This window comes from Uliginosibacterium sp. 31-16 (assembly GCF_030730865.1).
In the GTDB taxonomy this organism is placed as follows: Bacteria; Pseudomonadota; Gammaproteobacteria; order Burkholderiales; family Rhodocyclaceae; genus Uliginosibacterium.
In genome coordinates this window covers 115,344-339,944 of the sequence record NZ_JAVALZ010000002.1, presented here as the reverse complement: position 1 = coordinate 339,944, position 224,601 = coordinate 115,344, and the positions used below count along the sequence as shown (strand labels likewise).

The following is a 224,601-nucleotide window of genomic DNA, read 5'->3' as shown; positions in this document are numbered from 1 at the left end:
GGATCATGGGCACGAATGGCATCAATTACGACCTGGAAACGAAGCACGTGCTGCAGCAGCTCAAGCGCTGGGACAAGAAGTATGGCCTGACGATTGTCGGTGCCGGCATGGACTGGGTGCAGGCCAGCTTCAAGATGAAACCGAGCCCGATGCTGCCGTTTGCCAGAGAAGTCTACAAATTCTGTCCGGACGTGGTGGATCAGGGCACGGATACGGTCGAGAAACTGGCTGAGGAAATGGCACGTGGCAACACTCTGTACCTGTGGTGGGACTGAGCAGATCGAAGCCTGAAGAGCCGCGTGTGGCGGCGTTCTTCAGCACGTCAGGCCTGTCGTCATTATCTGGCGAGGGCCTTGCGGCATGTTGCCTGAAGACGCCCGTCGGACGCGGCTCTCCGGCATGTTGGCCGGGGCGTCCTGGCTAACAGGTATCATCGCCGCGCATGAGCACAGCCCATTCCTCTCCACTTCCGATGCGGGACGGCGTCAGCCCGAGCTGCGTCGTGCTGCCGTCCGGTGACTGGCCGAGCATTGCCGCCTTCCTGTGCGCACGCTTTCCGGCGATTGCGGCGGAGGAATGGGCGGCGCGGATGGCGGCCGGTGATGTGGTTGATGAGTTCGGCCAGACGGTGAGCGCCGCGCGGCCGTTCCAGGCCGGTTTGCGGGTGTTCTACTACCGCGCGCTGGCGGCGGAAACGCCGATTCCATTCGAGGAGCGCGTGCTGTTTCAGGACGAGTTGCTGGTGGTGGCGGACAAGCCGCATTTCCTGCCCGTTACGCCGGGCGGACGCTATCTGCAGGAAACCTTGCTGGTGCGCCTGAAGCGCAAGCTGGGCATCGCCACGCTGAGCCCGATCCACCGCATCGACCGTGAAACCGCTGGGCTGGTGGTTTTCGCCGTGCAGCCCGCCACGCGCGGGCGCTATCACGCGCTGTTCGCCGAGCGGGCGGTGGAGAAATGCTACGAAGCGGTGGCACCGTTCCGCGTCGATCTGGCCCTGCCGTGTACGTATCGCAGCCGGCTGGTGGATGCAGCCAACTTCATGCAGATGCGCACGGAAGCCGGTGAGCCGAACGCCGAAACCCACATCGAACTGCTGGAGCAGGCCGGCGCGCTGGCGCGTTACCGGCTCAGCCCGCTCACCGGGCGGCGCCACCAGCTGCGCATGCACTGCGCCGCACTCGGCATGCCGATCCTGCATGACCGCATCTACCCGGAACTCCTGCCGGAAAACACCGACGATTACGCCCGACCGCTGCAATTGCTGGCGCGCCGCATCGCCTTTCGCGATCCGGTAAGCGGCGTGGAGCGCTGCTTCGAGAGTCAGCGCAGCCTGATGCCTCTGGCCGAGGCCGGCCTGTAAGCCGCACCGGGCGGGCTTCTTCAGGTGGTGTGGTTGCAGAGGCTTTTTCGGCGCGCGCCTTCATGAGACATGTTCGCAGAGGTCCGCTGCATGCGGCTCTTCAGGCTGGGGTTTCAAGCTGATTTGTCAGGCCAGCAGATTTTCGCGAACAGGGTTTGCAAACGTGCGCCACGTGCCGGATTGACGTGTCGGACATGTGCAACGCGTCCTTGCAGATGGGCACGAAAATCCAGATGGGCCTCGCGATTCTGTTCCGTCGGTCCATGCCGGATGCAATTGTTCAGGATGGCTTTGAGGAGATCGAAGTCCTTGCGTGCAACATTGGGTTTCTGGTTGACCAGCACCCCTGTCACCCACTGGGCCTGTGCCTGCGTTGCGATGCGGGTCTTGTGTGGGTGGGGAGTGAAACCTTCTTCCAGCGCGATGCTGGCAGCCATCAACGCAATCCGGCGCGCGTGTGCCGGCGAGTGAGCCGGGCAGGAGAATACGAGATCGTCTACGTAGCGGGTGTAGCGTGCGCCGGCCTCGCGTGCGGCGCCATCCAGACGCAGATCGAGTCGCCAGGCACACAGATTGGCCAGCGCGGCAGAGGTGGGGGCGCCTTGTGGCAGGTGGCGTTGTCGCCACGCTTCCTGACTCGCGCGGGTTGCCCGCTTGGCGACGCAAGAACACAGCGATTCCTGTGGCTGTGCGCGCAAGGCGGCCGGTGCAGTTGCGTGGGTGGTCAGCGCGGTGAGATAGCGGGCGACTTCAAGGGGGTAGCCCAGGCTGCGGAACAGGGCGTGAATGCGGGCTGCGGGGATCGAGGTGAAGAAATCGCGCAGATCCAGCTTCAGGACCAGTGGCGTGCCTGCGTGAATGTGTGCGTTGCTCACGATTGATCGGCCCGGTACGCAGCCATGGGCTGCGGCGTGAACCGGTACCTTGTCGAGCATCCCTCGCAGGATCTTGCGTTGCACGCTGCGCAGAAGCGGCTTGGGGCTTTCGATCAGGCGTTGGCCCCCGCTGGCTTTGGGCTTCCAGTGATAACGGTAATGACGGCGTGGTTCGATCTCTGATTTGCCTCGCCAGGCGCCGATGTCCGCCAGCCAGTCCAGCTCGTCGATGCTCAAGCCCAGCCAGGCTGCCAGATCTCCAGCGGTGTGCAGCACGGGCAGAACGAGCGTCGACAGGGCTGAAGCTGCCGCAGCCATCCGTGGCTGAAAGCTGAAGTAGCGATAGATGCGTGGCTTTTCTCTGCCAGCATGAAACGCGGCAATGAAGCTTGGCTGGGCAAGCAGCCAAGCGACGATGTTTTCAAAGTCATCCGGGCGCAGCGGTAAACCGAAGCGCTCATCGAGTTTGCGGATCAGGCGCGCCAGCCAGGGCCATTTGCGGCCCAATGCAGCAGCGGCATTTTGCTGCAGCGTCGAGAGCCCGCCCGCTTCATCACTCAGCAGCGCACGCGCCAGACCACGTGCGACGTGGCGCATGTGCCGGCTTGGTAAGCGTTCCGGTGAGTCCGAGGCCGACGTGTCCACAGTGGTTGCGGGAGAAAAGAGGGGTGACGTGCTTGCCCAACCTGTCGTGTCTGGCATGAGCTGCCTTGCGCTGCAAGCGCAAAAAGGCTCATGCGAGGAAGTGCCCGAAATGCTGCGCCCCGGGGTAACCCCGGAGGGGCTGATGTGAGCCAGGCAAACATCAGCGCATGCTTGGGCAAGCGCGTCGATGCGGAGCCTACGACGCCGGCATGGATCTGGTCAAGCGGCGTTGTGCCTGCCCGGCGGAGAGTTCAGAGCCGGCGCTGGTGTTTCTGGATGACTTCGAGGAAAGCCATGCCGTAGGCGTCGAGCTTGCGGTCGCCTACGCCGGAGAGTTCGTACATGGCCTCCAGGCTCATCGGGCGTTTGTCGAGCATCTGCTTGAGGGTAGCGTCGCCGAAGATCATGTAGGCGGGCACGTTCTGTTCTTCGGCCAGATCGCGGCGGCACTGGCGCAGCGCGGCCCACAGGGTGCGTGCCTCGTCGCTCTCGAACTCGATCTCGCGGCGCACGCTGGCAGCCGCCTTGGGCGCGGCGGCGCGTACGCGTTTGGCCATGAACGGGGTTTCGCCACGCAGCACCGGGCGGCAGGCATCCAGCAGCATCAGCCCGCCGAATTCGCTGACCCCGAGCAGGCCTTGGGCGACGAACTGGCGCAAGAGCGAATTCCATTGTGCGTCGGGCAGGGCCTTGCCGATGCCAAAGGTGCTGAGCTGGTTGTGTGCGCGCTCCACTACCTTGGGCGTGGCCTTGCCCATGATGATGTCGATGATGTGACCCGCGCCGTAACGCTGACCGCTGCGGTAGATGGTGGATAGCGCCTGCTGGGCGGGCAGGCTGGCATCGAAGGTTTCCGGCGGCGTCAGGCACATGTCGCAGTTGCCGCAAGGGGTGGATTCTTCGCCGAAGTAGCGCAGCAGCACTTCGCGACGGCAGGCGGGAGCTTCGCTGTAGCCGAGCAGTGCATCAAGCTTGCGGCGCTCGACGCGCTTGATTTCGTCGGGCGCCTGCGATTGCTCGATCATCTCGCGCTGCAGCACCATGTCCTGCAGGCCGTAGGCCATCCAGGCATTGGACGGCAGGCCATCGCGGCCGGCGCGGCCGGTTTCCTGATAGTAGGCTTCCAGCGATTTGGGCAGATCGAGGTGAGCGACGAAGCGCACATCCGGCTTGTCGATGCCCATGCCGAAGGCGATGGTGGCAACCATCACGATGCCGTCACCGCGCACGAAGCGGGTCTGGTGATCGGCGCGCACCGCCGCGTCCAGCCCGGCGTGGTAGGGCAGGGCGCTGATGCCTTCGCTGCGCAGCCAGGTGGCGGTTTCCTCAACCTTCTTGCGCGACAGGCAATACACGATGCCGGCGTCGCCGTCGTGATGGGTGCGGATGAATTTCAGCAGCTGCTTGCGCGGGTTGTCCTTCTCGACCACGGTGTAGCGGATGTTCGGCCGGTCGAAGCTGGAGATGAAGACGCGCGCTTCTTCCAGCGCCAGGCGCTCGATGATTTCGGCGCGGGTTGCCGCGTCGGCGGTAGCCGTGAGCGCAATGCGCGGAATCTGTGGGAAGCGTTCGTGCAGCACCGTAAGCTGGCGGTACTCCGGGCGGAAGTCGTGGCCCCATTGCGACACGCAGTGCGCTTCGTCAATCGCGAACAGGGCGATGCGGGCAGATTCGATCAGGGCCTGGCAGCGGCCGTTGAGCAAGCGCTCAGGGGCGACGTAAAGCAGGTCCAGTTCGCCAGCGAGGAGCTGACGCTCGATGGCGCTGGATTCTTCAAAACTCTGCGTGGAATTCAGGAACGCGGCACGCACGCCGAGCTGGCACAGGGCCTGCACCTGATCCTGCATCAACGCGATCAGGGGGGAAACGACGATACCGCAGCCGTTCCGCAATAAGGCCGGAATCTGAAAGCACAGCGATTTGCCGCCGCCGGTGGGCATCAGCACCAGCGCGTCGCCGCCTTGCCAGACGTGGTTGACGATGGCCGCCTGTTCGCCGCGGAAGGCCGGGTAGCCAAAAGTGTGACGCAGGACGTGCAGCGCCGGATCGAGTGCTTCGGGGGAATTCATTGCGGGGCGTATTTTGCCAGAGGAAGCGGGCTGGCTCGGGGGGGAAACAAAGTAAACTCACAAACTGCTGGCTGACATGATCTGCAAAATTTACCAAAATCAAACAAATGCCCTATCGAGGACTCGGAATGGTTTCAAGGCGTGAGGTAGGTGCCGTGCTGGTGCTGGGTCTGCTCGGGCTGGCTTGTCTGCTGCTGGGTACGCGCGTGGCGCGGGCTGACGATGTGATGGTTCGCGCCCGTCCGGCAAGCGGCGTGGAGCGGCGCCTGGAGTTTTCCGATCTGGTGCTGGAAGAGGCGCTGCGCCGTACCGTGAAAAAATACGGGCCGTATCGCATCGAGTGGGTGACCGCCGTTCTGGCGCGGGAACGCATGTTGCTGGAACTGGTCAGTGGCGAGGTGTACAACACCAGCGTGATGGCCAGCCAGCCGAGCTGGGAAGCGCAGCTGCTGCCGATCTGGATTCCGCTCGACATGGGCTTGTCCAACTACCGCATCGCGCTGACTCATCGGGATGCGCAGGAAAAAATTGCTGCGGTACGCACGCTGGACGAATTGAAAGCCCTGCGTGTGGGGCTCGGCGCCGGCTGGTCCTCGCGCCGGGTGATGGATTTCAACCAGTTCAATGTCGTGCTGGGCGAGAGCTTCGAGCCGCTGCTGAAAATGCTGATGGCCGGGCGTATCGACTACTTTCCGCGCGGCATGAATGAAGTCTTCGTCGAGTTTGATGATCGTGCCAGCGCCAATCCGGATCTGGTGATCGAGCGCAGCGTGGTGATCGACTTCCCCCTGCCGGGCTATGTGTTTGTGTCGCCCAAGGCGCCGCGCCTGCACAAGCGCCTGACCGAAGGCATGGAGGCCATGGTGCGCGATGGCTCCCTGCGCAAGATGGTGAGCGAATACCACGCAGAGATGATCAAGCGTGCCAACTTCTGCGAGCGCCAGGTCTTCCGCATCGAGAATCCCTTCCTCTCCGAGAAGACGCCGCTCAAACGCAAGGAGCTGTGGTTCAACCCCTACGATCCGAAAACCGGGATCTGCGCAGTCAAGGTACGCAAGCCCGTCAAAAAATAAGACTGGCTGGAAAGCGGCATCCGGCGGACTTCTACAGGCAGAGAGCCTGCGCCGCCGCACCTGTCCTGCCTGAGCGGCCTGGCGTGCTGCAGATCAAGGCTGCAGGCGGCTCTTCAAAGGCTTATCCGAGAATCTCGGCGAGCGTTGTGCTGAGGATGGCGCATTGCTCGTCCGTGCCGATGGTGATGCGCAGGAACTGGTCGATGCGCGGCAGCTTGAAGTGGCGGACGATGATGCCGCGGGCCCGGAGCGCCTGTGCCAGCTCCAGACCGTCGCGTGCCGGGTGGCGCGCGAAGATGAAGTTGGCCGCCGAGGGCAATACTTCAAAACCGAGCGCCTGCAGGCTGGCCGTGAGTGTGTCGCGGCTGGCGATCACGCGCTGGCGTGTGGCGTCGAACCAGGCTACGTCATCCATCGCAGCGGCGGCGCCGGCAATCGTCATGCGATCCAGCGGATAGGAGTTGAAGCTGTTCTTGACGCGCTCCAGCGCCTCGATCAGCGCCGGATGGCCGATCGCAAAGCCGGCGCGCAGGCCCGCCAGCGAGCGGCTCTTGGACAGCGTCTGGATCACCAGCAGATTCGGGTGGCGCTGCGTCAGCGGCACGGCGGACTCGCCGCCGAAGTCGATATAGGCTTCGTCGATGACGATCACGCAATCCGGCTTGCCGGCTGCCAGGCGTTCGATATCGGCCAGCGGCAGCAGGCGCGAGGTGGGCGCGTTCGGGTTGGCGAGAATGATTGCGCCTGCGTCTTGCGCCAGGTAGTCATCAATACGGATGCCGAACTGCGCATCCAGCGGCACAGTGGCGTAGTCGATTTCGTAGAGCCCGCAATACACCGGATAGAAACTGTAGGTAATGTCGGGGAAGAGCAGGGGCTTGTCGTGCTTGAGCAGGCCGAGGAAAACATGGGCCAGCACTTCATCCGAGCCGTTGCCGACAAAAACCGAGGCGGGCGTGACGCTGAAGAAGCGCGCGACGGCCTGTTTGAACAGGTCCGAATTCGGGTCCGGGTAGAGCCGCAGCGTGTCATTGGTCTCTGCGGCAATCGCGGCCAGCGCTTTGGGCGAAGGTCCGTAGGGGTTCTCGTTGGTGTTGAGCTTGACCAGATTGGCCATCTTGGGCTGCTCGCCCGGCACATAAGGGGTCAGGCGATGAACGAGATCGCTCCAGTAGGCACTCATCGGGAAACTTTCAACAGTGTTTCAGGTAGGGACTGTTACGTGGCATTCGTGGCGCTGCCCATGGTGCAGAGCCGCACCAATGCTATCATAGGCCCTCGCTGACGCGCTCTGGCGCCTAGGCTTACCTTCATCGACATAGGCTTGTGCCATGAGGCAATCCGAAGTTAGCCGCAATACGCTCGAAACGCAGATCACCGTGCGCCTGAATCTGGACGGCTCCGGTGTTTCAAAGCTCGATACGGGCGTGCCCTTTCTGGATCACATGCTGGAGCAGATTGCCCGGCATGGCCTGATTGATCTGGATATCAGTGCCAAGGGTGATCTCCACATCGATGCACACCACACGGTTGAAGATGTCGGCATCACGTTCGGCCAGGCGTTTGCCAAGGCGGTGGGCGACAAAAAGGGCCTGCGCCGCTACGGCCACAGCTACGTGCCGCTGGATGAGGCGTTGTCGCGTGTGGTGATCGACCTTTCGGGTCGCCCGGGGCTGGAGTTCAACGTGGACTTCACGCGTGAGCGCATCGGCGAATTCGATGTGGATCTGACCCGCGAATTCTTCCAAGGCTTCGTCAATCATGCTCTGGCGACCCTGCACATCGACAATCTGCGCGGCATCAATTCGCATCACCAGTGCGAAACCGTATTCAAGGCTTTTGGGCGTGCGCTGCGTGTCGCTGCTGAAGTTGACGAGCGGGCTGCCGGAGCGATGCCGTCGACCAAGGGTTCGCTCTGATCGGGCAGGCAGCGACCGCTGCTTGCGTATCGTTTGTCACGAATCACGTTGATCTACTGAAATGAAAATCGTCGTTGTCGATTACGGCATGGGCAATCTGCGCTCGGTTGCCAAGGCCATCGAGAAAGTTGCATCCGCCAGTGCTTCGGTACTGATCTCCAGTTCTGCGGCAGATATCCAGGCTGCGGATCGTGTGGTGGTGCCGGGTCAGGGCGCCATGCACGACTGCATGCACGAATTCCTCTCGCGCGGCTTGCGCGAAGCGGTTTTCGCAGCAGCCCAGAGCAAGCCCTTTCTCGGGATCTGTGTGGGCATGCAGATGCTCTTCGATCACAGCGAGGAAGGTGATACGCCCGGGCTGGGATTCATTCCCGGGCAGGTCAGGCGCTTTGCGGATGGCATGGCCGGGCAGGATGGCGCGCGCCTGAAAGTGCCACACATGGGCTGGAACGAAGTAAACCCTGTGTTGCCACATCCACTGTGGCAGGGGATCGAACCTGGCGCCCGTTTCTACTTCGTGCACAGTTACTACTGCCAACCGACGGATTCCGCTGCGACGGCGGCAACGACCGATTATGGCCTGCGCTTTACCTCGGCAGTGGCCCAAGCTAATATCTTTGCAGTACAGTTTCACCCGGAAAAGAGCGCTACAGCAGGCTTGCAGCTTCTTTCCAACTTCGTGAGCTGGCAACCCTGAGCTTCATTTCAACGAGTCATTCGGAATTTCCGATCCACTCCGCCCCCAAGACCCTCTAGCACTCATCCATCATGCTGCTAATTCCTGCGATTGATCTCAAAGACGGCCACTGTGTTCGCCTGCGTCAGGGCGAAATGGAAGGCGCCACCGTGTTTTCCGAAGACCCGCGTGCCATGGCCCGGATCTGGCTGGACAAAGGCGCTCGTCGCCTGCATCTGGTTGACCTGAACGGCGCCTTTGCGGGCAAACCGAAGAACGAAGCGGTGATCAAGGCCATCTGCGAGGAAGTCGGTGACGACATTCCTGTTCAACTGGGCGGCGGCATCCGTGATCTGGATACCATCGAGCGCTATCTGGACGATGGCATCAGCTATGTGATCATCGGCACTGCCGCGGTCAAGAATCCGGGTTTCCTGCACGATGCGTGCAGTGCCTTCCCCGGTCACATCATCGTTGGCCTGGATGCCAAGGATGGCAAGGTGGCGGTGGATGGCTGGTCCAAACTGACCGGGCATGATGTGGTCGATCTGGCCAAGAAGTTCGAAGACTACGGAGTTGAATCGGTGATCTACACCGATATCGGCCGTGACGGCATGCTCAGCGGCGTGAACATCGAAGCCACCGTGAGGCTCGCGCAGGCGCTGCGCATTCCGGTGATCGCCAGTGGCGGTATTACCGATCTGAAGGATATCGACGCGCTGTGTGCGGTTGAGTCCGAAGGCATCATGGGCGCCATCACCGGTCGCGCCATCTACGAAGGCACGCTGGATTTCGAGGCCGCTCAGGCCCGTGCTGACGAACTCAACGGCGAGGCCGACTGATCCAATGCTTGCCAAACGCATCATCCCCTGTCTGGACGTTACCGCCGGACGGGTCGTCAAGGGCGTCAATTTTCTGGAGCTGCGTGACGCCGGCGACCCGGTCGAAATTGCCCGTCGCTACGACGAGCAAGGCGCTGACGAACTGACCTTTCTCGACATTACCGCCAGCTCTGATGCGCGCGACATCATGTTGCACATTGTCGAGCAGGTGGCCAATCAGGTCTTCATCCCGCTGACTGTGGGCGGCGGTGTGCGCAGCGTGGCTGACGTGCGCCGTCTGCTCAACGCAGGCGCTGACAAGGTCAGCATGAACAGCGCGGCAGTCTATAACCCGGAACTGGTGGCGGAAGCCTCCGGCAAGGTCGGCAACCAGTGCATCGTGGTGGCCATCGACGCCAAACGGATCGCTCCGGGCAAGTGGGGGGTGTTCACCCACGGCGGACGCAAGCTGACCGAGCTGGATGCGATCGAATGGGCACAACGCGTTGAAAAACTGGGGGCTGGTGAGATTCTGCTGACCAGCATGGATCGCGACGGCACCAAGATCGGCTTCGATCTGGCGCTGGTTCGGGCCGTGTCGGATGCGGTGAATATTCCCGTGATTGCCAGTGGCGGCGTGGGGAATCTGCAGCATCTGGCCGATGGCGTGATCGAGGGACGTGCTGATGCGGTGCTGGCGGCGAGCATTTTTCACTACGGTGAACACACTGTCCGCGAGGCCAAGGAATACATGCGTTCACATGGAGTCGAGGTACGTCTGTGAGTGAAGAGTCGCGCTGGTTGAATGAGGTGGTGTGGGACGAACAGGGTCTCGTGCCGGCGATTGCGCAGGATTTTGAAACTGGCGAAGTGCTGATGTTCGCCTGGATGAATCGTGAGGCGCTGGGGCTGACGGCAGAGAAGGGCGAGGCCGTTTACTGGTCACGTTCCCGTCGCAAGCTCTGGCACAAGGGCGAGGAATCCGGCCACATTCAGAAAGTGCGTGAAATCCGCATGGACTGCGATGGCGACGTGATCCTGCTGAAGATCGAACAGGTAGGGGGTATTGCCTGTCACACCGGGCGGCGCAGCTGCTTCTTCCAGCGTCATCTGGATGGTGGTGGTTGGGAAGAGGCGGATCCTGTGTTGAAAGATCCGGCCGAAATTTACCCCAGGAAATAATCCTGCAAAGGAAGTCTGTAATGATTGATCCCGAAGTGCTGCAACGCCTTTCAGCGACGCTCGAAGCGCGCAAATCCGCGCCGCCCGAGTCATCCTATGTATCCAGCCTGTACGCCAAAGGCACCGACGCGATCTGCAAGAAGGTCGCCGAGGAGGCAGCAGAGACCATCATGGCCGCCAAGGATGGCGACCTGCGCCACATCGTGTATGAGGTGACGGATCTGTGGTTCCACTCGCTGATTCTGCTGAGCCAGTTTGGCCTGTCCGCGGACGATGTACTGGGTGAGATGCGTCGGCGCGAGGGTATCTCGGGTATCGACGAAAAGAATTCCCGCAAATCATGAGCGACTGCATTTTCTGCCGTATCGCCAAGGGTGAGATCCCCTGTGCCAAGGTGTATGAAGACGACGAAATTCTCGCCTTCAAGGATATTCATCCGCAGGCACCGGTGCACTTCCTGATCATTCCGAAGAAGCACATTGCCACGCTGGCGGAGGCGACGCCGGAAGACGCTCCCGTACTCGGGCGCATGCTTGAACTGGCACCGCGGCTTGCCGCGGATCAAGGAGCTGCGGAGGGTTTCCGCAGCATCATCAACACCGGACGGCATGGTGGTCAGGAGGTGTATCATCTGCACCTGCATGTTCTTGGCGGGCAGCCGATGCCGGCCATGCTGAAATACTGAGGAGAGATTCACATGGGTTCGTTTAGCATCTGGCACTGGCTGATTGTTCTGGTAATCGTGATGCTGGTGTTCGGCACCAAGAAACTGCGCAATATCGGTGAAGACTTGGGTAGCGCGGTCAAAGGCTTCAAGCAGGGCATGAAGGATGGCGCGGACGACAAGCCGGCCGAGAAAATTGCGGCGGCTGATACGCTTGACGGTCAGGCTCGCGAAAAGAAGGACTGAACTGCGCAGCGGTTTGGACAGGGGCGCCGAGGTTCGCGCCCCTTTTGTTTTTCTGACAGCTCTCAGGAACGTCGCCGGCTTGCCCGAAGGCTTTCCTGGCCTCCGCCGGAGGACGGTTTGGGCAAACCGGGAGCCTGCTTATCGGGCGGATTAGCATGTTCGACGTTGGTTTTTCTGAACTCATCCTCATCGGCATCGTGGCGCTGGTCATTTTCGGGCCGGAAGATCTGCCGCGCGTGGCACGTATGGCGGGTCATTTGCTGGGCAAATTCCGACGCTATGTGGCCGATGTCAAATCCGATATCAGCCGCGAGATGGAACTGGCTGATGTGAAGCGCCTGCACGACGAGCTGAAGGACGGCGCACGCAGCCTGCAGGACACGCTCAACGAGCAGGCTCGCTCGCTTGAGGCGGATTTCCAGAACTCCATCGGTAATCTTCAGCAGGAGCTGGCATCCACTTTGAGCTTGCCGCCAGAGCCGGTCTCCGAAGCCGTGCCTGAAACTGCACCGACGTTTGAGCCGGCAGAGGAGGTGCATGCTGTGGCGGAAGAAACCCCCGCCCCGCCCGAAGCCGATGAAAATCAGCTCGATCTCTTTGGCGCACCCGCTGTGCCGGCACGGAAGGCTTGATACATATGGACGGGCAGGAATCCTTCATTTCCCATCTGGTCGAGCTGCGTAACCGTCTGGTAAAAGCCTTGCTGGCGGTGCTGATCATCTTTCTGTGTCTGGTGTGGTGGGCCAAGGATCTGTATGCCTTGCTTGCTCATCCGTTGATGCAGGTGCTGCCGCAGGGGGGGCAGATGATCGCTACCGATGTGGTGGGCGTGTTCCTGGTGCCAATGAAAGTGACGGCATGGGTGGCGCTGTTGCTGGCCATGCCTTTTGTCCTGTATCAGGCTTGGGCATTCATCGCGCCCGGTCTGTATGCCCACGAGAAGCGCCTGGCCATTCCTCTGCTGGTGGCCAGTTGTCTGCTGTTCGTGTGTGGCATGGCTTTCGCCTATTTCGTCTTCTTCCCCGGCATGTTCCGGGTGATGGCCAGCTTCACTCCTGAAGGAGTGGCCTGGATGACGGATATCGACAAGTACCTCAGCTTTGTAATGGGGATGTTCCTCGCCTTCGGCCTGACTTTTGAAGTGCCGGTGGCAGTGGTGCTGCTGGTGCTGATGGGCGTGATGTCGGTTGAAAAGCTGGTTGCCATCCGGCGCTATGTGATCGTTGGCGCCTTTGTCGTGGCGGCCGTGGTAACCCCGCCTGATGTGACGTCGCAGCTGGCCTTGGCGATCCCGATGTGTCTGCTCTACGAAGTCGGCATCCTCGTGGCACGCATGCTGGAGCGTAAGCCTGCGGCCTGATTGAAAGTGCAGGGCGGGATGCCCTGTGTGCCGCATGCAGCAAGCTTCTTCGGTAGCTATGCCGGAAGAGGCCCGCGCCTCAAGGATCTGCAGGGCAGGGGCCTGAAGAGCAAGGCCGGGTGCGGCTCTTCGGGTGGGGGCTTATTCGCGTGGGGCCCACTCGGGAGCCCGCAGGCGAAATGCCATCGCGGCGAAGCGCAAGCCTGCCGCCGCCAGAAAGCCGCCGATAGCTGCCAGTTCGTGGCTCAGGCCGATGGCCTGCATGCCGACCACGACGCCCGCGCCAGCCGTGGCGGCGATGGCATACAGCTCGCCGGGCAGAAAAATCAGTGGGATGTCGTTGCACAGGATGTCGCGCAGCACACCGCCGGCAACCCCCGTGATCACGCCCATCAGGCCTGCGACCAGCCAGGGCGTGTCGGCGGCCAGCGCGATCTGGGTGCCGGAAACCGTGAACAGCGCCAGTCCCAGTGCATCGGGGATCAGGAACAGGCGCGCCGGCAGCTTGATGAAACGCAGCAGGAAGAATGCTGCCAGTGCGGCGCCAAAGGCTGCCAGCATGTAGGTCTGGTCGCTGATCCAGAAGACCGGCCGACCGATCAGTACATCGCGCACGGTACCGCCTCCGGCGGCGGTGGCCAATCCGACGGCACAGGCACCGACCACATCCATCCCCTTGCGCCCGGCTTCCAGTACGCCAGTGATGGCATACAGCGCCACGCCCGCGAGCATGATCCAGTAGAGCAGGGCGGCGCTGGTCACCATGTGTTCAGCGCGTCTTGTCGCGCATCAGGCGCTGCTTTTCGCGATCCCAGTCGCGCTGCTTTTCGGTTTCGCGCTTGTCGAACTGTTTCTTGCCTTTGGCCAGACCGATCTCGACCTTGATGCGGCCCTTGGTGTAATGCAGGTCGAGCGGCACCAGTGTGAAGCCTGCGCGCTCGACCTTGCCGATCAGCTTGTCGATTTCGTTGGCGTGCAGCAGCAGCTTGCGGGTGCGCGTGGGATCGGGCTTGATGTGGGTCGAGGCTGTCAGCAAGGGGCTGATGTGCATGCCGATGATGTACAGCTCGCCGCTGCGGATCAGCACGTAGGCTTCCTTGATCTGGGCGCGGCCGGCACGAATGGCCTTGACCTCCCAGCCCTCCAGAACGAAACCGGCCTCGAAACGTTCTTCGATGAAGTAGTCGTGAAAGGCCTTGCGATTGTCGATGATGCTCATATCGGCTGTTGTTGGTGGCCGCTGCCGGGCCGCAATCCGCTAGAATCCGTCATTCTAGCAGTGCCGCGCAGTGCGGCTTCATCTTGCGTATGGCTGAAATCAGGAAGTCCGTGCTCATCGAGCATTCTGCCGCGGAAATGTACGCGCTCGTTGAGCGCGTCGAGGATTACCCGGCATTTTTGCCCTGGTGTGGTGGTGGGGAAGTGCTTGAGCGCACACCGCATTCAATGCTTGCAACCCTGCATGTGAACTATCACGGCATCAAGACGAAGTTTTCGACGGCCAACGTGAATGAACCGGGCCGCCGCATTGCCATGCAACTGCACGACGGCCCGTTCCGCATGCTGGAGGGCGAGTGGCGCTTCACCCCCTTGACCGAACGTGCCTGCAAGGTCGAATTCCAGCTGCACTACGAGTTTTCCAGCCATTTGCTGGAGAAGGTGCTGGGGGCCGTTTTCAATCACATCATCGGCAGTTTTGTCGAAGCTTTCGTGCAGCGCGCCGATCAGATCAACAGGGAGAAACAGCGATGAGCGAGCAAATCAGCGTGGAGGTGTGCTACGCACTGCCCGAACGCCAGGAACTGAGCAAGGTGAAACTGGCGCCCGATGCGTCTGTGCAGCAGGCGCTGGAGGCTTCGGGTCTGCTGGCAAAATTTCCGGAAATCAGTCTGGAGCAGGGCAAGTTCGGCGTGTACGGCAAGCTGGTACGACTCGATACCACGCTGCGAGAGGGCGACCGGGTGGAAATCTATCGCCCCTTGATTGCTGATCCGAAGGAGGTTCGGCGCAAACGTGCCGAAGAGGGCAAAGCCATGAAAAAAGGCGGCGGCGAACTTTGAGCCTCGCCTGCATGAAAAAAGGCCGTTCAGATGAACGGCCTTTTTGATGGGGCTGATGACAGTCTATTTGCAGTCTTTGGCAATCTGACTTCGAACCCGATCGGCTTCACTTTTCAATTGGTTGTCAGAAAGAAAATTGGGTTCACCGTTTGCATCCGGCTTGCTGACGCGTCCGCCGCGTTCCAGCATGGCCAGATTGCTGCGCAAACTGCTGCAATACTGATCCTTCTGGTTCTTGGCGTCTTTTTCCTTCTTGGCCTTGGCATCGGCTTCGGCTTTCTCTGCCTGGCGCTGCTTGAAGTCGCGATCCTGATCTTCCCAGGTCTTGGGGCCGGATGCCTTGGCATCCTTCGGGGCCGAACTGGCCGTACGCGGAGTTTCTTCGTCCAGTGGAACGATGTTGCCGCGGACTGGTTTTGCGTCCGCTGCAGCCGAGGGCTGGTCCGAGAAATGAGTGCGCCCGTTGGCGTCCTTCCAGGTGTAGATCTGTGCTCCGGCTGCCAGTGGCAACAGGCAGGCGACCAAGGTTGTAATTAGTCTGGACGCTGATTTGCAAGCCATGAATGCTCCTTTGTGTTTCCTTGAAGTGCCGGGCGGATTCACGCCGCGCCACTCCGCCTGTATAATGCCGATTTGCCGGTAAGGATTATAGACATGCGTTTGATCCAGAAGGCGCTGACGTTCGATGACGTTCTGCTGGTCCCCGCCCATTCCAACGTCCTCCCGCGTGATGTCAGCCTCGCAACGCGCTTGACGCGCAACATCACCCTGAACCTTCCGCTGGTATCCGCTGCCATGGATACCGTCACCGAATCCCGTCTGGCCATTGCGCTGGCACAGGAAGGTGGCATCGGCATCGTTCACAAGAACCTTACACCCAAGCAGCAGGCGCAGGAAGTGGCCAGGGTCAAACGGTTTGAATCCGGCGTCCTGCGTGACCCGATCACGATTCCGCCGACCCTGACCGTGCGTGAAGTCACTGCGCTGACGCGTCTGCACAAGATTTCCGGTCTGCCGGTGGTCGAGGGCAAGAAGGTTGTCGGTATCGTTACCAACCGCGATCTGCGCTTCGAGACCAATCTCGATCAGCCGGTCTCCGCCATCATGACGCCGCGTGAGCGTTTGATCACCGTGCAGGAAGGCGCCACGCTGGACGAAGCCAAGGCCCTGATGCACAGGAACCGCCTTGAGCGTGTGCTGGTGCTCAAAGCGAACGGTGACCTGTATGGTCTGATCACCGTGAAGGATATCCAGAAAGCTACCGAACACCCGCTGGCAGCCAAGGATGCGCAAGGTCGTTTGCGTGTTGGTGCAGCGGTTGGCGTGGGTGAAGGCACCGAAGAACGTTGCGAACTGCTGGCTGAAGCTGGCGTGGATGTGATCGTAGTGGACACCGCGCACGGTCATTCGCAAGGCGTGCTGAACCGGGTCAATTGGGTCAAGAAGAATTTCCCGCAGGTTGAAGTGATTGGCGGCAACATCGCCACCGCTGCTGCCGCGCTGGCGCTGGTGGATGCCGGTGCTGATGCGGTCAAGGTCGGGATTGGTCCGGGTTCGATCTGCACCACACGTATCGTTGCCGGTGTGGGTGTGCCGCAAATCACGGCCATCGACAATGTGGCCAATGCGCTTGCTGCGCAAGGCATTCCGTTCATCGCGGATGGCGGCATTCGCTATTCGGGCGATATTTCCAAGGCCATCGCGGCCGGTGCCAACTGCGTGATGCTCGGCGGCCTGTTCGCCGGTACCGAAGAAGCGCCGGGTGAAACCGTGCTGTTCCAGGGCCGCAGCTACAAGTCCTACCGTGGCATGGGCTCGCTGGGCGCAATGCAGCAGGGCTCTGCGGATCGTTACTTCCAGGACAACGAAGGCGGCAACGCCGAGAAGCTGGTTCCCGAGGGGATCGAAGGTCGTGTCGCCTACAAGGGGCCGGTCGGTGCGGTGATCCATCAGTTGATGGGGGGGCTGCGTTCGTCCATGGGTTATGTGGGGTGCAGCAGCATCGAGGAGATGCGCGCACGCGCCGAATTCGTGGAAATCACTTCGGCAGGCATCCGTGAATCGCACGTGCATGATGTGCAGATCACCAAAGAAGCTCCCAACTATCACCACGTAGACTGAGTCGTCCGGGCCGCTGCAAGAGCGGCCCGGCCTCACGAATCCCGGAACCACGCTTGATGAACCACCCCGCACCGGTACCCGAGCAGAACTCCAAGGGCCGCAATGCGGGGATCGGTTTCATCATGATCACCGTGCTGATCGACATGATCTCGATCGGTCTGATCATCCCGGTGCTTCCCGCACTTGTCGGCAGTTTCACCAGCAACCCTGCCGAGCAGGCCTGGTGGTATGGAGCGGTAGCGTTTGCCTTCGGTTTTGCCAACTTCATCGGCTCGCCGATCCTAGGCGCCCTGTCCGACCGCTATGGGCGTCGTCCAGTACTGTTGCTGGGCTTCTGTGGTCTGGCGCTGAATTTCTTTGCGACAGCCATGGCGACTTCACTGGCCATGCTCATCGGCGTACGCCTGGTTGGTGGCGCCATGCAGGCCAATGCCGCGGTCGCGAATGCCTATGTAGCAGACATCACTCCGCCCGAGCAGCGTGCGCGGCGCTTCGGCATGCTGGGGGCCATGTTCGGCATGGGCTTCATCCTTGGTCCGGTGATGGGCGGCATCCTCGGGGCCATCAACCTGCACCTGCCGTTTTTTGTGGCAGGCTCCTTGGCAATCATCAACTGGCTGTACGGCTATTTCGTGTTGCCGGAGTCCTTGCCGGTCGAGCGTCGCAAACCCATCCACTGGCGTTCGGCCAATCCGGTTTCATCGTTGCGCAAGCTGAGCCAGCTCAAGGGTGTCGGGCCACTGGTGGCTGTCGTGGCGCTGGCCTCCCTGGCGCAATTCACCCTGCACACCAGCTGGGTGCTGCACAACAGCTTCCGTTTCGGCTGGGGGCCGGGTGAGAACGGCTGGTCGCTGTTTGCGGTTGGCGTCATGTCAGTGCTGGTGCAGGGTTTTCTGCTCAAGCACTTCCTGCGTTGGTTTGGCGCCCGCAAACTCGCCGCCATCGGTCTGGCTTCCGGCGCCGTCGCGTATTTCCTGTGGGGCATGGCGACCGCTGGCTGGATGATGTACGCCGTGATCGCCTGCAATGTGCTGGCCTTTGGCGCCACTGCTGCGGTGCAGAGCCTGATCTCGAATTCTGCCGAAGCCCACAACCAGGGACAGACCATGGGCGCCGTGTCTTCGCTCAACAGCCTGATGGCGGTGCTGGCACCGATACTGAGCGCCCCCTTGCTGGCAACGGTTTCACATTTGCCACCGCAAGATTGGCGCGTCGGTGCCCCCCTGTTTTTCTGTGCGCTGCTGCAAGCTGCGGCTGCGTTTCTTGCCATGCGTTACCTGATGACGCACAAAGCCAGTCTGGCTGTCGCCACTTCGGCAGCCTCCTCCGATTCCGCCACGCCCTGATCCATCATGCACAAGATCCTCATCCTCGATTTCGGTTCCCAGGTCAGCCAGTTGATCGCCCGTCGCGTGCGCGAAGCACACGTCTATTGCGAACTGCATTCCTTTGACGTTTCCATCGACTTCATCCGCGAATTCAACCCGACCGGCATCATCCTTTCAGGCGGGCCGAATTCGGTATACGAGTCTGACTATCAAGCCGACCCGAAGCTCTTCGAGCTGGGCGTGCCGGTACTGGGCATCTGTTACGGCATGCAGTGGATGGCACAGGCGCTGGGTGGCAAGGTTGAGGCCGGCAAGGTGCGCGAATTCGGCTTTGCCGAAATCCAGACGCAGGTCAGCCAGTTCTTTGATGGTCTGGAAGACCGTGTCGGCGATGCCGGTGAGAATTTCCTCGAAGTGTGGATGAGCCATGGCGACAAGGTCACCCAGCTGCCTGCCGGCTTCAAGATCATCGCCAGCAACGAAGCCTGTCCGATTGCCGCCATTGCCGACGAAGCACGCGGTTTCTACGCCGTGCAGTTCCACCCGGAGGTGACGCATACCCTCAAGGGGCGCGACATGCTCAATCGCTTCGTGCTGCAGATCTGCAATGCCGAACCGTCCTGGACCATGCCGAACTACATCGAGCAGGCCGTGGCCAAGATCCGCGAGCAGGTCGGCTCGGATGAAGTGATTCTGGGCCTGTCCGGCGGCGTCGATTCTTCCGTGGCCGCCGCACTGATCCACCGTGCCATTGGCGATCAGCTCACCTGCGTGTTCGTCGATAACGGTCTGCTGCGCCTGAACGAAGGCGAGCAGGTCATGAACATTTTCAACAAGCATCTGGGCGTGAAGGTGATTCACGTGAACGCCACCGAGCAGTTCATGGGTCATCTGGCCGGCGTGACTGATCCCGAGGCCAAGCGCAAGATCATCGGCCGCGAGTTCGTTGAAGTCTTTCAGGCCGAGTCTGCCAAGCTGCCCAGCGCCAAATGGCTGGCCCAGGGCACGATCTACCCGGACGTGATCGAATCCGCGGGTGCCAAGACCAAGAAGGCCCACACCATCAAGAGTCACCACAATGTCGGCGGTCTGCCGGATACCTTGAAGCTGAGCCTCTTGGAGCCGCTGCGCGAGCTGTTCAAGGATGAAGTCCGCGAACTCGGCGTGGCGCTGGGCCTGCCGCACGAGATGGTCTATCGTCACCCCTTCCCGGGTCCGGGCCTCGGCGTGCGCGTGCTCGGCGAAGTGAAGAAAGAATACTGCGATCTGCTGCGTCGCGCGGATGCGATCTTTATCGACGAGCTGCGCGCCTTCGACTGGTACGACAAGACCAGCCAGGCCTTTGCCGTGTTCCTGCCGGTCAAGAGCGTGGGCGTGATGGGTGATGGCCGCACCTACGAATACGTCGTGGCCCTGCGTGCCGTGTGCACCTCCGACTTCATGACTGCCAAGTGGGCCGAACTGCCCTATGAACTGCTGGGCAAGGTCAGCAATCGCATCATCAACGAAGTGCGCGGCATCAACCGGGTCGTGTATGACGTGTCCGGCAAGCCGCCGGCAACCATCGAGTGGGAATAAGAACCGCATGGCCGTTGCGCGTCTGATCGCGAAAGTCCTGCCCGGCGCCTTGCTGGGCTTTGCGCAGCGGCTGCGCTTTCCGCATCTGTTCCTGCTGGTCTTGGGACTGTTTGTTTTTGATCTGTTCCTGCCGGATTTCATTCCTTTTATCGATGAAATCCTGCTGGGATTGTTGACGCTGCTGCTGGCCGCCTGGAAGCAGCGCAAGGAGCCGCGATGAGCGAGCGTGACGAAGCGTTCATGCGCGAAGCCCTGATGCTGGCGCGCGAGGCCGGTACGCTTGATGAAGTGCCGGTCGGCGCGGTGGTTGTGTTCGATGGGCAGATCGTCGGGCGCGGCTTCAATCACCCGATTGGCCGGCACGACCCGACCGCGCATGCCGAGGTGATGGCACTGCGCGATGCGGCGAAGAATCTGGGCAACTATCGTCTGCCCGGCTGTGAGCTGTATGTGACGCTGGAGCCCTGCGCGATGTGCAGCGGCGCTATCTTCCATGCGCGGATTGCGCGCGTCGTGTACGGCGCGAAAGATCCGAAAACCGGCGTCGCCGGCAGCGTCTTCGATCTCTATGCGAACGAACGCCTGAATCACCATGCCGGCATCGAAGGTGGGGTGCTGGCCGATGAGTGCAGCCAGTTGCTGTCCGCCTTTTTCGCTGCCAAGCGTCAGCGCGTGATGACAGCCTGAGGAGTCATGGCGTGGAGATCCGCATCGGTATTGCCTCGCAGAGCATGATCCTTGCAGACGCAAGCGGGACGCCGATTCGCCGCTATGCCATCTCGACAGCCGCTCTGGGGGCGGGGGAACAGGCAGGCAGCTTTCAGACGCCACGCGGGCGGCACATCATTCGGGTAAAAATTGGCGCGGGCCAGCCGTGCGGGGCCGTATTCAAAGCACGCCGCCCGACCGGTGAAATCTGGACGCCGGAATTGCATGAGCAGTTTCCCGGCCGCGACTGGATTCTCAGTCGCATCCTCTGGCTTTCGGGCTGCGAGCTTGGCTGCAACCGCCTCGGCGATGTCGACAGCATGCGCCGCTACATCTACATCCACGGCACGCCAGACAGCGAGCCGATGGGCGTGTCCGCCTCACATGGCTGCATCCGCATGCGCAATCGGGATGTGATCGAGCTGTTCGATCTGGTTGCAGCAGGAACACCCGTGCGCATCGAGGCGTGATGCGGCGCTGAGTCAGCGCGCTGCAGCAATGTCACATTAAAAAGGCCGGAGAGCCGCATGCTGCGGGCTTCTCCGGCCTTTGTGCGTGCCCAGCAAGGCTCTGTGCGGCTTTCCGGCAGGGCCTTGTTGCGAGGCTTACTCCTTGCGGATCTTGGGCAGGATCAGGTTCAGCAGGATGGCGACCACGCCGCACAGACTGACGCCCTGCAGCACGAAACTGCCGAGTTCGATGTTCAAGCTCAGCGTGCTTTGCAGCCATTGTGCGACCGACTGCAGGTTGATATCGACCACGAAACCGCCGATGCCCAGCACCAGTACGGTCGAGACAATCACCAGATTGCGCGGCTGTTCCAGATCGGTACGGTCGCTGACCAGCGTCTTCAGGCCGATGGCGGCGATCGAGCCGAACAGCAGGATCATGATGCCGCCCATCACGGGGGTCGGGATCGATTGCAGCACGGCGTTGAACTTGCCGACGAAAGCCATGGCCACGGCAAAGACGGCCGCCCAGGTCATGATGACCGGATTGAAGTTGCGGGTCAGGGTCAGGGCGCCGGTCACTTCGGCGTAGGTGGTGATCGGGGGGCCGCCGACCATGCCTGCAAAGAGTACGCCGAGGCCGTCGCCGGCCAAGGTGCGGTGCAGACCCGGCTGGGCGGTGTAGTCCTTGCCGGTGAGGCCGCCGACGGCAATCACGTTGCCGACGTGCTCGATGGCCGGGGCAAGTGCGACTGGCAGCATGAACAGGATTGCGGAAATGTTGAACTCTGGGGCCACGAAGTTCGGCATGGCGAACCAGGGCGCAGCAGCGACCTTGCTGAAATCAATGTAACCCAGCACGGCGGCAAGGATATAACCGACGCCCACACCGATCAGGATCGGGATCAGCTTGAGGAAGCGGTGCGCGAAGATCGATACGATCACCGTGGTGGCAAGCGAAACAGAGGCAAGCAGCAGCGAGGGGCCGTAGCCGATGGTGGTGCCGGCCTTGCCCATGGCCATGTTTACGGCCACGCCTGCGAGCGACAGGCCGATCACCATGATGATCGGGCCGATGACCACCGGCGGCATGAATTTGTGCACGATTTCCACGCCATGGCGGGCAATGACCCCGGCGAAGACGAAATACATCACGCTGACACAGGCCAGCGCGCCCATGGTGGCGGGCAGGCCCCAGTGCGAGGTGGCATAGATGATCGGGGCGATGAAGGCGAAACTGGAGCCGAGAAAGATCGGCACCTGACGTTTGGTGACCAGCTGGAACAGCAGGGTGCCGACACCGGCACCGAGCAATGCCATGCTCGGGTTCAACCCGGTGAGCAGCGGCACCAGCACCAGCGCGCCGAAGGCGACGAACAGGATTTGTGCGCCGGAGATGGCCTGGCGCCAGACGGGGCCGGACGAATTGCCGGCCTGGATGGGAACTTCGTGCATGTACATACTCCCCGAGAGCGGCATGATGTGCCGCGATGTTGAACTGAAGACGGTATGATCCTGCCGGGGAAGGTGACGACGCGCTGCCTGGCCGGCAGTCTTCGGACGAACGGCAGTTTATTGGAAAACAAGGGGTCTGAGGACAAAATAATTAGGCTCGAGCGTGAAATGCTTGGCCTTCCGACCCGAGTGTGCGCACCTATAACCTTCGTACTAGCCTACAATTTGTGTAAGAAAAAATATTACATGGGTGGAGACAAGGTTTGATGGCGATTACCGGCGATCAGCGTTTGCTCAAACGCATCAATCGCATGGCGCTGGTCCGGCTGGTTCGCAGCCAGCCCGGACTGTCACGCGCTGAACTTTCAATAGAAACCGGATTGACCAAGTCTACGGTCAGTCTGCTGGTCCAGGAGCTCATCGACGACGGCTGGTTGCGCGAGGACACGGTGCTGGTCACCGGCGCGATCGGGCGACGTCCCACGCCCTTGCGCCTGGATGGGCGGCGCCTGGCGATGATTGGCGCCGAACTCGGTGTGGACCATCTGTGCGTGACCAGCATGAGTCTGGACGGCGAAGTGCTTGAGTGCGTGCGCGCCGGTTTCTCGCGTCAGGCGGCTCCTGAAAAGGTGCTGCAACAACTGGCAGAGTTGATTGTTACGCAAGTGGCCAATCTGACGAGCGCCCGTCGCGAGTTGCTGGGGGTTGGCGTCGGGGTGCCCGGTGCTGTGCTCGAAGCCAGTGGCGTGATGGCTGTGGCGCCGAATCTGGGCTGGCGCAACGTGCCGGTGCGCGAAGCACTGGGCATGGCTCTGGAGGCGCTGGGCGCTCCCGGGATTGCGCTGTTCGTGCAGAACGATGCCGACGTGGCGGCGCTTGGCGAGGTCGAATTTGCCTCTGTCCCGATCGGGGATCCCTTGCTTTATCTGAGCATCGGCGTGGGGGTCGGCTCGGGGGTGGTGGTTGGTGGGCGCTTGCTGCTGGGCGGGCGTGGTTTTGCCGGCGAAGTCGGCCATATCCAGTTGCAGGCGAATGGTCCACGCTGCTCCTGCGGTCGCTCAGGCTGCGCCGAGGCATTCATTGGTCTGCAGGCCATGGCTAATGGTCTGGGCTGCAGTATCGAAGAACTGGAAGCGCGGACACGTGCAGGGGATCCGGCAACCCTGGCTGGGCTGGCAACGGCGGGAGAGCGTCTTGGTGTGCTGTTGCATAACCTGTGGGCGACCCTTGATCCGGCGCTGATCGTGCTGGGCGGGGAAAGCTGTCGTCTGGGCAGCGCGCTCATGGGACCGGCTCGCCAGACCTTTGCGGCGCTGGCGCAGACGGCCAATCTGGACATTCCGCCGATTACCGAATCGCGCTTCGGCGAGCTGGCAATTCCTGCCGGCGGTGCGGCGCTGGTGTTGCACAAGCTCTTGCTGCCGATCTAAGGGCGTGTTCGCAATAGGCGAGGGAATGCCACCACCCCTGGGATCCGCTTCCACAGGGCTTCTTCAGATGGCATGACCGGAGAGGCCGGCCGCGTAAGCCTCTTCGGCATGCCTGCCTTCAGTGCAAGGCGGGGGGCGGCTCTTCAGGAGGGCGGGCGCTGGTGTGGAGCATCGTGACCTCGTGACCGAGCAGGGTCACGTAGCCGGGCTGACGGTCGTCGCCGCTGAAGCTGTATTCAAACGCAAAGCTGCGTTGCAGGCGCATGCGCCCATCCTCCCCGCGCAGCAGGCGCAGGCCGCTCTGTGCCACGGTATCGTCGAGAAATTGCAGGCCTTCGGCGGCACAGGCTTCGCGCGCGGCCGCTACGCCGACTTCACGTGCCTTCAGGCCATCCTGCCAGTACCAGGCCAGAAGGGCCAGCAGGATCAAGGCCAGCAGACTTTCCATCATCCCGTTTCTCCCGTTGTCTGATGTTGAAAGGCACGCACGCCGAGCAATACGCCTGTAATCAGCAGCAGGATGCCTGCAGCCACCGGCAGTGTTGGCAGACTGCCGCGCCACAGGAAGGCGTAGCTCAGTGCAGCAAGGGTTTCAAACACGATCATCTGCCCGACCAGTGCCGTGGGCAGCAGGCGGCTGGCCCGGTTCCACAGCAGGGTGCCCAGCCAGGAGGCGAGCAGACCGATCGCCAGCATCAGCCCGGTGTAGACGAGCGGTCGTGGTCCCAGCGGAAATGCAAAACCTGCCTCGCCGGCAAACCAAAGCCCGGCGCCGGACATGCCGATCAAGGACAGCGGCAGGGTCGTCAGGCCTTGCGCGGTGGCCCAGGTGCTGGATGACAGGCCGGGATGCAGGCGCAGCCAGCGCGCGTTGCGCACCGGATACCAGGTCCAGCAGGCCAGTGCGGCAATCGCCAGAATGGCGCCCAGACCATAGTGTGCCGTGCCGTGCAGCTGAGCGAGCTCATGCTGGTTGACCAGAGCGATACCCAGCACAATGACCGCCAGCGAGGGCAGCAGGTGGCGCCAGGGCAGGGGATTGGCGTGGGTGTTGGAAACAATCGCGATCACCACCGGCAGGGTGCCGATGATCAGTGTGGGCAGGGCACCGCCGGCGAGCTGGATGGCGGCGGCGAGACTCAGGTAATACAGGATGTTGCCGATCAGGGAGAGTTCCAGTGCGGCCAGCCAGTCGCGCCGCTCCAGCAGGGCCAGACGACGGCGGTCGCGCCATGCCAGCGGCAGGCAGATCAGGCCAAAGGCCAGATAACGGCCGAAGGCCAGCATGGCAGGCGGATAGTCGGACAGGATCTGCGGGGCCACGAAGACCAGGCCCCAGACAACGCCGGCGCCCAGTGCACTGAGGACGCCCTGGAGAAGGGTTTGAAAAGGCATGCGGCAGTTTAGCCCGGATCTTTCTCTGGCCGGCCTTTTGCCTGGGGGCGGGTCAAAATTCTGCGCTTTCCCGCGGGGAGCGCGGGGGCGGGAAGCTGCCATGATGCAGGGTGTGGAATAGTTGGCAGCAATACAACGAAGGGGCTGGTCATTCGCTGGAAACGCAGTAGAGTGACGGCCGCATTCCGATTGTCTGGCGGTTGTACACCATGAGCGATTCCATTCCCTGCGGCACCAAACAGATCATTGACGGCGTCGAGCGCGTTTATTACTACGGCTACTGGATCAAGACCTACGAGGCTCCGGCGAGTACGCTGGAAGCCAAGAAGCGGCTGATCGAGGCGCTGACGCGACGCCTGTTCAATCACGTCGAACACGGCATCAACATTCCCGGGCGGCGTCTGGGTGAGGCACGTGCGGCCTACGATGAGGAGCTTGATCCGGAGCTGAAACGGGTCAAGGGCGCGATGCTCGCCGGGGCGCTGTTCAACCGGGCGACGGATATTTTCACCAAGCTGGTCGACCTGCAGGCGCTGGGGGTGGAAATCGCTTCGGACAATGCCCTGATGCGCGAGTGCGGGCGTTGCCTGCAGGAAGCGCTGACTCTGGGCAAGTCGGTCCTGCATCGCAGTGGTGACGAGGGGATTGACGAGCTGTGGGGCGAGCCTTTCAAGGCGTTCTCGATTCCTGTCGAGGCGTTCTACGAAAGCCGTTACAACAAGATTGCCCTGGCCATGCGCGACATCGACACGGTTGCCGATGCATTGGTGCGCACCTTTGAACACCATCCGATGTTTGATCGCGTGGCCGATCTGACCCGCGAATTTGCCCGTACCGCACACATCAAGAGCGAAGTGCTGCGTACCGATGCGGACATTTTCGATGTTTGGGCACGTTTCTCGGTGGCGGGCGAGCGCCTGCGCAACTACGTGCCGAACTTGCCGGAAAACCCCGATGAAGCCCAGATTCGCGAGGCTGAGCACGGGGTCCGCCTGATCCATCAGGCGCGCGGGTTGATTTCCGACGTTACCCGGGCCCGGGTGTCGATGCCCAAGAGCTGCGCCGAATTCGTCGAGCGCTGCGAAATTTTCAGCAAGACTTACGGACGCTGAATCGCCGGCGCTGAAGGCGTGTTCCGCAAAGCCGCCTCTGGCGCCACTCTGCGGGCATGCCTCGTGGAGATCCTTGCCTGACGCGGATCGGCGGCTGGCCTGGCTTGCGAGGCAGCATGCATGCGGGTGACAGGAGGCATGGCCTGCATCATGCCTCCGGCGTGACTGGCGAGGCGTCGCTCGTCTGGGCGCGCTGTTCACCCGGCAGCCTGACCGTGAAAACGGCCCCTCCATCCGGGTGATTGCTGGCCAGGATGCTGCCGCCGTGGTCAAGCATGATGCGCCGGCTGATGGTCAGACCCAGCCCGGTGCCGCCGACCGGCTGGCTCTGCGAGCTTTGCTCGAAGCTGTCGAAGATCCGTTCAAGTTCGGCTTGGGGAATTCCGGGACCTTCGTCACGCAGGGTGAAGCCGACCCAGGACGTGCCGTCGTCGGCCGTTTCGTGCAGGCCGGCAATGTGGATGCACCCCCCGGGCGGGCTGAAGCGGATGGCGTTTGACAGCAGGTTGATGATGACCTGGGTGATGCGTACGCGGTCATAGACGGCGGCAATGCGTGGCAGCTTGTCATTGATCTCGATGCTCAATCTCTTGGCGCTGAGCAGCGAGGAGACTTCGGTCGCTGCGGCCTGCAGGGTGTTCTGCAGGAAGTGGCGAGCCTTGTCGTAGCGCATCTTGTCCGCTTCCATGCGCGACATGTCGAGCAGGTCATTGAGCAGGGTCAGCAGGCGCTTGCCCGAGTTCTGGATGCGCTCGAAATAGCGGGCCAGATCGGCCTCCTGTGGCACCTGGGTCTTCTGCAAGCCCATCTCGGAGAAAGACAGGATGGCGTGCATCGGCGTGCGCAGCTCATGCGACATGTTGGTCAGGAAAATGCTCTTGGCGTGGTTGGCGGTTTCCGCGGCATCCTTGGCTTCGACAAGCGAGCGTTCAATTTCTTTCTGGTAGGCGATGTCCGTGAGAAAGGCGAAAGTGTGCTCGATTTCGCCACGCTCGCCATGGATGACACCATGGCTGACCAGGAAGGGATGTTTCTGGCCGTCATGTACCGGCAGTTCAACTTCGAGTTGGGCGGGCTGTTCCTGGCGGCCCGGCTGTTTCGGAAAAATCTGGCTGGCGAGGGGCTCGCTCCAGATGGTTTCGGGCGTCTGCCCGAGCATGGTGATGCGGCTGATTCCGAGCTGGCGGCACAGGGCCTGATTGACGTCGACAAAGCGACGCTGATGATCGATCAGGGCAAAACCATCGGTGGTGGTGTCGAGCACCGAGCGCTTGAGCTGTTCGGACTGGCGCAGGGCCAAGGCCGCAGCGCGCTGGGCGCTGACATCCTCGATGATGAAGATCACGCCGCGTTCGGGTTCATCCGGCTGCACGGCACGGGCGAAAAGCATCGCCCAGAACAGCGAGCCGTCGCTGCGGCGCAATTCGGCTTCGCCACGATAGGTGCCACCCAGTGAAATGCGGCTCTGGATGGCGCTGCGCACCGTGCTATGGCTGGCGGCTGAGGCATGGATCAGGCTTTCGGGCAGGCCGCTGATGCTGTTCATGCTGTAGCCGAACAGGGCTTCGAATGCCGGATTGACCAGCTGCATGTGGTCGTGCACGCTGAGCACGATGGCCAGCGGATTGGCGTCGAGCATGGTACGGATTTCGGCAGTGCGCTCGGCCACCAGATCCTGCAGGTGGTCGCGATGACGGCGCAGCTCCTGCTGGGCCGCGTGCCGTTCCGTGATGTCGCGCGCCGTAATGCACAGGTATTGACGTTGCTTGTCGGCAATCAGCGAAAGGGTCAGCTCCACCGGCACCAGTGCTCCGCTCTTGCGGCGCAGCACACTTTCCAGATTCAGGCGTTGCTGCGCCTGTAGTTCGGCGTGAAGTTTTTCCCAGCGCAGATCGCCATTACCGATCAGGTCGGCAAAGGCGAGGCCCAGCAACTCGGTGGGAGTGTGCTGGCTCAATTCGGCCAGGCGCCGGTTGGCGTAGCGCACACGACCATTCTGGTCACACCACAGGATCATGTCAGGGGATTCGTCGACTGCAAACTGGGTCAGATGCAGGCGCGATTCGGAATCCTCGACACGATGGATCTGCCGCAACAGCAGGAACAGCATGCTGGTCATTATCAGCAGCACCAGCGTGGCAGATGCGATGCGGACGCGGGTGTCCTGGGAGAATTTTGCGAGGACATGATCGCCGTCGGTGATGATGCGCACGACAATCGGCATGTCCGCGCTGGCCAGCTGGGCAATGAACTGCTTGCCACTTTCGCGGGGTTTGGGCAGGAACGCGGTGTTGCTGGCTTGCAGTCGCGCAAAACCATCCGGGTCGTTGTCCCGGAGGTTGGTGCCCAGCAAGGTGATGTCCAGCGGGTAGTTGAGCAGCAGGATGCCGTCGCTGCGCATCAACTGGATGCGGGTCCCGCGATCCAGATGCAGGGAGTCGTAGAAGTGCAGGAAGTAATCGGGCTCCACACCCGAAAGCATGACACCGCCGAAGCTGTTGTCAGGGGTGTTGATGCGTCGGGTGACCGGAATCAGCCACTTGTAATCCGTGCGGCTGATGATGGGCTCGCCAATGCGCAGGCGGATGTCGTTCCTGTTCTGGTGATAGGAGAAGTAGGTGCGGTCAGAGAGGTTGACCCGTCGGGTCGGATATTCGAGGCCATGTGCCTGCAGGATGCCTTTTGCATCCATGGCGATGATGGCGCGGATCTGTGGGGTCAGCTCGACCTTGCTCTTGAGGCGCTCGTGAGCCCAGTGTTCGTCCATGCGTTCGACACCACCGGCACGGCCAAAATCTTCCACCAGATTCTGCATGGCCTGTTCCACAGAGACCAGCGAACGGGTGGTGTGCTCTTCCAGCGAACGGGCCAGCGAGAGGGATTGGCGCTCTGCTTCCTGCAAGGTGTTGCGATAGTCCTGCAGGCTGAGCCAGGCGGTTGCCAGCAGCACCATGAGCAGCGTGAGGAAATAGAAAAACAGTACACCATGGCGCAGGCGACGCAGGAGCAGAGGTTTGCCGCCGGCTCTGACATGCTGGCCGGACAGATTCTTGATCCACAGCAGATTCATCATCGAATGGCTCAGGGCGCCAGCAGGGGCCGGGCAGTAGCAGGTTCTACGGAATTAAGGTGTTGACGACATCCGGGCGGGATTCGTCATGGTACTTGTGGGCAGAATCTGACAACAGGGGGCTTGGCGCCCCCTGTGCGGGATGATTTACTTTGCGTCAGCCACGCATTTTTTGACAAAACTGTTCTTGGCGGCGCCAGCCAGCTTCTTTTCTGCGGCCTGGGCTTCGCAGGCGCTGCTGGCTTCTGCAGATTTGCCATCGGCTTCACATTTTTTCAGGAAACTGGTCTTGGCCGCGCCGGCCAGTTTTTTCTCGGCAGCCTGGGCATCACAGCCGCTGGCGGCGGATTTGCTGTCGGCTTCGCACTTCTTCAGAAAACTGGTCTTGGCTGCTCCCGCCAGTTTCTTTTCGACGGCCTGTTCGTCGCAGGTGGCGGCGAAGGCTGCATTGGCGACAAACAGGGTGCTGAGGGCAACGATCATGGTCTTGCGCATGGATAACTCCCTTGAGTGCTGGTGCGAGGTTGAAAAGCCCGGACAACGGGCTGGACGGCAAGGTGATTCTAGCCTGTTCGCATGTCGGCTTGTCAGGCTGATTCGTGTTCCAGAGCAAAGCTGGCGCCAGGATCGGTTGCCAGTGTTTCGACCAGCCAGGGCATTGCGCTCTGAAGCGTTTGTGCCAGCGTCCAGGGCGGGTTGATGATGAACATGCCGCTGCCATGCATGCCGATGCCGTCTGGCGAGGGGTTGCGTACCGACAGGGATACGTGAAGCCAGTTGGCAACGCCAAGCGCCTTGAGCTTGTGTGGCAGTTGCTTTGATTCCGGTTTGGCCAGCATTGGATACCAGATCGCATACATGCCGGTAGGGAAGCGCAACAGCGAGTCCTTCAGTACCTGGATCAGCCGGGCGTAATCCTCACGCAGCTCGTAGGAGGGATCGATCAGCGTCAGGGCTCGTCGTGGAGGCGGTGGCAGCAGGGCTTTGAGGTGGGCAAAACCATCGTCGGCATACACCATGGCCTGTTTGCCGTGCTGGCCAAAATAGCTGTCGAGGGTGCGGAAATCGGTGCCATGCAATTCAAACAGGCGTAGTCGGTCCTGCTCGCGCAAAGCCCGTTGCGCCAGCCAGGGGGAGCCGGGATAGGCGCGCAGCGGGCCGTCGCCGTTGAGGGCACGGACCTCGGCGACATAGTCCGCAAAAATGGGGGGCAGATCCTGACGCTCCCACAGGCGACCGATGCCATCGCGGTATTCGCCAAGTTTCTCGGCGTGGATGGAGTCAAGCGCATAGATGCCGGCGCCGGCATGGGTGTCAATGACCCAGAATGCCTTGTCCTTCTGGCCCAGATAGCGCAGAAGCTGGACGAGGATGGCGTGCTTGAGAACGTCGGCATGATTGCCGGCGTGATAGGAGTGACGATAGCTGAGCATGGGGCGGGAGGTCTGCGGAATCCAGCCCGGATTGTAGGTGTTTCGTTGCCTATCGCGCGGAGATTTTGCCGTCTGCCCAGAGTTTGTCGAAGCGCTGACGCTCGCGGATGTAATGATTGCCGCACTCGACGATGATGCTCTGGTCGCTGGCGTTGTCGCATTTCTTCGGCTTCTTGTAGAAGCGTGTCCAGGCCTGATCGATGCGTTCCTGATCCAGGCGGGCAATTTCGGCCGCCTGGTCGCGGCTGGCGATGGCTTCCTGGAGTTTCTGCTCGCGACGCAAACGGTTCTGCTCGATCAGTTGTTTTTCGCGCTCCAGTCGCTCCTGGCGGGCCCATGCCACGGCGGGGTCTTCCTCCTGGGGGTCGGTGAGGGAAGAACTAGGCTGACTGGCCGCGACGCTTTGTGGTACAGGCGCGGTGACGACCGGGTGGGGCGGGAGCAGGCTGTCGGTGGCCATGCGTGCCAGCAACACGAGCAGCGCCCCCGCGGCGATGGCGACGACGATATGCAGGCTGCGAGAGGGGTGAGAAGTTTGATCTGCGTTGGCGTTCATGGAGAGCCCCAGAGGGTCGTATCAGCCGATGCGCAAGTCTAGCGCCCGCAAGAGAAGGGGATTCCGCCACTCGTCTGAACACCTTCACCTGCAGGCCAGGGTGTCGGCGCCAACTGTCTATCATGCGGGCATGAATAACTGGAGTTCGAGGGAGACAGTACATGCCAGCAACCCGTTTGCATCCGGCTGATCCGGGTCCGCTTGCGCCGCTGTGGGGACTGTCCTGGCAAGCTGCTGCCTGGCGGGCCTGTGGCGTATTTCTGCTGGGCTATGTGCTGCCGCGCCTGTATGCAGGGCATGCGGTGGCTGGCGTGCAGTGGCTGGCGACGATTCTGAGTTTCGGTCTGGCTGCACTGGCCGTGTTTCGTTATCAACAGGCGTACGATCCCGCGCAGGCTGGCGATGAAGAGCCGGTGGTGCTGCTCTCCGATGCTGCAGCAAGCCCATCGACGCTGGATGCAGTGGTCAGTGCGGCTGCGCCGCAATCAGCAAGCAAGCCGCGCAAATGGACTGTTGAGTTATTGCACGTGCTGGAGTGGCGGCGCATGGCTGATGTTTGCCTGGCGTTCTACCGGGAGCGTGGGCTGACTGGTGAGCTGGCCGGAGTGGGCGCAGATGGCAGCATGGAGGTGCGCCTCTATCAGGGCGCACGCACGCCGGATGATGAACAGGCGCCTTTTGCGCTGCTGCATTGCAAGGCTCGCGGTGAACAGGAAGTCGGTACTGAAGCAATCGAAGCCTTGCAGCGACGCATGGTGGAGTCGGGCGTGAGTCGCGCGTTCTTCATGGGAGCGTGGAGTTTTGATGAAGCGGCCCAGCGTGCCGCCAAATCAATGCAGATCACCCTGATTGATGACCGCATGTTCCTCTCGATGATCAACCGCCTGCCGCATGACGAAAGCCAGCGCTTGCTCAATCTGGCTGTGGAGGGGGACTACACCACGCCTTCCTGTCCGACCTGTGGCCTCAAGATGATTTCGCGGCAGAACGAGCAGGGGCGCTACTGGGGGTGCCGGGCCTTTCCGCGATGCAAGGCAACATTGGGCATGCAAAGCTGAGACCCGCCTGCAGCCTGCTTCTTCAGTAGGCATGGCCGGAGAGCGGCGTTGCGCCTTGTTCCTGCTGGGGTGTGATTGAAGAGGCCCGCTGCAAGCGGCTCTTCAGTCTGCCCCTATTTCATTCTCCAGTAGCGACTGGCCGGGCCGGATCACTGCACCACTCACTCCACGAGCCGGGGTACAGGGCCGCACCGGGCAGCCCGGCGATCTGCATGGCGAGCAGATTGTGGCAGGCCGTCACGCCGGAACCGCACTGGGCGATCACTTTGCTGGCCGGAGTGTCCTGCAGCACGGCTGCAAATTCGTGGCGCAGGACGTCTGCCGGCTTGAAGCGATTGTCGGCCTGCAGATTGTCGCGGAAGCAGCGATTGCGCGCACCAGGGATATGACCACCCACCGGGTCCATGGTCTCGTTTTCACCGCGGAAACGATCCGGCCCGCGTGCGTCGATGACCTGCCGTGCTTGCGTGTCCAGATTGGCGAGCACCTCGGCTGCGGAGGCGGTCGTGACCAGCGAGGCCTGCAGTTGCAGAGTGCCTGTCGGGCGAGCGCCGGGGGACGCCGCTTCCAGCGAGCCGCCGAGCGCTTGCCAAGCGGGCAGGCCGCCATCCAGCATGGCCACTGCTTCATGCCCCAGCCAGCGCAACATCCACCACAGACGCGCCGCAGTCATTCCGCCTTGTGCGTCATACACCACGACCTGGCTGGTGGCATTTACGCCAAGTTGCGCAAGCCGGGCGGCGAAGTCCGCGCGGTCCGGCAAGGGGTGGCGACCATTCCTGCCGGTTTTGGCTGCGGACAGATCTTCGTCCATGTGCAGGAACAATGCACCGGGAATGTGGCCTGCCGCATAGGCCAGACGGCCGGCGGCCAGATTGCCCAGATCGTGGCGGACGTCAAAGACGATCCAGTCCGGGTTGCCCAGATTTGCCTGCAGGGTTTCGGCGGAAACTAGCGTGGTGAAAGACATTCAGATCCCCATGTAACGACCGGGTTTGTGATTGACGGCGATCACCAGGTTCAACGCGACGGCACCCAGGATCGAGAGGGTGACGTGCCAGGGATCGACGACGAAAAAGGCGGCTAGCACGATGGCGCAGTCTGCGCCCATCTGGAATTTGCCGGCACTGATGCCATAACGTTCCTGCAGGAAGATGGCCAGCACGCCCAGCCCTCCCAGGCTGGCCTTGTGGCGGATCAGGATCAGCAGGCTGATGCCGGCCAGCAGACCGCCCATGATGGCGGCGAAAACCGGATGCAGCAGATCAAGCTGAATCAGCCGGGGCAGGAATTCACTGTAGAGCGAAAGCAGGGCGATGGCGGCAAAGGTCTTGAGTGTGAACAACCAGCCCAGCGAGCGGATCGCAAAGATGTAGAAGGGGAGATTGAGCAGGAAAAAAAGCAGACCAAAGCGCCAGCCCGAGAGGTAATGCAGCAGAAAGGCCAGACCGGCGCTGCCGCCAGTGAGCAAGCCGGCCTGACGGAAAAAGACCACGGCCAGCGCCATGAACAGCGGAGCGACCAGCAGGGCCTGGATGTCTTCGAAAACGGTATGGGCGATCGGCCCGGGAAGGGTGTCGGACATGGAAATGATCTGATTGCAGCAAGCCCGAAGTATCAGCCATTTGTTGCCAGGCGTACAATCCGCGCTCCTCAACCGCAGGCCGGGTGGCAGCATGGAAGACCGCATCAATCATCTGGAAGGCAAGCTGTGTTTTGCCGAAGATTTGCTGGATGAACTCAACCGTACGGTCTATCGCCAGCAAGCCCAGATCGACCAGTTGCAGGCACAGATCCGCTTGCTCTATCAGCAGATGCAGGGCAGCAGTGCAGGGAGCGCCGAGAAGCGTGATTTGCGTGAAGAAATTCCTCCTCACTACTGATTTCTGGAGATCCGGATGCGTAACGTCTGGCTGGTGCTGTGTGCCGTCCTGCTGTCTTCACCCTGCATGGCCTGGAATGGGCGTGGGCATGCCGCCATCGCTGCGCTGGCACAGGCCAATTTGAGCCCGGCGACTCTCGCGCAGGTGGAAGTGCTTCTGCGTGACGATCTGGATCGCTACGAGCAGCCCTCGGGGCGCAAGAGCCTGGCGGCGGTCGCCTCATGGCCTGATGAAATCCGCGACGTAGCCGTCAAGACAGACCCGGCGGCCTACAGGGGCTGGCATGTGCGCAGCAATCAGGTGTGTGGCCAGAAACTCGGGAGCTGCAAGGATGGGGCATGTGTTGACCAGCTGATCATCCGTTATGCGGCTGTTTTGCGTGATCATCAGCAATCGCCGCGGGCGCGGAACGAAGCCCTGAAATGGGTGGTGCATCTGGTGGGCGATCTGCACATGCCCTTGCATTCAGGTATCAACCGCAATGGTGGTAGCGCAAAAGTCGTGCTTGAAGGGTTTGATTTGAAGCCTGACGCCACTTTTCATACCGTGTGGGATGGGCAACTGCTGGACGCCGCACTCAAAGGCTGGAAATCCGGGGCGCGGCTGGAGAGTGTGGAACGCCTGGCCGCAGATGCGCCGACGCAGTGGATGATCGAAGCCCGTGATGTAGCCCTGCATGACAGTTACGAACCTCTGGCAGGATTCGTTTGCAGCGATGTCAGGTTGCCTGAGCCCTTTGTTCTTGATGCGGCCTATCAGCAGCGCAGTGTGCCGGTTGTGCGCCAGCAGGTCGAGCGCGCAGGCCTGCGGCTGGCTCAGTTGCTCAACGAAGCCCTGCAATAGACAGGCCGCGCGCGGGAACCTTGTCAGTTCCCGCCATGCGGATCAGTGATGGGCTGCCGTGGGTGGCAGCAGGGACGGAACGTCACGCGCGTGTTTCTTGGCGTGTTTGGCCTCGCGTTTTTCCTTCAGCGACATGCTCGGCGCTTTCTTCGCTTCCTTATTGCTTTTCTGGGCTTTGCTCATGGAGATCTCCCAAGTAGTGGGTGCCACTCACATTGCGTGTCTGCCATCTGGCAGAAGGGCACCACTGCAGCCAGTATAGACCTCGTTTCTGCCAGAAACGGTGTGCTTCCGGAATCCCGCTGGAAGGTTGAGCGGGGCAGGGCCTCTCTCCCGCTTCTTCTGTCTTCTGAATAACCGTATCAAAGGAGCTGTGCCGCCGGCTCACCTTATCGGCTACGGCTGGAACCTGCCTGCTCTTGCCGGTAGGGACAGAAGCCGGGGCGCGGACCGATTTTCTGCGGATGGTTGCGGCAGGTATCCGGGCGTTGTTCATAGATGGTGCAGCGGCGCGTCCGGGTGTCAAGGAAGCTGCAATCGCCATTGGCGCGACGTGCCAGCGTGAACAGGCCGTGGCGGAAATTGAAGTGCTCGATCACCCCCTGTTTCTGCAGGCCGCGGGCAAGCTGCTTGAGATCGGTTTCCAGATCAAATTCGCTCAGCAGGCCCATGCGCACCAGATCGCGTGCCCGGATCTCCGCCGGCATGGTGCAGCAAACGGCATGGCAGCTGTCACAGAGCCCGTTGCTGTATTTGACCCAGGTGTCGAGATTGTCGGGGTCGGCGCTGTGGATGACGATTTGCTTTTTCATGGGTTCAGATCAGTGACGGACCTTTTACGATGGCCTCGGCCTCATGCGGGGTAAGGCGAACAGATGCGCCACAAATCACGATGACGGTCAGCCATTCCTGCAAGGTCTTCTGTTCAGTTTCGGTCAGCGTCAGGAATATGCAGCCACTCTGCCCGCTGCTTGTGTCCCCGACCATGTTCACCGCCCGGGCGCGACCGCGGACCTTGTCGCCAAAACCGTCGATCAGACGCATCTCGAAATCGAATTCGTCGCCGTTTGCGACCAAACCGGCCGGGATGCTGAATCCGTCAATGGATAAATCGATCACCGGCAGGCGTTGTTCATTGATGCGGACATCGATGCAGGGTTTGCCTTCACGCAGGGCTGCGAAGCGTTGGCGCTGACGGCGCTCGGCATAAGTCTCGGAGTGGGTCATCGAACAGAGGCTTTCTTCAGGCAGTGCCAGTTTGTTTGGTGGTTGAACGGGAGGCTCCGGCGAGCAGGCGACCGATGCGGGCTTCTATGCCGTAGTAAAACAGGGCTCCTGCGCCGATGCTGAGCAGCCAGGCCAGCCCCATTCCCATCAGGTTGAGGGCTGGCGAGTGTGGCGCAAAATGAAACATCAGGGCATTTACCAGCAAGCAGACCGGGAAATGAATCAGGAAAAGCGAGTATGAAATCCGCCCAAGCCATGCCATGAGACGAAAGTCCGGCCATCTGGCATTCAGCTTCTGGTGTCCGCTGACAACCAGCAGCAGGGCCGTACCCAGCGCTATGCCGATACGCAGGCGGAAGTCCAGGAGCAGTGCGATGACGGTCAGGCTCAGGATCAGCAATGACCAGCCTGTTGCGCGCCGGGGCTGACCGACCCATGCTGCGGCGATGCCAAGGGCGTAGGAACCAAAGAAATACAGCCCCCAGTTATCCCAGTTGTCCTGCCGATTGAAATGCAGCAGAGCTGCGGCAGCGAGCACCGTTATCAGAAACGGCGCCATGAACGCCGGATTGGCCCTTTTCCGGGCAAACCACAGGCTGACTATCAGTATGACAAAGAGCTGGAAATCAATGGCGACGTACCAGACTCCGGCGGACAGTGCTTCATGATCCAGCAGGTTCTGCAGCAGCAGGATGTGACTCAGCACTTGCCATGGCGTGGGGGCTGCGGAAATTGACGGATGGTCCATCAACTGGCGTGCAATTGCGGCACTGATAATGCTCAGCAATAGTGCAACAAACAGGGGCAGGGCGAGACGGCAGTAACGGGCCCAGATCTGTCTGATCGGTGCAATGTCTGCCGGAATGCCAGCTGGCGCCAGGCTGCGGGCGGCCAGATAGCCTGCCACCACCAGAAACACCTGCACTGCCATGCGACCGTATTCGTATAGCCAGTCGATGCTGCCTGCCGCCAGTGGATAGGCGATATCGGACATCGGTCCGTAGAACGCAAGGTGATGAAGCACGATCAGCTGAGAAGCAATAGCTTTGAGCGTGTCGACAAATGGCATGCGCCGCGTCGAGGCACTCATGAGGTGGATCCGCCTGGGAAATGCGGCCCCCGAAGGGTCATGAAAAACATTCTGGGTGTTGCAAGCTATTGAATAAATGGATTTTATGGATTTGTCCGACGAGTGTCCAGTGCGGTGATGACCGCAAGGAGCATTGATTTGGCACAATGCCACCGTTCAATGCGCCTCAGTGGGAGTATTTCTTGATCGACAGCAAGCGGCAAACTTCATGGTTACGGCGTTTCGTGCCGGTGCTGGCGCAGCGTTTCTGGCTGAAGTGTCTGGGGACGCCGGCTTTTACGTTTGTATTCTTTCTGGCCTACATCCACCTTCTGAAAAACCCTTATCGGCCGGTTACGGTGATGCCAACCGGCGTGCTGGATGATCTGATCAGTTTTCAGCCCCTGGCATTGCTGCCCTATGTCTCGTTGTGGCTGTATGTTTCGCTGCCTCCCACGTTCATGGTGCGCAGTCGTGAAATCGTCCTGTATGGCATCTGGGCGGCGGTACTGTGCCTGAGCGGGCTAGCCATCTTCTTCTTGTGGCCGACAGCGGTTCCACCCGCCAATATCGACTGGGCGCAGTATCCCGGGGTGGATTTTCTCAAGGGAGTGGATGCTGCCGGGAATGCATGTCCCTCGCTGCATGTCGCCACTGCCGTATTTTCCGGAGTCTGGTTGCATCACATCCTGCGTGCATTTGGTACAGGACGAAGAGGTCTCCTTCTGAACTGGCTGTGGTGTGCCGCGATTGTTTATTCGACCATGGCGACCAAGCAGCACGTCGCCATTGATGTGGTTGCAGGAATTGCTCTGGGAGGTGGCGTGGCCTGGCTGTCCTTGATCCGGCGGGATGGTTTTACGGTGTTGGCCCGCCCCCAGGCCCTGACGACGCAATCCGTCTGAGCAAGGAAGAGCGAAAAATCTGAAAAACCTGTCAACCGGATTCTTTCTGCCTCGTTATTTGCCTCATGGAGGAGGCAACACGCTTGTTGCAGCACTGAAAGGACGATTGAGATGGGACAACAGATTTGTGATCAAACCTACGCCGAGTTTCTGGAGTCGTTGAAGGCTGCAGGGGTGGCGATCACCAATGAATCGCAATTGCGTGAACGTCTGGCTGAAACCTGGCGCTGGCGTTTTGCCTTCATGACGCTGGCTACGAATGGCCGCCCGCTGGGGATCAATTTCCTCAACAAGGACGCCAGTCAGCACATGGACGAAATTCGCGGCGCTTTCGCCCGTTATCAGTTCCCCGATAACTCTGATGCAGTATTTGCCTCCACGCTTGCTGCTGAATGATTCGGCCGGCCTATGGCCGGTTTGTTGAAAAAAGGGCCACACCTTGGGTGCTGGCCCTTTTTTTGTTTGCAGGCTGGCCGTATTTGCTCTGGCTCAGTGCCTAGCGTAGAAATCAGTCAAGCCGGCCAATAAAACTGCGCCGGGATGCTTTGGGTCAACCCGCACATTCTGGGGCCGGCAATCATTGACGAAAATTTTGCAGGTGCCTTTCCGGTGCCTCGCGACTACAGTCTTTTTATTCAGGCATCACAAGGAGCAAGCATGAACCTCTTGAAATGGACAGAAGATCTCGCCGTGGGAAACCCCCTGATCGATGAAGATCACCGCAATCTCTTCAATCTGCTCGAGCGTCTGCATCAGGATATGGGCAGCGGCCAGATCAACCAGGAAACCCAGAGCATTGTCGATGCCCTGCGCGAGTATGCCGAGGCGCATTTCTCGCGCGAAGAGGAGTTCATGCGCAAGATCAGCTATCCGCACTATGTCGTGCACAAGGCTGAGCATGATCGTTTCGTGAGCGAAGTCTGTGCGCTGCAATCACGCATGGCACGTGGTGCTCGTACCGCTCAGCTGGATATTGATCAGTTTCTTGCCAGCTGGCTGCGCGAGCATGTGCTGGTACGCGATATGGCGTTGGCTGCAGCAATTCGTGGCGAAGGCGCTACAGTCGCCGCTGCCTGACACGATTCAGCAGGAGAAAGCCCGCCCGGTCCGGGCGGGTCTTCAAGCGCGCCGCAAGGCGTTTGTCGACGGCAAGATCAGGCTGCTGGGCGGGCGTGAAATTTCCGGGCGCTCCAGACGGCTGCCCGGAGCGGCCGGAGCCGCAGACAGCAGCAAATCCAGCCAGTGCGTGAGGCCCTGCCATTCCTCACGATACGCAGCTACTTTTTCAATCGGGAAGTCGAAGATCGACCATCCCCGCTCCATGCATTTGCTGTAGGCCTGCGCCAGACGGATCGTGCCCAGATGAGGTATGGCCTGCGTTTCGGCCCATTCGTGCAAAGCAGTTCCGTTTCTGGTGCGCCCATCAATCCGCATGCCCATGCAGCCAAGCTGACATTTCCCGGTTGCGATTCTTGGCAGGGTGCGCAGCTCACGCAGGGTTTCCTGAGCCGCTTCCCGATCGAATACACCAGAGGTGACCGGGATCAGGATCGCATCAGCGTACATCGTTACCTTCATCAGGTTGAAACCGTGAAAACCGCCGGGCGTATCCAGCACCACGTGCTTGACGCCTGCCGGAGGGCGGGCGAAATTGTTTTCGTCGATCGACCAGCCGTGAATTTTCGGTAATTGCTGCGTGCGCAGGTTCAGCCACAGCCGTGAGGATTGCTGACGATCCACATCTCCAAGCATGACCTCCTGACCCCGCGATGCGAGATAGGCTGCAACATGGGTAGCCAGCGTTGATTTGCCTGAACCGCCCTTGCGGTTGACGATTGCGATCACGGTCATTGAAGGAAATCCCCGGTCGTGTGCGGATGAGAAGATTATTTCAAACAACCAGCAAAGTGGCGCCGTTTGTCATGAAGTTTCATTGTAGGAGGGGTTTCGTCCCCTGCAAGGGGGCATTTCCTGGAAGAAAAGCCTTGCAGGGCGTGGCTTTGAAAATACTCCACGAAAATCTGAAGGGGCGTCACCCTGCTCGGCGTTGTGATACAGAACGGTCAAAAAATGCTCGTTGCGGAATAACCGCGCCGTGGCGATATAGCACCAAAGTAATAAGAGAATTTGTTGACAGAGATGTCTTCATTGCCTAATTTGACTAAATCCTGCCATTGCCGCGTAAGTTTTTTTCTTACTTTGCGAAAAATCAACAGGCAGGAGGAGGGAGGAGGGCTTCGATCCTTCTCCCACAATAACAGCCAGGAGACACAATAAATGAATCACAAACTGCTCGGCGGCTTGGCCGTCGTGTTGCTGGCGGCCAATGTACAGGCCGCTACAGACTATCCTTCCGGTTACACCAAGTGCGCCCAGGTTGGCAGCGCTTGCAGCATGACCGGTACCCACAAGGTTGCTCTCGGCAAGTCCGGCAGCTTTGTCTATGCCAATCTGACAGGGAACTTCACCTGTCAGCTGTCGCTGTTTCCGGCGAATTCCTTCACGACATCCGCCTGGTGCTCGGTGGGTCCGGTGGTGAGCAGCTCCTCGTCTTCAAGCTCGAGCAGCTCCTCCAGTTCTTCGTCCAGCTCGTCTTCAAGCAGCTCGTCTTCCTCGTCCAGCTCATCTTCGAGCTCCAGCAGTTCGTCGAGCAGCTCTTCTTCAAGCTCCTCTGGCGGCAGCTCTTCTTCATCCAGCTCCTCGTCTTCGGGTAGCGGTATTGATGCCAAGAGCCTGACCGGCGCCAGCACCCCGTTGCAGAACGTGAATGGCAGCTATACCTATGGCGTGCGCAACTATCTGGCGCCTGCACTCATTGACAAGCTGCACAACCCCACCAACTACAAGGCTGCGCCGGCGCTGCCCACCTGGCAGTTCGCCACGGTTGATCCGACCAAGGGTGTGCTTTCTTTCGAGCGTGCGACAGCCCCGCAAGATGGCTGGCATACCTGGTCGCGCAAGGGCAAGGTCATCGTGACTGGCGGTTCTGCCGCAGCCACGAACCGCGTCTACACCGTGTTCAACGGTCAGCAGCTGGTTGCTGCGCTGGCTGAAGCTGGTCTGGAGCCGAAGATCGTGCGCGTCGTGGGGCACATTGACCTGCGCTGGAGCAGCAACAACACGGTCTTCAAGGAATACACCGGTTACCTCGACCAGAAATTCGGTGGTTCGATCATGGTCCCGTCCAACACCACGCTGGTGGGTATCAATGACGCACAAGGTCGTCCGGCCCGTATCACCGGCACTTCGATCCTGATCGGTGGCGAACTGGCCAACGGTGCGGCTGATGCCCAGGCTGGTTACACCGCCTGGGTGAACGCTGGCAAGGATCCCGAGGACTATCCGACCTGGACCCGCAACATCATCATCCGCAATCTGGTGATCGATGCGCCGTGGGACGTGAATCCGGAAGACTCCGCCAATGCCTACGCTGACGGCATGACCCTGTCGCGCGCGCAGAACATCTACATCGACCACGTGTCGATGAGCGATGGTGATACCGGCGACTCTCTGGCCTCCGATACGCGTCACGACGGTCTGCTCGACATCGTGCGTGGTTCCGACTATGCGACGGTGACCAACAGCTATTTCTTCAAGCACCACAAGGTGACCCTGATCGGTAACGGTGACTCGGGTCGTGCCTGGAGCGATGCGGGTCGTCTGCACGTGACCCTGTCGAACAACTTCTATGATCGTCTGGGCTCGCGTCTGCCGCTGAACCGTTTTGGTCAGGTGCACATGTTCAACAACTACATCTACGGCCGCACTGACAGCGCCGTGAGCGATGAGTTGAAATTCGGCAGTGGTGTGGATCCGCGTTATCAGTCCAACATGCTGGTTCAGAACATGTACTTCGAGATCACTGGCTTGGCGACCGACAGCTTCTGCAAGAAGGGTATCGATGGCGGCAATGGTACCAACCCGATCGGTTTCCGCTCCTCTGGTCACCTGATGCTCACCGACAAGGGTGGCAACACCACACCGGTGGCCTGGGATGGTCAGTGTGGCTATGCCGTGCCGACTGGTGCCAATGTGTGGACGCCGCCGTACAGCTACTCGCTGGTGACGGCAGCAGCAGCCAAGAGCAATGTGACGGCCAATGCCGGCGCAGGCAAGCTGAAGTAAGCGCAAGAAAGTCGCCGGGTCGCCCCAAGACTTTCTTGGCCCCCTCGGGGGGCGGCTTGGCCCACAGGACCAAGCCGGGGGCCCACGTGCTCACCGTCGGGCCGGTCTCTCGCAGGCCGGTCCGATGCACAAAAGACAAGGCCCGTCACGCAAGTGGCGGGCCTTGTTGTTTTGGAGTGTAGAGAGCTAGAAGGGAGCGAAGCGCCGCTGACGCTGGCCGTCGATTTCGATCTCTTCCACGAACATGGAAAACGGCCGGACCCACCAGCCCGTGTCGTTGTAGAGCGGGCGATAGATCACCTGCGGTTCCAGCGTTTCGCTGTGGCGCGCCACGCCGATCACCTCGTATTCGCCGCCCTTGTAGTGACGGTATTTGCCCAAAGGCAGGCTGGGAAGTGGCGGCAGATCGGAACTCATGACAGGCGGCTTTCGGTCGGAATGCGAAAGCGCGATTGTAACCGTCAGCGCTGCGCCAGATGTGCGGCGAAGCCTTCCGGATCGCTCAGCCAGCGACCGGTTTCGAGCAACTCGCTGCCTGTCTCTGTTTCCAGAATGAAGCCCGGAAAGCCGCGTCCACCGTGCTTCTCCAGCACGGCCAGGCTGTCAGCGATGTGGGACGCGGTTCTCCGGTCTGTCATGCTGGAGAAGGCCGCCCGAAGCGGCTCTCCAGTATGGGGCTCTTATGCGTAAGCCACTGTGGCGATGGTTTTCGGATATTGCGGCACTTCCAGCTCGGCGACGAAGGCTTCGGCGTAATCCGGGTAATGGATGCTGCTCTGGCCGGCGGCGTTGCTGATCAGCGTGGCGCTGCCCGTGCGGTAATTGCCGAGCTTGTCGCCGGGGCCGATCATCGCTGCCGGGGCGTAAAAGGTCCAGTCGATATCCGTTACGGTGCGCAGGTATTCGTATGCCTCGCGGTGAGCCAGGGCGATGGCTTTGTAGGCTTCCGGAAATTGCGGCACATCCACCAGCTGCACGCCGGGCGCCACTTCCAGACTGCCGGCGCCGCCTACGAGGACGACGCGATTCACGCCTGCGCTGCGGGCGGCGGCGATCAGGGCGCGGGCAACTTGCGTCACCTCGCCCAGGTTTTCCGAGCGCGGGCCAAAGGCGCTGGCGATCACGTCGGCGCCGCGCACGGCTTCGGCCAGCGCAGCCGCATCCGTCAGCTCGACCTGCTGTGCCGTGGCGCCGGCCAGTTCGGCGGGCAGCGGTTTGCTGGAGCGAACCAGTGCCTTGACTTGATGGCCGCGGGCCAGTGCGTTGCGGGCGATATGGGAACCGATGTTGCCGGTGGCTGCGATGAGAGCGATTTTCATGATGCATTCCTTGGGAGAGGTGAAGGTGTGCTCACTTTAATTGCTCGAATCGTGTATAAAAACTGCGCAAAGCGGGTTTGACTGTTGCGTAATTCGATCAAATGAAGGGTTCGAAACGGACCGCCTGACCTCCATGCGGGGGCGAGGCGGCGGATTACGCGCGCCGGCATTGCCAGCCCGGCTCGGCACGGGGCTTGCTGATTTCCCTGTGGAACGCTTCAGCGCCGAGCCACCTGACGGGCGCAAGAGGGCTGGAGAGGCGCTTGCAGCATGCTTCTCCAGCATGCCATGTGCCCGCCCCGCTTCAGGCGGACGTTTCCAGCATGTCTGCCCGGAGAGGCTTGCTGGAGGCGGCTCTTCAGACGCTGGCCTGGCGTGCCAGCCATTCCTCCATGAAGCTTACGAAGCTGCGCACCTTGGCCGAGAGATGTTTGCGGCTCGGGTACACCGCGGAGATCGCCAGCGAACGCGGGCGCCAGCCGGGCAGGATTTCCACCAGCCGCCCTTGCGCCACCAGCGGGCCGAGGATGAAATCCGGCGCATGTGTGATGCCCAGCCCGGCAGCGGCCAGCTCGCCGAGCAGTGTGCCGTTGTTGGCGTGAATGCTGCCGCCGATGCGGATCTGGCGCGAGCCTTCGCTGGCGTGCTCGAAGCTCCACTGATTGCTGCTCGAGGCATAGGCGTAGGTCAAGCAATCGTGACTGGCGAGATCCTCCGGCGTTTGCGGTGCGCCGCGCGCCGCCAGATAGGCCGGGCTGGCGCAGAGCAGGATGCGTGTGCTGCCGATCTGGCGTGCGACCAGATTTTGTGTGCCCAGATTGCCGACGCGAATGGCCAGATCGAGGCCATCTTCGATCAGATCCACCGCCCGGTCCGCCAGCACCACATCGAATTTCATGGCGGGATGCAGGCGCGCGTATTCGCCCAGCGCCGGGGCCAGATGGCTGGCGCCGAAGCTGATTGGCGCGGTCAGGCGCAGGGTGCCGCGCGGACTGGTAGTGTGGGTGCCGACCATTTCCTCGGTTTCTTCAAGGTCGGCCAGCAATTGCAGGCAGCGTTCGTAATAGGCACGACCATTCTCGGTCAGGCTGATGCGTCGGGTGGTGCGGTTGAGGAGCCGCGCGTCGAGCAGGCCTTCCAGTTGCGCGACCTGACGTGATACGGCCGAGGTCGACATGGCCAGGCGCTCCGCAGCGCCAGCAAAGCTCCCCACCTCCACGACTTTGCAGAAAACCTGCATGGCTTCAAAGCGATCCATCGCACATTCCTTTGTCCCTTTTTTTGCAACAAATATTTCTTGAATGTCTAGTTTATCTCTTTTGTCGGGATCTTCAGAATGCATCCATCGCATCTGCGAACAGACTCACCCCACACCCACACAGGAGATTCATCATGAACGAACAAAAACTCGGCGCCCACGGCGCCTTCGTCCTCCGCCTCACCCTCGGCGTCGTCCTGCTGGCACACGCAGCGCTGAAGGTGTTCGTATTTACCGTGCCCGGCACCGTCGGCTTCTTCGCCTCGCTCGGTCTGCCGGCGATTGCCGCCTATCTGACGATTTTCGGCGAACTCTTTGGTGGTCTGGCCCTGCTGGTCGGTTTCCGTACCCGTCTGGTTGCGCTGGCCACCTTGCCGATCCTGCTCGGAGCGACCTGGGCGCACTCCGGCAAGGGCTGGAGCTTCAGCGCCCCTGGCGGTGGCTGGGAGTATCCGCTGTTTCTGGTGCTGGCTGCAGTGGTTGTCGCTTTGCTGGGCGCGGGCAGTTTTTCGTGGGACCAAGCGCGCAGCAAGACGGCCTGAGTGCGTCGTGCCGCGGCTATCCACCCGGCTTGCCGCGGCGCTATAACTAACTGAACCCGGAGATCATCATGAACGCCCGTCTGCCCGTCCTGTTCCTCTCGCATGGCTCGCCCATGCATGCCATCCAGCCCAGTGCTGCGGCAGATGCCTGGGGGCAGGTTGCGGCCGGTCTGCCCCGGCCGCGTGCCGTGCTGATGGTCTCCGCACACTGGGACAGTGGCTTGCCACTGCTCGGCGGCAGCCCCCAGCCTGAAACGATTTACGATTTCGGTGGTTTCCCGGACGAGCTCTACCGCATCCGTTACGCAGCTCCCGGCGCGCCGGATGTTGCGCAGGAGGCCCAGGCCCTGTTGCGCGAAGCGGGGTTTACTGCGGGCATCGACGGTTGTCGCGGGCTGGATCATGGCGCCTGGATTCCGATGCTCAAGATGTATCCGCAGGCCGATGTGCCGGTGCTGCAGCTCTCCGTGCAGCCTGCGCTGGGCGCGACGCATCACCATGCGCTGGGGCAGGCACTGGCAAGCCTGCGCGATAAGGGCGTGCTGATTGTTGGCTCCGGTCACATGACCCATAACCTGCGCGATGCCTTTGCTGGCATGCGTCAGTCTGGCGAATTGCCGGTGGCAAGCTATGCCAGCGAATTCCGCGACTGGATCGACGCACATGTTCGGGATGGCCGGACCGAGGCATTGCTGCAATGGGAAACCCTGGCGCCGCAGGCGCGGCGCGCTCACCCCACACCGGAACACTTCCTGCCGCTGTTTGTGGCGCTGGGGGCGGCCGGGCCGGGATACAAGGTGGCAAGCCTGTGCGCGGGTTACGACTTTGGCGTGCTGGCGATGGATGCCTACCGGTTTGACTGAGGCGTGTGCGTGAAGCCGGGCAGGCCGGGACTTGCATCTGCCACGGCGGGTTGCGATGAAGGCCTGCACGCTCTGGCTCGCTGGCGATGGCGGTCAGGTCTTTCGCTGCGGTAAGCTGGCGGCTCCTGCTTGCTGCTGAATTCCCGTCATGCTCCAGTCCGCCGACCTGACCGTTTCTCCTGCGCAGATGCGCCGTTTCCTGGTGAGCTATCAGGGGCTGGACGGCGATACTTTCGCCGGACCACAAGGCGTGCTTGATTACGTGGCGAGGGTGGGCTGTATCCAGTTCGATCCGCTCAATGTCGTTGGCCACAATCAGGAACTGGTCCTGCAGGCACGTTTGCGTGGTTTCTCACGTGACTGGCTGCGTGATCTGCTCTATACGCAGCGTGCGCTCTTCGACGGCTGGGACAAGAACATGTCCATCCTGCTCACACGTGACTGGCCTTGCTTCGCGCGGCTGCGCACCGCGGCGCGACAGCGGTTTGATCGTCCTGAGCGGCCTGCGGCGGCCATTTTTGAAGATGTACGGCAGGCGCTGCGTGAACGCGGCCCCTTGTGTTCGGCAGATATCGAAGCGGGTGAAGCTGTGACCTGGTCGTGGGCACCGACACGCATGTCGCGTGCTGCGCTGGAGAGCCTGTATTTCTGTGGCGAATTGCTGGTGGCCCGGAAGAAGGGCACGCGCAGGTATTACGATCTGGCCACTCGCCTGCTGCCGGCGACACTGCTGGAAGCGCCCGATCCGCACCCCGCTGAGTCCGCGTACGACGACTGGTATGTGATGCGTCGCATCGGCGCCGTCGGCGCGCTGTGGAATCGCCCCGGTGGCGCCTGGCTGGGAATCGCCGGATTCAATACGGCACGGCGCAAGGCCGCTTTTGCGCGGCTCGAAGCGGCCGGGCAGATCCGCCCCGTCAAGGTGACGGGGCTGGCGCATCCGCTGTATGTACGCAGTGAGGATGTTGCCCTGCTTGATGGCGTGGCCGAAAGAGAGGTGAATGCTGCAGCGATTCTCGCCCCGCTCGACAACCTGCTGTGGGATCGCGATCTCATCGCCAGCCTGTTCAACTTTGAATATCGCTGGGAAGTCTATAAACCGGCGGCCGAACGCACGCATGGCTACTATGTTCTGCCGGTGCTGCTGGGGGACGGCCTGGTGGCACGCTTCGAGCCCGCGCGCTATCGCCCCGGCGAAGTCCTGCATATCGCCAACTGGTGGTGGGAGACAGGCTTTCGTGCTGATGATGTAGCGCAGGCGCAACTTGCGGCAGCCTTCGCCCGCTTCTGCGACTACCTTGGCGCGAGTGCGATCACTGTGGATGCGGCGCTCAGTCGTCGCTGCCATCTGGGCTTTCTGCGCCAGGGGTGAAGCTGTGACGCCGGTGTGCCGGTCATGGAGGCCTGCCGGTGTGACTGAACCCGCCAACATGGGCGGTCCGGTCAGCATGCGATGCCTGTCGGACCATACTTCAGACATTCCGTTTGCTGCCGCAATAAAGCGACATGGACTCTCAAACGCCCCATGTGCCAAAAACCGGGCTCGCCGCTGGAAAACGGGTCCGCTGGCCGCTGTTGATCGAATATATCGGCTCGCTGCTGCTGTTGATCGGCATCGGTATCGTGCTTGTATGGGGCGTGTGGCAGCAGAAGCGCTCCATTCTGGCCCAGAGCCAGCAAGCACAGACAACCCTGGCACGTATCGCCGAAGCCCAGCTGGTGGGGACAACCCGGTCGGCTGATCATGTGCTGATGGAGCTGGCCGAACTGCATGCAGCCGGCCAGCTGGTCGGAAAGGCCCGGGAGGCTGATTTCTGGCAGGAGTTCTGGCGGGAGTTGCCTGAGTCTTCGTTCCAGTTTGCCACCGATGCGCAAGGCCGGATTGTTGCCGCCTCGCGGAGTTATCTGCTTGGAAAGGAGCTCGATACACACCCGCTGTTTAGCGTGCCCCGGGCATTCCAGAACAGTTCGCGTCTGTTCATCTCTTCGCCGGATCAGGTGCTGGACGATGAGCGCGCCATAGTCCTCAGTCGTCCGGTGATCAGTGCGCAGAACGAATTGCGCGGGGTTGTTGCCGTTGTGCTGCCCTGTGCCAATCTTGGACGCGTGCTGGAAAACTTTCGTATCAGTGCCACCCAGACGGCAACCCTGATTGACGAGTCCGGCGCGCTCATCGCCCGCGTGCCGCTGCCGACCAATTATGCCGGGCCCCTGTTCATCAGCTCCAGCGATTCGATGTTCATGCGCCATCAGCGCAGTGGGCAGCAGGTCTCCTTCTCCGAGTTCGTCTCGGAGATCGATGGCCAGGAAAAAATCGGTGCCGGACTGAGCGTCAGCACGCATCCGATCCAGACCAATCAATCCCTGACCGTCGTCGTCTCGGACCTCAAGGAAGTCGTACTGGCCCCCTGGTACCACATGCTGCTGGTGCTCTGGGGCTATCTGGTGATCGCCCTGATCGCCATCTGGTTTGGCGTCGTCAGCTATCAGCGCCGACGCGACAATGAAGGCGCCCGGGCCCTGATCGAAGCCTTGCTGGCCAATCCCAAGCTGATCGTTCTGGGGATTCGCACGGACGGCACGATCAGCTTGTTCAACCCTGCTGCCGTAGCCCTGACCGGTTACGCCGAATCCGAAGCGCTGGGGCGCGACTGGCTTGATCTGTGTGCACTGCCGGAAGACCGGGAGCGTGTGAAGACGTATCTGAAGCAGCTCGGGCCCTCGTCATCCGTACCAAACGAATACGCAAGCAGCATCCGGACTCGCCTGGGCGAAATCCGCGCCATTGCCTGGCGGACCTCGATGATCCGGGATCGCAAGGGTTTGTTGCTCATTGGTCTGGGAACCGACATCACGGAGTTTCGCCTGCAGACGGCCGAGCTGGAAACGCAGGCACAGATCGATGTGCTGACCGGTGTGCCCAACCGCCGCCATTTCCTCACGCTGGCCAACAAGGCCTTGTCGCAGGCGCGCCGGCATGGCCATGCCCTGTCATTGCTGATGCTGGATATCGACCATTTCAAGGCCGTCAACGACAGCTACGGCCACCATGCCGGCGATCTGGTGCTGCAGGGCTTTGCGCGCACCTGCGAGCAGGCCTTGCGCACCGAGGATCTGCTCGGTCGTCTTGGCGGTGAAGAGTTCGGCGTGCTCCTGCCGGAGACTGGCAGTGCCGCTGCGCTCGTTGCGGCAGAGCGGATTCGTCAGGGGTTTGCCGATATCAGCGTGGCCCTGGAGGAGGGCCGTGTGATCCGCTGCACGGTTTCAATCGGGGCCGTCACGCTGGGCGTCAATGAGCCCGACTGCGAAACGCTTCTGCAGCTGGCGGACAAAGCCCTGTATGCAGCGAAACGTGGCGGGCGCAACCGGGTTGTTATGGCCGAACCCGCCGTTTGAAATCCGATGTAATGTCGCTTTCTTCACTGCCAAGCGGAATAGAGACCAGCCCGAAGAGCGGATTGGGTTTTGCGGCACAATACAGCCATGCATATCGCCATCCTGACTTTCGACGGTTTCAATGAGCTCGATTCCCTGATTGCGCTCGGAATCCTGCATCGCATCAAGATCTCTGGCTGGCGAGTGTCGCTGGCCTGCCCGACGCCAACGGTAACGTCCATGAACGGCGTCACTTTACATGCCCAGGCCACGCTGGCCGAAGCCTGTCTGGCGGATGCGGTCATCATCGGCAGCGGCATGCAGACCCGGGACATTGCCAACACGCCGGAATTGATGGCACAGCTTCGGCTGGATCCTGCGCGGCAACTGATTGGCGCGCAATGTTCAGGCACTTTGCTGCTGGCCAGACTCGGTTTGCTCGACTCCGTTCCTGCCTGTACCGATCTGACTACCAAGCCGTGGGTGGAAGAGGCCGGGATCAAGGTTCTGAATCAGGCCTTCTATGCCAACGGCAATCTCGCCACGGCGGGTGGCTGCCTGGCCTCGCAATATCTTGCGGCCTGGATCATTGCGCGCCTGGCAGGAGAGGATGCCGCCCGCAGCGCGCTGCACTACGTTGCTCCGGTTGGAGAAAAGGACGTCTACGTAGAACGCGCGATGCAAAACATCGCGCCGTATTTGCCGTAACCTGCCGTACTCTGCCCGGAGAGGCGCTTGTGGCGGGCTTCTTCGGCAAGTCTGCCCGCAGACGTCCGCTGCATGCGGCTGTGCAGGCAGGTGCCCGGCAGCGCTCAGTTCTTCGGCAGCAGGCCGGCGGCCTGCATCCTGGCTTGCCAGGCCGGGTATTCCACGCTCAGCAGCTTCTCGGCCCACAGGCCGTACCAGGCGTAGCCGGTGCGGCGTTCGTGGTGGATGTCGCTGTACTGTCTGGCCCGTACGCTGTCGCGGTTGGCCAGCACCACGGTGTTGTCATTCAGGTCATAGAAACGGCCCCACATGCGCGGTGCGGCGGGGTCCTGCACCAGGCGGCGGTCGGTGCTGGCGGTGTGGTATTCGTACTTGATCGGCGGATCGATCTTGAAGGTTTCGATCTTCCAGCCGGTAATCGCCGAGCGTTTGAACCAGTCAATCGCCCCTTCGATAGCGGCGATCTGCTCCGGCGTCGGACGCTCGATACCCATCAGGTAGCGGGTCATCTCGACGGATTCCTGCGAGACGATGGAGGCCAGCTCGAAGGAGCGGCCCATCGCAGGTTCCAGCGTATCCGGCTTGTACTGGCCGGCCCAGCCAGCGAGCTTGCCGTTCTGGCGCACCTGCAGTTTCAGCACGCAGGCGTCGCCCTTCTTCAGCGCGTCGGCCGCGGCGGCACGCAGCCAGCCTTCGGTCCAGCCGAAAGGTTCGGTGCCGTCACTGATGCGGCGCAGGGTGCGCAGCACGCCGGAGGTCACTTCATCCGCCATCGTGATGTAAGGGTGGTAGGTTTGCTCGCCGGGCACCGTGTGCGGCCAGCCGCCACACTTGGGGTGCTGCATCTGCAGGGTGTAGTGGATGCCGCGCAGGGCTGCATCACGATAGCGGGTGTCGCCGGTTTGCAGATAAGCGGCGGAGAGGTATTCAACCTGGGAGTAGACGTTGCGGTTGTCAAAGCTGCCGGTGGGGTTGGCTTTCTCAAGGGTGATGGCGGCGATTTCTTCGGCAGTGAGAATGCGGGTCGGATCGCGGTTCTCCACCCAGCCGCCATTATTGCGCTGGTAGAGCAGCACGTTGTTGGCGATTTCAACAATCTGGTCGTCAGCATATTTCGCGTACTTGTCGCCATAGCGGTTGCGCCAGTGCTGGATGCTGTCGGACATGCCCTTCAGCGAAATGGCAGTGTAAGGCCCGGCACTGCGCGCGGGCTGCTGCGGCAGCGCGCTGAAGAGGGAACAGCCGCCGAGAATGGCGACGGCGGCAAGGCTTGCGAGCAGTCGGCTTGATGCGTGCATGGAAGCTCCGGAAACGGGTGGGTGAAAAGCGCAGAAGATTTTACGCTGTGGTTTCAATGGCGGTGGGATAGGTGCGCGCCGCGTCGTTTTTTAGCGACGTGCAGCTTCCAGCAGTTTCGAAGTTTCGTTGCCCTCGGTGCGGCCGTCTGGAAACACCCGCAGATAGTCGAACAGCTCGGACTGGCGCACCTCGACCATCTGGCCCGCCTTTAGCCCCGGGATCTGGCGCGGGTCGCTGCGCAGCATGCCTTTGATCTGCTCGCCTTTCCATTCGGTGATTTCGACCCACATCCATTCTCGCCCGCCGTCGCGGGTGGCGAAGGGCGCCTTGACGTGAATCTGCTCGGCCGGAGCCAGCCCCCTGGCGAACGCTTTCTGCAGGGCCGGCAACTGGGCGCGGGCCCGTTCGCTGGCGGCTTTCAGGGCTGCATCATGCTTTGTGTAGATCACCTCGTCCGGCTGGGCGCCGAAGATGCTGCGCACGAACTGGACCTGACGCGCCGTGTTGTCCGGCCCCGTCTGCAGGCTGAAGTCGAAGGCGGCCAGCGCGTTGTCCGGGTCGCCTTCCTCGGCCGGGGTTTCGAGCAGGCGCAGACGGGCTTCTCCCTTGCCGCCGCTGAGAACGCCGTTGTTCAGGAGCTTGCGCACATTGGTGTGGCGCAGGCCGGCAAGCTTCAGGCTGAGTTCGCCTCTGGCGTCCGGCGGGCCGGATTCCACCAGTTGCTGGGCCAGCGCATTGATGGCGCTGCCCAGCGGGCGATTGAGTGACCACACGCTGTCATTGATCACCAGATCGGGCAGACCGAAGCGGGCCATGCCCAGAGTGATGGCGCGAGTGTGGCCGTCATTGTTGTAGGCATGGATGACGATCTGCTTCGAGACATCCGGCAGCGTGTCCTGCCAGGTTTTCAGACGGGCGTTTTCCCAGGCATCCGGCGTGAAGGCTTCGCGCGTCTCGTCGTCCCAGATGATGGCGTTGTCACGCCGGGCCAGCACGAGTACGAACTCTTCGGCGCGGCGCAAGCCTGCGATGCTCTGGCTGGCCGGATGTGCAAAACCCAGGATCAGGGCTCGTGGCGCTTTCTGCAGGGCTTCGGCTTGCTCGCGGCTGAGTCCGCGTCCGAAGTAATGCAGCATGTCCAGCGAAGGGGGTGCATAGTCGGTGGCGACCTTGCTGCTGTAGTTCAGCGTCAGCAGGGCCTGGCTCTGGGCACTCTTGTCGAGCGTGTCACTCAGCCTGAGACCGAAGCGTTTGTCGGCTGCCAGACTGCGGGCGGCCTTGGCGGGGTCACTCGCCGGGGTCTTGAGGTAGTACAGACCGATGCCGAAACCTACCGCCTTGCGTTGCCAGGCTTGCGCCGGCAGGGGATTGGCGCTGGCGGCCAGTGCACTCAGCGGGGCCTGGGCCAGCAATACGGCAAGCAGCAGTTGGCGGAGAAGGATTTTCATGATGGCGCGATGGAGAGGCGTGAGGACGAACTCTCGCATATTCCGCGACCGGCCGGGCACGTACAATCGCGGCATGTCCGCGCCTGTCATGACTGATTCCGTAACGCTCGCCTATCTGGCGGGTTATCCGCCGCATCTGCTTGAATCGGTGCGCCAGATGATAGCCGCCGGCACGCTGGGCCCAGCCTTGCGCAAGCGCTATCCGCTGGCGCACGCGGTGCGCAACGAGCGTGCCCTGCAGGATTACGTGATGGAGCTGAAAAACCGCTATCTGCGCAGCGCGCCGCCGCTGGCGAAGATCGGTTTCGACAATCACATCCATGTGATCCGCAATGCGCTGGGCACCCACACGACAATTTCGCGCGTGCAGGGCACCAAACTCAAGACCAAGCGCGAGATCCGCATCGCCACGCTGTTTCGCGTGATGCCCGAGGAATTCCTGCGCATGATTGTGGTGCACGAACTGGCCCACATGAAGGAACGGGATCACGACAAGGCCTTCTACCAGCTGTGCTGCCACATGGAGCCGGATTACCACCAGATCGAATTCGATCTGCGTGCCTATCTGTGCTGGCTGGATTCGGGCGGTGCGCCCGTCTGGGAGTAAGCGCACCGCAGCGCCGCATGGGGCGCGGTTCTGCAGGCTGGGTGTCTGGATCGGCCCGCTGGATGCGCTTCTGCGGGGCAAAGAAAAAGAGACGCCGCAGCGTCTCTTTCGGGGTACTCAGCAGCCGCAGCCGCCGGAGCCGTCGCCACCACAGCCGCCGCTGCGCGGCATGTCTGCCTCGCTCAGGGCGTGGATGTGGAAGTCGATCACCACCGGGCCGCTGCGATCCACGTATTCCGGCACAACCTGACTGCCGTAGCGCGTGGCGATCTGGGCCAGCAGGGGCAGCGGATCGTGGTCGTTGATGAAGCGCATGGTTTCGCCGTCTTCCAGCGATTCGATGGCACCGAAGATGGCCGAGTGACGGAAGCGCTTGCTGATGCCGCGGGCGTCAAAGATGTGGGTGTCGAGATGATTCTGGCTGCTGCAGTCCATGGGGGGCTCCTTGTGTGTTGGGGGAAACAGAACCCGGATGCTAGAGGGCCACATCCTTCACGTTCCTTGATCCGGGACAGGTTTTCAGAATCACCCAGGGCATGCCTGAAGACCTGCTTGCAGCGTGGTTTTCCAGCAGGCCTGCCGGAAGAAGCATGCCCTGTGGGCCTCGGCGGGCGAGGGGGCTGCACAGCGCCACCACATGCGGCTTGGCGGCAGGCCTGCGGTCCGGGATGGATTCGCCGGGCAGGGCCCGGATTGCCTGCCCTGTGAATCGGTCGCGGTGCCGAGCCGGGATGAAATTTTCTTCCGGGGCTTGTATTTCGTTAATTGACGATATATGTTTCGCTACAAGACGAAACAAGATTCGCTCCACAACGAAATCATGACCGCACCCGCTACCCCTCCTGTCACTGATCTGGACGAAATCATCAAGGCGCTGGCCAGCCCGGCCCGGCGCGAAATCCTGGCCTGGCTGAAAGATCCGGCGCAGCAGTTTCCGGCCCAGGAGCACTCCTTCGAACTCGGCGTCTGCGCCGGCAAGATCTACGAGAAGGCCGGCCTGTCGCAATCCACCGTCTCGGCGCACCTGGCCAGCCTGCAGCGTGCGGGCCTGGTCAGCACACGCAAGGTCGGTCAGTGGATTTTCTATGCCCGCAACGAAGCGGTGATCGCCGCCTTCCTGCAGCAAATGCAGCACGATTTATAACAAGCCCCGCCCAACCCCTACGGAGAACCCGCCATGACCACTCTTTTTGATCCGATCCAGGTCGGAGACCTGCACTGGCCCAACCGCATCGTGATGGCGCCGCTGACGCGCTGCCGCGCCGATGCCGGCCGCGTGCCCAACGCCCTGATGGCCGAGTACTACGCCCAGCGCGCCAGCGCTGGCCTGATTCTTTCGGAAGCCACCTCGGTCACACCGATGGGTGTCGGCTACCCGGACACGCCCGGGATCTGGTCGGATGAGCAGGTGGAGGGCTGGAAGCTCGTCACCCGTGCCGTGCATGCTGCCGGCGGGCGCATCTTCCTGCAGCTCTGGCACGTCGGGCGCATTTCGGATCCCGAATTCCTGGATGGCGAGTTGCCGGTGGCGCCCAGTGCGATTGCCGCCGAAGGCCACGTCAGCCTGCTGCGTCCGATGCGCGATTACGTCGTGCCGCGCGCGCTGGAAACCGCCGAAATCCCGGTGATCATCGAGGCCTATCGCAAGGGCGCCGAGAACGCCAAACGGGCCGGTTTTGACGGCGTGGAAATCCATGGTGCCAATGGCTATCTGCCGGACCAGTTCCTGCAGGACAGCACCAACCGGCGCACCGACAATTACGGCGGCAGCATCGAGAACCGCGCCCGTTTCCTGCTGGAGGCGACGGACGCCGCCATCAGCGTGTGGGGCGCCGGCCGTGTTGGCGTGCATCTGGCGCCACGCAGCGATTCGCACAGCATGGGCGACAGCAATCCGCAGGCGACCTTCGGCTACGTTGCGCGCGAACTGGGCAAGCGCAAGATTGCCTTCATCTTCGCGCGCGAATCGCAGGATGAGCCGCGCCTCGGCCCGGCCCTCAAGGCCGCATTTGGTGGCGTGTACATCGCCAATCAGGGCCTCAGCATCGAGACTGCCCAGCACCTGCTGGCCAGTGGCGAGGCCGATGCGGTCAGCTTCGGCAAGGACTTCATCGCCACGCCGGATCTGCCGCAGCGCCTGCTGCAGGCCGCACCGCTCAACGCCTGGCGCGCGGAGAGCTTCTACGGTTATGGCCAGCCCGATCCGGTCGTCGGCTATACCGACTACCCGGCCTTGGGCTGATCGCTGCCGGGGCAGGGGACTGCCCGGTTCTGCCGGGATTTCCCCTGCCGCGCGCGTTCGTGGAAAATGGCGCGTCGTACTCTCCCACTCACCCCTTTCAACAGGTTTTACCCATGAAAATTACCCGCAACACGGCCGTCACCATCAGCCTCAAAGTGAGCGATGAAAAAGGTCTGCTGATCGACGAAGGCAAGAAGCCTTTTTCCTACCTGCACGGCGGTTACGACAGCATTTTCCCCAAGCTCGAAGAGGCGCTGGAAGGACAGGAACCCGGCTTTGCAACGAGCCTGGCGCTGAGCGTCGAGGATGCTTTCGGTGCCTACGATGAGGCGCTGGTGCAGACCATGCCGAAGAGCGAATTTCCCGCCGGCGTGAAGGTGGGTGGGCAGATCCAGCGTCTCGATCACGCCGGTGAAGCGCGCTATTTCTTCGTCACTAAGATCAAAGGCCCGGTCGTGATGCTCGACGGCAATCACCCGCTGGCGGGCAAGGCCCTGCGCTGTGCCGTGAAAGTGCTGGACGTGCGCGAGGCCAGCGCCGAGGAAATTGCCCACGAGCATGTGCACGGCGAACACGGGCATCAGCATTGAGATGCCTGAAGAGCCGCGTCTGGCGCGGCTCTTCAGCCGGTCTGCCGGGACAGCTTCGCCCATCCTGCCTCGCCGGCTTGCCTGCCTGAAGATGTCCGCCGGATGCGGTTGTGCAGGCAGGTGGATGTCGGGGGGCAGGGCGGTGGCGTAAAGCAGCGCCTCCCTTTCGCGCAACCGGTGTCGTGCTCATGCCGTCTGCCGTGCGCAAGCGCGTTCGCGGCACATGAGGCTTCATCGCAAGAGGGGTGGGTATACACTATGCGCCTGCCGGATCAACATCCCCAAAGTCGCAGTCTATGAGTGCCCTGGAAAAACTCTTTGCCGATCTGCCACGCATTCCCAGCATGCCGCGGGTGGTGCAGGATCTGATCGCCTCCCTGTGCAAGGAGGATGTCGACATCGGCTCGCTCGTGGCTCAGGTCAAGCTCGATCAGTCGCTCTCCGTGCGCGTGCTGGCCATGGCCAACTCCAGCGCTTTCGGTGCCAGCAAGCGGATCGGTGCGATTGATCAGGCGGTCACCATGATCGGCCTCGTGGCTTTGCGCTCGCTGGTCATCGCCTCCGGCATCTCGCGCGCTTTCGCCAGCGTCGAAGGGCTGGACATGCCGTCCTTCTGGCGCCAGTCGATGATCTGCGCTGGCGTGGCAAGGCAACTGGGCAAACATCAGGGTGTCAACCGGGAATTCGCCTATACCGCTGGGCTCATGGCCCGCCTGGGACAGATCATCATCCATCTGGGCCTGCCGGATGTTGCCGCCCGGCTCGACAGCAGCGCTGCAGCCTGCAGCAAGGCTCTGTTTGAGCAGGAGCGCGCCCTGCTCGGGCTGAATCACTGCGAGGTCGGTGCCGAACTGGCCCGGCGCTGGAATTTCCCCTCCACCATCCAGAATGCCCTGCGCTGGTGTGCCGAGCCTCTGGCGCCCGAAGCAGGGCCGCTGGCCGCCATCGTCAATCTGTCCTGCGTCGTGACCCAGGGGCTGCTGGAGGGGGATGACCCCGAAAAAATCAGCGTCCTGCTGGATCCTGCCGTGCTGGCCCGCTTGTCCTTCAGCCGTGTGGACGCCCAGAAGCGGATCGAAGCCTGTGTTGATCTGCCTGCCTCGGTCGAGCCACTGCTGTAACCTGGTCGCCCTGTCGGCAAGGGGCTTTGTCCGGGAGGTATGAGCTCCGGGCGCGCCGAAGACCGTTTCGCAGCCCTGCGCCGGCGGTGCGCGGATAGTCATGATCCGCGCTGGAAGAAACCCCGGTTCCCTTGAAAACCGGGTGTGCCCGTCCTGAATGTATTACGAAAGTGATAGTTCAGTTTCTTGACAGGGCTTCATTAATTACCTATTTTGACCAAATGTTGCCATATTGCTTGTAGGTTTTTATCCTACGCGTGGCGGCTATGTGCTGCAGAAATAAACGAAAAGAAGGCGAAGCACATGTGCCTATCGCCATCACGATCAGGAGACAAATCCATGAAAAGCAGATTTATCGGCGGGCTGGCCGCCTTGTTGCTGTTTGCCAATGCCCAGGCAGCAACCGACTATCCTTCCGGCTACACGAAGTGCGCCCAGGTCGGCGGTACATGCAGCATGACCGGCACCCACAAAGTGGCGCTGGGCAAAGCCGGCAGCTTTGTTTATGCCAATCTGACCGGTAATTTCACCTGCGCGTTGTCCGCGTTTCCTGCGAACACTTTCACCACTTCCGCCTGGTGTTCCGTGGGGCCGGAAGTGAGCAGTTCCAGCAGTTCGTCGAGCTCTTCATCTTCTTCCAGCTCCAGCAGCAGTTCGTCGTCTTCGTCCAGTTCCAGCAGTTCGTCTTCGTCGAGCAGCTCTTCGTCAAGCTCTTCATCCAGCAGTTCGTCGAGTTCCAGCAGCTCTTCTTCCGGTGGCGACCCCTATGTAACGGGCTGTGGCACTGAAACCAGCAACCTGACGGCATCCAAGGTCTATTACGTCACGCCGACCGGTTCAGCCAGTGGCGCTGGCACCAGCTTTTCGGCGTCAATGAGTCTGACTGCGGCGCTGTCCAAGGTGACAGCCGGCCAGATGATCCTGCTGCAGCCGGGCACCTACACCGTGCCTTATACCGCAGGGGCGAAGAACACCATCACGCTCTCCAAGTCCGGCACGGCCAGCGCGAAGATCTACATGGTGGCGGCCAACTGCGGTCGCGCCGTGATCGACTTCTCTTTCCCGACGGGCGCCTGGGTGCAGGATTCCTATGGTTTCTACCTGACCGGCAGCTACTGGTACTTCAAGGGTATCGCCGTGACGCGGGCGGGTTATCAGGGCACTTACGTCACCGGGGCCTACAACACCTTCGAGAACGTCGCCTTCTACAACAACCGCAACAGCGGTCTCGAAATCAACAAGGGCGGCTCCTACACCAAGGTGATCAACGTCGACGCCTACAACAACTACGATCCGAAGAAAAACGGCAGCATGGCCGACGGCTTCGCCTCCAAGCAGACCCAGGGCGCCGGCAACTTCTTCTACGGCTGCCGAGCCTGGAACAATTCGGATGACGGCTTCGACACCTTCGACAGCCCGCAGGCCGTGACCATCGAGAAGAGCTGGGCCTTCAACAACGGTATCAACCTGTGGAGCGACAGCGCTTTCGCTGGCAACGGCAACGGCTTCAAACTGGGCGGCAACGGTGCGGTGCAACGCAACAAGATCAGCAACTCGGTGGCGTTTGGTCACCCCGGCAAGGGCTTCGACCAGAACAACAACACGGGTGGCGTGACGCTCTACAACAACACCGGCTACAAGAACAAGATCAACTTCAGCTGGGGCGGTACGCTGGCCTCGGGCGAGAAGAACATCCTGCGCAACAATGCCTCCCTGTCCGGCACCAGCGCAGACGTGATCGCCAATGCCACCTCGACCAACAACACCTGGAACAGCATTGCGACGGCCAGTTCGGATTTCGCCAGCCTGGATACCAGCCTGGCGACGGCTGCGCGCAACGCGGATGGCAGCTTGCCGAACAACAGCCTGTTCCGCCTGTCTTCCGGCAGCAAGCTGATCAACAAGGGTGTCAATGTCGGTATCGCCTACAAGGGCACGGCACCGGATCTGGGCGCTTTCGAGCGCGAGTAAGGCTGTTTGCGGGGCGCTCTGCCGCCCCGGTCGCAACACGACGCACGCCGTGACCCGGCGTGCGTTTTTCATTGTGCTTCCCCGCGAGCTGCATCCAGCGGGCCTCTTCCGCCTGCATGCCGTGACAAGGCCGCTGCATGCGGCTTGGCGGGCATGGGGCTGGCATAGTGAATGCCGGCGCGCTCAGATGCGGTGGCCGGGGATGGCACGGAAGCGCTACAATGGCGGACTAATTTGATCCTGCCTGAGACGTCTGCCGTGACCGCAACCATTCTCCAGAAAATTCCCGCCGGCGAGCGCGTCGGCATCGCCTTCTCCGGCGGCCTTGATACCTCCGCTGCAGTGCACTGGATGCGCGGCAAGGGCGCCGTGCCTTGTGCCTACACCGCCAACCTCGGTCAGCCGGATGAATCCGACTACGAAGAAATCCCGCGCAAGGCCAAGGCCTACGGCGCCGAGATCGCCCGCCTGATCGATTGCCGCCCGCAGCTGGTGGCCGAAGGCATTGCGGCCATCCAGGCCGGCGCTTTCCACATCAAGAGCGGCGGCGCGACCTACTTCAACACCACCCCGTTGGGCCGCGCCGTGACCGGCACCGCGCTGGTGGTGGCGATGAAGGAAGACGGCGTCAACATCTGGGGCGACGGCTCGACCTACAAGGGCAACGACATCGAGCGTTTCTACCGCTACGGTCTGCTGGCCAATCCGGCGCTGAAGATCTACAAGCCCTGGCTGGACCAGCAATTCATTGACGAGCTTGGTGGCCGCAAGGAAATGAGCGAGTACCTCATTGCCAACGGCTTCGACTACAAGATGAGCGTGGAGAAGGCCTATTCGACCGACTCCAACATGCTCGGCGCGACCCACGAAGCCAAGGATCTGGAATTCCTGAACGCCGGCATGCAGATCGTCAAGCCGATCATGGGCGTGGCTTTCTGGCGCGATGACGTGGTCGTCAAGTCCGAGACGGTGAGCGTGCGTTTCGAAGAAGGCGTGCCGGTGGCTCTGAACGGCCGCACCTTCGCCAACGCGGTCGAGCTGTTCAACGAAGCCAACATCATCGGTGGTCGTCACGGCCTGGGCATGTGCGACCAGATCGAGAACCGCATCATCGAAGCCAAGAGCCGCGGCATCTACGAAGCCCCGGGCATGGCGCTGCTGCACATCGCTTACGAGCGTCTGGTGACCGGCATCCACAACGAAGACACCATCGAGCAGTACCGCATGAACGGCATGAAGCTCGGCCGTCTGCTGTACCAGGGTCGCTGGTTCGACCCGCAATGCCTGATGCTGCGCGAAACTGCCCAGCGCTGGGTAGCCCGCGCCATCACCGGCGAAGTCACGCTGGAACTGCGTCGCGGCAACGACTACTCGATCATGAATACCGAGAGCCCGAACCTGACCTACGCGCCGGAGCGCCTGTCGATGGAGAAGGTCGAAGACGCCGCCTTCACTCCGGCCGACCGCATCGGCCAGCTGACCATGCGCAATCTGGACATCAGCGATACGCGCCAGAAGCTCGGCATCTACAGCCGTAGCGGTCTGCTCGGTGCGCAATCCGAAGGCAGTATTCCGCTGCTGACCGGCGACGGCAAATAAGCCTGAATCAACGGCTCCCCAAAGCCCGCCCGCCTGCCAGGCGGGCTTTTTCATGGGTGCGAGCCTGGTGTTCTGCGGCACACTACGGCCTAGAATGAAGAGTCGTTCCCGGCAAGGAGGCTCAGGATGGAAGCGCCCGTACACTCAATGAACGCCCTGTTTGCGCAACTCGGGCTGGCTGCGGATGATGCCGCCGTAGCAGCCTTCATCGCCGCGCATGCCCCGCTGGACACGGCCATCCGGCTGCAGGATGCGCCGTTCTGGAGCTCCTCGCAGCGCGCGTTGCTGCAGAATGAACTGTCTGCCGATGCGGACTGGGCCGGTGTCATCGACGCGCTTGATGTTTCCCTGAGACGCGCCTGAGCGCACAGCCCCGCGCAGTTCAGGTCTTTGCTGCGTATTCTGCGGCGGCGGCTTCCATGGCCTCGGCCAGATCGAAATCCAGCGTGGTGAGGCCACCTGCATCGTGGGTGCTGAGTGCTACCTGTACCCGGTTGTAGGTGTTGTGCCATTCAGGGTGATGGTTCAGTGATTCGGCACTGTCGGCCACGCGGGTCATGAACGCGAATGCCGTACGGAAATCCTTGAAACGGAACGTCTTCTGCAGCTTGCCATCCTGCAGTGCCCACGCTGTGGCGATGCGCAGATTCAGCGCTTCCAGCGCGGCGTTTGCAGCGGAATCGTCGAGACGGGCAGGGCGCATGGCGGCCTCCGGAGCGGATGGAGTGAGTTCAGCCTAGCTGACGCGCACACCGGTGTCAGCCTGGAGGTGTGGCGAGAGCGCTGCTCCGACACCCGCTTGCCGCGGGCGTCTTCAGGCATCCTGCCGCAAGAGGGCCGCCAGATGCGGCTCTCCGGCAAGCCGTCGCGCATCACTTCAGCTTCAGCAGATAGACATTGCCATCGCCGCCGCGATTGCTGGTGAATACCACCTGTTTGCCGTCGGGCAGGAAGCGCGGGTGTGGATGCCATTCCTGTTTTGCCCAGGATCCGTCGTGGCGGAACAGCGGGCCGCCCTCCAGCTTGCCCTCGTGCAGCGCATACACGTTGATGAAAGGCGCACGCGGGCTGCCGTCGCCCACAAACAGCGTGCCTTGGGCATTGGCATGGGTGTGCATGTTGCCGGCAGGCGTCACGTATTCCCTGTACGAGCCGTCACGGATGTCGGCCACACCGATGAAGCTGCGTTTGTCTGGCGCCGCGTAGTTTCCGTGGTAGCCCACACGCACGCCATCCGGGAAGAAGTATTCGTGGCCAATGGACAGCTCCGGCGTCTCTTCTTCGCGCAACTTGCGCTTGCCTGTGTCGTCGCGACTGATCAGCCACATGCGCTGCTCCACGCGATTCCAGCGCCCCTCGTGGCAGTAGAGCAGGGGGTAAGGCGTTTGCGGGCCAAGCAGTACATGGCTGATCCATTTCTGCTGCCCGGCCACCATGTGCCAGTCCGTGCCATTGCCATTGCCGGTGAATATCTGGCTGAAGGGCCGTTTCTCGAAGCGCTCGTCCATGTCGGAATAGATCACATCCGTCTTCGTGGTGATCGGAATGTCCTCCACCTGGGACAGCGCCACAACCTTGCCGTCCGGCGAAGCCGTTACGGCTGCCGAGATGATGAAGCCCCTGGGCAGGTCGGTCAGCACGCGTTCAGCCAGGGTAACGAGGCTCAGCGCCTTGATCTGGCTTCCCTCCTTGTAGAACACCTCGCGGGAGCCGGGTGCCACCACCGCGCCAGTGCCGGAAATGCGTCTGGAATCCGTGAGCTGGATGATCGCGTGGCTCGTCAGATCAATGCCGTAGAGATTCCAGCTGCCGTTACGTTTCGAGGTGAAGACCAGCAGATTGTCGGCCGGCGAAAACGCCTCGTTGGTGAAGTAGAGGCCGGCATCGTCGGCAGCATGCGTGGTGAGCTGCAGTACCGAATACGCCGGCTCGTCGGTGACAGTCCTGGCTTCGGCCGGAAAGCGTTCGCCCTTCACGGCCAGTGCCAGCAGAGGAAAGAGCAGCAGGCCAGCGCATGCAAAACGTTTCATGTTCCGTCTCCCCGGATATTTTGGTGTGATCGCCCTGCTGCACGCGGCATCTAACCGGTGTGCGCAATATCGGCTGGAGTCCACTTCAAATGCAGCATCTCCCAGTCTTTCATTTGTCACAAAAGCGTCACTGCAGGTTCAAGTTTGCACCATAGCCTCACGCATTTCACAAAACCAAGAGAAAGAACAGACACGATGAAGCAGCTCACCCTGAGGCCACTGGCCTGGTCGTTGGCTCTGATTGGCACGCTAACCCTGGCTGCTTGCGGAGGCGGCGGAGGAGGCGGTGGTGATAGTGGCAACAGCAATGCGACAACGCCGGTCACCAGCGAACTTGCTGCTCCGACTTTGTCCTTCATCGCGCCGGGCGAGAGCCTGGATCTCGCCAACTACACGCTGGTGGGCAAATACAATCTGCCGGTGGGGTCGGGCAGCAATCTGCTGGCCTCGGAAGTTTCTGCCATCACCTGGAACAAGGATACGGACACCCTGTTCATCGTGGGCGACAACGGTACGTCCGTCACCCAGATTGGCAAGACTGGCGCGCTGATCGACACCATGACGCTGCCGGCAGATGCCACCAAACCCCAAGGTACCTATTACTACGATACGGAAGGCATTGCCTATCTTGGCGGCGGGCAGTTCGTGATGGTCGAAGAGCGTTATCGCCAGGCAACCCGCTTTACCTACACGGGAGGTACGACCCTGGACCCGGCCAATGCGAAAACCGTCAAGCTGGGTACTACCATTGGCAATGTTGGTCTGGAAGGGGTGAGCTACGACCCGGTTAGCAATGGCTTCATCTTCGTGAAGGAAAAGACGCCACTCGGCATCTTCCAGAGCGGCATCGATTTTGCTGCTGGCACGGCCACCAATGGCTCGCCCACCACCACGGATTCGAGCAATCTTTTCAGCCCCGCACTGGCCGACAACGTCGCCGATTTTGGCGACATTTCTGTGCTGGCCAACGTGCTGCCGGCAAGTGCTGCCGACCGCGAGCACCTGATCGTGCTGAGCCAGGAGTCGGGCCGCCTGCTCAAGATGGATCGCGCGGGCAAGATCTACAGCAAGCTGGGCATCGAAGTCGCCGCACAGCATGAAGGCGTCACCTTCGATGCCGATCTCAACATGTATGTCACTAACGAGCTCGGCTCGGGCGGCACCAGCGGCGAACAACTGTGGGTGTACACCCCGACCCGCGCTGCCACTGCGGTGGGCGTGGGCAGCAATCTCTATCTTAACTTCGGCAGTGTCATTACCGCCGGCAGCGGCAGTATCGAATTGGACAATGGCGCGGGCGACAAGCGCAGCATCGCCATCACCGACAGCACCCAGATCAGTTTCAGCAACAGCAGTGTGGTGATCAATCCTGCCACTGACCTGAAACCCGGCAGCACCTACACCGTGCGCTTTGCGGCCGGTCTGGTCAAAGATGCCGGTGGCAAGGCCAATGGCGCGGGCAGTCTGAGTTTCACCACGGTGAATGACATCACGGTGCCGCAGCTGGTGTCTGCCACACCGGGTGACGATGCCCTGAATGTGACTGGCAGCCGCGTCGTACTTAGCTTCAACGAAGCCGTTGCCGCTGGTTCCGGCAACTTCACCCTCAGCAATGGCAGCGACGATGTACGGGTGATCAAGGCCAGCGATATCACCCAGGTCACCATCAGTGGCAACACGGTCGATATCAACCCGAGTGCCGATTTGAGGCCTGGCAGCGCTTACCATCTGCTGGTGGACGGCACTGCGCTCACCGATCTTGCGGGCAATCCTTTCGTTGGTTGGAACGTCACGACACGACTGAATTTCACCACGGCGGCATCGTCGATTCCGACCACGCTGGCTGCTGGCGACATCCTGTTTGTGGGTGCCAACGCCGATGCAACTGATGCCTTCGCTTTCATCCTCATGAAAGGGATCAATGCCGGCACGACCATCTTCTTCAGCGATCGTGACAGCCTTGCTGCAACCAATGAGTCGGCCTTCCAGTGGGTGGCTGACAAGGCTTACCCGGCGGCTACCATCGTGACCATTCAGACCGATGCTCAGCCCCTGATCGCCGACAAGGGCAGTGTGCTGGGCAAGGATGGCGGCATCAGTACCAGCAGCGAAACCATCTTCGCTTTTCAGGGCAGCATCGACGGCTTGGCAGCAGGCGCCGCCGGGAGTCTGACGGTTGACCGCTATCTTGCCGCCATCAATATCGGCGGTGCGGCAGGCCCGATGGATGTCACTTTGCAGACTGCCTTGGCGCCCGCCAGTGCGTACATTTCGCTGCTGATCGACAACGCCCGCTACAGTGGCGCGCTGAGCGCCAGCGATCTGGCTGCATTGCGTGCCCTGGTTGCCAATCCAGCCAACTGGGCTAGCAGCGATACGGTAGCTTTTCCGCTGACCAATAACAGCCTCTTCTGAACCTTGTAATCCATCGCCGGCCATGGCTGGCTCTGGCTCTCGGCCACCTCTCGGGGTGGCCTTTTGCTGCCAGTCCTCTCCGCCAATGAGTGTCCTGCAGGGCAAGTCCGAGCTGTGGAGGGGCCATGCTGCGTGCGGGAAAGAGCGCAGGATGATTGTCCGCCTCAATGGCGAAGATTGGTGGTGGGGGCTGTAAACAGCACTTACACTTGCGGCGGCAGCCTGTGTTGCCGGGCCCGGCCGCCAGGTTCGATCAACCCTTTTGAGGAGTGCATGAGATGAGTCTGATGTATGGAAAGAATCTTGCGAAGTGGGTCGTGCTGGGGCTTGCTGCGGCAGGGGCTGCCCTTTCTGGTTGTGCGACGAACGCGCCGCGCACCACCGTCGTGGCAGAAGGGGTGACGCGGGTCGAGCTGGGCTCGGTCAAGGTCACCATGCTGCGTGACGGAGCCGGTTCTCGCGTGCTCGACGCAAACTTCGTGCGCAACGCAGCACTTGCCGACGTGCAGGCCGATCTGAAAGCCGCCGGCCAGCCTACCGACAAGCTCGAAGTGCCCTACACCACGCCGGTGGTGGATATCGGCGGGCAGCGCGTGCTCTTCGATACCGGTAATGGCGAGTTTGGCGGGGCCAGTGCGGGCAAGTTGCTGGAAAACATGCTCAAGGCCGGCATTGATCCCCAGTCGATCACTGCGGTCGTGATTTCGCATTTCCACGGAGATCACATCAATGGCCTGCGCAACAAGGCCGGCGCAGTGGCATTCCCGAATGCGAAGATCTATGTGCCCAATCCTGAATGGAACTGGTGGATGGATGAGGCTCGCTATGCCGCTACCCCTGAAGCTTCGCGTGGCGGCCTGAACACCGCCCGCCGTGTGTTCACGCCGATGGCTGACAAGGTGATCCGCTTCGAGCCGGGCAAGGAGGTGCTGCCGGGCGTGCGCTCGATTGCCGCCTTCGGCCACACGCCGGGGCATACCGTGTTCATGATCGAAGGCGGTGCGAAGAAACTGCTGTACTGGGCGGACACCACCAATGTCGCCATGTTCGTGCGCAATCCGGACTGGGCGGTGAGCTTCGACATGAATGCTGAAGAGGCGCGTGCCACGCGCCGCCGCATCGCCGAGCTGGCGATTGCCGAAAACGCGCTGGTCGCGGGCTTTCACCTGCCGGGTTCAGCCATCGGCACACTGAGCGTGCGTGACAAGGGATACGATTTCACACCCCTGCAGTAAGCTGAAGACCCGCTTCTGGCGGGGCTCTGCAGGCCATGTGCCTGCAGACCATTGTCCAGAAGGCCTGAGCGCCAAGGCATGCTGAAGATCCTTTCTGGATGCGGCTCTTCAGAGATGTTAAAAAAGAAAACCCGCCAATCGGCGGGCTTTCTACTGGGCAGCACCCGGAGCTTCCGATGATCTCCGGTTTGCTCAGGCTTGCTTCAGATCGAAGCGGTCCAGATTCATCACCTTCACCCAGGCGGCAGCGAAATCGCGTACGAATTTTTCCTTCGCGTCATCCTGTGCGTACACCTCGGCCAGCGCCCGCAACTGCGAGTTCGAGCCAAACACCAGATCAACCCGGCTGGCGGTCCACTTCACGGCGCCCGTGCTGCGGTCGCGCCCTTCAAAACGCTGCGCCGCTTCATCCACCGGCCGCCACACGGTGCCCATATCGAGCAGATTGACGAAGAAATCATTCGTCATCTGACCGGCCCGCTGGGTGAATACGCCATCCCTGGATGCACCGTAGTTGGCGCCGAGGGCACGCAGGCCGCCGACCAGCACCGCCATCTCCGGTGCGGAGAGCGTCAGCAACTGGGCTTTGTCGACCAGCAGCTCTTCGGCCGGCATGCGGTACTGCGCTTTCTGATAATTGCGGAAGCCGTCGGCTTGCGGTTCCAGCGGCGCGAAGGAGTCCACGTCAGTCTGGGCTTGGGAGGCATCCATGCGGCCGGGCGTGAAAGGCAGCTCCAGCGCAAAGCCGGCAGCCTTGGCAGCCCTTTCTACGCCCACGCCACCGGCGAGCACGATCAAGTCGGCCAATGACACCCGCTTGCCCTCCGCCTGCGCCGCATTGAAGGCCTGCTGGATGACTTCGAGCACGCTCAGGACCTTGCCCAGCTGCTCAGGCTGGTTTACTTCCCAGTCCTTTTGCGGTGCGAGGCGGATGCGCGCGCCATTGGCGCCGCCACGCTTGTCCGAACCACGGAAGCTGGAGGCCGAAGCCCAGGCGGTACTGACCAGTTCGGCCACGCTGAGGTTCGAATCCAGGATCGAAGCCTTGAGCCCGGCAATATCCTTTGCATCGATCAGCGCGTGATCCACTGCCGGTATGGGGTCTTGCCAGATCAGCTCTTCGGCCGGCACGTCCGGTCCGAGGTAGAGCGCCCTGGGCCCCATGTCGCGGTGAGTCAGCTTGAACCAGGCGCGTGCGAAGGCGTCCGCAAATGCTGCCGGGTCCTTGTGGAAGCGGCGCGAGATCTTTTCGTAGATCGGGTCAAAGCGCAGCGACAGATCTGCCGTGGTCATCATCGGTGGATGCTTCTTCGCCGGGTCGTGCGCATCCGGGATCAGGTGTTCCGGCTTGCAGTCCTTGGCGTACCACTGGTGGGCACCCGAGGGGCTCTTCGTCAGCGCCCATTCGTAACCGAAAAGCATGTCGAAGTAGCCGTTGTCCCAGGTTGTCGGGTTCGGCTTCCACGCGCCTTCGATGCCGGATGTGGTGGTGTGCACACCCTTGCCCGTGCCCAGCTTGTTGATCCAGCCCAGGCCCTGTTCCTCGATCGGTGCGGCCTCGGGTTCGGGCCCGACCAGCTTCGGGTCGCCCGCGCCATGCGCCTTGCCGAAGGTGTGGCCGCCGGCGACCAGCGCGACAGTCTCTTCATCATTCATCGCCATGCGGGCGAAGGTCTCGCGCACGTCGCGGCCGGAAGCCACCGGGTCCGGATTGCCGTCCGGGCCTTCCGGGTTCACGTAGATCAGCCCCATCTGCACCGCAGCCAGCGGATTCTCCAGATCGCGCTTGCCGGAGTAACGGCTGTTGGGTTTGTCCGAGGTGGCGAGCCATTCCTTCTCGGCGCCCCAGTAGATGTCTTCCTCGGGTTGCCAGATGTCGGCACGGCCGCCACCAAAACCGAAGGTCTTGAAGCCCATGGACTCCAGCGCCACGTTGCCGGCGAGGATCATCAGATCAGCCCAGGACAGCTTGTTGCCGTACTTCTGCTTGATCGGCCACAGCAGGCGCCGTGCCTTGTCGAGGTTGCCGTTGTCCGGCCAGCTGTTGACCGGGGCAAAACGCTGGTTGCCGGTGCCCGCGCCACCGCGCCCGTCAGCCGTGCGATAGGTGCCTGCGCTGTGCCAGGCCATGCGGATGAAGAGGCCGCCATAATGTCCCCAGTCCGCTGGCCACCAGTCCTGCGAAGTCGTCATGAGTGCGGTGAGATCCTGCTTCACCGCGGCCAGATCCAGCTTCCTGAATTCCTCGGCATAGTCGAAATCGGCACCAAGCGGATTCGAGGCTGGCGCGTGCTGATGCAGGATGCCCAGATTGAGCTGGTTCGGCCACCAGTCGCGGTTGGACTGGTGATTCGCGCTGGTACGGCTGCCGTGGCCGAAGGGACATTTAGCTTCGCTGCTCATGAGTGCTTTCCTCCTTGGTGATGTGCTTCGGGATCGTGCTGGATTCAAAGCTTAGAGGGTGCTGCGCGCATCGGCTATTGAATTGCCTCCATGAACATGATTGCTGCTGGCTATTGATATGTTTTGTAGCGATAGATTTGCTCTAAAAAATAAATGCCGGCCCCTCAGGGCCGGCAGGCTGACGTCATCGTGCTGTTTGCTGCCTACTGTGGCAGCGGCGACGGGCTTGGCGTCACTGTTTTTGTGTCAAAGCTAATGCCGGGATTGGTCGCCGAGAAAACCCACCAACTGGCCGGTGCGGTGGCGCCGGAGAGTGTGACGCTGAAGTTGGAGAACGTGCTGTTCTTCATGCGTGCGATGCTGGTTGGTTTGGCATCCTTGATTCTGACGTTGTCGAACACGAAGCCGGTATGGAAGGTTTCCGCATAAGTCATGTCTGAAGATTTGCCGTCGTAGGAATCCATGTGAATTGCTTCGTTGCCCTTGGCGGTGCTGATGTTGTCGAGCGAGACATTGCGCACCGTGATGTCGAGGAACTGTGCCGGCTTGGCTGACTTGTCGAAATTGACGGTGTTGCTTGTTGCGCTGTAGCCGACGGTGAAGATGAATGCCTGACCGTTGTTGCCCGCATCGGTGAAACTCTTGCCGCCAGCGATGCTGGTGTTGCCCTGAGCGCCGACGCTGCGCATCGCATTGTCACGGAAGGTGATGCGTCGCGCGCCGCCGCCGTTGTAGGGATTGGTTTTCAGGCGCAAGCCGTTGTCGGTAAGGTAGGCAACATTGTCTTCACACAGGATGTCCTGAATCCAGGCGGCGGTGTGGCTGCCCAGAGCGAGCATGCCGTGCCCTTCGCGCATGTAATTGTTGAAAATCCAGCCGTTTTGTGACGGATTGGCTCCTTCGTAATCGGCGCCCTGGCCGGCTGCGAAATTGACGTTGTCGTCGCCCGTATCAAAGAAATTGTTGAAGGCCATCATGTTGTCACTGTTGCCGAATTCGACGCCGTCACCGTTATTCACGTCAAAGGTCTGCGAGCTCGTTCCCGCCATGACGATATTCTGGCTTTCCAGAAACATGACGCCGTGGTTGCCGGGATTGGTCAGCGTGAGCTCGCCAACATAGATATTCTTCACCCCGCGGAAGGTTGTGAGGCTGGAGCGACGATAGCTGTAGGCGTCTGCCGCATTCATGGCAGGGGTTTCGGCAACGCCTGCGGCGACCTGATTCTTGACCAGAACCCCCTGGGTGTTCCAGGTGCTGGAACTGGAGTTCTTGAACTGTGCAAGCGAAGCGCCGGCCTCCGAGACGAGATCAGTGCTGGAGCGTATCCAGCCGTTCCCGTCCAGACGGCCTTTGCCAACGACGAGGACGTTCGTGAATGCTTCGCGGGTATCGTCGTAGCCTGCGCGCAGGCCGACGACGCTGCCATTCAGATGGTCTGCGGTGAGCAGGTTGAGCAGCGATGGTGCGCGGCGGTCATCAACCGAAGCGCCGGACGAGTTGTAGCTGTAAAGCTGGTAACCCTTGGCGATGGGAAAGTCAGCGGTGTTCGGTGAAGCCTTCAGCGCGGCGCCCGCGGCGATTTCCAGCGTCATGTTGCTCTTGAGGAAGAGGGCGCCTGTCATGTAAACCCCGGCCGGCACGAGCACCTTGCAGCCGTAGGCGCTGGTGGAGCTGGCCGCGCAGCTGTCGATGGCTGTCTGGATTGCCGTGGTGTTGGCAGCCGTGATCGTTGCGTCGCTGGTTTCGCCTGCGGTGGCGATCTTCGAGATATCCGTGATGTTGATGAAGGCCGATGCAGTTTTGGCCGTAATCGCGGCGCTGTCGCCTGACTCCGAGCCGTTACTGTAAACCGCGCGCACGGTGAAACTGTAGCGGGTATCGGGCTTCAGGCCGGTGACGAGGTAGCTGTGTGCTTGCACCTTGACGTGAAAGCCCGCCGTATCGTCCGCGTAGAACTGGTCGATGTAAGGCTTGGCTGGAGAAAACTGCGTGTTGTTGGCATTTGCCGTACCGAGCAGCTTGCCATCCTGATAGACCCGGTAATCCACAACATTGGCGTAGTTGTCAGGCTTTTTCCATACCAGCGTGATGCTGGTGTCGTCAAAGGCCAGGGTTGGTACCTGCAGCGACTTCGGTGCGTTGGTGTCGACTGCCGGGGTGCTTGCCTGCGTGTTTGAAGTTGTGCCGCTGCCGCCACTTCCTCCGCCGCAGCCGAGAAAAATGGATGTGCTTGCCGCTGCTGTCGCCAGGATCAGTGCCCGGCATGCAAATTGTCTATGTTTATTTTTCATTGTCTCTTCACCTGAAATATGTGCCGCGTATGTGCGAATGCTGCATATGTCTTGATGTCGACGGGATGAATGCCCGTATCGTCATCAGTGGATGAAGAGCGTATTGCGCATGTCTGGTCGCACACAATTTCGAAACCAGACGAACCGGCTTGCTTTTTTTATGGGGCCTCACGTGAAAAGTGCTTGCCCGCGGTCATGTCATATCGAGCAATACGGGGCAGCGTGTGGGCCTGCTCTTTCGTTGTTGTCCGGAAAGTGGCTTTCCGTCACGCTTTCCAGCATGGCATGCCCGAGATCAGCATTCCGCGCGCATCTGCAGCCATATCGCCTGCAGACGCTTGCCACGAGCGGCTGTACGCAGCCCTGTGTCGCAACACTATTGAAGACAGCGTAAGGTATTCAGCGCAATGCGGCGGTATATCGTCGAGCTGGTGATTGCCGAAAATTCACTGCTTGCTGGGATTCATCTGCCGAGCAAGGTCGCCTGAGAGGCTGTTCATGATCTTTCTTGCGTCATGAAAAACAGGAAAGCAACCCCTCCCGACCTCCCCTTGACAGGGGAGGAGCACCCCAAGCTGGGCCGAATATACCTCCCTCCCCTGTCAAGGGGAGGGCTGGGGAGGGGTTCGCATCGCAGACAGTCTCTGAGAGCACATGACAAGGGCTGTGGACCTGAGGCGTGCGCTCATCAGGAAAGTCTTCCTGTTACACCGCCGAGGCCGGCGCCATTGTTTGGGCCCGCCCTGAAGGTCCTGCCGGGGAGGCAGGACCTTGTTCACTGTTTCATCCGTGAACCTGTGCTGATTTACTCAGCGGCAACGGCTGCGGCTGTCACGCCGCGCTGCATGGACAAGGCATCCCAGGAGCAGCAGTGCGAGCATGTCGGACAGCTCGATCGCACCTCCGCCGCCTCCGCCGCCTCCGCCTCCACCACCGGACGAACCGGAGCCGGAAGAACTCGAAGAGCTTGAGCTTGAAGAGCCGGAGGAACTGGATGAGCTGGAGCTTGAAGAACTCGAAGAACTGGAGCTTGAGGAACTCGAAGAGCTGGACGATCCTGTGTAACTCTGGGCTGCGCTGACTGCGGCGGCGGCATTCAGCATTCCCGCGCCACAGGTGCTGGTGGTGCACAGACATTCTGTGCCAATACCTGTGGCCTTGCCCGCGCAGCTCGTCGTGACTCCCGTAACTGAGACCGGAAAGGGGGTCGCTGAGGATTTGAGCAGCGAGATCAGTTGCGCAGGGGTCAGCGAGGCATTCACCGACGACATCAGGGCGGCGACGCCCGACACCAGCGGCGCCGAGAAACTGGTGCCGATTTTGCAATTCGCTTGCGTTGAATAGGTGTCGCCGTTCGAATCGGGTGCTTCGCTGCCAGTATTGAGCGTGGAATAGATCGGGAAGGTGCAGATGGATTTTGCCAGGTTGGGATTGCCACCGGGTGCCGAGATGCCGACCGCGCTGCCGTAATTGCTGTAGAAAGCCTTGCTGCCGGTATTGCTGACAGCGCTGACCGCCAGCACTCCCGCGCAATTGGCTGGCACGCCCGGCGCGGCATCCTCATTCCCGCTCGCCGCGACGATCAATGCTCCTTTGGCGCTGACTTGCGCGATCACGTCGTTGTAGGAGTTTGTACAAGAACCTGAGCCCCCCAGACTGAGATTCAGCACCTTGGCGGGATGAGTGTTGTTAGGAACTCCCGCCTGGCTGACACCTGCGGCCCAGAGCATTCCGGCCATGATGTAAGAATCATAGCCGCCGCACTTCCCCATGACGCGCACGGGGAGGACCTTGGCTCCGGAGGCGACGCCGGCTACCCCGGCGCTGTTGTTGGTCGTGGCGCCGATGATGCCGGCGGTGAGGCTACCGTGCCAGCTGCTGTTTGTTACCGTGCATCCATAAAAAGAGCCTGGAGTGGTCGACTCAGCGAGCGTGACCCAGTCACCGGGATCGGAGGGGTTGGCATCGCGCCCGTCACTATCATTAGAGATGGCGGTGTCCGTTACGAAATCGTAGCCATACACGCTGCCGCTGCTCGTCAGCAGGCTGCCCTGCAGATCCGGATGGTTCGGCAGTATGCCGGTATCCAACACCGCGACCACCACGCTGCTGCTGCCCAGCGTGGTGTCCCAGGCTGTGGTGGCGCGGATGGCGGAGGTTTCTGTCGTCTGCAGATACCACTGGCTGGCGAAGTTGGTGTCGTTTGGCACAAAGTAGGGTTTGCGGAGCTGGTCGAGTTCGACATATTCCACGTCGCCGCGGCCCATCAGCTTCAGCGCGAGATCGGTGGAGCTGATGCCATCGGCCTGCACGGCGTGCATGCGCGAGATGATTTCCCCGCTGCCGACGACATTCACGCCGAGCTGGATGCTCAGCGCGGTCTTGCGGTCGGTGTTGTTCGACAGGGCCTGGATGTTCGATGTGCTGCGGTATTTGACGATGACGCGGCCGGTTTCGGCCTGAGCGGGCAGTCCTGGCAGTGCCGCACACAGGCAGGCACACAGCGAAAGAATGGTCCGGTTCAGCATGATGCTTGTCGAGCTCCTGTAAGGAATGGCAGGGCATGCAGCGCAGACGGCAGACGCAGCTTTTTCCCCGAATTAATGAAGCGCGCACAGCATATCTTTTGTTGGCCTCGTCAGGGTGAAAAACAGGGTTTCCAGCGGCCCGTATGGCTTGAAATCCGTGCCAGATCGAGAGGCAGGCTTTCCTAGCTAAATTCGCGCAATGCATTATGAATACGCGGGGTTGACGAGCATCAAAACCGGCGCACACAAAAGGAGCTGCTATGCAGGAATTTGTGGGGCCGATGCTGGCGGAAAGTGTGTCTGTAGCATGGTCCGAGAACAAACCGACGGATGTCTTTCAGGGTATTCCATCTTGCCGCCAAACCGCGTCTAATCACGCTCTGCAGGCAAGGTCCTTCGCAAGCCTTATTTGACGGCCATCTTCAAGCATGTAGCCCGAAGATGCCCGTCAGGGGCGGTTTGCCGGCGGTGATTCCCTGACGGGAGCGGGGTTTGAGTCAGTGCTGTGTTGGCCCGATTACTTTACCGCCATGATCCGCACAATCGTTTCAAGATCCTGAGAACTCTTGATGTACTTGTTGTAGGTCTTGATTGCCTGCGCTTCGATGCCGGTCATCGAGATTTGTGCGCGAGGAATCACGCTTACGCCGGCCTTCTTTGCCGCTACAAGCGCATTGTTTTCCTGATCTGCCCACAGCTTGGTCATGTGAGCTGTTGCTTCTTGTGCGCTTTGACGGATGGCATTCTGCTGTGCGGTGCTCAGCGAGCTCCAGGTTTTCTTCGAGATCAGAAGCACTTCAGGCAGCAGCAGGTGCTCGTCCTGCATCAGCCAGGGGGTGATCTTGTGATGGTCGGCCGCGACGAAATTCACGGTGCCGCCATCCACGCAATCCAGTGCGCCGGCACGTAATGCTTCCGGGATCTTGTTGAAGGGCAAAGGCACAGGTGTGCCACCCAGATTCCGGATCAGGTCTTCAAACACGCGGGACGGCAGGACCCGGATCTTGCGACCTGCAAAATCTGCCTGCGAGCGGATCGGTTTCATGCAATAGAAATTGCGCGGAGCGCTTTCGAAATACGCCAGGCGAATCAGGCCTTTCTGCTCCAGCTCCCGATCCAGGCGCTTGCCGAAGTCTCCCTTGAGCACTTTCCACATATGGTCGCTTGAGCGGAACAGATAGGGCAGGCTGGCCAGGGTGGCAGCAGATGACTGTTCGCTGAGTGCGCCAAGATTGAGACGGGCAAGGGCCTGGTTGCCGTTTTGCAAAGCCTGTATCGCGTCCTGCTCGCTGCCTGTCGAGCCGCTGGCTTTTACCGTAACGGTGAGATCACCGCGAGTGGCTTGCGTCAGCCGCTGGCCGAAAAACTCCAGACTGCGCACAACCGGATGATCGGGTGTCTGCTGATCGGATACGACCAGATTGACGGCAGCATTGCCTGCTGCGGACCATGACAGGATGAGGGTGAAAAGGGTAAGGGCAGAAAATCGCCATGTGAGTTTCATCAAGATCTTTCTGTTGAATTTCCAGGAGGAAGGGGAGAGGGAAACGCCTTGCGTCTGGAAAACTCTAGGTGAAAGCGCGGAAACTCTTGAAAACAAAGGTGAATTCCGTGAGAAAAAGTGTTTCGTGCTTGCGTGGCCGTGCGAGGCCGACTGATGAGAAATCAGCTGGAATGGGGTGTCGCCTGCCCTGGAGTCGCGAGAGGCTTACGCGAGCGTCGTGAGCTTATTTGTCTTGCGGGGGGAGGGCTGTTCAGTTCATTTCTCAATCTGCCAGGCATGCAAACAGGAGGACGGCTCCTTGCCGCTTGGCGCATGGGTGTGCGGACTCAAATGCGCGGACTGGCTGTTGGTGGGCCGGCAGCCTCTGCAACCACGCCAGTGGCGGGCTTCTTCAGGCATGGTGGGCGGAGAGTAAGGCTGCCAAAGCCTCTTGCGGCATGTTGCTCCGGAAGCAACGCCAGACGCGGCCTCGCGCAAGTCTGTACGTCAGCATTCTTTCCCCGGCAGCACGCTGGCGGTGAGTCTGTTCTGCCCTGTTCTATTCAGGAAGCGCGTTCAGGGTGCCGCTGCCGGCTTCAATGCAGTTCCTGAATCGCGCGCAGCAGCGCCTTCTGCTCGGGGCTGGTGACGAACTGGGCGTAAACTTTGGGCATCGCACGCTGGAACGCAGCTTTGTCGACATCCGTGATGAACTGCGTACCGGCATCCATCGCACGTTTGCGGGCGCTCTGCTCCCGCTCCTGCCAGTATCCGCGCATGCGGGGCACTGAATCCCTTGCTGCAGCGCGGATCAGCTGCTGATCTTCAGCACTCAGTTTCTGCCAGCGCGCTTTCGAGAACACGATGATCTCCGGCACCATCGCGTGTTCGGTGTGCGAGAAATACTTGAAGGCTTCGTACTGCTTGTAGCTGTCAAAGGTTGGAATGTTGTTTTCCGCACCGTCGATCAGGCCGGTCTTGAAGCCGGCGATGATCTCGTCCATCGGCATCGGCGTGGCGATGGCTCCCATCGCACGCGCCACGGCTACCCACAGATCGGACTGCATCACGCGCAGTTTCATCTCGTGCATGTCGGCCAGGCTGCGTACCGGTTTCGTTGCGTAGATCGAGCGTGCGCCACTGTCGTAGAACGCCAGGCCGATCAGGCCGGCAGCCTCGCACGCAGCGAGGATCGAGTCGCCCGGCGCTCCATCCATGGCCTTGTGCAGATGCTCGATGTCGCGGAACAGGAAGGGCAGGGTGGGCACCACGGTGAGTGGGCAATCCTTGTTCAGCGAGGACATGTTCACTCGCATCATGTCGATGTTGCCGGCGCGGATCTGCTCGGACACCTCTTTTTCCGTGCCCAGCGCACCTTCGGCATGCACCTTCAGCGTGATGCGTCCGTTGCTGCGCTCCTGCAGCAACTCCGCGATGACCTGTTCGGCCCGCACGGCCGGATGGTCCGTGCCATGAATGTCTGCCAGGCGCAGAACGATACGTCCGCCGCCCGCCGAGCCGAGATTGAAGCGCCCGACCACGTCGCCAATCTGCCGGCCCTGGGTGCTCAGACGCGTCAGCGCATCAGTGGTTGAATTGGTGGCAAGCGAGTTCTGCTCGCTCATCTGGGCAACCTGTTCAATGTTGCGGGCAACCGCGCCGCTTGCCTCGCGCTGCTCCTGGATCAGGGACGCGATTTCCGCCACCAGACTCGCCGCCGAGCTGCATTCATGCTGGATGCGTTGCATCGAATTCCCCGCCCGCTGCGCACTGACCACGCCTTCGTCCACCGCCTTGCCGGTTTGCGCCATGCCATCCACCGCATGGTGAGCGTGCTGCAGCATGCGTTGCACCAGCGAACCAATCTCCTGCGTGGCATGGGTCGTGCGCTCGGCCAGCTTGCGCACTTCATCCGCCACCACCGCGAAGCCGCGCCCCTGCTCGCCGGCCCGTGCCGCCTCGATGGCCGCATTGAGCGCCAGCAGATTGGTCTGGTCGGCAATTTCCCGGATCATCCCGGCCATGCCGGCAATGCTGTCGCAGTCATCGCTCAGGCTGCGGATATGCCCTGTGGCCTCGGTCACGAAGCCGGAAACCCGCGTGATGCCGTCCACTGTTGCCAGAATGTCCGTCGCACTGTCCCGCGCGATCTCGGCGGACTGGCCGGTATGCTCCCGGGCGGTGGCAACCTGCTCGGCTGCCATCGAAATGCTGACGCTCATTTCCTCCACCGCCGCCGCCATGTTCGACGCCGCTTCGCTCTGCAGGCGGGAGTTGCGGGTCACGCGGCGCGAAGCAACCCCGGCTTCCTCGGCTATCTCCAGCAAGCGCTCGGCATTCTCGTGCAGCTCGCCAAGCGAGGTCGCGACAAAGCCGACCAGCTCCCGATGCAATCCGGAAAGTCGTGCCGCCTCCCCGTCGCCGGCCAGTGCCGCGGGCGCAGCAAAGTCATGTTGCCCTGCAGATCGGCCCAGATCTTCCGCCAGCTGCTGCAGGGGTGCGAGAAAGCTGCGTTGGGCAAGATACGCGGCATAGCCGAGGATCAGCGCCGCCGCGATTGCCAGGGCAGACATCAGCGCCGGAGAAGCACCGGAAAACCCGAGAACCCCGACCAGCAAAACCAGCAATACACCGGCTGAAGCCAGCCCTCTCAGCGTACGGTAAGCATTCATCCGGCCCCTCCTGACGACAACGGGTTTGTGTGGCGACACCTGCGGCGGAATCTGCGTTCGGCCTTCGATCAGGTACAGAAAGGTATTTCGGATTTGGCATGAACATTCTTTAGAAGAAAAAAACGGGCCTTTGCGGAGAGCTCTGCCCTCGGGGGTGGCGGCGGATGCTGGTCAGCCGGAACGTGACGTGCACATTCAGTGGTGGTGAATGTCGTTTTTGTACAAGACGGAAGGGTATGGCGTGCCTATGCTCCTGCCACCAGGGAGTCGGGCATGAGCCGCATTGCCCGATGACACAGCAGATGGCCGGTCAGTCGCAGAAGACTGTCATCGACGAGGCTGATATGCCGTGCGTGAGTCGTCCGCGGTGTGCTTGCTTTGCCGCTTGACCCGGTTGCTGTGCAAGCCTGAATACAGCGGCAGTTCAAACAAAGGAAGAGCATGTCAATTTCAGATCTGGCCAGGCATCGTCTGGCGCCCGTTGTCCTTTCGCTTTCTCTGGCGGGGCTGCTATCCGCTTGTGGCGGTGGCGGCGGCGGCAGTAGCAGCAGCGAGCCGACTCCGACTGCACCGGAGCCCACAATCGCCGTAGTCAGCGAAGTCAGTGGCTGGGCCAGCCAGGGGACAGGTACGACTGGTGGCGCCCTGGCGCCAGCAACGAATATCTACAAGGTGACGAATCGCGCCGAACTGCTGGCTGCGCTGGCCAATACGAGCAGTCCGACCTATCTGACGAATCAGACGGCGGCCAAGAGCGAGCCGAAGATCATCTACGTCTCAGGCAGCATCTACGGCACCGATCTGGGCAATGGCAGCAAGGCCGATCTGGCGTACTACCGCAGCCTGTCGGCCAATGCAGCGAAGTGGGACTGGGATCTGTACATCCAGAGTCTGGATAAGGCCTATATGGCAGATCTGGACGCCAAGGTGGCCTTGGGTGACGCGGCTGCGATTGCCACGAAAGCAAAGATTGCCGACCTGTCGTCTGGCCGCACCACGGTCATGAACCTGCAAAAAGCGCAGATCCAGTTTCCGGTGCCGTCAAATACAAGCATCATCGGCGTGGGCAAGGATGCCAAGCTGATCGACGGTTATCTGGCGATCAGTGCGGTGAACAACGTGATCGTGCGCAACATGGAATTCGAAGCGCCGACCGATCTGGCGACCGCCTACCAGGATGGCGACCATCCGGAGTGGAATGCGCGCTACGACGCGATTTCGCTGGGCACGGCGAAGCAGATCTGGATTGATCACTGCACGCTGAGCGACGGCAAGAACCTCGATACGGAAGTGCTGACCATCAATGGCGTGACCCTGCCGGTACAGCGCCACGACGGCCTGCTCGACATCGAAGACGGCGCGGACTATGTAACGGTGTCGTACACCGAGTTCAAGAACCACGACAAGACCAGCATGGTCGGTGGTTCGGGCGACTCGAATGGCTTCAAGGAGCGGGACGTCAATCGCCTGACCTTCAGCTACAACCGCTACCGTGATTCCGTCCAGCGCTCGCCGCGTGCACGCTTTGGCAAGATCCACGTCTACAACAACTACTACAGCGGCAATACTGACGACGCTGTCTATCCGATGTTGTATTACATCGGCATGGGTGCGGAATCACGCATTCTGTCTGGGACCAATGCTTTCGATATTACCGGTAGCAAGGCCTCCGCCAGCCGGGTGATCTCCAACCTGAACGGTTACCAGTTCAAGGACGTGGGCTCATGGTTCAACGGCACACCGGCCTCGACCGAGCTTGAAGCTGCGGCCAAGGCTGCGCTTGATGCCCGCTGGTCCGACGCTCAATCGGAAGCAGCCACGAAGGGCTTCACGCTGGCCGCCTACACCAACGTGCTGGGCTGGACGCCGACTTACGCTTATGCTCCGGCGCCATCGGCCGCAGCATTGCGCACGCACGTCGATGCAAATGCCGGCGCAGGCAGGCTGGCGATTGATGCGCCAGCGGGTGCAGCGGCGCCAGGCCCCATTCTGCCGGCTCCTCCGGCAACCAACGTGTGCCCGGCCGAGTGGAGTTCGCTGGATTCCGGCATCGCCAACGGCACACCTTTCCCGGCCGTGTATGGTTTCCTGCGTGATACGACCGAGTTGCCTGTCACGGTGGGCGCTTCCTACAGTGCCGGCAAATACACCCTGGTGTCTGCTGGCTCGCTGGCAGGAGCGGGTGACGGCCTGACGCTGGCGTACAAGAAGGTGAGCGGCAACTTCACGCTGGTCGCCCAACTGGAATCGATGGAAGTGCCGGCAACGCTGAACAGTGGCAACATCGTGGCAGGCATCATGCTGCGCAACGACGCCAATCCGCGCTCGCTGTACTACAGCATGATGTTGCGGGGCAGCAAGAGCCTTCGCACCAACTTCCGCGATGTCGTCTGTGGCAGTGCCGGCAACACGGCCATTGTGAACGTTCCCAGCCTGCCCACGGCTGCAGCACCGCTGTGGATGAAGATGCAGCGCACCGGCCAGGTCATGCAGGTTTCTTACTCGTATGATGGATTGACCTGGGTTGACCAGCCTTCGAAGGATTTCACGGCCACGCCGCTGGCCACCGAGGTCTACGTCGGCTTGGCTGGTTCGTCCGGCACCTTCGGTACCAGCTCGGTCACGACCTCCAGTGTGTTCAGTGGTGTCAGCCTTACGCAGTAAGTCTGACGCTGGATGACCTGTCCATGCCCGTCGTGATGGTGGGTGTTTGTAAAGCAAAAAGCCTCCGTGTTCCGGAGGCTTTTTTATTGGATGTGTCCGGCAAGCGCAGAGGTGCTCTTTGAAGAGCCGCATCCGGCGGGCTTCTTCAGGCAGTCGCCGCCAGACGTCAAGCTGCTGGCGGCTCTTGCTGAAGGGGGCTTCAAAAGCCTTGTCCGGCGCGGCTCTTCAGGCTGATCTAACCCAGACAATACAGCCACAGGGCCGAGAAGGGCATCACCAGCAGGAGGGCGGGCAGCATGTTGACGATCGGGAAGATCTTGATGCCACAGATCCGCAGGCCGGTTGCCAGCATGATGATGCCGCCACAGGCAGAAAAATCGGCCTGCATCGTCGGCGAAATGAGCGGAATCAGCAGCGCGCCGCTGAAGAACAGTGCGCTCTGGATCAGGATCTGCGGCACGGCGATCAGCACGACCGAGAACCCCAGCTCGGTGGCGAAGATGGCCGCGGTGAACAGGTCCAGCACCGATTTCGTGAGCAGGATATTGGCATTGCCGCTCATGCCTTCGTGCATCGCGCCGAAGATCCCCATGCCGCTGACACAGAACAGCACCAGGATCGTGACGTACTTGAGCACGAAGCTGTTGGCGCCGAGGTCATTGCTTTCGGTGGGAATGAAGCGTTGCGCCTTCTGCTGCAGCCAGCCGATGGCCTGTTCCAGTCTGCGCTCCAGAAACAGCAGTTCGCCAATTAGGGCGCCGGTGAGCAGGGCCAGCGAGATGGCTGGAATCGTGTGCGCCTTGTTCATCATTACCGCGCCGACGGCGGCCGAGATGATGCCGCAGCTCAGCGGCAGGGCGTCTCGCACGCGTTTCGGTACCCGCTGGCTCAGCGCCGCACCCAGACCACCACCTGCCAGCAGTGCCGCACTATTGATCCACGGTCCCAACATGCCAATTCCTTGTCCAGTACAGCCGCAGCGCATGCCGAGCGACCCGGGGGAAGCGGCGCTTCGAGATTAAAGTGTGCTGTTTTGATATGAATACGAAATGCTATCCTTGCCAGAGCTTCGAGTGAAATATCGTTTTGATTTCTAATTGATTGTTTTTGATATACAAGGTGGCCGGTATGGATCTCAAGCGCTTGCGTTACTTCTGCACGATTGCCGAGGAAGGGCAGGTCAGCCGGGCGGCCGCCGTGCTGCACATGGCCCAGCCGCCGCTGAGCCAGCGCTTGCGTGAGCTTGAACTCGAACTGGGCTGTGCGCTGTTCTTGCGCAAAGGGCGGACGCTGCAACTGACCGAGGCAGGGCAACTCTTTTACCGACGTGCGCGCGAGATCCTGCGTTCGGTCGAGGAGGCGCGCGATGAGGTGGTGCGCCTGGCCTCGCAGGACGGCCCGACCCTGAGACTGGGGCTGTCACCCACCGGGCGGAATTTCTGGCTGTCAAATTTCCCGGCGCTACGCACAGCTTTTCCCGGACGGCAGATCGGTCTCATCGTCGGTGATTCGAGCTATCTCGAATACCTGCTCCAGGCGCGGCAGCTGGATGCCGCGCTGATGCAGGCGCCATCGCATCCGGAAAACTTTCACATCCACCGCCTGAATACCTGCAAGACAGTGGCGGTGGTGCCGGCAGGAATGCTCGGGACAGAGCGGCGAGCATTGTCACTCGCCGAACTTGGCATGCACCCCTTGCTCCTGTTGCGCCGCTCTATCGGTGTTGGCAGTTACGAGCGCCTGCTCAAGGCTTTTCACGAAGCCGGCCTGCAGCCGAACATTGCCCTTTACAGTTCGGACGTGGAGATCCTGCTTGACCTGCTTGAACAAGGCTTCGCCGGCATTGCCGTGGTGCCCGAAACCGAAACCCGCCAGTTGAAGGGTGATAGTGAAGTCTGGCCGATCGCGCTGGAACTACCTGACTATGAGCTCTCGCTCGTATGCCGCAGCAGCGACCCGGACGAGGCCACGATGAGCTTGCTCATTCAGGTTTTGCAGGGTTCGGCGGACTCGCCGTGAGCCTTGCTGATGGCATGATCCTGAGTACGCAGCCAGCTGCCCCGCAGCACACCTCCCGTCGTTGCGGTCGTCTGCCCGCGCTGAGCCTCCGGCACGTCCGCTCCGCAGGGTGTCCGTGGAGGCAAGCGCCGCCCGGCGATCCACGCAGGTGTGATGCAAATCACATTTCCGCATGAAATATGCAAGTCCGGTCGCAGTGCTTGCCCAAAATAACAGCCGGGCCCTTTAGAATCGTTTCGAACAAAAGCATACGGAGACCGATGGCATGGACGGCTGGAGTGGTTCGATGCAGCAGCTTCACGAGCACGTGCAACGCGAGCTGGCTCCCGATTCGCCTCCGTCCCCATCGCCGGAACCGGCGTCTGCCGACAACCCTCTGGCTGCCATCTGGTCCGCTCTGCTCAAATGGAGTGCCGCCCTCATCACCTTTGGCGGCCTGGCCCTGCATGTGGCCGGTTACATCTATCACAGCGAATACGTTAAAGCCTTCGGGTTGGATGCTGACCTGTTCCCCAAGTCCGTCGAGTGGATCCTGATTTGTGGCTACAAGGTTGTCCTGCTAGGGCTGTTCAAGCTGTGGGTCTTTTTCACAACGGAGTGGTGGAAACTGGCTGCTTGGGGGCTGGTCGTTGGAACGCTGGCATGGATTGGTGTGTGCGCGCTGGTCTATGGGCAGGAGCAAATCCCGAAACGGATTCTGCGGCGCGCGGTAAAGGGCTGGCCGAAATGGCTGCTCGCCGGGGTGTTCAGTTACGGCTATATGGCCTTCGTCTGCCTGAGCATTGCTGTTGCTCCCATTGTTGCCGTGGCATTCATCTTTCTGCCGGCGCAGCTTGCCATTGAGCAGGCGGCAGAGGATGCGCAGAGCCAATTGGCGAAATACACAGAAGGTTGTCCACTGGCCGAGCCAGCGCGTCGATGCGTCACGCTCAGGCGCGAAGGCAAGCCCGAGTTGCAAGGCTTTCTGATCGACAGCTCAGACAAGCTATTGGCGCTGTACCTGCCGGCACAGAATCAGGTGCAGGTAATCGAGCGGGACAAGGTGGAAATTTCGGTCGGGTTGGCGAAAGGCAAGACGTGACGCTGTTGCCAGGTCTTCGCACGCGAGAACCGGATCGAACTGATCGACGGCCCGCGCCTGCTGGGCCTGATCGGCCTGCTGGCGCCGGACGCGGCAAAACGCCTGCTGGAACTCGCCACCGAGGGCGACTGGACCACGCCGACCTGCGGCCATTGCGGCATCAAGATGGTGGCGCGGGAAGGGAAAAGCGGGAGCTTCTGGGGCTGCCGGAATTTTCCAAGGTGCCGGCAGCGGATCGGGATGCGGAGCTGTTATGGGTTTTCGGGGAACGGCAAGACTTGATCGCGCAATTTTTATGCTGTGCCGTACATGTACGTTTATCTGTTCTGAATTGCAATTGTGTGTTAAAGCTTCGGTATTGCCGATAATTTCTGACCCATCTATATGACCTTACAAATTTTTCCGAAGGAGTCCGTTGTCCGTGCTAGTCCGGATGCACGAACCTTGGTCGATTTTCTGCAGGAGAATCAGCAAGATCTGGGCTTGGATCAAGGGGTACTGTTTTTTTCATTTCCTTTGTTTCGAGAGGAAGAAAATCTTCTTGTTGCAGATTTAGTGGTTGTAAGTCCTTTTCATGGCGTTTGTCTTATTTCATTTTCATCAAGTCCAGATGCTGTTGGACGACTGGAGGGCGCTTTTAGTCAAATATTTTCAAGACTAGTGAGATATCCGAGGCTTCGTTCGGGTAGAGCGAGTCTGAAATTTGATTTAGACGCAAAATTATGGGCTCAAGAAGGTGAAGGATCGGATGATTTATTGGTTGGGGTTAGGGAGATTGCCGATTATTTTAATTCTAAACGAAGAGGGGATGCGCTCCCTAGTGACGCCTATGATGAGCTGATTTCTGTTTTGGATGGTTCCAAAGCTCTTGTTAAACCAAAAGAAAGAAATTTGGCGGGCTTTGAGGCGCAAAGTCGAATATCGATTATTTCAAGGCTAGAAGAGGAAATTAGAAGGTTTGATCGAGATCAACGTGTTGCTTACATGACCGAGGTTTATGGGCCGCAGCGTATTAGGGGGCTGGCTGGGTCAGGGAAGACAGTGGTTCTTGCACTTAAAGCTGCAATGACAGCAATTAGAAATCCAGACGCAAAGATCGCTGTAACTTTCTACACAAAGAGTCTTTATCAACACATTAAACAGCTGATTACGCGTTTCTATAGGATGCACGAAGATAGAGACCCTGATTGGCAGAGAATAAGGGTTTTACACGGCTGGGGGGGGGCGACGACAGATGGCTTGTACTATTCCGCAGCGCGACAATTTGGAGTCCCTGCGTTGTCGCTTAGTCAAGCACAAGCAGGTGATATGAAGCAGCCGTTTGCTTTTGCTTGTCGTCAGTTGCTTGAGTCGCCATGTTCCCGGAGTTCAATATTTGATTACGTCTTTGTCGACGAAGCCCAAGATTTTCCTCCTGAGTTTATGAGGCTAGCATTGCTTCTTGCAAGGGAGGAGCAGCTTGTTATTGCATATGATGTTTTTCAAACAATATTTGATGTTGAAACACCTACAGCGTCATCTTTGTTTGGTACAGACGCAAGAGGTGAACCATCAATATCCTTTGAGGAAGATATTATTCTTCACAAGTGCTATCGAAATCCTAGAGAAATTCTTGTGTGTGCCCACGCTGTTGGATTTGGCGTCTATGGGAAAAGGATGTCACAGATTCTGGAGTCTAAAGAACACTGGGAGGATTTTGGGTATCAGGTTGTTGATGGTGAATTAAATCCTGGCGAGGCTGTTTGCATAACGCGGCCTCAAGAAAATTCTCCTTCTACAATTAGCTCTTCTAATAATATTGATCAAATTGTGCAAGTTCGGTCTTTTAGGTCTGCGACTGAAGAGGTTGGATTTGTGGTTGATAAGATTTGTGCGGACATTGGTGTTGAAGGGGTTTCTGCTGAAGATATTTTGGTGATATGTGCTGATGACAGAAACTCTAACGGATATTTTAGTTTGGTGACACGAGGGTTGCTTGAGCGTGGGATAGGCGTTAACAATCTACAGTCAGCGTCATTTGGTTTGACGGATTTTCAGATAGATAAAAGAGTTACGCTTTCAACTATATATAAAGCAAAAGGCAATGAGGCTTATGTTGTATATATTATTGGAATAGATGCGCTGTTTTTGTCTCCCTCTCCTAAGTCTAGGAATAAGGCGTTTACTGCGATGACTAGAGCGAAGGGGTGGCTTTGTGTTACTGGGCTCGGTATGGCCGCCGAAGAATTTGCCAAGGAGATTGATTTGGCAAAAATTAATTATCCGAATCTTAGGTTTAACTATCCGACTCAGCCTGAAATTGATTGCATGAAGCGAGATTTGATACGCGTTGATATCGAAGGTGTTGAGGATGCAATTTCAAGACTGGCTAACGACATGGAGCCAGACGAGCTTGAGTATGTTTTGCGGAAAAAATTGAGAGAAATACAAGGAAGGAAAGTGAAGAGGAAGACGTTGGAGTGATGGTTTTATGTACAAAAAAATGCTTCAGCCGTTATTTAGGTTGTCTAGTTTTCCTGTTTATGATTATGGCTTTGATGGCTGGAAAATTACGGATGGCGTAATACGCGAGCTTCGAGAGCTTTCGTATTTTGATCAATGGAAAGCGTGTATAGAAAATTCCTGGTATAACGTTAGACTAGAAGATCATTCTTTATTTGTATTTAATGATTCTGGCGAGCCTAGTTATAGTTATATTCAGGCGCCAGTTGTGGCGGAGACCTTTAGAGGTTTTTTGAATAGACAGGGGTTTGATTATAGTCAAAGAAATAGGAGTGAGTTTCTTGACGATTACGAACTCGAATTGGGAACTGCCGGTGTTCGTTTGAATGTAACCCCTTTTAGGTACGATGTGGATGGGGGATCATATATGCAAGGGCGCCATCCTAAAGCCCATCTCCATATCGGCTTGGATAATCAAGTTCGGCTGGCGCTTAGGCGAGAAATGACTCCGCTTTCATTTTCACTTTTTGTTATGAGGCAGGCTTATCCGGATTGCTGGAGTAAATTGATGGAGAAGTCCGACCAGATTTGTTTGCGCAAAATTGTAAGAGATGGTTTGAAGCTTGTGGGGGAAGAGTATTGGATGGCTCACGATCAGATTGAACTTCATCTTGTCTGATGGTGGATTAAATAGATTTGTGCGATTTGAATTCCCAATAAAGTTGTTTGTTTGAGCCAAGGTCAGTCCTACCTTTTGCCCAATGAAAAGAGCCGCACTCGCGGCTCTTTGCATTTCTGCTGCCTGAAGAACGGCGCCTGACGCGCCTCTCCAGCCTTCCCCCCCCCCGCAAGCCCGTCCAGCGGGCTTCTGCAGGCAGGGCGGTTGAAAAGGTTTACAGCGCTGGGCTGGCGGCGGGGTTCGGGGCTGTAGCCGGGGCCGAGGCGGCGGGGGCGGGCGCAGAGCTGGCGGGTGCCGGGGCGCTGATCGGTGCTGTCGGCTCGGCCGGGGCGGAAGCCTCTGCAGCGGGGGCTGAGGCGGGCACCGAGGCTTCGGCCTGCGGGGCGCTGGCGGCGGGTGCGGCCAGGCCTCGGGGGCCTGACGCGGCGGCATCGGGCGCTTCCTTGTCGCCGAAGAGCGAGTCGTACCAGTTGTTCAGGCGGCCGAGCAGGGTGTCGTCCACAGCCCTGGCGAAGCGGGCGTCGGTGTCGATGAAGCGTACGCCCTGGGCGCGGGCGAAGACGTCGCCGACGATGGGCAGTGCGCTGTGTGCGCCCTGGCCCCAGTAGTCGCTGCGCAGGGTGATGCGCGCGTCGTTGAAGCCGACCCAGGCGCCGCCGATGAGCTGCGGGTGCATGAGGATGAACCAGCCATCGGTGTTGCCCTGAGTGGTGCCGGTCTTGGCTGCCAGATCTCCCTTTACACCCCAGGCGCGGATGCCGGCGCCGGTGCCACGCTGCACCACGCCGCGCATGGCGTCGAGCAGGGTGTCGAGCGGGGCGGCGGCCAGCGCGCGCTCCGGCTCGTTGGGCTGGAATTCGGCGAGCACTTCGCCCTTGCGGTTCTCGATGCGTGCGACCATGTACGGGGCGCGGTAGCGGCCTTCGTCGGCAATCGTGGCGTAGGCCGAAACCATTTCGTAGAGCGTGACGGGGCTGGTACCCAGGGCGAGCGAAGGCACTTCGTCGAGCTTGCTCTCGCGCACGCCCATGGCGCGGGCCAGCCGCGCGACGCGGACAGGGCCGACCTGCTGCATGACTTGCGCGGTGATGCGGTTGCGCGAGAGAGCCAGCGCGGTGGCGAGGGTCATCGGTTCGTTGGTGGGAGGTTCGCCGTCGTCCGGCCGCCAGACCTCGTTGCCGCCGAGCGGGATCTCGACCGGCGCGTCGGGGAAAGTGTCGTCCGGCTTCATGCCCTGGGCGAAGGCCGCGCCATACACGAAGGGCTTGAAGGTGGAGCCGGGCTGGCGGCGGGCCTGATGGACGTGGTCCCAGGCGTCGTCGGTGTAGTCGCGGCTGCCGACCCAGGCACGCACCGCGCCGTCGCGCGGGTCGATGGCGAGGAAACCGGCCTGCACGCGGGTCTTGTCTTCGCGCAGCTGGCGCAGGAAGGTGGCGTCGCGCGTGAGGCGCTTCATGGCGGCCTCGGGTGCTTCGCCGGCCTGCACGGCTTCGCTGAATTCCTTGCTCTCACGGATCAGGGCTTCGACGAGGTGGTTGCCAGCGTGCCACTGGCCGGCCCAGGCGCCATTGGCGATGCCTTGCAGCTGGCGGCCGCGCTGCTCGACGGCGCGCGTGGCGTATTTCTGCAGGCGCGAGTCCAGCGTGGTGACGACCACCAGACCATCCGTGTAAATGTCGTAATCGTTCTGGTCCGCCCAGTCGATGAGCCAGCGCTTGAGCTGGGCGGTGAAGTGCGGGGCCTCGCCGGGCTCCACGCTCTGGCGCTCGAAATCGAGCTTGAGTGGTCGCTTCGCCAGCGCTTCGTAGCGTGCGGCTGAGAGCTTGTCCTGCTGCGCCATCAGCGAGAGCACGAGATTGCGGCGTTCGCGGGCGCGCTCGGGATTCTGCACCGGGTTGTAGTACGCGGTGCCCTTGAGCATGCCGATCAGGGTGGCGCTTTCCAGCAGATCCAGCTCGCGCGCGGGCTTGCCGAAGTAGGTGCGCGCGGCCATGTCGATGCCATAGGCGTTGTAGAGGAAGGGCACCGTGTTGAGGTAGGTCTCGAGGATCTGGCGCTTGGAGTAGAGCGCTTCGATCTTCAGCGCGGTGATGGCTTCCTTGAGCTTGCGGTTGAGGTTCTGGCGGCGGCCGATGTCTTCCGGGAAGAGGTTGCGCGCGAGCTGCTGGGTGATGGTTGAGCCGCCCTGGGTGTCACCCTGCAGGGTGGCGAGAACCGCGCCGCCGAGGCGGTAGAAGTCGATGCCGTGGTGCGTGTAGAAGCGCTTGTCTTCGGTGGCGATCAGCGCGTCGATGACGCGTGGCGAGATGGCGTCCAGCGCGACCCAGTCGCGGTTGCCGCGCTTGAAGGTGGCGAGCTCCTTGCCATCCAGCGTGAGCACCCGGGTGGGCGACTCGTCGCGCGCCTTGCGGATATCCGAAATACCCGGCGTGAAGGGGATCAGCAGCAGCGTCCACAGCAGCAGCAGCGCGGGCGGCACGGCCAGCAGACCGAGGATTTCGCGCCAGCCCGGGTGGCGCAGGCGTTGCAGCAGGGCTTTGAGTTTGCTGGTCAGCGCGGACCAGTCGGGTTTCGGCAGAGGCAAGGGCACGGCAGCATTGGCGTTGAAGCGGCCCGCGTATTATGCGCGCCGGGCGGGCTCTTGAATTGATGGAACACGCTGCAATGGGCCATCCGATAGCGGGTGGACACCGGTTCTCTGAGGACAGGACGAGTGAAAGGAAGAGAGCCCGGGCGTGCCAATACGGGATAAAACCCGCCAATCGACGGGCTTTATCCGCGGCGCTGTCGGAATTAGCTGTTGTGGCCCCGAAGTCCGTTCGGCCCGAGTGCCGCGCTTGCGCGGTGTATCGAGGGCAGGGCGAGAGGTACGGCCCCGGTCTCGATACGATGGGCTGCGCCCATCACTCGACCCGAACGGTTGGAAAAGGCAACGCCCGGCGATGAGTGTTGCAACACTTGACGCATACTGAGCCTTATCCGCTTGCGCCCGGCTTTATTTGACGCGCTGGATGGCCAGAATGGTGTTCAGATCGTCGGCATTGGTCACGTATTTCGTGTACAGCTTCACGGCAAAACCTTCAATGCCGGTCATGGCGATCTGGGATTTTTCCGTGATCGTGACTCCATCCTTTCTGGCTTGAGCGAGGGCCTGGACTTCGCTGTTGGCCCACTGCTTCTGCATGTATTCGGCGGATTCCACGGCCGAGGCCTGAAGCGCCTGCTTGTCGGCAGGACTCAGGCTGGCCCAGGTTTTGGCGGAGATGACGAGTACCTCCGGAACGGTGCTGTGCTCGTCCCGGCTGAAGTATCTGGCCGTCTTGCTGTGGCCGCTGGATACGTACGAGGGAATGTTGTTCTCGGCGCCATCGATCTGACCGTTCCTGAACGCTTCATCAATCTTCTCGTAAGGGACGACGACCGGCGTGCCGCCCAGCATCTTGATGAGGTCCTGATACACCGGTGAATCCTGCACCCGGATGCGCAGACCGGAGAAATCGGCCAGGCTGCGGATGGGCTGCTTGGTGGTGTAGAAGGACCGCGTGCCGCTGTCGTAATAGGCCAGGATGACTGCGCCTTTTTTCTCGGCCTCGGAGTTGATGCGTTTGCCGAAATCCCCGGCGAGAACGTGCCACATGTGGTCGCGTGAGCGGAACAGATAAGGCAGGCTCACCAGCTTGACGGCCGGCAGATCGTTGGACAGTACAGCCAGATTCAGGCGCGCAACATCCAGTGAGCCGGCCTTGATCTTCTCCCAGCAGGCAGCTTCGTTGCAGAGCTGGCCTCCTTGCTTGATCTGCAGCTGCAGGCTGCCTTTGCTCCGGCTGGCGAGGCGGGTGTTCATGAATTCCTCGGTCTGCACGAGGATGTGCCCTTGCGGCTGAACTTCAGCCAACACCAGATCTCTGGCATGTGCGGTCGACATGCCTGCCAGGCTGGCGAATGCACCAACCATTCCGAATGCTTTTGCTGCGCGAATCACGTTATGCACCTTTGTTGTCAGTTGCCCCGAGGATGTCCTCCGGGCAGGGAGGGGCGAGATCGTGACAAATTTCACGCTTCTCTGAATCGGGATATTCCCTATCGGGCAGCAACAGAACGTCATTTTTCCGGATAAGGGCGTGCTGGAGAGCCGCGTCGGGCGGTCTTCTTCAGGTAGCTGTCACGGGGAGTCAGGCTGGGAGCGCATCTTGCGCCATGCCCTTTCAAAAGTCTTGCCGGGTGCGGCTCTTCAAGGGATGTGATTGATCCAGATCGATGAAGTTTGAACTTTCCGTTCGTGCCGAGTGCCGGCCGCAGGCCGATGTATCGAGGCGTGGGCCCCACCCTCGACTTGGCCTGTCCTGAGCTAGTCGAAGGGCGCCCTGCGGGCGCACTCGGGCCGAACGGACTTCAAACAAAACCTGGCCGGATCAATGGCTTGAATCACATTCCTCCGTGCGCCTTCGGGGGCGATGCGGGGTTTGATGGTCTTTAGAGAAGAAGTGTCCCTGCGAGCCCGGCAAGGGATTGCGCCTGCCGGCTGATTGCACTGCGCAGCGCCTCGTCGATACGCGAGTCGGCTGCGACGCTGGCGGCCCACTGGTGGGCGAGCGGCAGCATTTCCCGCCAGGCCTCCAGCGCAGGCGGGTTGCGGAAGCGGATTTCCGGTGGCGTGTCGTTCATCTCGCCGGAGGCGCGCGGGGCGTAGTGCATGGGCAGCATGTCGTAGGCGGGAGCCAGATCGAGAATGCCTCCGGTATGCAGGAAGGCGAGGTTGCCACGGTGCATGTCGGTATTGCCGATCATGAGGCCAAAGGCGAACAGGCGCTCGGCAAGCCGATGCGATTCGGGCGTGATGCGGCCTTGCGCGGCGAGCTGGGCGGTAATCAGCGGCCAGGGCTGTGCTGCCTGGCCGACGAAGGCGTCGTCCAGCGCGGCGAGTGAGACCACGCCACGCCGGCCCAGGCGTGAGTCTTCGTCTGTGGAGGCCAGGCGGTCAAAGCGTTCCACCTGCAGGAAGGTCTGGCCGTTCGCCTGCAGCAGTTCGCTGCGGCTGGCCGGATAACCCGCTGCGTGCAGGGTTTGCAGTGCGTGATGCTCTGCCACCAGCAGGCTGGCCCAGCGCTGGCTGATGGGGTTCTGCATGGCGCTGCTGAACTTCACCAGCACGGCGCGCTGCTGCAAGCCTTCATCCAGCACGGCGCTGAATTTGGGCTGCTCGCCCCCGGCCGAGGAGCCAGGCGCTTCGCCTGCCAGCGCGGCGGCGGCGAGTGCCGGGTAACGCGTGACACGCTCATCCAGCGCAATCGCCGGCGCATGCGCGCTGCCAAGGTAGTGCGCCAGCGCCGTGTCGCCGACCAGCAGATTGCCCGGCGTGTCGTCGCCCAGTGCGGTGATGGCGATGAGCGAATGATCGTCGTTCCACAGGCCGAGATTCTCCGGCAGGGCCAGCGCAAGGGCGTGGCCACGGGCGAAGGCGCGGCCGAGGAAGCCTTGCGGGCGCATGTCCTGCAGCCACCAGGGCAGGGCTTCGCTGAATTCGTGGCGGCCTTCTTCGGTGAGTTCAGCCAGATAGCCTCCGCCCACGGCATGCAGGGTGGCAATGCGCTGGCTGGCGCCACGTTCATCGATGCGGTAGATCGGCCAGTTTGCGTGGCCGGCGATGCTGCGGGGCGCGGCATAGGCGGTGGCGCGTGCCGCGCCGTAGCGGATCACCCGGCTGCCTGCCGCTGCGATCAGGCGTGATAGCGTCGGCCGGCTGATGCTCAGGCGCTCGACCAGTGCCGCCGCCGGCACGGGGCCGGAAGCGAGCAGGGTGAGCAGATCAGTGGGCTGAGGCATGGTGGCGTGTGAAACGATTCATGAAACGATAGTTTGCGCTGAAGAATGCCGGGGATGCAATGGCAATTAATTGTATATGAACGGATATCCTGTTTTTTAATGATGTTTTATGAAGCCATTCTGGTATGGAGTTGAAACGATTCTTGTGGCCAGAAACGGCGCGGCTCTTGCAAGCAGTTTCGGGAGGGCGATTTTGCCTATTGATCCGGCCAGATTTTGTTTGAAGTCCGTTCGACCCGAGTACGCCCGCAGGGCGCCCTTCGACTAGCTCATGACAGGGCCAAGTCGAGGGTGGGGCCCACGCCTCGATACACCGGCCTGCGGCCGGCACTCGGCACGAACGGTTTTTAGAGTACAGAGTTCAAACTTCATCGGGCCGGATCAATATGCTGCAACGGATGGCTGGAGAGGCGCGCCGGACATGCCTCTTCAGGCTAGATTGCCGGAGACCGTTGCCCGACAAGCATTTCCGGGGGCGATACCTGAAGACGCAGGCGGGAGGCGGGTTCTGAGAGGCTGTTCATGATCTTTCTTGCCTCATGAAAAGCAGGAGAGCAACCCCTCCCGGCCTCCCCTTGACAGGGGAGGAGCACCCCAAGCCGGACCGGATTTACCCTCCTCCTCTGTCAAGGGGAGGGCTGGGGAGGGGTTTGCATGACAGGCAATAGATCGCAGACAGACTCTGAAGGGTGCGTCGGACCGATTAAAAACCTGGACAGCCGCGCAGCCGTAATCCGGAGCCGGTTGTTTGGGGGTCGTGCTCAACAGGGTGCTGCGTGCGTCGTGATGAAACATTCCATCTATATTTTATTCCGGAGGGTGTGCCAGCAGGCTGCGCCTGCAGATTCCATCACCCGTGATCCGAGCGCAGTCCCATCTCGCGGCACACCAGCCTGGCAAGCGCAGCGTCAGGCCTTTTCGAAAGGAGCCACACATGTCTGACGATTTCCAGATTGTCGCAAGCAACGCCAATGCGCCATTTACCCTGAAGCTGCATCGTGGTGACGGCATGACGCTTCTGGCCATGAACTGGAAGGCGGCGAAACCACCGCGCGATTTCGTCGGGTTTGCCATTGAATACAAGGAGCCCGGCGGCGACCGGTTCTGGGCGGTCAGGAACCGTATCAACTTTCCGGGGCCGGATGGCAGCGTGAACCGGGCGCGTACGTCGAGCCGCCTCTCACCGATCCAGAAATTCCGCTGGGTGCATTTCCCGGTGAATGCCGACATGGCGGGCGAATTCCTGTACCGGGTCACGCCGGTATTCATGAGTGCGTCGGGCGAACTCAGCTACGGCGAAGCACAGGAGGCAGGCATTGTGCTGGCGCGCGAAACGTATCCGGGCAAGCTGAACGTTGCCTTTACACGCGGGTTCGTGTCGTCGCAGGCATTCGTGGATCGTTACGTGACCGACACCGACGGAATGGACACGCTGATTCCCGCTACCGCCGATGAAGGCCTGCAATTCGTGCCGACGCACCCGAAGGCGACCGAAGCACTCCAGTGGATGGGTTTCGAGGCCCGCAGCGCGATTCTCGAACTGCTGGATGCCGCGATTGCCGACAAGACCGCTGCGGTGTGCGTTGCCTGTTATGACCTGAATGACCCGGCCATCGTTTCGCGTCTGGAGAAGCTCAGGAAGCGGCTGCGCATCATCATCGACGACAGCGCGACGCACAAGCCGGAGAGCGCTGCCGAATCACAGGCCGCCGCACGTCTTGTCGCGTCAGCGGGGGCAGGGCAGGTCAAACGTCAGCATATGAGCAATCTGCAGCACAACAAGGTCATCGTCGTCGACGGCAAGGATGTGAAAGCCGCGATTTGCGGGTCGACCAACTTCACCTGGCGCGGGCAGTTCGTGCAGTCCAATAACGCCATTGTCGTGCGGGGCAAGAAAACCATTCAGCCCTTCATCGATGCGTTCGAGAATTACTGGGCACACGATTTCGCCAAAGGCTTTGGGCCGACGCCCTCGACGGAATGGCAAAACCTGCAACTCAAGGGCATTGACGCCAGCATCACCTTCTCACCCCACGCCAAGGATGAAGGCGTGCTGCAATCGATAGCGGACGACATTCTGGGGGCGAAGTCCTCGGTCTTCTATTCCCTCGCCTTCCTGAATCAGACGGGGGGCGCCGTCACCGAGGCCATCAAGGCGGTGACACGCAAGAAAGGCATCTTCGTCTATGGCATTTCGGACAAGCGAACCGGGGGGCTGGACGTGCAGCTGCCCGATGGCAAGGTTGCGCCGGTGTTCGTGGCCAACCTCAGCGGCAATCTGCCCGAGCCCTTCAAGAGCGAGCCGACCGGTCTGGGGGCGAAGGGAGGAGGCACGCGCATGCACCACAAATTCGTTGTCATCGATTTCGACAAGCCCAACGCCCGCGTGTACATGGGCTCCTACAATTTTTCGAAGCCCGCCGACAACGAAAACGGGGAGAACCTTCTTCTCATCAAGGATCGCCGGGTCGCGGTGTCTTACATGATCCAGGCATTGACCCTCTTCGATCACTATCACTTCCGCGTCAGTCAGGCCAGAGCCGATGCGTCCAGCAAGCCGATTCAGCTGCAGAAAGCGCCGAAGTCCGGGCAGAAACCCTGGTGGGATGAAGATTACACAGACCCGCGCAAGATCCTCGACCGCAAACTCTTTGCCTGATTGATTCCGGATTGCGTCGCCCGAAACGAACAGCCCGCCAATCGGCGGGCTGTTCGTTTCGGGAGCTGATTCAGCCGTCGATCAGGGACGCCAGGTCAGCGTGGTCTTGCTGTTGATGTCGGTAGCGGAGCCCATCGTGGAGGCGCTGTCGACGAAGCCACTGCGGTTGCCGGTGCTGAGGTTCAGGCCGCTGCCGCGGTATTCCACATCGCCGTAGAGATTCAGACTGCCAGAGGCGCCCTGATTGGCCTCGAAGAAGCCCAGCGGGTAGAAGGCGGTTCGCACCTGGGCCGAGCCCGACACGGTGAAGGCATTGTTACCCCAGGGGCTGCCGGTTTCACCAATGATGCTCAGGCCGCCCACGATGCCACCGCTGATCGAGCCATTCGCAATGATGGCCTGGTCTTCGATACGCGCCGTGCCGGTGGCGCTGCCACCCGCCAGAATGCTGGCATACGGGCCCACATACACTGTTGCAGGTGTGCTGCTCGGGGCGCAGCCACCGCCGTTGCTGTGGCGCACCGTGCCTGCAGGGCAGGCGTCGCGTAGCCCGTTCTGGAAGCCCTGCGGCCAGGCGTTTGCCACTTCGATCATGTAGCGGTAGCGCCAGATCGTCGCGTAGTCCTGATCCCAGACGATGGTCTTGAAGACCGAGGGCGTGGCTGTGACCACCAGGAACAGTGGCTCGCCCGCATTCACCTTGAAGCTCAGATCGGCGTCCAGACCCTTTTGCAGCGCGCTGTAGCGGGCCGATGTGAACGCCGTGTTGGTGGCCACCAGACCCCAGCGGAAATCAGCGTCGGAACCCGACGCGTTGATGCCGCGGAATTTGACGGTCACGGTGCTTGCTCCGCTTTCCGGGTACAGGCGCACGACGTTGTAACCAAAGCGCTGCGGCGCCCCGTAGAACGGCGATACAAAGCGACGGTTGGTGGTCCAGCTGCTGTCGAGCGCTTCGAGCGGCATCAGGCGGCGCATGCGTTCGGCGCGGTCCGTCAGCGTGATGTTGCCGTAGTTGCTGCGGAAGGCGCCGGGTGTGGCCTTGTAGTCCCACACGACATTGTGCAGGGCCCAGTCACCCATGAAATCATTGAGCTGCGCAAGGCTCCAGCCGCGCGATTTCTGGATGTTGGTCAAGGGGTCAGCGCCGGCCGTGGTCCAGATCTGCGTCACCGCCTCGGGGCCGTACTTGTCCTTCAGGAATTCCATGAACTGCCAGTTGCAGTACCGGTCGCGGGTCGAGCCGAGGTACAGATGCGGCACATTGCCAAGCATTTCCGAGCAATGCACGGTGTTCTGGTACTCGGGCAACTGATGCGGCGTGAAGTTGGCATGGCTCTCGAAAATCCAGCCGCAGGTGTTCGATTGGTTGCAGGCCAGGCCGCCGTTGCTGGAGATCCACGATTGCCAGCCGTGGGTGAATTCGTGCGTGAGGCCCCAATGATCCTTGAGGGCTTCCGGCGCAATCCACATGCCCAGGCGCGTTGTGCTCCAGGCGCCACCGGTCAGGCCCCAGCCTGAATGGATGTGAATCGCTGGCTTGATCTTGTCGGTCTGATTGAAGAGCGGCTCGGGCATGAACAGGTTCGCATTGAACAGATTCTCCCAGACCGTGTTCTCCAGCGTATCCGCCGCCAGAGTCAGATCGGCGTCGGAGATTGTCTCGTCAGAATAGAAGGCGAAGTGGGCGGATTCCTTGACCAGCTTGAAGCCGGAGTGATCCGGATCAGGGCCGCCCGCCCGCCAGGTGCCCGCGGTGACGGCAGGTTTGGTGCTCGTGCCGGTCGCCCAGGTGGTTGTCGTGCTGCCCTGGTCGACCACCGTTGGCGTACCTCCGCTGCTGCTGCTGGAGCTGCTCGAACTACTTGAGCTACTTGAGCTGCTGCTACTGCTGCTGGAACTACTCGAACTGCTTGAGCTGCTCGAACTGCTGGAACTGCTGGAACTGCTACTGCCTGTTGTGCCCCCGGAGCCGTTGCCTTCGCTGCCACCACCTCCACCTCCACCGCCGCAGGCCGCAAGTGCAGCACTGAGCATCAAACACAGAAGAGCGTTCGCCCCGTAGCGGGAATTCTTTTGCATGCCGGATATCCTTGTTTTCTTTGCCTGATCAGCGATCTGATGAATGGTGTCCTGGCAAGATGCCGGCCCCTGTTAGCTACCGGATCTGCTCCTTGAAGGTGACGTTAAGCTTTCCTTCGCGGAGAGTCCCGCGCTGGATGGATCGGTGGCGCGGTATGGCGGCTGCATGGCTTTTCTGGCGGAAAATCTTCCTGCCTGCGCAAAGGAAAACTGTCGAACGGTGGCTCGGGAAATTCCGCCTGCAAGGATTCCTGCTCGCTGGCTGATGAAGCAAGAGTTCCCGCGTTTACCGCATATGGGCCGGCTGGAGAGCCGCACCGGACTTGGCTCTTCAGACATGCCTGCCGAAGAGGCTTGGCTGTCGGTCCAGTGCGGGCAGGGTGGCTGGAGAAGTCCGCCAGGAGCGGGTTTCTGGCGACGCCAGCTTAGCGGCTATTGGCAGAACAATGCTTGATGGAAAAATCCCGCCGGTATCTGGCGGGATCTTTGTGGCCTGTACCGAAGCCGGTGCTGCCCCGCGTTGCTGCGAATGCGTTTGTGCGGGGTCGCCTGCGTGACCTTACAGTTTGCAGGCCGCCACGCGATTCACCGTGATGGTTTTGCCGCCGGCGCTGTGTGCCCACACCACGTCACCATTCGGAGCAGGGATGAACTCCTGGAAGTTGCTGGCGGACGTCGCGGTTGTGTAGGGGCCTTCGAGAATCGCGCCGGTGCTCGCACTCGCCGTGGCGATCACCATCTTGCCGCCGGCTTTCCAGCCCAGCAGCAGCTTGTCGGAGCCCAGCGCGGCCATGTAGGGGCGGAAGGGATATGTCGCATCCAGCCCGGTGGCTCCCGCAATGGCCAAGTCCGTGCTCAGCGTCGTGCCGCTGTTGCCGAGCTTTGCCAGTTTCAGCACAAGGGTGCTGTTGCTGGTCTGGATGTAATTCATCCAGAAGCCGGATCCGCTGACCGGCACCAGCCCGCCCAGTGCCCGCGTGGCGGCATCCGTGCCGGACAGCCAGCTCAGATCGCTGGCCGTTGCCGTGCTGGATGAAAGTCGCGACAGTTTCATCGCGTTCGGATAAGCGTCGCCGTGGCAGGCGGCACCCCAGCTGCCGTTGTAGCCAAGGCGCACGGACCAGCTGTGGCTGCAGCCCCAGTCCCAACCGCCGCTTTCCACCGCGCCGGCGCTGCTGACGAATTTCAGCGTGTCGCCAGCGTGGATATCCACTTCGCCGGCCACTCCGTCTCGTGCCGTCGACATGGCGCTGCGGTAATACACGCCGTAGCGGCTGCCATCCGTGGCGATACGCGCGGTGTGGCCATACCACCAGATGAACTGCGCACCGACGCTATCGGCATTGCCCTTCTTGGTCAGCGTGGTGCGGAAGCGGCTGTTGCCACTGGCATCGATGCCCACCAGATCCATCTTGCCGCACACGTTCTTGTCGGTCGTCGTGGCGCCGTAACAGTATTTCGACGAATAAATGTCCGGGTCGTTCGAAACCACCGCCAGCACACTGCCTCGCGAATCATTCAGCACATCGTGCACTTCAAGGCCGGCGATATCCGGCAGATAGCTCTGCAGCGTGTCCGTGCTGCCGAGCTTGGCGAGCTTGATGATGCTGCCGGAGGTATCGCGCCAGGCGAGCAGGGAGCTTCCGTCAGCCTTCGGCGCGATGATCGTCGGGGTGTATTCGTCATTGATCGCTGCGGCGCTTACCGTGACGGCGGTGCTGCGCACGCGCTGCGCCAGCGCATCGCAGCTGCCTGAGCCGCCGGACGAGGAGCTTGATGAGCTGGAAGAACTTGAAGAGGAGCTGGAGGAGCTTGAACTGGACGAACTGCTGGAGCCAGAACTTGAGCTGGACGAAGAACCACTCGCTGCAGACGAAGCATCGCTGCTACCTCCGCCGCCACCTCCACCACCGCAGGCCGCCATCAGCGCCGGCAATACCAATGAAACCAGAAAGACTGATCTGCGAATCGTGAACACTGTTGCTCTCCCTGCTGTTTCTGTCCGGCAAGACCTGCTCGCAGATCTGACTGCTCACGCTTCGTGCCTTGCTACAGGCTTCGCGCGCACCCCGGTATCGAAAATCCCCGCTTGTGCAGACAGCGGGTGTTAAGCAGAAAGTCTCTCACGTCCGCATTCCCGATCCGGATAAAGCACGATGAGCGGAGTGACAGCCCAAGCGGACGGTCAGGAGGTGGTTTAAAGACCGGCTGAAGAGCTGCTTGTGTATTGATTCTCTGGCAATGTGCCTTGCACAGGCCCGCCGGATGCGGGTTTTCGGGATGCAGGTGCTGTCAGGCTTTCTGGATGGGTCTTTCCCGGCAGGTAACAAAAAACCCGCCAATCGGCGGGTTTTTTTGTTGTCGGTGCCGCGTCAATGCATCAACGCGAAATCGGCTTGTAGCGGATGCGCTTCGGCTTGGCCCCTTCTTCGCCCAGACGCTTCTTCTTGTCTTCTTCGTACTCGGTGTAGTTGCCGGCGAAGAAGGTCCATTGCGATTCGCCTTCGCAGGCCAGGATGTGGGTGGCGATGCGGTCGAGGAACCAGCGGTCGTGCGAGGTGACCATCGCGCAGCCGGAGAACTCCAGCAGGGCGTCTTCCAGCGCACGCAAGGTTTCCACGTCTAGATCGTTTGACGGCTCATCGAGCAGCAGCACGTTGCCGCCTTCGACCAAGGTCTTCGCCAGATGCAGACGGCCGCGCTCACCACCGGAGAGCTTGCCGACGATCTTGGCCTGATCACCGCCCTTGAAGTTGAAGCGGCCGATGTAGGCGCGGCTGGGCATTTCGAACTTGCCCACGGTCAGCACGTCGGCGCCGTCGGCAATGGCTTCGAACACGGTCTTGCTGTCGTCCAGACCTTCGCGGGTCTGATTCACAGCAGCGATCTTCACGGTCGAGCCGATATCGATCTCGCCCGAATCCGCCTTCTCGGTGCCCTGGATCATGCGGAACAGGGTCGATTTACCGGCACCGTTCGGGCCGATCACGCCGACGATGGCGCCGGGCGGAATCGAGAAGCTCAGGTTGTCGATCAGCAGGCGATCGCCGAAGCCCTTGGACACGCCCTTGAACTCGATGACCTGATTGCCCAGACGCTCGCCCGGCGGGATAAAGATTTCGTGGGTCTCGTTGCGCTTCTGGTATTCGACCGCGCTCATTTCCTCGTAGCGGGCGAGACGCGCCTTGCTCTTGGATTGGCGCGCCTTGGCGCCTTGGCGCACCCACTCCAGCTCTTCCTTCATGGCCTTGCGGTGGGCGTCTTCCTGCTTCTGCTCCTGCGCCAGACGGGCGCCTTTCTGCTCCAGCCAGCTGGAGTAGTTGCCCTTCCACGGGATGCCTTCGCCACGGTCGAGTTCGAGAATCCACTCGGCAGCGTTGTCGAGGAAGTAGCGGTCGTGGGTCACCGCGACCACGGTGCCGGGGAAGCGCACGAGGAATTGCTCCAGCCATTCGACGGACTCGGCGTCGAGGTGGTTGGTCGGCTCATCCAGCAGGAGCATGTCCGGCTTGGAGAGCAGCAGTTTGCACAGCGCCACGCGGCGCTTTTCACCGCCGGACAGCGGGCCGATCTTGGCGTCCCAGGGCGGAATGCGCAGGGCGTCGGCGGCGATTTCGAGCTGGGTTTCGACGTCTGCACCGCTGGTGGAAATGATGTTCTCGTACTTGGCCTGCAGCTCGGCCAGCTTGTCGAAGTCGGCATCCGGCTCGGCGTAGGCGGCGTACACCTCTTCGAGCTTCTGCTTGGCTTCCATGACTTCGCCCAGCGCGGATTCGACTTCCTCGCGCACGGTCTTGTTCGGGTCGAGCTCGGGTTCCTGCGGCAGGTAGCCGATGCTCATGCCCGGCATGTGCTGGACTTCGCCGTCGTATTCCTTGTCGACGTTGGCCATGATGCGCAGCACCGTGGATTTGCCTGAGCCGTTGAGGCCCAGCAGGCCGATCTTGGCGCCGGGGAAGAAGGAGAGGGAGATGTCCTTGATGATCTGACGCTTGGGCGGAACAACCTTGTTCACGCGCAGCATCGACATGACGTATTGAGCCATTGGGATTCCGGGGATGGGGATAATTGTGAAGGGCGGAGTTTACCTTGTTGGGCGTGAGGGCGGGTGAAGACTCCCTGCTCTGCAGGGCCAGCGCTGGAAGGCGTCGCCCTGAATGCAGCGTGTTCCCGAAGAGCCGCGTGTAGCTTGGCTTGCAGCAATGCCTGCCCGGAGAGGCGCATGCGGATTGGTTTTGGGCTATGCCTGCCCGAAGAAGTCCGCCGGATGCGGCTGTGCGGACTTTGAGAAAAAGTAGGGCAAAAAAAGGCCCGACCGGGGGATCGGGCCAGAACGCAAGCGTGCAGATCGTTGTCAGGCCTTTGCGGCGCAGGGCGCGCTCCACACGCTGTCCGCAGGGCCGCTGCGGACCCGTCGTGCCGTGGCGCGTGCGGCCCAGAGCAGCATGAAACCGCCGGCCAGCGCGGTGAGGTCTACCCCCAGGGTGCTGGTGTGTGCCCACATGCCCAGTGCCGGGCTGAGCCATGCCAGCAGGCTGGTGAGCGGGATGGCGAAGGTGCATAGCGCGGTCAGCCACAGCAATTCGACTGCCGCACGCCCTGGCCCGCGCAGGAAGGCCCAGGCGAGGCTGGCGAAGAAGATGGCGTAATAGACGTACCAGTGCCAGGCATTCAGGTCTGCCACATGGCCGTTCAGCCATTTGCCGGCAGCGATGGTGAGCGATATGCCGCTGATGCAGCCAAAGCACACGCCAACCGTGCCGGCAGCGAGCCAGCGTGTGTCGCGGCGCTGCTCCGGGATGCTGCCAGACTGTTGTGCCTTCTTGCGACGCGATTCGATCCATAACAGGTTGCCGCTATAGAACAGCCAGGCGCCGGCAAGCCCGAGCAGGAAATACATCCAGCGCACCGGCATGCCGCCAAAGGTTGCCATATGCAGGGCGAAGAAACTTGAAATGGTGAGGTTGGCGCCGTTCTGCTTGCCGGGCATGAAATCGCTGTTCAACACTTTGCCGCTGAACGGATCCAGCGCCACGAAGCCACCCAGCGCACGGGGGGCCAGCGAGGCGGGGGTGGTTCCCCAAACCCTGACCATGGCACGTGGACTGCCGAGGTTGACGTACTGCAGGCTGCTTGGCATGAAGTCTGGCGCAAGTGCACTGGCACGGGCCAGCAACTCGGGTGGAGGCAGCATGCTGGCCGGATCGCGCGGGGCTGGCTTGGCCGTTGGCGAGCCGACGAAGGCCCCGGCAAGATTTCCGCTGTGGATGAGCCGGTTCTGCAAGGCGTAAATGCCGTCGTGGTAGGCAAAGACCACGGCCGTGATGGCCATCACGATGTGAAAGGGCAGGCTGACAATGCCTACGATGTTGTGGGCGTCAAGCCACATGCGTTTGAGGTTTTTGCCTGCACGCAGGGCGAAGAAGTCCTTCACCAGTGAAGGCAGCAGCACGATCACGCCGGAGAACAGTGCCAGCGCGTAGAGACTGGCGACGATACCCATGAACCAGCGGGCCGGGTCGTTATCGAAGGGCAGGCCCACCACGCGATGCAGGATGTCGATGAATTCGGCGAGCTGCGAGGGTTGTGCCTCTTCGATGCGGGCGCTGCCGTTGGTGCTCAGGGTGGCGGTGTAGTGGCGTCCGGCCAGGGCGTCATGGTCGTCCTGACCTTCTTCCCGTTCATGCCAGCTCATGCGCGCGGGTTGATGTTCGGCCAGCTCCAGATTGAGCTGAAAACCCTTGGTGGCTGCCGGGTGGGCCGCCAGCGTACGCTCGATCAGCACCTGGCTGTCCGCCAGCGACACAGCCAGGGCGGCCGGTGCTGGCGGCGACACCCAGCGTGCCAACGGCTCCTTGAACACGGTCAGGGCTCCCGCGTAAAAGGCAATGAACAGGGCCAGACCGGTGAGAATGCCAGTCCAGGTATGAACGCTCTTGTAGATGCGGATGTAATCGCTGCGCATGCAGTTTCCAGTCAGATCAGGCGGGCAGCGCCGAGCACGCCCCAGGCCAGCAGATTGGCGCCGCCAAGCCAGAGCCAGGCACGCAGGCCGCTGGTGAAGAAATAACAGCCAGAGAACACGCTCAGCCATACCGGAACGACCAGCCACATCATGAGCTGGGCGCGGGCGCTCGGAGCGAGTCCGCTGGCAACAAGTGCGAACAGGCCGCTGCAGGCGAAAGCCAGGGTGAGGCCCAGCAGAGCACCTGCCAGCGATTTGACGAACCAGTCGCGGCGGATTGGCGCGGGCTTGACGGTGGAGACTGAAGTCATTCCGCATTCCCTTCTTTTCTCTTTGCAACGTGCGGCGAGTACAGGGCGCCGATGTAAGGCAGAGCGATCCACAACAGCATCAGCCAGGTGAGCAGGGTGAAAGCGGCCACCACCCCCTGCAATGGCTGGCTCAACGCGATGAAAGCTATTGCCAGCAGCACCGAGCCGCCCACCCGTGCCGGGCGGGCGGGCAGGGGCCGGGCGCGCCATCGCTGATGTGGCGAGGCGAGGTAAATCGCCAGGCCGCCAGCCAGGGTCAGAAGCAGACCGGGCAACAGCGCTGCAGTCATCAGAAGTCCACCGTGGCCGAGAGCTTGTAGGTACGTGGGGCGCCCAGGGTGGCCATGCCATCTCCAAAACGACCGGACCAGTAGTGCGTGTCAGTCAGGTTCTCGACCGCCATGCGTAGCACTACAGGTCGGCCCCCTGCGCTGAAGCGGTAGTTGGCTCCCGCATCCCAGCGTGTCCAGGATGGAAGTTCGAGCGTGTTGGCCGCATCCAGGTATTGCTCGCCGGTGTAAGTGACACGTCCGTTGAAGCTCAGGCCCTGCACCCAGGGCAGGTCCCATTCACTGCCGAGGTTGGCTGTCCAGGCCGGTATGCCTGGGGCTTTCTTGCCGTCATTGGCAGCACTGGAGGCGCGAACCTGTTCCCCCACCGTGTAGGCTACGCCACCCAGTACGCGGACCTGGCGGTTGAGCTGGCCGGCGATGCTCCACTCGATGCCCTGATTTTCCTGCTCACCGTCCTGTGCCAGCGTCTTCGACGCTCCGCTGCCGACGTCGATGGCCGAAGGCTTGAGGATGCTGAACAGGCTGAGGGTGTTGATATAACTGCCGGATTCCCATTTCACGCCGATTTCTTTCTGGCGGGTTTTGTAGGGCGCCAGGGTGTCGCCCTGATTGGCGTATCCCACTCCAACGGTGATCCCTGAGCTCAGGCCTTCGATGTAGTTGCCGTACAAGGAAACGTCAGACCCCCAGGGTTTCACGACCAGTCCCAGCATCGGCGTGACAGCGGTCTCGTCATAGGCCTTGGGGCTGGCCATCTTCTGGCGTACATGCTGGGAACGGGCGCCCAGGGTGAGCAGCGTCGTGTCTTCAAACAGGCTCAGGGTGTCAGCCAGCGCAACACTGGTGTTGTGGTTGTCCGCCGAGCGGGCGACTGTGCCATGAGCGCCGGCGATGGTCGGACTTTCGAGCGGGTCGTAAATGTTGGTGGTGTAGCTGGCGCTGGTCGTGACTGGCGCAATTCCTGTGGTGGTTTTGTGGGAGGAGAAGCTGGCTACGAGCTGGTGGGCAATGCTGCCGGTGGCAAGATTGGCGCGCAGGCCGGTCTCGGCTGAGGTGCCGCGAGTGTAGCCGCCCTGGTTGTAGGTCTGTCCGGTGGCATCTCCACTGGCATTGGCTACCACTACCCGGGTGCCATTAAGGAAGCCGTCGTAGTTGTAATTGGCGGTGCCGACGGCAGCGTAGGCACTGAGCTGGCGAGTGAGTTCAAGTTCGCCACGCAACATGGCGCCATCGGTTCGCTGGCGGGCAAACGTGCCGCGCAGGGCGTTCTTGTCCGGGTCCGGGGCGTCTAGCACGCGGCCAAGCTTGCTGAAGCCGATCATCAGCGGACTGCCGTTGTATTGGTTCTGGTGTGCCGAGTAGGTGTCGAATTCCATTTTCCAGCGATCACCACGGTAGTCGACGCCGAGGGAGAAGAAATTGTCGCGTTTCTTCTGATCTTCCAGTCCTGTCTCGCCGTAACCCAGCGAACCGTTGAAACGCACGCCGAGCCGTTTTTCAGAGCCGAAACGGCGGCCGATATCTACTGCCTGGGAAAGGTGGGATGCTGATGTATAACTGCTTGTGGTGCGGGTCAGATCCTGGTCGGGAGCTCGCTTGGTCACCAGATTGACAACGCCGCCAACGGCGCCGCTTGGAGAAATGCCGGAGAGCATGGCGGCTGGGCCTTTGAAAACTTCCACGCGTTCGATGAATTCGGTTGGCACGTGGGCACCGGGCAGCATGCCGTACATGCCGTTGAAGGCCAGTTCGGAGGAATTGACTTCGAAACCGCGAATGGTGATGTTCTCGGCGTTGTGGCCGTCACTGGTGGTAAAGCGGACTGAAGGGTCGTTGCGCAGCACTTCACCAACGGTCGCACTTTGCTGATCTGCGATGGTTTGGGCGGTGTAGGCTGTGACATTGAAAGGGGCGTCCATGACGTCAACATTGCCCAGTACGCCGAGCTTGGCGCCGCGCGCCACCTGGCCGCCAGCGAAGGATGCAGGCAGATCGGTAGGGGAGAGGGTGGTGCCGGTGACTTTGACTGGTGCCAGGGTCGCTTCCCCGGACGGACTCTGACGCGGCTCGTTGGGCTTGACGAGGGTGTAGCTTCCATTGCTCTGGCGGCTGGCATTCAGGTCATGGCCGCGCAGTAATTCGGCAAAGCCCTGCTCGACCGTGAAGATGCCGGACAGGCCACGGCTGCTGCGGCCTTGCAGCAGGCTGGCATCTGCGCTGAATTCGACGCCAGTGACGGCGGCAAAGCTGTTCAACACACGATCCAGCGGTCCTGCCTGGATGTTGTAGCTGCGCGCGGTGCTGCTAGTGGATGCAGTGCTCTGTGCGTAAGCAGCGGGCAGGGTGAAACCGATGGAGCCGAGAACCAGCCCCGTCATCAAGGTGGTGCGAACGGCGATGGTTGTAGCGTTCAAGGTAAGCGCGGCAATCCTTCGTTCGCTTTGCGCGTTGTGGCACACGACGGAGGGAGGGAATGTGTGGCGATTTGCCATGTTGCAGTCCTTTGGGCTCGAGAATGTTGATGGGCTTCATCAGGTATTCCGAACGAGACCGCAAAACCCTCAATGACGATCTGAATTTTTTTGACAGAGCGCTGCTGGCCTGCGATGCAGGTGCAATTTCTGCATGTTCACCGCGTCGACGGATGATCTGTGTGAGTGGGTCACGCCGCCTGCAATGTGACCCAGTAGCGCGTGCGATAAACAGGAGTGACGGGCAAGGCGAGGGAGATGTTTTTCAGTGAGCGATCAGTGTCGCGCAACGAGAACACACCGCTGACGCGCAGATCCGCAATAGCCGGGTCGCACTGCAAAAGCCCTTGGCGGTATCGACCCAACTCGGCGACAAAATCTGCGACGCGCATGTTTTCGGCCAACAAGACGCCATTACTCCAGGCGGCAGCGCTTTCCTGAATCCTGCTTACGGGAGCTATCTTTTCGGAGGAATAATTACTGCCTTGTCCGGCACCGACCTGCATGACCATGCCGGGTTCGCGCGTCGTGCGCAGTTTGACGGAGCCTTCAAAGACGGCGATGCGTGATGAGGTTTCGTCCTGACGTACGCTGAAGCGGGTGCCCAGTGCTTCTACGCAGCCATCGCGGCCATGGACACGGAATGGACGGTGCGTGGCTGCCGGATCCGGCGCGGTACTGATCAGGATTTCGCCTGCACGCAGGGCAATGCGACGCTCCTGCGCATTGAATATCACGTCGATCGTGGTGGCACTGGCTAGTGTGATACGTGTGCCGTCCGACAGTTCAATCTCCCGGATATCGCCCGTTGCCGTCGTGTAGTCCGCCATGCTTCTTTGCCAGATACCGGTGTTGCGCAGCATGCAGGTTGCTCCGCCCACTACGATGCTCAGACCAAACAGGCGACGTGTGTTGCGACGCCTCTTGCAGGCATGGTCAGCAGGTTCTCGCAGTACATGGCGTGCCACGCTGCGGGGCAGGTTGTCGAGCTTGCCTTCGAAGATCTGCAGCTCTTTCCATGCGCGCTCGTTGTCGGGATGGGCTGCCCGCCAGTGGGCGCAGGCTGTTTTCTCGTCTTCGCTGGCTTCACCGGACCACAGGCGCGCCATCCATTCAGCGGCCCTTGTGACGACGTCTTGGGGAATGGTTTCGGAGTCGGGGTTAGGTTGGCCGAGGCTGACTGGGGCGTTCATGAGAGCCTCTGCTCAGCTGTCTTGCCGATGCTGCGCCCGGTAACAGGCTAGAAGCCCGGCGGCGACGTACTTCTCGACAGAGGATGGTGACACTTTCAGGTGATCAGCGATCTCGCGGTAGCTCATGCCATCAAGACGGCACATGAGCAATGCCGTGCGTGCCTTGGGTGCAAGCCCTTGCAGGATGGCATCGATTTCAAGCAGTGCTTCGATAATCAGTGCGCGAACTTCTTCGGAAGGCGCTGTTTGCTCTGGTTGCAGGGCAAGCGCTTCAAGGTAGGCGGCTTCAATCTGCCGACGGCGATACAGATCGATCACCAGACCGTTGGCAATCTGGGTCAGGTGACGGCGGGACTCTCCGGTTTCTGGAATTCGCCCCGTCGCCATGATGCGCAGATAGGTGTCATGGGCCAGATCGGCGGCATCGAAGGCATTGCCCAGTTTTTTGCGAAGCCACCCACGCAGCCATCCGTGGTGCTCGGCGTAGAGGGCTTCAATCTGCTGGTTGAGGGGGAAGTCGGCAATGGTTGCAGCGGTGGCGGACACGATGAAGCTCCTTGTACCCGACAGCAAGACATGGGTACAACATAATCAAATGAGAATGATTATCATTTTATATCTTTCCAAAAAGATGTGCCAGAGCCGATTGACCTGAATGCCTCGGTACGTCTTGGCTATGTGACATTGATCAATGCAGCATCATCTGCATGCGTTTGTGCTTGTCTGACGGACAAAAAAAAGGCCCGACCGGGGGATCGGGCCTGAATGTAACGCTCGTAGATCGGTGACAAGTGCTTTGCCGGGCGGGTTCGGGAGGACGACGGTCCACCCGGCGTGTGCGTTGATCAGCAATGCGACGGAGCGGGCCGGAAGCAGTGTTGCAGCACCGCCGGCCGGAATCGCTCCCGCGCCTTGCTGATCGCGGCGCGAGCTCAGGCCACCGAGGTAATCAGAGATGTGACTTTGCTTCGTTCGACCTCCTTTCCTGGATTGCGCAGTTCACCGGAGCGGGCTTGCTCCAGTGCTTGTACGTCGCCGCAGATCTGGCCGCCGGCTTCGATGAGGATGCTGCCGTAGCGGATCGTGCCCTTGACGCGACCGGTGGCATGAATGACGAGCTTTTCGCGAACGGTGAGTTCGCCTTCAAACTGGCCGTGGATTTCAGCCACATCAATGCCGACCTTGCCGGAGAAGGCGCCTTTCTCGGTGATGCGCAGTACGCGGCTGTCCATGGTGGCTTCGACGCGGCCTTCGACAATGAGGGTGTCGCAGTCCTGGATCTCGGCGCCTTTCAGCTTGACGTCCGGCCCGACGACGAGGCGGCTGGGGGATTCGTGTTCGGGTGTGGTGGCGTGGCTGACGGGCATGGTGGTCTCCGCTGGGGCGATGGGCTGAGTGGCAAGCAACTGGGCTGCCTGGGTTGCGTTCAGTGCTGATGTGTCACGCGAGCGGCCAAGCGGAGGGTAGGCGCCGGGAGTGTGGGTGACGCGAGGCTGGGGCTGGCGTTCCGGTGCAGGCTCTGGCGTGCGGGGCAAGGCTTTGTGAAACATCTCGACTCCTTAAGGGACCGGGGCGGAGCTCTCAATGCGGCTCGCCGACACGGAGACTCTTTGCAGGCAGCGTGCCAGTTCACGAAAACCCTTTTGAAACATGAGCTTGAGCGTTTCGGGGGCATGACGGTGAGTACGTCAGGTGTCGCCGTCCGGCGACAGGAAATGAGCGGTATTGCAGTCGCGGTAGGCGCTGCGGGGCAAAGCACTGTCGCGGATGAGCGACAGGCTGAAGAGCCGCGTGTGGCGGCCTTCTTCAGGCAGCGTGTGTGGAAAGGCGCAGCAGGCGGGCGTCAACAGGCAGGCAGGCCGAAGAGGTCCGCCGGGGGCGGTTCTTCGGCCTGCCTGCCTGCCAGAATGATCTGGGCGCGAAGTGGGGTGACTGGCGCGTGCGCGATCAGTCGTTGCTGCTTTCCTTGAACGCAGCAGGCTCAAGGTGGTAGCGGGCGAGCAGGCGATAGAACTCGGTGCGGTTGCGCTGGGCGAGCCGGGCTGCCTGAGCAGCGTTGCCGCCGGTCAGGCGTAGCAGGCGCACGAGGTAGTCGCGCTCGAAGCGGTGACGGGCTTCTTCGAAGGATTCGATGGCGCCCCCGTCGTCCTGCAGGGCGCGCTGGACCAGTGCGGCAGGAATGACAGGGGTGGTGGTCAGAGCCACGGTCTGCTCGACCACATTCAGCAACTGGCGCACGTTGCCGGGCCAGGGGGCGGCGAGGAGCAGCTCCATGGCCTCGGGCGAATAGGTGGTGACCGGGCGTTTGTAGCGCTCGGCCAGCCGCTGGAGAAAGTGCTGGGCGAGCAGGGGAATGTCTTCCCGGCGCTCGGCCAGCGAGGGGATTGCCAGACCGACAACGTTCAGGCGGTAGTACAGATCGTCACGGAAGCGGCCCTCGCTGCGGGCGGCGTTCAGATCGCGGTGGGTGGCGGAGATGATCCGTACGTCAATCGGGATGCTGCGGGTGGCGCCGACCGGGCGCACTTCGCGTTCTTCCAGCACCCGCAGAAGCTTGACCTGCAGCGGTGTGGGCATGTCGCCGATTTCATCGAGGAAGAGGGTGCCGCCGCGTGCGGACTGGAACAGGCCGTCGTGGTCGCGGTGAGCGCCGGTGAAGGCGCCTTTGACGTGGCCGAAGAGTTCGGATTCGAGCAGCTGCTCGGGGATCGCGCCGCAATTGATCGCCACGAAGGGCTTGTCGGCGCGCGGGCTGGCCTTGTGGATGGCGCGGGCGAGCAGCTCCTTGCCGGCGCCGCTGGGGCCGCTGATGAACACGCTGACTTCGCTGGCCGCGACCAGCTCGGCCTGGCGCAGGAAGTCTTCCATCAGTGCGCTGCGGGTGAGGATCTCGTGGCGCCAGGCGGCGGGTACGCGCACGGTGCTGACCCCGCCGGAATTGCCGATGGCGCGGCGGATCTGGGCGATCAGCTCGGCCGCGTCATAGGGTTTGGTGAGATAGCCGGAGACGCCGCGCTGAGTGGCTTCGATGGCTTCGGGAATGTTGCCGTGGGCGGTGAGAACGATCACCGGCAGGGAGAGATGCTGCTGGCGCACTGCGTCGAACAGGGCGAGTCCGTCCATGCCGGGCATGCGCAGGTCGGTGACGATGATGTCCGGCCGCTGCGAAGCCAGCGCGGCCAGCGCACCGGGGCCGCTGTCCGCACAGCGGGTGTCGAAGCCGCTGGCCTTGAGGCGGATGGAAAGCAGGCGGAGCAGATCGGGGTCGTCGTCAACCAGCAACACGCGGGTGTTGATGACGGGGGCGGCACTGTCTGGGGTGATGGCGGTCATTTGGCTTTCGGGCGATCCTGCATCTTCAGTTCGATGTCGCGCAGGGCTTCAAGCTTCTGGCGCATCTGGTCGTTGGCGAGCTGCGCATCGCGCAGCTTCTGCTGGGCACCGCTGTGGGCTTCTTCGAGCCGGCGGAGGTCCTGCAGCATGGGCAGCAAGAGTTGGGCCAAGGGGTGGTTGCGGCCGCGGCCATTGGCCTCATTGGGGGGCAGGTCCAGCAGGCTCAGGGCGCGGGCGCGGTCGCCGGGTGGAGTCGGCGCGATGGCGAGAAACAGGGCCAGTTGCAGGCGCCGCTCTTCGCTGCGACGGCTGGCGTAATGCTTCTGCAAGGTTTCGGCTTCGGCAGAGAGTTCTGCCGGGCTCATGGCGCGGATGCGGGTGCTTTGCTGCAGGATGTCGGACTCGGTTTCGGCGCTGGTATGCAACAGGCCGACACGGGTGAGCTCGGTGGTGGTGCAGGCGCTGGCGAGCAGGATCAGGCCGGCTCCGAGAATGAGGCCGCGCAGGGTCTGGGTGGTCATGAGGTGATGGGCTCCGTAAGGGGCAGGCGGATGCAGGCGCACGTGCCGCAGGGATGATTGGCTTGCAGCGAGATATCGCCGCCATGAGCAGTAACGAGCTCGTGAACGATGGACAACCCCAGCCCGCTGCCCTTGACCGGGCTGCCCTCGGGCGGCGGCCCCTGGACGAAGGCTTCGAGCATCGCCGGGGCCAGCTCGGCGGAGACGCCAGGGCCACTGTCGCATACTTCGATCATGGCGTAGCGACCTTCAGTGCGGGCGTTGATGAGGATGCGGCTGTGTGGCGGAGCGTATTTGAGGGCGTTGGAGAGCAGGTTGTCGAGGATGACGCGCAACTTGTCACGATCTGCGTGCAGGCAAAGGCTTTCGCCGGCAGCCTCGATGGTGATGCTGCGAGCGGCTGCGGCGAGTTTCTGGTCGGCGACGACCTGTTCGATCACGCTGGCCAGCGCCACGGCTTCGCGCCGCAAATCGCCCGGGGCGAAGCGCAGGGCGCTGTAGTCGAGCAGGTTTTCGATCAGCTTGCGCAGGCGCTGGCAGTTGCTGGCAAGGATCTGGGTGACCTCTTGCTGCTCGGTGTTCAGGGGGCCGGTCACCTTGTCGAGCAGCAGCGCGGTGCCTTCATGCAGGGCGGTGAGCGGGGTCTTGAGTTCGTGCGAGACGTGATGAAGGAGGCGGGTTTTCTGTGCATCCAGCGCCTGCAGACGGGTGCGCAGCCAGTCCAGACGCTGGCCGAGGAGCGCCATGTCGCGGGGGCCGGCCACCCGGATCGGTATATCGAAGCGGCCTTCACCCAGCCCGCGCATCGCCGCCTCAATCTGGCGGAAGGGGCGGCGGATCAGGGCGGTCAGACCCAGCGCCAGGATCAGGCTGATGGGGATCAGCACCCACAGGCGTTGCAGCAACTGGCGGCGGGCAGCGGCGGCCTCGATCTGCAGGGCGTGGATGTCCGCCTCGATGCGGGCATCGGCCTGGCTGACGATGCTGCTGGCGGTATCGCTCATGGCACCAAAGGCTTCCACCAGCGCCGGACTCTGGGACTGGCTCAGGCCGGGCTGCTGGAGGTTTTGCCAGATGGCTTCCTCGGCGGCGCGCAGACTGTCCAGACCGCTGTTCGTATCAAGGATGTCGGCATGCAGCCCGAGGCGGTCTGCCGTCTCGATGAAGGTTTCGCGGCGTCGGGCGTAGGCCGCGAGACCTTGCTCATCAGCCAGAACCAGTTGTTGGCGTGCGAGGCGCTCTAGTGCGGTGAGATGTTCGCTCAGCGCGCGGCTGTCGCGGGTGATGGCCGTGGCACGGGTGATGGCAATTTCGCTGCGGCGACTAAGCTGGTCCAGCGAGAAGTAGGCGCCAAGCAGGGCCAGCACCGGCGGCAGGGCGACCAGCGCAAAGCCAAGCAACAACAGCTTGGGCAGGGATACCGGATAGGGCAGACGCATCAGAAGCTGGTACAAGGAAGGTAAGTTCTTTGTACCAGTTCGTTTGTCGAGGTTCCCGTCAGGGCGACGGAAGGCCGGGTTCGGGCGGTGGGAGATTCAGTCTTCGCCGACCCACAGGTCGGCATTGGGCAGGGCTTCGGCAGTGGTCTGGAAGCTCGGCTCAAGGCCTTTTTTCTGCTGGGCCTCGTAATCCTTGAGGGAGTCGAGTGCCGGCTTCTGCAGCGCCAGGATGGCAATGATGTTCAGCCAGGCCATGATGCCGACGCCGATATCGCCCAGCGTCCAGGCCAGATCGGCCGCCCGCACCGCACCGTAGAGACTGGCGGCCAGCGAGGCAATCTTCAGTGCGAAAACCAGCCAGGGGCGCCCGATCTTGCGGTTGATGTAGGCGATGTTGGTTTCGGCAATGTAGTAGTAGGCGACGATGGTCGTGAAGGCGAAGAAGAACAGGGCGCCCGCCACGAAGATACTGCCAAAGCCGGGCAGCACGGATTCCACGGCGGCCTGGGTGAAGGCCGGGCCGACTTCGGCGCCAGGCAGGGCATTGGTGAGCATGCTGCCGTCAGCGCCCTTGACGTTGTAAAGGCCAGTGATCAGCAGCATGAACGCCGTGGCCGAGCAGACGAACAGGGTGTCCACATAGATCGAAAAGGCTTGCACGATGCCTTGCTTGGCCGGGTGGCTGACTTCGGCGGCGGCGGCCGGGTGCGGGCCGCTGCCCTGACCGGCTTCGTTGGAGAAAACGCCGCGCTTCACGCCCCACTGGATGGCTGCGCCGATCATTGCGCCAAAGACTGCATCAGTCCCGAAGGCGCTGCGGAAAATCAGCGAGAGCACGCCTGGCAGCTTTTCGATGTTCAGGCCGACGACCACGCAGGCGATCAGGATGTAGCCCAGCGCCATGAAGGGAACAACGATCTCGGCGAAGCGGGCGATGCGTTTGACACCGCCGAAGATGATCAGGCCCAGCAGCACGACGATGACTGCGGCCGAAACTTCCGGCGCAATGCCCAGCGAATTCTTGAGGCCGGAGGCGATGCTGTTGGCCTGCACGCCGGGCAGCAGGAAGCCCATTGAAATGACCGTGGCGACGGCAAAGACCCAGGCGTAGCGTTTCCAGCCCAGACCCTTCTCGATGTAATAGGCCGGGCCTCCGCGGAACAGGCCGTCGTTGCGTTCCTTGTAGATCTGCGCCAGGGTGGATTCGACATAGGCGGTGGAGGCGCCGAGGAAGGCTGTCATCCACATCCAGAAAACCGCACCCGGCCCGCCATAGGCGATGGCGGCGGCTACGCCGGCGATATTGCCGGTCCCGACACGCCCGGAAAGTGACATGGCCAGCGCCTGGAAGGATGAGACTCCCGCATCGGAACCCTTGCCATCGAACATCAGACGGATCATTTCACCCAGATGGCGAACTTGCATGAAGCGGGTGCGGATCGAGAAATACAGCCCGACTGCGAGGCACAGGAAGACCAGTGCGGGGCTCCAGATGATGTTGTTGATCTGATTGATGAAAGCGTGCATCGGCAAGGTCCCCGTGTTGTTATGTGCCTGATATTGGCGAAAGTGTGAATGCCTGCGCGCGGCCTGTCAGGCCAGCGCGGCGGATTCGGGTGTACAACCGTAAAGTACGGCGAAAAAGTGACAGATAGTGCCGGCAAGCACGAACAGATGCCAGATGAAATGGCCGTAGCGCAGCTTGCCATCCAGCGCATAGAAGGCCACGCCGCCCGTGTAGGCCAGACCGCCGGCGATGAGCCAGAAGGTCCCTGCCGTGGAAAGATTGGTGAACAGTGGTACGGCCGCAACAATGACCAGCCAGCCCATCAGCAGGTAGATGCCGTTGGAAAGCCAGGGGTTGGATAGGCGGTTGCTGAACATCAGGATCAGCCCGGTGATGGCAAGCAGCCAGACCAGGCAGAATAGCGTCCATCCCCAGGCGCCAGCCAGCACGCTGAAAGTGAAGGGCGTGTAGGTTCCGGCGATCAGCAGGAAAATCGCGGCATGATCAAGCTTGCGGAAAATCTGCTTCAGGCGTCCCTGGGGGACCGCGTGATACAGCGTGGAACTCAGATACATCAGCACCATGGTGCTGGCGTAAATGCAGGCTGCAGCAATATTGACGGCCGTGCCGGCACGCGCCGTGGCGATCACCAGGATCGGAAAGGCGGCCAGCGTGGCCAGCAAACCGATGCCATGGCTGGTGACGTTGGCGATTTCCTCGCCACGGGTCTGAGGGCGTTTGATCTTCATGGAGTGCTCTCTGTCGCTTGGAACTGCCGGATGCCGGGATACGCATCCGTATGGGGTCGGTACTTTAACCCGAGGCGCCCGACAGGGGGTGTGAAATCCGGGCTACAAAACCTGTAGCGCCTCTCATTTGCGATTTTGCACTCTTCCGCATCTTTAGCGCGTGATTTTCGTTTGCTAGAAGGGTGGTTTCTTCGTCCTTGGCAAGAGTCTCCGACATGGAGCTTCACTAGAGCAGAAGGAACCCGAAAACAAACCGATGGTCAGAAGGGAAGGCATGACGATGAGCGTGCTGGCAAAGCCTCATGATTCACCATCAGGCGCGGCTGTCTGTGAATGACGCTGCCCTCAAGTCACGCTCATGCCATGCGGTTTGTCTTCATTGGACTAGCATTCAGACATGAGTTGTACCCTTTTATTTGTGTGCAAAAGGAGCATGTAAATGGCTGAGAACACTTCTTCTACCCTGCTTGATGAATCGCAGGACATCCTCCACAAGACCGAAAAACTGATCTGCGATGCGGCTGCGGCGACTGGCAAGGAGGCTGAAGCCCTGCAGGCACGCATCATTGCCGGCTTGCGCGAAGCCAAGCAGCGTCTGACGAGCGCCGAGGAAATCGCTCTGGAAAAAGCCAAGGTGGCAGCCAAAGTGACCGATGAGTATGTGCACGAAAACCCATGGAAGGCGATCGGTATTGGTGCAGCACTCGGCATCGTGGTTGGCATGCTGATAGCCCGTCGCTGAGATGGGTTTTCACCTCTTTGAACGGGCCCACCGGTTCGCTGACAATCTTGCGGGGTTGCTGGGGAATCGGCTGGCCCTGTTCGGGCTGGAGTTGCAGGAGGAACTCGACCGGCTGCTTGGACATCTGGCCGTGCTGCTGGTGGCGGGCGTTTGCGCTGCGTTTGCGCTGCTTTTTGCAACACTGGCCGCGCTGGTGCTGGCTGCGCGCAATGATTGTCTGCTGGGCGCAACGCTGACTGTCGCATTCGTCTATGCCCTGGCGGCACTGGGCTGCGGTTTTTGGCTGCGCCGTCGTCTGCAAGTGGCTCCCACGCCGTTCGCTGCGACACGTGAGGAGTTTGAGCGCGACCGTGCAGTGTTGCGCAGCCATCCGGAGAGTGACGCATGAGCCATCGCCAGATGATGCGATCCTTCCGCAAGGAAATGCTGCTTCTGCAGGCAGAACAGTTCCGCATGGCGCTGCGTCAGGATCTGGGGGGGCTGAGCCCGGAGCCGGCGCCAGCGATGCCTTCCGGTGCATGGCTGGAGGCACTCGCCGGCGTGTTGGGGGCAGTGCTGCCGGGACGCTGGGGACGCTGGTTGAATCTGGGCATGAGCGCCTGGAAGATCGGCAAACGGGTGTTGGAGAAGGCCGATACACCTGCCTGAGAACCCGCTCCCCGCCGGCATCTTCGAGGGGGTGTTCTGAAACTCCTTGTCTGACGGGCTTCTTCAACATGCCTGCCTGAGAAGCCTTGCTGCAAGCGGCTCTGCAACGGGAGTTTGAAAAAATAAAACGCCGCATTGCGCGGCGTTTTGTGTCGGTGGACCCACCACCGGCTCCGGGGATTGCCCGGTTGGAACTACCTGATGCTGTGATGTACTGCTTTCACTGTTGCGATAAGGTCTTCCTTGTGATGTGCAGGGGATGCCTGCACTTTCTTTGTATGTCCTGTCTTGCAGGAATTCAAGGAGAAAATGTGGCTGCTTCCTGATGCTGAAAGCTGAGCCAGAAGCGCCTGACGCCCGGAGGTCACGACAAGGGGCGGACCAGTGCGTAGAGCGCGCTGGTTGCTGCTCCGAGCGCTACCGCGTTGGCATCCTGCCGAACGACCTCAATTCGTGGAGGGGTCAGACCTGATGGTTCGTAAAGGCCATTGAAGGTTTCCCGGGCCGAACTCAGAAACTCCTGTCCCGACTGGAAAGCCGGGCCGCCAACGAACAGGCGCGCCGGATCAAATTGCATGCTCAGATTATGTAGCAGGGTGCCGAAGTGCTTGCCAGCGATACGCAACTCCCGGGACAGGACCGGATCCCCGGCAAGTGCCGCTGCACGGAATTCACTGGCCGGGCGGCCCGTTGCATCCTGCACGGCCCGCAGTGTGGCCAGCATGTTGGCACAGCCACGCTTGCCACAATTGCAGAGCGGGCCTTGTGGGTCCATGGTGACGTGGCCAATCGCGCCGGTCATCCCTCTGTGCCCCTGGATCAGGGTATAGCGGGTGGCAAGCGCTGCGGTCACCGCGTGACCCACATGAACATAGAGCAGTGGCTCTTCTTCTGCCCGTCGTTCGTATTCAAAGTGATACAGGGCGACACAGCCGACTGCACGCTGCACCAGTACCGGAAAGGCGGGCATCCCGGCCTGCTTCAGGCGCTCTTCCAGCATGAAGCGTACCGGCAGGTTGCGCCAGCCGGTGTTGTCTGAGTAGCGGAGCGTACCGGACTCGGTATCGACGGGGCCTGGTACTCCGATGCCCATGGCGGAAACCCGGCAGTTTGCTGCGCTCAGGCGTTGCCAGATGCTGCTTGTCTGGCGAGCCAGGATGTCAAGCGCCACCTCTGCCTGGTCGGAGTGGGTGGGTGTGACACTCATTTCGCGGATTTCGCCGCCCAGAGTGGTTGCGATGCAGATGACCCGCTGATTGTTGATGTCTGCGCCAACAAGAATGCGACTGGCATCGTCCATGTGCAGCGCTACGGGTCTGCGTCCCAAAGCTCCTGTGGGGCCAAGCTTCTCTTCGCTGAGCCAGCCGTCGGTGATCAGCTCATCGACCAGATTGCCGATGGTCGGGCGGGTCAGGCTCAGGATCTCGGCCAGCTTGACCCGTGAAATTCCCGCATTCAAGCGTACCGCGCGCAGTACGGCAAGGCGGTTGATGGTACGGAGAAATTGCTGATTGCCGGAGATGACCATGATCAGTTGTTCCGTAATGGGACCGCTCAGTCTTTGCCCGGATCATTTACGCTGCGGTCGATTTCACATCCTTGGTCAGAGCACACTACACCGTAGACGAAAACCCAGTCGGAATAACGGTGTTTCCCTTTGAAATGAAAGAATTCATCGGGGAAGTTGTCGATGCGGATCGGCGACTCTTTTGACCGGCTATGCACGCCAAGCAGCCCTTTTCCGTCCGGGGCGCGGATCAGAACCCAGTCGAGTTTCCCGGTCAGAGGATCGGGATAGAGTTGCCGGAGATGGCGCCGAACGCCCGGGAAACGGGGATCACGAATCAAGTCTTCCAGCTGGTTTGGAGCGGCCGCAGGGGCGCCGGGTGGGGCTGCTTCGAAGTAACTGCGAATTGCACGTTTGTATTGCAAGCCAATGAACAGCAGTTCTTCCTCTGCCTGCCGTCGATGGGCAATCGCTCCCAGTTGCACGGTGGTGGTGGCCGCCAGACTGATGATGGCGATCACGATCAGCAGGCCGACGTAGCTGAATCCTGTGCGGCAGAAAGGAGCGGATCGTGTCGGCATTACCATCGGCGATAGGGAATGCCGTTCATGCCGACGAGCGGCGAGCGACTGAACACATCGTACACATCGCTGCCTTCGCGCGGGTCGTCTGCCTCACTCGCGTAGCTGCGAATACCCCATGTTTCGGCGTCCGGAAGCTGGGGGTCGTCATTGAACGGGTCGCGAGGAATGCGGCGCAGGAAGAACAGTTTCTGGCCTTTTGCATTGCGCTGATCAATGGCGCCGGTCACCAGTTCTGCAAGGTCTTTCGGGTAACCGGACGAATCGATGGTACGCTGGATTGCTCCCTGATCAGCGGCAAGTTTGTAGGCATCAAGCGCGCTGCGAATCTCACGCAATGCCAGACGAAGCTCCTGTTCCTTGCCCCGCTGAACGGTTACTTGTGCGATCGGCACCACGATGCTGGCGAGCAAGCCCAGAATGGCCAGCGCGATCAGCATCTCGATAAGGGTGAAGCCCTTGCGACGGGGACGGTGAGCTTGCATGATTGTCTTTGTACGGAATTGGGGCAGAGGTTACACCTTTCTGCTTATGCCTTGCAGACTGTGGGGTGAGCGGTGTGTTGCTGCAGGCGCAGCAATTTTGCCGTTGGTGCCTTTCCTTGTGCATTGCCGATTGGAAGTCAAGCTGCTTTGTGGCAGTCTATCGGGCATGGAGACAGCGGGCGTAACTGCCTGCACACAACAGACATTCGACAGGATGCAAAAATGACTCAAAAAGTAGCAACGACCGGGGTGAGTTCTGTTCGCTCGCGGGGCTTTACCCTGCTTGAACTTCTGGTGGTGATGGCCATCATCGGTTTGCTGGCCGCTTACGTTGGCCCCAAGTATTTTTCCCAACTCGGGAAGTCCGAGCACAATGTCGCCAAGGCACAGATTGAATCGTTTGCCAAAGCGCTGGATGCGTTCCGGCTGGATGCCGGACGTTACCCGACGACAGCCGAGGGGCTGAATGCCCTGATGGCGAAGCCGGTCAATGTGCGAACCTGGAGCGGCCCGTATCTTGCCAAGGAAATTCCTCTCGATCCTTGGGGCAAAACCTACATCTACAAGAATCCGGGTACGCGTGGCCGGGATTTCGATATCGTTTCATACGGCAGTGATGGTCAGCCTGGCGGCGCGGATGCGGCCGCCGACATCTTCAACTGATCCCGAGCCCGACACCCATCGGTACAGGTAATCGGCGATGCAGTTTGAAGTTCGCGCGCTGACAGTCGACAATCGTCTGCAGACTCTGTTGATCGAGGCTGCGGACCTTGCTGCTGCGCGCAAGACTGTTGAAGCTCAACGGCTCAAAGTGGTCAGTCTCAAAGCCCGCGGTGGCATGCGCAGCGGGTCGCGGCGTGGCACTTTCTCGCTGGTCATGTTCAGCCAGGAAATGCTGGCATTGCTTGAAGCTGGTCTGAGTCTGGTTGAGGCGCTCGAAGGACTGATCGAGAAGGAAAGCTCGCCGGTTTCCCGGGCCGTCATGGAAGCCATGATCAACCGGATTCGTGAGGGGTCCCGTTTGTCGGATGCTGTAGCCATGCAGCCGGAGTTTTTTCCGCCGCTGTTTGTCGGCATCGTGCGTGCCGCAGAACGCACCAGTGACCTGCCTCAGGCCCTGCGTCGTTTTATTGACTACCAGACCCGTCTCGACATGGTGCGGGGCAAGATCATCAGCGCCACGATCTATCCCGCCGTGCTGTTTACCGTGGGTGGTCTGGTCGGGCTTTTCCTCATGACCTATGTGGTGCCGCGCTTTGCTGCGGTCTACAAGGACAGTGGTCGTGACATGCCGTGGATGTCACGCCTGCTGCTGTCCTGGGGCGATCTGCTGGGGCAGCACACCATGCTGGTCGGCGGCATGCTGCTGGCTCTGGTCGCCGCCGCTGTATGGTACGTTCGCCGCAACTCCCGCGAAGGGCGCTGGGCGCAGCTGGCCAAACGGATTCCGGGGATTGGTGAACGGGCGCGGATTCTCGAACTCTCGCGCCTGTACATGACGCTTGGCATGCTGCTTGAAGGGGGTATTCCGATTGTCATGGCCCTGGACATGATCGAAACCTCTGTTTCAGCGGAAACCCGTCTCAAGCTGGCCCTGGCGAAATCAGAGATTTCGAACGGAGAGCAGGTTTCACATGCCTTCGAATTGCATGATCTGTCTACCCCGATCGCGTTGCGCATGCTGCGGGTGGGCGAGCGCTCGGGGCAGCTGGGCACCATGCTGACGCGCTCGGCGCAATTCTATGAGGGTGAAAGTGCACGCTGGATCGAGCGTTTCAGCAAGGTTTTCGAACCGGCCCTGATGGCTTTGATCGGAGTGGTGATCGGAGTCATCATTGTTCTGCTGTACATGCCGATTTTCGATCTGGCGGGATCTTTGCAATGAATGGGGTAGCAGGCTTGATCGAACAGGAAACCATGCGTCTGGCACGCAGTTCTGCACTCAAGTCCGGTCGGCCGGTGATGGCCGAACTGGAGGCGATGACGCAACTGGATCAGCGCGAGGTGCTGCGTGCCGTGGCCGATAAGTTTCATGGCAGGGTGATTGAAACCGCCCAGATGCTCGACATGCAGCCCGCCTTCGATATCCTGCCCTTGGCGCGTGCCCAGCAGCGGGGCTGTGTGGTATTGCGCAATCAGCAGGATGGGGTCGGGCCGGTGGCTGTGATCGCGGACCCGTTTGATGCAGATTTGCAGGTCTGGCTGGAGAGTGTGGCAGGCGTGGCGCTGGAGTACCGGCTGGCCCTGCTTTCGGATATTCAGGCCTATCTGGCACGGCAGGAAGAATCAATCCGGGCTATCGACAGCATGATCAACGATGGCTCCCTCGGGCATGCTGACGGGAAAACGCTGGAAAGCCTGACCTTCGCTTCGGTCAGCGACGCGACCAGTCCGGCAGTGAAACTGGTGAACTCGACGCTTTACGATGCGCTCAAGCAGGGTGTGAGTGATATCCACCTTGAGAGTACGCCGGGTGGCATGGTCTCCAAATATCGCATTGATGGCGTGCTCGATCTGATCGCCAATATTTCCGGCGGGGCGTTGGCGGAGCAGGTGATCTCGCGTATCAAGGTGCTGGCTGAACTGGATATTGCTGAAAGACGCGTACCGCAGGATGGCAGTTTCCGCGTCGAGGCGATGGGGCGCGAAATCGACTTGCGCGTTTCGATCATGCCCAGCATTCATGGCGAAGATGCGGTGATCCGGATTCTCGACAAGCAGGCGATGGTCGAAGAGCATGGCGGCCTGACTCTGGATGCTGCCGGCTTTGATCCGCAGACTTTGGCGACATTGCGCAGGCTGGTGCAGGAGCCCTACGGCATGGTGCTGGTGACCGGCCCGACCGGTTCGGGCAAGACCACCACGCTATATGCGGCGCTGACCGAAATCAATCATGGGCGCGACAAAATCATCACGATTGAAGATCCGGTCGAGTACCAGTTGCCCGGCATCCTGCAGATTCCGGTCAATGACAAAAAGGGCCTGAGTTTTGCGCGCGGCTTGCGCTCGATTCTGCGTCATGATCCGGACAAGATCATGGTCGGCGAAATCCGCGACAAGGAAACCGCCGAAATCGCCGTGCAGTCTGCACTGACCGGTCACCTTGTGCTGTCAACGGTGCACGCCAACAACGTGTATGACGTGTTCGGCCGATTCCATCACATCGGCGTGGATCTGTATTCCTTTGTTTCGGCCCTGAATGGCGTGATCGCCCAGCGCCTGGTGCGTTTGAACTGCAAGCATTGCGCGATCTCCTATCGGCCCGCCGACGCGGAACTGGCTGATGCCGGTCTGAGTGCCGAGGCGGTGAAGGACTACCGCTTCATGAAAGGGCGCGGTTGTGGAGATTGTCGTGGCACGGGCTACCGTGGTCGCAAGGCGGTCGCCGAGGTCCTGACCATGAATCCCGAGATCGCGGAACTGATCGTTGAACGTCGTTCGGTCCGCCAGATCATGGAGGCGGCCCGCCGCAACGGAACGCGCAGCCTCTACGAAGATGCCCTGAGCTTGGTCGCCACTGGCCAGACAACGCTTGAGGAGGTGCGGCGTGTCACGCTTGCGGCATAAGCGCTTTTCTCTGGGTGTGGGCAGCGATGATCTGAGTGTCGTCGACGCTGCCAGCATGCGTTTGCTGACGAGCTTGCCGCTGGCCGAGTATCTGCCAGGTGCGGCATCTCCGGCTACGGCGGACTGGACTCCCTCAATCGAAGCTGTTCTGGCGCAAGCCAATGTTCCCGAGGGCGGTGATCTGACCCTTACCGTAGCAGACGCGTGGGCTCGCTATTTCATGCTGACGGTGCCCGCTGGCGTAGGCAGCCTGAGCGAGCTGCGCATGCTCGCTGCCGGGCGTTTTGAAACGCTGTTTGGTACAGCCCCCGAGGGCTGGCAACTGGCGGCCGACTGGAAGGCAAGTGGCCGTACGCTGGTGTGTGCCTTGCCGGCGCGGCTGGTCGAAGTGGTGCAGGTGGTTGCCGAAGCCAGCAACTGGCGGGTGCGCTCCATCCAGCCCTATGCCCTGCGGCTGCTCGAACTGTTCCACAAACAGGTCCCCGATGCTTGCTGGCTGTGCTGTTTTGCCTCACGCGGGATGGTGGCTTTGCTTGTGTCGGGCGGCGAGGTCCAGCACGTGCGGCGTTTTCCGTTTGCCAAGGCGCCCGATGCTGCTGCCTTGAGCGCCATGCTGGAAGCCGAAGTCCTGCGCGCCGGGCTGGAGATGCCCACCCAGCTTTGTGCCTTGGGCGTGCTGCCGGAAATGCCCGTCGATGGGCGTGTGGGCTCCATGCGTCTGGTGCTGCCACAGGGGCCAAAACTTGCGCGGGCAAGACCGGGGCAAACCTCGGAATCAGTTAGTCTCGCCATGCAGGGAGCCCTCGCATGAAGCCGGTGCATATTGAATTCTGCCGTCAGGGCGAAACCGGGCGCAGCAGCTTGCCTCTGTGGGTGTTGCTGGGGCTGGGGCTGGGGCTGACCGTGCTGGGCCTGGTGGTGGGCAGCGGATTTGCCGAAAAGGCCGAGGCCCGCAGCAGCCAGGCCAGCCAGTTGCAGGACGAACGCGTCAGTCTGAATGACGCGGCACGGGCGCAGGAGCGGGTACCGGCGGATGTCGTCGATTCAGTCAACAGCGCAATCCGCATGCTTGATTATCCGAGCATTGAATTGCTTACCCAGCTGGAGCGTCATGCACGTCCCGACGTGACCGTGGTTGGAATCGAAATGGGGGCAGTGCGCACCACCTTGCGCGTGATCGTTCAGGCTTCGTCGGCGCCCGCTGTGCTTGATTATCTGGATGCCATCAAACAGGAACCGGGTTTCCGGAGCGTTGCCCTGACTCGCCAGGAAGGTGCCAATGGTGGTGACGGCTCCGGTGGCTGGCGCTTCACCCTGGAGGTCCCGCAGATTGATGCCGTGCCTCGCGCTTCGGCCCGCATGCCGCGAGGGCAGGAAGGATGATACGCGTGAAATTGCCGGATGTTGGCCAGTTGCGGCTGGATCTTGAAATCGCGTTCTGGCGTCATGGCTGGCGTCTGCCGGTGGCCCTGCTGGCCCTCGGGCTGTGCCTGGTGGTCTGGCTGTTCTGGGTGCCGATGCAGGTGGCCAGTGCCAGCCGGGCGTCCGAGCAACTGAAGCGTGCGCAACTGGAAGCCCGGCGCCCGGTCGGAAATACAGCACAGGAGCCGCCGTTACAGGCCTTCCAACACCAGCTGTTACCGCAGGCGGAAACAACCCTGCAGTTGCGTCAGATCTTTCAGCTGGCGGCCAATGCCCGGCTGACCGTCGCACAAGTGGATATGCGTCGTCAGATCGATGCGGCAGGAGCCTATTCCCAGTTGCAGATCGTGCTGCCCGTGCGGGGCGATTATCTGAGTATCAAGCGTTTCTGCTCTGATCTGCTGCAGGGGCTGCAGGCTCTGTCGATTGACCAGATTGTGCTCAAGCGTGAGCAGCCGGGGCAGGGACCGGTCGACGCACAGATTTCGCTGTCTGTCTGGCAGGAACCAGGCGAAGGAAGCGCGCGATGAGTGGGAATCGTCGCTTGCTGATCATGCTTCCCGTGTTGCTGGGGGCTGGCTGGCTGGCCCTGTTTGGTGACAAGACGCCATCGGATGCTGCGGATGTCGTCGCTCCGGTTGCTGCGGTGGTGCGCCCGGCAGAAAGCGCACCCGAAGCGCCTGTTGATAATCCCGCTATTACCGGGGAAACGGACAGCTCCCAGGTAAAGCGCGTGCGGGATCGTGTCGGGCTGGCGGATCTTGAGAACGGGCCGCAAGTGGATCTGTTTGCCGGTCAGGGTGGGGCTGCACCGCCACCACCGCAGGCAGAGGCGCCACCCCCACCGGAAATTCCGGTACAGCCTTTCGTGCTGATCGGGCGGATGCTCGATCATGATCAATGGCTGGTTTTTCTGGAGCGTGGCGGTAAAACCCATGTAACCCGCGCACGCGATGTTGTTGATGGATTCAGGGTTGATGCAGTGACCGGAACGGAGATCCGGCTGACGCAACTGACCGATAAATCAAGATTTGTCATCCCGGTGGGTGGCGAGAAGAAAGAACCAGGAAATGACTAGGCGATCACGAACCCCTCTGATCCGGACTTGTATGTGCCTGCTGGCAATCCTGTTGCTTGGCGGGTGCAGTAGTGCCGAGAAACGCGCAAAGCGTAATGAGGAAGTCGGCGCAGCGCCCTATGAAGCGCTGATGAAGGCTTCAGGCGGTGATTCTCTTGGCAATCCGAATCCGCCGAATACTACGGTTAGCGGTCGTGACCGCTATGCGGCGTTCCTGATCGAGCGCGCCGAAGCTGCGCTTCAGGCCGGGCAATACACGGAGGCTAGCCGTCTGTTCAATCAACTCGGACGAGTTCCCGGCTACGAATCGCGTGGTCAGGAAGGCGCCGCTCGCGTTCCGCTGCGTCCTGCAAGCACCACGTCTTGTTCCCCGACAGATCCGAAAGCGCTGGTGCAGGTTTGCCAGCGCCTGAGCACAAATGAACCGGATGCTCCGGTTAGTCCCGGCGATACGGCTCTGGGCCGCACCATCTTGCTTGAAACCTCGTCCCAGCCAGCGCAAGCAGCTGTCAGCCCGGGAAATGCTGCGCCCGCTGCATCAGCGTCGGCTCCTGCTGCACAAATTCTGCCTGTGGAAAAGAATGCCGTGCCGGTGGCCGTGGCAGAAAGCCCGGCAAAGTCCGCAAACGCAGCCGGGCCGGCAGACAAACCTGCCGCCAAGCCTGCAGTCTCCAGGACCGATGATCCATTCAAGAAGCGGGTGACCCTTGAGTTTCGTGATGCATCGGTGCGCTCGCTGTTCGATGCCATCACCCAGGCCTCCGGGCTCAATGTGATTTTTGATCGCGATATTTCGCCGGATCTGAAGACCACGGTCTATCTGCGCAACACCACGATCAAGGCCGCGCTGGACAAGATCGTGCTGACCAGTGGTCTCGCCTGGCGCAACCTCGACGAGAACACGCTGCTGGTCTACATGGACGACGCCAACAAGCAGCACGACTATCAGGCCCTGACGATCCGCAGCTTCCAGCTCTCGAATGCCGATGCCAAGTTCGTGGCCAACAGCCTGAAGACCGTGCTGAAGTTCCGCGAGTTGATCGTGGATGAAAAGCTCAACATGATTGTCGTGCGGGATACTCCGGAAGCGATCGCCATGGCCGAAAAGTTGGTTGCCATGCACGACGTGGCCGAGCCGGAAGTGATGCTGGAAGTGACCATTCTGGAAGTCAACAAGGGCAAGCTGCAGAACCTCGGGGTTGCCTGGCCGGGTTCGATGAGCCTCGCCCCGCTAGCGCGTACGGTGACTTCGACGGCTAACTCGACGACCGATCTCACTACTGGTCTTTCGTCTTCGACCACCTCGAATGTTCTGACTTTGCGTGATTTGTGGAATCTGACTCCGGGCAGCCTCACGATGGGACTGGGAGCCACCACGCTGAATTTCAACGCCACCGACAGCGATATCAACGTGCTGGCCAACCCGCGCATCCGGACCCGGAACAGGGAAAAAGCCAAGATCATGATTGGCGAACGTGTGCCGCAACTGGCTTCCAACACCACCTCCACCGGGGTGATCGCCCAGAACGTGACCTATATCGACGTGGGCATCAAGCTGGATGTCGAACCGCAGATCTACCCTGGCAATGAAGTCGGCCTGAAGATCGCACTGGAAGTCAGTTCCATCAACGGTACCGAGAAAAGTGGCACTACGGTGGCTTATCGCATCGGCACCCGCAATGCGACGACCATGCTGCGCCTGAAGGATGGCGAGAATCAGGTACTGGCCGGCCTGATCCAGGATAGCGACAAGAAAAGCGTGAACAAGGTGCCTTTGCTGGGCGATATTCCCATTCTCGGCCGCCTGTTCCGATCGGACAGCGACGACAAGGCCAAGACCGAACTGGTGCTCTCGATCACGCCGCGCCTGATCCGTGGCAACCAGCGCTTCAGCCCCGAAGCGGCCAGCTTTGACGCAGGGACCTATAGCAGTGTGCGTGGCCGTCGTGGTGAAGGCTCCGATCCAGGCGTGTCGGTCGAGCCAGGAAACTCTCCGCAGCCCGTGCAGGTTTCGCAGCCCACCGACCCGCTGCGGCAGGCCGGCGAGAGCGGTTCGCGCATGTTTGGTGGTTCGCGTGACTGATCGCCGCGCCAGCCGCGCCCGTCGCGGCTTCACCCTGATCGAGATGCTGGTGGCCATGGCCATTCTGGCGCTGCTGCTATCGCTGGTGGTACCCAAATACTTCGACAGTCTGGATCGTTCCAAGGACGCCGTGCTGATGGAGAATCTGCGGACCACCCGTGACGTGATCGACAAGTTCTATGGCGACAACGGACGTTACCCGGAATCGCTGGCTGAACTGGTGGAAAAACGCTACCTGCGCAGCCTGCCGATTGACCCCATTACCCAGAGCAGCCGGACTTGGGTCATCGTGGCGCCCGACGCACCGATCCGGGGTCAGGTGTACGACCTGCGCAGCGGCGCCAAAGGCCACACCAAGGACGGCCGGGCTTACGGCGCTTTGTAGCCAGTTTGAAATCAACCGTTCGGAGAGCCGCATCCAGAGCGCTTCCTCAGCATGGCTCGGTGAAGATCCGCGTGTTTCAAAGCTGAGCGGGGGGCCTGCCTGAAGAGGTCCGCTGGATGCGGCTCTTCAGACAGGCGAGGGGTCGGCTTCAGTCCGGCCCCGGTTTGGTCTTGGTCTGGCCTGTTCTGGTCTCAGTTCGGTTTATGAAAGCTGATCCCGCCCGTTCCCGCATCCACCACGACCGTATCTTTGGCCGCAAAGCGACCTTCTAGGATCTGTTTGGCCAGCGGGTTCTCGATGTGCTCCTGAATCGCCCGCTTGAGCGGCCTCGCGCCGAAGACCGGATCGAAACCTTCCTTGGCGACTTCTGACAAGGCTGCGTCGGTCACGGTCAGGCCGATTTCCAGCTTGCTCAGGCGTTTCTGCAGGTTTGCCATCTGGATGCGCGCAATCGACTTGATGTGCGCGTCGCCCAGTGCGTGGAAGACCACCACCTCGTCGATGCGGTTGATGAATTCGGGGCGGAAGAAGGTCTTCACCTCGCTCATCACCGCAGTCTTGATCGCAGGGTAAGGCTCGCCGGCCATCTGCTGGATCATCTGGCTGCCCAGATTCGAGGTCATCACGATCACGGTGTTCTTGAAGTCCACGGTGCGCCCCTGTCCATCGGTCATGCGTCCGTCGTCCAGCACCTGCAGCAGCACATTGAACACGTCCGGGTGCGCCTTTTCGACTTCGTCAAAGAGCAGCACGGAATAGGGTTTGCGCCGCACCTGCTCGGTGAGATAACCGCCTTCCTCGTAGCCCACGTATCCCGGCGGGGCGCCGATCAGGCGGGCGACAGAGTGCTTCTCCATGAACTCGCTCATGTCGATGCGGATCAGGTGTTCCTCGGAGTCGAACAGGAAGCCGGCCAGCGTCTTGCACAGTTCGGTCTTGCCCACCCCGGTGGGGCCGAGGAAGAGGAAGGAGCCATACGGGCGGCCTTCTTCCGACAGCCCGGCGCGCGAGCGGCGGATTGCGTCACTCACGAGGCGCACGGCTTCGTCCTGGCCGATCACGCGTTCGTGCAGTTTCTCTTCCATTTTCAGCAGCTTCTCGCGCTCGCCCTGCATCATCTTGCTGACCGGGATGCCGGTGGCGCGCGACACGACTTCGGCGATTTCTTCGGCGCCGACCTGAGTGCGTAAGAGCTTGTTGGCCGGCTTGCTGGTCTCCGCGCCCTCGGCCGCGTGCAGCTGGGCTTCCAGCTTGGGCAGTTCGCCATATTGCAGCTCGCTCATCTTCTGCCAGTCGCCCTTGCGCCGCGCTTCTTCCATCTGCTGCTTGAGCTGTTCGATGGCTTCCTTGATATGTTGCGAGCCCACCACCACGGCCTTCTCGGCTTTCCAGACTTCTTCCAGATCGGTGTATTCGCGCTCCAGCCTGGCGATCTCGGTTTCGATCAGGTCCATGCGTTTTTTCGAGGCTTCGTCCTTCTCGCGGCGCACGGCTTCGCGCTCGATCTTGAGCTGGATGATGCGGCGCTCCAGCTTGTCCATCACCTCGGGTTTGGAGTCGATTTCCATGCGGATGCGCGCGGCGGCCTCGTCGATCAGGTCGATGGCCTTGTCCGGCAGGAAGCGGTCGGTGATGTAGCGGTGCGAGAGCTCGGCGGCGGCGACGATGGCCGGGTCGGTGATGTCCACGCCGTGGTGCAGTTCGTATTTTTCCTGCAGGCCGCGCAGGATCGCGATGGTCGATTCCACCGTCGGCTCATCGACCAACACCTTCTGGAAGCGGCGTTCTAGTGCCGCGTCCTTCTCGATGTACTTGCGGTATTCGTCCAGCGTCGTGGCGCCGATGCAGTGCAGCTCTCCACGGGCGAGTGCGGGCTTGAGCATGTTGCCCGCGTCCATCGCACCCTCGGCCTTGCCCGCGCCGACCATGGTGTGCAGCTCGTCGATGAAGATAATGAGCTGGCCTTCCTCCTTGGCGATATCGTTGAGCACGGCTTTCAGGCGTTCCTCGAATTCGCCGCGATACTTGGCGCCAGCGAGGAGCGCTGCCATGTCGAGTGACAGCACGCGCTTGCCCTTCAGGGTTTCCGGCACTTCGCCATTGATGATGCGCTGGGCCAGACCTTCGACGATGGCGGTCTTGCCCACGCCGGGTTCGCCGATCAGCACCGGGTTGTTCTTGGTGCGGCGCTGCAGGATCTGGATCGCGCGGCGGATCTCGTCATCGCGGCCGATCACCGGGTCCAGCTTGCCCTGACGGGCACGATCCGTGAGGTCCAGGCAATATTTCTTCAATGCTTCACGTTGAGACTCGGCTTCGGCGTCATTCACGCTGGCGCCGCCGCGCACGGCTTCGATGGCGGCTTCCAGGGCTTTCTGGCTGGCGCCGTGCTCCTTGAACAGCTTGCCGGTGTCGCCCTTGTCCTTGGCGAGTGCGAGCAGAAACATCTCGCTGGCGATGAACTGGTCGCCGCGTTGCTGGGCTTCACGGTCGGTCACGTTGAGCAGGTTTGAAAGATCGCGCCCGACCTGTACTTCGCCACCGTGGCCCTGCACCTGAGGCAGGCGGTCGATGGCTTTGTCGAGTGCGGTTTTCAGGGCCGGCACGTTCACGCCGGCGCGGGTGAGGAGCGAGGCGGTGCCCCCGTCTTCCTGCTGGAGCAGGGCGGCGAGCAGGTGCTGCGGCTCGATGTACTGGCAGTCGTGGCCCACGGCAATGCTCTGGGCATCGGCAATGGCCTGCTGGAATTTGGTGGTGAGCTTGTCGAAACGCATGATCTGGCTCCTGCGGACGGTGTTCTTCGGGATTGACGAATAGATGGGGCTGGCCTTTCGGGCTTTCAAGTCCGCTGCCGGGCCGCCGTAGGAGGAGTGAGAGGTTTTTGTTTCGCCGGGTCTGCGCGTGTGAGGCTACGGCGGTGTGTTTGTGCTGGCTGGTCTTCCGAGGAGGATGGTATGGCAACGAAACCTGAGCAGACTGTGGCGGATCTGCAGAAGAAAAATCTGGCGGCAGCAATGAAGCTGGCCCAGCTTTCCATCGAGAATTCACAGCGCATCCTGCAATTGCAGGTGGATGTGGCGCGCGATATTTTTGATGATGGCGTGGCCAGCGCGAAAACGCTGGCGCAGGTCAAATCGCCGCAGGACGCGATGGAAATGCGCTCGCGCTACGCCCAGCAGGCGGCCGAGAAGATGTTTGCCTGTAGCCGCACGATTGCTGAAATCACGGCGGATATGCAGGCCCAGATGGGCAAGATGGTCAGCGACCAGCTCAATACCGGCGGACAGGAAATGTTCGACGCCATGCAGCAGATGCTGCAAGGCATGCCGTTGAACAGCCACGCCGCTGCCGAAGCCCTGCAACACACCTTCGACAATGCACGCAAGACGCTGGAACAGGTCTCCAAGGCCTCGACCGACGCGTTTGCCAGCTTTGCGCAGATGCCGGGCAAGAAATAGGCGCTGCCGGGTGGCGAACGCCGGGTTTCGGCCCGGCCTGCGGATGAGCCTGAAGACCCGCGCCTGGCGGGTCTCTTCAGCATGCCTCTCTGTAGATCCTTGCTGAATGCCCCTGTGCAGAACGGGTGTCTGTAGACGCCCGCCAGAAGCGGTTCTTCAGCTTGCCGGAGGGGTGGCTGTGCGCAACACCTGCCGTGCAGCGGCAAGGCCCGAGCGTACGGCGGCCTCAATGGTCGCCGGGTAGGGTGAATCCACGTAATCACCGGCCAGCAGCAGGTTTTTGACTGGCGTGATGCCCAGCGGGCGGATCACCCCCGGGCGGCAGGCGAAAGTCGCACGCTTCTCGGTGATCACCTGGCTCCAGCGCGGTGCCTTCAGGCTCTTGTGCGGGAACAGGGCTTCCACCGCCTGATGCGCCTGCAGGCCGATCTCTTCACGCGAGAGTTCCGTGTGCGGCCCGCTCGCCGAAATCACGCCCGCCAGCAGGCCTTTTTCGCCGGTGCTTTGCCCTTTGTCGAAGAGCCACTGCACGATCGAGCCGGAGAGCTGGACCATCGGCTCGGGCAGGCGCACGTCTTCGTCGTAGGCCAGATACACCGAGGTGATGGGCTCGTGCGGCAGGGCGTCAATCTGGCCACGCAGATAGGTCAGCTCGGCAAAGTCGCCGAGCAGGCTGCTCACGTGATAAGGCGCCGTCGCCACAATCACGTGGCTGAAATGCGAACCCTCGATGGGGTCGCCCTCCAGGAAGAAGCGTCCGTCAACCTGGCTCACCCGCTTGATCGGGTTTGCCGTGTGAATCACCGTGCCGTTCATGCCCAGATACACGCCTGCCTGCACCGGCAGCAGCTCGGTCAGATCCACGCGCGGAATCAGCATTTCGGAGGCCGACGCCGAGGCTCCCACCGAATCGCGCAGCACATTCGCAAACACCTGGGCCGACGCCTCTTCGGGTGGCGTGTTCAGCGCCGCTACGCACAGCTGATGCCACATCAGCTCGCGCAGGATCGGCGTCTGGCGCGTGCGATCCAGCAACTCGCTGACCGGGTAGTCCTCTCCCAGTCTCCAGTTGCACTTCTTCAGAAAGCGGATCAGGCGCAGCGCCGCGAAGCGGTCCGCCCAGCTCAGTTCGTGGCTTTGCAGCAAGCCCAGCGCCAGATGAAAAGGCGCCGGCAGATTCGCCGCACGCAAGGTCAGCCGCCCCGGCACATGCAGCACGAAGGGCAGGGCCAGCAGGCGCTTGGGATTTACCTTCAGGAAGCGCAGCAGCTTGAGTGTTTCGGTGTAGGCGCCGAGCAGGATGTGCTGGCCGTTATCCAGCCGGTAGCCATCCTTCTCGACCACCCTGGCGCGCCCGCCCATTACGCGCGAGGATTCGAATACGGTCACGTCCAGCCCCGCGCGGGTCAGCTCGACGGCGGCGGCCAGGCCGGCATAGCCGGCGCCGATGATGGCGATGCGTGGCATGGTTTGTGGACTAACTTCCACTTTGCTTGGCTTTCCTTGCATTTTTTGGCGGGATTTTTTGCGCAAGCACTTTTAGTTTTTCGCCATGCAAATATACGGTTTCAACAAGGTGCTCGGCTATGTCCATCAAGCAATAAATATCATCTTTACTTGGTCTGAATCCTCTGTGGATTGCAGCATGTCCGGCTTCGAGAGTTGTTTCGACTCTTTCCCTTTGAACGCTCGAGATGAGGCCTTTGGTTACAAAAGCGTTCAGATTTTGGGCGAAGGTTCCTTGATCCCCGGTTTCAGAAATCATCATTGTTTCGATTAGTGCGCGGATGCCCATTGCGGCTAGTCTTCGCTGATCGTTTCGCAGCGCAAGGTAGATTTCCTTGAGCAGCGGTTCAACAAATGTATTTGTTCTAGGTAACTTTTCCCATATATCTGGAAGCCATGTTGGTTCCGGACGGACTGTCGCCGGTGGGAAATAGGTGACGTTTGACTCGTCGGGGAAGTCCGAGCATTCAGCTGTATGGCGAAGCTTTATTTCGGAACATCCTAAGCACTTGAGCGTCTCGTAGCGATCAGCCCCCCAGATTCCTGCTTCGTCGCTTCCCCAGTCGAGGCTTTCCCGATGAAGGATTTTGTGGTTCCTGTCCCCACCGCATTTATTGCAGTGCGCGAGAGAGTTTTCCATGTCTAGCTCTTAACCCACGCCTTCACCGCCAGCCACAGCTTGCGGATCGGAGTCAGAGAAACACGGTGGGTCAGCACGCGGCAACCGTCGGCTTCGACTTCGCGCAGGGTCTGGCGGTAGATCGCCGCCATGATCAGGCCGGCGCGCTGGCTCTTGCGGTCTTCCTTCGGCAGCAGGGCGAGCGCCTGGTCGTAGTATTTCTGCGCACGTTCGATCTGGAAGGCGATCAGGCGCTGGAAATTTTCGCTGTCGCGGGCGTCGAGCAGATCCTTGGCCGGCACGTTGAAGCGCTCCAACTCATCTACCGGCAGGTAGATGCGGCCGCGGCGGGCGTCTTCGCCCACGTCGCGGATGATGTTGGTGAGCTGGAAGGCGATGCCCAGATCATGGGCATATTTCAGCGTCTGGCGGTTGGTGTAGCCGAAGATCTCTGCGGCGAGCAGGCCCACCACGCTGGCCACGCGATAGCAGTAGAGCTGCAGCGCCTTGAAATCGGCGTAGCGCGCCTGTTCCAGGTCCATCTGCATGCCGTCGATGATTTCCAGCAGCTGTTCCTGCGGCAGGCGGAAATCCTTGACCACCTGTTTCAAGGCCTGGCCGACCGGGTGCTCGGGTGTGCCGGCGTAGATGGCCGCCGTTTCACCGCGCCACCAGTCGAGCTGGCGGGCGGCGACTTCCGGGTCGTGCGTTTCGTCCACCACGTCATCCACCTCGCGGCAGAAGGCGTAGAGCGCGGTGATGGCGCGCCGGCGCTCCGGCGTGAGGAAGCGGAAGCTGTAGTAAAAGCTCGAACCGCTGGCGGCGGCCTTCTGTTCGCAGTATTCGTCGGGGCTCATTGTCTATTCATCCTTATCGCTCGCAGCACAAGCCGCAGCCAGTCCAGCTTGCCCAGTACCGGGCGGTGTTTGAACACATCGTAATCGGCGGCTTCGATCTGCTCCAGAATCCGCAGTCCGCCTTGCACCACCAGACGCAGCTCCCAGCCGACGCGGCCGGGCAGGGCCGTGGCGAGCGGGGCGCCTTCCAGCATCATGGCACGGGCGCGTTGCACTTCATGCTGCATCAGGGCGCGGAATGCAGCATCGACCGTGCCGGCCGCGATCTGTGCTTCGCTCACGCCAAAGCGCACAAGGCTGTCCTGCGGCAGATAGACACGGTCTTTCGCCCAGTCCACGCCCACGTCCTGCCAGAAATTGATGATCTGCAAGGCTGAGCAGATGAGATCCGAGCGGCGCAGATTCTCCGGCGTGGCTTCGCCATACAGGTGCAGCAGCAGGCGGCCGACCGGGTTTGCCGAGCGGCGGCAGTAATCGAGCACGTCCGGAAAATCCGCGTAGCGTTTCTTCACCACATCCTGCGCGAAGGCGTCGAGCAGGTCGCGCAGGAGCTGGATCGGCAGGCTCCACTCACGCACATTGCGGGCCAGTCGGCTGAACATCGCATCGGATGGCGTGCCGCCCGCCTCGATCACGTCCAGCTCGCGCTGATACGCGGCCAGTCCGGCGAGGCGAGCCTCGTTCGTGGCATAGCCTTCGTCGGCAATGTCATCGGCACTGCGGGCGAAGGCGTAGATGGCTTCCACCGGCTCGCGCAAGCGGCGGGGCAGCAGGACGGAGGCGACGGGAAAGTTCTCGTAATGATCGACGGGCATAAGGGCTGTGAGTATACCGGCGCCGGGCGCTCGCAGGCGCCCGTGCTGCGCTATAATCCGCGCTCCTTTCGGCACGGACTCTGGTTCTGTGGTCGATGGGCCGGAGTGGCGAAATTGGTAGACGCACCAGATTTAGGTTCTGGCGTAGCAATACGTGGGGGTTCGAGTCCCTTCTCCGGCACCACGGGCAAACAAGGGCTTTCAGCGATGAAAGCCCTTTTGCTTTCTGCCCGCCCGGAGCATTCCGTGTGCTGCATGGCCGGTTTTTGCCGGAGCTCACGCCAAAAGGGGTAGGGTCCCGGTAAAGCCTGCCTGCCTGACATACGTTCAGGAGACGCATTGCCGGGGAGACCCACGTGGAATTCAAGGACTATTACCAGACGCTGGGCGTAAGTCGCACGGCGTCTGCCGACGAGATCAAGAAGGCCTTCCGCAAGCTGGCGCGCAAGTATCACCCGGATGTTTCGAAGGAACCGGACGCAGAGCGCCGCATGCAGGAGGTCAACGAGGCCAATGCCGTGCTCTCGGATACCGAGAAGCGCGCAGCCTACGATCAGCTTGGCAGTGCCCCGCCACCAGGGCAGGAGTTCCGCCCGCCGCCGGGCTGGGACGCCGGTTTCGAATTCTCCAATCGTGGTTTCTCATCCGGCGAGGCGGCGGATTACAGTGATTTCTTCTCCGAACTCTTCGGGCGCATGGGCGGCGCTCCGCGGGCCCGGCAAGGCCATGGCGGCAGCGGCAGCCTGCGCGGTGAAGATCATCATGCCAAGGTCGTATTCGACCTAGAGGATACCTTTGCCGGTGCAACCCGGCAGATTTCCTTGCGGGTGCCCCGGCTTGACGAGCAAGGCCGCGTACGGCTCGTCAGCCGTACGCTGAATGTGCGGATTCCGCAGGGCGTGCATGAGGGGCAGGTGATCCGGCTGGCCGGGCAGGGCGGGCCGGGCATCGGTGGCGCGCCTGCCGGTGATCTGCTGCTGGAGGTGCATTTCAAGCCGCATGCTCGGCTGCGCGTGGAAGGCCGCGAACTGCATCTGACACTCCCCGTGACTCCTTGGGAGGCCGCACTGGGGGCGATCGTTAGCGTGCACCTGCCGGGCAGCGAACTGAAAGTGCGGATCCCTCCGAATTCCCAGAGCGGGCGTCAGTTGCGCGTGCGTGGACGCGGTATTCCCGCCAGCCCGCCGGGCGATCTGCTGCTCAACATTCAGGTCGTGCTACCGCCGGCAGATAGTCCGCAGGCAAGAAAGGTCTATGAAGACATGGCGCGCGATCTGGCTTTCGACCCGCGTCAGGAGGTGCGCTCATGAGCACGCATGATGATGAAGTCCTGATCGGCTGCTTGCTGGATGATTCCTGGCTCACGCTGGAACAGGTGGCGGCTGCTTGCACCGTGGAGCCGAACTGGCTGATCCTGCGCATCGAGGAAGGTCTGTTTCCCCGTGTGGAAAGCATTGCTGGGACATGGCGCCTCTCTAGTGCCTGCCTGTTGCGTGCCCGGCGCATGCATCAGCTCGAACGCGACTTTGACGCCGGCCCGGAGCTGGCCGCGCTGGTGGCCGACATGATGGAAGAGATGGACGTGCTGCGCGCACGTGTGCATCAACCGTAGTAAGGATGATGCACAGCACGTGCCCGGAGAGCCTTGCCCGGCGGCTCTCTTCAGACAGACCTGCTCCAGAAGCTTGTTCGGTGCAGGTCTTGAGCTGAAACGCCTTGTCAGGCGAGGCTCCCCAGGTGTTCCCAAGATGCCCCGGTCCAGCAGGGCCGGATTCATCCAGACACCGTCGGTGTTTGGGGAACAAAAGCCGGAAAAACAAGGCGTGCGCGACAGGTTGATACTACCTGCGCGCACAGACGTCCCGCACGAAGGGATGAGAACACGAAGTGATCATCCACTGGTCACGAACGCGCCCGGCCCATCCCGTCCCGATTGCTATGCTGAAGCATGAATCCCCACGGCATGCACATCGCGCAGCAATCGCCCGAGGCCGCCCTGGCGGCGCTCGGCAGTTCTGCACAGGGTTTGAGTGCTGCGGAGGCGGCGCGGCGGCTGGCGGAGTTCGGGCCGAATCAGGTTACTGCGGTGGCGCGCGAGCCGCTGTGGCTGACGCTGGCCCGTGAGTTCTCGCATTTCTTTGCGCTGATCCTGTGGCTGGCAGCGGGGCTGGCGTTCTTTGCCGAGCGCTTTCAGCCTGGCGAGGGCATGGCCACGCTGGGCTGGGCGATTGTCGGGGTGATTCTCGTCAATGGTGCGTTTTCGTTCTGGCAGAGCTATCGCGCCGAGCAGGCGCTGGCGGCCTTGCGCGAGCTCTTGCCACAGCAGGTGGAGGTGAAACGCGGCGGCATGACGCTGACGCTGCCTGCCTCCGCGCTGGTGCCGGGCGATATCGTGCTGCTGGCCGAAGGTGCGAAAGTGCCGGCGGATTGCCGGGTAATTGAGGCCTGGAGCCTGCGCGTGAATCTGGCCACGCTGACCGGCGAGTCTTACCCCAAGGCGCGCGAGGCGGCGGCTGACACCAACGCCGATCCGCTCGCAGCGCGCAACCTGCTGCTGGCTGGCACGCTGGTGGTGGCAGGCGAATGCACGGCGCTGGTGTTTGCCACCGGCATGCGCACCGAATTCGGCCACATTGCGCATCTGACGCAATCGGCCGGCGAAGCCGAGTCGCCCCTGCAGCGGGAGATTCGCCGTGTGTCACGCATCGTGGCGCTGCTCGCGCTGGGGCTGGGCGTGGGCTTCTTTGCCATCGGCCAGTGGGTCGGCCTGCTGTTCTGGGCAAACTTCATGTTTGCCATCGGCATCATCGTGGCCAATGTGCCGGAAGGCATGCTGCCAACGGTGACGCTGGCTCTCGCGCTGGCAACCCAGCGCATGGCGAAGCGGAATGCGCTGGTGCGTCATCTGCCTGCGGTGGAAACGCTGGGCAGCGCGACGGTGATTCTCACCGACAAGACCGGCACGCTCACGCAGAACCGCATGGTGGTGCGGGAGGTCTTTGTGGTGGGCCGTCACCATCTGGCGGCAAAGCACTGGCCGCGCAGTGACGACCGGCATCTGCGAGCGGTGGCGCGCTTCTGCCAAAGCCTGAAATTCCCGGCGGGCGTGCCGGTGGGCGACCCGATGGAAATAGCCCTGTGGACTTTTGCTGGCGAGCTGCCCGAGGCCGGGCAGCGGGTGAGCGAGATTCCCTTCGACAGCGAACGGCGGCGCATGTCGGTGATCACCCGGCACCCGGATGGCAGTGGTGATTTGTGGTGCAAGGGGGCGCCGGAGTCCGTGCTGCCGCTGTGCACGGCCTGGATGCAGGGCGACGCGGTGTTGCCGCTGGATGAGGCGGCACGCCGGATGTTCGAGCAGGCGCAGAACGACATGGCTGACCGGGGCCTGCGTGTGCTGGCCTGTGCCTGGCGGCAACTGGATAAAACCGAGGCAGAGGGCATGCCTGCAGACGAAGGCGGCATGCGGCTGTGCGGGCTGGTCGGGCTGGAAGACCCGCCACGCCCCGATGTGCATGAGGCGGTGCACCGCTGCCACGGTGCTGGTCTGCGGGTGATCATGGTGACCGGCGACCATCCGCACACCGCGCTGGCCATTGGCCGCGAGATTGACATGATCCACTCTACGCAGCCGCTGGTGCTGACCGGCGAGGCGGTGCGCGCGATGAGCCCGGCGAGCCTGCAGCTGGCGCTGGAGGCGCCGGAGATCCTGTTCGCGCGGGTCACGGCCGAGCAGAAGATGCTGATCGTGCAGGCCTTTCAGCGCAAGGGCGAGATCGTCGCAGTGACCGGCGACGGCGTGAACGACGCGCCAGCATTGAAGACCGCCGATATCGGCATCGCGATGGGCCTCTCCGGCACGGATGTGGCGCGCGAGGCGGCCGACATCGTGCTGCTGGACGATCACTTCGCCACCATCGTCAATGCCATCGAAGAGGGGCGCGCGGTGTTCGAAAACATCCGCAAGTTCCTCACCTACATCCTGACCTCCAACATCCCGGAGATCGTGCCTTATCTGGCTTTCGTGCTGGCGCGCATCCCGCTGCCGCTGACGGTGATCCAGATCCTTGCCGTCGATCTGGGCACCGACATGCTGCCCGCACTCGCGCTGGGTGCCGAGCCGCCGCATGCCGAGGTGATGAACCGGCCACCGCGCGCGCGTGGCGAGCGTCTGCTGTCCTGGCCGCTGCTGGCGCGCGCCTACCTGTTTCTCGGCCCACTGGAGGCACTCGGTGCGATGGCGGCTTTCTTCTTCGTGCTGCAGGGCGCCGGCTGGCAGTACGGCGAGCTGCTCGCGGCGCACGATCCGCTGTATCTGCAGGCGACAACGGCGTGCCTGGCGGCGATCGTGCTCGCGCAGATGGTCAACGTGTTTGTCTGCCGTGACCCGCAACTGCCGCTGTGGCGATTCCCGCTTTTCGGCAATCGCCTGCTGCTGGCCGGGCTCGTGCTGGAGCTCACGTTGCTGCTGGTGATCGTGTATACGCCCTGGGGCAATGCGCTCTTCGGTACTGCGCCGCTGGCGGCAGCGGTGTGGTGGTACGTGCTGCCGTTTGCTGTGCTGCTCGGGTTACTGGAGGAGGCGCGCAAGGCCTGGGTGAGGCTCTGGCTGAAGAGCCGCTCCCGGCGGGCATCTTCAGGCAGCATTCCCTGAACGCTAGGCGCCACGCCGCTCTGCCGGCAGGATGGCTGGAGAGGTCCGCCAGATGCGGCTCTTCAGTCAGCTCAGTTGGCCGATCCGCCCAGCGCGAGGCTTAGCGTGGCGTGGCTGGCGAACTGGTTGTAACGGTTGTCGGCCAGCGCGGCTTCGGCGCTGCGGCGTGACTGCTGCGAATCCAGCCAGGTCTGCAGCGGAATGCTGCCGGCGCGGTAGCGGAGCTCGTTGATCTTCTCGGCAGCCTGGGCGGCGGCGAAGGATTTTTCGAGCTGCTCGCCTTGCAATACATACTGGCGGCGGGCAGAAAGGGCGTTCTCCACATCGCCCAGCGCGGTGTAAAGCGTCTGGCGGAATTCGACGACGGCCAGATCGTAATCCGCCCTGGCGATGCCATTCTTCAGCTTCATCTCCTTGTATTGCAGGAAGGGCAGGGCCAGATCGGTCGCCAGTGCGGCGACCGGGTTGTTGAGCACCTGGCGCAAGGTCGTGCTGCTGCTGCCGAGCGAACCGGTCAGGCTCAGGCTCGGGTAATAGCTGGTGCGGGTTGCGTCGCCCGTGGCCAGGGTGCTGCGCAGGCGCAGCTCGGTGGCGCGCAGGTCGGGGCGATTGCCGAGCAGTGCGGCGGGCAGACCGGCGGCGACTTCCGGCAGGGCGCCGGCGGGCAGGTTTTGCGGTTCTTCGAAGCGCCGCTGCGGTGCGCCGTCAAAGAGCAGGGCGAAGGCGGTGCGAGCTTCCTCGCGTTGCTGTTCAAGCTGGGTAGCGCTGGCGCGCTGGCTGGCGAGATCCTGCTCGGTCTGCAGCACGTCGAGTTTCGACACGGCTCCGGCGGCGAGCTTGTTCTGCGCCAGCAGCAGCGTGCGTTCGGCATAGGCGATGTTCTGCGCCGAGAGGGCGATGCGCTGGTTCAGCCAGGCAAGCTTCCAGTACAGGGTGGCGGTGCTGCCGGTCAGCGACAGGGCGCTTGCTTCGCGGTCCTGCGCGGTGGCCTGGGCTTCCCATTGGGCGGCGTCGCGGGCGTGGCCGAGATGGCCCCAGAGGTCGGCCTCCCAGCTCAGGGCGGCGCGCGCGCTGTTGCTGCGGGTGATCGTGCCACCGTTCTTCAGCGTCCGGCTCTGCGTGTTGCCGAGGCTGGCGCTTGCGGCCGGCAGCAGGGCGTCTTCGGCCAGGCCAGCGTTGAGCTGGGCGCGGCGGAGCTTGATCGCGGCGGCGGCGAGGTTGGTGTTTCGGGTCAGCGCCTCGTCGATCAGGGTGTTCAGCTGCGCGTCATTGAACGCCGACCACCATTGTGCGGGCGCCGTGCTGCCTGGCGTGGCGCTGTGTGACCACGCGGCGGGAGTGTCGGCGGCCGGGGTGGCGTAGTCGCTGCGGGTCAGGCTGGCGCAGCCGGCAAACAGCGTGGCGGCGAGCAGGAGGGGGAGGAGGCGGAGTGTGTGGCGTGAGTTGAGCATGGTCATTCCCGTGCCAGCGCATCGACAGGGTCGAGGCGGGCGGCGTTGCGTGCCGGCATGAAACCGAAAATCAGGCCGATCAGGGTGGAGCAGGCGAAGGCCGCGGCAATCGCTGCTGTCGAGTAGATCATCTGGAAGCTCGGGGCGAACTCGGTGACGACGAGGCCGACGCCACGCGCCAGCAGCACGCCGAGCACGCCGCCAGCGAGGCAGACCAGCACGGCCTCGATCAGGAACTGCTGCATGATGTCGCCCTGCCGTGCGCCGACCGCCATGCGCACGCCGATCTCGCGAGTCCGCTCGGTGACCGACACCAGCATGATGTTCATCACCCCGATGCCGCCGACGATCAAGGAAATGACCGCGATGGATGAAATCAGCAAGGTCATCGTGGCGGTGGTTTTCTCGATGGTCTGGCGCACGCTGTCGGAGTTGAATAAGTAGAAATCCTCGCGGCCGTGGCGCAGCAGCATCAGTTTCTTGATGCCCTGCTCGGCGGCGGCGGTGGAGACACCATCATTCATCCGCACGGTAATGCTGCGCAGGTTGTACTGGCCGAGGATGCGGCTCTGAGCGGTGGTGTAGGGCACCCACACGTTGAGGGCATCGTTGTTGCCGAAGCCGCTGTCCTTCTTTTTTGTCACACCGACGATGCGCGCCGGCAGGCTGCCGAGCAGGAGTACCTTGCCCACGACTTTGCGCTCGTTTGCGAAGATGGCCTTGCGGGTGTTCTCGTCGATCACCACGTCCTGGGCCAGTTCGCTTTCGCTCTGCTGGTCGAAAGCGCTGCCCTCGGCGAATTCCAGACCACGCACGCGGAAATACTGGTAACCCACGCCAGTCACCGTGCCGGTGGCGGAAACATTGTCGTAGCGCAGGGTCTTGGAACTCGATATCTGCGGCGTCACGCTGTCGACGTAAGCCTGCCCGGCGAGAGCATCGGCGTCGGCCGAAACCAGTGTGCGCACGGCTCCCGAACGTGTGTCACCGAAGCCGGCGCCGGGATACACATCGATGGTGTTGGTCCCCATTCCGCTGATGTCCTTGAGGATGCTGGCCTGGGTGCCCTGGCCCAGCGCCACCACCGAGACCACCGAGGCGATGCCGATGATGATGCCGAGCATGGTCAGGAAGGTGCGCATGCGGTGGGCTGCCATGGCAACCAGCGCCATGCGCAGGGCCTCGCCGAGGCGGTCGCGCAGGGCCAGCCAGGGGCGGGCGGTGCGGGTGGCTTCGGCGGGCTTGTGTGCCGGAGCCACCGGTGAGGTGCTCGTGCTGCGGTCTGCCGTGATGCGTCCGTCGCTGATCTCGATGATGCGCTGGGCGTTGCTGGCGACCTGCATGTCGTGGGTCACGATGATGATGGTGTGGCCTTCGGCGTGCAGCTCCTTGAGCACGGCCATGACTTCCTGGCCGCTGTGCGTATCCAGTGCACCGGTCGGCTCGTCGGCGAGGATCACCTGGCCGCCGTTCATCAGGGCGCGGGCAATCGAGACGCGCTGCTGCTGGCCGCCGGAGAGCTGGCCGGGGCGGTGATGCAGGCGCTCGCCCATGCCCAGACGCTCAAGGATCTGCCGGGCGCGGGCGTGCCGTTCCTGACGGTCCTTGCCGGCATAGATCGCGGGGATTTCGACGTTGCCCTGCGCATTCAGATCAGCCAGCAGGTGGTAGCGCTGGAAGATGAAACCGAAATGTTCGCGGCGCAGTTCGGCCAGTTCGTCCGGCTCCAGACTGCCGGTTTCGCGGCCGGCGACGCGGTAACTGCCTTCGGAGGGGCGATCCAGACAGCCGAGGATGTTCATCAGCGTGGATTTGCCGGAGCCCGAGGCGCCGACGATGGCAACCATTTCGCCGGTCTGGATCGTCAGGTTGACGTGGTCGAGTACCCGCAGCGTGGCTTCGCCGGCCGGGTAGTCGCGACACAGGTCGCGCAATTCAAGAAGGGGTGTGCTCATGCTGATAGCCCGGGTGTGCTCAGGGTGTGCCGCAAAATGAAAGGGTGTGAAACGAAGCGGTTCTGTCGAGGCGCTGCTGCGCAGCCAGACGCTTTTTCCGGACATCCTCTTACATCGGTGGCGGGCCCATGCGGCGGCGCGTGGTGCTGGTTGGGGTGTCGGCGGTGGCTTCGCCGAGCACGACCTGGTCACCCTCGCTCAAGCCTTCCAGTACCTGGGCGCTGGTCTTGTTGTTGATGCCGATCTTGATCCGGCGTTCTTCAGGCGTGCCGTTTGCGCCGAGCACCCGCACCAGGTAGCTGCCGTCGCGGTCACGTTCGCCAAGCGCTGCCGAGGGAATGCTGAGGGCTTTCTCGGCTTCGGCCAGAACGATGTAAACCTGGGTGGTCATCGAGATGCGCAGCTTGTCATCCGGGTTGGCAATGTCCAGCAGGCCGTTGTAATAGATCGCGGTGCTGGTCGAACTGCTGCTCGTCGAGCTGCTGGTCGTCGAGTCGGTGCTGATCGAGTCCGGCGCCGGTTCGACTGCGCGCAGGGTGGTCCTGTAGCGTTTGCGGGGCTCGCCGAGAATCGTGAAATACACCTTCTGGCCGGGCTTGACCCGGGTGACGTCGGCTTCCGAGATCTGCGCCTTGACTGTTACCGTGTCCATGCGCGCGAGCTTGATGATCGTCGGCGTGCTCTGGTTGGCATTCACGGTCTGGCCTTCCTGCGTGATGAGGGCGACCACCGTGCCATCCATGGGCGCAACGATGCGGGTATAGCCAAGATTGATCCGGGCGGTGTCGACGCTGACCTTGCTTTGCGCGATCTGGGCTTCGAGCGCCTTGATCTCGGCGCGGGTGGCATTCAGGGTGGCTTCGGCCGCCTCGAAGCTCTCGTGCGAGCCGGCATCCTGGCTGAGCAGTTGCTCGGCGCGTTTGAAGGCGAGTTCGGCCTGTTTCAGCGTGGCCTGTTTGGCGGCGAGTTGCGCCGTGATGTTCTGCAGCGCGGCTTCGGCGTTGCGCAAGGTGTTCTGCTGGGTCAGGGATTCGATCTCGGCGATCAGGTCTCCGGCATGCACCTTGTCACCCAGTTTCACTGCCAGACGCTTGATCTGACCGGAAACCTGGGCACCGACGCTCACCTGCTTGAATGCCTGCACGGTACCGGTGGCGAGAACGGAGTCTTCCAGATCAGCCAGCGCAACAGGAGCGGTCAGGTAAGACGGTTTTTCCGGCGGTGCCAGAAACCTGTAAGCCCCCGCCAGCAAGGCGGCCAGAACGATGAGTGCCAGCGCTACATTGCGCAGGCTGAACCAGGATTTCTTGGTGGATACCATGATGGGCGGCCTCTGCTTTGGCGAGGCGGTGTCGGAAAGGATGATTGGCATTCTCCGCCTGCGCCGGTAAAGCGGGGTCAGCGGACCGTAAAGTTGCGTAAGCACTTGGTAAGGGAAGTCAAAATACCTGAAGACTCTCCGGAAAGGGGCATGTGGCGGACTTCTTCAGCATGCCGTGACGGAGAGGCTCATGGATTCTCGATTTGCGGCAGATCGTGCTGAAGAAGGCCGCCAGTAGCGGCTGTTCAGGGTAGAGAATTCAAGTTTCATCCGTTTTCTACTGGACCTGGTGGAAGACCAGGCACGGTTGCACGCCGACTGTGTCGTAAAGCCTGCAAGGCTGTTTCGTGCCTGTCCGGTTTGGTGCAGGCGCATACCTGAGCTTCGGGCGAAGAGGTGGTTTGTGGTAGCATCGCCGGTTTGTTAGTTTTCTAGCCGGGGCGCCTCTGCAGCGCTGCGAATACGGGGTGTGCCGCAACAGGCGGCGTGTTCTTTCGCTGGATGGCCCCACCGTTCTGAACCAAGGAAATTCCGCATGCAAACCAATGAAGTGACGCTTGGCGCGCTCGAGCGCCGCATCGATGTATCTGTCTCTCAGGCCGAGTTTGAAACGCAGGTTGCTGCGCGCCTCAAGCATCTGGGCCGCACCGTGAAGATGGCGGGTTTTCGTCCCGGCAAGGTGCCGACCAAGATGGTCGAGCAATCCTACGGCCCCCAGGTACGCAACGAGGTGCTGGGTGAGGCGGTTGAAGTCGCGTTCAATCGCGCTGTGCAGGAACAGAAATTGCGTGTTGCTGGCTATCCGAACATCGAACCGAAGGTGACTTCGGCTGAAGGCGTGATGGAATTCGTGGCCACGTTTGAAGTTTTCCCGGAAGTGGTGGTGGGCGACCTGTCGGCTGCCGAGCTGGAGCGTCCGGTGCTGGCTGTAGGCGACGCTGAAGTCGACCGCACCATCGAAGTGCTGCGCAAGCAGCGTACGGCGTATGCCAAGGCCGAGCGTGCTTCGCAGGAAGGCGACCGCGTGCTGATCGACTTCACCGGCCGCAAGGATGGCGAGATTTTTGAAGGCGGCCAGGCAAGCGATTTCTCGGTGGTGGTTGGCGGCGGCCAGATGCTGCCGGATTTCGATGCAGCGCTGCGTGGCCTGAATGTCGGTGACAGCAAGACTTTCGATCTGACCTTCCCGGCGGAATACCACGCCAAGAATCTGGCGGGTCAGACGGTGCAGTTTGAAATCACGCTGAAGGGCGTGGAAGCCCCGATCCTGCCGGAAGTGGATGCCACTTTCGCTCAGGCGCTGGGTGTGGCTGACGGCAATATCGACACGATGCGCGCCGAGATCAAGGCGAATCTGGAGCGTGAAGTGGCACGTCGCATTCGTGCTCGTGTGCGCGACCAGGCGCTGGAAGTACTGTCGAAGTCGGCAACTTTCGAAGTACCCAAGGCGCTGGTGGATGGCGAGTCCGGCCGCATGGCTGAAGCCGCCAAGCAGGATCTGGCGCAACGCGGCGTGGATGTGAAGAACGTGCCGGTGGAAAAGGGCTGGTTTACCGAACAGGCTGCTTCACGCGTCAAGCTGGGCCTGCTGGTGGCTGAAATCGTCGGCAAGCATGATCTGCAAGCCAAGCCCGAGCAGGTGCGCGCCCGTGTGGATGACATGGCTCAGACCTACGAACAGCCGTCGGAAGTGGTGCGCTGGTATTACTCCAAGCCGGAAAACCTGCGCGACATCCAGGATGCCGTGGTGGAAGACAACGTGGTCGAATGGGTGCTGGGACAGGCAAAGGTCAGCGAAAAGGTGTTTACTTTTGAAGAGCTGATGGAGCAAGGCCAGCAGGCCTGATGAGTGGTGGTGCCGGCGCAGGCCGGCACCGTTTGCAATACTGATGGAGAGCGCTTTGAAATTCTCGAACACACAGCATTCTGATTGGGATCCGGTCGGCCTCGGCCTGGTACCGATGGTGGTGGAGCAAAGCGGTCGTGGCGAACGCTCCTACGACATCTATTCGCGCCTGCTCAAGGAGCGCGTGGTATTTCTGGTCGGGCCGGTCAATGACGTGACGGCCAACCTGATCGTGGCGCAATTGCTGTTCCTGGAGTCCGAAAATCCGGACAAGGACATCTATTTCTACATCAATTCGCCGGGCGGATCGGTGACTGCCGGCATGTCGATCTACGACACCATGCAGTTCATCAAACCCAATGTGAGCACCCTGTGCATTGGTCAGGCGGCCAGCATGGGCGCCTTTCTGCTGGCGGCCGGCGAGAAGGGCAAGCGTTTCTCGCTGCCGAATTCGCGGATCATGATTCACCAGCCGCTGGGCGGTTTTCAGGGGCAGGCTTCGGATATCGAGATCCACGCCCGTGAAATCCTGTCATTGCGTGCCAAACTGAACGATATGCTGGCGCATCACACCGGCCAGCCGGTGGAGCGTATCGAAAAGGATACGGACCGCGATAACTTCATGTCAGCCGCTGAAGCGCAGGCTTATGGTCTGATCGACAAGGTGTTGACCAGCCGCGCTGACGTGGCCTGATCGACTCAATTTTTCAAGGAAGGCTGAATATGACGGACAAAAAGTCTGGCAGCGAAAAGCTGCTCTACTGTTCGTTCTGCGGCAAGAGCCAGCACGAAGTTCGCAAGCTGATCGCAGGGCCCTCCGTATTCATCTGCGATGAGTGCATTGACCTGTGCAACGACATCATTCGCGATGAAATCGGCGGCGATGCCGCTGCGCGCCTGGACAAGGGCGATCTGCCTTCGCCCAAGGAAATCGCCGAGATTCTCGATCAGTACGTGATTGGCCAGAAACCGGCCAAGCGCATCCTGGCCGTGGCGGTCTACAACCACTACAAGCGCCTGCGCCATCAATCGCGCACCGCTGATGACGTGGAACTGGCCAAGAGCAACATCCTGCTGATCGGACCGACCGGTTCCGGCAAGACGCTGCTTGCGCAGACGCTGGCGCGATTGCTTAATGTGCCGTTCGTGATGGCCGATGCGACCACCCTGACCGAAGCCGGTTACGTGGGGGAAGACGTCGAGAACATCATCCAGAAACTGCTGCAGAAGTGCGACTACGACGTCGAAAAAGCGCAGCAAGGCATTGTGTACATCGACGAAATCGACAAGATCTCGCGCAAATCCGACAACCCCTCGATCACTCGTGACGTGTCGGGCGAAGGCGTGCAGCAGGCGCTGCTTAAGCTGATCGAAGGCACGGTGGCTTCGGTTCCGCCGCAAGGCGGGCGCAAACATCCGAATCAGGATTTCGTGCAGGTCGATACGGCCAACATCCTGTTCATCTGCGGCGGTGCTTTTGATGGTCTGGAAAAGGTCATCCGCAACCGTACCGAGACAGTCGGCATCGGTTTCGGTGCCGAGGTGCGCAGCAAGAACGACAGCAAGGTTTCCGAAACCCTGCGTCAGTGCGAGCCGGAAGATCTGATCAAATTCGGTCTGATCCCCGAATTCATCGGTCGCTTGCCGGTAGTCGCCACCCTGCAGGAGCTGGATGAAGATGCGCTGATCCAGATCCTGATCGAGCCGAAGAACGCACTGGTCAAGCAATACGCCAAGCTCTTCTCGATGGAAGGCGTGGAACTGGAAGTGCGACCTGCCGCCCTGCAGGCGATTGCCAAGCGCGCCATCAAGCGCAAGGCCGGAGCGCGCGGTCTGCGTTCCATCCTTGAACAGGTGCTGCTCGACATCATGTACGAGCTGCCGAGCATGGAAAACGTGGAAAAGGTCGTCATCGACGAAAATACCATTGATTCCGGCGCGCAGCCCTTGCTGATCTACGCGGATCAGCCGAAGGTGGCAGGCTCCAACTGAGGTTCGGGATTCTTGCCCCGACAGGCTTGAATCCCGTTTCCCAGCCCCAATGTAGTGTGGGTCAGCTCATCAGGAAATAACATGTCAAACAAGCCCGAACTCCCCCCCGAGAGCATTGAACTGCCCCTGTTGCCACTGCGCGACGTGGTGGTGTTCCCGCATATGGTGATCCCGCTCTTCGTGGGTCGCCCCAAATCCATCAAGGCGCTGGAAACAGCGATGGAATCCGGCAAGAGCATCCTGCTGGTGGCACAGAAATCGGCTGCCAAGGATGAGCCCTCAGCCGAAGACGTCTACGACATCGGTTGCGTCGCCAACATCCTGCAGATGCTCAAGCTGCCCGATGGCACGGTCAAGGTGCTGGTTGAAGGCACCCAGCGCGCCCATGTGGACAAGGTGGAAGACCAGAAAACGCTGTTCGTGGCACAGGTCACGCCGATTGCTGGCGATGAAAAAGGCACGCACGAGATCGAAGCGATGCGTCGCGCGATCATCAGCCAGTTTGACCAGTACGTAAAACTGAACAAGAAGATCCCGCCCGAGATTCTGACTTCCCTGGCGGGGATCGAAGAGGCTGGCCGCCTGGCTGACACCATTGCCGCGCACCTGCCGCTCAAGCTTGAACAGAAGCAGGCCGTGCTGGAATTGTTCAATGTCGGCGAGCGCCTGGAGCGTCTGCTGGCCCAGCTCGAAACCGAACTCGACATCCTGCAGGTGGAAAAGCGCATCCGTGGCCGCGTCAAGCGCCAGATGGAGAAGAGCCAGCGCGAGTACTACCTGAACGAACAGGTCAAGGCGATCCAGAAGGAACTCGGCGAGGGCGAAGAGGGGGCCGATCTCGAAGAGCTGGAAAAGAAGATCAAGGCTGGCGGTCTGTCCAAGGAAGCCCTGGCCAAGGCCCAGAGCGAGCTGAAGAAGCTCAAGCTGATGTCGCCCATGTCGGCTGAAGCCACGGTGGTGCGCAACTTCATTGAAACGCTGACCGGCCTGCCCTGGAAGAAGAAGTCCCGCATCAGCAAGGATCTGGCTGAAGCCCAGAAAGTGCTGGACCGCGACCACTTCGGTCTCGACAAGGTCAAGGAACGCATCCTGGAATATCTGGCCGTGCAGCAACGCGTGGACAAGCTCAAGGCGCCGATCCTGTGTCTGGTCGGACCTCCTGGCGTGGGCAAGACCTCGCTCGGCCAGTCGATTGCCAAGGCCACCAATCGCAAGTTCGTGCGCATGTCGCTGGGTGGCGTGCGTGACGAAGCCGAGATCCGTGGCCACCGCCGTACCTACATCGGTTCCATGCCGGGCAAGATCCTGCAGAACATGACCAAGGTGGCGGTGCGTAACCCGTTGTTCCTGCTCGACGAAGTCGACAAGATGGGCGCAGATTTTCGCGGCGACCCGTCTTCGGCCCTGCTTGAAGTGCTGGACCCGGAGCAGAACTCGACTTTCGTCGATCACTACATCGAGGTGGAATACGATCTCTCCGAAGTGATGTTCGTGGCGACTGCCAACTCGTTCAACATTCCGGCTCCGCTGCTGGACCGGATGGAAATCATCCGTCTCTCCGGCTACACGGAAGACGAGAAGGTGCACATCGCCCAGCGTTATCTGCTGCCCAAGCAGATGAAAAACAACGGAGTGAAGCCCAACGAGTTGACGGTGACCGAAGAAGCGGTGCGCGACATCATCCGCTACTACAGCCGTGAAGCCGGCGTGCGTTCGCTTGAGCGCGAGGTTTCGCGCATCTGCCGCAAGGTGGTGAAGGCGCTGGTGCTGAAGAAGCGCGAGAGCAAGGTCATCGTCAATGCCAAGAATCTCGACAAGTATCTGGGCGTGCGCCGCTACTCCTTCGGCATGGCCGAGAAGGACAATCAGGTCGGTCAGGTAACAGGGCTGGCGTGGACCGAGGTTGGCGGTGAGCTGCTGACTATCGAAGCAGTGAACCTGCCGGGCAAGGGCAAGATCATTACCACCGGCAAACTCGGTGATGTGATGCAGGAGTCCATCCAGGCGGCGCTGTCAGTCGTGCGCAAGCGCGCCAGCCAGCTGGGGATTGCGGCAGATTTTCACTCCAAGAGTGATCTGCACATTCACTTGCCGGAAGGGGCGACTCCCAAGGATGGCCCTTCGGCGGGCATTGCCATCGCAACCGCGCTGGTCTCTGTGCTGACGGGTATTCCGGTGCGTGCTGATGTGGCCATGACGGGCGAGATCACCCTGCGCGGCGAGGTACTGCCGATTGGCGGCCTCAAGGAGAAGCTGCTCGCCGCCGTGCGCGGTGGGATTCGCAAGGCCCTGATTCCGCAGGAAAACGTCAAGGATCTGGCGGATATGCCGCCGGATCTCAAGGATCGCATCGAGATCATCCCGGTCAAATGGTTTGATCAGGTGCTTGAGTACACCCTTGAGCGTGCTCCGGAGCCTTTGCCCGAAACGACCGAAGTGGCCGCCGCAGCTCCGTTGCCGGTTGAAGCGGATGCGGATGAAGGCAATAACGGCCTGATCAAGCACTGATCGGACGTCAAAGGGGGAGCGCGATGAAACCGTCGGCTCCCCCGTTGCATTCATTCGGCCAGAACGGGCTGGCGTGATTTCCCCGTTTGCCTTTAGCATTCAGGCCTGATCTTCAATTTACGGGAACGTGCATGGAACCCAAACAACAGGCTGCTGTTCGTGCCGGTGTTCTCTCGCTCAACATCAATTCCAAGTCGGCCCTGTACGCGGCCTACATGCCCTTCATCAAAGGCGGCGGTCTGTTCATTCCGACTAACCGCAATTACGCTCCTGGTGATGAAGTCTTCATGCTGCTGCAATTGATGGATGACCCGTCCCGTCTGGCCGTCAAAGGCAAGGTGGCCTGGGTGACTCCGGCGAATGCCCAGAACAGCAAGACCCAGGGGATTGGTGTCCAGTTCGCGCCGGATGAAGGTGGGAACGTCGTCAAGGTGAAGATCGAGCAGGTGCTGGGCGGGGCCATTGGTTCCAGCCGTCCCACGCACACGCTTTGACTCCGCCCAGAAACCAAAATTGCCTTTGTCGATTTCGACTTGCCGTGCTCCAGCACTGTCGGCGTTGTGTCTTCGCGGCACTTTCGATTTCTGAACGGAGTATTCATTCCAGACCGGGCGCAAGCCCGGTTTTCATTTCAGGTGCCTCATGTTTGTAGATTCACATTGCCACATCGATTTTGAAGACCTCGCCGTGCAGGGCGATTCATTGTTCGAACGCATGGCGGCCGCGCAGGTCAGTCATGCAGTCTGCATCGGTGTAAGCATCGAGAATCTGCCGCGCGTGCTGGCGCTGGCCGAGAGCCGCGCCAACCTGTTCGCCACCGTGGGTGTGCATCCCGAGCATACCGAGGGAGAAGATCCGGACGTGGCGCGCCTGCTCGAACTCGCCGCGCATCCCAAGGTGATTGCCATCGGTGAGACCGGGCTGGACTACTACTGGCACAAGGATCAGCCGGAATGGCAGCGCGAACGCTTTCGCACGCACATCCGTGCGGCACGCCAATGCGCCAAGCCGCTGGTGATTCACACGCGGGATTCGGCCGCCGATGTGCTGCGCCTGATGGCCGAGGAGGGGGCTGCCGAAGTCGGTGGCGTGATGCACTGTTTTACCGAGACGCTGGCGGTGGCCGAAGCGGCGATTGCCCAGAACTTCCACATCTCCTTCTCCGGCATCCTGACTTTCAAGAACGCCGCCCAGATCAAGGAAGTGGCGGCGAGCATCCCGCTCGAGCGCATCCTGATCGAGACCGATTCACCCTATCTGGCACCGGTGCCTCATCGCGGCAAGCTCAACGAGCCTTCCTTTGTGCCGCATGTGGCCGCCGAAATTGCGCGTCTGCGCGGGATCAGCGTGGAAGAGGTGGCAGCGGCGACCTCCGCCAACTTCTTCCGGCTGTTCCGTCACGCGCAGGCCTAGCCTGAAGAACCACGCTGCGCTTTGCTGCGTGAGTAGATGCCTGAGGTGTCCGGCTGACGCGGTTCTTCGGGCGGGTGCTGCGCAGCGCCCGCGGGCATTGCCGAAGCGCTCCCGGTCGTGTGCCGCTGGCATACAATCTACCGGGTTCCGCCTGATCATGCACGACCGCTCCGGTCCCTGCGCGATTCGCGGGGGATCCCGGAGGTGCATGCGTGCAGCCGCAAAACCAAATCACCGCCCCGGTGCGTGAAGTCATCCGCGATGGCGAGAACGGCGAACGAGGGGATTTCTTCGATCCCGTTGCGCTTAGTCGCAAGATCCTTGCCGCCCTGAATGATCCGGGTTGGGGTCAGGCCCTGCGTGTGGCGGCACAGGCTAGCGCTCAGGCCTACCGGCTCGATGCCGGATTGCAGGGGTATGAGCTGCTGCTGGACCTGCCCCCGGCCGCGCCGGATCGTGCGCAGCAGGCCGCATGGAAGGTGGCGTCAGTATGAGCTCGCGTGTCGCCTCCGTTTCGGCAAGCCGCTTGCAGGCTCGCGCGGTGTTCAAGCGGCAAAGCTTGTCTGCTGAAGACCCTCTCCCCGTGGGCATCAGCAGCATGGCTACCGTGAAAGCCGCGTCCTGCCTTGCGCAGCGGGCAGCCTGCCTGAAGAGGTCCGCCCCATGCGGCTTATCAGGCCACCACATAGCCCAAGGCCTACACCCCATTCATCATTCGGCGCAGGCCCGCTCCATCCGGCAGCCTGCCTCAGCCTCACCCCTACACCTCTGTTTCAAGGAGATCGCAGCATGACTCGCCTTTCCGTTTTTCCGCGCCGCCTGCTCGCCCTGTTCATCGCCGTGCCGCTGCTCGCCGCCTGCGCCAGCAGCCCCACGCCTGCGCAGCAACGCGCCCAGGATGGCCACGCCCTGTTTGAAGACCGCTGCAAGAACGTGGCCGGCATCAAGATCTACAAGACGGTGGCGGAGGTGGAGGGCATCGTGCTGTTGAAGGTGAGGCCCAAGGCGAGCGACCGGGAATGGGCTGACCCGATGTGGGGCGGCGTTTGCGTTAGAGCGTGAGCAAGAGGGCTATATCTCGTCGTTTCTGGCGTATGAGCATTCGAGTTCCGACAAGCCGGTGACTCCGCGCACACGCGGCTATATCACAACGGATTATCAGCCGAATAATCCTTCTAATCTTCCCGGCTACCGCTACGTGGATGTGGTGGAGGAAGGGACGGGGAAGCGGGAGAGGTATTCGGGTTCGATGAAGGCTGATGGCAAGAAGGATATCAATGCCCCGGCAGTTCAGATTTACATGGCGCGCGATCCGAATTACGACCTGAATATTTATCGCTGGAAGCTTGAGCACAAGCCGGCGCCGGCGGACGGGCCGCGCTATGGGGTGACGTATGAGGATCACGTGATTCCCGAGGAACGGGCGCTGGGGCTGGCGAGCAGCACGGTGAAGGTGCTGGACCTCAAAACCAATGAGGTGTTGGGCGAGATGACACGTTACGCGTGGACCCCGGCCAAACCCAACTCAGCCAACCCGACGCCGTGGCTCGCCGCATACAAATGCCCCGGAAATCCCGTCGGTGCCGATACGGCAACCCGTACTTTTGTTGATCAAATTCTGCTGCCGCGCAAGGACAAGTAATCATGAGCACTCTCGATATCGCTACCGCCTATAAATACGTCAACTTGCAGATGGCGGCGGAAGCTTTGTATGGATTTGATGCAACTAAGGAGAATGCCAATCTGATTCCCGGCAAAACAACTGATGTGCCGGATATCGATGAAAGCATGCTGAAGTTGGGCAACCTCCACGCCTCCAAATTCACCGAAACGCAGGCGGCGGAGTTTTCAGAACTGTGGGAAGTCGTCGAGCATAAATCTAATACCACCACGGGCTTCTCCGGCACGCTGCTGCGGGCCAAGCAATCTCGTCCCGAACTCGGTATCGTGAAGGACGAACTCGTCCTCTCCATGCGCAGCACCGAATTCATCGACGATTCGGCGCGCGATAACAAGGCCACCAACGATCTGGAGATCTCCGGCACGGGCTGGGCGATGGGCCAGATCGCCGATATGGAGGAGTGGTACCAGACGAGCCTGAAAGACAAGATCGGCACGAGCCAGCTCTCCGTCACCGGCTACAGCCTGAGCGGCCATCTGGCCACCGCTTTCAATCTGCTGCATCAGGACGAAGCGCTGGTCAAAGAGGTCTACACCTTCAACGGCGCGGGGGTGGGCACGCTGGCTGGCATCACCGGCTCGCTCGCCACGGCCGATGGGCGAGCCGCGCTCACGGCGATGGTGACGTGCTTCGACGCCCTGCGCGGCAACAGCGGTAACACAGGGGTCATGCATTTGATCGTTCCCACGCTCTGCGTGGGAACGCCAGACCCGGCGCTCCTGCGCCAGCTTTTTCGTTCGCCGAACGGCGCATAGCGCCGGATGGCTGCTTTCGAACGGGCTTCCGGGGGCGTAAAAAAGCGGCCCGCAGGCCGCGTTTGCGTGCTGAGGTTAGTGCTCAGGCTTGCAGTGCTTCCGTGCGGTGGGATTGCACCACTTGCAGCAGCTGGGTGAAGACCTTGGGCGTGCCGGCGACCAGATTGCCGGTCTTCAGGTAATCACCTTCACCGGCGAAATCGCTGGCGAGCCCGCCAGCTTCGGTCACCAACAGGACGCCGGCGGCCATGTCCCACGGCGCCAGACCGATTTCGAAGAAGCCATCGGTGCGGCCGCAAGCGGTGTAGGCCAGATCCAGAGCGGCGGAGCCGGGGCGGCGCAGGCCGGCGGTCTTGCCGGAGAGTTCCTTGAACATGGCGAGGTAGGCGTCCATGTTGTCCATCTGCTTGAACGGGAAGCCGGTGCCCAGCAGGCATTCCTGCAGCTTCACGCGCTTGCTCACACGCACGCGGCGGTCGTTCAGGAAGGCGCCACGGCCACGGCTGGCGGTGAACAGTTCGTTGCGGGTCGGGTCATAGACCACGGCCTGCTGCACGATGCCACGTTCGGCGAGCGCGATGGAAATCGCGTATTGCGGGAAGCCATGGATGAAATTGGTGGTGCCGTCGAGCGGGTCGATGATCCACTGGAACTCGCTCTCACCGCCTGTGTCACCGGACTCCTCTGCTAGAATCGCATGCTCCGGGTAGGCGTCGCTGATCACCTCGATGATGGCTTGTTCGGCGGCGCGGTCGACTTCAGTCACGAAGTCATTCGGCGATTTGCTGCGCACCTCGATCTTGTCCAGATCCATGGAAGCGCGGTTGATGACAGTGCCGGCGCGGCGAGCGGCCTTGACGGCGATATTCAGAATTGGATGCATGAGCGTCGGGTCTCGTGAAGGCGGCAGGCAGATTTCTGCGTGCGCCACAGGAAACCGCGCATTATATATGGCTGAAGCCCTCTCTTTGAACCGATTTCGTGTGGTTTTGTCACACCCCAGCCATCCCGGGAATATTGGTGCGGTCGCCCGCGCCCTGAAAACCATGGGTTTGAGCCGGCTTTATCTGGTCAATCCACGCAGTTTTCCCGACCCCGAAGCGGAAACCCGGGCCTCTGGCGCCACCGATGTGCTGGCCAATGCCACGGTCTGCAACTCGCTGGAGGAGGCGCTTGCCGGCGTCAGCATGGCGGCAGCCTTCACTGCGCGCCGCCGCGAGCTGGCCCTGCCCATGCAGTGGGCTCGCCAGGCTGCCGGCACGCTGGCCGAGGCTGCACAGCAGGGGGATGTGGCGCTGGTCTTCGGCAACGAAACCTATGGCCTGTCGAACGAAGAGCTGGCGATCTGTCAGCTGCCGGTGATGATTCCGGCCAACCCTGAATACAGCTCGCTGAATCTGGGTGCAGCGGTGCAGCTAATGTGCTACGAGCTGCGCATGGCCACGCAGGACCTCGGCGAAGCTCCCGCCAGCTTCGGTGAACTGGCGACGGTGGACGAGGTGGAAAACATGCTCGGCCACTTCCAGACCGCCATGACGGCCAGCGGCTTCTTCAACCCGGAGAATCCCAAGCGCCTGATGCCGCGCCTGCGCCGCATGTTCGGGCGCATCCATCTGGAGCGTGACGAGGTCAACATCCTGCGTGGCATGCTGGCCAGCTTCCAGTTCCCCGAGAAATTCCGCAAACGGGACTAGAACTTGCCTTGCAACGCTTAGAATCCGTTTTCTGTCGCATTCCCTCCACGAAGAGTCCTTTCATGTTTGCCCACCTCCGCGAAGACATAGCCAGCGTACTCCAGCGCGATCCTGCCGCCCGCAGCAAGCTCGAGGTGCTGCTGTGTTATCCGGGCCTGCATGCGCTGGTGCTGCATCGGCTGGCGCATCGCTGCTGGCGGGCGAAGTTCTTTCTGCTGGCACGCTTCATCTCGTATTTCTCGCGCTGGCTCACCGGCATCGAGATCCATCCTGGTGCGAAGTTCGGCCGGCGGGTGTTCATCGATCACGGCATCGGCGTGGTGATTGGCGAGACGGCTGAAATTGGTGACGACTGCACCATCTATCAGGGCGTGACCCTGGGCGGCACCTCGCTGTATCGCGGCGTGAAGCGTCACCCGACGCTGGAAGCCGGGGTGGTGATCGGCGCCGGCGCCAAGGTGCTGGGCGGCTTCACGGTCGGCGCGGGGGCCAAGGTCGGCTCCAATGCGGTGGTGATCAAGCCGGTGCCCGCGGGCGCCACGGCAGTGGGCAATCCGGCGCACGTGCTGGAACCCAGGGCCGAGCGCGAGGACAAGCCGGATTTCTCGGCTTACGGCGTGACGCGCAACATGGATGATCCGGTCTCCAAAGCCCTGCATGCACTGCTCGACCATGTCGCCGAGCAGGACAAACGCATCGATGCGCTGGCCACCCGGCTCAAGGATGCCGGCCTGTGCGTCGAAGGCGATACCAGCGCCAAGACGCCGCTGGACTGCGACTACCTGAACAGGATTGTGGATTGAGCATTCCGGAGACCCGCTTGCAGCCTTGATCTGCGGGCAGGGTGGTCTGACAGGTCCGCGCTGCACAGCTCTTCAGGCAGGGTGCTTGAAGAAGTCCGCTGGATGCGGCTTGCAGGGCCATTCATGGATCAAGGTCCAGCACGCCCATTTCGATCTCCTGAGTGCCTTGCCAGGTGCCGGTGAAGGCCGGGCTGTGGATCTCGCTGGCGGAGCTGACTACGCGCGAGAAGCGCTCCACCTCGATGGCCGTGCGCCGGGCGTTGAGCCGGAGGCCCGCCAGATCCAGACGCGCCTTGTCGGCGTGGATGGCGATCTCGCCGCTGATTTCGCCGGCGGTGGCAATCAGCTCTGAATTCACCACCTCCAGCGCGCTGCCTTGGGTGGCCTTGCTGCCGATTCGCACGTTGAGCATTTGCGTGATGCTGTCGCGGATCACGATGCGTTCCGCACTCAGGTTCTGCAGCTTTACGGCGTTGCAGCCATCAATGATCACTTCGCGGAAATGCCCGCTGTAGAGGCGATCGGTCTCGCCGCTGCAGCGCAGATCGGCCAGCGCGCCGGAGGGCGCTTCAGGCAGGCGTGCGGGCTGTGGCTCGGCGCTCAGCGCACGCTCAAGCTGGGGAATGAAAATCTGCACGGTGGCCAGATCCATCGGCGTGTGCTCCACGCCCGGCATCGTCAGCAACTGGGCGCGTGGCAGGCGCCAGGCGAGCATCTGGCCGGTGCGTAGCGGGGCGACGGGGTCGGCTTCACCCCAGATGATCCAGGTCGGGGTCTGCAGTTTCGGGATGTCGGCGCTGAAGTCTTCCTCCACCAGTGCCATGCCGGCATTGGCATTGGTGCGCTTGGCCATCACCGAGCCCCAGACGGTTTCATTCACGCTGAGAATGCGCGTCGGGTCGGGAAAGCTAACGATCTTCTCGACCGCGGCGTTGCCGAAATCCTTGATCCGGGCCATCGCGCCTTTCAGAAATGCCGGCATCTGCTCGACCGCCATCGGCACCCGCGCACTGTATTTGACGAAGGCCGTGCGGTGCAGGATGCCGGCGGCATCGACGAGGATGAGCTTGTCGAGCTGTGCCGGGTAGCTGGCGGCAAAACGCAACGAAACCGCGCCGCCCATGGAGTGCCCGACGACGATGGTACGCCCCCTGGCGTGACGGCTGATCACGCCGCTCAGCACGCGCGCATAGTTGCTCGGCGAATACTTGCCGTTCGGGCTGGTGGAGTAACCAAAACCGGGAAAATCAAAGCTGACGACGTGGTAGCGCTGTGCAAGCTGTGGCATCACGCTGATCCAGTCGGTGAAACCGTTCTGGCCAAGGCCGTGCACCAGCACCAGGGTTTGTGGATTCTGCCGGCCGGCTTCCACAACCAGCATGTCGCCACCGAAGACCGGATCGTGCTCGGTGGTGAGCAGCCAGTCCGCCGGCAAGCGCTGGCGCAGGGCGTCCAGCGTGAGGAGCTTTTCCTTGCAGTAGTCGCAGGCGGGGGGCGGCAAAGCCGGAGCGGACTGGGTCTGGGCATACCCCTGACTGGCGCAGAGCAGGGCGGCTGACAGGATCAGACAGCGCAAAGACGTCATGGAATGAGCATTTCGTGCGGCATGGAAACGCGATAGTAGCGGATCCATGCAACCCGGGGCTGCGCTGGGTCATGCCCGTAGACCCGCGCACGGCAAGGCTTTTCAGCCTGCCTGCCCGGAGAGACAGGTGGGCGGCGGCAATCCGGGCATGTGCCTGAAGCCTTGCATCTGGTCTAATAGCGCGCCTGAACCCGCACATCATTCCTCTGCAGCGATGCCAGCAGTTCCTTTCCGCCGCCTCTCGGTCTACTACTTCTTCTACTACGCCTTCATCGGCATTTTCATGCCGTATTTCGCGCTGTATCTGCAGAGTCGCGGTTTTCCTGCGGCGCAGATCGGCCTGTTGCTGGCTGTGATGCAGTGGATGCGCCTGCTCGCACCCAATCTGTGGGGCTGGCTGGCAGATCGTCTGGGGCGCCGCATGCCGGTGCTGCGTATTGCGGCACTGATCTCCATGCTCGGCTACATGTGCATCGGAGTATCGGACAGTTTCTGGGCCATCGCCGCTGCGCTGGCGGTGATGGGGTTTTTCTGGACGGCGCAGAGTCCGCTGGCCGAAGCCACCACCTTCGGGCACCTGAATGGCCAGCCCGGTTATGGTGCGATTCGCGCCTGGGGCTCTTTCGGCTTTGTGGTGTCGGTGCTCGGCACCGGCTGGTGGCTGGAGCGCGCCAGCATTGACTGGGTGGTGCACGGCGGGGTGGGCATGCTGCTGGCGATCGTGGCTTCCTCACTGCTGGTGCCGGAGGCGCCGCGCCGCGATGGTGAACGGGTGACCGGCGGTCTGTGGCCGCTCGTGCGCCGGCCGGAGGTGATGGCCTTGCTCGCCTCCTGCATGCTGATGACCGCAGCGCATGGCGCCCTGAATGTCTTCTACTCGATCCATCTGGTGGCGGCCGGGTACAGCAAGAGCCTGGTTGGTTTGCTGTGGACGCTGGGGGTGCTGGCCGAAATCCTTGTGTTCATGCTGGCGCCGCGCCTGATGGCGCGCTTTGCCCTGCGTCACCTGCTGCTGTTTGCGCTGGCCGTGGCGGCGCTGCGCTTCGCGCTGATCGGCTGGGGCGTGAACTTCATTGTCATCGTGCTGTTGATGCAATTGCTGCACGGGATTACGTTCGGTGTGAATCATATCGCCTCGGTGTCGGCGATCAGTCGCTGGTTTGCGGGGCCGCATCAGGCGCAGGGGCAGGCGCTGTATGGCAGCATTTCGTTTGGTGCCGGCGGCATCATCGGCAGCCTGGTCAGTGGCTGGCTGTGGGATAGCGTGGGCGCCGGCTGGACCTTTACCGCCAGCTCCGGTTTCGCCCTGCTGGGGTTTGGCGTGTTGTGGTGGGGCCTGCGCGCCCATCCGGAAAACCGTGGAGAGAAAACTCATGCGTAAGAATCTTGGCCCGTGGACCTGGGCCGTCACTCTGGCGTGCGCCGCCGTGGTGGGGTGCCAGACCGTGCAGACCACCCAGCCTGGCGTGGTGGGCGTGTCGCGCGAGCAGCGGGTGTCGCCGCTGATCAATCGCGCTGAGCTCAACCAGCAGGCGGGCCTGCAGTATCGTCAGGTGCTCGGCGAAGCGCAGAAAAAGCAGACGCTGAACAGGGATGGCGAGGATGTGGCACGAGTGCGGCGCATTGCTGACCGGATCATTCCGCAGACCGCCGTATTCCGCCCCGAGGCAGTGAACTGGAAGTGGGAAGTGAATGTGATCAGCTCCAAGGAGCTGAATGCCTGGTGCATGCCCGGCGGCAAGATCGCGTTCTACACCGGGCTGATTGACGGGCTGAAAGCCACGGATGACGAACTGGCCCAGGTGATGGGCCACGAGATCGCCCACGCCCTGCGCGAGCACGCCTGGGAGCGCGCCTCGAAATCCGCCACCGCCGGACTCGGTCTGTCCATCATCGGTATCGCTCTGGGCGCCGATCAGGGCCAGATGGATCTGGCCGGGCTGGTCTACAACGTGACCTTCGAGCTGCCCAATTCGCGCGAGCACGAAACCGAGGCGGATCGCATCGGCATCGAGCTGGCCGCCCGCGCCGGCTACGACCCGCGTGCGGCCGTGACACTGTGGCAGAAGATGGCCAAGGCCAACGATGGCGCGCCGCCGAAATGGCTGTCGACCCATCCGGCGCACGAAGATCGCCAAAGCGACCTGAAAGTGTACGGTGACAAGGTGATGCCGCTGTACGAACAGGCCAAGCGTAGTGGGCGGGCGGTGCTCTGAAAGCCGCATTCCGCCTTGCTCTTCAGTGCTCATGCCTGAAGAGCCTTGCTGCAGGCGGCTCTCCGGCTACTTCCTCAGGAGAGGTTTGAGCACCGGCCAGAGATTCTGGATGATCAACGGCTGCGCGGCGCTGGTGGGGTGCAGGTTGTCGCCCTGAAACAGTTCGTCACGCTGCGCGAAGCCTTCCATCATGAAAGGCAGCAGGGCGGTTTTGCGCTCTTTGGCGAGTCCGCTGAAAGTTTCCTGGAACTTTGTGGTGTAGACCGGGCCGAAGTTTGGCGGCATGCGCATGCCGATCAGCATGACCTTGGCGCCCGCACTCTGGGTGGCACGAATCATGGCGTCCAGATTGCTGCGCATGGCAGGCACCGGCAGACCACGCAGACCGTCGTTGGCCCCCAGTTCGATGATCACGACGGCCGGCTTGTGTTCGGCCAGTGCTGCGGGCAGGCGGGTCAGGCCGCCGGCGGTGGTTTCACCGCTGATGCTGGCATTGACGAGCTTGTACCGGTAGCCTTCGCCTTGCAGTTTCTGCTCGAGCAGAGCCGGCCAGGCGGTTTTCTGATCGATGCCGTAGGCCGCCGAGAGGCTGTCGCCCCAGATCAGCAGGGTGGCTGCAGAAGCGCTTTGAATGGACATGATTGCGAACAGGATGATGATGCTGCGAGCCATGCAGGAAAACTCCGGGCCGGTACTGGCCGTCAAGAATATCGGTAAATCCGTGGCGCTCGCCGATGGCGGCACGCTGGACATATTGCAGCAGATCGACTTCAGCGTCGATGCGGGAGAAACCGTGGCGATTGTCGGCGCCTCAGGCTCCGGCAAATCCACCCTGCTCGGACTCCTTGCCGGGCTGGATGTTCCCAGCTCTGGCAGCGTGCATCTCGGAGGCGTGCCGATTTTCGGCCTCGACGAAGACGCCCGCGCCGCACTGCGCGGGCAGATGATTGGCTTCGTGTTCCAGTCCTTCCAGCTTCTGCCCGCACTGACAGCGCTGGAGAACGTGATGATGCCGCTGGAACTGGCCGGCCGGGCTGGCGCGAAAGATATCGCGCAGCAGTGGCTTGCCCGTGTCGGGCTGGCCGCACGCCTGAGCCATTACCCCAAGCATCTGTCTGGCGGCGAGCAGCAGCGCGTCGCGCTGGCAAGGGCTTTCGCCATGCAGCCGGCGGTGCTGCTGGCTGACGAGCCGACCGGCAATCTCGATGGTGCCACCGGGCACCACATCATCGAACTGCTTTTCGAGCTCAACCGCGAGTCTGGCACCACGCTGCTGTTGGTGACGCATGACGAGGAACTGGCCAGCGCCTGCGGGCGCAGCATCCGGTTGCGTGAAGGGCGAATGATGACTGCCTGAAGAGCCGCGCGCAGCCTTGTTCTTCAGCCCTGGATGGTACGTATCAGGGCGGGCAGGCTGAGTGGCAGGGCTTGCTCGGGCAGGATGGCGTCGGGGTCGGGAATGGCGGGTTCGGTGGCGAGCACGACAGCGTGCTCGCGCCAGTCGATCAATTCCATGCTGCCGTCGAAGTGCTCGACAATCGCGGTACAGCTATCCACCCAGTCGCCGCAGTTGATGTATTCGATGCCTTGAATCGTCTTGATCGTAGCCGCGTGAATGTGGCCGCAGATCACGCCATCGACACCGCGTTCGCGCATGCCGCGCACCACCGAGTCCTCGAAGTCGAAGATGAAGCTGACGGCGGTCTTGACCTTGCGCTTGGCGTAACCGGCGAGTGACCAGTAGCCGGGGATGTTGAGCCGGCGGCGGATCATCGACAGCCAGCCGTTGATGCGCACCAGTGTGTTGTAAGCCACATCGCCGAGCACGGCGACCCAGCGGTGGTGACGGGTGACCTGATCATATTCGTCGCCGTGGATCAGCAGATAGCGTTTGCCGTTGGCCGTAGTGTGGAGGTATTCGTGGCGCAGCTCGATGTCGCCGAAGTTGATGCCGCAGTGTTCGCGCAGCGCCTCGTCGTGGTTGCCGGGCACGAAGACGATCTTCACGCCCTTGCGGGCGCGGCGCAGGAGTTTCTGCACGAAAGTGTTCTGCAGGTTGCTCCAGTGCACCCCGCGGCGCATGGCCCAGAAGTCGATGATGTCGCCGATCAGGAAGATGTTTTCCGAATCATGATGCCGCAGGAAAGCGAGCAGGGCGTCGGCCTGGCAGCCACGGGTGCCGAGGTGGATGTCGGAGAGGAAAATCGAGCGTACTTGGGGCATATTGTTTTTGTAAGCAGGGCGGTTTGCCTGCCTGCGGACATTACGCGGCCGATGTGACAGAACAATGACAGCTGTCATCGGGCTGACTTATAGCCAAATGTCACGTCCGGAAGGTTTGGCCTTCGTTTGCTGCTAGCATCGAAAGAGATGAAAACAAAGGAGTCAGCATGAATCCCCCAGCCCCCGAGAAATTCCTGAAACCAGGCCTGTTGTGGCAGCAGCGGCGTGTGCGTATTGTCGTCAAATCCTTGCTGGGGGTGTTTTCCGGACTGATTCTGCTGGGTTTCTTTGCCGTACCGCCGGTGCTGCGCTGGGCTGTTGAAAACCAGGGCAGCAAAGCCTTGGGGCGGTCGGTGACGGTGCAGGGCGTGAGCTTCAATCCGCTTGCCCTGAGTGCGCGAATCGAGGGGCTGCGCATCCTCGAGGCCGATGGCAAGAGCGAGTTTCTCAGCCTCGGCCTGCTGCGCGCGAATCTGTCGACAGCCTCGATCTGGCAGCGTGGCGTGGTACTGGATAGCCTGCGCGTCGAGCAGCCCGCCGTGCATGTGGTGCGTCTGGATGACAACCGTTTCAATTTCAGCGACATCCTTGAGCGTTTTGCCAGCCCGCCAGCGCCCAAGGAAGAGCCCGCGAGCGAACCGGCGCGCTTTTCGCTGAACAACATCGAACTGACCGGCGGTCGCATCGAGTTCGATGACCGCCCGGCGGCACGCGTGCACAAGATCGAACAGCTCAATATCGGCGTGCCTTTTGTTTCCAGTCTGCCCGCCAAGGTTGAAAACTTTGTCCAGCCGAAGCTGGAAGCGAATATCAACGGTAGCGACTTCCGCCTGCTGGGTCAGGTGAAGCCTTTTTCCGATCATCGCCAGGCCAGCTTGGAAGTGGTGTTCGAGCCTTTCGACATCACCCAGTATCTGGGCTATGTGCCGGCCAAACTGCCGGTGAAGATCGAGCGGGCGAAGCTCGCCTCGGATCTGAAGCTGGTGTGGACCGAAGCCTCGGCCAAGGTGCCCGCTTCGCTGGTGGTGAGTGGCAAGCTGGCACTCAATGATGTGCTGTTGAAGGATGGAAAAGGTGGGCCACTGTTTGATCTGGAGGCTCTGGGTGTAGAAATCGAGCGTATCGAGCCGCTGGCCAATCCGCTGGTGCTGCGCCTGAACCGGGTGCAGATCGACGGGCCGGGCGTGGATTTGCAGCGTGCAAAGAACGGCACACTGAATCTGGCGACGCTGACTGGAGAAAAAACTGCGCCGGCAGGCGCTGCGCAATCTGCCGGCAAGACCGAGCCAGCCAAGGCCAATGCGCCCCGGATCTACGTCGACAAACTGGTACTCAGCAAGGGCAGCGTTCGCTGGCAGGACGATGCGGTGCCCGGGGGCTATCGTTTCGCCCTGAGCCCGCTTGAGATACAGCTGGACAAGCTGGATCTCGCGGGTAGCCAGCCGGCCACGCTGCAACTCAAGGCACAGGGCGCGCAGGGTCTGCAACTTGCTGTCGATGCACGTCTGGCGCTCAAGGACGAAAGCTACAACGGACATTTCGCCGTATCGGGCGTCGCACTGGAGCCGCTGCGCCCGTATTACGCGGCGGCGCTGGACCGGGCGATATTCCGGGGCGAAACCGTGCTGGAAGGCGATTTCAAGGTTGAGCCGGGCAAAGATGGCAGCGCGGTCAGCCTGGACAAGCTGGTGCTCGATACGCGGAATTTCAGTCTGAGCGAGCTCAAGGCGAAACAGCCACTGGTGAGTGTGCCGGAGTCACGTGCCGAAGGGGTAAGTGTCGACCTCGCCCACCGCGAGGTGAAACTGGGGCGTTTCACCAGCAAGGGAGCAAAAGTCAGCCTGTTGCGCGACAAGGATGGCGGCATCAATCTGGCCCAGCTGTTCCAGACGCACAGTGCGGCAAACGAGAGTGCCAAAGAGGCCTTGCGCGACAAGCTGGTGGTCGTGGCGGAAACGGCTGTGGCGGTCGCTCCACCGGCGGCGCCTGAGCTGCCCTGGCGCCTGAGCCTGGAAGACGCCGTGCTGGGCGGCTGGGCGGTGCATTTCGATGACCGTTCAGGCAGTGCTCCGGTGGCGCTGGATATCGCGGATTTCGGCTTGCACCTGAAAGGCTGGAGCAATCAGCCGGGTGCGCAGACCGATGTAAACCTGTCCGCGCGCGTGAACAAGGCCGGCAAACTGGCGATTGGCGGGCGTTTCGGGACGGAGCCTCTGAAAGGCGCGCTGCGCCTGGATCTACGAGCCGTCGATTTTCTGGCCGTGCAGCCCTATGTGGATGATCTGTATCGCATCCTGGTGACGCGCGGCAATCTGTCCGCCAAAGGTAATCTGAGCTTTGATCTGAGCCGTGCCGACCAGCCTGATATCCGCTACGCCGGCTCACTGGCGGTGGATGACTTCAATTCGCTGGATCGTCTCAACGACGCCGATTTCATGCGCTGGAAGCATTTTGCCTTTGCCGACGTCAAGCTGCAGACCCGGCCACTGGCCTTTGCCACGCGCGAAATCCGGCTGGAAGACTTCTATACGCGCCTGATTCTGGATGCACAGGGCCGCCTCAATGTGCGGGAGCTGGCGGCCGACGAGGAGGCGCCCGGTGCTGCCGCCCCGGCGGTTGCATCGGCGCCGTTTGCCACGGGTTCGACGCCGTCGCCAGCGCCCAAACCAGCCGCGCCGCTGCCGGAGGTGAAGATCGAGCGCATCGTGCTCGTCAATGGCAATGTCAATTACACCGACCGTTTCATCAAGCCGAACTACGAAGCCAATCTGCTGGCGCTCAATGGCACGCTCACCGGTCTGTCCAGTGATCAGGCGTCGGTCGCAGCACTGGATCTGAAGGCCAGCCTGGATGGCGCAGCGCCGGTGACGGTGGGCGGCGAACTGAATCCTTTCCGCCAGGACAGCTTCCTGGACATCAAGGCCGACGTGCGCGACGTCGATCTGACCGGAGTGTCGACCTACGCCGCCAAGTTTGTCGGCTACGGCATCGACAAGGGCAAGCTGTCGATGGCCGTGCAGTACAAAATTCGCGAGCGCCAGCTCAGCGCCGAAAACCGGGTGACGCTTGACCAGCTTACCTTCGGCAAGAAGGTCGAAAGCCCGGATGCAACCAAGCTGCCGGTGCTCTTTGCCGTGTCCCTGCTCAAGGACCGCCACGGCGTGATCGACATCAAGCTGCCGATCGCCGGCTCGCTGGATGACCCGCAATTCTCGGTGGGCGGGATCATCCTCAAGGTGATCGGCAATCTGATCGGCAAGGCGGCGACGGCTCCCTTCGCGTTGATCGGTTCGATGTTCGGTGGTGGCGAGGAACTGGCGTATCTCGATTTCGCGCCGGGTTCAGCGGCCATTGCGCCGGCAGGGGAGGAGAAGCTGAGAAATCTCGTGAAAGCGCTGACCGATCGGCCCGCGCTGAAGCTGGAGATTGCCGGCCGCGCTGATCCGGCGGGCGATGTCGCGGGTCTGAAGCGGACGCGTCTGGATGGCAAGCTGCGCTCACTCAAGGCTGCGCAACTGGTCAAGCGTGGTGAGGCGGTCAGTCAGGTTGATGAGCTGAAAATCGACGCGGCCGAATACCCGGCCCTGCTCAAGTCCGTGTACGAGGCGGAGAAGATTGATGGCCGCCCGCGCAACGCGGTGGGAATGCTCAAGAGCCTGCCGGTGGAGGATATGGAGAGGATCGTGCTCGGCAGCTTTCTGGTCAGTCCGGCCGATCTGCAGGCGCTGGCTGCCCAGCGTGCGCAGGTGGTGCGTACGCGCCTGCTTGACCAGACCGGCGTGGCACCCGAACGGGTATTCCTGCTGTCGTCAGCCAATGCTACCGAAGGCAGCGAAGGAAAACCGCCCGCGCCTCGTGTGGAGTTCTCATTGCGCTGATGCCTGTCAAGCCGTGTGCAGCCTTGCTGTGCGCGGTGCATGCCCGGAAACTCATGCAGCGTAAGGCTCTTCAGGCACGGGGTCCATAGATCGCCTGCCCGTGCGCCCCTCCGCGACCCGCCGCCCGTTAGGGCTATGGTGTCCCGCGTGCTGATCCGCGAAAGTCGGAGCACGGCTCAAAGGCCGGTTTTCCTCAAAGTGACCCGCAAGTTTCTGCATTCACTGCCGTTACTCTGAAGGTAGGCCGCGTTCAGGTGTCAGCCCTGCGCGGAATGTTGGCAAACCCCGGATACACAAAACGGGGATGTTTCACAAGGAGGCCTGGTGAGTCTGTCGGTCGATCAGCAATCTGCGGGAAATGTCGCGCAAGCCGAAGAGGCATTCCTGTTTGCAGATGATCTGCCGACAGCGCTCTCTGCGGGGAATGAGCGCGCGCTGCGGCCGTGGCGTGTGCTGATTACCGATGATGATGAAGAGGTGCATCGCGCGACCACCTATGCGTTGCGGGGCGTCGAGGTGGATGGTCGTCCGCTGGAGTTGCTGCACGCCAGCAGTGCCAGCGAAGCCGTGGCCTTGCTGCAGGTCGAGAAGGATATCGCCGTCGGCATGCTCGACGTGGTGATGGAAACGCCGGACGCGGGCTTGCGTCTGGTCGAGACCATCCGCAATGAGCTGGGTCTGCGCTCGATGCGCATCGTGCTGCGCACGGGCCAGCCTGGCTACGCGCCGGAGCTGGACGTCATCCGGCGCTACGACATCAATGATTACCGGACCAAATCCGAGCTGACCCAGACGCGTCTGATCACCACGCTGACGGCGGGGCTGCGCGCCTATGAGCAGCTTGAACTGGTTCGTGCAGCGAACCGGGGCATGGAAACGGTGGCACGGGCGTCCAACGAGATTTTCCGGTTGCGTTCCACGCAGGAGTTTTCACGGGTGCTGCTGCAGTGTCTGGCCGAGTTGCTCGGGCGTGACATGGACGCGGTGGTCTGTCTGGAAAAGAGCAGCGCAGAGGCTCAGCGCGACCATGGTCTGTACATTGAGTCGGCAGCAGGGCGCTACGTTGCCATGCAGGGCTGTGCAGCAGAAAAGGCGCTGGATGTGGAAATGCTGCGTGCTATCCGGCGCTGCACGGCGGCGCGGAGCTGTGTATTCGAGCCCGGGCGTTTTGCGATGTGGCTGGGCTGCGGATCGCGTGATGCGGTGGTGGTGGTCGATCTGGAGCAGCCTCTGCATGAGATTGAACACCGGCTGGTGGAAATGTTTGCGTCCAGCCTGGCCGTGGGTTTCGAGAATGTGGATCTGATCGAGCGCCTGGATTTCTTCGCCTTTTTTGATCCCTTGACCCATCTGCCGAATCGCACACGCTTCATTGCCGATGTGGATCAGGATCTGTTCAGCCGGCAGGGCGGCACCCGCTGTCTGGCGATTGCCGACATTGTGCGTTTCTCCGAGGTGAATGATGCGCTGGGCCATCGCTGCGGAGATTCGCTGCTGGTCGCCGTGTCCAAGCGCCTGCGCGTGGCCCTGGGGACCGGCGTCACGCTTTCGCGCATCGCGGCCGACAGCTTCGGAATTTACGGACCGGAAAACGCCGTGGATCCAGAGTCCGTTCGCAAGGCCTTCGAGCTGCCTTTCTTCGTGCATGGGCACGCACTGGCGATCCAGATGCGCATGGGGCTGGTGCAGGTCAGTCAATGCAAGGGCAATGCCGTGGAGCTGCTGCGCAATGCCAACCTGGCCCTGACGCAGGCACGCAGGGCCGATGGCGGCTCGTTCTGCGAGTTCTCGGTGATGATGTCCGAAGACGTGCAGACCCGTGTGAGCATGCTCCACAACCTGCGTGCAGCCATCGATTTCAAGCGCGGCTTGTCGGTGCATTACCAGCCGCTGGTCAATGCCGCGAGTGGCGAGGTGCTGGGCGTAGAAGCGCTGCTGCGCTGGCGCAATGATTTTGGCGAGATGGTGCCGCCGCTGCGTTTCATCCCTCTGGCCGAGCGTACCGGGATGATCAATGAACTGGGACTGTGGGTGCTTGAGCAGGCGCTGGATCGCCTGGCCGCGTGGCATCGACAGGGGCATCGGCAATTGGGCATTGCGATCAATATTTCACCAGTGCAACTGCGCAGCGAAGATTTTGTCCCCAAGGTTCGCCGGATCATCGAGTACTGCGATGTACCGCCGGCGCAGATCTGCTTCGAGTTTACCGAGGCAGTCGGGCTGGAAGATCCGGTGCTGCTGGCGGCCCGGCTGGGGGCTTTGCGCGAACTGGGCATCCGCCTGGGCATTGATGACTTTGGCACCGGCCATTCCTCATTGCGGCAACTGATTGGCCTGGCGACCGATGTGGTGAAGATAGATCCGACGTATATCGAACAGATAGCCCACTCCGCTGAAGAGCGGGCCTTGGCGGCCTCGGTTGTCGAACTGGCCCGCAGTCGCTGTCCGCGGGTGGTGGCCGAAGGCGTGGAAACCGCCGAACAGGCGCAGGCGCTGCTGGCGATGGGCTGCGAGCTGATGCAGGGATTCCACTTCGGCCGGCCGATGGCGGCGGATCAGTTTGACGCCTGGTTGCGTGGAAACAGGCAGGGCTAAGCCCTCACGCGGACAATCCGGCGCGATCTGCGGAGGCTCCCAGAGAGCCGCATCCATTGACCTTCTTCAGACAGGCATGCTGAAGAGACTTGCCCGGCGTGGGTTTCGGTAAAGATCTCCTGCAAAGCCACGTCGGGAGCCGCTCTTCGGGCGTCAGCTCCATCCTCAGGGGGCAACGCCTACCTCGACCAGACCACGCAGAGCGTTACCCAGCCAGATGCGGCGCGCCTTGAAGAGATCTTCCTGCCGCAAGACCGCCTCGATGGCACGACCTTCGTCGAGCAGCTGTGCCCGCAGTACACCGGGCAGCAGGCCACACGCTTGCGCTGGCGTGCGCAGCGGGCCGTCATCCATTTCCAGAAACAGGTTGCTGCGTGCGCCCTCGCACAGCTCGCCGCGTTCGTTGCTGAAGATCAGATCAAACAGCCCGTCTGCCATCGCTGCGCGTAGCGCCGTGTCGTAAAAACGGCGGGCGGTGGTCTTGTGGCGCAAGCGCGGGTCCGTCGAAGCCAGCGTGAAGGGGGCGAGCGCCGCACGCTGGCCGCTGGGCAGTGCATCCTGTACAGCCGCTTGCAGCGTGGGTTTGCCGTCACGTGCCAGTGTCAGCCGCACCCGCTGTGCCTCTGCGGGCAGGGTGGCTGCAAACTCAAGCAGGGTGCGGCTGAGCGAGGCGGGGTCGCAGGCAAAGCCGAGTTCCCGGGCGGAGCGCGTCAGGCGCATCAGGTGCCTGTCCAGGAGCGGATAGATGCCTGCCTCACATCTGAGGGTTTCGATCAGTTGCAGATCGCTGCCAAGCTGGCGGAGGAAACTGGCCTTGCTCAGGCATTCGCGGTATTCATCCGCGGGGCTTGAATCGGCGACGATGCCGCTGCCGACATCCAGGCGCAAGTGGCCTTCCTTGTCGAGCAGCAGGGTGCGGATCGGCACGTTCAGGCTGAAGTCGCCATCGGGCGCCAGCCAGCCCAGCGCGCCACAGTAGAGCCCGCGTGGCCCGTCTTCGAGCGCGTGGATGATCTGCATGGCGCGGATTTTTGGTGCGCCGGTGACCGAACCGCAGGGAAACAGCGCGGCAAGGGTTTCGGCCAGCGTTGCGTTGACCGGTGCGGCGCTGACCGTGGAAGTGAGCTGGTAGAGGCTGCGATAGGCTTCCAGTTCAAACAGGCGCTCAACCCGCACCCCTCCGGCCGGTGCCAGGCGCCCCAGATCGTTGCGGATCAGGTCGACGATCATCAGGTTCTCGGCGCGGTCCTTGGTCGAAGCCTGCAGGGCTGCTGCGCGGGCGGCATCCTCGCGCGCATCCGCACTGCGTGCCGCCGTGCCCTTCATGGGACGGCAGGTCAGCTGTGCCCCTCGTCGTGTCACGAACAGCTCCGGCGAGCGCGACAGGATCCAGTCCTGGCCGTCGAAAATCAATGCTCCGTGAGTGACCGGCTGGGTTTCCCGCAAACGGGCAAACAAGGCCAGAGGATGCCCGCCGGCCTGTCCGGACAGGGGAAAGGTCAGGTTGACCTGATAGCAGTCGCCGGCGTGGATCCAGTCGAGAATGCGCCGGCAGGCCTCTGCATGACGAGCTGCATCCCAAGCGGGTTGCAGGCTGAGCAGGCAGGCCTCCTGCTCCGGTGGGGTGAGATTTGCCAGTGCTGCCGCCCAGAACGGGGCAAGCGCATCGCGCTCAAGCAGGGTGCGGCGTGCAAACACCCAGGCCCGCAAGAGCGGCGTCGTTCCTGCGTCGGCTGGCAAGGTGGCATGGAGAGTCGCTTCCAGCGCGGCTCCCAGCTCGTAGCTGGACGCCAGGGCAAGCCAGTGGCCGTTCTTGCGAGCGGCTTCGATGGCGGCTAGTGCCAGAGGCACTTCCTCCGGAGTGTATGCACAGATGCAGTCCAGCAAGCCTTCCAGTAGGCCGAGCTGAGCAGGCTCACCGAGGTTGTCTTCAAATAATGCGAAAGGGCGGTCGAACCACCGTCCGGATGCAGGATTCAAGCGAATGTGTTCAGCTGCGACGACGGGGTTTGTCGGCGTTGGCGACCGGGCGGGTGACCGACTTGCTCAAGGCGCGCGGCGGCGGATTCTTGCTGACCTTGATTGCTCGGGTCTGGGCCTTTGGCGCAGGGGCCGGGGCGGCGGCCAGCGTGGTGTCCGCATCCTGCGGGATGAGCAGGGTGTAGCCAGCGGCCAGCCTGGCGCGTGGCGCCAGACCATTGGCTGCGCGCAGGGTGTCGGGCGACTGACGCAGTCGCTGGGCAACCTCTTCAATACGGCCGGCGCGTGGCACGGTGTAGGTCTTCCAGTTGACCAACGGCTGGCCGGCATGGGCTGCCAGATTGTCATTGAATTTGCGGGCGTTTTCGACCGGCAGGACCAGATCTGCATCGTGACTGCCCGGGATGACGGGGCGGTTGTAAGCCGGGTTCAGCGCCTGGAATTCGGACAAAGGCATTTCAGCCAGGCGGGCAGCGACAGCCAGGTCCATCCCCTGATTGCGCTCGACCGTGACGAAATAAGGCGTATTGGGAATGTCCGGCAGCTTGATGCCATAGCGTTCCGGGTGTGCCACGATCATCTTGATGGCCTGCAGCTTGGGCACGTATTGTGCGGTTTCGCGTGGCATCTTCAGGCTGTTGAAATCGGTCGGCTTGCCGGCGTTGCGGTTCGAGTTCACCGCCCGCAGCACGGCGTTTTCGCCCCAGTTGTAGGAGGCCAGAGCGAGATGCCAGTCGCCCTGCAGTTCATAGACGGCCTGCAGATATTGCAGGGCGGCATTGGTCGAGGCAACGACATCGCGACGCTCATCCACCCACCAGTTTTGCTGCAGCTGGAAATCCTTGCCGGTGGAGGGGATGAACTGCCACAGGCCGGCAGCCTTGGCGGGCGAAAAGGCCATCGGGTTGTAAGCAGACTCTACCAGCGGCAAGAGCGCCAGTTCGGTGGGCATGCCACGTTTTTCGAGTTCGGTGATGATGTGGTAGAGGTACTTGCGGCCGCGCTCAAGGATGTTGGTCACAGCCTGCGGGCGGGCGGTAAAGGCAGCAAGGTGCTGGTCGACGACCGGACTGGCCAGGTCGGGCATGCCGAAACCGCGGCGCATGCGTCCCCAGACATCGGCGCTCTGCCGTGTCAGGTCCATGGTCTGCACACTGCTGCGCTCGCCTGGCAACTCGGTGCTGAATACAGGGTAGGCCGGTTCTGACAGGCTCGGGCTGATCGCCAGCGAATCGGACTGCGCGCCGGCCAGGGAAGTGCAGCCCAGCAGCAATGCAGAAAGCAGGCTTGGCAGGATTCGCTTCATTGATGTACTCCGGTGTCCACGAAGGACTAAGCCGGCATTTTAAGGGCTGGTCATCAAAAGGAAAGCAGATGTTTTTTATACGTTAAGTCTGGCCCGCCCGTAGCGGACGAAAAAAAGCCACTCGAAGAGTGGCTTTTCCGGTTAGCCCTTGGCGGCAGCGCTGAATGCGCGTTTGCGTTCGTGCTCCTTGAGGAAACGTTTGCGCAGTCGGATCGACTTGGGGGTGATTTCGACCAGTTCGTCATCAGCGATGAATTCGATCGCGGATTCCAGCGTGAGCTGGACCGGCGGCACCAGACGCACGGCTTCGTCGGTACCCGAGGCACGCACGTTGGTGAGTTGCTTGCCCTTGATGGGATTCACCACCAGATCGTTGTCACGGCTGTGGATGCCGATGATCATGCCTTCGTAAACCGGGTCGTTGTGGCTCACGAACATGCGGCCGCGATCCTGCAGCTTCCACAGGGCGTAAGCCACAGCGGCGCCGTCGTCCTGGCTGATCAGCACGCCATTGCGACGCTCACCCATGTTGCCGGCGACCGGTGCGTAGTCGTCGAACACGTGGCTGGCCAGACCCGTACCACGGGTCAGGGTCATGAATTCGCCCTGGAAGCCGATCAGGCCACGTGCCGGGATGCGGTATTCGAGACGCACGCGGCCTTTGCCGTCCGACTGCATGTCCTGCAGTTCGCCACGGCGGCGACCGAGTTCTTCCATCACGCCGCCCTGATTTTCTTCTTCAACGTCGACGGTGAGCATTTCGTACGGCTCGCATTTCACGCCGTCGACTTCCTTGAACACGACGCGCGGGCGACCCACGGCCAGCTCGAAACCTTCGCGACGCATGGACTCCAGCAGAATGGTCAAGTGCAGTTCGCCGCGACCGGAAACCTCAAACACGTCAGCATCCTCGGTGTACACCACGCGCAGGGCGACGTTCTTGAGGAGTTCCTTTTCGAGGCGTTCGCGGATCTGGCGGCTGGTCACGAACTTGCCTTCGCGGCCGGCCAGAGGCGAAGAATTGACCTGGAAGTTCATGGTCAGAGTCGGCTCATCCACTGCGATCGGCTTCATGCCTTCGAGCTTGTCAGGATCGCAGATGGTCACGCCGATCCCGACCTGATTGATACCCGAAACCAGCACGATATCGCCTGCTTCGGCCATTTCAGCCGAGCTGCGCTCCAGACCACTGAAGGTCAGGATCTGGCCGATCTTGGCCTTGCCCTTGTTTTCTTCGCCATACATCACGACGACTTCCTGGTTCGGGCGGATGCGGCCGCGCTTGATGCGACCAATGCCCAGCTGGCCGATGTAGGTCGAGTAATCCAGCGAACAGACTTGCAGTTGCAGCGGGCCTTCAGCATCTACTTCGGGTTGCGGCACATGAGTCAGGATGGCTTCAAACAGCGGCTTCATGTCGGTGCCGGGCTTGTCGGCGTCGAGCATGGCAAAACCGTTCAGGGCCGAGGCGTAAACGATCGGGAAGTCCAGCTGCTCTTCGGTCGCACCGAGCTTGTCGAACAGGTCGAATGTCTGGTTGATGACCCAGTCCGGGCGGGCACCAGGACGGTCGATCTTGTTAACCACGACGATGGGCTTCAGGCCCATGGCCAGCGCCTTGCGGGTCACGAAGCGGGTCTGCGGCATCGGGCCTTCGACGGCGTCAACCAGCAGCAGTACGGAGTCAACCATCGACAGGACGCGCTCCACTTCACCACCGAAGTCGGCGTGTCCCGGAGTGTCGACGATGTTGATGTGGGTTTCGCCGTACTGGATGGCACAGTTCTTGGCCAGAATCGTGATGCCGCGTTCTTTTTCCAGGTCGTTGCTGTCCATCACGCGTTCGGCAACCTGCTGGTTCTCGCGGAAGGTGCCGGATTGGCGGAGAAGCTGGTCAACCAGCGTGGTTTTGCCATGGTCGACGTGGGCGATGATGGCGATGTTGCGGATGGCGCGGCTCATGATTTATTGGCTCTGCAGGGGAGGGTGGTTCGAAATATCAAGACCGGCTTCTGGCCGGATTGTGTAACTGCTTGATAGAAAAGCTTTCAAGTATAGCACGCCCATGCGGAGACGCCCGCCCTGATGTGCTGTCTGAACCCGATGGAGGCTCGTGCTAACATCCACAGCAACTAATTTCCAATGTACTCCGACATGATTGCAATCATTGGTGGCAGTGGTCTCAGCCAGCTTTCCAACCTCGACATCACTCGTCGCGAGGTTGTGCGTACGCCTTATGGCGAGCCTTCCGGGGCGCTGCAATTCGGCCATCTGTGTGACCAGCAAACCGTGTTCATTGCCCGTCATGGCTATGGCCACACGATTCCGCCGCATGTGGTGAACTATCGTGCCAATATCTGGGCGCTCAAGCAGGCCGGTGCCCAAGCCATCATTTCGGTTGCCTCGGTAGGAGGGATTTCTGATCACCTGGGGCCGGGTGTGATTCTCGTGCCAGATCAGATCATTGATTACACCTGGGGGCGCAAGTCGACATTCTTCGATGGAGGTGACAGCCCGGTTGTGCACGTCGATTTTACCGACCCTTACGACGCCGGTTTGCGTCAGCGCATTCTTGTTGCGGCGCAACAAGCCGATGAAGAAGTCATTGATGGCGGCACTTACGCCGCCACTCAGGGGCCACGGCTGGAGTCTGCCGCTGAAGTGGCGCGCCTGGAGCGGGATGGTGCGCACGTAGTCGGCATGACGGGCATGCCCGAAGCTGTCCTGGCCCGCGAGCTGGAAATCCCGTACGCGGCGATTCTTGTGGTGGCAAATCACGCTGCCGGGCGCGGCAACAGCACTCACGGCATCCACATGGAGTCAATTGAAACGACGCTTAAGCAGGCCATGAACCGGGTGCACAAGCTGCTACAGCATTTTTGTAGTACTTGCGCATGATCCGGCCTGTTTTGCGCATGGGGGACCCCCGTCTGCTGCGTCAGGCTGCAGAGGTAAGCGCCTTTGATACGCCGGAGTTGCACGCCCTGATTGCTGACATGTTTGAGACAATGGAGCACGAAGGCGGTGTCGGATTGGCGGCCCCGCAGATTGGCGTGAATCTGCGTGTGGTGATTTTCGGCTTCGAATTCAGTGAGCGCTATCCCGATGCGCCGGAAGTACCTTTGACCGTTCTGATCAATCCGGTGCTGGAGTTCATTGGAGACGAGCGGGAGGAGGGCTGGGAAGGTTGCCTGTCAGTACCCGGTCTGCGTGGTGTTGTGCCGCGCTATCTGAATTTGCGATATGGCGGATTTGATCCGTTCGGTAGCCGCATCGAACGCGTGGTAGATGGGTTTCACGCTCGGGTTGTGCAGCATGAATGCGATCATCTGGATGGCGTGCTCTATCCGATGCGGGTGCAGGATTTCCGGCGTTTCGGTTTCAGCGATGAGATTTCTCTAGCGGCTGAAAGCGCCTGAACTTGTTATTGAATGTGGACAACAAAAAACCGGCTCTCAGGCCGGTTTTTTGTTGTCTGTCACGCGCGCTTACTTGGTCAGGAAGTCTTCGCGAATCGGCGTGAAGGTGTCCAGCAGCACGCCAGCTTTCAGGCACTTGCAGCCGTGCATGATGTTCGGTTCCTTGTACAGGGTGTCGCCGGTCTTGACGATCTTGGTCACATCACCGATGGTGAATTCGAACTCGCCGGAAAGGATGTGAGTCAGTTGCTCATGCGGGTGGTTGTGCATGTAACCGATAGCGCCATCGGCGAAGTGAACTTCCACCTGCATCATCTTGCCGCCATGGGCGAGAATGCGGCGGCTGACACCATTGCCCAGATCTTCGAGCGGGCAATCTTTGCTGAATACGAACATTTCTGAAATCCTCCAAGTGACAGCCCGCGATTATACGTAGTCACTCCTCTGACGCAAGCACGGGGCCGCCATTCTTGCTTCGACAGTTCATTCAAGAACGGTTGTCAGCCAGATCACCAATGCCAGAAGGGCTCCGCCGCCCAGAGTGATCAGTAGCAGCTGGCGTGTCGAGGACAGTGCTGCAAAGCCTGTTTTGGCCTCTTCACGATCATTTTCCGCATCAAGTTCAGCCCGGAGTTGCCCGGAGCTTGTTATGGGCGTCTGAAAAGTCTGTAGCGGCACGCCTTGTACTGCGGGCGCAGACTGTCCGGCCAGAATCTGGTCAGCAGGGGTGGGAGGCGTGGTGTGTGACAGGATTGCCGCTTCGGGGAGTGGTGGGTGGCGGGGCGGCACTGGAGGCGTTGTCTGCGCAGCCGGCGACGGTTCGTTTCCCTGTTCCTGCTGCACGGCGGGTTGCTGGATGTCGGTGCTGGTCATGTTGCCCATCGGGCTGGCGCCTGTATTGGCGGCCAGGTAGGCCTCCAGCGCTCCTGCGTTGGCGATCAGGGTGCGTTCGGGATCGTGCTTTCCTTCGCTCCCCGTCTTGTTGCGCAGGTGCTCGGCGCCCTGCTGGACGACTACTGTCCCGCTGACAGTCTGTTTGCTGCGCGGGACGATTACTGTTGGCGCGCTGGATGGATCGCCTTGTGCCGCCAAGGCCTGCTCAAGATGGCGACGGGTTTCTGTCAGCTGATCACGTGGGACGATCAGGGTTGGCGCGCTGGATGGATCCTCCGCTGCGGCCTGTGCGGCTTCCATTTTTCGCCGGATCTCGGCCTGACGATCACGGGGAACGATCTCGGTGGGGGCGCTGGAAGGGTCTTGTGCGTGGGCTGGACGGGAAAGTTCCTGAACGCGTGTGCGTGGCACGACCAGCGTTGGAGCGTTCGACAGGTCCGGCTCATCATTCAGATAACGCGCCAGCGCATCAGGCGTGGCTACCTGGGTTTTTTCGAGGTCGGAAGATGGGGCAGGACGGGGCGGAGCAGGCGGCTGGATGACGGGGCTGGCTGCCGTTGTCAGAATGGTGGCTTCGAGCTTGACCTGCATGCCGAGGCGAGTCAGCTCGGCTACATAGCGCGCTCCCGTCTCGCTGTTCAGGCCTTTTTTCAGCACTGCGGTGCGGCCAGAGAACAGGCGTTCGAGCTGCTCCGGCGAGGCTTTCAGGCGCGAACTGGCTGCATGCTTGACGACCTCGGGGTCAAACCCTTCCAGCACGACGCCTGCAAAAACCACCCGGTATTCCGTTTCCATCAATAGATCTCCCCGCTCGTTCTATCTTGCGCAACGCCAGTGTTGACGCGGACTTATACTTGTATTGCGATGATAACCCGGAGCACGCTGCATGCATGCTGTTCACATGGGAATGTGGCAAATTTGCAAAATTCGCCGTCTGATGACGCTAAAAAGAGCCTGATTAAGTCCAGACGGAGGGCTGAGTGCCACGGAGCCTCCCGCGTCAGCGTCTGTTTTTGTGACTTCAGGATGCGGAATGAGGCGGGTACAATCCGGCGTCTGAGCAGTGCCGTGAGTCCCCCCGCCCGGAGGCACGCACTTCGTGCAGCTTCCTCGCCACAAAATGATGGAGTAAATAATGCAGATCGATATCCGCCAGTCCGTGAATGCCGCCTACAGCAAGACCCTTGATACCGAAGGCTTGCGCAAAGAATATCTGGCCGAGCAGATTTTTGCCGCAGACCAGATCACCATGACCTATAGCCACGTCGATCGCATCGTCTTCGGCGGCATCATGCCGGTGGCCGGTGAGGTCGTCATGCCGGATCTGGGCAAGACCTACGGCACGGCCTATTTCCTGGAGCGCCGCGAAATGGGCGTGATCAACATCGGTGGTGCCGGTGTGATTGTCGTTGACGGAGTTTCGTACGACATTGGTCATGAGGAGGCGCTGTATATCGGCAAGGGCTCGAAGGAGCTGGCATTCAGGAGCGTCAGCAAGGATGCGCCGGCCAAGTTCTATTACAACAGCACCCCGGCCCATGCCGCTTACCCGATCAAGAAAGTCACCCGGGATATGGCCAGCCCGCAGACCATGGGCGACGCCAAGACCTCCAACAAGCGCACCATCAACAAGTACATCGTGCCTGGTGTGGTGGATTCCTGTCAGCTGATCATGGGCCTGACCAAGCTGGAAGAAGGCAGCATGTGGAACACCATGCCTTGCCACACGCACGAGCGTCGCATGGAAGTGTATTTCTACTTCAACATGAGCCCGGACAGCGTGGTTTTCCACATGTGTGGCGAACCGACCGAGACCCGCCATATCGTGATGCGTAACGAGCAGGCCGTGATTTCGCCGTCCTGGTCGGTTCATACCGGCGTAGGCACGCAAGCCTATACCTTCATCTGGGGCATGGCGGGCGAGAACCAGACCTTCCCGGACATGGATCACGTCGCCATGACCACCCTGAAGTAATTCGGCTCAGGTTCGACAAATACAAACGCCGGCAGGGAACTGACCGGCGTTTTTGTTGGTTTGGCGGAGCAAAGCAAAGCATTGCATTGCCGTATTTCTTGGAGGCGGATGAAGAGCCGCTTGCAGTCTCGCTCTACGGGCTATCAAGCCGGAAATGCCCTGTTCATGAGCTTTGCCGGCATGCCTATCTGAAGATCATTGCTGCATGCGGCTTGCCGGGAAGCCTGCTGCGGGTGTTAATGCACCAGATTGAAGGCGAGTGCCCCCATGCCCACTCCTACCAGCGCATCCAGCACGCGCCAGGATTGAGGTTTGGCGAACAGCGGCGACAGTTTGTGGGCACCGAAACCGAGCAGGGTGAACCAGGTTGCCGAAGCAGTGATGCAGCCCAGCCAGAAAATCAGGCGCTCGCCATTGGCGAGGTGGGCGCCGATTGAGCCGATCAACACGACAGTGTCCAGATAGGTGTGCGGGTTCAGGTAAGTGAAGGCCAGAATCATCAGCACGGCAGCGCGCAGACTGGTGCGAGGGGTGTCTCCGGCGGTTTGCAGACTGCGCCGGGTAAACGCCGCGCGCAGCGAACTCAGGCTGTACCAGAACAGGAAGGCGGCGCCCGCCCAGGTTGCCAGTCGCACGGCTTGTGGCCATTGATCGAGCAGGGCGCCCATGCCGCCGATGCCCAGGCCGATCAGCAACGCATCGGAAATGGCGCAGATCAGTACCGTTGGCAACACATGCTGGCGGGTCAGGCCCATCTTCAGCACGTGCGCGTTTTGTGCCCCGATGGCGAGGATCAGCCCGCCGCTGACCGTAAATCCCTGAATGAAGCTGTTCATGGTGTTCTCCCAGATGGAAGCCCTTGAGCGCATGGATCAGGCCGGGTGCGCAGTTCCTGTCATGAGCGGCACTGTTGCCTGAAACTCCGCGCGCTTTTCTGCGGGCATTCCAGTAAATGACTTGCAGCGAATGTAGCGGGACTTGCTGTGTTGCATTAGCATCCTGAATAACTTTCATGTTTATTAAGGATCTCTAATGAATGTGGATTTCTCGCTCCTTGCCTGCCTTGAGGCTGTCGTGACTGAAGGCAGCTTCGACAAGGCGGCCAGCGTGCTGTCGATCACCCAGTCCGCGGTCTCTCAGCGCATCCGCGCGCTGGAGTCGCAAATCGGCTTGCCCTTGCTGTTTCGCACTCGCCCCGTCAAGCCCACGCCTGCTGCCCAGCCCTTGCTGCGCTTTGCGCGACAGACCCGCCTGCTGGCCATGGAGGTGTGGCCGGAGGTGCTTGAAGGGGCCACTCACGGGCAGCTGCGTCTGGCGGTGAATGCCGATAGCTTGGGCACCTGGGTGCTCCCCGCGCTGACCGAGTGGATGGATCAGCATGCGGTGACCCTGGAGTTCGTCGTCGACGATCAGACGCTGACCCAGGCCCGCCTTCGTAATGGCGAGGTAATCGGCTCGATCGGTTCGGATCCGGTTGCCGCCAAGGGTTTCAGTGTCGTGCCGCTCGGCGAGATGGCTTACGTCTGTGCGGCTGCACCGGCCTTCGTGCGTCGTTACTTCCCCCGGGGGCTGGAGCTCGCCGCAGCGCGCAAGGCTCCGGCACTGGTCTTCAATCGCCGTGACGCCTTGCAGGCGGATCACCTGAGCCGCTGCCTGAACTGGCATGAGCCACGTTTTCCGCATCACTTCGTGCCGGCATTCGAGGCTTATCTGCAAGCTGCCGTACTTGGCTACGGTTACGGCATGATGCCTTTGCTGCAATGCCAGAGTGCGCTGGATGCCGGTTTACTGGTGAATGTGACGCCCGATGTGCCGGTCAGCGTGCCGCTCTACTGGCACACCTGGCAACTGGAGTCAGAGCTGATCGGCAGCCTGGGCAAGGCACTGGTCGCGGGGGCGATGCAAGCGCTGGCGCCGATTAGCGGCGATGCCTGAAGATCTGCTTCTGGCTTGGGTCTGCAGGAGGCTTGCCTGGAAAGCGTTTCAGACGGTGCAGCCTGAAAGATGGCTTCCAACAAGGCGCTTCGGGCATCTCAGTGCAAATATCCATTTGGCGTTTCGTTGCCGGTCCTGAATGGAGGAGCAGGGCGTGCATCAGGCGTGTCGTAGCAACGCAGACAGCGGTTTTTTCGCCAGACAGCAAGATTTTGTTTGCAAAAAGCCGGTTTTCAGTGCAGAGTGCGCAGGCGATTTTCAAGTTGTGCTGTTTGTTGTCCGGCGTAAGTGCCCGGTTCCCTCCGGTAATTTCCTCCTTCATCACCCCGCTGTCTTGAGCTTCGCAGAGCCAAAGGGTTTTTACCCGGCTCTGGGGGCATCCCCATTTTTTAATTTTTAAGGATATACAAGATGGCAACAGGTACCGTGAAGTGGTTCAATGATTCCAAGGGTTTCGGCTTCATCACTCCCGATGGCGGCGGCAAGGATCTTTTCGCCCACTTCTCCGCAATTCAGGGCTCGGGCTTCAAGACGCTGCAAGAAAATCAGCGCGTGACGTTTGACGTCATCACCGGCCCGAAGGGCGAGCAAGCGGCCAACATCCGCGAAGCCGAGTAAGGCAGGGTTGTACGGCTGGCAATGCGTTTGTGCGTTGCCTTGGCTGCAATCCCTCCCTACCGGAAAGGCCCGGCTCTTGCCGGGCTTTTCTTTTTTTAAACTCTTGCTGGAGTACGCATGGCAAAAGAAGAACTGATTGAAATGAACGGCGCGGTGGACGAAGTTCTGCCGGATTCGCGTTTCCGTGTGACCCTTGAAAATGGTCACCAGCTGATTGCCTACACCTCGGGCAAGATGCGCAAGCACCACATCCGCATTCTCGCTGGCGACAAGGTGTCGCTGGAAATGTCGCCCTATGATCTGAGCAAAGGTCGCATCACTTTCCGCCATATCGAAGGCCGTGGTCCTGGTCCCGCAAGTGGTGGCGCTGCGCCGCAACGTCGTCGCTGATCAGTACGCTTGCATCCGGTAATTCCTTAACTTCAGTTTCCGCTTTGCGGACTCTGATGTCGCTGGCCGGTTAGAATGGCGCCCCTTGCCTGATGGCCTGACTGGCGCGCCGTTCGATGTCTTCTCCGGATTTGTCCGACCTGCTGAACCTTGTTTTGACGCGTGACCGTCCGGCATTGCGTCGGGCTTTGCGTGAGCTGAAGACTCGCCCGCAAAAGCTTGCTGATTTGCCGGAGGCGCTGCGCGAGCGCATCGAGAAATCCATTGCGATCCGCGCCGCGCGGCGTGAGAAGCTGCCGCGACCGACTTTCCCGGCCGAGTTGCCGGTCAATCAGCGCCGTGACGAGATCGCTAGGGCGATCCGCGAACATCAGGTCGTCATCATCTGTGGCGAAACCGGCTCCGGCAAGACTACCCAGCTCCCCAAGATCTGCCTCGAACTCGGGCGCGGCGAAGCCGGCCTGATCGGCCACACCCAGCCACGGCGACTGGCTGCGCGCGCCACCGCTACACGGATTGCCGAAGAGCTGGGCAGCGAGCTGGGCGGCACAGTCGGCTTCAAGGTGCGTTTTACCGACCACGCCAGTGCCGACAGCTACATCAAGCTGATGACCGACGGCATCCTGCTTGCCGAGACGCAGGGTGATCCGCTGCTCTCAGCTTACGACACGCTGATTATCGATGAGGCACACGAACGCAGCCTCAACATCGACTTTCTGCTCGGCTACATCCGTCAGCTCCTGCCGCGCCGGCCGGACCTGAAGGTGATCGTCACCTCCGCCACACTGGACGCCGAGCGCTTCGCCAAGCACTTCGCGCAGGGCGACAAGCTCGCACCGGTGCTGGAAGTCTCTGGCCGTCTTTATCCCATCGAAGTGCGCTACCGGCCAATCGAGGATGAAGAGGAAGTCACCTCCAAGCCATTGCTGCGCGCCGGTGTGCGCACTGCCGCGCCGAAAAATCGCAACCCGAATCGCGATCTCTACGAGGGCATCGTCGAAGCCGTGAGCGAGCTGCAGCGCGAAGGGCCGGGTGATGTGCTGGTCTTCCTGCCGGGCGAGCGCGAGATTCGCGAAGCCGCCGAAGCCTTGCGCAAGGACCATCTGCCGAGCACCGAAATCCTGCCGCTGTTTGCACGCCAGTCTGCGGCCGAGCAGGCACGCGTGTTCTCGCGCTCGAACGGGCGCCGCGTGGTGCTTTCCACCAACGTCGCCGAAACCTCGCTGACCGTGCCGGGCATCCGCTACGTGGTGGATGCGGGCTTGGCGCGCCTGAACCGCTATTCGCACCGCAACAAGGTCGAGCTGCTGCAGATCGAGAAGATCGCGCAGAGTGCGGCCAAGCAGCGCGCCGGGCGTTGCGGCCGGGTGCAGGACGGCATCTGCATCCGCCTGTATAGCGAGGACGATTTCAATCGCCGCCTCGCGCACACTGAGCCGGAAGTGCTGCGCTGCTCACTGGCCGGCGCGATCCTGCGCATGAAGTCGCTGCGCCTCGGTGCGGTGGAAGACTTCCCCTTCATCGACAAGCCCAGCGGCAAGATGATTGCCGATGGCTACCAGCTGCTCAACGAGCTGGGCGCGGTCGATGATGACAATGAACTGACTCCCATCGGCCGCGAGCTTTCCAAGCTGCCGCTGGACCCGAAGATCGGCCGCATGATCCTCGCCGCGCGTGATCGCGGCGCCTTGCGTGAGGTGCTGGTGATCGCTGCGGCCTTGTCGGTTCAGGACCCGCGTGAGCGCCCGCCAGAGCAACCCGGCACCGCCGATCAGGCGCATGCGCGCTTCCGTGTTGCGCCGGATGACAAGGCCGAGCCGAAGAGCGAATTTCTCTGGTACTGGAACCTGTGGCAGGCCGCCGACGAGGTCTGGCGTCACGAAGGCTCCAGCAAGCAGAAGACCTGGTGCAAGACGAATTTCCTCTCCTGGCTGCGCATGCGGGAGTGGCGCGACATTCACACCCAGCTGCATGAGTTGTGCGCTGAGCATGGCTGGATTCACAAGGAGCCGAAAGCGGGGGCCACCGACGCTGCTGAAACTGCCAAACCCGCCAAGCCGAAGGCCGAGAGCAAGCCATCAGCACAGGCGCAGCGCGTCAAAACTTTCGACAAGCTGCAAGGGAAGATCCAGCCGGCCGAGGCAGCCAAGCCTCCTGCAAAGTCAGGTGGGCAGGGTGCTTCCTATGAGGCCATCCACAAATCCTTGCTGGCCGGACTTCTCGGGCATGTCGGCGTGAAGATCGAGGATGCGAGCGGCCCCTGGGTCGGTGCCTTCAACGGCGCGCGTGGCATCAAGTTCTGGCCGCATCCGGGCTCCTTCATGGCCAAGCGTGTCGGCAAGTGGCTGATGGCCGCCGAGCTGATCGACACCAGCAAGCTCTTCGCACGCTGCATCGCCAAGATCGAGCCGGAATGGCTGGAGGAGGTCGGCGCGCATCTGGTGAGGAAGAGCGTCTACGAGCCGCACTGGGAGAAGGCCAAGGGCGCCGTGCGCGCCTGGGAGCGCGGCGTGCTCCACGGCATCACGCTCTACCCGCGCCGCCCCTGTGGTTTCGACAAGGAAGGTCCGGCGCTGTGCCGTGAGCTCTTGATCCGCGACGGCCTGGTTGCTGGCGAGATCGATGAAGCGGCCGCGCGCAACATGCCCTTCTTCCAGCACAACCGGCGCCTGATCGCCGAGATCGAGCGCCTCGAGCAGAAGATGCGCCGCCCTGATCTGCTGGTCGATGACGCGCTGATCGAATCTTTCTACGACGCCCAGATCCCGGCTGAAGTCACCGATCTGCGCATGTTCGAAGCCTGGCGCAAGCAGGCCGAGCGGGCGAATCCGAAGTGCCTGCATCTGGAACGCGAGCAGCTGATGCGCCACGAGGCGGCGGGCGCGACCAGCGACAAGTTTCCGGCCGAATTCGAAGTGATGGGCCAGCACCTCAAGCTCACGTATGTGCATGAGCCGCGTGCCAACGATGATGGCGTCACGCTCACGGTGCCGGTGGCGATGCTCAATCAGGTGCCGGCGAACCGCTGTGAATGGCTGGTGCCGGGCATGCTGGAGGAGAAGGTCACCGCGCTGCTCAAGACCGTGCCGCAGCGCCATCGCCACCGCCTGCAGCCGATAGGCGAGAGCACGCGCGCCTTTCTCGATGCGATCGAGGAGGGCGAGTACAAGCAGGACGAGCCGCTGGTGAGGGCACTCCAGCGTTTCGTCGAGGAACGCGTGAGCTACAAGCTGGACATGGCCAGTTTCCGTTTCGAGAACCTGAATCCGCACTGCTTCATGAATTTCCGCGTGATCGACCAGCACGGCCGCGTGCTTGATCAATCGCGCGATCTCGCCGAATTGCGCCTGAAGCTCAAGGATATGGCGGCGGCCGCCTTCCGCGCCGCCCAGATCGAAGGCTCGATGGGTGCCCAGCTTGCTGCATTGAATGTGCAGGGCAAGGAGACGGCATCTCCGCAAGCCGCGCCCGGCAAGGCTCCGCAGGCCGGTGCCGTGGAGAGCCGCGATGCGCCTGCCTCTGCCGACATGCGCGATGCAGACGGCCAGCACACGGCCTTCTCCGGCATCACCAGCTGGAGCTTTGGCCCGCTGCCGGAATTGCTGGAAGTGAAGATCGGCAAGCGCAACCTGATCGGCTTCCCGGCGCTGCACGACGATGGCGATTCGGTCAGCCTGCGGCCTTTCGATACTGAAGAGGAAGCGGCGCGCGTGCATCGCAAGGGCTTGGTGCGCCTCTTCGCGCTGAATCTCAAGGATCAGGTCAAGGCGGTAGAGCGTCTGCCGGGCCTGCGTGGCCTTGCTCTGCAGTTCATACCCTTTGGCACCGAGGGCGAGCTCAAGGAGCAGCTTCTCGAAGCCACTCTGATCCGCACCTGCCTGATGGCGCCGCTGCCGGTGAATGCCACCGACTTCAACCAGCGCGCGCTGGAAGCCAAGACCCGCGTCAGCCTAGTCGCGCAGGAGCTGATGCGCCTCGTGCAAATGCTGCTCACCGAGCACGCCTCGCTGCAGAAGCGCTTCGCCAGCCTCAAGGGCTTCCCGGACTTGCTGGCTGACGTGCAGGGGCAGGTAGGCAAGCTGCTGCCCAAGAACTTCCTGATCGCCTATCCCTTCGAGAAGCTCGCGCTCTTCCCGCGTTATCTCAAAGCTATCGACGTGCGTATCGAGAAGATGCGCAACAACCCCGCGCGCGACACGCAGCTGATGGCCGAGTGGAAATCACTGGCCGGGCCATGGGAACGCGAATGGATCGCCATGCAGCGCGGCGGCCTGATTGATCCGCAACTGGAGGAGTTCCGCTGGCTGCTGGAGGAGCTGCGCGTGGGCCTCTACGCGCAGGAGCTGAAGACGCCGATGCCGGTGAGTGTGAAGCGCCTGCAGAAGATCTGGGACTCGCGGCCACGTTAACCGGAGCGCTAGCCTGAGCGAACGCTTCGGGTCGCAGGCGAGATTGAAGCCCGACAAGTGCCTTGGCGAATGCCGGGCCTGGCGGTGCTTGAAGTCTTCTTTGCGTGAATATCTGTCTGAAGAGCCGCATCTGGCGGGCATCTTCAGGCAGGCGGTCTGATCTGCCTTGTCGTGCTTGTGTGGTGGGCAGGCATGCCTGAAGAATGGCTATGCAGGCGGTTCTTCGAGGCATGCCTGCTGCACTGACGGTATGGATGGTGGGCTCTGAAGGGAGCCGGGCGCGTCCCGGGCTGCGCGTCATCGGGTCCGCCATGTTCGGCCCCGGCAATTCTTGCCGGCCAAACTGGAAGGAGTCGATCCGGGCTTCGTTCGGCTGGTTTTGCCTTTTGAGTTTGTTTAATAAAAACAAAGGCTTGCTGTTTGTTTTTTGGGTGACGGGCGCTTCTGGCACCAGAATTGCGATACATGGTCGTAGATAGCAGCAGGAGCGCTCGATCATGGCAGGCCTACTCAGTATTTCCCTCACCGGTCTCAATGCCGCCCAGGCAGCATTGAACACGACCAGCCATAACATCTCGAATGCGAGCGTGTCAGGCTATACCCGGCAACAGGTTGTGCAGACCACCGCCGACCCGATGTTCACCGGGGTCGGTTTTTTCGGTCAGGGCACCGAGGTTGCGACGGTCAAGCGGGTCTACAGCCAGTTCCTGACGGCGCAGGTCATGGCGGCCGATACGACGCGGGTGCAGTACGAAACCTATTACAACCAGATTTCGCAGGTGGACAATCTTCTGTCCGATGAGACTGCAGGCCTGAATCCGGCGCTGGAGGAGTTCTTCCGCGGAGTGCAGCAAGTGGCTGCAGACCCGAGCAGCGTGCCGTCGCGGCAGTCGATGCTGTCTACCTCAGAAGCGCTGGTGACGCGTTTTCAGGCCATGCAGACGCGACTTGAGGAAGTTCGCGCGGGTGTGGAGACCCAGATCGGCAGCGCTGTTACCGACATCAATTCCCTGGCTGACAAGATTGCCAGCCTGAATCAGAAGATCGTGACCGCACAGGCGGCTGGGCCGAATGTCCCCGCCAACGACCTGCTGGACATGCGCGATGCGGTGGTGGCTCAGCTTAATCAGCAGATCAAGACCACAACGACGGCCAACAGCGATGGCACGATCAACGTATTCATCGGGTCAGGCCAGCCACTGGTGATGGGCGCGGATGTCTTTTCGCTGTCGACGGTCGCTTCTTCAACGGACCCGAGTCGTTCTACCGTGGGGGTCCAGCTGGTGGGCGGCGGGGTAGTGCCGATTCCAGAGAATCTCCTTACCGGCGGTAAGCTGGGGGGCTTGCTGAGCTATCGCTCGGACTCACTCGACTCTGCACAGAATGCGCTGGGGCGGATTGCTATCAGTCTGGCCACCGAATTCAACGCCCAGCATCGACTGGGGCAGGATCTGACGGGGCAGATGGGCGGCAATTATTTCACCGCAATGGCGCCTGCCCAGCAAAATTTGCCGAATCTGGTGACCGGTACGGCATCCACTGCGGCGATCACGTCTTCGATCAGCAGTGTGGCGGGTCTGACGACCAATGACTATGTGCTGGCCTACGATGGAACCAATTATTCGCTGACGCGCACTTCAGACAGTGGCGTGGTGTATAGCGGCGCGACCCTGCCGACGAATGTGGACGGGTTGAGCTTCACCGGTACGATGGCGGCAGGTGATCGGGTGCTGATTCAGCCGACGCGCTTCGCTGCGCGTGATATCGGTGTGGCCATCAAGGATACGAGTCTGATTGCAGCGGCCTCGCCGGTGCGTGCTGCAGCAACAAGCACCAACACGGGTACGGGTTCGGTAACGCAGCCTGTTGCCAACAGCCTAACCGGCATTCTGGCCTCGCCGGCAGCGCATATTGCAACGCCGATCACCCTGACGTTTGACTCTGCCTTGAATCAGTTCAACGTCACCGGCGCCACCCCGGCGACGATTGCCTATAACCCGGGCAGCAACGCTGCAGGCACCAGCGTGACGCTGACCAATCCGGATCTGACTTTCTCGATTGCCGGTCGGCCGGCCAATGGCGACTCCTTCACGATCAGCACCAATGTTGGTGGCACCAAGGACGCGCGCAATGCCAGCGCCTTGTATAACCTGCAGTCAACCAAGAGTCTGCTGGGCGGGACGGCTACTTATGGCTATGCCTATTCGCAGATGGTCAGTGATGTCGGCACCAAGACCAGCGAAGCCAAAGTGAATGCAGAAGCCCAGCAGGGCTTGCTGGATCAGGCGACCGCGGCACAGCAAGGGCTTTCCGGTGTAAATCTGGACGAAGAAGCGGCCAATCTGTTGCGCTATCAGCAGATCTATCAGGCGGCTGCGCGCTGCATCGGGGTGGCCAACTCCTTGTTTGATGACATTCTTTCCATCATGGGGTGACGTCATGAGAATCAGTACATCCATGATCTATGACACCAATGTGTCGACCATCGGTCGTCAGCAGGTGGATCTCGTACATACGCAGCAGCAACTCTCCACCGGCCGCAGGGTGGTTTCGCCCAGCGACGACCCGGTTGCCTCGGCGCGTGCTCTGGAGGTATCCCAGTCCATTTCGCACCTGGCTGTGCAGAAGGAAAATCAGGGCGCGGCCATTGATGCGCTGAAAAACCTGGACTCCCAGCTGGGCGCCATTCATGACGTGCTTGATTATGTGCGTGAGCGGGTCATCCAGGCAGGCAATCCTTCGCTGTCGACCAGTGACAAGCAATCGATCGCCACCGACATCCGTGCCCAGTTCGACAGCCTGCTCAGTCTGGCCAATACACAGGACTCTCAGGGCGAGTATCTGTTTTCGGGCTACGTAGGCAACACCGCGGCCTTTACCGGCAATCTGGCGGGGGTGAACTATCAGGGGGATCAGGGAACGCGCACGCTGCAGGTCTCGAACACACGCCAGATTCCGGTCAGTGTGAATGGCAACGAGCTGTTCATGAATATCGATTCGGTCAACGGCGCCTTCACCAGTAGCACGAATTCGACGACAGCAATCATCAGCGACGGAACGGTTTCCGGCCCTGCACCGTACACCGGTGACCACTACGCCATCCGCTTTACCAGTGCCACGACCTATGACGTGTTCGACACTGTGGCAGATCCGGGCATGAGTGGGGCGCCACTGGCAACGGGAACCTATGTGGAGGGGCAGGCCATCGGCTTGCCAGACCCGGCCAATGCCGCAACTACCGAAATCCAGGTCACGATTTCCGGTGCTCCGGTCGCGGGCGACACGTTCCAGACCGTGCCAGGCTCTACCAGCGATATGTTCAGCACGCTCAAGCAACTGGTTGTTGGTCTGGAGAACGCCAATGGTACTGGCTACACGGGGATGATCGCCGACACCCTGGGGCGGCTCGACAACGCGATGGAAAATGTACTGCGCCTGCGCGCGCAGGAAGGGTCGCGTCAGGTGGAGGTCGAGGCCCTGCAGAATGTCGGTGAAGATCTCAAGATCCAGTATGCGGATCGTCTGGAGCGTCTGGTAGGCCTCGATTACGTCGAGGCTATCTCGGATTTCCAGCAGCAGCAAACTTATCTTGAGGCCGCGCGCAGCACCTTTGCCAAGATTTCAGGCCTGTCGTTGTTCAACTTCATTTCCTGAGGGTGACGTCATGAGGTTGTCCGCAAAACTCTGGCAATTGCCGATTCTCATCGGGCTGAGCGCGTGCAGCAGCCTTTCAGGCGACATTCCGGGAAATACCTCCATTGTTCCCAAGGGCTCGCTGCACATTTTCCCGAAATATGCCGTGACGCATGCGGACATCGTTCAGGTCGGGCTGCTGCTCGCAGCCGTCTACATGGTGACAGATCCAACAGCGCCCAACTGGGAGATTGTCGAAACCCGGCTGCCGGATAACCGCGTGCTCTATAAGCTGAGCATGCAATACCTGCATGTCGGCGGCGATGGTGAAGCACGCTACGTGCTGGCGCGGCGTGCTGAAGCGCTGGCTCGCGAGCAAGGCCTGGGCGGCTATCAGATCCAGCGCTACGAGGAGGCGGTGGATTCACGGATCCTCCTGCCACAGCGTACCGCCTACGCCGAAGTGCAGTTGCTTGCAGCCAGATAGGGCGGGCTTCTCCGGTCGGCATGCCTCGACGCCCAGGATTGGCGCGCCTGTTCGGGGAATCACCCTGAAGAACAAGGTGGCAAGCGGGTCTCCGGGTAAGGCTTGATAGAGAAAAAAACTTCTTGCGCAACTGGTGAAAAGTACAGTACTGTACGGCCATACAGTGCATGAAACGAGTTTGCCATGAGCCTTGAACTGACCCGCCGCCAGCAGGAAATACTCGACTTCATCCGGGATCGCATCGCCGCTGATGGCATGCCGCCAACCCGGGTCGAAATCTCGGCCGCTTTCGGTTTTGCCTCTCCCAATGCAGCAGAGAGTCATCTGCGCGCGCTGGCCCAGAAAGGCGTGATCCGCCTGGAGTCTGGTTCGGCACGCGGCATTCGTCTGACGCAGGAAATTGCTTCCGCCGAACCGGCAGGTCTGCCGCTGGTGGGCCGCGTGGCAGCCGGCTCGCCGATCCTGGCACAAGAGCACATCCAGCGTCATTTGCCGATTGATCCGGCCATGTTTTCGCCGCGTGCTGATTACCTGCTGACCGTGCGCGGCCTGTCGATGATCAATGCCGGCATCCTGGAAGGTGATCTGCTCGCCGTCCATCGCTGTGCCGATGCGCGCGATGGCCAGATCGTGGTTGCACGGGTCGAGGATGAAGTCACCGTCAAGCGCCTCAAGCGCCAGCCGGGTGGCGTCGTCGAACTGATTGCCGAGAACCCCGATTTCTCACCCATTCTGGTTGATCCCCGGCGCAGCGCGCTGGCGATCGAAGGCATTGCCGTCGGCCTGATCCGCGACGGCTTTACGCGAATCTGATCCATACGTCTTTTTCCCGAAATCCTCGAACTGCTCCGGAGTCCAGCATGAAAAATCACTTTCACAACGCATTTCCGCAAACCTTGCAGCTTGCACAGCCGGCTGGCCGGCCTTCACGTGGCCTGAGCATCAAGCCCATGGCTCTGCTGGAAGTTGTGCGCCGGCGCGGGCGCAGTTGGGGTTTGCTGGCGCAGTACGAAGAAGGTCGTCTGGGACTGCTGCGCTGATCCGAAGCAAGCTTGCCAATAAAAAAGCTGCCCGCAGGCAGCTTTTTTATTGGCAAGGCACCGATGCGACGATCAGACTTCTTCGTCGGTACCCAGTGCAACAGCATTGAAACCGCTGTCCACATACATGATCTCGGCGGTCATTCCTGACGCCAGATCAGAGCAGAGGAATGCGGCGGCGTTGCCGACTTCGTCAATCGTTACATTGCGACGCAGTGGTGCATTGCGCTCATTGAAAGCCAGCAGTTTGCCGAAATTGCCAATGCCCGATGCGGCAAGGGTGCGGATTGGCCCGGCAGAAATTGCGTTAACACGCGTGCCTTCCGGACCGAGAGCGACAGCCATGTAGCGGACAGCCGCCTCCAGACTGGCTTTGGCCAGCCCCATCACATTGTAATTCGGCATGGTGCGTACGGCGCCGAGGTAACTCAGCGTCAGCAGGCAACCGTTGCGCCCCTTCATCAGCGGTTGAGCCGCCTTGGCCAGCGCGGCAAAACTGTAGCTGCTGACTTCGTGCGCGGTGCGGAATGCTTCGCGTGACAGGCCTTCCAGAAAATTGCCCTTGAGCGCTTCACCAGGGGCAAAGGCAATGGAGTGAACGAGACCGTCGAGACCATCCCAATGCTGGGCGAGTGCGTCGAACAGGGTCGTGATCTGGCTGTCGTCCTGCACATCACACGGGAAGACCAGCGTGCTGTCGAAATCCTTGGCCATTTCAGTGACGCGGTCTAGAAAACGTTCGTTCTGGTAGGTGAATGCCAGCTCGGCTCCTTCGCGATGCATGGCTTTGGCAACGCCATAGGCGATTGAGCGATTGCTCAGCAGCCCGGTAATCAGGATGCGCTTGCCTGACAGAAACCCCATTTCGGTATCCCCATTTTAAAAGTGCGTGATTATAGCCATGTGTTGAGCCGCCGCTCCGATTACGGAGCGTGCGGCGCAGAGAACCGTACCGGATAGATTCTCCGGTGATCCGGGGACGGTGTTTATTCCACCTTGGCTTTTTTCAGCAATTCGTTGACATGCGTACTCAGGGCCTGCTGTTCAAGGAACTGACGCAGTTCATTCTTCTTGTCTTCAAAGCTGGGCGGAACAGCCTTGCGGGTTTCATCCACCATGATCACGTGATAACCATACTGGGTCTGTACCGGCACAGTCGTGAATTTGCCGGCTTCGAGCTTGCCCACGGCATCACCGAACTGCTTGGGCAAACCCTGAGGTGCAACCCAGCCAATATCGCCACCCTTGTCACGAGAACCCGTATCGAGCGAATCCTTGGCCAGATCGGCAAACTTGGCACCATTCTGCAGCTTGGAAATCAGGGCTTGTGCCTCTTCGAGCTTTTCTACCTGAATGTGGCGCGTCTTGTATTCGGTGCTGGACATTTCGGCCACGCGGCGATCATATTCGGCGCGGATCTGGGTTTCGGACACTTGATTCGTCTTGGCCCACTCGTTGATGTAAGCGCCGATCAGGATGCCCTGGCGAGCCATGTCAATGCGGGTCTGGATCTCTGCTTTCTTGTCCAGTCCGCGTTTTTTGGATTCCTGGGCCAGAACTTCGCGGCGTACCAGTTCGTCCTTGACGGCGCTACGCAGTTCTTCATTGTTCGGCGCCCCCTGGGCAATCTGCTCGTTCATCATCAGCTCCGCTGCTGCGGCTGAAACGGGCGAACCGTTAACCTTGGCCAAGGGCTTGGGATCTGCTGCGAGGACGGTAGAAGACGCCAGAACCAGCGCCATGGCAAGGCAACTCAGCTTCAGTTTCATGATATTTCCTGATCGAACGGTGGATGGGTGGAGCAGATTCATGCGGTCTGATCCGGCTGATTTTCTTCAGGCGTCAGAGCCGTAATGCTCAATGCGTGTACTTCGCCACGCATCAGCGTACCGAGACTGGCGTACACCAGTCGGTGACGGGCGACTGCAGATCGTCCGGCAAAGGCTTCCGCAACGATTTTCAGGCGGTAGTGACCGCCTCCCTTGGCGCCTGCGTGGCCGACATGGAGGTGGCTCTCGTCGGTCAGTTCGCACAGCACAGGCTGCAGGCTGGCAAGATGTTCAAGAAGCAAGTCGCGAGTCAGCATGCGGCACACCCTCAGGAGGGCGTTTCATCCTTGACGTGGCGTGAGATCAGCACCGCTTGCGGAATGATGAACAGGATCATCAGTCCCATGCAGCCGAACACCTTGAACTTGACCCAGATTGATTCGCTGAAGTTGCTGGCGACGTAAATGTTCAACACGCCCAGCGCAGCAAAGAAGCCGGCCCAGGCAAGGTTGAGCCTGTGCCAGAGGATGTCAGGAAGTTTGACCTGTTCTTCCAGCAGTTTGCGGATCAGGTTGCGCTTGAGAAAAAATGCGGAGACTAGCAGAACAAGAGTGAACACCCAGTACAAAACGGTGGGTTTCCACTTGATGAAGGCGGGATTGTTCAGATACAGCGTAAGGCCGCCAAAGACCACGATGATCACTGTACTGACCCACAGCATCGGTTTGACGCGCTTGAGGACGTACCAGGCGTAAGCAAGCTGAAACAGGGAGGCCGCAATAGCCACGCCGGTTGCCACATAAATGCCGGCAAACTGGTACGCAGCGAAGAACAGCGCAATAGGGAAAAAATCGAAGAGCAGATCCATAGCGACAAGGATTATAGACGAGTTGGGTGGCCACGGCTTTTCAGCACGTGATGTACGGCATCAAGCTTGTGTAAAGAAAGATCAGCATTTCAAATGCAGCGACGCACGCAAACCACCATTCTCTCCCGGCAGCAGATCCAGGTGGCCTCCATGCAGGCGGGCTACGCGATCCACTATGGCCAGCCCCAAGCCGGATCCCTGGGCGTTGCTGCGGGCATTCTCAAGACGGGTAAAGGGCCGCTTCAGTCGCTCGACCTGATCAGCAGGGATGCCTGGTCCGCGATCAGTCACTTCGATCTCCAGATCTTGTGCATGGGCTCGGACGCTGATTTCCAGCGATAGTTCCGCACCTGCATAACGCAGGGCGTTATCGACAAGATTGATGATGGCGCGGCGCAAGGATTGCAGACGGACTGGGGCCAGCGCTTTTTCCGGCAAGGTCAGGGTGATTTTCGTTCCACGTGCCTGATAGCTCCGGGCAAGTTCCTGTACGAGGGAGACAACATCGCACTCTTGGGGCGACTCGGTCTGGCCGCCCCGGGCAAAATCGAGAAACTGACCGATTATGCGGTCCATTTCTTCTATATCCTGACCCATGGCAGCAACATCGTCGGCGTGCGCCCCTGACATCTCGATGCCCAGACGCAAGCGGGCCAGCGGGGTGCGCAAATCGTGCGACACCCCCGCCAGGATCAGGGCGCGGTCTGACTCCAGCTCGGTCAGATCATGCGACATCTGGTTGAATGCCTGTGCAACGGAGGCAACCTCGCGGGCTCCGTCTTCCGGAAGGATCGGCACAGGGGCGCCCCGCCCAACGGCGCGGGCGGCTCCTTCCAGCGCCTTCAGAGGGCGGGTCAGACCCAGCACCAGCAAGTAGGCGGCGAGCAGGGCGATCAGAATCGCTGCGCTTCCCCAGCCCAGCCACTCAGCGGCAGCCGGGCCGGCAATGCGTTCCCGGGGCAGCATGATCCAGTATTCATCCTCGGGCTCACTTTCATCCACGCGGAAGCTGACGAAGAATCCCTCCAGCTCGTTCATTCCTGCCGAAAAACGGGTGTAGCTGCCCAGCCGGGTGCGTACGGATTCCTGCAGCTTGCGCATCAGGGCCGTATCGGGGAGAGCAACCAGACGATCATCATTTTCGGCAGGCAGAACCCGGATGCCTTCAAGACTGTTCAGATCGTGCAGCAGGGCAAGCCGTTGTGTATCGTCTGCAGCAAGCAGAGCCGAACGGGTCAGATTGACCATGCTGACGACCAGTTGGGCGGTCTGCGCAGCGCGCGGGCGCAGGGCGTAATAGTTGTAGATCTGCAGCCAGGCGAGCAGAGAGCCGACCAGCAGCAAAGCTATCAGCAGGAAGCTGCGCCAGAGCAGGGTGCGAGGCCATGGGAAACGGGGCATGCGGAGCGGGCTCAGGTGGCAGTTTTGGCGCTTGAGCCGTCGGGTACGAAAACATAACCAAAACCCCAGACTGTCTGCAGATAACGCGGCTTGGTCGGTTCGTCTTCGATCAGTTTGCGCAGGCGGGACATCTGTACATCAATCGAGCGGTCGAAGGCGTCATATTCACGGCCCCGGGCCAGCTCCATCAGGCGATCCCGTGACAGAGGCTCGCGCGGGTGCTGCAGCATCACCTTGAGCAGGGCGAACTCACCGGTTGTCAGAGGCAGGTCTTCGCCCTTGCGCGTCAGTCGCCGGGCGCCCAGATCGACCTCGACCTGACCAAAACGAACTACCGAAGCGTCCTCCGCTGGCGCCCCGGGCAGACTGCGGGGCTTGCGACGCAGGACGGCGTGAATGCGGGCGACCAGTTCGCGCGGGTTGAAAGGTTTGGGCAGATAATCGTCCGCACCCAGTTCCAGACCGATGATGCGGTCAACTTCGTCGCCACGCGCAGTGAGCATCACGATCGGCAGCGGGTTGTCGCCCCCGCGCAGACGTCTGCAGATGGAGAGACCATCCTCGCCTGGCAACATCAGGTCGAGTACCAGCAGGTCGAAATGCTCGCGAGTCAGTGCCCTGTCCATCAGTGCTGCGTCAGCCACGGCCTTGACGGCAAAGCCCTGCTCATCGAGATAACGCTCCAGCAAGTTGCGCAGGCGTGCATCGTCATCAACGACGAGAATGCGATAACGTTCTTTTTCCATGACTTAATCCTAAGGGCTTGAAGGCACAATGTCAGCAGTTGTCTGGGGCAGGCGATGAGATAAATGGTGAGCAATTGTTGGGATCTGCCTGACTGGAAACATGTGCTTACAACTCGCTGCGGCCATTGCACCTTCGTCTGGGCAATACTTCAGGCATGGAAAACCCCGAGACGTATTGAAGCGATCATGAAGCATGTCCTCACCCTGTTGTTTGCCGGCCTTCTCTCGGCATCCGTGCTGGCTCAGCCGCTTGAGCGCGGCCCCATGCGCGGACCAGGGCGTGAAACACGTCAGGACGATGAACTGCGGCAGCGCCATGAGCGCATGCAGGAATTTCGCCAGGAAATGCGCCGTCAGCGGCAGGAAGGGCGCGAGGAGCAGCGTGCGATGCGAAATGCTGATCCTGATGAGCGTCCGCGTGGCTTGCGGCGCCTGAATGCCGAAGAGCGCCAGCGCCTGCGTCAGGAAATGCGCGAGGCCTTTCGGCGCTGATCCCCGATCCGCCCCGGGGCAAGCGCTGTGCTGGGGTAGAATTCGCGCCATGAAAATTCTGGCACTGGAAACCTCCACCGACATTGCTTCGCTGGCCTTGCTGTGCGATGGCGAAGTACGTTCGATCAGACTGGCGAGTCCGCCGGCACATTCCGCAACGCTTCTGCCGGCGCTCAGGCAATTGCTGGCAGAGGCACAGCTGGATCTGGCCCGACTCGATGTGATTGCCTGTGGCATCGGTCCGGGTGCCTTTACCGGGGTGCGTCTGGCTTGCAGTGTGGCGCAGGGCCTGGCGCTAGGCACTGATCTGCCGGTGGCGCCGGTATGCAGTCTGCTCGCGCTGGCGCAAGGCCAGACTGCGGACAAGGTGTATTGCGCGATGGATGCGCGCATGAACGAAGCCTATGTGGCCGCCTATCAACGGGAAAATGGACGCTGGCTGGAAGTCCTGGCGCCGGCCTGCGTGACACCGACAGCCTTGCCACAACCCGCATCGGACGGCTGGTTCGGGGTGGGCACCGCGTTCAGCGCCTATCCGCTTGAGTCTGCCGGCAGCCTGGCTGGAAAGCTATGTGCAGAGCCGCTCTCCGCTGTGCCTTCGGCGCAGGCCGTGGCGGAACTGGCTGCACTGACGGGGCCGGCTGGCTGGTGCGATGCGGCGCTGCTGGCGCCACTGTATGTGCGCGACCGGATCGCCTTGACCGTGGCTGAACGTCTGGCTGCCGGAGGCAAGGCGTGAGCGGCGAGCTGTTGTTCGCTCCGATGTGTGCGGGGGATCTTGATGAGGTGACCAGCGTCGAGCGCGAAGCCTCGCAGTTCCCGTGGAACCGTGCGCTGTTCGCCGACTCGCTGCACGCCGGCTACAGCAGTTGGGTGATGCGTCGCGACGGCCAATTGGTCGGGCATGCCGTGCTGCTCGCCGTGCTTGATGAATCCCATCTGCTGGTCATCTCTATCCGGCCGGCCTGGCAAGGTCAGGGGCTGGGCTCGCAGTTGCTGGAATATGTGACCGAACGCGCGCGTTTTGCCGGGGCAACGCAGATGTTTCTGGAAGTACGCGCCTCCAATCGCGTGGCGCAAACCATGTACAGCCGCCACGGCTTTACCGAGATCGGCCGCCGGCGCGGCTACTATCCCGATGCTGATGGCCTGCGCGAAGACGCGCTGGTGATGCGGCGAGAACTGAGTCGAGTCGAGGCCAACGCATGAGTGAACAGAGCGGACGGATTCTTGCTGAAATGGGCATCACGCCCGCATGGCGCTTGCGTGACGCTGCGCGGGTCGAAACATCCAGCCCGGAGCCTGCGCCGGAAGTGCTTGCCACGGTGGAGGCGACACCAGCCATTTCCCTGACGCGGGCAGGCGATGAAATTTCCGTCATTGTCGAACCTGCTTCTCTTCTGCCTGCAGAGCCGCTCCTGGAGCCGGCCTCCGCGATGCCTGCTGCGCAAGCCCCGTCCGGCGTGGCCTGCATGGACTGGCCTGCGCTGAGTGAGGCGGTGTCTGCCTGTCGCGCCTGTACGCTCTGCGAACGGCGCAAACAGGCTGTTCTGGGCGTGGGCGATGTGCAGGCCGACTGGTTGTTCGTGGGCGAAGGCCCTGGCGCGGACGAAGATGAACGCGGCGAGCCCTTTGTTGGCCAGGCCGGCAAGCTGCTGGATGCGATGCTGGCGGCAATCCAGCTGAAGCGCGGTGAAAACGTTTATATCGCCAATGCGGTGAAGTGTCGTCCGCCTGGCAATCGCACCCCCGAAGCAAATGAAATCGAGGCCTGTCGTCCCTTTCTGGAGCGGCAGATTGCACTGATCCGGCCGAAGCTGATCGTGGCGCTGGGCCGGCCTGCGGCACAAACCCTGATTGGTGGCGAGGTGAAGATCGGGGCCGCGCGCGGGCGCCTGTTCAGCTATCTGGACGTGCCGGTCATCGTGAGCTATCACCCTGCCTATCTGCTTCGCAATCTGGAGGACAAGGCGCGCGCCTGGGAAGACCTGTGTTTCGCGCAGGATCAGATGCGGCGCCTGCTGACCGCCTGAGCGGCCAGCCTGTCAGTGGTGGTGCTTGCTGTCGAGCAGTGCGACGGAATCGAATTCGCGCTGATTGGCTTCGTGCCAGCGCTTGATCAGCAGCATGCTGCCGGCCATGAACAGGCCGAAGATCACGATCACGATATTGACCGGCAGACCTGATTTGACCAGCACTGCGTACAACCCGGTCATCACCAGAATGCTCAGGTTTTCGTTGAAATTCTGTACGGCGATGGAGTGGCCGGCCCCCATCAACACGTGACCACGATGTTGCAGCAAGGCATTCATCGGTACGACGAAAAATCCTGCCAGAGCGCCAACGCTGACCATGAGAACCCCGGCCACGACAGGGCTGTGGATGAAGACCATGATGAGCATGCACAGGCCCATCGCAATCCCCAGCGGAATGACGCTGGCTGACTGGCGCAGGCTGATGAATTTTGCCGCCAGTACGGAACCGACGGCGACTCCGAATGCCACGCCACCTTGCATGTTGGTCGCTTGCGAGAGCTTCATGTCGAGGTTGGCAAAGGCCCAGTCCAGCACGATGAACTGCAGGGTCGCGCCGGCCCCCCAGAACAGGGTGGTGACCGCCAGCGAGATCTGTCCGAGCTTGTCGCGCCAGAGCAGGGCGACGCAATGGCCGAATTCGCGAATGAGAAAAATCGGATTGTTCTTGAGGGGTTTGTGATCAACGCCGGTATCCGGCACGTAGTAATTGAAGATGGCCGCCAGCAGGTACAGGCCGCCAATGAGCAGAATGCTGATGTCGGTCGGACTGTCGAAAATGGGACCAAAGCTTGGCAGGCCATGGCCGAACGCCCATTGTGTCAGTTCCGGGCGGATCAGGATGCCGCCCAGAAGCGTGCCGAGGATGATGGCGCCGACCGTCAGTCCTTCAATCCAGCCGTTGGCGACAACCAGCTTAGAGGCTGGCAGCATTTCGGTCAGGATGCCGTACTTGGCCGGGGAATAGGCTGCAGCTCCCAGACCAACCACAGCGTAGGCGGCCAGCGGGTGCAGGTCGAGAAACATCAGGGCACAGCCGAAAATCTTGATCGAATTGCTGATCAGCATGACCCGCCACTTGGGCATGGAGTCAGCAAACGCGCCAACGAAGGCCGCCAGAGCCACATAGGAAACGGTGAAGAAAAACTTCAGCAGAGGCACCTGTTCAGCAGGCGCTTGCAAATTGATCAGGACCGAAATTGCGGCGATCAGCAACGCGTTGTCTGCCAGCGCGGAAAAGAACTGCGCGGCCATGACGATGTAAAAACCCCTGCCCATGAAAACCCTTTTGCGACTGGCAAGACAACCCCGGGCGGCCTTTATACCACACCGCTCTGACAGCACGTCCGTGCTCCGGCAAGCCGGTTGAGTGCGGTCAGGCAACACTGGCTCTCTGCCGGTGTTTTTTGTAGAATGATAAATATCCTTTATTCAGGAGCGTGTAATGGCTGATCGCAGATTGCAGGTATTTCACGCAGTAGCCCGCCACGGGTCCTTCACGCGCGCAGCAGAAACGCTGTACATGACCCAGCCGGCGGTCACCTTCCAGATCAAGCAGCTGGAAGAGCAGTTCAACACCCGGCTGCTGGATCGGGGACATGGCAAGGTCACCCTGACGCCGGCGGGTGAAATCGTGTTTGCCTACGCCGAACGGATTCTCGGGCTCTCCGATGAAATGGAGACCCGCATTGCCGAATTGACCGACGAACTTACCGGCGTGCTCACCATCGGCGCCAGCCAGACCATTGCGGGCTACTGGTTACCGGTGTTGCTGGACAAATTCATCAAGAAGCACCCACGGGTGATTCCACGTGTGTTCGTGGCCAATTCGGAAAACATCGAAAACCGGGTTGCTGCTCATGAGCTGGATGTCGGGCTGGTCGAGAAGCAGTCATCGGACCCGACGCTGGAATGCAGCCTGGCCTGCCAGGACGAACTGCGGGTAATCGTGGCGCATGGGCATGAGCTGGCCAAGGCGACCTCGCTCAAGGCCGCGGACCTTCAAGGCTATGCTTTTGTCGATCGTGATCCGGGCGCGGCAATTCGTGCTCTGGCCGAGGATTTTTTCCGCAGCAACGGCGTTTCACCTGAGTCGCTCAATCGCCGCGCCGAACTGGGTTCGCTGCCCAGCATCCTGCATCTGGTCAAGCAAGGGCTGGGCTTCGCCATTGTGGCCAAGGTGGCATTGAATGATTACAACAATCGTGGCCTGGTTGGCATTCCTCTGGAGCCACGCCTGTATTCATCGCTGAATGTGCTGGTGCCCAAGGACCGTTTCCGTGCCCGCCTGCACTCGACCTTTGCCGAATTTGCGATCGGTCTCTTTACCGACATGGAACGCCATGACATGCCACCGGCAGAAGTGGTCGCCCACTCTTCTCCGGATTCTTCCCGCACATGACCCGACCGATCCTGGCGCGCATCGAACCTGCTGCCTTTCGTCACAACTACCTGCTGGCGCGCCAGCAAGCCGGCGGGGCGCGCGCCTGGGCGGTGGTCAAGGCCAATGCTTACGGGCATGGCCTGCTGTCCTGCGCGGAGGCCGTACGTGATTGCGTTGATGGTTTTGCGCTGCTGGAAATCGGCGAAGCGATGCGCCTGCGGGCTGCTGGCTTCACTCAGCCCATCGTGTTGCTCGAAGGTTTTTTTGCCGAGGATGACTTGCGTCTCGCAGCGGCCAACGCCATCAGTTCGGCAATTCATTGCGAAGAGCAATTGCGCCTGCTTGAGCTGGCCGAGCTGGAGGCGCCACTGGATGTTTTCATCAAGCTCAATACCGGTATGAACCGGCTGGGCTTTGTGCCCGAGCGCTTGCCTGAGGTGCTGGCGCGTTTGCGCGCCAGTGGCAAGACAGGGCAGATCAGCGTGATGACCCATTTTGCCTGTGCGGATGGTACGGGTATTGACGAGCAGCTGGCCCGTTTCAATGCGGTCGCTGAACCGACCGGCCTGCCACGCAGCGTGGCCAATTCGGCAGCTTTGCTGCGTTATCCGCACGCGACATATGACTGGGTCCGCCCCGGCATCATGCTTTATGGCGGTTCACCCATGCCCGACATGCAGAGTGCCGCCGATCTCGGCCTGCGTCCGGTGATGACCCTGGCCAGCCGCATCATCGGGGTGCAGAACCTGCGTTCCGGCGATTGCGTGGGCTATGGCGCCAGTTTCACGGCAGACCGTCCGATGCGTGTCGGCACTGTCGCCTGTGGTTACGCCGATGGTTATCCGCGCCATGCTCCCACTGGCACACCGATTCTGGTCAATGGCCAGCGCACGCGTACGCTGGGGCGAGTGTCGATGGACATGCTGGCGTGTGACCTGACCGGGCTGGATGCCGGGCTCGGCAGCAGCGTCACCCTGTGGGGCGAAGGCATGCCGGCCGATGAGGTCGCGACGGCTGCAGGCACCGTCAGCTATGAGCTGTTCTGCGCCTTGGCGCAACGCGTGCCGGTTGTGGAAGGCTGATGGCCAAGGCGAAGACGGTTTACGTCTGCACCGAGTGCGGTGGGCAGAGCCCGAAGTGGCAGGGTCAGTGTCCGGGGTGTGGACAGTGGAATACGCTGGTTGAAGGCGTAGCCGAGTCGGCCGCACCAGGCTCGCGCTTTGCAGCGCTGGCGGCGGGTGTGGGCAAACTGCAGAAGCTCTCCGAAATCGATCCACGTGAATCGCCGCGCGTGCCGACCGGCATCGACGAGCTGGACCGGGTCCTCGGTGGTGGCCTGGTGCCGGGCATGGTGGTGCTGATTGGTGGAGACCCCGGCATTGGCAAGTCGACTTTGCTGTTGCAGGCGTTGGCAAGTCTTGGGCCGCAGCAGAAGGTGCTTTACGTCAGCGGCGAAGAATCCTCAGAACAGATCGCGCTGCGCGCCCAGCGCCTGCAGCTTGAAGCCAGCGAAATGCCTTTGTTGCCGGAGATCTCGCTCGAAAAGATCATTCCGACCCTGCGCGAACACAAGCCCAATGTGGTGGTGATCGACTCGATCCAGACCATGTATTCCGAAGTGTTGCAGTCGGCGCCCGGCTCGGTGGCGCAGGTGCGTGAGTGTGCCGCACAGCTGACGCGTCACGCCAAGTCTTCCGGCATGGCCATGGTGCTGGTGGGCCACGTCACCAAGGACGGCGCGCTGGCCGGTCCGCGCGTGCTGGAGCACATTGTCGATACCGTACTGTATTTCGAGGGTGACACGCACTCCAGCTTCCGTCTGGTGCGGGCGATCAAGAACCGCTTTGGTGCCGTGAATGAACTGGGCGTTTTTGCCATGACCGACAAGGGCCTGCGCGGGGTGAGCAATCCCTCGGCGATGTTCCTGTCGCAGCACGCCCAGCCGGTGCCGGGGTCCTGTGTGCTGGTGACGCAGGAGGGCACGCGTCCGCTGCTGGTCGAAATTCAGGCGCTGGTTGATAGTGCTCACAGCAACCCGCGGCGTCTTTCGGTCGGGCTGGAGCAGAACCGCCTGGCCATGCTGCTGGCGGTATTGCACCGGCACGCCGGCATCCAGTGTGCGGATCAGGATGTGTTCATCAACGCCGTGGGTGGGGTGAAGATCACCGAGCCGGCCGCCGATCTGGCCGTGTCGCTGGCGATTGTCTCCTCGCTGACCGGGCGCCCCTTGCCCAAGCGCCTGATCGTGTTTGGTGAAATCGGCCTGGCGGGGGAGATCCGGCCAGCCCCGCGCGGGCAGGAGCGCTTGAAGGAAGCGGCCAAGCTTGGTTTCGATACGGCGCTGATTCCTGCAGCCAATGCACCAAAGCAGGCCATTGCTGGGATGCGGGTGATTGCGGTGGAGCGGATTGAAGAAGCGCTCTCGGCCTTACGCGAAATTTGACCTTGTTTGTCCCGCGGTCGGCGGGTAAGCTCGCGCCGCATCAATAATTCAGATTGACTCTGTGGAAAGCTGAACATGAAAAAGCAATGGCTGATCGGCAACTGGAAGATGCACGGCAATCTGGCCAGCAACAAGGCCTTGATCGATGGCATTCGCGCCGAATTGCCCCAGCCCGACGAGCGCGCAGCACTGGTTGTGTGTCCGGCTTTTCCCTATCTGTTCCAGCTGGCTGAGCTGACCCGCGACTCCGGCATCGGCGTGGGCGTGCAGAACGTTTCCGATCACCTGCAGGGCGCTTACACCGGCGAAACCTCGCCGCTGATGGTCAAGGAACTCGGCGGCAGCTACGCCATCATTGGTCACTCCGAGCGTCGTCAGTATCAGGGCGAAAATGATGGCCTGATGGGGCGCAAGGCGCTGGCGGCGATTGATGCCGGCCTGATTCCGGTGATCTGCGTCGGCGAAACCGCCGAAGAGCGCGATTCCGGGCGCACCCACGAAGTACTGGCGCGTCAGCTTGATGCAGCCTTCGGTTACATCCGCACGGCGCACGACAAGATCATTCTGGCCTACGAACCGCGCTGGGCCATCGGTACCGGGATTGCCGCCACGCCCGAAATCGTGCAGACCGAACACGAGTTCCTGCGTCAGCGCATCGCCATCCGCGACAAGGAGTTCGCCGCCAAGCTGCCGATCATCTACGGCGGCTCGGTCAAGGTCAGCAATGCGGTATCGATCTTCTCCATGCCCGACGTGGATGGCGGCCTGATCGGCTCTGCAGCACTGAACGCCAAAGAGTTCATTACCATCTATCGCGAACTGCTGCAGACCATTCCCGCAGAATGAGCCGGCAGATATTCCTCGATACCGAAACCACCGGGCTGGACTGGCGCAGCGGCGCCGACCGCGTGGTGGAAATCGGTTGCGTCGAGATGATCGACCGGCGCCTGACCGGCAATCGCTACCACGTCTACCTGAATCCAGAGCGCGAGGTTGGCGACTCCGAGCGCATCCACGGCCTGTCTGACGATTTCCTGGCGGACAAGGTGCTGTATCGCACGATCGCCGAAGAGTTCGAGGCCTTTGTCGCCGGTGCCGAACTGATCATCCACAACGCTAGCTTCGACACCGGCTTCCTGAACATGGAGCAGGAGCGCATCGGCCGCGAGAAGATCACCGTGCTGTGTCCCGAGGTACTGGATACGGTGAAGGTTGCCAAGGAAATGTTCCCGGGCAAGAAGGCCTCGCTGGACGCGCTGTGTGATCGCTACGGCATCAACAACGCGCACCGCACCCTGCACGGCGCCTTGCTGGATGCCGAGCTGCTGGCCGAGGTGTATCTGGCCATGACGCGGGGCCAGGAAAGCCTGACCATCGGGCTGGATGATGCGCCGGGCAGTGCCTCGGGCTTCGGCGCCACGCTGGCTGGCGAGCGCCGCCCGGTGCGCGTGCTGCGCGCCTCGGACGCCGAGCTGGCCGAGCACGACAAGGTGCTGGCCGAGATCGCCAAAAAGGCCAAATGTCTGTGGTTGCCTCCGGCGGCGGATGCCGGAGCGAACTGAACATCAGTTCTGAAGCATGCCTGCGAAGCCGCATGTGGCGTGCTTCTTCAGCATGCCATCCTGAAGAGGCAGGCGCCGCCTGCTTCCTCCTGAAGGGGCGCTGCAGATCAAGGCTGCAGGCGGCTCTTCAGGCATGCGCTACTCCGGACGCCAGATCCGGCTGACGTTGATTTCCACCTTGAGCTGATCGCGCGGGATCACCCCGGCGACTTCAAAGCCCTTGCGTTCGGTCATGCGCGTCAGCGGGGCGGCGTAGGACATGCCTTGCGGGCTGATCAGGCTCAAGACTTCCGGCGTGTTGGCGCTGGCGCCACGTCGGGTAACCAACCCGGTCTCACCGTTGGCCAGGCGCACGAAAGTGCCGGGCGGGAAAATGCCGATCTCCTTGATCAGCACCGCCACGTAGGGATTACGCTCGCCCCCGCCTGAGGCCAGATACAGCGATTTCGCGGCTTCCTGCGGGGTGATCGGCTTGCGTGCGGCGCGCGGGCTGACCTTGGCGGAAAACACATCCGCCGTCTGGATCAGCAGGGCTTCTTCACTGGGCTCGACGATTCCGAAGGGATAGCCGCCACCGCCCACGATTTCGTGATGCTCCAGCACCGCCCGCAACCAGCGCGGATTTTTGACATCGGCGGCCATCAGCATTTCGTGGGCGAGCTTGGGGTGCCGCTGGATTTCGGCTCGCTGGGCCAGCGACGGAGCGATGCGCTGGGTGCACAGCGTCATCTGCAAGTCGATCATGGCCAGATTCTGGGTCAGGGCGGCGCAGATCAGGCTGATCCGTCGATCCGGCAGCCATTCCAGGCGGGCGGCAACGAGTTCGACAAGCACCGCAACGTGAATGCTGTGAATGATCGGGTAACGGCGCTGATCGGTGAGGATGATGGCCGCCAGCGCCGTGTCCGGGCTGCGCCGGGCCAGGGTCTGGATCAGCTTGGCCAGGCTTTCGATCTGGCCACGGAAGTCCGGCTCGCTGCGGATATTGCGCAGCAGCGCTTCCAGTTCGTCGATTACGCTGTCCCACAGGCGAAAGGGATCGTACTCGCGCGTCTCGCGTTGCGGCCTGCTGACCGTGCTGAGCAGCGACTCATCCACATACAGCCCGCGTGCCATCAACACCTCGCGCTGTGATTCACGGCTGATCACGTAACCTCGGCACAGCAGGAGGGCACCAGATTCGTCGAACACATCCCAGGGCAGGGGCTCATTGATCAGCAGTTGGCGGGCGGCGATGCGGTGTTTGGCCATGATGGGATGGTTGCGTGGGTGTCTTTCTGTCTACGTGCAGGCGGGCCGAAACTTGAGCCGCGCGGCGGCCGAGCGAAAAGCCGCGCGATGTGAAAGAATTCGTCCCTCGAATTCTGCTTCAGACCGCATCATCATGGCACAGCCGCACTACGACGAATCTTCCTTCCGCGTTCTCAAAGGCCTGGAGCCGGTGCGCGAGCGCCCCGGCATGTACACCCGCACCGATTCGCCCTGTCACATGATCCAGGAGGTCATTGACAACGCCGCGGACGAGGCGCTGGGTGGCTTCGCGAAGAACATTCACGTGCTGGTGCTGCGCGATGGGTCGATCACCGTGACCGACGACGGGCGAGGCATTCCGGTTGGTTTGCACCCGGAAGAGAAGATTCCTGTGGTGGTGCTGGCCTACACGGCGCTGCACGCCGGCGGCAAGTTCGACAAGAAGTCCGGCAACTCGGCTTACGCCTTCTCCGGCGGTCTGCACGGCGTGGGCGTGGCGGTGACCACCGCGCTGTCGCTGCGAGTGGAAGTTGAAGTGCGCCGCGAAGGCAATATCTACGAGGTCGCCTTTGCCAACGGCGGTCGCGAGATCGGCCAGATCAACGAAGTCGGCACTTGCGGCAAGCAGAGCGGCACCCGCGTGCGCGTCTGGCCGGATGGTAAGTATTTTGATTCGCCCAAGGTGCCGATGAACGAGCTGGAGCGCCTGCTGCGTTCCAAGGCCGTGTTGCTGCCTGGCGTGCGCGTGTATCTGGAAGTGGAGCAGGCCGATGGCACATTCACCAAGCAGGACTGGCGCTACCAGGAAGGCCTGCCGGGCTATCTGCGCGAGATGATGGTTGGCGCCGAGCCGGTCGCGCCGATCTACTCGGCCGAGAAATACGCCGGGGATGAAGAAGATTTCGCTGTGGGTGAGGGCGCGGCCTGGGCCTTTGGCTGGTTCGATGGCCAGCAACTCGGTGAGAGCTACGTAAACCTGATTCCTACTGTGGCCGGTGGCACCCACGAATCCGGCCTGCGTGCCGGCGTGTTCGAGGCGGTGAAGAGCTTCATCGAGCACCACAGCCTGCTGCCCAAGGGCGTCAAGCTGCAGCAGGAAGACGTGTGCGGCAAGATGAGCTACGTACTCTCCGCACGCATTCTCGATCCGCAATTCCAGGGGCAGGTGAAGGAAAAGCTCAATTCGCGCGAAGCCGTGAAGCTGGTCTCCAGCATGTTGCTGCATCCTTTCGAGGCCTGGCTGAACCAGAACGTCGAGCATGGCAAGGCGATTGCCGAGGTGGCGATCAAGCAGGCCCAGTCGCGCCTCAAGGACGCGCAGAAGGTCGAGAAGAGGAAGAGCAGCGGCGTGGCCGTGCTGCCCGGCAAACTCGCCGATTGTGAGTCCGAGAATATCGCTGACAACGAGCTGTATCTGGTCGAAGGCGACTCCGCCGGTGGCTCAGCCAAACTGGCGCGCAACCGCGAAACACAGGCCATCCTGCCCTTGCGCGGCAAGGTGCAGAACTCTTGGGAAATCGACCCGAATCGTCTGTTTGCCAACGCCGAAATCCACGACATCTCGGTGGCGCTGGGCGTGGACCCGCACAAGCCGGATGCGCCGGACGCAGTGCTCGCCAACCTGCGCTACGGCAAACTGGTGATCATGGCCGATGCGGACGTCGACGGCTCGCACATCCAGACCCTGATTCTCACGCTGTGCCTGCGCCACTTCCCCAAGCTGGTGGAGGCGGGGCACGTCTATATTGCCTTGCCGCCGCTGTATCGCATCGATGTGCCGGCGCAGGGCAAGAAGCGCCCGGCGCGCCGCTTCTATGCGCTGGACGATGGCGAGCTGCAATCCATCCGTGACCGCCTCGCCAAGGAAGGCTTCCGTGATGAGCAGCTCGAAGTCGGCCGTTTCAAGGGCCTCGGCGAAATGCAGCCCGCCCAGCTCAAGGAAACTGCCATGGACCCGGCGACCCGCCGCGTGCTGCCGGTGACGATGGAAACCAGCACTGCCGCCGCGACCGACAAGCTCTTCGACCTGCTCATGGGCAAGGGCGAAGCCTCCGGGCGGCGGGCGTGGATGGAGCTGAAGGGCAATCTAGTCGAGGCTGATCTCTGAGTGTCTGTTGAGCGAATCCCCGCCGAGTTCTCCGGCCGCCGTTACCACGTCTACAACGACTGGGTGCGGCGTACGCATGGCGGGCGGCTGCAGAAGATTTCGATCGACGCCGGCTTCACCTGCCCGAATCGGGATGGCACGCTGGGGCAGGGCGGTTGCAGCTTCTGCAATAACGAAGGCTTCTCGCCGAGTTATCTGCGCGAACAACCGAAGATGGCAGACCAGATCGCGACGGGCGTGGAGTTCATGCGCCGGCGTTATCCGCGCACGCTGAAGTTCCTCGCCTATTTCCAGAGTTACTCCAACACCTACGGCGATCTGCCGCGCCTGAAGGCGGCCTATGCCGAAGCGCTGGCGCATCCGGACGTGGGTGGGCTGGTGATCGGCACGCGGCCGGACTGCCTGCCGGACGAGGTGCTGGATTATCTGGCCGAGCTGGCGAAAACGAATCTGATCGAACTGGAAATTGGCATCGAGTCCTGTTCAGATACGGTGCTGAAAGAGTGTTTGCGCGGCCACGATTTTGCCTGCGCGCAGGACGCCATCCGCAGAGCCGCGTCCCGCGGGCTTTTCGTGACCGGGCATCTGCTGATCGGCTTGCCGCTTGAGTCTCGGGAGAGCCTGCTTGAAGGTGCCCGCCAGTTGGCCCTCTTGCCGCTGGATGCCTTGAAATTCCACCAGTTGCAGATCGTGCGCCACACGCGTCTGGCGATCCAGTACCAGCGCGATCCGGCGAGCATTCCCTTGACCGATCCCGACACCTATCTGGATCAGGTGATCGACATGCTGGAACTGTTGCCGCCTTCGATCAAGATCCAGCGCCTGGGCAGTGAGGTGCCGCCGCCGCTACTGCTATCGCCAGACTGGGGCATGCGCCTGCATGCTTTCCCGGCGAAGCTGGAGGCGCGACTGGAGGAACGCCAGACCTGGCAGGGGCGACTGTTCGCGGGCTAGACGAAAGCGGCCAGCCAGGGCGCCAGCAACACCATCAGGATGCCGGCGATGATCATGGTCAGGCTGGAAATCACGCCTTCTTCCGTATCGCGGCGGTGCGCCGTGGCGGTGCCCACAGCATGAGCCCCGGCGCCGAACAGTGCGCCTTTGGCAAGTTTGGAGCGCACCGGCAGCCAGCTCAGCAGCCATTCTCCCAGCACCATGCCGATCAGGCCGGTGATCACCACGAACACGGCGGCGAGTTCGGCTTGCCCGCCCATGGCCGGTGCGGCTGCGATCGCAAATGGAGTGCTGATCGAGCGGACTGACAGACTGCGCTCCAGCAGTTCCGGCAGACCGAGCAGACGACAGAACCAGACGGTGCTGACGACCGCCACGCTCATACCGACGATGACGCCGACCACCAGCGGAAACCAGTGGCGACGGATTGCCGAACGATATTCGAAGATCGGCACGGCAAAGGCGACCGTGGCAGGACCGAGCATGGCGGAGAGCCAGTGGCTTTGTGCGTTGTAGGCGGCGTAAGGCACGCGGGCGAGGAGCAGGATGGCAATGAGGATCGCCGGCACGGCGATGATGGGCGAGAGCCACACGCGTGGGAAGCGGCCATGCAGGTGGCGCAAAGCGGCATACAGCAGCACGGTCAGGGCAAGCCAGAACAGACCGGAAAGCAGAGTCATTCCTTGTTCTCCGTTGGTTTGCGCCAGCGCGCTTCCAGTCGCCAGGCCAGATCGACGGCCAGCGCCGTGGCAATCATCACGCAGGCCGTGCTGCCGATAATCACCAGCAGGATCGAAAGCAGCTTGCCGTCGAGCATCTGCTGATATTGCAGCACGGCAATCACGACGGGAATGAAGAACAGCAGCATCTCGCGCAGCAGCCAGGCGGAGCCGTCGGCGAGCCATTCGCGTTTGAGCAATCCCAGCCCGAGCAGCGCCAGGGCGATGGCAATGCCGCTGACCGTAGGCGGGATCTGATGCAGCCAGCGTGCGGAGAGTTCAACTGCGACCAGCCAGATCAGGATCAGCAGACCGATCTGGAACAGGGTACGAAGGAATGGTTTGAAGCGTGGGGGAAAGGCGAACATCGGGGTGCTGCATGACATGAAAGCTCGGTCATGATACGGCGAAGCGCAAGAAAAAACCCGCCGGAGCGGGTATTTTCTTGCGGTGCATCAGAGCACTCAATCCGCGAAGAAATCCTTGACCTTGTCCATCCAGGATTTGGCGCGCGGATTGTGGCTGTCGCCACCGTCCTTGCAGGTGGACTCGAACTCGCGCAGAAGTTCTTTCTGACGTTCGTTGAGCTTCACCGGTGTTTCGATCACCACATGGCAGTGCAGATCGCCATGGTAGCCACTGCGCACATTCTTGATGCCCTTGCCGCGCAGGCGAAAGATCTTGCCCGTCTGCGTTTCGCTGGGGATCTTGATCGACGCAGCACCATCCAAGGTCGGAATCTTGATCTCGCCACCCAGGGCTGCAGTGACGAAGCTGATCGGCATTTCGCAATGCAGGTCGTCGCCATCGCGCTGGAAGACTGCATGATCCTTGATGTGGATCTCGACGAAGAGATCTCCCGGAGGCCCGCCATTCACGCCCGATTCGCCGAAACCAGCGTGACGCAGGCGCATGCCGGTGTCTATACCGGCAGGAATCTTCACTTCGAGCGTCTTCTGCTTCTTCACGCGGCCCGCGCCGTGGCAGTCGCCGCAGGGATCGGTGATGACGCGACCCGAGCCGTGGCACTTCGGGCAGGTCTGCTGAATCGAGAAGAAACCCTGCTGCATGCGCACCTGACCAGCGCCGCCGCAGGTGCCGCAGGTCTTGGGCTGGGTGCCGGGTTTGGCGCCGGAGCCTTTGCAGGTGCCGCACTCTTCCTGCACCGGAATGCGGATGGTTTTCTCGACCCCGCGCGCAGCCTCTTCCAGCGTGATTTCAAGGTTGTAACGCAGATCGCCGCCACGATAGACGCGCGAACCGCCACCACTGCCGCGACCACCACCGAAGATCTCGTCGAAGATGCCACCAAAGGCATCACCGAAGCCCTGAGCTCCGCCAAAGCCACCGGCTCCTGCGGACTGATCCACGCCAGCATGGCCGTAGCGGTCATAGGCCGCACGTTTCTGGTCGTCGGAGAGCATCTCGTAGGCTTCCTTGGCCTCCTTGAATTTCTCTTCCGCGCCCTTGTCATCCGGATTGCGGTCCGGATGGTGTTTCATGGCCAGTTTGCGATAGGCCTTCTTTATGTCGTCGTCCGAAGCGTCGCGGGCCACACCCAGCACTTCGTAATAATCTCTTTTTGCCATGAATCGTCCTCAAGGCAAGAGCGCAAAGAGCGCCAGCAACATATTCATGGGCTCTTTGCGCTCCTGGCGCCTCTACGGTGAAGGGAATTACTTCTTGTCGTTGACTTCAGTGAATTCCGCATCCACCACGTTGTCGTCGGCTGGCTTGGCCTCACTCTGAGCGCCACCTGCGGCAGCGCCTTCGGCAGCTTGCTGCTGGGCGTACATGGCTTCGCCAAGTTTCTGGCTGACGGTCGCCAGAGCTTGGGCCTTGGCTTCGATCTCCGCCTTGTCATTGCCCTTGATGGCTTCTTCGGCTTCCTTCAGTGCGGCCTCGATCTTTTCCTTTTCATCGGCAGCCACCTTGTCGCCGTGCTCGGTAAGAGCCTTGCGCGTGGTGTGGATCAGGGCGTCGCACTGATTGCGGGCGTCGACCAGTTCGTGCTGGCGATGATCTTCCTCGGCATGGGCAGCGGCGTCGTTCACCATCTTCTGGATTTCATCTTCCGACAAACCGGAGTTGGCCTTGATGGTGATCTTGTTTTCCTTGCCGGTTGCCTTGTCGGCGGCCTTCACGTGCAGGATGCCGTTGGCGTCGATGTCGAAGGTCACCTCGATCTGCGGCATGCCGCGCGGGGCAGGGGCAATCCCCTCCAGGTTGAATTCGCCCAGCATCTTGTTGCCGGCCGCCATTTCACGCTCACCCTGATAGACCTTGATGGTCACCGCGGGCTGGTTGTCGTCAGCCGTCGAGAAAACCTGCGAGTGCTTGGTGGGGATGGTGGTATTGCGCTTGATCATGGCGGTCATCACGCCGCCCAGGGTTTCAATACCTAGCGACAGTGGCGACACGTCCAGCAGCAGTACGTCCTTCACGTCACCCTTCAACACGCCGCCCTGGATCGCGGCACCGACGGCCACGGCCTCATCCGGGTTCACGTCCTTGCGGGCTTCCTTGCCGAAGAACTCCTTGACCTTTTCCTGCACCTTGGGCATGCGGGTCTGGCCGCCAACGAGGATCACATCGTCGATGTCGGACACCCCCAGACCAGCGTCCTTCAGCGCCTTGCGGCACGGCTCGATGGTGGCGTTGACCAGTTCCTCGACCAGCGACTCGAATTTGGCGCGGGTGATCTTCATGGTCAGGTGGGCGGGAGCACCGTTGGCCATGGTGATGTAGGGCTCGTTGATTTCGGTCTGCTGGCTGGACGACAGCTCGATCTTGGCGCGCTCGGCAGCCGCCTTGATGCGCTGCAGGGCGATGGCATCCTTGGACAGGTCGATACCGTTGATGGTCTTGAATTCAGCAACGATATAGTCGATGAGGCGCTGGTCGAAGTCTTCACCGCCCAGGAAGGTGTCGCCATTGGTGGCGAGCACTTCAAATTGCTTGTCGCCATCCACGTCAGCGATTTCGATGACGGAGATGTCGAAAGTACCGCCGCCCAAGTCGAATACGGCGATCTTCTGGTCCTTCTTGCCGACCTTGTCCAGACCGAAAGCCAGTGCAGCGGCGGTCGGTTCGTTGATGATGCGCTTCACGTCCAGACCAGCGATGCGGCCTGCATCCTTGGTGGCCTGACGCTGGCTGTCATTGAAGTAGGCCGGCACCGTGATGACGGCTTCGGTCACTTCTTCGCCAAGGTAGTCTTCGGCCGTTTTCTTCATCTTGCGCAGCACTTCAGCCGAGATCTGTGGAGGAGCCATCTTCTTGCCGCGCACTTCGACCCAGGCGTCGCCGTTATCGGCTTTGGTAATGGCAAAAGGCATCATGTTGATGTCCTTCTGCACTTCCTTTTCTTCAAAGCGGCGACCGATCAGACGCTTGACGGCGTAGAGCGTATTCTTGGCGTTGGTCACGGCCTGACGCTTGGCGGGTGCGCCGCACAGGATTTCGCCTTCTTCCATGTAGGCGACGATGGACGGGGTGGTACGTGCACCTTCCGAGTTCTCGATTACCTTGGGCTGGCCGCCTTCCATGATGGCCACGCAGCTGTTGGTGGTGCCGAGGTCAATACCGATGATCTTTGCCATGTTTAAAGCTCCTTGATTGCGTTCCGGGAAGCGCCCGGAGACGCTTCGTATTCATTTCTGATGACTAAGTGGGGACAAGCGCAGGGTTTTCAAGCTGACTGGGCTACGGCAACCAGAGCCGGACGCAGTACGCGACCTTCCAGGGCATACCCCTTCTGGAATACCTGAACGACGGTATTGGCAGGCTGCTCGGAAGGGACTGCGGAAATTGCCTGATGCTTGTGCGGGTCAAACTTTTCGCCAACCGGATTGATCTCGGCCAGACCGCTTTTCTCGAAAGCCTTGGCCAGATTCTTGAGGGTCAGATCTGCACCTTCGCGGATGGCTTCAAGGCTGGCGCCTTCGACGGCCAAGGTCTGCTCAAGGCTATCTTTGACCACCAGCAGTTCATTGGCGAACTTTTCGATGGCGAACTTTGCTGCCTTGCTGATGTCTTCCTGAGCACGGCGGCGCATGTTCTCGGTTTCGGCTTTGGCGCGCAGCCAGGCATCGTGGTGTTCGGCAGCCAGCAGTTCCGTCTGGCGCAACTGTTCTTCAAGGCTGGGCAAGGTATCTACGGTTGTGGCCTCGACGCCTTCAACAGGCTCCTGTGGGCTGTCTGGGGCATGGCTATCGGTGATGAGGCTATCCTGAGGGTGCGACATGAAGCAGGCTCCTGAATGTGTCTGCCCCGCATTTGGGGTGCCGCCTGTCCTTTTCAAGAGGCATTCTTCATTTTTTTCATGAACTTCGTCACACTGGCGCTAGAATCGGTCAGACGCCAGCGTAAATAAAAGGCAGTGAAATAAATGGCAGACGCGCCAACCCAAGTCGGCAAATACAAAATCATTCGCGAGATCGGTCGCGGCGCGACGGCTGTCGTCTATCTGGCGGAGAATCCGTATTACCCCGAGCCCGTGGCGCTCAAATACATTTCGTTCCGCGACAAAGCCAAGGATGAGGCCAAGTGGAACCGGCGCCTGCTCAAGCTGTTGCGGGCCGAAGGCTCGGTTGCCCGCAGACTGGATCATCCGCATATCATCAAGATCTACGAAGCCATCATCGAAGCCGAAGAGGCCTATGTGGTGATGGAGTATTTCCCCGGTGGTTCACTGGAGGATTACTGTAGCTACGAGAAGATCCTGCCGGTGCATCGCACCACCAGCATCATCTTCAAATGCTGCATGGCGCTGGATTACGCCTATCGCCAGGGCATCGTGCACCGTGACATCAAGCCGGCAAACATCCTCGTCAACGCCGAGGATGAGGTGAAGATCACCGACTTCGGGCTGGCACTCAACGTGAACAAGAAGAGCGCCGAGGATTCGACCTTCATCATGGGGGTGGGATCGCCTGCCTACATGTCGCCCGAGCAGATCAAGAATTATCCGCTCAACCAGAAAACCGATCTGTATTCTCTGGGCGTGGTGTTGTTTCACATGCTGACCGGGCGCTTGCCGTTCCGGGCCAAAAATCCGGCACAACTGGTCTACAAGATCATCAATGCCGACCCTCCGTCGGCCAGTACGCTGAATCCGGATGTGCCCGAGCCGATGGACATGGTGATCCGCAAGGCGCTCGAAAAGGATCTGTATTCACGCTACAAGAACGGTGCCGAATTCGCCAAGGATCTGTCTGGCATCCAGTTCAAGATCTTCGACGAAAATGACCGGATCCCTGATGGTTCGCGTTTCTCGCAGTTGCGCAAACTGCCTTTCTTTACCGAATTCGAGGATGTCGAGCTCTGGGAAATCGTGCGTTTCTCAGCCTGGCGCATGGCCGAACCGATGACCCAGATCATTCGCGAAGGCAATACCGATCAGCGCTTCGGCATCATTCTCGAAGGCGAAATCGAGTTGTCAATGAATGACAGGGTGATTTGCAACGCCGGGGTTGGAGAGTGTTTTGGCGAAACGGCGTATCTCGACAAGGTTGATCACCGGCAATCTGCAACCGTGATCAGCCGGACGTTCCTGCGCTATGTGGAGATCACTCCGGCCGCTCTGGCTCTGGCGTCCGAAGAGTGTCTCGATCACTTCCGTGAGACCCTGAGCACGGCCGTCGTGCGGCGTCTGGCGCGGGCAGAAGAGAAGCTTGCCGCGAATGGAGTAAAAGCAATCCGGGCCGCGAACATCACGGCTTCCGGGATGGAGCTGCAACTCATCGACGACTGAACAGGTGGCCTGACGGCCTGCTGAATCCAATCATGCCCAACGAAAAAGGCTTGCTGCACGGAGACGGACAGCAAGCCTTTTGCGGTTTACCAGCCCTTTTTCGGCTTTCCTGCAAAGCCGCCTTTGAACCCGGTCTTGGGCTTGTCGCCGGCTTTGAATGCGGGCTTGGGCGCTCCGTCGCGTGAGGTGGCCGGACGCTCATCGAAATTGCGGCGCGGGGCTTCATCACGCGAGAAGCTGCGTTTGGGCGGGGCATCGCCAAAGCTGCTGGCCGAAGGGCCGCTGAAACGCTTGCCGGCACCTTCGTACGGGCGACGCTCGGCACTGTCACGCGGCGGATAGGGGCGGCGCTCGTCACGACCTTCCTGTGGACGCGACGGGCGGTCCGAGAAGTCCCGGCGCGGTTCGTCCCGGTTGAAGGGGCTGCGCGGGCGCTCATCGAAACTGCGCGGTGCCGGGCGGCTATCGCCTTGCCAGGGTTTGCGTGGAGCGCTGTCACGGTAGTCCGGACGGGAATCAGGGCGGAAATCGCGCGAACCGCTGCGACCTTCGTCGTACACGCCACGCGGACGTTCTTCAAAGCTGCGCGGTGCGCGGCCGCCGCCATCACGATTCTTTTCAAATACTTCGCCTTCCGCCACCGGGCGGATGCTCAGCGGCTGCTGGCGTACACGGGTGCGCTTGAGCACGTTGAGCAGTGGCTCGGGCAGGGCCGGCAGTTCCACCGTACTGAAGTCGCCGTAAAGATCGATCTGACCGATCTGGCGTCCGTCGATGCCGCCTTCGTTGGCGATTGCGCCGACGATTTCCTTGGGGGTGACGTTGTGATTGCGGCCGACTTCGATGCGGTAGCGCTGTGGCTTGGTGTCGCCGCCAAAGTCGTATTTGGGGGCGCGTGGCTGACGGTCTTCACGGGAGGGGCGCTCGCCGCGATCAGCGTAGCTGCCACGCTCATTGCGGTCCTCGAATCGGCGCGGGGCTTCGGCTACGGCCGGTGCCGTCGCCACATCCCAGCCATGACCATGTTCCTCGACCTTCAGCGGACGATCCTTCTGCGCCATGAAGAGCAGGGCAGGGGCAATATCTTCGATGGAAAGATCATTTTCGTCGGCCAGCTGATCCAGCACCTCGGAGAAATACTGCATGTCCTCGGCTTCGATGGCATCCAGCACCTGCTGCTTGAGTTGCGAGATGCGGTGGCCTTCCACGTCCTCGCGGGTCGGCAGTGAAATCTGTTCGATGGGCTGGCGGGTGGCGCGCTCGATGGCGCGCAGCATGCCGCGCTCGCGCGGGGCAACGAAGAGAATGGCGTTGCCCTGACGACCCGCCCGGCCGGTACGTCCAATACGGTGCACGTAGGCTTCGGTGTCGTAGGGGATGTCGTAGTTGATGACGTGGGTGACACGTGGCACGTCGATGCCGCGCGCGGCAACGTCGGTGGCGACGAGGATATCCAGCGTGCCGGTTTTCAGCTGCTCGATCACGCGTTCGCGCATGCCCTGATTCATGTCGCCATTGATCGCTGCAGCGGCGTAACCACGGGCTTCGAGCTTGTCGGCAAGCTCTTCGGTGGCAATCTTGGTGCGCACGAAGATGATCGCAGCGTCGAAGCTTTCTTCGACTTCAAGAATGCGGGTCAGAGCGTCAAGCTTGTTCACGCCACGCACCTGCCAGTAGCGCTGGGTGATCGTGGCGACCGTGCTGGTCGCGGCCTTGATCTTGATCTCTTGCGGGGATTTCAGGTACTTGTGCGCCACGCGACGGATGACGTCCGGCATGGTGGCGGAGAACAGTGCCGTCTGGCGTGCTTCCGGGGTGTGCTCGAGAATCCATTCGACGTCGTCGATGAAACCCATGCGCAGCATTTCGTCGGCTTCATCCAGCACCAGCGCCTTCAGGTTCGAGAGATCCAGGCTCTTGCGCTCCAGGTGATCCATGACGCGGCCTGGCGTGCCGACGATGACCTGCGCGCCACGTGAGAGCTGACGGAGCTGCACGACCATGCTCTGCCCCCCGTAGATCGGCAGCACGGTGAAATCGCGAAGGTAGCGTGCGTATTTCTGAAAGGCCTCAGCCACCTGGATGGCCAGCTCGCGCGTGGGCGTGAGCACCAGAATCTGCGGGCGGCGATCGCCGGCTTCGAGACGCTCAAGCAGCGGCAGCGCGAAAGCGGCCGTCTTGCCGGTGCCGGTCTGGGCCTCGCCGAGGATGTCATTGCCACCCAGCAGGATCGGGATACAGGCGGCCTGGATCGGCGATGGTGTTTCGTAGCCCACATCAGACAGGGCTTGCAGCAGCGGCGCGGAAAGGTTCAGCGCGGCGAAATTTTCGACGGTGTCGGTCATGTTCTGGTACCGGAATCGGGTGCTCGAATGGCGCCCTGAGAAGGGGAATCCCTATATTGTCGTCTACTTATCGGATTATTCCGAATTGACTGAAGGTGGCGAGGCGTCAGTCCTGCGGTTTTTGAGGCTGCGAACGCGCCAGAAAGTCCATAAACCGAGCCCGCCGGTGATCAGGTAGCCAAGGGCCGGGGCAATCGCCAGTACGCGTTCGGTTGGCCAGTGAAAAGCCAGCCAGATACGCAGCGTGGCTTCAAAAGTCAGACCCAGCCCCCATACGCCGGTGATGCCACGGATGGCGCGCTGAGCAGGCGGGTTTTGCCACCATGTGTGAAAGCCTGTTGCGCCATTCTCAGCGTTCTGGCGGGTGACCGTAGCGCGGGCAAGGAAGTACACCAGCGGGCGCTTGAACAACAGAGAAATCAGGAAGACCAGCCCGATTAGGCCGGAGATCAGGGATTCGCGAACGAGCAGCAGGCGTGCGTCCCCGCCCAGTGCCATAGCCAGTGCAGAGAGAACGATGCCCGCCAGCACCAGCATGCTGAGTGCGTCGATACGCCGATGCCAGGCAAGCTCGCCAAGACTCCACAGCAGGGGCGGGATGGAGGAGATGAGCAGGGCGCCAAATTCACCGTAATGTGGTTCTGCCAGGGTGTAGCTCAGCCAGGGCAGGCACAGGTTGACGGCCAGTTCAGCGGCGATGCGCAGATGTTGTTTCTTCATACGGCCAGATTGGAAAGGTGGCGCATTTTCGCCTGTCAGCGGAGCATGGTGGGTGATCTGGATCAGCCGGCAGGCAAGAGGTTTGCAAACGGTGATGTGTGGCGCCCGGCAAGCCGCGTCGGATCTGCCTCTTCAGAGGAGATGCCTGTAGAGCCTTGGGAGCGTGCGTGTCTGGCATGCCCGCCTGAAGAAACCCGCTACATGCGGTTCTCCAGCCGGTTGTTTCAAAATTCTGCAGCAAGCTTGAATTCGCAATGTCCGCTGTCGAGAGGATGGGGGAAAGCCAGCCACTCGGCGTGCAGCAGCAGTCGTGGTGCCTTGTGCAAGGCGGCAGGCGGAGCGTAGAGCGCGTCGCCCAGAATGGGGTGGCCCAGTGCCAGCATGTGTACGCGAAGCTGATGCGAGCGGCCGGTGACAGGCTCCAGAGCCACCCGGCTGCAATCTCCTGAAGCATCGTAATGCAGGCGTTCGTAGCGGGTCTGCGAGGGCTTGCCGATCTGGTGATCAACCATCTGGCGCGGACGGTTGGGCCAGTCGGTGATCAGCGGCAGATTCACTTCGCCGCGCTCCGGCAGCAGCTGGCCGTCGACCACCGCGACGTAGCGTTTGGCGACCTTGCGTGCCTCGAACAACATGCTGAGCGCCCGCTGCGCTTGCGGGCCGCGGGCCATCACGATCAGGCCGGAGGTTTCCATGTCGAGCCGGTGGACGATCAAGGCTTCCGGAAAGTGTTGTTGCACGCGGCTTGCTAGGCAGTCTGCCTTGTCGGGGCCGCGTCCCGGTACGGACAGCAGGCCGGCAGGCTTGTTCAGCACCAGCAAGGTCTCGTCTGCATGGACGATTGGCAGGGTATCGAAAAGTGCAGGCTGGTAGGGCTGGGCGGGCGAAAGCATGGTGGCGGATTCTATCGCGGCAATAGCCGGAAACCATGCTGGAAAGCATGGGATAAATGTTGACCGGATTAGTCGGAAATCGTATTCTTGATAAAAACAATCAAGTATTACTCAGCCCCGGACTGGCTACATGCCAGAACAGCCACTACAGCAGAGATTGGAGCATCCAGATGCGCCTCACCACCAAAGGCCGTTTCGCCGTTACTGCCATGATTGATCTGGCCCTGCGTCAGGACAAGGGGCCGGTCACCCTGGCCGGGATCAGCGAACGCCAGAGCATTTCCCTTTCCTATCTGGAGCAGCTTTTCGGCAAGCTGCGCCGTCACAATCTGGTCTCCAGCGTACGTGGGCCGGGCGGTGGTTACTGTCTGGCGCAATCGCTGGGACAGATTTCCGTGGCGGACATCATTGTGGCCGTAGATGAGCCGCTGGACACCACCCAGTGTGGCGGAACCGAGGATTGTCAGGGACAGCCGCACAAGCGCTGCATGACTCACGATCTGTGGAGCAACCTGAACCGTCGCATGTTCGAGTACCTCGAATCCGTGAATCTGGAAACGCTGGTGGCGGATATCCGCGCCAAGTCGAATCCGCACGAAGTCGTGGTGCTGTGCGACGAGTTTCGTCGCTCGACCAGCAAGACCGAGGCGGAAGCCGCTGCCTGACCGGGGCTGACCATGTTCGCGCCGACCTATCTCGACCATAACGCCACCACGCCGCTCGATGAGCGTGTGCTGGAGGTGATGCTGCCGTTCCTGCGGGAGCGTTGTGGCAATCCGTCGAGCCGGCATGAATATGGTCGTGCCACCCGTGATGCGGTGGAACGTGCACGCCAGCAGGTCGCCTCAGCCGTGAATGCGCACCCGACGGAGGTGATCTTCACCAGCGGCGGGTCGGAAGCCAACAACTTGTTCCTGAAAGGGGCAGCGAGCAGCCTGAAGCCGGGCGTGCTGGCTATCGGAGCGAGCGAGCACCCTTGCGTGCATCAGCCGGCGCTGCAATTGCGTGCGCAAGGCTGGAAACTCCTGGAGTTGCCGCTTGATGCCGACGGCGTGGTGGCAGACCGGCGTGATCTGATTGCTCAGGAACGCCCTGCGCTGGTCTCCGTGATGCTGGCGAACAATGAAACCGGTGCAATCAACGATATTGTGACTTTGGCCAAAGTCGCTCGGGCCGCGGGCGCTTACATTCACAGCGATGCGGTGCAGGCTCTGGGTAAGATTCCTGTGGATTTCCGGGCTTTGGGCGTGCACGCACTGAGCCTGTCGTCGCACAAAATCTATGGTCCGCTGGGGGCCGGGGCCTTGGTGCTGGACAAGCGCGTCGAGCTGCAGCCCTTGATCGCCGGCGGCGGTCAGGAGCGAGGTTTGCGCTCCGGCACCGAAAATGTGGCCGCCATCGTCGGTTTTGGAAAAGCCTGTGAGTTGCTGATGGCCGAGTACGCGCAGCGCGCAGAGTCCATGCAGCGTCTGCGTGAATTGCTGGAAAAAGGTTTGGCTCATCTTGGCGCCCGGATTTTTGCCGCCAATGCGCCGCGTCTGCCGAACACCAGCTTTTTCGCGTTTGGCGGAATTGATGGTGAGACGCTCGTTGGCAAGCTGGATCGGGCGGGTTTTGCGGTGGCCAGCGGAGCGGCTTGTTCGTCGGCCCATCCGGAACCCTCGCGCACCTTGCTGGCCATGAGCGAAAATCCCGAAATTGCGCGCGGAGCGGTGCGCATAAGCGTCGGACGCACGACGCAAACACAGGATGTCGAGAAATTTTTGCTGGCTTTGCGCCAGACCGTGAGTGAATTGAAACAGCTGACCGCGATGGCGGTCTGACTAACAAAAGCAGTCCCCCTGGAGCCTTACATGAAGTTTCCTATCTACCTCGATTATTCCGCGACCACCCCGGTTGATCCGCGCGTGGCCGAGAAGATGATTCCCTGGCTGACCGAACATTTCGGCAATCCGGCCAGCCGTTCCCATGCTTACGGCTGGGACGCTGATGCGGCCGTTGAAGAAGCCCGCGAGCAGGTCGCTGCGCTGGTCGGCGCCGATGCCAAGGATATTGTGTGGACCAGCGGGGCGACCGAGTCGAACAATCTCGCCATCAAGGGAGCCGCCCAGTTCTACAAAGGCAAGGGCAAGCACCTGATTACCGTGAAGACGGAGCACAAGGCGGTGCTCGACACCATGCGTGAGCTGGAGCGCCAGGGTTTTGAAGTGACTTATCTGGATGTGCAGGAAAATGGCCTGCTGGATCTGGATGTGTTCAAGGCGGCCTTGCGTCCCGATACCATCCTCGTTTCGGTGATGTTCGTGAATAACGAGATCGGTGTGGTTCAGCCCATCGCCGAACTGGGCGAAATCTGCCGCGAGCACGGGATCATTTTCCATGTGGATGCGGCACAGGCAACCGGCAAGGTCGACATCGACCTGGCTGTGCTCAAGGTCGATCTGATGTCCTTCTCGGCCCACAAAACCTATGGCCCCAAGGGGATCGGCGCCCTGTACGTGCGTCGCAAGCCGCGCGTGCGCATCGAGGCACAGATGCATGGCGGTGGCCACGAGCGCGGCATGCGTTCCGGCACCTTGGCCACGCATCAGATCGTCGGCATGGGCGAAGCCTTCCGCATTGCCCGCGAAGAAATGGCTGAAGAGAACAAACGTATCGGCGCTCTGCGCGATCGTTTGCTCAAAGGGCTTTCAGATATCCCGGAGACTGTTGTCAACGGCGACATCACGCACCGCGTACCCCACAACCTGAATATCAGCTTCAACTATGTCGAAGGCGAATCCCTGATCATGGCGGTGAAGGATATCGCTGTTTCCAGTGGTTCTGCCTGCACCTCCGCGTCGCTGGAGCCTTCCTACGTGCTGCGGGCGCTGGGACGCTCCGACGAACTGGCACACAGTTCGATCCGGTTCACGATCGGGCGTTTCACGACTGCAGAAGAAATCGATTTCACCATCGACTTGCTGCACAAGAAGATCGGCAAGCTGCGCGAACTTTCGCCGCTGTGGGAAATGGTGCAGGAAGGCGTTGATCTGAATACCGTGCAGTGGGCTGCACACTGAATCTGGCAGGAGCGAAAAAATGGCATATAGCGAAAAAGTTCTGGATCACTACGAGAATCCACGTAACGTTGGTTCCTTCAGCAAGGATGATGGCGCTCTGGTTGGCACCGGTATGGTCGGAGCTCCGGCGTGCGGCGATGTGATGAAGTTGCAGATCAAGGTCAATGAGGCTGGCGTGATTGAAGACGCCAAATTCAAGACCTATGGCTGCGGTTCGGCCATTGCGTCGAGCTCGCTCGTCACCGAATGGGTGAAGGGCAAAACCCTTGATGAGGCGCTGAACATCAAAAATACGCAGATTGCCGAAGAACTGGCACTGCCGCCGGTTAAAATCCACTGTTCGATCCTCGCAGAAGACGCGATCAAGGCGGCAGTAGAGGATTACCGCAAAAAGCACGACAACAAGTGAGCTGAATCATGGCTGTTACCCTGTCTGAAGCCGCTGCGCGGCACATCAACAAGTTCCTCGCCAAACGCGGCAAGGGCATCGGCATTCGTCTGGGGGTCAAAACCTCCGGATGCTCGGGCATGGCTTACAAGCTGGAGTACGCAGATGCTGCCGAAACTGACGATCTTGTGTTTGAGAGTCAGGGCCTGAAGGTCATGGTAGATCCGAAGAGTCTGCCTTATCTTGATGGAACGGAACTCGACTTTGCTCGTGAAGGCCTTAACGAAGGCTTCAAGTTCAACAATCCGAACGTCAAGGATGCCTGCGGCTGCGGCGAGAGCTTCAACGTTTAGAAAACGCCTTGGGAGCA

At 61.2% G+C, this 224,601-nt stretch carries 207 protein-coding genes and 1 tRNA gene (1 of these 208 cut by a window edge); 117 read left to right on the top strand and 91 right to left on the bottom strand.

The genetic code is table 11. The annotated features are described in order from the left end of the window. A protein-coding gene (locus Q9Q94_RS09345; protein WP_305979793.1) for a DUF4253 domain-containing protein crosses the window boundary here: on the top strand, nt 1-275 show its 3' portion. It extends 364 nt beyond the left edge of the window; only the last 275 of its 639 coding nucleotides appear in the window; its start codon lies off the left edge, out of view; it ends in the stop codon at nt 273-275. A gap of 167 nt (nt 276-442) precedes the next feature. Beyond that, a complete protein-coding gene (locus tag Q9Q94_RS09340; RefSeq protein ID WP_305979792.1) occupies nt 443-1,363 on the top strand; it encodes a pseudouridine synthase in 921 nt (306 codons plus the stop codon). Between the two features lie 113 nt (nt 1,364-1,476). Here the strand turns inward: Q9Q94_RS09340 and Q9Q94_RS09335 are convergent, their stop codons facing one another. After that, a complete protein-coding gene (locus Q9Q94_RS09335; RefSeq protein ID WP_305979791.1) occupies nt 1,477-2,835 on the bottom strand; it encodes a reverse transcriptase family protein in 1,359 nt (452 codons plus the stop codon). 299 nt (nt 2,836-3,134) lie between these two features. Beyond that, nucleotides 3,135-4,952, bottom strand: coding sequence for a DNA helicase RecQ (gene recQ, locus Q9Q94_RS09330; RefSeq protein WP_305979790.1), 1,818 nt, complete (start codon nt 4,950-4,952; stop codon nt 3,135-3,137). A 128-nt stretch (nt 4,953-5,080) separates the two neighbouring features. Here recQ and Q9Q94_RS09325 point away from each other — a divergent pair, with 128 nt between their 5' ends. Next, nucleotides 5,081-6,025 (top strand): ABC transporter substrate-binding protein, encoded by a 945-nt coding sequence (locus Q9Q94_RS09325; protein WP_305979789.1) that lies wholly within the window; start codon nt 5,081-5,083, stop codon nt 6,023-6,025. Between the two features lie 121 nt (nt 6,026-6,146). On the opposite strand, the gene hisC is transcribed toward Q9Q94_RS09325, so the two are convergent. Beyond that, on the bottom strand, nt 6,147-7,208 hold the full coding sequence (hisC, locus tag Q9Q94_RS09320; protein ID WP_305979788.1) for a histidinol-phosphate transaminase: 1,062 nt from the start codon (nt 7,206-7,208) through the stop codon (nt 6,147-6,149). A gap of 148 nt (nt 7,209-7,356) precedes the next feature. Between hisC and hisB the strand changes: the two genes are divergently transcribed. The 10 genes from hisB to tatC all read left to right on the top strand — a co-directional run bounded on the left by hisB (nt 7,357) and on the right by tatC (nt 12,893). Continuing rightward, complete coding sequence (gene hisB, locus Q9Q94_RS09315; protein WP_305979787.1) at nt 7,357-7,944, top strand: imidazoleglycerol-phosphate dehydratase HisB; 588 nt, start codon at nt 7,357-7,359, stop codon at nt 7,942-7,944. A gap of 61 nt (nt 7,945-8,005) precedes the next feature. Beyond that, on the top strand, nt 8,006-8,641 hold the full coding sequence (hisH, locus tag Q9Q94_RS09310; protein WP_305979786.1) for an imidazole glycerol phosphate synthase subunit HisH: 636 nt from the start codon (nt 8,006-8,008) through the stop codon (nt 8,639-8,641). A gap of 71 nt (nt 8,642-8,712) precedes the next feature. Continuing rightward, on the top strand, nt 8,713-9,462 hold the full coding sequence (gene hisA / locus Q9Q94_RS09305) for a 1-(5-phosphoribosyl)-5-[(5-phosphoribosylamino)methylideneamino]imidazole-4-carboxamide isomerase (RefSeq protein ID WP_305979785.1): 750 nt from the start codon (nt 8,713-8,715) through the stop codon (nt 9,460-9,462). A 4-nt stretch (nt 9,463-9,466) separates the two neighbouring features. Then, nucleotides 9,467-10,225 carry an imidazole glycerol phosphate synthase subunit HisF gene (gene hisF / locus Q9Q94_RS09300; protein WP_305979784.1) on the top strand — a complete coding sequence of 253 codons (759 nt, stop codon included), beginning with the start codon at nt 9,467-9,469 and terminating at the stop codon, nt 10,223-10,225. Then, nucleotides 10,222-10,623, top strand: coding sequence for a phosphoribosyl-AMP cyclohydrolase (gene hisI, locus Q9Q94_RS09295; RefSeq protein ID WP_305979783.1), 402 nt, complete (start codon nt 10,222-10,224; stop codon nt 10,621-10,623). The genes hisF and hisI overlap by 4 nt, the downstream gene beginning before the upstream one ends. A gap of 20 nt (nt 10,624-10,643) precedes the next feature. Further along, nucleotides 10,644-10,967: a phosphoribosyl-ATP diphosphatase gene (locus tag Q9Q94_RS09290; RefSeq protein WP_305979782.1), complete on the top strand. Its 324-nt coding sequence runs from the start codon at nt 10,644-10,646 to the stop codon at nt 10,965-10,967. After that, nucleotides 10,964-11,308 (top strand): histidine triad nucleotide-binding protein, encoded by a 345-nt coding sequence (locus Q9Q94_RS09285; RefSeq protein WP_305979781.1) that lies wholly within the window; start codon nt 10,964-10,966, stop codon nt 11,306-11,308. The genes Q9Q94_RS09290 and Q9Q94_RS09285 overlap by 4 nt, the downstream gene beginning before the upstream one ends. Before the next feature lie 12 nt (nt 11,309-11,320). Further along, nucleotides 11,321-11,533 (top strand): Sec-independent protein translocase subunit TatA, encoded by a 213-nt coding sequence (gene tatA / locus Q9Q94_RS09280; protein WP_305979780.1) that lies wholly within the window; start codon nt 11,321-11,323, stop codon nt 11,531-11,533. 155 nt (nt 11,534-11,688) lie between these two features. Continuing rightward, entirely contained in the window at nt 11,689-12,165 is a 477-nt protein-coding gene (gene tatB, locus Q9Q94_RS09275; RefSeq protein ID WP_305979779.1) for a Sec-independent protein translocase protein TatB, read from the top strand. A 5-nt stretch (nt 12,166-12,170) separates the two neighbouring features. After that, the gene (gene tatC / locus Q9Q94_RS09270; protein ID WP_305979778.1) at nt 12,171-12,893 is read left to right on the top strand and encodes a twin-arginine translocase subunit TatC; all 723 of its coding nucleotides are present in this window, start codon (nt 12,171-12,173) and stop codon (nt 12,891-12,893) included. A gap of 141 nt (nt 12,894-13,034) precedes the next feature. On the opposite strand, the gene Q9Q94_RS09265 is transcribed toward tatC, so the two are convergent. Both Q9Q94_RS09265 and smpB read right to left on the bottom strand, forming a co-directional pair. Further along, a complete protein-coding gene (locus tag Q9Q94_RS09265; protein ID WP_305979777.1) occupies nt 13,035-13,658 on the bottom strand; it encodes a trimeric intracellular cation channel family protein in 624 nt (207 codons plus the stop codon). A 4-nt stretch (nt 13,659-13,662) separates the two neighbouring features. Further along, nucleotides 13,663-14,112, bottom strand: coding sequence for an SsrA-binding protein SmpB (smpB, locus tag Q9Q94_RS09260; protein WP_305979776.1), 450 nt, complete (start codon nt 14,110-14,112; stop codon nt 13,663-13,665). 89 nt (nt 14,113-14,201) lie between these two features. On the opposite strand from smpB, the gene Q9Q94_RS09255 reads away from it, so the two are divergent. Then, entirely contained in the window at nt 14,202-14,645 is a 444-nt protein-coding gene (locus Q9Q94_RS09255) for a type II toxin-antitoxin system RatA family toxin (RefSeq protein WP_305979775.1), read from the top strand. Then, complete coding sequence (locus Q9Q94_RS09250; RefSeq protein ID WP_305979774.1) at nt 14,642-14,953, top strand: RnfH family protein; 312 nt, start codon at nt 14,642-14,644, stop codon at nt 14,951-14,953. The genes Q9Q94_RS09255 and Q9Q94_RS09250 overlap by 4 nt, the downstream gene beginning before the upstream one ends. A gap of 63 nt (nt 14,954-15,016) precedes the next feature. Here Q9Q94_RS09250 and Q9Q94_RS09245 read toward each other — a convergent pair whose 3' ends face one another. Next, a complete protein-coding gene (locus tag Q9Q94_RS09245) occupies nt 15,017-15,514 on the bottom strand; it encodes a DUF4124 domain-containing protein (protein WP_305979773.1) in 498 nt (165 codons plus the stop codon). Nucleotides 15,515-15,607: 93 nt separating this feature from the next. On the opposite strand from Q9Q94_RS09245, the gene guaB reads away from it, so the two are divergent. The 6 genes from guaB to Q9Q94_RS09215 are packed head-to-tail and all read left to right on the top strand — an operon-like array spanning nt 15,608 to nt 21,158. Further along, nucleotides 15,608-17,074, top strand: a complete 1,467-nt coding sequence (gene guaB / locus Q9Q94_RS09240) for an IMP dehydrogenase (RefSeq protein WP_305979772.1) — start codon at nt 15,608-15,610, stop codon at nt 17,072-17,074. A gap of 56 nt (nt 17,075-17,130) precedes the next feature. Next, nucleotides 17,131-18,420 carry an MFS transporter gene (locus Q9Q94_RS09235; protein ID WP_305979771.1) on the top strand — a complete coding sequence of 430 codons (1,290 nt, stop codon included), beginning with the start codon at nt 17,131-17,133 and terminating at the stop codon, nt 18,418-18,420. 6 nt (nt 18,421-18,426) lie between these two features. Next, nucleotides 18,427-19,980, top strand: a complete 1,554-nt coding sequence (guaA, locus tag Q9Q94_RS09230; protein ID WP_371929837.1) for a glutamine-hydrolyzing GMP synthase — start codon at nt 18,427-18,429, stop codon at nt 19,978-19,980. 7 nt (nt 19,981-19,987) lie between these two features. Beyond that, nucleotides 19,988-20,200 (top strand): DUF6116 family protein, encoded by a 213-nt coding sequence (locus tag Q9Q94_RS09225; RefSeq protein ID WP_305979770.1) that lies wholly within the window; start codon nt 19,988-19,990, stop codon nt 20,198-20,200. Then, nucleotides 20,197-20,667 (top strand): tRNA adenosine(34) deaminase TadA, encoded by a 471-nt coding sequence (gene tadA / locus Q9Q94_RS09220; protein WP_305979769.1) that lies wholly within the window; start codon nt 20,197-20,199, stop codon nt 20,665-20,667. The genes Q9Q94_RS09225 and tadA overlap by 4 nt, the downstream gene beginning before the upstream one ends. 11 nt (nt 20,668-20,678) lie before the next feature. Continuing rightward, nucleotides 20,679-21,158, top strand: a complete 480-nt coding sequence (locus tag Q9Q94_RS09215) for a L,D-transpeptidase (protein WP_305979768.1) — start codon at nt 20,679-20,681, stop codon at nt 21,156-21,158. A 135-nt stretch (nt 21,159-21,293) separates the two neighbouring features. Here the strand turns inward: Q9Q94_RS09215 and Q9Q94_RS09210 are convergent, their stop codons facing one another. Next, nucleotides 21,294-22,592: a uracil-xanthine permease family protein gene (locus tag Q9Q94_RS09210; RefSeq protein ID WP_305979767.1), complete on the bottom strand. Its 1,299-nt coding sequence runs from the start codon at nt 22,590-22,592 to the stop codon at nt 21,294-21,296. A 266-nt stretch (nt 22,593-22,858) separates the two neighbouring features. On the opposite strand from Q9Q94_RS09210, the gene Q9Q94_RS09205 reads away from it, so the two are divergent. After that, nucleotides 22,859-24,022 carry an ROK family transcriptional regulator gene (locus Q9Q94_RS09205; RefSeq protein ID WP_305980276.1) on the top strand — a complete coding sequence of 388 codons (1,164 nt, stop codon included), beginning with the start codon at nt 22,859-22,861 and terminating at the stop codon, nt 24,020-24,022. A gap of 118 nt (nt 24,023-24,140) precedes the next feature. On the opposite strand, the gene Q9Q94_RS09200 is transcribed toward Q9Q94_RS09205, so the two are convergent. Beyond that, the gene (locus Q9Q94_RS09200) at nt 24,141-24,473 is read right to left on the bottom strand and encodes a DUF3301 domain-containing protein (protein WP_371929836.1); all 333 of its coding nucleotides are present in this window, start codon (nt 24,471-24,473) and stop codon (nt 24,141-24,143) included. Beyond that, nucleotides 24,470-25,417, bottom strand: coding sequence for a DMT family transporter (locus Q9Q94_RS09195; RefSeq protein ID WP_305979766.1), 948 nt, complete (start codon nt 25,415-25,417; stop codon nt 24,470-24,472). The genes Q9Q94_RS09200 and Q9Q94_RS09195 overlap by 4 nt, the downstream gene beginning before the upstream one ends. A gap of 209 nt (nt 25,418-25,626) precedes the next feature. On the opposite strand from Q9Q94_RS09195, the gene Q9Q94_RS09190 reads away from it, so the two are divergent. Continuing rightward, nucleotides 25,627-26,529 carry a hypothetical protein gene (locus tag Q9Q94_RS09190; protein WP_305979765.1) on the top strand — a complete coding sequence of 301 codons (903 nt, stop codon included), beginning with the start codon at nt 25,627-25,629 and terminating at the stop codon, nt 26,527-26,529. A 148-nt stretch (nt 26,530-26,677) separates the two neighbouring features. Here the strand turns inward: Q9Q94_RS09190 and Q9Q94_RS09185 are convergent, their stop codons facing one another. The 4 genes from Q9Q94_RS09185 to Q9Q94_RS09170 form a co-directional block, all read right to left on the bottom strand. Next, nucleotides 26,678-29,602, bottom strand: coding sequence for a PAS domain S-box protein (locus Q9Q94_RS09185; protein ID WP_305979764.1), 2,925 nt, complete (start codon nt 29,600-29,602; stop codon nt 26,678-26,680). Nucleotides 29,603-29,746: 144 nt separating this feature from the next. Beyond that, entirely contained in the window at nt 29,747-30,094 is a 348-nt protein-coding gene (locus Q9Q94_RS09180; protein ID WP_305979763.1) for a hypothetical protein, read from the bottom strand. Between the two features lie 92 nt (nt 30,095-30,186). Continuing rightward, nucleotides 30,187-31,032 carry a 23S rRNA (adenine(2030)-N(6))-methyltransferase RlmJ gene (locus Q9Q94_RS09175; protein ID WP_305979762.1) on the bottom strand — a complete coding sequence of 282 codons (846 nt, stop codon included), beginning with the start codon at nt 31,030-31,032 and terminating at the stop codon, nt 30,187-30,189. A 49-nt stretch (nt 31,033-31,081) separates the two neighbouring features. Further along, complete coding sequence (locus tag Q9Q94_RS09170) at nt 31,082-31,588, bottom strand: hypothetical protein (protein WP_305979761.1); 507 nt, start codon at nt 31,586-31,588, stop codon at nt 31,082-31,084. 161 nt (nt 31,589-31,749) lie between these two features. Here Q9Q94_RS09170 and Q9Q94_RS09165 point away from each other — a divergent pair, with 161 nt between their 5' ends. Further along, nucleotides 31,750-32,646 (top strand): restriction endonuclease, encoded by an 897-nt coding sequence (locus tag Q9Q94_RS09165; protein ID WP_305979760.1) that lies wholly within the window; start codon nt 31,750-31,752, stop codon nt 32,644-32,646. Nucleotides 32,647-32,764: 118 nt separating this feature from the next. Here Q9Q94_RS09165 and Q9Q94_RS09160 read toward each other — a convergent pair whose 3' ends face one another. Together Q9Q94_RS09160 and Q9Q94_RS09155 are read right to left on the bottom strand one after the other, a co-directional pair. Further along, nucleotides 32,765-33,616: a sulfurtransferase gene (locus Q9Q94_RS09160; RefSeq protein WP_305979759.1), complete on the bottom strand. Its 852-nt coding sequence runs from the start codon at nt 33,614-33,616 to the stop codon at nt 32,765-32,767. Continuing rightward, entirely contained in the window at nt 33,617-34,231 is a 615-nt protein-coding gene (locus Q9Q94_RS09155) for a YitT family protein (protein ID WP_305979758.1), read from the bottom strand. 91 nt (nt 34,232-34,322) lie between these two features. On the opposite strand from Q9Q94_RS09155, the gene Q9Q94_RS09150 reads away from it, so the two are divergent. Beyond that, entirely contained in the window at nt 34,323-34,529 is a 207-nt protein-coding gene (locus Q9Q94_RS09150) for a SlyX family protein (RefSeq protein WP_305979757.1), read from the top strand. Between the two features lie 15 nt (nt 34,530-34,544). Then, nucleotides 34,545-35,372 (top strand): S1/P1 nuclease, encoded by an 828-nt coding sequence (locus Q9Q94_RS09145; protein ID WP_305979756.1) that lies wholly within the window; start codon nt 34,545-34,547, stop codon nt 35,370-35,372. 42 nt (nt 35,373-35,414) lie between these two features. Here the strand turns inward: Q9Q94_RS09145 and Q9Q94_RS09140 are convergent, their stop codons facing one another. The 4 genes from Q9Q94_RS09140 to Q9Q94_RS09125 form a co-directional block, all read right to left on the bottom strand. Further along, complete coding sequence (locus Q9Q94_RS09140; RefSeq protein ID WP_305979755.1) at nt 35,415-35,555, bottom strand: hypothetical protein; 141 nt, start codon at nt 35,553-35,555, stop codon at nt 35,415-35,417. 206 nt (nt 35,556-35,761) lie between these two features. After that, complete coding sequence (locus tag Q9Q94_RS09135) at nt 35,762-36,184, bottom strand: YkgJ family cysteine cluster protein (protein ID WP_305979754.1); 423 nt, start codon at nt 36,182-36,184, stop codon at nt 35,762-35,764. Nucleotides 36,185-36,188: 4 nt separating this feature from the next. Beyond that, the gene (locus Q9Q94_RS09130) at nt 36,189-36,599 is read right to left on the bottom strand and encodes a PilZ domain-containing protein (RefSeq protein ID WP_305979753.1); all 411 of its coding nucleotides are present in this window, start codon (nt 36,597-36,599) and stop codon (nt 36,189-36,191) included. Between the two features lie 16 nt (nt 36,600-36,615). Further along, complete coding sequence (locus tag Q9Q94_RS09125; RefSeq protein ID WP_305979752.1) at nt 36,616-37,689, bottom strand: acyltransferase; 1,074 nt, start codon at nt 37,687-37,689, stop codon at nt 36,616-36,618. Nucleotides 37,690-37,871: 182 nt separating this feature from the next. Between Q9Q94_RS09125 and Q9Q94_RS09120 the strand changes: the two genes are divergently transcribed. The 3 genes from Q9Q94_RS09120 to Q9Q94_RS09110 all read left to right on the top strand — a co-directional run bounded on the left by Q9Q94_RS09120 (nt 37,872) and on the right by Q9Q94_RS09110 (nt 39,650). Continuing rightward, a complete protein-coding gene (locus Q9Q94_RS09120) occupies nt 37,872-38,573 on the top strand; it encodes a phosphatase PAP2 family protein (RefSeq protein ID WP_305979751.1) in 702 nt (233 codons plus the stop codon). A 111-nt stretch (nt 38,574-38,684) separates the two neighbouring features. After that, a complete protein-coding gene (locus Q9Q94_RS09115) occupies nt 38,685-38,969 on the top strand; it encodes a hypothetical protein (protein WP_305979750.1) in 285 nt (94 codons plus the stop codon). Between the two features lie 261 nt (nt 38,970-39,230). Beyond that, nucleotides 39,231-39,650, top strand: a complete 420-nt coding sequence (locus Q9Q94_RS09110; RefSeq protein WP_305979749.1) for a bacteriohemerythrin — start codon at nt 39,231-39,233, stop codon at nt 39,648-39,650. A 42-nt stretch (nt 39,651-39,692) separates the two neighbouring features. On the opposite strand, the gene Q9Q94_RS09105 is transcribed toward Q9Q94_RS09110, so the two are convergent. Continuing rightward, nucleotides 39,693-40,424: a ParA family protein gene (locus tag Q9Q94_RS09105; RefSeq protein WP_305979748.1), complete on the bottom strand. Its 732-nt coding sequence runs from the start codon at nt 40,422-40,424 to the stop codon at nt 39,693-39,695. Nucleotides 40,425-40,850: 426 nt separating this feature from the next. Between Q9Q94_RS09105 and Q9Q94_RS09100 the strand changes: the two genes are divergently transcribed. Then, on the top strand, nt 40,851-42,698 hold the full coding sequence (locus tag Q9Q94_RS09100) for a polysaccharide lyase family 1 protein (protein WP_305979747.1): 1,848 nt from the start codon (nt 40,851-40,853) through the stop codon (nt 42,696-42,698). A gap of 186 nt (nt 42,699-42,884) precedes the next feature. Here the strand turns inward: Q9Q94_RS09100 and Q9Q94_RS09095 are convergent, their stop codons facing one another. The 4 genes from Q9Q94_RS09095 to Q9Q94_RS09080 all read right to left on the bottom strand — a co-directional run bounded on the left by Q9Q94_RS09095 (nt 42,885) and on the right by Q9Q94_RS09080 (nt 45,275). Next, the gene (locus Q9Q94_RS09095) at nt 42,885-43,115 is read right to left on the bottom strand and encodes a DUF1653 domain-containing protein (protein WP_305979746.1); all 231 of its coding nucleotides are present in this window, start codon (nt 43,113-43,115) and stop codon (nt 42,885-42,887) included. Nucleotides 43,116-43,159: 44 nt separating this feature from the next. Then, on the bottom strand, nt 43,160-43,336 hold the full coding sequence (locus Q9Q94_RS09090) for a hypothetical protein (protein WP_305979745.1): 177 nt from the start codon (nt 43,334-43,336) through the stop codon (nt 43,160-43,162). Nucleotides 43,337-43,378: 42 nt separating this feature from the next. Next, a complete protein-coding gene (locus tag Q9Q94_RS09085; protein ID WP_305979744.1) occupies nt 43,379-44,017 on the bottom strand; it encodes an NAD(P)-dependent oxidoreductase in 639 nt (212 codons plus the stop codon). A 358-nt stretch (nt 44,018-44,375) separates the two neighbouring features. Beyond that, a complete protein-coding gene (locus Q9Q94_RS09080; RefSeq protein ID WP_305979743.1) occupies nt 44,376-45,275 on the bottom strand; it encodes a LysR family transcriptional regulator in 900 nt (299 codons plus the stop codon). Between the two features lie 134 nt (nt 45,276-45,409). Here Q9Q94_RS09080 and Q9Q94_RS09075 point away from each other — a divergent pair, with 134 nt between their 5' ends. From Q9Q94_RS09075 to Q9Q94_RS09055, 5 genes are all read left to right on the top strand, one after another. After that, nucleotides 45,410-45,817 (top strand): DoxX family protein, encoded by a 408-nt coding sequence (locus tag Q9Q94_RS09075; RefSeq protein WP_305979742.1) that lies wholly within the window; start codon nt 45,410-45,412, stop codon nt 45,815-45,817. A 68-nt stretch (nt 45,818-45,885) separates the two neighbouring features. Further along, nucleotides 45,886-46,680, top strand: coding sequence for a class III extradiol ring-cleavage dioxygenase (locus tag Q9Q94_RS09070; RefSeq protein WP_305979741.1), 795 nt, complete (start codon nt 45,886-45,888; stop codon nt 46,678-46,680). 148 nt (nt 46,681-46,828) lie between these two features. After that, nucleotides 46,829-48,052 carry a winged helix-turn-helix domain-containing protein gene (locus tag Q9Q94_RS09065; RefSeq protein ID WP_305979740.1) on the top strand — a complete coding sequence of 408 codons (1,224 nt, stop codon included), beginning with the start codon at nt 46,829-46,831 and terminating at the stop codon, nt 48,050-48,052. A gap of 134 nt (nt 48,053-48,186) precedes the next feature. Beyond that, nucleotides 48,187-50,076, top strand: coding sequence for a diguanylate cyclase (locus tag Q9Q94_RS09060; RefSeq protein WP_305979739.1), 1,890 nt, complete (start codon nt 48,187-48,189; stop codon nt 50,074-50,076). Nucleotides 50,077-50,163: 87 nt separating this feature from the next. Beyond that, nucleotides 50,164-50,763: a DJ-1/PfpI family protein gene (locus Q9Q94_RS09055; RefSeq protein WP_305979738.1), complete on the top strand. Its 600-nt coding sequence runs from the start codon at nt 50,164-50,166 to the stop codon at nt 50,761-50,763. Between the two features lie 104 nt (nt 50,764-50,867). Here the strand turns inward: Q9Q94_RS09055 and pelA are convergent, their stop codons facing one another. Further along, entirely contained in the window at nt 50,868-52,061 is a 1,194-nt protein-coding gene (gene pelA, locus Q9Q94_RS09050; protein ID WP_305979737.1) for a pectate lyase, read from the bottom strand. 90 nt (nt 52,062-52,151) lie between these two features. Further along, a complete protein-coding gene (locus Q9Q94_RS09045) occupies nt 52,152-53,510 on the bottom strand; it encodes a DUF2314 domain-containing protein (protein WP_305979736.1) in 1,359 nt (452 codons plus the stop codon). Nucleotides 53,511-53,598: 88 nt separating this feature from the next. On the opposite strand from Q9Q94_RS09045, the gene Q9Q94_RS09040 reads away from it, so the two are divergent. Continuing rightward, the gene (locus Q9Q94_RS09040; protein ID WP_305979735.1) at nt 53,599-54,117 is read left to right on the top strand and encodes a M48 family metallopeptidase; all 519 of its coding nucleotides are present in this window, start codon (nt 53,599-53,601) and stop codon (nt 54,115-54,117) included. A gap of 117 nt (nt 54,118-54,234) precedes the next feature. Here Q9Q94_RS09040 and Q9Q94_RS09035 read toward each other — a convergent pair whose 3' ends face one another. Next, nucleotides 54,235-54,552, bottom strand: a complete 318-nt coding sequence (locus Q9Q94_RS09035) for a DUF2249 domain-containing protein (protein WP_305979734.1) — start codon at nt 54,550-54,552, stop codon at nt 54,235-54,237. A gap of 385 nt (nt 54,553-54,937) precedes the next feature. On the opposite strand from Q9Q94_RS09035, the gene Q9Q94_RS09030 reads away from it, so the two are divergent. The 7 genes from Q9Q94_RS09030 to Q9Q94_RS09000 all read left to right on the top strand — a co-directional run bounded on the left by Q9Q94_RS09030 (nt 54,938) and on the right by Q9Q94_RS09000 (nt 62,003). After that, on the top strand, nt 54,938-55,261 hold the full coding sequence (locus Q9Q94_RS09030; protein WP_305979733.1) for a helix-turn-helix transcriptional regulator: 324 nt from the start codon (nt 54,938-54,940) through the stop codon (nt 55,259-55,261). A gap of 33 nt (nt 55,262-55,294) precedes the next feature. Further along, on the top strand, nt 55,295-56,359 hold the full coding sequence (locus tag Q9Q94_RS09025; RefSeq protein WP_305979732.1) for an alkene reductase: 1,065 nt from the start codon (nt 55,295-55,297) through the stop codon (nt 56,357-56,359). A 113-nt stretch (nt 56,360-56,472) separates the two neighbouring features. Next, complete coding sequence (locus Q9Q94_RS09020) at nt 56,473-56,949, top strand: peptidylprolyl isomerase (RefSeq protein WP_305979731.1); 477 nt, start codon at nt 56,473-56,475, stop codon at nt 56,947-56,949. Nucleotides 56,950-57,245: 296 nt separating this feature from the next. Beyond that, a complete protein-coding gene (locus tag Q9Q94_RS09015) occupies nt 57,246-58,070 on the top strand; it encodes an HDOD domain-containing protein (protein WP_305979730.1) in 825 nt (274 codons plus the stop codon). Nucleotides 58,071-58,409: 339 nt separating this feature from the next. After that, entirely contained in the window at nt 58,410-60,041 is a 1,632-nt protein-coding gene (locus tag Q9Q94_RS09010) for a right-handed parallel beta-helix repeat-containing protein (protein WP_305979729.1), read from the top strand. Nucleotides 60,042-60,299: 258 nt separating this feature from the next. Beyond that, nucleotides 60,300-61,640 (top strand): argininosuccinate synthase, encoded by a 1,341-nt coding sequence (gene argG, locus Q9Q94_RS09005; protein WP_305979728.1) that lies wholly within the window; start codon nt 60,300-60,302, stop codon nt 61,638-61,640. A 126-nt stretch (nt 61,641-61,766) separates the two neighbouring features. Next, nucleotides 61,767-62,003 carry a DUF2789 family protein gene (locus Q9Q94_RS09000; RefSeq protein ID WP_305979727.1) on the top strand — a complete coding sequence of 79 codons (237 nt, stop codon included), beginning with the start codon at nt 61,767-61,769 and terminating at the stop codon, nt 62,001-62,003. Between the two features lie 19 nt (nt 62,004-62,022). Here the strand turns inward: Q9Q94_RS09000 and Q9Q94_RS08995 are convergent, their stop codons facing one another. Next, nucleotides 62,023-62,343: a 4a-hydroxytetrahydrobiopterin dehydratase gene (locus Q9Q94_RS08995; RefSeq protein WP_305979726.1), complete on the bottom strand. Its 321-nt coding sequence runs from the start codon at nt 62,341-62,343 to the stop codon at nt 62,023-62,025. A gap of 169 nt (nt 62,344-62,512) precedes the next feature. Next, nucleotides 62,513-63,670, bottom strand: coding sequence for an oligogalacturonate lyase family protein (locus Q9Q94_RS08990; protein WP_305979725.1), 1,158 nt, complete (start codon nt 63,668-63,670; stop codon nt 62,513-62,515). Nucleotides 63,671-63,865: 195 nt separating this feature from the next. Between Q9Q94_RS08990 and Q9Q94_RS08985 the strand changes: the two genes are divergently transcribed. After that, complete coding sequence (locus Q9Q94_RS08985; RefSeq protein ID WP_305979724.1) at nt 63,866-66,085, top strand: SdiA-regulated domain-containing protein; 2,220 nt, start codon at nt 63,866-63,868, stop codon at nt 66,083-66,085. Between the two features lie 278 nt (nt 66,086-66,363). Beyond that, entirely contained in the window at nt 66,364-67,320 is a 957-nt protein-coding gene (locus tag Q9Q94_RS08980; protein ID WP_305979723.1) for an MBL fold metallo-hydrolase, read from the top strand. Between the two features lie 192 nt (nt 67,321-67,512). Here the strand turns inward: Q9Q94_RS08980 and katG are convergent, their stop codons facing one another. From katG to dctP (Q9Q94_RS08955), 5 genes are all read right to left on the bottom strand, one after another. Next, nucleotides 67,513-69,723, bottom strand: coding sequence for a catalase/peroxidase HPI (katG, locus tag Q9Q94_RS08975; RefSeq protein WP_305979722.1), 2,211 nt, complete (start codon nt 69,721-69,723; stop codon nt 67,513-67,515). Nucleotides 69,724-69,926: 203 nt separating this feature from the next. Further along, complete coding sequence (locus Q9Q94_RS08970) at nt 69,927-72,017, bottom strand: glycoside hydrolase family 28 protein (protein WP_305979721.1); 2,091 nt, start codon at nt 72,015-72,017, stop codon at nt 69,927-69,929. A gap of 809 nt (nt 72,018-72,826) precedes the next feature. Continuing rightward, entirely contained in the window at nt 72,827-74,545 is a 1,719-nt protein-coding gene (locus Q9Q94_RS08965; RefSeq protein WP_305979720.1) for a S8 family peptidase, read from the bottom strand. Nucleotides 74,546-75,062: 517 nt separating this feature from the next. After that, entirely contained in the window at nt 75,063-76,049 is a 987-nt protein-coding gene (gene dctP / locus Q9Q94_RS08960; RefSeq protein ID WP_305979719.1) for a TRAP transporter substrate-binding protein DctP, read from the bottom strand. A gap of 575 nt (nt 76,050-76,624) precedes the next feature. Beyond that, on the bottom strand, nt 76,625-78,700 hold the full coding sequence (gene dctP, locus Q9Q94_RS08955) for a TRAP transporter substrate-binding protein DctP (RefSeq protein WP_305979718.1): 2,076 nt from the start codon (nt 78,698-78,700) through the stop codon (nt 76,625-76,627). A 441-nt stretch (nt 78,701-79,141) separates the two neighbouring features. Here dctP (Q9Q94_RS08955) and Q9Q94_RS08950 point away from each other — a divergent pair, with 441 nt between their 5' ends. Then, a complete protein-coding gene (locus Q9Q94_RS08950; protein WP_305979717.1) occupies nt 79,142-81,364 on the top strand; it encodes a polysaccharide lyase family 1 protein in 2,223 nt (740 codons plus the stop codon). Nucleotides 81,365-81,599: 235 nt separating this feature from the next. Here the strand turns inward: Q9Q94_RS08950 and Q9Q94_RS08945 are convergent, their stop codons facing one another. Beyond that, nucleotides 81,600-82,316 (bottom strand): DUF554 domain-containing protein, encoded by a 717-nt coding sequence (locus tag Q9Q94_RS08945; protein ID WP_305979716.1) that lies wholly within the window; start codon nt 82,314-82,316, stop codon nt 81,600-81,602. 176 nt (nt 82,317-82,492) lie between these two features. Between Q9Q94_RS08945 and Q9Q94_RS08940 the strand changes: the two genes are divergently transcribed. The 5 genes from Q9Q94_RS08940 (at nt 82,493) to Q9Q94_RS08920 (ending at nt 87,585) form a co-directional block, all read left to right on the top strand. Continuing rightward, nucleotides 82,493-83,383, top strand: coding sequence for a LysR family transcriptional regulator (locus Q9Q94_RS08940; protein ID WP_305979715.1), 891 nt, complete (start codon nt 82,493-82,495; stop codon nt 83,381-83,383). A gap of 286 nt (nt 83,384-83,669) precedes the next feature. Next, nucleotides 83,670-84,464 (top strand): hypothetical protein, encoded by a 795-nt coding sequence (locus Q9Q94_RS08935; RefSeq protein WP_305979714.1) that lies wholly within the window; start codon nt 83,670-83,672, stop codon nt 84,462-84,464. A gap of 33 nt (nt 84,465-84,497) precedes the next feature. Continuing rightward, nucleotides 84,498-84,746 (top strand): topoisomerase DNA-binding C4 zinc finger domain-containing protein, encoded by a 249-nt coding sequence (locus Q9Q94_RS08930; RefSeq protein WP_371929845.1) that lies wholly within the window; start codon nt 84,498-84,500, stop codon nt 84,744-84,746. A gap of 162 nt (nt 84,747-84,908) precedes the next feature. Beyond that, nucleotides 84,909-86,927 carry a DEAD/DEAH box helicase gene (locus Q9Q94_RS08925; protein ID WP_305979713.1) on the top strand — a complete coding sequence of 673 codons (2,019 nt, stop codon included), beginning with the start codon at nt 84,909-84,911 and terminating at the stop codon, nt 86,925-86,927. Between the two features lie 7 nt (nt 86,928-86,934). After that, nucleotides 86,935-87,585 (top strand): DUF2290 domain-containing protein, encoded by a 651-nt coding sequence (locus Q9Q94_RS08920; protein WP_305979712.1) that lies wholly within the window; start codon nt 86,935-86,937, stop codon nt 87,583-87,585. A gap of 214 nt (nt 87,586-87,799) precedes the next feature. Here Q9Q94_RS08920 and Q9Q94_RS08915 read toward each other — a convergent pair whose 3' ends face one another. The 3 genes from Q9Q94_RS08915 to yjjJ all read right to left on the bottom strand — a co-directional run bounded on the left by Q9Q94_RS08915 (nt 87,800) and on the right by yjjJ (nt 93,408). After that, nucleotides 87,800-90,175 carry a penicillin-binding protein 1A gene (locus tag Q9Q94_RS08915; RefSeq protein ID WP_305979711.1) on the bottom strand — a complete coding sequence of 792 codons (2,376 nt, stop codon included), beginning with the start codon at nt 90,173-90,175 and terminating at the stop codon, nt 87,800-87,802. Between the two features lie 405 nt (nt 90,176-90,580). Next, nucleotides 90,581-91,540, bottom strand: a complete 960-nt coding sequence (gene dctP, locus Q9Q94_RS08910) for a TRAP transporter substrate-binding protein DctP (RefSeq protein WP_305979710.1) — start codon at nt 91,538-91,540, stop codon at nt 90,581-90,583. 518 nt (nt 91,541-92,058) lie between these two features. Beyond that, nucleotides 92,059-93,408, bottom strand: a complete 1,350-nt coding sequence (gene yjjJ / locus Q9Q94_RS08905; RefSeq protein ID WP_305979709.1) for a type II toxin-antitoxin system HipA family toxin YjjJ — start codon at nt 93,406-93,408, stop codon at nt 92,059-92,061. A 934-nt stretch (nt 93,409-94,342) separates the two neighbouring features. Here yjjJ and Q9Q94_RS08900 point away from each other — a divergent pair. Further along, nucleotides 94,343-96,067 (top strand): phospholipase D-like domain-containing protein, encoded by a 1,725-nt coding sequence (locus Q9Q94_RS08900; RefSeq protein WP_305979708.1) that lies wholly within the window; start codon nt 94,343-94,345, stop codon nt 96,065-96,067. A gap of 81 nt (nt 96,068-96,148) precedes the next feature. Here the strand turns inward: Q9Q94_RS08900 and Q9Q94_RS08895 are convergent, their stop codons facing one another. Beyond that, nucleotides 96,149-97,888: a DUF6055 domain-containing protein gene (locus Q9Q94_RS08895; RefSeq protein WP_305979707.1), complete on the bottom strand. Its 1,740-nt coding sequence runs from the start codon at nt 97,886-97,888 to the stop codon at nt 96,149-96,151. Here Q9Q94_RS08895 and Q9Q94_RS08890 point away from each other — a divergent pair. Beyond that, complete coding sequence (locus tag Q9Q94_RS08890) at nt 97,869-98,132, top strand: hypothetical protein (protein WP_305979706.1); 264 nt, start codon at nt 97,869-97,871, stop codon at nt 98,130-98,132. The two genes, Q9Q94_RS08895 and Q9Q94_RS08890, sit on opposite strands and share 20 nt — an antisense overlap. Before the next feature lie 576 nt (nt 98,133-98,708). On the opposite strand, the gene Q9Q94_RS08885 is transcribed toward Q9Q94_RS08890, so the two are convergent. Next, nucleotides 98,709-99,875, bottom strand: a complete 1,167-nt coding sequence (locus Q9Q94_RS08885; protein ID WP_305979705.1) for a hypothetical protein — start codon at nt 99,873-99,875, stop codon at nt 98,709-98,711. On the opposite strand from Q9Q94_RS08885, the gene Q9Q94_RS08880 reads away from it, so the two are divergent. Next, on the top strand, nt 99,856-100,260 hold the full coding sequence (locus tag Q9Q94_RS08880; RefSeq protein WP_305979704.1) for a hypothetical protein: 405 nt from the start codon (nt 99,856-99,858) through the stop codon (nt 100,258-100,260). The two genes, Q9Q94_RS08885 and Q9Q94_RS08880, sit on opposite strands and share 20 nt — an antisense overlap. Before the next feature lie 269 nt (nt 100,261-100,529). On the opposite strand, the gene ettA is transcribed toward Q9Q94_RS08880, so the two are convergent. The 13 genes from ettA to Q9Q94_RS08815 all read right to left on the bottom strand — a co-directional run bounded on the left by ettA (nt 100,530) and on the right by Q9Q94_RS08815 (nt 115,931). Beyond that, on the bottom strand, nt 100,530-102,194 hold the full coding sequence (gene ettA, locus Q9Q94_RS08875; protein WP_305979703.1) for an energy-dependent translational throttle protein EttA: 1,665 nt from the start codon (nt 102,192-102,194) through the stop codon (nt 100,530-100,532). 309 nt (nt 102,195-102,503) lie between these two features. Beyond that, nucleotides 102,504-104,114 (bottom strand): PepSY domain-containing protein, encoded by a 1,611-nt coding sequence (locus Q9Q94_RS08870; RefSeq protein ID WP_305979702.1) that lies wholly within the window; start codon nt 104,112-104,114, stop codon nt 102,504-102,506. 11 nt (nt 104,115-104,125) lie between these two features. Next, nucleotides 104,126-104,425: a hypothetical protein gene (locus Q9Q94_RS08865; protein ID WP_305979701.1), complete on the bottom strand. Its 300-nt coding sequence runs from the start codon at nt 104,423-104,425 to the stop codon at nt 104,126-104,128. Next, nucleotides 104,422-104,715, bottom strand: a complete 294-nt coding sequence (locus tag Q9Q94_RS08860) for a hypothetical protein (RefSeq protein WP_305979700.1) — start codon at nt 104,713-104,715, stop codon at nt 104,422-104,424. Before Q9Q94_RS08860 ends, Q9Q94_RS08865 begins: the two co-directional genes overlap by 4 nt. Beyond that, nucleotides 104,715-107,210 (bottom strand): TonB-dependent receptor, encoded by a 2,496-nt coding sequence (locus tag Q9Q94_RS08855; RefSeq protein WP_305979699.1) that lies wholly within the window; start codon nt 107,208-107,210, stop codon nt 104,715-104,717. Before Q9Q94_RS08855 ends, Q9Q94_RS08860 begins: the two co-directional genes overlap by 1 nt. Before the next feature lie 170 nt (nt 107,211-107,380). Then, nucleotides 107,381-108,382, bottom strand: a complete 1,002-nt coding sequence (locus tag Q9Q94_RS08850) for a FecR domain-containing protein (RefSeq protein ID WP_305979698.1) — start codon at nt 108,380-108,382, stop codon at nt 107,381-107,383. Nucleotides 108,383-108,394: 12 nt separating this feature from the next. Further along, nucleotides 108,395-108,928 carry a sigma-70 family RNA polymerase sigma factor gene (locus Q9Q94_RS08845; RefSeq protein WP_305979697.1) on the bottom strand — a complete coding sequence of 178 codons (534 nt, stop codon included), beginning with the start codon at nt 108,926-108,928 and terminating at the stop codon, nt 108,395-108,397. Nucleotides 108,929-109,314: 386 nt separating this feature from the next. Then, nucleotides 109,315-109,932, bottom strand: a complete 618-nt coding sequence (locus tag Q9Q94_RS08840) for a polymer-forming cytoskeletal protein (RefSeq protein WP_305979696.1) — start codon at nt 109,930-109,932, stop codon at nt 109,315-109,317. Nucleotides 109,933-110,329: 397 nt separating this feature from the next. Next, the gene (locus Q9Q94_RS08835) at nt 110,330-111,715 is read right to left on the bottom strand and encodes a sigma 54-interacting transcriptional regulator (RefSeq protein ID WP_305979695.1); all 1,386 of its coding nucleotides are present in this window, start codon (nt 111,713-111,715) and stop codon (nt 110,330-110,332) included. After that, nucleotides 111,712-112,236, bottom strand: coding sequence for a hypothetical protein (locus tag Q9Q94_RS08830; RefSeq protein ID WP_305979694.1), 525 nt, complete (start codon nt 112,234-112,236; stop codon nt 111,712-111,714). Before Q9Q94_RS08830 ends, Q9Q94_RS08835 begins: the two co-directional genes overlap by 4 nt. Beyond that, nucleotides 112,233-113,690: an ATP-binding protein gene (locus tag Q9Q94_RS08825; RefSeq protein ID WP_305979693.1), complete on the bottom strand. Its 1,458-nt coding sequence runs from the start codon at nt 113,688-113,690 to the stop codon at nt 112,233-112,235. Before Q9Q94_RS08825 ends, Q9Q94_RS08830 begins: the two co-directional genes overlap by 4 nt. An 81-nt stretch (nt 113,691-113,771) precedes the next feature. Next, complete coding sequence (locus Q9Q94_RS08820) at nt 113,772-115,202, bottom strand: sodium:alanine symporter family protein (RefSeq protein ID WP_305979692.1); 1,431 nt, start codon at nt 115,200-115,202, stop codon at nt 113,772-113,774. 66 nt (nt 115,203-115,268) lie between these two features. Continuing rightward, nucleotides 115,269-115,931, bottom strand: a complete 663-nt coding sequence (locus Q9Q94_RS08815; RefSeq protein ID WP_305979691.1) for a hemolysin III family protein — start codon at nt 115,929-115,931, stop codon at nt 115,269-115,271. Between the two features lie 439 nt (nt 115,932-116,370). Here Q9Q94_RS08815 and Q9Q94_RS08810 point away from each other — a divergent pair, with 439 nt between their 5' ends. From Q9Q94_RS08810 to Q9Q94_RS08800, 3 genes are read left to right on the top strand one after another with little or no spacing between them, the layout of a single operon-like run. Continuing rightward, the gene (locus tag Q9Q94_RS08810) at nt 116,371-116,673 is read left to right on the top strand and encodes a YqjD family protein (protein ID WP_305979690.1); all 303 of its coding nucleotides are present in this window, start codon (nt 116,371-116,373) and stop codon (nt 116,671-116,673) included. A gap of 1 nt (nt 116,674) precedes the next feature. Next, complete coding sequence (locus Q9Q94_RS08805) at nt 116,675-117,061, top strand: phage holin family protein (protein WP_305979689.1); 387 nt, start codon at nt 116,675-116,677, stop codon at nt 117,059-117,061. Beyond that, on the top strand, nt 117,058-117,321 hold the full coding sequence (locus Q9Q94_RS08800) for a hypothetical protein (protein WP_305979688.1): 264 nt from the start codon (nt 117,058-117,060) through the stop codon (nt 117,319-117,321). The genes Q9Q94_RS08805 and Q9Q94_RS08800 overlap by 4 nt, the downstream gene beginning before the upstream one ends. Nucleotides 117,322-117,685: 364 nt before the next feature. On the opposite strand, the gene Q9Q94_RS08795 is transcribed toward Q9Q94_RS08800, so the two are convergent. The 3 genes from Q9Q94_RS08795 to Q9Q94_RS08785 are packed head-to-tail and all read right to left on the bottom strand — an operon-like array spanning nt 117,686 to nt 119,894. After that, complete coding sequence (locus Q9Q94_RS08795) at nt 117,686-118,849, bottom strand: ROK family transcriptional regulator (protein ID WP_305979687.1); 1,164 nt, start codon at nt 118,847-118,849, stop codon at nt 117,686-117,688. A 26-nt stretch (nt 118,850-118,875) separates the two neighbouring features. Further along, complete coding sequence (locus Q9Q94_RS08790; protein ID WP_305979686.1) at nt 118,876-119,409, bottom strand: type II secretion system protein; 534 nt, start codon at nt 119,407-119,409, stop codon at nt 118,876-118,878. After that, nucleotides 119,409-119,894, bottom strand: a complete 486-nt coding sequence (locus Q9Q94_RS08785) for a type II secretion system protein (protein WP_305979685.1) — start codon at nt 119,892-119,894, stop codon at nt 119,409-119,411. The genes Q9Q94_RS08790 and Q9Q94_RS08785 overlap by 1 nt, the downstream gene beginning before the upstream one ends. 222 nt (nt 119,895-120,116) lie before the next feature. Here Q9Q94_RS08785 and gspG point away from each other — a divergent pair, with 222 nt between their 5' ends. The 9 genes from gspG to Q9Q94_RS08740 are packed head-to-tail and all read left to right on the top strand — an operon-like array spanning nt 120,117 to nt 128,429. Next, nucleotides 120,117-120,557, top strand: a complete 441-nt coding sequence (gspG, locus tag Q9Q94_RS08780; RefSeq protein WP_305979684.1) for a type II secretion system major pseudopilin GspG — start codon at nt 120,117-120,119, stop codon at nt 120,555-120,557. 37 nt (nt 120,558-120,594) lie between these two features. After that, the gene (locus tag Q9Q94_RS08775) at nt 120,595-121,779 is read left to right on the top strand and encodes a type II secretion system F family protein (RefSeq protein WP_305979683.1); all 1,185 of its coding nucleotides are present in this window, start codon (nt 120,595-120,597) and stop codon (nt 121,777-121,779) included. After that, entirely contained in the window at nt 121,776-123,461 is a 1,686-nt protein-coding gene (locus Q9Q94_RS08770) for a GspE/PulE family protein (RefSeq protein WP_305979682.1), read from the top strand. The genes Q9Q94_RS08775 and Q9Q94_RS08770 overlap by 4 nt, the downstream gene beginning before the upstream one ends. Next, complete coding sequence (locus Q9Q94_RS08765; protein ID WP_305979681.1) at nt 123,442-124,272, top strand: hypothetical protein; 831 nt, start codon at nt 123,442-123,444, stop codon at nt 124,270-124,272. The genes Q9Q94_RS08770 and Q9Q94_RS08765 overlap by 20 nt, the downstream gene beginning before the upstream one ends. Next, nucleotides 124,269-124,844, top strand: coding sequence for a hypothetical protein (locus tag Q9Q94_RS08760; RefSeq protein ID WP_305979680.1), 576 nt, complete (start codon nt 124,269-124,271; stop codon nt 124,842-124,844). Before Q9Q94_RS08765 ends, Q9Q94_RS08760 begins: the two co-directional genes overlap by 4 nt. Before the next feature lie 5 nt (nt 124,845-124,849). Continuing rightward, entirely contained in the window at nt 124,850-125,413 is a 564-nt protein-coding gene (locus Q9Q94_RS08755; protein ID WP_305979679.1) for a hypothetical protein, read from the top strand. Continuing rightward, nucleotides 125,410-125,961, top strand: a complete 552-nt coding sequence (locus Q9Q94_RS08750) for a hypothetical protein (RefSeq protein ID WP_305979678.1) — start codon at nt 125,410-125,412, stop codon at nt 125,959-125,961. The genes Q9Q94_RS08755 and Q9Q94_RS08750 overlap by 4 nt, the downstream gene beginning before the upstream one ends. Before the next feature lie 31 nt (nt 125,962-125,992). Further along, nucleotides 125,993-128,044, top strand: a complete 2,052-nt coding sequence (locus tag Q9Q94_RS08745) for a secretin N-terminal domain-containing protein (RefSeq protein ID WP_305979677.1) — start codon at nt 125,993-125,995, stop codon at nt 128,042-128,044. Then, nucleotides 128,037-128,429: a type II secretion system protein gene (locus tag Q9Q94_RS08740; RefSeq protein WP_305979676.1), complete on the top strand. Its 393-nt coding sequence runs from the start codon at nt 128,037-128,039 to the stop codon at nt 128,427-128,429. Before Q9Q94_RS08745 ends, Q9Q94_RS08740 begins: the two co-directional genes overlap by 8 nt. Before the next feature lie 191 nt (nt 128,430-128,620). Here Q9Q94_RS08740 and clpB read toward each other — a convergent pair whose 3' ends face one another. Then, on the bottom strand, nt 128,621-131,203 hold the full coding sequence (clpB, locus tag Q9Q94_RS08735) for an ATP-dependent chaperone ClpB (RefSeq protein ID WP_305979675.1): 2,583 nt from the start codon (nt 131,201-131,203) through the stop codon (nt 128,621-128,623). 180 nt (nt 131,204-131,383) lie between these two features. On the opposite strand from clpB, the gene Q9Q94_RS08730 reads away from it, so the two are divergent. Further along, nucleotides 131,384-131,887 carry a phasin family protein gene (locus Q9Q94_RS08730; protein WP_305979674.1) on the top strand — a complete coding sequence of 168 codons (504 nt, stop codon included), beginning with the start codon at nt 131,384-131,386 and terminating at the stop codon, nt 131,885-131,887. A gap of 156 nt (nt 131,888-132,043) precedes the next feature. Here Q9Q94_RS08730 and hpnE read toward each other — a convergent pair whose 3' ends face one another. The 4 genes from hpnE to hpnC are packed head-to-tail and all read right to left on the bottom strand — an operon-like array spanning nt 132,044 to nt 135,684. After that, nucleotides 132,044-133,375, bottom strand: coding sequence for a hydroxysqualene dehydroxylase HpnE (gene hpnE, locus Q9Q94_RS08725; RefSeq protein ID WP_371929835.1), 1,332 nt, complete (start codon nt 133,373-133,375; stop codon nt 132,044-132,046). Continuing rightward, on the bottom strand, nt 133,365-134,033 hold the full coding sequence (locus Q9Q94_RS08720) for a DUF4145 domain-containing protein (protein ID WP_305979673.1): 669 nt from the start codon (nt 134,031-134,033) through the stop codon (nt 133,365-133,367). The genes hpnE and Q9Q94_RS08720 overlap by 11 nt, the downstream gene beginning before the upstream one ends. A gap of 2 nt (nt 134,034-134,035) precedes the next feature. After that, entirely contained in the window at nt 134,036-134,869 is an 834-nt protein-coding gene (gene hpnD / locus Q9Q94_RS08715; protein ID WP_305979672.1) for a presqualene diphosphate synthase HpnD, read from the bottom strand. Further along, nucleotides 134,866-135,684, bottom strand: a complete 819-nt coding sequence (hpnC, locus tag Q9Q94_RS08710) for a squalene synthase HpnC (protein WP_305979671.1) — start codon at nt 135,682-135,684, stop codon at nt 134,866-134,868. Before hpnC ends, hpnD begins: the two co-directional genes overlap by 4 nt. A 99-nt stretch (nt 135,685-135,783) precedes the next feature. On the opposite strand from hpnC, the gene Q9Q94_RS08705 reads away from it, so the two are divergent. From Q9Q94_RS08705 to Q9Q94_RS08690, 4 genes are all read left to right on the top strand, one after another. Beyond that, a tRNA-Leu gene (locus Q9Q94_RS08705) sits at nt 135,784-135,868 on the top strand. 172 nt (nt 135,869-136,040) lie between these two features. After that, on the top strand, nt 136,041-136,994 hold the full coding sequence (locus Q9Q94_RS08700; protein WP_305979670.1) for a DnaJ C-terminal domain-containing protein: 954 nt from the start codon (nt 136,041-136,043) through the stop codon (nt 136,992-136,994). Further along, on the top strand, nt 136,991-137,296 hold the full coding sequence (locus tag Q9Q94_RS08695) for a chaperone modulator CbpM (protein WP_305979669.1): 306 nt from the start codon (nt 136,991-136,993) through the stop codon (nt 137,294-137,296). Before Q9Q94_RS08700 ends, Q9Q94_RS08695 begins: the two co-directional genes overlap by 4 nt. A 336-nt stretch (nt 137,297-137,632) precedes the next feature. After that, on the top strand, nt 137,633-140,338 hold the full coding sequence (locus Q9Q94_RS08690; protein WP_305979668.1) for a cation-transporting P-type ATPase: 2,706 nt from the start codon (nt 137,633-137,635) through the stop codon (nt 140,336-140,338). A 71-nt stretch (nt 140,339-140,409) separates the two neighbouring features. On the opposite strand, the gene Q9Q94_RS08685 is transcribed toward Q9Q94_RS08690, so the two are convergent. From Q9Q94_RS08685 to Q9Q94_RS08675, 3 genes are all read right to left on the bottom strand, one after another. Continuing rightward, on the bottom strand, nt 140,410-141,789 hold the full coding sequence (locus Q9Q94_RS08685; RefSeq protein ID WP_305979667.1) for an efflux transporter outer membrane subunit: 1,380 nt from the start codon (nt 141,787-141,789) through the stop codon (nt 140,410-140,412). A 2-nt stretch (nt 141,790-141,791) separates the two neighbouring features. Beyond that, nucleotides 141,792-143,744, bottom strand: a complete 1,953-nt coding sequence (locus tag Q9Q94_RS08680; RefSeq protein WP_305979666.1) for a MacB family efflux pump subunit — start codon at nt 143,742-143,744, stop codon at nt 141,792-141,794. 109 nt (nt 143,745-143,853) lie between these two features. Further along, nucleotides 143,854-145,116, bottom strand: coding sequence for an efflux RND transporter periplasmic adaptor subunit (locus tag Q9Q94_RS08675; protein WP_305979665.1), 1,263 nt, complete (start codon nt 145,114-145,116; stop codon nt 143,854-143,856). Between the two features lie 484 nt (nt 145,117-145,600). On the opposite strand from Q9Q94_RS08675, the gene tig reads away from it, so the two are divergent. The 10 genes from tig to Q9Q94_RS08625 all read left to right on the top strand — a co-directional run bounded on the left by tig (nt 145,601) and on the right by Q9Q94_RS08625 (nt 155,260). After that, nucleotides 145,601-146,911, top strand: a complete 1,311-nt coding sequence (gene tig / locus Q9Q94_RS08670) for a trigger factor (RefSeq protein WP_305979664.1) — start codon at nt 145,601-145,603, stop codon at nt 146,909-146,911. Between the two features lie 115 nt (nt 146,912-147,026). Next, on the top strand, nt 147,027-147,605 hold the full coding sequence (gene clpP, locus Q9Q94_RS08665; RefSeq protein WP_305980272.1) for an ATP-dependent Clp endopeptidase proteolytic subunit ClpP: 579 nt from the start codon (nt 147,027-147,029) through the stop codon (nt 147,603-147,605). Nucleotides 147,606-147,634: 29 nt separating this feature from the next. After that, entirely contained in the window at nt 147,635-148,903 is a 1,269-nt protein-coding gene (clpX, locus tag Q9Q94_RS08660) for an ATP-dependent Clp protease ATP-binding subunit ClpX (RefSeq protein ID WP_305979663.1), read from the top strand. Between the two features lie 81 nt (nt 148,904-148,984). Continuing rightward, a complete protein-coding gene (gene lon / locus Q9Q94_RS08655; protein ID WP_305979662.1) occupies nt 148,985-151,411 on the top strand; it encodes an endopeptidase La in 2,427 nt (808 codons plus the stop codon). A gap of 131 nt (nt 151,412-151,542) precedes the next feature. Continuing rightward, nucleotides 151,543-151,905 carry a PilZ domain-containing protein gene (locus tag Q9Q94_RS08650; protein ID WP_305979661.1) on the top strand — a complete coding sequence of 121 codons (363 nt, stop codon included), beginning with the start codon at nt 151,543-151,545 and terminating at the stop codon, nt 151,903-151,905. A 148-nt stretch (nt 151,906-152,053) separates the two neighbouring features. Further along, the gene (locus Q9Q94_RS08645; RefSeq protein WP_305979660.1) at nt 152,054-152,824 is read left to right on the top strand and encodes a TatD family hydrolase; all 771 of its coding nucleotides are present in this window, start codon (nt 152,054-152,056) and stop codon (nt 152,822-152,824) included. Between the two features lie 212 nt (nt 152,825-153,036). After that, on the top strand, nt 153,037-153,318 hold the full coding sequence (locus Q9Q94_RS08640) for a hypothetical protein (RefSeq protein ID WP_305979659.1): 282 nt from the start codon (nt 153,037-153,039) through the stop codon (nt 153,316-153,318). Nucleotides 153,319-153,613: 295 nt separating this feature from the next. Beyond that, nucleotides 153,614-153,886 (top strand): hypothetical protein, encoded by a 273-nt coding sequence (locus tag Q9Q94_RS08635; RefSeq protein WP_305979658.1) that lies wholly within the window; start codon nt 153,614-153,616, stop codon nt 153,884-153,886. Nucleotides 153,887-153,944: 58 nt separating this feature from the next. Continuing rightward, entirely contained in the window at nt 153,945-154,466 is a 522-nt protein-coding gene (locus Q9Q94_RS08630) for a hypothetical protein (RefSeq protein WP_305979657.1), read from the top strand. Between the two features lie 2 nt (nt 154,467-154,468). Further along, on the top strand, nt 154,469-155,260 hold the full coding sequence (locus tag Q9Q94_RS08625; protein WP_305979656.1) for a hypothetical protein: 792 nt from the start codon (nt 154,469-154,471) through the stop codon (nt 155,258-155,260). Nucleotides 155,261-155,342: 82 nt separating this feature from the next. Here Q9Q94_RS08625 and Q9Q94_RS08620 read toward each other — a convergent pair whose 3' ends face one another. Further along, nucleotides 155,343-156,143, bottom strand: coding sequence for an inositol monophosphatase family protein (locus Q9Q94_RS08620; protein WP_305979655.1), 801 nt, complete (start codon nt 156,141-156,143; stop codon nt 155,343-155,345). Nucleotides 156,144-156,210: 67 nt separating this feature from the next. On the opposite strand from Q9Q94_RS08620, the gene Q9Q94_RS08615 reads away from it, so the two are divergent. Next, nucleotides 156,211-156,954 carry an RNA methyltransferase gene (locus Q9Q94_RS08615; RefSeq protein WP_305979654.1) on the top strand — a complete coding sequence of 248 codons (744 nt, stop codon included), beginning with the start codon at nt 156,211-156,213 and terminating at the stop codon, nt 156,952-156,954. A gap of 62 nt (nt 156,955-157,016) precedes the next feature. Next, nucleotides 157,017-157,757: a serine O-acetyltransferase gene (cysE, locus tag Q9Q94_RS08610; protein ID WP_371929834.1), complete on the top strand. Its 741-nt coding sequence runs from the start codon at nt 157,017-157,019 to the stop codon at nt 157,755-157,757. Nucleotides 157,758-157,878: 121 nt separating this feature from the next. Here the strand turns inward: cysE and Q9Q94_RS08605 are convergent, their stop codons facing one another. Beyond that, nucleotides 157,879-159,342 carry an alpha/beta fold hydrolase gene (locus Q9Q94_RS08605; protein ID WP_305979652.1) on the bottom strand — a complete coding sequence of 488 codons (1,464 nt, stop codon included), beginning with the start codon at nt 159,340-159,342 and terminating at the stop codon, nt 157,879-157,881. A 214-nt stretch (nt 159,343-159,556) separates the two neighbouring features. On the opposite strand from Q9Q94_RS08605, the gene Q9Q94_RS08600 reads away from it, so the two are divergent. Together Q9Q94_RS08600 and Q9Q94_RS08595 are read left to right on the top strand one after the other, a co-directional pair. After that, entirely contained in the window at nt 159,557-160,723 is a 1,167-nt protein-coding gene (locus tag Q9Q94_RS08600; protein ID WP_305979651.1) for an MFS transporter, read from the top strand. Beyond that, nucleotides 160,716-161,558, top strand: a complete 843-nt coding sequence (locus tag Q9Q94_RS08595; RefSeq protein WP_305979650.1) for a M48 family metallopeptidase — start codon at nt 160,716-160,718, stop codon at nt 161,556-161,558. The genes Q9Q94_RS08600 and Q9Q94_RS08595 overlap by 8 nt, the downstream gene beginning before the upstream one ends. A 66-nt stretch (nt 161,559-161,624) precedes the next feature. Here the strand turns inward: Q9Q94_RS08595 and Q9Q94_RS08590 are convergent, their stop codons facing one another. After that, nucleotides 161,625-162,230, bottom strand: coding sequence for an arylesterase (locus Q9Q94_RS08590; protein ID WP_305979649.1), 606 nt, complete (start codon nt 162,228-162,230; stop codon nt 161,625-161,627). On the opposite strand from Q9Q94_RS08590, the gene Q9Q94_RS08585 reads away from it, so the two are divergent. Continuing rightward, nucleotides 162,217-162,915 (top strand): ABC transporter ATP-binding protein, encoded by a 699-nt coding sequence (locus Q9Q94_RS08585; RefSeq protein WP_305980271.1) that lies wholly within the window; start codon nt 162,217-162,219, stop codon nt 162,913-162,915. The genes Q9Q94_RS08590 and Q9Q94_RS08585 overlap by 14 nt on opposite strands. A gap of 23 nt (nt 162,916-162,938) precedes the next feature. Here the strand turns inward: Q9Q94_RS08585 and Q9Q94_RS08580 are convergent, their stop codons facing one another. Further along, nucleotides 162,939-163,781, bottom strand: a complete 843-nt coding sequence (locus Q9Q94_RS08580; protein WP_305979648.1) for a UDP-2,3-diacylglucosamine diphosphatase — start codon at nt 163,779-163,781, stop codon at nt 162,939-162,941. Between the two features lie 167 nt (nt 163,782-163,948). On the opposite strand from Q9Q94_RS08580, the gene Q9Q94_RS08575 reads away from it, so the two are divergent. Together Q9Q94_RS08575 and Q9Q94_RS08570 are read left to right on the top strand one after the other, a co-directional pair. After that, nucleotides 163,949-167,659: a DUF748 domain-containing protein gene (locus Q9Q94_RS08575; RefSeq protein WP_305979647.1), complete on the top strand. Its 3,711-nt coding sequence runs from the start codon at nt 163,949-163,951 to the stop codon at nt 167,657-167,659. Between the two features lie 324 nt (nt 167,660-167,983). Then, complete coding sequence (locus Q9Q94_RS08570) at nt 167,984-170,254, top strand: bifunctional diguanylate cyclase/phosphodiesterase (protein ID WP_305979646.1); 2,271 nt, start codon at nt 167,984-167,986, stop codon at nt 170,252-170,254. Between the two features lie 165 nt (nt 170,255-170,419). On the opposite strand, the gene pabB is transcribed toward Q9Q94_RS08570, so the two are convergent. The 3 genes from pabB to typA form a co-directional block, all read right to left on the bottom strand. Next, nucleotides 170,420-172,234 (bottom strand): aminodeoxychorismate synthase component I, encoded by a 1,815-nt coding sequence (gene pabB, locus Q9Q94_RS08565; protein ID WP_305979645.1) that lies wholly within the window; start codon nt 172,232-172,234, stop codon nt 170,420-170,422. A 10-nt stretch (nt 172,235-172,244) separates the two neighbouring features. Further along, on the bottom strand, nt 172,245-173,540 hold the full coding sequence (locus tag Q9Q94_RS08560) for a transglycosylase SLT domain-containing protein (protein WP_305979644.1): 1,296 nt from the start codon (nt 173,538-173,540) through the stop codon (nt 172,245-172,247). A gap of 141 nt (nt 173,541-173,681) precedes the next feature. Then, complete coding sequence (gene typA / locus Q9Q94_RS08555; protein ID WP_305979643.1) at nt 173,682-175,502, bottom strand: translational GTPase TypA; 1,821 nt, start codon at nt 175,500-175,502, stop codon at nt 173,682-173,684. Nucleotides 175,503-175,694: 192 nt separating this feature from the next. On the opposite strand from typA, the gene Q9Q94_RS08550 reads away from it, so the two are divergent. Both Q9Q94_RS08550 and def read left to right on the top strand, forming a co-directional pair. Continuing rightward, nucleotides 175,695-176,438 (top strand): S-methyl-5'-thioinosine phosphorylase, encoded by a 744-nt coding sequence (locus Q9Q94_RS08550; RefSeq protein ID WP_305979642.1) that lies wholly within the window; start codon nt 175,695-175,697, stop codon nt 176,436-176,438. Then, nucleotides 176,435-176,959, top strand: a complete 525-nt coding sequence (gene def, locus Q9Q94_RS08545; RefSeq protein WP_305979641.1) for a peptide deformylase — start codon at nt 176,435-176,437, stop codon at nt 176,957-176,959. The genes Q9Q94_RS08550 and def overlap by 4 nt, the downstream gene beginning before the upstream one ends. Before the next feature lie 69 nt (nt 176,960-177,028). On the opposite strand, the gene Q9Q94_RS08540 is transcribed toward def, so the two are convergent. Continuing rightward, the gene (locus Q9Q94_RS08540) at nt 177,029-177,355 is read right to left on the bottom strand and encodes a cupin domain-containing protein (RefSeq protein WP_305979640.1); all 327 of its coding nucleotides are present in this window, start codon (nt 177,353-177,355) and stop codon (nt 177,029-177,031) included. A gap of 87 nt (nt 177,356-177,442) precedes the next feature. After that, nucleotides 177,443-178,648: a hypothetical protein gene (locus Q9Q94_RS08535; RefSeq protein ID WP_305979639.1), complete on the bottom strand. Its 1,206-nt coding sequence runs from the start codon at nt 178,646-178,648 to the stop codon at nt 177,443-177,445. Nucleotides 178,649-178,994: 346 nt separating this feature from the next. Here Q9Q94_RS08535 and kduI point away from each other — a divergent pair, with 346 nt between their 5' ends. After that, entirely contained in the window at nt 178,995-179,828 is an 834-nt protein-coding gene (gene kduI / locus Q9Q94_RS08530) for a 5-dehydro-4-deoxy-D-glucuronate isomerase (protein ID WP_371929844.1), read from the top strand. A 236-nt stretch (nt 179,829-180,064) separates the two neighbouring features. On the opposite strand, the gene Q9Q94_RS08525 is transcribed toward kduI, so the two are convergent. Further along, entirely contained in the window at nt 180,065-180,664 is a 600-nt protein-coding gene (locus Q9Q94_RS08525; RefSeq protein ID WP_305979637.1) for a LysE/ArgO family amino acid transporter, read from the bottom strand. Nucleotides 180,665-180,860: 196 nt separating this feature from the next. Here Q9Q94_RS08525 and Q9Q94_RS08520 point away from each other — a divergent pair, with 196 nt between their 5' ends. Next, a complete protein-coding gene (locus Q9Q94_RS08520) occupies nt 180,861-181,763 on the top strand; it encodes a LysR family transcriptional regulator ArgP (protein ID WP_305979636.1) in 903 nt (300 codons plus the stop codon). On the opposite strand, the gene Q9Q94_RS08515 is transcribed toward Q9Q94_RS08520, so the two are convergent. Further along, the gene (locus Q9Q94_RS08515; RefSeq protein WP_305979635.1) at nt 181,747-182,085 is read right to left on the bottom strand and encodes a hypothetical protein; all 339 of its coding nucleotides are present in this window, start codon (nt 182,083-182,085) and stop codon (nt 181,747-181,749) included. The genes Q9Q94_RS08520 and Q9Q94_RS08515 overlap by 17 nt on opposite strands. Nucleotides 182,086-182,174: 89 nt before the next feature. Between Q9Q94_RS08515 and Q9Q94_RS08510 the strand changes: the two genes are divergently transcribed. The 8 genes from Q9Q94_RS08510 to Q9Q94_RS08475 all read left to right on the top strand — a co-directional run bounded on the left by Q9Q94_RS08510 (nt 182,175) and on the right by Q9Q94_RS08475 (nt 192,340). Beyond that, on the top strand, nt 182,175-182,381 hold the full coding sequence (locus Q9Q94_RS08510) for a cold-shock protein (RefSeq protein ID WP_305979634.1): 207 nt from the start codon (nt 182,175-182,177) through the stop codon (nt 182,379-182,381). A 117-nt stretch (nt 182,382-182,498) separates the two neighbouring features. Beyond that, complete coding sequence (gene infA / locus Q9Q94_RS08505) at nt 182,499-182,771, top strand: translation initiation factor IF-1 (RefSeq protein WP_305979633.1); 273 nt, start codon at nt 182,499-182,501, stop codon at nt 182,769-182,771. Nucleotides 182,772-182,887: 116 nt separating this feature from the next. Next, on the top strand, nt 182,888-187,180 hold the full coding sequence (gene hrpA / locus Q9Q94_RS08500; protein ID WP_305979632.1) for an ATP-dependent RNA helicase HrpA: 4,293 nt from the start codon (nt 182,888-182,890) through the stop codon (nt 187,178-187,180). A 497-nt stretch (nt 187,181-187,677) separates the two neighbouring features. Next, entirely contained in the window at nt 187,678-189,615 is a 1,938-nt protein-coding gene (gene flgK, locus Q9Q94_RS08495; RefSeq protein WP_305979631.1) for a flagellar hook-associated protein FlgK, read from the top strand. A gap of 4 nt (nt 189,616-189,619) precedes the next feature. Continuing rightward, complete coding sequence (gene flgL / locus Q9Q94_RS08490; protein ID WP_305979630.1) at nt 189,620-190,834, top strand: flagellar hook-associated protein FlgL; 1,215 nt, start codon at nt 189,620-189,622, stop codon at nt 190,832-190,834. Nucleotides 190,835-190,844: 10 nt separating this feature from the next. Next, nucleotides 190,845-191,300 (top strand): hypothetical protein, encoded by a 456-nt coding sequence (locus Q9Q94_RS08485; RefSeq protein ID WP_305979629.1) that lies wholly within the window; start codon nt 190,845-190,847, stop codon nt 191,298-191,300. 183 nt (nt 191,301-191,483) lie between these two features. Further along, nucleotides 191,484-192,113 carry a transcriptional repressor LexA gene (gene lexA / locus Q9Q94_RS08480; protein ID WP_305979628.1) on the top strand — a complete coding sequence of 210 codons (630 nt, stop codon included), beginning with the start codon at nt 191,484-191,486 and terminating at the stop codon, nt 192,111-192,113. Nucleotides 192,114-192,160: 47 nt separating this feature from the next. Then, a complete protein-coding gene (locus tag Q9Q94_RS08475; protein WP_305979627.1) occupies nt 192,161-192,340 on the top strand; it encodes a hypothetical protein in 180 nt (59 codons plus the stop codon). A 72-nt stretch (nt 192,341-192,412) separates the two neighbouring features. Here Q9Q94_RS08475 and fabI read toward each other — a convergent pair whose 3' ends face one another. The 6 genes from fabI to ompR form a co-directional block, all read right to left on the bottom strand. Beyond that, entirely contained in the window at nt 192,413-193,204 is a 792-nt protein-coding gene (fabI, locus tag Q9Q94_RS08470; RefSeq protein ID WP_305979626.1) for an enoyl-ACP reductase FabI, read from the bottom strand. Between the two features lie 122 nt (nt 193,205-193,326). Next, a complete protein-coding gene (locus Q9Q94_RS08465; RefSeq protein WP_305979625.1) occupies nt 193,327-194,109 on the bottom strand; it encodes a peptidylprolyl isomerase in 783 nt (260 codons plus the stop codon). Nucleotides 194,110-194,147: 38 nt separating this feature from the next. Then, nucleotides 194,148-194,426, bottom strand: a complete 279-nt coding sequence (locus tag Q9Q94_RS08460) for a BolA family transcriptional regulator (RefSeq protein ID WP_305979624.1) — start codon at nt 194,424-194,426, stop codon at nt 194,148-194,150. A gap of 11 nt (nt 194,427-194,437) precedes the next feature. Beyond that, complete coding sequence (locus Q9Q94_RS08455; protein ID WP_305979623.1) at nt 194,438-194,977, bottom strand: septation protein A; 540 nt, start codon at nt 194,975-194,977, stop codon at nt 194,438-194,440. 81 nt (nt 194,978-195,058) lie between these two features. Continuing rightward, the gene (locus Q9Q94_RS08450; protein ID WP_305979622.1) at nt 195,059-196,378 is read right to left on the bottom strand and encodes an ATP-binding protein; all 1,320 of its coding nucleotides are present in this window, start codon (nt 196,376-196,378) and stop codon (nt 195,059-195,061) included. 11 nt (nt 196,379-196,389) lie between these two features. Further along, complete coding sequence (gene ompR / locus Q9Q94_RS08445) at nt 196,390-197,124, bottom strand: two-component system response regulator OmpR (protein WP_305979621.1); 735 nt, start codon at nt 197,122-197,124, stop codon at nt 196,390-196,392. A 186-nt stretch (nt 197,125-197,310) separates the two neighbouring features. Between ompR and Q9Q94_RS08440 the strand changes: the two genes are divergently transcribed. Genes Q9Q94_RS08440 through Q9Q94_RS08425 form a run of 4 tightly spaced genes read left to right on the top strand, consistent with a single transcriptional unit; the run spans nt 197,311 to nt 199,649 of the window. After that, nucleotides 197,311-197,616 (top strand): hypothetical protein, encoded by a 306-nt coding sequence (locus Q9Q94_RS08440; RefSeq protein WP_305979620.1) that lies wholly within the window; start codon nt 197,311-197,313, stop codon nt 197,614-197,616. A gap of 49 nt (nt 197,617-197,665) precedes the next feature. Continuing rightward, on the top strand, nt 197,666-198,355 hold the full coding sequence (gene tsaB / locus Q9Q94_RS08435) for a tRNA (adenosine(37)-N6)-threonylcarbamoyltransferase complex dimerization subunit type 1 TsaB (RefSeq protein WP_305979619.1): 690 nt from the start codon (nt 197,666-197,668) through the stop codon (nt 198,353-198,355). Continuing rightward, nucleotides 198,352-198,825 (top strand): ribosomal protein S18-alanine N-acetyltransferase, encoded by a 474-nt coding sequence (gene rimI, locus Q9Q94_RS08430; RefSeq protein WP_305979618.1) that lies wholly within the window; start codon nt 198,352-198,354, stop codon nt 198,823-198,825. The genes tsaB and rimI overlap by 4 nt, the downstream gene beginning before the upstream one ends. Further along, on the top strand, nt 198,822-199,649 hold the full coding sequence (locus Q9Q94_RS08425; RefSeq protein WP_305979617.1) for a uracil-DNA glycosylase: 828 nt from the start codon (nt 198,822-198,824) through the stop codon (nt 199,647-199,649). The genes rimI and Q9Q94_RS08425 overlap by 4 nt, the downstream gene beginning before the upstream one ends. Before the next feature lie 12 nt (nt 199,650-199,661). Here Q9Q94_RS08425 and lplT read toward each other — a convergent pair whose 3' ends face one another. Beyond that, the gene (gene lplT, locus Q9Q94_RS08420) at nt 199,662-200,927 is read right to left on the bottom strand and encodes a lysophospholipid transporter LplT (RefSeq protein WP_305979616.1); all 1,266 of its coding nucleotides are present in this window, start codon (nt 200,925-200,927) and stop codon (nt 199,662-199,664) included. A 166-nt stretch (nt 200,928-201,093) separates the two neighbouring features. On the opposite strand from lplT, the gene Q9Q94_RS08415 reads away from it, so the two are divergent. The 5 genes from Q9Q94_RS08415 (at nt 201,094) to dnaQ (ending at nt 206,037) form a co-directional block, all read left to right on the top strand. Beyond that, nucleotides 201,094-202,050, top strand: coding sequence for a LysR family transcriptional regulator (locus tag Q9Q94_RS08415; protein WP_305979615.1), 957 nt, complete (start codon nt 201,094-201,096; stop codon nt 202,048-202,050). Then, nucleotides 202,047-203,114, top strand: coding sequence for an alanine racemase (alr, locus tag Q9Q94_RS08410; protein ID WP_305979614.1), 1,068 nt, complete (start codon nt 202,047-202,049; stop codon nt 203,112-203,114). Before Q9Q94_RS08415 ends, alr begins: the two co-directional genes overlap by 4 nt. After that, nucleotides 203,114-204,475 (top strand): DNA repair protein RadA, encoded by a 1,362-nt coding sequence (radA, locus tag Q9Q94_RS08405; RefSeq protein ID WP_305979613.1) that lies wholly within the window; start codon nt 203,114-203,116, stop codon nt 204,473-204,475. Before alr ends, radA begins: the two co-directional genes overlap by 1 nt. 75 nt (nt 204,476-204,550) lie before the next feature. Further along, entirely contained in the window at nt 204,551-205,321 is a 771-nt protein-coding gene (tpiA, locus tag Q9Q94_RS08400; protein WP_305979612.1) for a triose-phosphate isomerase, read from the top strand. Next, nucleotides 205,318-206,037 (top strand): DNA polymerase III subunit epsilon, encoded by a 720-nt coding sequence (dnaQ, locus tag Q9Q94_RS08395; RefSeq protein ID WP_305979611.1) that lies wholly within the window; start codon nt 205,318-205,320, stop codon nt 206,035-206,037. The genes tpiA and dnaQ overlap by 4 nt, the downstream gene beginning before the upstream one ends. 138 nt (nt 206,038-206,175) lie before the next feature. Here dnaQ and Q9Q94_RS08390 read toward each other — a convergent pair whose 3' ends face one another. Further along, nucleotides 206,176-207,288, bottom strand: a complete 1,113-nt coding sequence (locus Q9Q94_RS08390) for an HD-GYP domain-containing protein (protein ID WP_305979610.1) — start codon at nt 207,286-207,288, stop codon at nt 206,176-206,178. 133 nt (nt 207,289-207,421) lie between these two features. Between Q9Q94_RS08390 and Q9Q94_RS08385 the strand changes: the two genes are divergently transcribed. Then, nucleotides 207,422-209,395 (top strand): DNA topoisomerase IV subunit B, encoded by a 1,974-nt coding sequence (locus Q9Q94_RS08385; RefSeq protein ID WP_305979609.1) that lies wholly within the window; start codon nt 207,422-207,424, stop codon nt 209,393-209,395. Continuing rightward, nucleotides 209,396-210,349, top strand: a complete 954-nt coding sequence (locus Q9Q94_RS08380) for a TIGR01212 family radical SAM protein (RefSeq protein ID WP_305979608.1) — start codon at nt 209,396-209,398, stop codon at nt 210,347-210,349. Here the strand turns inward: Q9Q94_RS08380 and Q9Q94_RS08375 are convergent. The 5 genes from Q9Q94_RS08375 to grpE all read right to left on the bottom strand — a co-directional run bounded on the left by Q9Q94_RS08375 (nt 210,346) and on the right by grpE (nt 215,314). Continuing rightward, nucleotides 210,346-211,029: an LrgB family protein gene (locus tag Q9Q94_RS08375; RefSeq protein WP_305979607.1), complete on the bottom strand. Its 684-nt coding sequence runs from the start codon at nt 211,027-211,029 to the stop codon at nt 210,346-210,348. The two genes, Q9Q94_RS08380 and Q9Q94_RS08375, sit on opposite strands and share 4 nt — an antisense overlap. Next, nucleotides 211,026-211,454 (bottom strand): CidA/LrgA family protein, encoded by a 429-nt coding sequence (locus Q9Q94_RS08370; protein WP_305979606.1) that lies wholly within the window; start codon nt 211,452-211,454, stop codon nt 211,026-211,028. Before Q9Q94_RS08370 ends, Q9Q94_RS08375 begins: the two co-directional genes overlap by 4 nt. A 78-nt stretch (nt 211,455-211,532) precedes the next feature. Beyond that, nucleotides 211,533-212,657, bottom strand: coding sequence for a molecular chaperone DnaJ (gene dnaJ / locus Q9Q94_RS08365; protein WP_305979605.1), 1,125 nt, complete (start codon nt 212,655-212,657; stop codon nt 211,533-211,535). Between the two features lie 87 nt (nt 212,658-212,744). Then, nucleotides 212,745-214,670, bottom strand: coding sequence for a molecular chaperone DnaK (dnaK, locus tag Q9Q94_RS08360; RefSeq protein WP_305979604.1), 1,926 nt, complete (start codon nt 214,668-214,670; stop codon nt 212,745-212,747). Nucleotides 214,671-214,759: 89 nt separating this feature from the next. After that, on the bottom strand, nt 214,760-215,314 hold the full coding sequence (gene grpE / locus Q9Q94_RS08355; protein ID WP_305979603.1) for a nucleotide exchange factor GrpE: 555 nt from the start codon (nt 215,312-215,314) through the stop codon (nt 214,760-214,762). Nucleotides 215,315-215,458: 144 nt separating this feature from the next. On the opposite strand from grpE, the gene Q9Q94_RS08350 reads away from it, so the two are divergent. Further along, entirely contained in the window at nt 215,459-216,823 is a 1,365-nt protein-coding gene (locus Q9Q94_RS08350) for a serine/threonine-protein kinase (protein ID WP_305979602.1), read from the top strand. Between the two features lie 86 nt (nt 216,824-216,909). Here Q9Q94_RS08350 and Q9Q94_RS08345 read toward each other — a convergent pair whose 3' ends face one another. The 3 genes from Q9Q94_RS08345 to Q9Q94_RS08335 all read right to left on the bottom strand — a co-directional run bounded on the left by Q9Q94_RS08345 (nt 216,910) and on the right by Q9Q94_RS08335 (nt 220,781). Beyond that, nucleotides 216,910-219,168: a DEAD/DEAH box helicase gene (locus tag Q9Q94_RS08345; protein WP_305979601.1), complete on the bottom strand. Its 2,259-nt coding sequence runs from the start codon at nt 219,166-219,168 to the stop codon at nt 216,910-216,912. Nucleotides 219,169-219,243: 75 nt separating this feature from the next. Beyond that, on the bottom strand, nt 219,244-219,888 hold the full coding sequence (locus Q9Q94_RS08340) for a VC0807 family protein (protein WP_305979600.1): 645 nt from the start codon (nt 219,886-219,888) through the stop codon (nt 219,244-219,246). Nucleotides 219,889-220,112: 224 nt separating this feature from the next. Continuing rightward, entirely contained in the window at nt 220,113-220,781 is a 669-nt protein-coding gene (locus tag Q9Q94_RS08335) for a pseudouridine synthase (RefSeq protein ID WP_305979599.1), read from the bottom strand. Between the two features lie 170 nt (nt 220,782-220,951). Between Q9Q94_RS08335 and Q9Q94_RS08330 the strand changes: the two genes are divergently transcribed. From Q9Q94_RS08330 to iscA, 5 genes are read left to right on the top strand one after another with little or no spacing between them, the layout of a single operon-like run. Continuing rightward, on the top strand, nt 220,952-221,446 hold the full coding sequence (locus tag Q9Q94_RS08330) for an Rrf2 family transcriptional regulator (RefSeq protein WP_305979598.1): 495 nt from the start codon (nt 220,952-220,954) through the stop codon (nt 221,444-221,446). Nucleotides 221,447-221,458: 12 nt separating this feature from the next. Then, entirely contained in the window at nt 221,459-222,604 is a 1,146-nt protein-coding gene (locus Q9Q94_RS08325; RefSeq protein ID WP_305979597.1) for a cysteine desulfurase family protein, read from the top strand. 30 nt (nt 222,605-222,634) lie between these two features. Beyond that, the gene (locus Q9Q94_RS08320; RefSeq protein ID WP_305979596.1) at nt 222,635-223,843 is read left to right on the top strand and encodes an IscS subfamily cysteine desulfurase; all 1,209 of its coding nucleotides are present in this window, start codon (nt 222,635-222,637) and stop codon (nt 223,841-223,843) included. 19 nt (nt 223,844-223,862) lie between these two features. Further along, complete coding sequence (gene iscU / locus Q9Q94_RS08315) at nt 223,863-224,252, top strand: Fe-S cluster assembly scaffold IscU (RefSeq protein ID WP_305979595.1); 390 nt, start codon at nt 223,863-223,865, stop codon at nt 224,250-224,252. 8 nt (nt 224,253-224,260) lie between these two features. Further along, on the top strand, nt 224,261-224,584 hold the full coding sequence (gene iscA, locus Q9Q94_RS08310; RefSeq protein WP_305979594.1) for an iron-sulfur cluster assembly protein IscA: 324 nt from the start codon (nt 224,261-224,263) through the stop codon (nt 224,582-224,584). Nucleotides 224,585-224,601 lie beyond the last annotated feature (17 nt).

Bases quoted from the DNA above. Each gene is read 5' to 3' on its own strand.
- Q9Q94_RS09340 (WP_305979792.1), top strand. From the start codon at position 443: ATGAGCACAGCCCATTCCTCTCCACTTCCGATGCGGGACGGCGTCAGC.
- Q9Q94_RS09335 (WP_305979791.1), bottom strand. From the start codon at position 2,835: ATGCGCCACGTCGCACGTGGTCTGGCGCGTGCGCTGCTGAGTGATGAA.
- recQ (WP_305979790.1), bottom strand. From the start codon at position 4,952: ATGAATTCCCCCGAAGCACTCGATCCGGCGCTGCACGTCCTGCGTCAC.
- Q9Q94_RS09325 (WP_305979789.1), top strand. From the start codon at position 5,081: ATGGTTTCAAGGCGTGAGGTAGGTGCCGTGCTGGTGCTGGGTCTGCTC.
- hisC (WP_305979788.1), bottom strand. From the start codon at position 7,208: ATGAGTGCCTACTGGAGCGATCTCGTTCATCGCCTGACCCCTTATGTG.
- hisB (WP_305979787.1), top strand. From the start codon at position 7,357: ATGAGGCAATCCGAAGTTAGCCGCAATACGCTCGAAACGCAGATCACC.
- hisH (WP_305979786.1), top strand. From the start codon at position 8,006: ATGAAAATCGTCGTTGTCGATTACGGCATGGGCAATCTGCGCTCGGTT.
- hisA (WP_305979785.1), top strand. From the start codon at position 8,713: ATGCTGCTAATTCCTGCGATTGATCTCAAAGACGGCCACTGTGTTCGC.
- hisF (WP_305979784.1), top strand. From the start codon at position 9,467: ATGCTTGCCAAACGCATCATCCCCTGTCTGGACGTTACCGCCGGACGG.
- Q9Q94_RS09290 (WP_305979782.1), top strand. From the start codon at position 10,644: ATGATTGATCCCGAAGTGCTGCAACGCCTTTCAGCGACGCTCGAAGCG.
- Q9Q94_RS09285 (WP_305979781.1), top strand. From the start codon at position 10,964: ATGAGCGACTGCATTTTCTGCCGTATCGCCAAGGGTGAGATCCCCTGT.
- tatA (WP_305979780.1), top strand. From the start codon at position 11,321: ATGGGTTCGTTTAGCATCTGGCACTGGCTGATTGTTCTGGTAATCGTG.
- tatB (WP_305979779.1), top strand. From the start codon at position 11,689: ATGTTCGACGTTGGTTTTTCTGAACTCATCCTCATCGGCATCGTGGCG.
- tatC (WP_305979778.1), top strand. From the start codon at position 12,171: ATGGACGGGCAGGAATCCTTCATTTCCCATCTGGTCGAGCTGCGTAAC.
- Q9Q94_RS09265 (WP_305979777.1), bottom strand. From the start codon at position 13,658: ATGGTGACCAGCGCCGCCCTGCTCTACTGGATCATGCTCGCGGGCGTG.
- smpB (WP_305979776.1), bottom strand. From the start codon at position 14,112: ATGAGCATCATCGACAATCGCAAGGCCTTTCACGACTACTTCATCGAA.
- Q9Q94_RS09255 (WP_305979775.1), top strand. From the start codon at position 14,202: ATGGCTGAAATCAGGAAGTCCGTGCTCATCGAGCATTCTGCCGCGGAA.
- Q9Q94_RS09250 (WP_305979774.1), top strand. From the start codon at position 14,642: ATGAGCGAGCAAATCAGCGTGGAGGTGTGCTACGCACTGCCCGAACGC.
- Q9Q94_RS09245 (WP_305979773.1), bottom strand. From the start codon at position 15,514: ATGGCTTGCAAATCAGCGTCCAGACTAATTACAACCTTGGTCGCCTGC.
- guaB (WP_305979772.1), top strand. From the start codon at position 15,608: ATGCGTTTGATCCAGAAGGCGCTGACGTTCGATGACGTTCTGCTGGTC.
- Q9Q94_RS09235 (WP_305979771.1), top strand. From the start codon at position 17,131: ATGAACCACCCCGCACCGGTACCCGAGCAGAACTCCAAGGGCCGCAAT.
- guaA (WP_371929837.1), top strand. From the start codon at position 18,427: ATGCACAAGATCCTCATCCTCGATTTCGGTTCCCAGGTCAGCCAGTTG.
- Q9Q94_RS09225 (WP_305979770.1), top strand. From the start codon at position 19,988: ATGGCCGTTGCGCGTCTGATCGCGAAAGTCCTGCCCGGCGCCTTGCTG.
- tadA (WP_305979769.1), top strand. From the start codon at position 20,197: ATGAGCGAGCGTGACGAAGCGTTCATGCGCGAAGCCCTGATGCTGGCG.
- Q9Q94_RS09210 (WP_305979767.1), bottom strand. From the start codon at position 22,592: ATGCACGAAGTTCCCATCCAGGCCGGCAATTCGTCCGGCCCCGTCTGG.
- Q9Q94_RS09205 (WP_305980276.1), top strand. From the start codon at position 22,859: ATGGCGATTACCGGCGATCAGCGTTTGCTCAAACGCATCAATCGCATG.
- Q9Q94_RS09200 (WP_371929836.1), bottom strand. From the start codon at position 24,473: ATGATGGAAAGTCTGCTGGCCTTGATCCTGCTGGCCCTTCTGGCCTGG.
- Q9Q94_RS09195 (WP_305979766.1), bottom strand. From the start codon at position 25,417: ATGCCTTTTCAAACCCTTCTCCAGGGCGTCCTCAGTGCACTGGGCGCC.
- Q9Q94_RS09190 (WP_305979765.1), top strand. From the start codon at position 25,627: ATGAGCGATTCCATTCCCTGCGGCACCAAACAGATCATTGACGGCGTC.
- Q9Q94_RS09185 (WP_305979764.1), bottom strand. From the start codon at position 29,602: ATGATGAATCTGCTGTGGATCAAGAATCTGTCCGGCCAGCATGTCAGA.
- Q9Q94_RS09180 (WP_305979763.1), bottom strand. From the start codon at position 30,094: ATGCGCAAGACCATGATCGTTGCCCTCAGCACCCTGTTTGTCGCCAAT.
- Q9Q94_RS09175 (WP_305979762.1), bottom strand. From the start codon at position 31,032: ATGCTCAGCTATCGTCACTCCTATCACGCCGGCAATCATGCCGACGTT.
- Q9Q94_RS09170 (WP_305979761.1), bottom strand. From the start codon at position 31,588: ATGAACGCCAACGCAGATCAAACTTCTCACCCCTCTCGCAGCCTGCAT.
- Q9Q94_RS09165 (WP_305979760.1), top strand. From the start codon at position 31,750: ATGCCAGCAACCCGTTTGCATCCGGCTGATCCGGGTCCGCTTGCGCCG.
- Q9Q94_RS09160 (WP_305979759.1), bottom strand. From the start codon at position 33,616: ATGTCTTTCACCACGCTAGTTTCCGCCGAAACCCTGCAGGCAAATCTG.
- Q9Q94_RS09155 (WP_305979758.1), bottom strand. From the start codon at position 34,231: ATGTCCGACACCCTTCCCGGGCCGATCGCCCATACCGTTTTCGAAGAC.
- Q9Q94_RS09150 (WP_305979757.1), top strand. From the start codon at position 34,323: ATGGAAGACCGCATCAATCATCTGGAAGGCAAGCTGTGTTTTGCCGAA.
- Q9Q94_RS09145 (WP_305979756.1), top strand. From the start codon at position 34,545: ATGCGTAACGTCTGGCTGGTGCTGTGTGCCGTCCTGCTGTCTTCACCC.
- Q9Q94_RS09140 (WP_305979755.1), bottom strand. From the start codon at position 35,555: ATGAGCAAAGCCCAGAAAAGCAATAAGGAAGCGAAGAAAGCGCCGAGC.
- Q9Q94_RS09135 (WP_305979754.1), bottom strand. From the start codon at position 36,184: ATGAAAAAGCAAATCGTCATCCACAGCGCCGACCCCGACAATCTCGAC.
- Q9Q94_RS09130 (WP_305979753.1), bottom strand. From the start codon at position 36,599: ATGACCCACTCCGAGACTTATGCCGAGCGCCGTCAGCGCCAACGCTTC.
- Q9Q94_RS09125 (WP_305979752.1), bottom strand. From the start codon at position 37,689: ATGAGTGCCTCGACGCGGCGCATGCCATTTGTCGACACGCTCAAAGCT.
- Q9Q94_RS09115 (WP_305979750.1), top strand. From the start codon at position 38,685: ATGGGACAACAGATTTGTGATCAAACCTACGCCGAGTTTCTGGAGTCG.
- Q9Q94_RS09110 (WP_305979749.1), top strand. From the start codon at position 39,231: ATGAACCTCTTGAAATGGACAGAAGATCTCGCCGTGGGAAACCCCCTG.
- Q9Q94_RS09105 (WP_305979748.1), bottom strand. From the start codon at position 40,424: ATGACCGTGATCGCAATCGTCAACCGCAAGGGCGGTTCAGGCAAATCA.
- Q9Q94_RS09100 (WP_305979747.1), top strand. From the start codon at position 40,851: ATGAATCACAAACTGCTCGGCGGCTTGGCCGTCGTGTTGCTGGCGGCC.
- Q9Q94_RS09095 (WP_305979746.1), bottom strand. From the start codon at position 43,115: ATGAGTTCCGATCTGCCGCCACTTCCCAGCCTGCCTTTGGGCAAATAC.
- Q9Q94_RS09090 (WP_305979745.1), bottom strand. From the start codon at position 43,336: ATGACAGACCGGAGAACCGCGTCCCACATCGCTGACAGCCTGGCCGTG.
- Q9Q94_RS09085 (WP_305979744.1), bottom strand. From the start codon at position 44,017: ATGAAAATCGCTCTCATCGCAGCCACCGGCAACATCGGTTCCCATATC.
- Q9Q94_RS09080 (WP_305979743.1), bottom strand. From the start codon at position 45,275: ATGGATCGCTTTGAAGCCATGCAGGTTTTCTGCAAAGTCGTGGAGGTG.
- Q9Q94_RS09075 (WP_305979742.1), top strand. From the start codon at position 45,410: ATGAACGAACAAAAACTCGGCGCCCACGGCGCCTTCGTCCTCCGCCTC.
- Q9Q94_RS09070 (WP_305979741.1), top strand. From the start codon at position 45,886: ATGAACGCCCGTCTGCCCGTCCTGTTCCTCTCGCATGGCTCGCCCATG.
- Q9Q94_RS09065 (WP_305979740.1), top strand. From the start codon at position 46,829: ATGCTCCAGTCCGCCGACCTGACCGTTTCTCCTGCGCAGATGCGCCGT.
- Q9Q94_RS09060 (WP_305979739.1), top strand. From the start codon at position 48,187: ATGGACTCTCAAACGCCCCATGTGCCAAAAACCGGGCTCGCCGCTGGA.
- Q9Q94_RS09055 (WP_305979738.1), top strand. From the start codon at position 50,164: ATGCATATCGCCATCCTGACTTTCGACGGTTTCAATGAGCTCGATTCC.
- pelA (WP_305979737.1), bottom strand. From the start codon at position 52,061: ATGCACGCATCAAGCCGACTGCTCGCAAGCCTTGCCGCCGTCGCCATT.
- Q9Q94_RS09045 (WP_305979736.1), bottom strand. From the start codon at position 53,510: ATGAAAATCCTTCTCCGCCAACTGCTGCTTGCCGTATTGCTGGCCCAG.
- Q9Q94_RS09040 (WP_305979735.1), top strand. From the start codon at position 53,599: ATGACTGATTCCGTAACGCTCGCCTATCTGGCGGGTTATCCGCCGCAT.
- Q9Q94_RS09035 (WP_305979734.1), bottom strand. From the start codon at position 54,552: ATGGACTGCAGCAGCCAGAATCATCTCGACACCCACATCTTTGACGCC.
- Q9Q94_RS09030 (WP_305979733.1), top strand. From the start codon at position 54,938: ATGACCGCACCCGCTACCCCTCCTGTCACTGATCTGGACGAAATCATC.
- Q9Q94_RS09025 (WP_305979732.1), top strand. From the start codon at position 55,295: ATGACCACTCTTTTTGATCCGATCCAGGTCGGAGACCTGCACTGGCCC.
- Q9Q94_RS09020 (WP_305979731.1), top strand. From the start codon at position 56,473: ATGAAAATTACCCGCAACACGGCCGTCACCATCAGCCTCAAAGTGAGC.
- Q9Q94_RS09015 (WP_305979730.1), top strand. From the start codon at position 57,246: ATGAGTGCCCTGGAAAAACTCTTTGCCGATCTGCCACGCATTCCCAGC.
- Q9Q94_RS09010 (WP_305979729.1), top strand. From the start codon at position 58,410: ATGAAAAGCAGATTTATCGGCGGGCTGGCCGCCTTGTTGCTGTTTGCC.
- Q9Q94_RS09000 (WP_305979727.1), top strand. From the start codon at position 61,767: ATGGAAGCGCCCGTACACTCAATGAACGCCCTGTTTGCGCAACTCGGG.
- Q9Q94_RS08995 (WP_305979726.1), bottom strand. From the start codon at position 62,343: ATGCGCCCTGCCCGTCTCGACGATTCCGCTGCAAACGCCGCGCTGGAA.
- Q9Q94_RS08990 (WP_305979725.1), bottom strand. From the start codon at position 63,670: ATGAAACGTTTTGCATGCGCTGGCCTGCTGCTCTTTCCTCTGCTGGCA.
- Q9Q94_RS08985 (WP_305979724.1), top strand. From the start codon at position 63,866: ATGAAGCAGCTCACCCTGAGGCCACTGGCCTGGTCGTTGGCTCTGATT.
- Q9Q94_RS08980 (WP_305979723.1), top strand. From the start codon at position 66,364: ATGAGTCTGATGTATGGAAAGAATCTTGCGAAGTGGGTCGTGCTGGGG.
- katG (WP_305979722.1), bottom strand. From the start codon at position 69,723: ATGAGCAGCGAAGCTAAATGTCCCTTCGGCCACGGCAGCCGTACCAGC.
- Q9Q94_RS08970 (WP_305979721.1), bottom strand. From the start codon at position 72,017: ATGAAAAATAAACATAGACAATTTGCATGCCGGGCACTGATCCTGGCG.
- Q9Q94_RS08965 (WP_305979720.1), bottom strand. From the start codon at position 74,545: ATGCTGAACCGGACCATTCTTTCGCTGTGTGCCTGCCTGTGTGCGGCA.
- dctP (WP_305979719.1), bottom strand. From the start codon at position 76,049: ATGAAACTCACATGGCGATTTTCTGCCCTTACCCTTTTCACCCTCATC.
- dctP (WP_305979718.1), bottom strand. From the start codon at position 78,700: ATGAATGCTTACCGTACGCTGAGAGGGCTGGCTTCAGCCGGTGTATTG.
- Q9Q94_RS08950 (WP_305979717.1), top strand. From the start codon at position 79,142: ATGTCAATTTCAGATCTGGCCAGGCATCGTCTGGCGCCCGTTGTCCTT.
- Q9Q94_RS08945 (WP_305979716.1), bottom strand. From the start codon at position 82,316: ATGTTGGGACCGTGGATCAATAGTGCGGCACTGCTGGCAGGTGGTGGT.
- Q9Q94_RS08940 (WP_305979715.1), top strand. From the start codon at position 82,493: ATGGATCTCAAGCGCTTGCGTTACTTCTGCACGATTGCCGAGGAAGGG.
- Q9Q94_RS08935 (WP_305979714.1), top strand. From the start codon at position 83,670: ATGCAGCAGCTTCACGAGCACGTGCAACGCGAGCTGGCTCCCGATTCG.
- Q9Q94_RS08920 (WP_305979712.1), top strand. From the start codon at position 86,935: ATGTACAAAAAAATGCTTCAGCCGTTATTTAGGTTGTCTAGTTTTCCT.
- dctP (WP_305979710.1), bottom strand. From the start codon at position 91,540: ATGGTTGGTGCATTCGCCAGCCTGGCAGGCATGTCGACCGCACATGCC.
- yjjJ (WP_305979709.1), bottom strand. From the start codon at position 93,408: ATGCCTCAGCCCACTGATCTGCTCACCCTGCTCGCTTCCGGCCCCGTG.
- Q9Q94_RS08900 (WP_305979708.1), top strand. From the start codon at position 94,343: ATGTCTGACGATTTCCAGATTGTCGCAAGCAACGCCAATGCGCCATTT.
- ettA (WP_305979703.1), bottom strand. From the start codon at position 102,194: ATGGCTCAATACGTCATGTCGATGCTGCGCGTGAACAAGGTTGTTCCG.
- Q9Q94_RS08870 (WP_305979702.1), bottom strand. From the start codon at position 104,114: ATGCGCAGCGATTACATCCGCATCTACAAGAGCGTTCATACCTGGACT.
- Q9Q94_RS08865 (WP_305979701.1), bottom strand. From the start codon at position 104,425: ATGACTTCAGTCTCCACCGTCAAGCCCGCGCCAATCCGCCGCGACTGG.
- Q9Q94_RS08860 (WP_305979700.1), bottom strand. From the start codon at position 104,715: ATGACTGCAGCGCTGTTGCCCGGTCTGCTTCTGACCCTGGCTGGCGGC.
- Q9Q94_RS08855 (WP_305979699.1), bottom strand. From the start codon at position 107,210: ATGGCAAATCGCCACACATTCCCTCCCTCCGTCGTGTGCCACAACGCG.
- Q9Q94_RS08850 (WP_305979698.1), bottom strand. From the start codon at position 108,382: ATGAACGCCCCAGTCAGCCTCGGCCAACCTAACCCCGACTCCGAAACC.
- Q9Q94_RS08840 (WP_305979696.1), bottom strand. From the start codon at position 109,932: ATGTTTCACAAAGCCTTGCCCCGCACGCCAGAGCCTGCACCGGAACGC.
- Q9Q94_RS08835 (WP_305979695.1), bottom strand. From the start codon at position 111,715: ATGACCGCCATCACCCCAGACAGTGCCGCCCCCGTCATCAACACCCGC.
- Q9Q94_RS08830 (WP_305979694.1), bottom strand. From the start codon at position 112,236: ATGACCACCCAGACCCTGCGCGGCCTCATTCTCGGAGCCGGCCTGATC.
- Q9Q94_RS08820 (WP_305979692.1), bottom strand. From the start codon at position 115,202: ATGCACGCTTTCATCAATCAGATCAACAACATCATCTGGAGCCCCGCA.
- Q9Q94_RS08815 (WP_305979691.1), bottom strand. From the start codon at position 115,931: ATGAAGATCAAACGCCCTCAGACCCGTGGCGAGGAAATCGCCAACGTC.
- Q9Q94_RS08810 (WP_305979690.1), top strand. From the start codon at position 116,371: ATGGCTGAGAACACTTCTTCTACCCTGCTTGATGAATCGCAGGACATC.
- Q9Q94_RS08805 (WP_305979689.1), top strand. From the start codon at position 116,675: ATGGGTTTTCACCTCTTTGAACGGGCCCACCGGTTCGCTGACAATCTT.
- Q9Q94_RS08800 (WP_305979688.1), top strand. From the start codon at position 117,058: ATGAGCCATCGCCAGATGATGCGATCCTTCCGCAAGGAAATGCTGCTT.
- Q9Q94_RS08795 (WP_305979687.1), bottom strand. From the start codon at position 118,849: ATGGTCATCTCCGGCAATCAGCAATTTCTCCGTACCATCAACCGCCTT.
- Q9Q94_RS08790 (WP_305979686.1), bottom strand. From the start codon at position 119,409: ATGCCGACACGATCCGCTCCTTTCTGCCGCACAGGATTCAGCTACGTC.
- Q9Q94_RS08785 (WP_305979685.1), bottom strand. From the start codon at position 119,894: ATGCAAGCTCACCGTCCCCGTCGCAAGGGCTTCACCCTTATCGAGATG.
- gspG (WP_305979684.1), top strand. From the start codon at position 120,117: ATGACTCAAAAAGTAGCAACGACCGGGGTGAGTTCTGTTCGCTCGCGG.
- Q9Q94_RS08775 (WP_305979683.1), top strand. From the start codon at position 120,595: ATGCAGTTTGAAGTTCGCGCGCTGACAGTCGACAATCGTCTGCAGACT.
- Q9Q94_RS08770 (WP_305979682.1), top strand. From the start codon at position 121,776: ATGAATGGGGTAGCAGGCTTGATCGAACAGGAAACCATGCGTCTGGCA.
- Q9Q94_RS08760 (WP_305979680.1), top strand. From the start codon at position 124,269: ATGAAGCCGGTGCATATTGAATTCTGCCGTCAGGGCGAAACCGGGCGC.
- Q9Q94_RS08750 (WP_305979678.1), top strand. From the start codon at position 125,410: ATGAGTGGGAATCGTCGCTTGCTGATCATGCTTCCCGTGTTGCTGGGG.
- Q9Q94_RS08745 (WP_305979677.1), top strand. From the start codon at position 125,993: ATGTGCCTGCTGGCAATCCTGTTGCTTGGCGGGTGCAGTAGTGCCGAG.
- clpB (WP_305979675.1), bottom strand. From the start codon at position 131,203: ATGCGTTTCGACAAGCTCACCACCAAATTCCAGCAGGCCATTGCCGAT.
- Q9Q94_RS08730 (WP_305979674.1), top strand. From the start codon at position 131,384: ATGGCAACGAAACCTGAGCAGACTGTGGCGGATCTGCAGAAGAAAAAT.
- Q9Q94_RS08720 (WP_305979673.1), bottom strand. From the start codon at position 134,033: ATGGAAAACTCTCTCGCGCACTGCAATAAATGCGGTGGGGACAGGAAC.
- hpnD (WP_305979672.1), bottom strand. From the start codon at position 134,869: ATGAGCCCCGACGAATACTGCGAACAGAAGGCCGCCGCCAGCGGTTCG.
- hpnC (WP_305979671.1), bottom strand. From the start codon at position 135,684: ATGCCCGTCGATCATTACGAGAACTTTCCCGTCGCCTCCGTCCTGCTG.
- Q9Q94_RS08695 (WP_305979669.1), top strand. From the start codon at position 136,991: ATGAGCACGCATGATGATGAAGTCCTGATCGGCTGCTTGCTGGATGAT.
- Q9Q94_RS08690 (WP_305979668.1), top strand. From the start codon at position 137,633: ATGAATCCCCACGGCATGCACATCGCGCAGCAATCGCCCGAGGCCGCC.
- Q9Q94_RS08685 (WP_305979667.1), bottom strand. From the start codon at position 141,789: ATGCTCAACTCACGCCACACACTCCGCCTCCTCCCCCTCCTGCTCGCC.
- Q9Q94_RS08680 (WP_305979666.1), bottom strand. From the start codon at position 143,744: ATGAGCACACCCCTTCTTGAATTGCGCGACCTGTGTCGCGACTACCCG.
- Q9Q94_RS08675 (WP_305979665.1), bottom strand. From the start codon at position 145,116: ATGCCAATCATCCTTTCCGACACCGCCTCGCCAAAGCAGAGGCCGCCC.
- tig (WP_305979664.1), top strand. From the start codon at position 145,601: ATGCAAACCAATGAAGTGACGCTTGGCGCGCTCGAGCGCCGCATCGAT.
- clpP (WP_305980272.1), top strand. From the start codon at position 147,027: ATGGTGGTGGAGCAAAGCGGTCGTGGCGAACGCTCCTACGACATCTAT.
- clpX (WP_305979663.1), top strand. From the start codon at position 147,635: ATGACGGACAAAAAGTCTGGCAGCGAAAAGCTGCTCTACTGTTCGTTC.
- lon (WP_305979662.1), top strand. From the start codon at position 148,985: ATGTCAAACAAGCCCGAACTCCCCCCCGAGAGCATTGAACTGCCCCTG.
- Q9Q94_RS08650 (WP_305979661.1), top strand. From the start codon at position 151,543: ATGGAACCCAAACAACAGGCTGCTGTTCGTGCCGGTGTTCTCTCGCTC.
- Q9Q94_RS08645 (WP_305979660.1), top strand. From the start codon at position 152,054: ATGTTTGTAGATTCACATTGCCACATCGATTTTGAAGACCTCGCCGTG.
- Q9Q94_RS08635 (WP_305979658.1), top strand. From the start codon at position 153,614: ATGACTCGCCTTTCCGTTTTTCCGCGCCGCCTGCTCGCCCTGTTCATC.
- Q9Q94_RS08625 (WP_305979656.1), top strand. From the start codon at position 154,469: ATGAGCACTCTCGATATCGCTACCGCCTATAAATACGTCAACTTGCAG.
- Q9Q94_RS08620 (WP_305979655.1), bottom strand. From the start codon at position 156,143: ATGCATCCAATTCTGAATATCGCCGTCAAGGCCGCTCGCCGCGCCGGC.
- Q9Q94_RS08615 (WP_305979654.1), top strand. From the start codon at position 156,211: ATGGCTGAAGCCCTCTCTTTGAACCGATTTCGTGTGGTTTTGTCACAC.
- cysE (WP_371929834.1), top strand. From the start codon at position 157,017: ATGTTTGCCCACCTCCGCGAAGACATAGCCAGCGTACTCCAGCGCGAT.
- Q9Q94_RS08605 (WP_305979652.1), bottom strand. From the start codon at position 159,342: ATGACGTCTTTGCGCTGTCTGATCCTGTCAGCCGCCCTGCTCTGCGCC.
- Q9Q94_RS08600 (WP_305979651.1), top strand. From the start codon at position 159,557: ATGCCAGCAGTTCCTTTCCGCCGCCTCTCGGTCTACTACTTCTTCTAC.
- Q9Q94_RS08595 (WP_305979650.1), top strand. From the start codon at position 160,716: ATGCGTAAGAATCTTGGCCCGTGGACCTGGGCCGTCACTCTGGCGTGC.
- Q9Q94_RS08585 (WP_305980271.1), top strand. From the start codon at position 162,217: ATGCTGCGAGCCATGCAGGAAAACTCCGGGCCGGTACTGGCCGTCAAG.
- Q9Q94_RS08590 (WP_305979649.1), bottom strand. From the start codon at position 162,230: ATGGCTCGCAGCATCATCATCCTGTTCGCAATCATGTCCATTCAAAGC.
- Q9Q94_RS08580 (WP_305979648.1), bottom strand. From the start codon at position 163,781: ATGCCCCAAGTACGCTCGATTTTCCTCTCCGACATCCACCTCGGCACC.
- Q9Q94_RS08575 (WP_305979647.1), top strand. From the start codon at position 163,949: ATGAATCCCCCAGCCCCCGAGAAATTCCTGAAACCAGGCCTGTTGTGG.
- Q9Q94_RS08560 (WP_305979644.1), bottom strand. From the start codon at position 173,540: ATGAAGCGAATCCTGCCAAGCCTGCTTTCTGCATTGCTGCTGGGCTGC.
- typA (WP_305979643.1), bottom strand. From the start codon at position 175,502: ATGAGCCGCGCCATCCGCAACATCGCCATCATCGCCCACGTCGACCAT.
- Q9Q94_RS08550 (WP_305979642.1), top strand. From the start codon at position 175,695: ATGATTGCAATCATTGGTGGCAGTGGTCTCAGCCAGCTTTCCAACCTC.
- def (WP_305979641.1), top strand. From the start codon at position 176,435: ATGATCCGGCCTGTTTTGCGCATGGGGGACCCCCGTCTGCTGCGTCAG.
- Q9Q94_RS08540 (WP_305979640.1), bottom strand. From the start codon at position 177,355: ATGTTCGTATTCAGCAAAGATTGCCCGCTCGAAGATCTGGGCAATGGT.
- Q9Q94_RS08535 (WP_305979639.1), bottom strand. From the start codon at position 178,648: ATGGAAACGGAATACCGGGTGGTTTTTGCAGGCGTCGTGCTGGAAGGG.
- Q9Q94_RS08525 (WP_305979637.1), bottom strand. From the start codon at position 180,664: ATGAACAGCTTCATTCAGGGATTTACGGTCAGCGGCGGGCTGATCCTC.
- Q9Q94_RS08520 (WP_305979636.1), top strand. From the start codon at position 180,861: ATGAATGTGGATTTCTCGCTCCTTGCCTGCCTTGAGGCTGTCGTGACT.
- Q9Q94_RS08515 (WP_305979635.1), bottom strand. From the start codon at position 182,085: ATGAAGGAGGAAATTACCGGAGGGAACCGGGCACTTACGCCGGACAAC.
- Q9Q94_RS08510 (WP_305979634.1), top strand. From the start codon at position 182,175: ATGGCAACAGGTACCGTGAAGTGGTTCAATGATTCCAAGGGTTTCGGC.
- infA (WP_305979633.1), top strand. From the start codon at position 182,499: ATGGCAAAAGAAGAACTGATTGAAATGAACGGCGCGGTGGACGAAGTT.
- hrpA (WP_305979632.1), top strand. From the start codon at position 182,888: ATGTCTTCTCCGGATTTGTCCGACCTGCTGAACCTTGTTTTGACGCGT.
- flgK (WP_305979631.1), top strand. From the start codon at position 187,678: ATGGCAGGCCTACTCAGTATTTCCCTCACCGGTCTCAATGCCGCCCAG.
- flgL (WP_305979630.1), top strand. From the start codon at position 189,620: ATGAGAATCAGTACATCCATGATCTATGACACCAATGTGTCGACCATC.
- Q9Q94_RS08485 (WP_305979629.1), top strand. From the start codon at position 190,845: ATGAGGTTGTCCGCAAAACTCTGGCAATTGCCGATTCTCATCGGGCTG.
- lexA (WP_305979628.1), top strand. From the start codon at position 191,484: ATGAGCCTTGAACTGACCCGCCGCCAGCAGGAAATACTCGACTTCATC.
- Q9Q94_RS08475 (WP_305979627.1), top strand. From the start codon at position 192,161: ATGAAAAATCACTTTCACAACGCATTTCCGCAAACCTTGCAGCTTGCA.
- fabI (WP_305979626.1), bottom strand. From the start codon at position 193,204: ATGGGGTTTCTGTCAGGCAAGCGCATCCTGATTACCGGGCTGCTGAGC.
- Q9Q94_RS08465 (WP_305979625.1), bottom strand. From the start codon at position 194,109: ATGAAACTGAAGCTGAGTTGCCTTGCCATGGCGCTGGTTCTGGCGTCT.
- Q9Q94_RS08460 (WP_305979624.1), bottom strand. From the start codon at position 194,426: ATGCTGACTCGCGACTTGCTTCTTGAACATCTTGCCAGCCTGCAGCCT.
- Q9Q94_RS08455 (WP_305979623.1), bottom strand. From the start codon at position 194,977: ATGGATCTGCTCTTCGATTTTTTCCCTATTGCGCTGTTCTTCGCTGCG.
- Q9Q94_RS08450 (WP_305979622.1), bottom strand. From the start codon at position 196,378: ATGCCCCGTTTCCCATGGCCTCGCACCCTGCTCTGGCGCAGCTTCCTG.
- ompR (WP_305979621.1), bottom strand. From the start codon at position 197,124: ATGGAAAAAGAACGTTATCGCATTCTCGTCGTTGATGACGATGCACGC.
- Q9Q94_RS08440 (WP_305979620.1), top strand. From the start codon at position 197,311: ATGAAGCATGTCCTCACCCTGTTGTTTGCCGGCCTTCTCTCGGCATCC.
- tsaB (WP_305979619.1), top strand. From the start codon at position 197,666: ATGAAAATTCTGGCACTGGAAACCTCCACCGACATTGCTTCGCTGGCC.
- Q9Q94_RS08425 (WP_305979617.1), top strand. From the start codon at position 198,822: ATGAGTGAACAGAGCGGACGGATTCTTGCTGAAATGGGCATCACGCCC.
- lplT (WP_305979616.1), bottom strand. From the start codon at position 200,927: ATGGGCAGGGGTTTTTACATCGTCATGGCCGCGCAGTTCTTTTCCGCG.
- Q9Q94_RS08415 (WP_305979615.1), top strand. From the start codon at position 201,094: ATGGCTGATCGCAGATTGCAGGTATTTCACGCAGTAGCCCGCCACGGG.
- alr (WP_305979614.1), top strand. From the start codon at position 202,047: ATGACCCGACCGATCCTGGCGCGCATCGAACCTGCTGCCTTTCGTCAC.
- radA (WP_305979613.1), top strand. From the start codon at position 203,114: ATGGCCAAGGCGAAGACGGTTTACGTCTGCACCGAGTGCGGTGGGCAG.
- tpiA (WP_305979612.1), top strand. From the start codon at position 204,551: ATGAAAAAGCAATGGCTGATCGGCAACTGGAAGATGCACGGCAATCTG.
- dnaQ (WP_305979611.1), top strand. From the start codon at position 205,318: ATGAGCCGGCAGATATTCCTCGATACCGAAACCACCGGGCTGGACTGG.
- Q9Q94_RS08390 (WP_305979610.1), bottom strand. From the start codon at position 207,288: ATGGCCAAACACCGCATCGCCGCCCGCCAACTGCTGATCAATGAGCCC.
- Q9Q94_RS08385 (WP_305979609.1), top strand. From the start codon at position 207,422: ATGGCACAGCCGCACTACGACGAATCTTCCTTCCGCGTTCTCAAAGGC.
- Q9Q94_RS08375 (WP_305979607.1), bottom strand. From the start codon at position 211,029: ATGACTCTGCTTTCCGGTCTGTTCTGGCTTGCCCTGACCGTGCTGCTG.
- Q9Q94_RS08370 (WP_305979606.1), bottom strand. From the start codon at position 211,454: ATGTCATGCAGCACCCCGATGTTCGCCTTTCCCCCACGCTTCAAACCA.
- dnaJ (WP_305979605.1), bottom strand. From the start codon at position 212,657: ATGGCAAAAAGAGATTATTACGAAGTGCTGGGTGTGGCCCGCGACGCT.
- dnaK (WP_305979604.1), bottom strand. From the start codon at position 214,670: ATGGCAAAGATCATCGGTATTGACCTCGGCACCACCAACAGCTGCGTG.
- grpE (WP_305979603.1), bottom strand. From the start codon at position 215,314: ATGTCGCACCCTCAGGATAGCCTCATCACCGATAGCCATGCCCCAGAC.
- Q9Q94_RS08350 (WP_305979602.1), top strand. From the start codon at position 215,459: ATGGCAGACGCGCCAACCCAAGTCGGCAAATACAAAATCATTCGCGAG.
- Q9Q94_RS08345 (WP_305979601.1), bottom strand. From the start codon at position 219,168: ATGACCGACACCGTCGAAAATTTCGCCGCGCTGAACCTTTCCGCGCCG.
- Q9Q94_RS08340 (WP_305979600.1), bottom strand. From the start codon at position 219,888: ATGAAGAAACAACATCTGCGCATCGCCGCTGAACTGGCCGTCAACCTG.
- Q9Q94_RS08335 (WP_305979599.1), bottom strand. From the start codon at position 220,781: ATGCTTTCGCCCGCCCAGCCCTACCAGCCTGCACTTTTCGATACCCTG.
- Q9Q94_RS08330 (WP_305979598.1), top strand. From the start codon at position 220,952: ATGCGCCTCACCACCAAAGGCCGTTTCGCCGTTACTGCCATGATTGAT.
- Q9Q94_RS08325 (WP_305979597.1), top strand. From the start codon at position 221,459: ATGTTCGCGCCGACCTATCTCGACCATAACGCCACCACGCCGCTCGAT.
- Q9Q94_RS08320 (WP_305979596.1), top strand. From the start codon at position 222,635: ATGAAGTTTCCTATCTACCTCGATTATTCCGCGACCACCCCGGTTGAT.
- iscU (WP_305979595.1), top strand. From the start codon at position 223,863: ATGGCATATAGCGAAAAAGTTCTGGATCACTACGAGAATCCACGTAAC.
- iscA (WP_305979594.1), top strand. From the start codon at position 224,261: ATGGCTGTTACCCTGTCTGAAGCCGCTGCGCGGCACATCAACAAGTTC.